Source organism: Mesorhizobium sp. Root554 (assembly GCF_001427025.1).
Taxonomy (GTDB): Bacteria; Pseudomonadota; Alphaproteobacteria; order Rhizobiales; family Rhizobiaceae; genus Mesorhizobium.
In genome coordinates, this window is sequence record NZ_LMGA01000001.1 from 2,066,578 (window position 1) to 2,293,008 (window position 226,431).

Below are 226,431 nucleotides of genomic sequence, written 5' to 3' on the forward strand. Positions count from 1 at the left end.
CGCTCGCCCTGAAGGGCGTGACCTACCGCCCGGTCGGCGCCGCCGCCCTCTTGCGTCGCAACCTGCTGGTCTATGGCCTGGGCGGGCTCGTCCTGCCCTTCGCCGGCATCAAACTCATCGACATCGCCGTCTCGGCGCTTCATCTGGTGTGATCATGCTCACTTACATTCGTCCCGCACTCGTCCTGACGGTCCTGTTCATCCTGTTGACCGGGCTCGCCTATCCGCTGGCCGTTACCGGCATCGGGCAACTCGCCTTTCCGGCGCAGGCCAATGGCAGCCTCATCCGCAACGGCGACACCGTCATCGGCTCCGCGCTCATCGGCCAGAACTTCGCGTCCGACCGCTACTTCTGGCCGCGTCCTTCCGTCACCGCTGACACGCCCTACAATGCCGTCGCTTCCACCGGCTCCAATCTCGGTCCGACTTCGGCGGCGCTTGCAAAACGGGTTCAGGCCGATGTCGAGCGCCTGAAGGCCAGCGGCGTCGCATCGCCGGTCGCCGCGGATGCCGCGACGGCCTCCGGCTCCGGTCTCGATCCGCACATCTCGCCACAATTCGCCAGGGCGCAGGCGGCGCGCGTCGCCAAGGCCCGCGGTTTGTCCGATGCGGAAGTATCCGCGTTGGTGGACAGCTTCACCGAAGGCAGGTTGGCGGCTATTGTCGGCGAGCCGCGTGTCAACGTGTTGCGGCTCAATCTGGCGCTTGACCAACTGAAATCCTGATCGCGCATGGCGGAAAGAAACGCAGACGCCCGTCCCGACCCCGATGCCCTGCTGGCGCTCGCCGGCGGCAACGGGCGGGGCAAGCTGACGCTTTTCCTGGGGGCGGCGCCCGGCGTCGGCAAGACCTACGCCATGCTGTCCCGCGCCCGCCGGCTGCGCGACGAGGGGATCGATATCGTCATCGGCCTTGTGGAGACGCACGGCCGCGGCGAAACGTCGTCCCTCCTCGACGGCCTTGAAATCCTCCCCCGCCGGAGGATCGACCATGAGGGCCACGCGATCGAGGAATTCGATCTCGACGCAGCCCTGGCGCGGCGGCCGCGCATCATGGTCGTCGATGAGCTTGCGCACACGAACGCGCCGGACAGCCGCCATCCGAAGCGCTATCAGGATGTCGAGGAACTGCTTGCCGCCGGTATCGACGTCTGGTCGGCGATCAACGTCCAGCACCTCGAAAGCCTGTCGGACGTCGTCGCCCAGATCACCGGCGTGCAGGTGCGCGAGCGGGTGCCGGACACCGTGCTCCAGCGCGCCGACGATGTGCTTCTCGTCGATCTCGCACCGGCCGAGCTGATCCAGCGGCTGAAGGATGGCAAGGTCTACCTGCCGGAAAACGCCCGGCGCGCCGCCGACAGCTTCTTTCGCCTCGGCAATCTGACGGCGCTGCGCGAAATGGCGCTGCGGCGCACAGCCGACCGCGTCGATGACCAGATGGTGGACTATCTGCGCCAGAACGCCATCGAAGGCCCGTGGCGAACCGCCGAGCGGCTGCTGGTCTGCGTAGGGCCGGACGCCCTGTCGGAAAAAGTCGTTCGCACGGCGGCGCGTCTGGCGTCCGGGCTGAACGCACCGTGGCTCGTTGTCACAACCGAGCGCGCCGACCGTTCGCCGCCCTCGCCCGCTTCGGTGCAGCGGCTGGAGGCGACCTTCAAGCTGGCCGAGAGCCTGGGGGCCGAGACACGCAGGATCACCGGGCGGGACTTCGTCGAGGAGATCCTGAAGACGGCGAGGCGCGAACATGTCACGCAGATCGTTATCGGCGGTCGCCGCCAGTCCTTCCTCGCCAGCCTGCTGCACAAATCCCTGACCGACGCGCTGATCGAAAAGGTTTCCGGCGTCGGCATCCATATTGTCACCGGCGACGAGCCGAACCCAAGCCGTTCCTGGCTTCCACACCGCACGGATTGGATCAGGTTCAACAACGCCAGGCTGGAAATCGGCCTGCCCGCCATTCTGGTTGCCGCGGCCACCTGGCTCGGCCTCACCATCGAGCGCTTCATCAACCTGCCCAACGTGTCGCTGCTCTATCTTCTGGGCGTTCTCCTGTCCGCGGTCTATGGCGGCTACACCGCGGCCCTTGTGGCGGCGATCCTTTCGGCTCTGGCCTACAATTTCTTCTTCATCCAGCCGCTCGGCACATTCACCATCGCCTCGCCGCACGAGGTCTTCGGCCTGCTGATCTTCATCATCGCAGCGCTGATCGCTGGCGGCCTGGCTTCACGCGTCAGCGAGCAGGCGACGACCGCAAGCAAGCGCGCCACATCGACCCAGGCGCTTTATGACTTCTCGCGAAAACTCTCCGGTACAGTCAATGCCGACGACGTCACCTGGGCGGCGGTCACCCAGATGCAGGCGTCGCTGAAGCGCGACGTCGTCCTGCTTTCGACTGCGGCTGGAGATTTGACGCTGGCCGCCGCGTGGCCTCCCGACGCCGACCTCGACGTGACCGATTTCACCGCCGCCCGCTGGGCAATGGACAAGGGTGAGCCCGCCGGCAACGGCACCGGCACGCTGCCCAACAGCCCCTTCCAGTTCCGCCCGCTGGGCGCGCCCGCAGGCGTCGCCGCCGTGATCGGTTTCCGTCTTTCCGGCCAGTCTCTCGAGGCGGGCGAGGAGAAAGTGGTGGGCGCCATCCTCGATCAGACCGCCATCGCCATCGACCGCGCGCGCCTTTCCAGGGAAAGCCTCGACCACGCCGCGCGGCTCGAAGGCGAACGGTTCCGCTCGGCGCTGCTGTCCTCGATCTCCCACGACCTCAAGACGCCGCTGGCGACGATCACCGGCGCCGTCTCCACGCTGCGGGAACTGGGCAGCAAGATGAAGCCTGCCAACCGCGCCGCCCTCCTGACCTCCATCGAGGAGGAAAGCGACCGGCTGACCCGCTTCGTCGCCAATCTTCTCGACATGACCAAGATCGAAGCGGGCTCGGTCGATCCGCAGCGCGACTGGGTCGATGTCGCCGATGTCATCAACGCAACGCTGCAGCGCGCCGCCCGCTATTTTCCCGACCGCGCCATCGAGCGAAGCATTGCCGCCGACCTGCCGCTGATCCGCGGCGACAGCGTGCTGCTCGGACAGGTGCTGTTCAATCTGGTCGATAACTCGGTCAAATATGCTGGCGCCGAACCGATCAGCATCTTCGCCCGCAGCGAGGCGCAGGAGGTGGTCATATCCGTCACCGATCTCGGCAAGGGCATTGCGGCAAAGGACCTCGACCACATCTTCGAAAAATTCTTCCGCCGCGGCAAGCCGGACGGACGTGTGCCCGGCACCGGCCTGGGCCTTGCAATCGCCAGGGGTTTCGTCGAAGCCATGGGTGGAACGATCAAGGCCGAGAGCCCGGCGGTACGCAAACGCGGCACCCGGGTCACTCTGCGCTTTCCCGCTGCGGAAACGGACGAGACCGCCATGGAGACCATTTGAGCATGGATCGCATCCTGGTGGTCGATGACGAGCCACGCATTCGGCGCTTCCTGCGGCTGGCGCTCGAAGCCGCAGGATACGACGTGGTCGAGGCGACGACCGGAGCCGAGGCGCTGAAGGCAGCTGTCACCGCGGCGCCGGCGCTGGTCATCCTCGATCTCGGCCTGCCCGACATGGACGGCAAGGATGTCATCTCGCGCCTGCGGGCCTGGTCGCAGGTTCCGATCATCATCCTGTCGGCCCGCGACAACGAGACCGAGAAGATCGCCGCCCTCGATCTCGGCGCCGACGACTATGTCGAAAAACCCTTCGGCATCGGCGAACTGACCGCAAGGATGCGCAGCGCGCTACGCCACCGTGTCAAGGCAGAAGGCGGGCTGACGACGATCGGCGTCGACGACCTGACCATCGACACCGTCAGGCGCATCGTCGAGCGCGACGGCGCGGCGCTCAAGCTGACGCCGAAGGAGTACGACCTGCTGATCCTGCTGGCGCGCCATGCCGGGCGCGTCGTCACCCACAAGACGCTGCTGACATCGGTCTGGGGACCGGCGCATGCCGACGACATGCACTATCTGCGCGTCTTCATCGGCCATCTCCGCGCCAAGATCGAGCGCGACCCCGCCGATCCGAAGATCATCGTCACGGAGCCGGGCGTCGGCTACCGCTTCCTGCTCGACTAATGCATGTCGCCCAAAAGTGCGCAGCGGTTTTGGGAAAACGACATGCATAAAAACAAAGACTTAAAGCACGTCACCTGAATCCATTTTTGACGCGACGTGCTTCAGTCGATATCGAACGACACGCCCTGCGCCAGCGGCAGCGCCTTGGAATAGTTCACCGTGTTGGTGGCGCGGCGCATATAGGCCTTCCAGGCGTCGGAGCCGCTCTCGCGGCCGCCGCCGGTCTCCTTCTCGCCGCCGAACGCGCCGCCGATTTCCGCGCCCGACGTGCCGATATTGACGTTGGCGATGCCGCAGTCCGAACCGTCAACGCCGAGGAAACGCTCGGACTCCTGCAAATCGCGGGTGAAGATCGAGGATGACAGGCCGGCGCCCACCGCATTGTGCAGTTCCAGCGCCTCGTCGAAATCGCTGTATTTCATCACGTAGAGGATCGGCGCGAAGGTTTCTTCCGTCACCGGCGACACCTGCTTCGGCATCTCGACCAGCGCCGGATGCACATAATAGGCATCCTTGTGACCGTTCTCCGCACGCGCGCCGCCAGTCACCTTGCCGCCATGGGCAACGGCTTCCTTCAGCGCCTTCTGCATATTCTCGAACGCAGCCTTGTCGATCAGCGGCCCCACCAGCGACGATGTTTCCAGCGGATTGCCGACCGAAACGCTCCCATAGGCCTTCTTCAGGCGCGGCACGATCTGGTCGTAGACGCTGTCATGCACGAACAGCCGCCGCAGCGTCGTGCAGCGCTGGCCGGCGGTGCCCATGGCGCCGAAGGCGATGGCGCGCAACGCCATGTCGAGATCGGCCGACGGGCAGACGATGCCCGCATTGTTGCCGCCCAGTTCCAGCACCGCGCGGGCGAAACGTTTTGCGAGCCGCGGGCCGACCTCACGGCCCATGCGGGTGGAGCCCGTGGCGGACACCAGCGGCACCCTTGGATGGTCGACCAGCACTTCGCCGACCGCGCGGTCGCCGATCAGCACCGGGGCGAGATTGTCGGGCGCGTCGGCGCCGAACCGCTTGACCGCGCGCTTGAAGATGGCTTCGCAGGCGAGCGCCGTCAACGGCGTCTTCTCCGACGGCTTCCACACCACCGCGTCGCCGCAGACCAGCGCCAGCGCAGCGTTCCACGACCAGACGGCGACCGGGAAGTTGAAGGCCGAGATGACGCCGATGACGCCCAGCGGATGCCAGGTCTCCATCATGCGGTGGCCGGGGCGCTCGGTGGCGATGGTCAGGCCGTAGAGCTGGCGGGAAAGGCCGACGGCGAAGTCGCAGATGTCGATCATCTCCTGCACTTCGCCCAACCCTTCGGACGGGATTTTTCCAACCTCGATCGACACCAGCCGTCCGAGCTCGGCCTTGTGCGCGCGCAGTTCCTCGCCGAGCAGCCGCACCAGTTCGCCACGACGCGGCCCCGGCACCAGCCGCCACGCCTTGAAGGCCTCGTGCGCGGCGTCGATCGCCTTGCCGGCCTCGGCGGCCGAGATCGACTTCAGCGCCGCGATCTTCTCGCCCGTTACCGGGCTGTGGACGTCCATGTCGCCGCCCGAAAGCGTCGCCTTGTCCACGCCGAGTTTCGCAAGCAGGTCGGCCGTTTCAGTGGCAATGGTCATGTCAAATTCCTCTGGATGGCCGGCGGTGCTCCGGCTGTCGCGCATCACGTCGCCTTTCAGGATGGGATACCCCGTCCGGATCGATTTCGCCACCCGAACATGGTCCAAGCCGGCAGGCCGTGGATTGAACCAGCGGTCGTCACATCCCGGCAGGGCACGGCTTCCGCGCCAGCAACGCACTTTCGTCATCCCGGGGAGAGCAGGTCGAAGGGCGCGGCGCTCCACCCTCCCCTTTGTGAGGAGGGTCGGCGAGCAGCCGCAGCGAAGCGAAGATTGTGAGACGGGGTGGGGGTGCTCCCGATCATCGTTGATCCACCGCGCCTGCGGCGCGACCTCCCCACAAGGAGGAGGTCGACCGTCGCGCGCGCCTCCGCCTCGCCACGCCCGGATTGTCCGCCGTCTGGCCATTGTCTTTTTCGAGGCTCGCTTCGCTCGCACAACAGGATGAGAAGCCACGACGCCGGCAAGCGGGCGCGGGCCTCGCACCGCCGGCCCTTCCTCAAGACGTGTCAGGCACGGACAACGTCGCCCGGCCGCCCGCCGGCCCGACAGGCCTGCCCCGGTCGGCGCGCGGACCGGCGATGCCGGGAATCACGAACCGTCTTGAAAGGAGAAGGACGAGCAGCAGCGCGAGCGCGCGCAAACGCGCCGCGAGACGCAAAGCATCGCGGGCCGTATCCTGCTCCGCGGCCGAGATCGGCGTACCGGCGCCGATGAGAAAGGTATGCGCCTCCGCCTCACCGACGCTGAGAATGCCCAGAACATGCCGGCGGCGAAGAACGGGAAGACCGGCGGCAAGCTCGGCCAGCCCGGCGAGGGAGAACAGCAGCATCGCGATGCTTTCCAGCACCCCGCGGCTCCCATCCATCTCCCACTCTTCCATTCCGGCCTCCTGTTGGCGGGCCAAGTATTGATGAGCTTCCTAGGGTGGGGACAAAAATTTTGCGCGGAATGTCGTTTCGTCGTCCCGAAGCGCGCCATCACCTTCGTCATCCCCGGCGAAACGAGGCCGGTGCGATCTCACCCTCCCCACAAGGGGGAGGGTTATCGCCTCATCCAGCCTTGCCGATGGTGCGCTGCGCGCCTTCCTTCATCAGCCGGTCGATATGCGTGCGGATGTGTGCCGCCTCGGCAGCCGTGTTGGCCAGCGCGATGGCGCGGTCGAAGGCTTCCCGCGCTTCGTCGGCCCGGCCGAGTTGCATGAGCAGGCCGCCGCGCAGGCCATGGAAATGAAAATACCCCGCCAGCTTGTCTTCCAGCGGCTCGACCATCGCCAGCGCCGCTTCCGCGCCGCGCACCTTGGAGACCGCGACCGCCCGGTTGAGCGTGATGACCGGCGATGGCTGCATCTGTTCGAGCAACCCATAGAGCAGGTCGATTTCCTGCCAGTCCGTATCCTCGGCTTTCGCCGCGCGGGCATGCAGCGCCGCGATCGCCGCCTGCACCTGATAGGGGCCGGGCTTGCGGTGCCGCAGGCCCTTGTCGACCAGCGCCAGCCCTTCTTCGATCATCTTGGAGCGCCACAACGAGCGGTCCTGGTCTTCCAGCAGCACGATCTCGCCATTGGCGTCGAAGCGGGCCGGAGCGCGCGCATGCTGCAGCAGCATAAGCGCCGCCAGCCCCATGATTTCAGGCTCCGCCTGGAAGAGCCGCAGCAAAAGCCGCGCCAGCCGGATCGCCTCCTCGCACAGCGGCGCGCGCGCCTGCGCTTCGCCGCTGTTGCTGGAATAGCCCTCATTGAAGACGAGGTAGATCATCGCCGCGACCGCCGCAAGTCGCTCCGAGCGTTCGACAGGCCCCGGCGTTTCGAACGGAACGCTGCCATCGGCGACGCGCGCCTTGGCGCGGGTAATGCGCTGTTCCATGGCGCTTTCGCCGACGAGGAAGGCACGGGCGATCTGCTTCACCGAAAGGCCGGACACGATGCGCAGCGCCAGCGCGATCTGCTGCGTCTGCGGCAGGTCCGGGTGGCAGCAGATGAACAGCAGCCGCAAGATGTCGTCGCGGTAATGCGCGCCATCGAGCCGTTCGGCCATGTCGCTTTCGGCGTCTTCCAGATCGGAGACCTGGTCTTCCTCCGGCATCGGCGCCTGCTTGCTGCGCTTGCGCACCGCGTCGATGCCGCTGTTGCGGCCGACGAAGATCAGCCACGCCGCCGGATCGCGCGGCGGGCCGTTCTGCGGCCAGTTCTTGATGGCGCGCAGGCATGCATCCTGGAAAGCCTCCTCGGCCGTGTCGAGATCACGGAAGTAGCGCAGCAGCGCGCCCATCGCCTGCGGGCGGGCGGCGCTGATGGTCGAGGCGATCCAGTTCGGGTCGGTCATGGAGGGAGCTTTCTAGCCTGCCTGAAAATTATGCTAGCCCGTTGGATTGATGATGCCCACCGGCCGGATTTCATAGGAACCGCCGCTCGGATTCACCTCGGAAAGCTCCTTGGCGAAATCCACGGCCTCGTCGAGATTCGCGCAATCGATGGTGTAGAAGCCGAGGAACTGTTCCTTGGTCTCGGCGAACGGCCCGTCGAAGATGACTGACTCGCCCTTGACCTTGCGCAGCGTCGTCGCCGCCGTGGTCGGCAAGAGCCGCGCCACCGGGCCGAGCTTGCCGGCCCTGGCATATTTATCCTGCACCTCGGAAAGCTTCGCCATTACGGCGTCGTCCTGCTCCTTGCTCCAGGCGCAGACGACATCTTCGGAGGCGTAGCAGAGAACGGCGTAGAGCATGGTTTCCCTTTCTGTGGTCATAGGACGAAAGAGAGACATATATCCCGACAATGCGCCGATAAAAATGTCGGCCCGGCTAAAAGCGGCTGCTGCCCAAGAACGGCGATGTCAGCCCTGCCGCGCCTTCAGCCAGTTGAGCACCAGCGTCTCCTCCTCGTCCAGCCCGGCGATGGCGCGCTTGCGCTTGTTGGCGGCGGTCATTTCGTCCAGCAGCCTGCCTTCCAGCCAGGACTCGATCACGGCGGGATGGATGTAGCATTGGCGGCAGACGGTCCTCGTATTGCCGAGGCGCTCCGCCACCTTGTCGATGACGGCATTCACGACCCGCTTCCTTTGCGCCTCGCTTTCGGGAAGCTCCGTCTGCGCGAAAAGCTTGGCGGCGTTGATGGTGCCGCCCCAGGTGCGGAAATGCTTGGAGCTGAACGCTTCGCCGGCGGCTTCGCGGATATAGCGGTTGACGTCGTCCGACCGCACCGGGCGACGCTCACCGTCCTCATCCAGGTATTGGAACAGCTTCTGCCCGGGCAGGTCCTGCGCGCCGCGGACGACGCCGGCGATGCGGCGGTCGGTGAGCTTCAGCTTCCACTCCTGGCCGGACTTGCCCTTGAACGAAAACCGCAGGCTGGAGCCCGTTATATCGACATGGCGGTCACGCAGCGTCGTCAGGCCGAAGCTCTTGTTGTCGCGGGCATAGGCGGCGTTGCCGACCCGGATCATCGAATTTTCCAAAAGCCAGACGACCGAGGCGACGACCCGCTCCAGCGGCAGGCCGTGGCGGCGCAGATCGGCGTCGATGCGCTCGCGCAAAGCCGGCAACGCTTCGGCGAAGGCGACGAGGCTGGAGAATTTGGCGCCGTCGCGTTCGGCCGCCCAATCGGCATGATAGCGATATTGCTTGCGACCGCGCAGGTCGCGGCCGGTGGCCTGGATGTGGCCATTGGCAGAGGGCGATATCCACACATCCGTCCAGGCAGGCGGGATCGCCAGCGCGCGGATCCGCTTGAGGTCGCGGCCCTCGCCGAGGTGCTTTCCCCTGGCGTCGACATAGTAGAACCGCTTGGGCGAGCCCTTGCGGCGAATGCCGGGCTCGGTGTCGCTGACATAGGTGAGCGATGCCCGCTCGGCCGCAGCCTCGCCGCCGTTTGTTCGGCCGGCATTGGCTGCCGGAGCGGCCTTGGCACGGGTCTTGTCGAGCATGGTGTCTCCGGGGTGCAAATCTCCCCGATAATCCTCGAAAGCGCCGCCGGTTCCGTGCGGTCAGGAGAACTTAGAAAAACGCCTGCAGTCCGGTCTGCGCCCGCCCGAGGATGAGCGCATGCACATCGTGCGTGCCTTCATAGGTGTTGACGGTCTCGAGGTTCTGCGCATGGCGCATGACGTGATAGCCGATCTGGATGCCGTTGCCGCCATGCATGTCGCGGGCCTGGCGGGCGATATCGAGCGCCTTGCCGCAATTGTTGCGCTTGACGAGCGAGATCATCTCCGGCGCCATTTTGCCTTCGTCCATCAGCCGCCCGACCCGCAGCGACCCCTGCAGCCCGAGGGCGATCTCCGTCTGCATGTCGGCAAGCTTCTTCTGGTAAAGCTGCGTGCCGGCAAGTGGCTTGTTGAACTGCTTGCGGTCGAGGCCATACTGCCGCGCCCGATGCCAGCAATCCTCCGCCGCGCCCATCGCCCCCCAGGAGATGCCGTAGCGCGCGCGGTTGAGGCAGCCGAACGGACCGGACAAGCCTCTGACATTCGGCAGCAGCGCGTCGGCCCCGACCTCGACGCCCTGCATGACGATCTCGCCGGTGATCGAGGCCCTGAGCGACAGCTTGCCGTCGATCTTCGGCGCCGTGAGCCCCTTCATGCCCTTTTCGAGCACGAAGCCACGGATGTCGTCCTTGCCGTCCTCGCTCTTGAGCTTGGCCCAGACGACGAACACATCGGCGATCGGCGCGTTGGAAATCCACATCTTCGAACCGGAAATACGGTAGCCGCCCGCCGTCTTCTCGGCGCGCGTCTTCATGCCGCCGGGATCGGAACCGGCATCCGGTTCGGTCAGGCCGAAGCAGCCGATCCATTCGCCCGAGGCCAGCTTCGGCAGATACTTCCTGCGTTGCTCCTCCGAGCCGTAGGCGTGGATCGGGTACATCACCAGCGACGACTGCACGCTCATCATCGAGCGGTAGCCTGAATCCACCCGCTCCACTTCGCGTGCGATCAGCCCATAGGTGACGTAGCTGCTGCCAAGACCGCCATATTCCTCCGGCACCGTCACGCCGAGCAGTCCTGCCTCGCCCATCTCGCGGAAGATCGCCGGATCGGTCTTTTCCTCGGCGTAGGCGGCTTCGATGCGCGGCGCCAGTTTGTCGGCGGCGAACGACGCCGCGGCGTCGCGCATCATCCGTTCGTCTTCCGACAACTGGTCTTCCAACAGGAAAGGATCGTTCCAGACGAATGCGTTTTTGTCGCCGGCCATGACCCGCCTCCTCGCGATTGGGGATTGGCGGCTTATCCGTCGGAAGGCGGCAAAAATCAAACGAAATTGCCTGTTGGCCTATCGTTTGAGCGAAGGACGCCAGGCGGCGGCGGCCATTTCCTCGCGGCTGAAGCGGCTGGAAAAACGCGGAAAATAGTGGCTCCTGAGTCGCTGCGAGTCCGCAGATTCGTTTTTTGTCAATTCCCGTTTGATGTCGGATTCTTCTGGGGATAGATTAGACCCGAATCAGCCGGTCCTTGGGGGGCTCGGCGAACCAGCAAAAGTCCGATGACCCGGCTTTTCCCGGGTGCAAGGCGCGGCCGGCTTCGCGTTTCCCTTACGGATTCGTCCGTTCAAAGGCGCAGTTCAGCGCCGTGTGTTCCTAAGTGAAGTGACGCGTTTCGCGTTCGGCGCCGTTTTAGCGCCGGGCATGAGCATCGATTCCAGCCTTCAAGATGAAATGATCGATTCCGCTCCGCTTCCCTCACCCAATATCCCTTCACCCGGTCCATCGGAAACGGTGGCGTCGCGCCTGGCGTCCCGGGGCGACCTCACCACCTTCCTGATGCAGCTTGCCGCCGAAATCGGGGCCGACAGCTATATGCTGCTGGCCACAGTCCATGACGGCGTGCGCAGCGAAGCCCGCATCCTCGCGTCGAACTGGATTTTCGATGCTGTCGAGCTGGCCGGCAAGAAGCTCATCGCGGCGTTCGCCCAGGGACCGCTGGCGACGCCCCCTGGCGTGCGTCCTCGCCCTTTCGTGGCGTCGCAATCCCCGGACGCCGGCACGCTGATCAACCGTGAAGAAGCGAAACTGCTCGAAGTCCTCGGCCATGCCGAGATTTACTCGTTGCGGCTCGATATCGGCCGGCAACGTCTTTTCGGCCTGTTCTCAAGCGCCCAAACCGGCAGCATCGACCAGCCCGGATTGATGAAGGCGCAGATGAAGTGCTGTTATGCACTTTCCCAGATCCCGCAGCTTCTCGCCGCGGCCACCATGCAGGACCCGCTGTCGGACCGTGAGCGCGAATGCCTGTTCTGGGTGTCGGAGGGCAAGACCACCGACGAGGTTGCGGTGATCCTCGGCGTGTCGTCCAACACGGTCAACAGCTACATCACCCACGCCATCCAGAAATTCTCGGCCTCGAACCGGGCGATGGCCATCGCGACGGCGATCAGGAGCGGCATCATTTGAAACACGCACAAGTCAGGCAGGCCGCGGAAGCGCTTTTCGACCAGCACCGCAACCCTTTCGGCGCATTTTCAATCGGTTCCGAAACGCATCATCCCGTATCGATTCCCGACGCCGTCCGTCGCTGCCGATGGATTGCCGTCGATCTGAACGCGACCGGTTTCGGCCTCTATTTCGCCAGCCCCTCGCCCGAGCGCCCGCGGCTGGTGCCGTGTTTCGATTCCGACTATCCGGGTGTGTCCGTCGCTTCGAAATTCCTGTCGGGCGCGACCGGCGAAGACATGGTCCGGCACTGCCGCGCCTCCACCCAGCCCAGATGGTGGGCCGACGACGGCATGCCCGGCTCCGACGCGGTGTTTCGGCATCTCCACTGGGCGGAACCGACCGATGCATTGGTGCCCGGCACAGGTGGAATTGCCTTCCCGGTGCAGGCGGAGCGCGGGCAATGCGGCCTGATCGTTTTCACCGGCACACAAATTTCGCTGCCGCAGGATGCGCTCTACGAAATCCACGCGCGCTGCTTTTCGCTTTTCACCGCCGTGGCGCGCATCAGGCCGGGTGACGCCGGCCGTATAAAGGCCATGTCGAAGCGCGAGCTCGAATGCCTGAAGCTGACCGCCAGCGGTTGCACCAGCGAAGACATAGCGCGCGTCCTGAAGCTGTCGGTGCACACCGCCAACCAGTACCTGACCCAGTCCACCCAGAAATTGAACGCCGTGAACCGCATGCAGGCGGTCGCGAAGGCGTTGAGGCTTGGACTGATCGAATAGGCAGAGCCGTCTGAAACTTCCGAAGGCGCGTATCTACCCGATCTTTTCGGTGCGGCGGATCCTGGCTTCGTCGAGCACCCGGCTCAGCAGCGCCGTGTTCACGTCCGGATCGTCCTGCGGCGTCTGGAATGAAACATAGTTCATCACCACCGATGCCTCGTGCTCGGTCAGCGTCAACTGGAAGTAAACGGTCACGCCCGGCAGCCTGAGTTCGAGGTCGAGCACGATGCGCGGTGCGCCGCTCCAGTCCACATAGGCTTCACCGCCATGGCCGAGCCGCAGCGTTCCCGGCATGAAGAACAGCTCGCTGGCCGATTCGACCAGATCGGACAGGCAGGCGAAATGCTCCAGCCGGATGAACGCGATGTAGTCGGCGACATCGATCAGCCGCAGTTCGCGCACCACCTGTTCGATGGCGTCGGCGACGATGGCTTCGCGTGAGAGAGCGTGCGGCTGGCGGTTCATGACACCTGTCGGCGTTGCGTTTTGTTTGCGTAGATGACCCGCACCAGTTCGGCGACGGCCTCGTAGAATTGCGATGGGATGACACTATCGACCGAAACTTGCTTGTACATGGAGCGGGCAAGCGCCACGTCCTCGAAGATCGGAATGTTGTTTTCGCGGGCGATTTCGCGGATCTTGAGCGCGACGAGGTCCTGTCCCTTGGCGAGCACGACGGGCGCCGAATCCTCGTCGCGGACATATTTGAGCGCGATGGAAAAGTGCGTCGGGTTGGCGATCACAAGCGTCGCCTTGGGCACGTTCGTCATCATCCGGCGCCGCGCCCGGTCGCGCGCCAGCGAACGCAGCCGCGACTTGATGATCGGGTCGCCTTCGGACTGCTTCAGCTCGTCCTTCACCTCCTGCTTGCTCATCCGCAGATCCTGCTTCCAGTGGAAGCGCGACCAGATGAAGTCGGCGGCGGCGATGGCGGCCATCACCATCACCACGGCGACGAGGATATCGACAGCCATCGAACGGATCACGGTCCCGAACTCGAACGGGTTGGTGATCATGCCTGCCAGCAATTGCTGGTGATCTTCCGACAGGGCGAACACCAGGACCAGAATGGCGAAGCCGAGTTTGGCCAGCGATTTGATGAACTCCACGAAGCCCTGGACGCCGAATATCCGCTTCCAGCCCTGGCTGATCGAGATGCGCGAGGCTTGCGGCCGAATCCGCTCGGCGACGAACTGCGGCAGGTTCTGGAAAACGGAGGCAATGACGCCGGCAACGACGAGCAGGACGAGCAGGCTGGTCACGGCATGGCCGATCTCGGCCAGCACCACCTTGTAAAGCGTGATGACATCGGTCTCGGTGTCCATCGGCCACGCTTCGGGCTTTTCCAGAAAGGTCGCCAGGAAAACGCCGAGGTTCGTCACGGCGTCCTTGGCGTAGAAGACGGTGAAAAGCAGGATGGCGACGAAGGATGTGAAGATCGCCGCTTCCTTCGAGTGCGGCAGCTTGCCTTCCTCGACCGTGTCGCGGATTTTCTTCTCGGTCGCTTCTTCTGTTTTGGAATCCTTGTCGACCGCGTCGGCCATGGTGCGGTCAGCCGATCACGATATCAGGCGGCATCGGCGGTCTGGGCCGCCGGAAGGTCGAACCCGCCTTCGCGCGCCAGCCGGATGGTCGTCGTGGCGACGGTCTTGCGCGCCTGCGCTATGTCCGCGGCCGCGACATTTTCCGAACCCGAGCTCAGCTCGGACTCGATCATGCGCCGTGCGCGCGCGCCGATGGAGGACAGCACTGCTTCGGTCAGGGCCGGCGGCGCGCCGCGCAGGGCGAGCGTCACCACCTCGGTCGACAAGCCGTCGAAAATCTGTACGCGGGCCTTCTGCGTCAGCAGCGGAATATCGTCGAAACTGAAGATGCGCGCGCGCACCCCGTCGAGATCGGGGGTGCCGGCGGCGGCGAGGTCGTCCATCACTTCGTCGAGCTGGCCCTTGTCCATCTCATTGAGGACGCTGGCGAGGCGCGCCTGTCCGGCCGACGTGTCCTTCGAAGACGTCTCGGCCAGCACCTTGGTGCGCAACTGGTTCTCGACGATGCGGGTCGCCGTTTCCGGCACCGTCGAAAGCGTCAGCATCCGCTTCATGATTTCGCCACGCAGCGGTTTGTCGATGGTCAGCAGGACGCTGGCGGTCGCCTGCGGCGCCAGCTTCGACAAAACCATGGCCGACGTCTGCGGATGCTCGCCCGCCAGGAAACGGCCGAGCCGTGAAGGTTCGAGCTTCTCGAGCTCCGGCCAGATCGGCGGCGGTCCTTCCGGCGCCGTTTCGACCTGCCGTCCATTCATGATCTCGCTGACTTCCTCGGGCGAAAGCGATTCCAGGATCGTATCCATCTTGTCGGCGGAATCGAGCAGCCCGGCGCCTTCGGTGAATTCGGCCTCGAATTCCGCCACGATCCGCTCGAGGTCGCTTTGCGGGATGGTGCGCAACAGCCGCGCGGCCTCGATGAGCGCCTTCAATTCCTCCTGCTTGAAGAATTTCAGCAGCCGGCTCGCGGAAGGCTTGCCCATCGCGACCAGGATGGCGGCGGCTTTCTGCGCGCGCGTCAGGGTCACCGGCGCCGTCATGCTCTTGTCCCTTCCTGCCGGTCGCTGGCGGCTGGCCGCATCATCAATCGTTCTTCCCGGCGGTGACTTCGGTCAGCCTTATGCCAAAGCGCGACGGATCGCTCTCCAGCACGGTGATCTCGCCGCGCGCGATCTTGCGGCCGTTGACGATCACGTCGACCGGCTCGCCGATGCGCCGGTCCAGCGCCACCGTTGAACCCTTCTGCAGCGCCATCAGGTCGGACACCGGCATCTGGGCGCTGCCGAGAACGATCTGCACCTCGACCGGTATGTTCATGATGACGCCGGTGTTGAGCGAGGCGGAATCGCGGAACGGAACGTCCGGCCGCTTCTCCTCGTCGCGCAGCACGCCGCGCAATTCCTCGATGGCGCGGTCGAGTTGCTCTTCCTGGACATCGAGAGCCGGCTCTGCGTTGGTCTTGGTCATGCGTCGTCTCCGGAGGGCTGCCGCTCAATGCGGCACGAGCCCGTCGATAAAATCCTGGCCCGCGTCGAACGGATGCTTGATGCGGACCGTGTAGTTTTGCCCGAGCTTGCCGAATTCGCAGACGAACAGCGTCTTGTTGCGGCTCGAAAGCCGCGCCTGCGATTGCGCCGTTTCCTCGATCTCGATCACCTGTCCCGCCTCCAGCCCGGCGAGCTGCCCGAGCGTCAGCGTGGCCAAAGGCATTGTCGCCTCGAGCGTCACCGCCGAGCGCATCACTTCCTCGGAAAAGCGCTGCCGCCAGGTGGAACTCGTGGATGCCTCGGCACCCGAATCGTTGCCGCGCTCGGCCAGAAGCACCCGCTGCGGAACCGTCACGGCAATGGTGCCGCTGTCCGCCGGCGTCGACAGGGAAAAGACGATGCGGGCCGCCGGACCGTCGCGCAGGACGCGCCGCTGCGCCTCGGCCCCGGACAGGGCCGCGGGCACCGGCAGACGTAGGTTCAGCCCGCGCGAACCGGAGCCGTTGAAAGCCTCGGCGATCTGCTGGAACAACAGCGTCGCGACCTCCGTTTCGATGGACGACAGGTCGCGATTGATGGGTGCGGCGGGCATGTCCGCATCGCCGCCGAACAGCAGGCACACCATGACGGCGATCGCCTGAGCGTCCATGACGATAGTCAGCGTGTCTGGCGAGGATGGCGAGGCGACCACCGTCATCGCGAAGGATTCGCCCGCCCGGGCCCGGGCGTCCGCCACGCGGGAAACCTCGACGGCCGAAAGATCGACGGCGACAGCCGTTCCAATTCCTTCGGCCAGGCTCTTTTGCAGCAGCGGCAGAACCCGCTCCGCGAGGGACTGCGCCGCCCCCGTCACGTCGGAGGCGTCGCCGCTTTCGCCGACCAGGCGCTCGATGATGAGCGCGCGCGCCTCCGCCGGGTTGCCGGGGCTACTCATGCTTGCGGCTTTCGGCTGGAGGATCGCGACATCCGTCAGGCGGCCTTCTTTTCGCCCGAGGCCGAGCCGGTGTTCATCGTGCTTTGTTCAACGGCATCGATGGAGGGACGGTCATGCGAGGAAATCGTCTTGCGCCCGAACTCGATCGCCACCTGGGGCAGCGAACCGTTCATGTAGGCGAGCAGCGTCTGCTTCACGATCACGTAGAGGCGGTTCTTCTTGTCGCGCACCGTCTTGATCTTGGTGGCGATGGGACCGACCACGGCATACGAAAGGAAGATGCCGAGGAAGGTGCCAACCAGCGCGGCGCCGATCAGGCCGCCGAGGATTTCGGGCGACTGGTCGAGCGCGCCCATGGCCTTCACCACGCCGAGCACGGCCGCGACAATGCCGAGCGCCGGCAGGCCGTCGCCGACGGTGACGAGCGCATGATAGGCCTTCATCTTGTCGGCGCGGATGGTCTGGATTTCCTCGTCCATCAGCGCCTCGATCTCATGCGGACGGGCATTGCCGATGATGATGATGCGGCAGTAGTCGCAGATGAAATGCGTCAAATCGTGGTTCTTCAGCACGGTGGGGAAAGCCTGGAAGATCGCCGATTCTTCCGGGTTGTCGATATGGGCCTCGACTTCGCTGCGCGATTTGGTGCGCAGTTCGCGCATCAGGCTGTGCAGCACGCCGAGCGTTTCGAGATAGTCCTGCTCCTTCGGCACCGCCTGCTTGAAGGCCTCCATGATGCCCTTGCCGGTGTCCTTCACGGTTTTCATCGGATTGGCCACCAGGAAGGTTCCGAGCGCCGCGCCGCAGATGATGACCGCTTCCCAGGGCTGCATCAGCACCTGCAGGTGTCCGCCCATGGCCATGAAGCCACCCAGCACGCAGCCCAGCGTCACCACGAGTCCGATCAGAATGCCCACGCAAATTCCTTCCGACTTCACATCTCAAGCACGAATACGCTTCGTGCCTTGTGTGAGGCTTGAATCGCAGGCGAACCCCGATTCAGTTTCGCGCAAGGAAGCTGGAGTAGTGTGATGGTCTAGCTTCGGCCGGAGGCACGTCTTGTTGAGCACCTATGCGAGCTATCAGCTCATCGCCAGGGATATTCCGAAATCCCTCGACCGGATCGGCAGCCAGCCCGTCGTCGAACGCGAGACCGAGTACTATCTGGCCAATATCGGCAACGTCAAAAGCATCGACGAGTTCGTCAAGAACGACCGGCTTTTCAAATACGCCATGAATGCCTTCGGGCTGGGCGACATGTCCTATGCCAAGGCTTTCATGGTGAAGGCACTGAAGGAAGGCGTCACCGATCCCGACAGCTTCGCCAACAAGCTGACCGACAAGCGCTACGCCGAATTCGTCAAGGCCTTCAATTTCGCCAAGCTGGGCGACGCGGCCACCACCTATAACGGCGCCCAGACCGACGTGCCGAAGAACTATGCCCTGCAGGTCGATCTCGGCGTGGTGAAGGAGAGCTTCGCCTTCACCGAAGCCGAGACGAGCTACTACATCTCCAACATCGGCAATGTGAAGTCGGTCGACGATCTGTTGAACGATCCGCGGCTTCTCGATTATGCCATGGCGACATTCGGACTCGATTCCGAGACGGAGCCGGCGGCCACGGTGCGGCAGATGCTGGAAGGCGGCGTCAGCGATCCGCAAAGCCCTGCCAACCAGCTCGCCGACAAGCGCTATGCGGCGTTCGTGACGATCTTCGATTTCGCCCAGCACGGCGCGGACACCACCTCCCGCACCGAGGTCCAGGACGGCGTTCCGAAAAATTATGTCAACGCCACCGGCATGGGCCTGATCAAGCCCAGCGCCGAGTACATCAAAGGCGAGACGGACTATTTCCTGGCCAATATCGGCAAGGTCAGGAACGTCACCGACCTGCTCGCCAACAAGCGCCTGCTGACCTACGCCATGGCCACCTATGGCCTCGACGCCTCGACCGAGACGCCGAAGACGATCCGCAAGATGCTGGAGGGCGGGGTCAGCGATCCGTTGAGCCCGGCCAACCAGCTCGCCGACAAGAGCTATGCCGAGTTCGCCGCCGCCTTCAACTTCGCCGAGTTTGGCGATCAGGCGACCAGCCAGGACAGTGTCCTGAAGGACACGACCAGGCTTTACACGGCGAAATCGTCGCTCGGCCTGATCAAGCCGGGCGACGACTACGTCGCGGCCGAAACCAGCTACTATCTCGCCCATGTCGGCGACGTGAAATCGATCGACGATCTCTTCGCCGACAAGCGGCTCTACAATTACGTCCTGTCGAGCTATGGGCTCGATCCGGGCAAGCAGGACCCGAAACTGATTCGCAGCGTGCTGGAAGGCGGCATCCGCGACCCGGAAAGCGTCGCCAACAAGCTTGCCAACAAGGCCTATGCGGGCCTCGCGGCCGCCTTCAACTTCGAGGCCTATGGCGAGGACGCCACCACCTATCAGGCCAGCCACCAGCCCGTCGTCGACAAATACATGCGCCAGACGCTGGAAGAGGACGCCGGCAAGACCAATGAAGGCGTGCGGCTGGCGCTCTACTTCGAGCGCAAGGCCCCCGCCCTGACCAACTGGTACGAAGTGCTGGCCGACAAGGCGCTGGCAACCGTGATCCGCACCGCCTTCGGCCTGTCGGACTCCTTCGCCAGCGCCGATATCGACAAGCAGGTCAAGCTGTTCGAATCAAAGATGGACATCCCCGATTTCGCCGATCCCGAAAAACTCGGTGAGTTCATGACCCGCTTCACCAGCCTCTACGAGATCCAGAACCCGACATCCACGGCGCAGACATCGGTCAGCGTGCTGTTCTCCCAGCCGACCACGATCGGTGTCTCCACCGACCTCCTTATGGCCATGCAGCAGTTGAGGTTCTGATCTCCATGCAGGACAGTCTTTATGTCGCTCTTTCCTCACAGATCGCGCTCCAGCGCCGGCTGGACACCATCGCCGACAATGTCGCCAATGCTTCGACGGTCGGCTTCCGGGCCACCGGCGTCAAGTTCGAGGACATGGTTTCCGGCTCTGGTCCCAAGGCGGTTTCCTTTGCCTCCTCCGGCGACACCTTCCTGTCGGGCGGGCATGGCGCGCTGACGGAAACCGGCAATCCTTTCGACTTTGCCATCCAGGGCGATGCCTGGTTCGGCATCGAGACGCCGGTCGGGACCGTGATGACGCGCGACGGCCGCTTCTCCATGAACGAGAATGGCGAGCTGATGTCGATCGAGGGCTATCCCGTCCTCGATGCCGGCGGCGCACCGATCCAGCTCGACCCGCGCAACGGCACGCCGACGGCCGGCGCCGACGGTTCGCTGCGGCAGGGCGACCAGCTTGTCGGCGCCATGGGGCTGTTCGCCTTCGACCCCGGCGAGAACTTCGTCCGCTACGGCAATTCCGGCGTCGTTCCCGCCCGCGAGCCGGAGCCGATAACCGACCGCGCCGATATCGGCGTGGCGCAGGGCTTCGTCGAAGAGTCCAACGTCAACCCGGTGCTGGAGATGACGCGGCTCATCCAGGTGCAGCGCGCCTTCGAGAATGTCGCGGCGCTGATCCGGCAAAATGAATCGTCCACCACCGAAGCCATCAAGACGCTCGGTTCGAAGTGACCGAGGGACAGTCGCTGATCCGCGCCGGCGATATGGAGCTTGGCGCAGCGCAACCCGGCCGGCTCGAAATGCTCGAGCAGCTCTGGCGGCGTTTTTCCGATGACGCAACCGCTCTCAAGCGCGGCGGCCGGGTCAACGAGGTAAGCGCCACCCACTACAAGGTTCGTGGGCTTTCCGACGTGGCGCGTCTGGGCGACCTCGTCGAACATCGCGGCCACACCAGCAACAGCCGCGGCGAGATCGTCAAGATAAGCAGCGACGAGGTGACCATCGCGCCCTTCGAGCGCAGCGCCGACGCCGGTATCGGCGACGCGGTGTTCCGGCGCGGACCGCTTTCGGTCAGCCCGCATGGATCGTGGCGCGGGCGCGCCATCGACGCCCTTGGCCGGCCCATTGATGGCGGCGCGCCGCTCGCGCGGGGCATCGCCGCCGGCAACGACAAGACGCCGGGCGCGCTCGCCCGCCAGCGCGTCGGCACCTCCTTCATGACCGGCGTGCGGGTCATCGACATTTTCACGCCGCTCTGCTTCGGCCAGCGGCTGGGCGTTTTCGCCGGCTCAGGCGTCGGCAAGTCGACGCTGCTGGCGATGCTCGCCGGGGCCGACGCCTTCGACACCGTCGTCGTCGCGCTCATCGGCGAACGCGGCCGCGAGGTGCGCGAGTTCCTCGAAGACACGATCGGGCATTCCATGGCGAAGACGGTCGCCGTCGTCGCCACCAGCGACGAAAGCGCCATGATGCGCCGCCGCGCGCCCGATACGGCTATGCGCGTCGCCGAGCATTTCCGCGACCAGGGCCATCGCGTCCTGCTGATCCTCGATTCCATCACCCGCTTCGCCCACGCGCTGCGCGAAGTCGCAACCGGCACCGGCGAGCCGCCGGTGGCGCGCGGCTATCCGGCATCGGTCTTCACCGATCTGCCGAAACTGCTCGAGCGGGCCGGTCCCGGCGCCGAAGGAACCGGATCGATCACCGCCATCATCTCGGTGCTGGTGGACGGCGACGACCACAACGATCCGGTCGCCGATTCCGTGCGCGGCATCCTCGATGGCCATGTGGTGCTGGACCGCGCCATTGCCGAGCAGGGCCGCTATCCGCCGGTCAACCCGCTGTCCTCGATCTCGCGGCTTGCCGGCAAGGCCTGGTCGCCAGAGCAGAAAACGCTGGTGACGCGGCTCAAGTCGATGATCGCCCGCTTCGAGGACACGCGCGATATCCGCCTGCTCGGCGCCTATCAGGGCGGCGCCGATCCCGAACTGGACATGGCGGTGCGCCAGGTGCCGCTGATCTACGAGGCGCTCATCCAGACCCCGAGGGACAGGCCGTCGGCCGACCCCTTCTCCGACCTTGCAAGGCATCTGAAGAGGCTGACGTCCGATGCAGGAGAGTGAACGCCAGGACGCGGAAAGCATGCTGCGCGAGATGCTGGCGCAGAAGCAGGCCGAGGAAACGGTGCCGGCCCGGCGCAAGCCATTGGCGTCGTCATTGTCGCGTTTCAGCTTCAAAACCCCGCGGCTTTTCCGCCGGAAGCGGAAGAGCGACGGCATTTCAGATCCATTGGACGAGCTTTTTGCCGCGAGCGCGCCGAAATTCACCTCATACTCGAAGGCGAAGGAGAGCCGGCGCAGCGACCTGATGATCGCCGCGCTGGGCGTGACGCTCGGCCTGATCTGCGCGGTCTTCCCGTGGTACATCTTCTTCAACCCGGAGCAGTTCGGCGTCCAGGGCATCAAGTTCGGCGGCCGTGGCGCCAATGCCGGCCGCGTCGCCGTTGAGCGCTCGGCCGGGAACGAGATGGCGCCAACGGGGGGGCCGGAGAAAAAGGCCGGCGACGTCGACCTGTTTTCCACCGGCACGCTGCCGGACAGGGACAAGGCGAAGGACAAGCCGCCGGGACCGGACCAGCAGCCCTTCCCCGCCGCGCCGGTCGAATACCGGCTGGTTCACGTCGCCAATGGCCGCGCCATGATCGAGGACGATGCCGGCCTGTGGATCGTCCAGCGCGGCTCGACGCTTCCCGATTCCAGCCAGGTCACGGCCATCGAGCAGCGCAACGGCAAATGGGTGCTGGTGACGAGCAAGGACCGCGTCGTCGAGATTTCCAATTAGAGTCCTGCGCAAGGCCCGCGCAAGACTGGCGCACTAGTCTCCGCGAAGATGCCCGGAGATCGTGATGGGACCCGTCAACCTTTTTGACCTTGCTTCCAGACAGTCGCAATGGCTGGCCGTGCGCCAGTCGTCGATCGCTGGCAACATCGCCAACGCCAACACGCCGGGCTACACGGCGACCGACGTCGAGCCTTTCGAAAAGGTTCTGGACCGGTCGCTGGTTTCGCTGCGCGCCACGCAGGCGGGTCATCTCGGCGGCGGCGACAGCGCCGCCTTCGCAGTCAAGCAGCAGGAGAACGACGGTGTCGTCCTTCCCTCCAAGAACACGGTGGTGCTGGAAGACGAACTGGTGAAGTCCGGTGAAGTCCGCCGCTCCTTCGAACTCAACACGGCCATCGTCAAGGCTTTCCACACGATGATGATGATGGCGGTGAAGAGCTGATGGACGCGTTGTCAGCCGCCCTCAAGGTCGCAGCCTCCGGCCTCGGAGCGCAATCGGAACGGCTGCGCGTCGTTTCGGAAAACATGGCCAACGCGCAGTCGACCGGCACCGCCGCGGGCTCGGACCCGTACCGGCGCAAGACCATCAGCTTCGTCTCCGAACTTGACCGCGCCTCCGGCGGCTCGCTGGTCGAGGTCGGTTCGATCGACCGCGACCCGTCGCAGTTCCCCGTCGAATTCCAGCCCGGCAACGAGGCGGCGGACGAGAACGGCTACGTCAAGATGCCGAACGTCAACGTGCTGATCGAGATGGCCGACATGACCGAGGCCAACCGGTCCTACGAAGCCAATCTGCAGGTCATCAAGCAGGCGCGCGACCTGATCTCCATGACCATCGACCTGATGAGGAACCAGTAATGATCGGCGGCCTCGGCGCTATACAGCTCACGCCCTCAGTTGGGGGCTCCGATGCCGCGACAGGGCTGCTGCAGCCATCGGCGCCGGCCACCGGCGGCGTCACGCCGGCCTCCTTCACCGAGGCGCTTGAAAGAGCCGCCACGAAAACGGTCGATACAATGCAGAATGCCGAAGCGGTTTCGATCAAGGCGCTGCAGGGCGACGCCGACACCCGCCAGGTCGCGGACGCGGTGATGAGCGCGCAGCAGGCGCTGCAGACCGCCGTCGCCATCCGCGACAAGATCGTCAGCGCCTATCTCGACATCAGCCGCATGAGCATCTGAGGAACGTCCCGTGAAAGCACTCACCATCGCCGCCACCGGCATGAACGCCCAGCAGACGAACCTGGAAGTCATCGCCAACAACATCGCCAACATCAACACCACCGGCTACAAGCGCGCCCGCGCCGAATTCTCCGACCTGCTCTATCAGGTCGACCGGACGCAGGGCGTGCCGAACCGCTCGAACGCCTCGATCGTGCCGGAAGGCGTGTCGATCGGCCTCGGCGTCAAGACTTCCGCCGTGCGCAACGTCCACATCCAGGGCGGCCTGACCAGCACCGGCAACGCCTTCGACATGGCGCTGACCGGCAAGGGCTGGTTCCAGATCGAGTCCGCCGACGGCGGCACGCTCTACACGCGCGCCGGCGCCTTCAACACCAACGCCACCGGCCAGCTCGTCACCGTTGACGGCGCCAGCGTCGTTCCCGCCATCACGGTTCCGGCCGATGCGGTGGAGGTGATCGTCAACAAGACCGGGCAGGTGTTCGCGCGCATCGACGGACAGGCCGATCTGCAGCAGCTCGGCCAGCTCACCCTTGCCACCTTCGCCAACGAGGCCGGCCTCGCGCCGCTCGGCGACAATCTCTTCCAGGAAACCACCGCGTCGGGGCCCGCCAATGTCGGCGTGCCGGGCGATCCGGGCTACGCCACCATCGAACAGGGCTATCTGGAAAATTCCAACGTCGATCCGGTCAAGGAAATCACCGAGCTGATCTCGGCCCAGCGCGCCTATGAGATGAACTCCAAGGTCATCCAGGCCGCCGACGAGATGGCCGCCGTCGTCTCCAAGAATATCAGGTGACGACGATGGCCGCGCACGCTCTCCGCGCCTTTTTACGGGGCCTGGCTCTCGCCGCCGCTGTCGCCTGCGGCGGCGTCCAGGCGTTTGCCGAGGAGATCGTGCTCATCCCCAGCCGCGTCATCTATCCGGGCGAGACCATCGCGCTCGCCGCATTGAAGGAAGTGACCCTGCAGCCCGGCCGCCACAAGCCGGACGCCGTGGCGACGACCGCGCAGGAACTCGACGGCAAGATCGCCAAGCGCACGCTGCTGCCCGGCCGCTATATTCCGGCGAATGCGCTGCGCGAGGCCTGGCTGGTCGAACAGGGCGCCCCGGTGCAGGTGACGTTCGTCGCCGGCGCATTGACCATCTCGGCCAGCGCCGTGACGCTGCAGCCGGGAGCCGCGGGCGATCTGGTCAAGGTCCGCAATGTCGACAGCGGCAAGATCTTTTCCGGCACCGTCATGGCCGACGGCACCATCAGGGTCGGTGCATCATGAGGCTTGGCCTGTCGCTCGCCCTCATCGCGACGCTGCTTATACAGCCTGCATGGGCCGATGGCCTGACGGCCAAGGCCAAGCGCGAGCTGGCGACGCGTGACGGCGGCGCCTTCAACGAGCCCGACTACGACCCCAAGACATCGGCGCGCATGTTCCAGGTGTCGTCGGGCCCGTCCTCGCTGCCGCCCGGACAGGTCGCATCCCGCATCAAGGACATCGCCCAGCTCCAGAGCGCCCGCGACAACCAGCTTGTCGGCTACGGCCTGGTGATCGGCCTCCAGGGCTCCGGCGACAGCCTGCGGAATTCTCCCTTCACCGAGCAGTCGATCCGCGCCATGCTCGAAAACCTCGGCATCGCCACCGAAGGCGGCAGCGCGCGCGCCAAGAATGTGGCGGCGGTCATCGTCACCGCCAACATGCCGCCCTTCGTGCAGTCGGGCGCGCGCATCGACATCAACGTCTCGTCCATGGGCGATGCCACCTCGCTGCAGGGCGGCACGCTCATCATGACGCCGCTCAAGGCGGCGGATGGCGAGATCTACGCCGTTGGCCAGGGTTCGGTCATCGTCTCCGGATTCAGCGCCCAGGGCCAGGCCGAGCAATTGACGCAAGGCGTGCCCACCTCGGGCCGGGTTCCGAACGGCGCCATCGTCGAGCGGTCTGTGGATGCCGAGTTCGGCGACCAGTCGGTTTTGACCCTGCAACTGCGCAACCCGGATTTCTCCACGGCGGTCCGTATCGCCGACGCCATCAACGACTATACGCGCCAGCGTTTCGGCGCGCGCGTCGCGGCCGAACGGGACGCCCGCACGGTCTCCATCAAGAAACCGAAGAACATCGCCGCCGCGCGCTTCTACGCCGAGATCGAAAACCTCGTGGTCGAGTCCGACACGCCGGCCAAGGTCGTCATCGACGAGCGCACCGGCACCATCGTCATCGGCAACCAGGTCAGGATTTCCCGCGTCGCCATCAGCCACGGCGCGCTGACGGTCCGCATCACCGAAGCGCCGCGCGTCGTCCAGCCGGAGCCGTTCTCGCGCGGCGAAACCGCTGTCGAACCCTTCACCGCCATCGATGCGACCCAGCCCGACGCGCGGGTCGCCGTGCTCGACGGACCCAATCTCGAAACGCTCGTCTCGGGGCTGAACCGGCTCGGCGTCAAGCCGGACGGCATCATCGCAATCCTGCAAGGCATCAAATCGGCCGGCGCCCTGCAGGCTGATCTGGTTCTCCAATAGGTTCTGACGATGCTGCATCCCGCCTTCCCCCACCACAACCGTAGCCGCCACCCGCGCCTGCTCGCGGCCTGTGCGCTGGCGGCTGTCATCGCCGGCATCGGACCCGCCCGCACCGAGAGCGTGCGCCAGGTCCTGCCTGGTGCGCCGGCTGTGCCCGAGCAGCAGACGCTGGCGCGCGAGGCAGCGCCTTCGCCCACCGGCATCACCGGTTCCACCGGCGAGGAGAGCGAAATCCAGCGCTTCTGCTCCAACATCGCCGACGCCGCCCGCGACCGCCGCTACGCCTTGCAGACCGCCGAGTTGAAGCAGCTCCAGAGCGATGTCGACAATCGCATCAAGGCGCTGGAGGAAAAGCGCGCTGAATACGAGCAATGGCTCAAGCGCCGCGAGGTGTTCCTCGCCCGCGCCGAGGACGGCGTCGTCAAGATCTACGCAGACATGAAACCTGACGCCGCCGCCGAACGGCTGGCCATCGTCCATGCCGACCTTGCCGCGGCGATCCTGATGAAGCTGGATTCGCGCAAGGCAGGCGTCATCCTCAACGAAATGGACCAGAAGGCAGCCGCCATGCTCACCGGCATCATGGCGAGCGCGGCCCGCAGGGTGGACCCGACATGATCCGAAGAACAGCCATCCTCCTGGCCGTGGCAACGCTTTCCGGCTGCGGCACCAATCTGAAGGAGATCGGCCGCGAGCCGTCCCTGTCGCCCGTCGGCTCCGGCATCGAGAACGGCAGCACCTCGGTTTATCGCTACCCGGAAACGCCGGCTGCGCCGGTGAAGCGCTTTTCCCTGTGGGACGACAAGCAGAGCCGTCTGTTCACCGACCCCCGCGCCCTCCAGACCGGCGACATATTGACGGTCAAGATCCGGATCAACGACCGCGCCCGCTTCAAGAACGAGTCCGACCGCAGCCGCACCACCAACCGCACGCTGACCGGTTCGCTCGACGCCGAATGGGAAGGCGTCGGCACCGGCGGCGCCCTCGATGCCGGCGTCGGCTCCAAGACATCGACGGCCGGCGCCGGCGCCACCGAGCGTTCGGAATCGATCGACTTGAACGTGGCCGCCGTCGTCACCGACGTGTTGCCGAACGGCAACCTGATGATCAAGGGTTCCCAGGAAGTCCGGGTCAATGCCGAACTCAGGGTGCTGACCATCGCCGGCATCGTGCGGCCGTCCGACATTGGCGGCCAGAACACCATCTCCTACGAACGCATCGCCGAAGCCCGCATTTCCTACGGCGGCCGTGGCCGCCTGACCGAGGTCCAGCAGCCGCCTTATGGCCAGCAGATCCTCGATCAGGTTCTGCCTTTCTAGGCCGGGGAAAGCAGATCATGGCCAATGTCGAGCAGACCGCCGAAGCGCCGAAGGGGACCTCCCTTGTTCTTCAGCTTGGCCTGTTCGCAGGCCTCACGGTCGCGGCGCTGGCTGTCGGCTGGCTGTCCGGGGCATACCTGAAAAATTCGGAGAACCCCGCCCCACCCAGGGCGGCGCACGCCGGCGGTGCTGAGGACGGCGCTGCTCCGGCGCATGGCGCTTCGAACGCACCGGGAGCCTTGGTCCTGGTGGAGCTCGCGCCCCTCACCACCAATCTCGCCGCGCCGGCTGAAATCTGGGTGCGCCTCGATGCCTCGCTGGTTCTGGACGCGCCGCAGCCGCCCGAACTGGTCGAAGCCATCCACCAGGACCTGCTGGCCTTCCTGCGCACCGTCAAGATGCACCAGGTCGAAGGCGCCAGCGGCTATCAGCACCTCAAGGCCGACCTGCAGGAGCGGGCTTCGATCCGCAGCCAGGGCCATGTGAAGGACGTGCTTATCAGGACGCTGCTGTTCGAATGAAACGCTTCCTTCTCGCCCTCGCCATGGCCGCCCTCGCCGTTTCGACGGCTTCGGCGCAGCAGATCGACCTCGGCGGCATCGCCCAGGCCAATGGCACGACCGTCGCCTACATCATCCAGATGTTCGGGCTCATCAGCGTGCTGTCGGTCGCGCCGGGCCTGCTCATCATGGTGACCAGCTTCACCCGCTTCATCATCGCCTTTTCGATTTTGCGCGCCGGCATCGGCCTGCAATCCACGCCCGCCAACCTCATCCTGATCTCGCTGTCGCTGTTCATGACCTTCTATGTCATGGCGCCGACCTTCGATCAGGCCTGGAACAATGGCGTGAAGCCGCTGATGGACAACCAGATCACCCAGACGCAGGCGTTCGAGCGGATTTCCGAGCCGTTCCGCGGCTTCATGCTGCAGAACGTGCGCGACAAGGATTTCGACCTGTTCGCCGATCTGGCGCGCGAGCGGGGCCAGACCGTTTCGCGCGAGACGGTCGACCTCCGCATCCTCGTCCCCGCCTTCATGATCTCTGAAATCCGCCGCGGCTTCGAGATCGGTTTCCTGATCGTGTTGCCCTTCCTCGTCATCGACCTGATCGTCGCCACCATCACCATGGCCATGGGCATGATGATGCTGCCACCAACGGTGCTTTCCCTGCCGTTCAAGATCATGTTCTTCGTGTTGATCGACGGCTGGAACCTGCTGGTCGGGAGCCTGGTGCGCTCCTTTACCTGACACGGATTTCCAGCCCGGCCGCGCGTGCGGTCCAGCGCCCCCCGCCCAAATTTTGAGCAAAAATTTCCGGTTAACCGTCCGCCTTATCTGTTTGGTAGGAAGTGGCGGGCATAGTCCCCACTCGATGGCGGGTGATCGGGTTTAGAAGATCATTGGCATGATGCCGTACCGTCATACCGGTCAGCCCGGTATGTCCCCCAAAATTTTGTGTGTAAAAGGGTACGTGTATCCATGGCTAGCATCATGACCAATGCCTCGGCGCTCACCGCGCTGCAGAGCCTGAACTCCACCAACAAAGCGCTCGAAACCACCCAGGCCCGCATTTCGACTGGCTATCGTGTTTCCAGCGCCAGCGACAACGCCGCTTACTGGTCGATCGCCACCACCATGCGTTCGGACAACAAGGCAAACTCCGTCCTGCAGGACGCGCTCGGCCTCGGCGCCGCCAAGATCGACACCGCCTACACCGCGATGAACAGCTCGATCGAGGTCGTCGACCAGATCAAGCAGAAGGTTCTGCTCGCCAAGACCTCCAGCGCCGACGACCGCGCCAAGATCCAGTCCGAAATCACGTCGCTCCAGGCGCAGCTGACCGACAACATCGGCGGCGCCAACTACGCCGGCTCGAACCTCTTGCAGACGGACTCGACGTCGACGACCGACACCAAACTTACGGTCATGACGTCCTACAATCGCGACTCGACCGGCGCGGTCACCACCGGCACGATCGACGTCGACTATGCCGATACCCGTCTCATCGATTCGGGCGGCGCGAACGCCGGCATCCTCGATACCGAGTTCACCACGACCGGCGCCGGCGCAGCCACTGCGACGATCCTCAACCTCAACGTAACCGGCGCGACGCTGGATTCGGCCGACTTCGACGACATGCTGACCGGTATCGAAGCCGGTTTGAAGTCGATGGCGACCGGCGCTGCCTCGCTCGGCGCCGCCAAGGCCCGCGTCGATCTGCAGAAGGACTTCGTTTCCAAGCTCAGCGACTCCATCGAGCGCGGCGTCGGCCAGCTCGTTGACGCCGACATGAACAAGGAATCGACCCGTCTGCAGGCCCTCCAGGTCCAGCAGCAGCTCGGCATCCAGTCGCTGTCGATCGCCAACGGCAATTCGCAGCAGATCCTGTCGCTCTTCCGCTAACAGCAATCCTCGGCTGACCGACAGTCACCGAACAAGGCCGCGCCTCTCCGGAGGCGCGGCCTTTCCGTTTGCCTAGAGTACAAACGGCTCCCCCTTAATCTGATGTTAACCATGAACTCCTAATCATGGTTAACCGATCGTCTCCAACGGCATGCCGGCGCGCAGCCCGAGGACAGTCAAGAAGGGGCGACACCTGTGGCGAGCATCATGACAAACGCATCTGCAATGACGGCATTGCAGAGCTTGAACGAAACCAACAAGCAGCTCGACATCACCCAGGGCCGCATCTCGACCGGCTACCGTGTCGCCACCGCCAGTGACAATGCCGCATACTGGTCGATCGCCACCACCATGCGCTCCGACAACAAGGCCAATTCCGTCGTCCAGGACGCGCTCGGCCTTGGCGCCGGCAAGGTCGATACCGCCTACACCGCCATGAACAGCGCCATCGAGGTCGTCGACCAGATCAAACAGAAGGTCCTGCTGGCCAAGACCTCCAGCCCGGCGGACCGCGCCAAGATCCAGAGCGAGATCAAGACCTATCAGGACCAGTTGAAGGACACGATCGGCGGTGCCAGCTATGCCGGCTCGAACCTGCTAGAAACCGACTCGACTTCCACCGACACGACGCTGAACATCATCTCCTCCTACAATCGCGACGCCACCGGCGCGGTTGTCACCGGCTCCATCGACATCGATTATGCCAACATCCGTCTGATCGACAGCAACGCCGCCAGCGCCGGCATTCTCGACAAGGCCGGCACTGCTTCGACGCGGTCGCTGCTGAACCTCGATGTCGAGACGCTCACCGGCGCGACCGGGGCGACCGACGATCTAAAATTCGACAACCTGCTGACCGATGTGGAAGCGACGCTGGCGGCGATGACCACGGCGGCCTCCGAACTCGGCGCCGGCAAGGCCCGGATCGACCTGCAGAAGGATTTCGTCGGCAAGCTGATGGACTCCATCGAGCGCGGCGTCGGCCAGCTCGTCGATGCCGACATGAACAAGGAATCGACCCGCCTGCAGGCCCTTCAGGTCCAGCAGCAGCTCGGCATCCAGTCGCTGGCCATCGCCAATGGCAACTCGCAGTCGATCCTTTCGCTCTTCAAGGGCTGACCGCCGGCCAACACTTTCCATAATTTCATCGGGCCGCGTCTCATCGCGGCCCGATTTCATTTTCGCACAAGCTTCGGCGTCTAGTCTCGCGACGGCCAATCATGCGGGAGCCGTCGATCCGTGCCGAAACAGATTCAAAGCATCGTCAGCAATCTTCAGAGTTTCGGCGCCCGCCGCCTGATGATCCTTGCCGGCATCCTGACCCTGGTCCTCGTCGTAATCGGCGTCGGCTCGGTCTATCTCAACCGCCCAGCTTACGAGACGCTTTACGTCGGGCTGGAACGATCCGATGTAAACCAGATCGGCATGGTGCTGGGCGAGGCCGGCATCAGCTTCGACGTGGGCTCGGATGGCACCAGCGTCCTGGTGGCTGCCGGCAACACCGCCCAGGCGCGGATGCTTCTGGCGGAAAAGGGGCTGCCGACCAGCGCCAACGCCGGCTACGAGCTGTTCGACAATGTCGGGTCGCTCGGCCTGACCTCCTTCATGCAGCAGATCACCCGCGTGCGGGCCCTGGAGGGCGAGATCGCCCGCACCATTCAATCGCTTGCAGGCGTCAAGGCCGCGCGCGTCCATATCGTCATGTCCGAGCGCGCTTCCTTCCGGCGCGACGAGCAGCAGCCTTCCGCCTCCGTCGTCATCCGCTTCGCCGGCATGAATGCCGACAAGACAGCCATGTCCATCCGCCATCTCGTCGCCGCCGCCGTGCCGGCGCTTTCCGCCGACAAGGTGACGGTGCTGGATTCGGCCGGCAATCTGCTCGCCGCCGGCGACGACCCGTCGAACTCCAGCGCGGCGCGATCGCTCGGCATCGAACAGACGGTCGAGGCGCAGATCGAGGACAACATCCGCCGCGCGCTGTCGCCCTATCTCGGCCCGGACAATTTCCGCGCCAGCGTCAAGGCCGACGTCAACACGGACACCCGTCAGACCGAGGAAACGATCTTCGATCCGAATTCGCGGGTCGAACGCTCGGTGCAGTCGGTGCGCGCCAACGAGAACAACAGCCAGAAGCAGGCGTCGACGCCGGCGACCGTGGAGCAGAACCTGCCGGAAGCGCAGACGACCGCGACGGACGGCCCGCAATCGACTTCGCAGAACGACCGCAAGGAAGAGATCACCAACTACGAGATCAATTCCAAGCGGATCGCCACCGTTTCGAACGGCTATTCCGTCAACAAGATGTCGATCGCCGTCGTCGTCAACCAGCAGCGGCTGATGGCGATCCTTGGCAAGGATGCGCCCGCCGACCAGATCGCGGCGCGCGTCGCCGACATCCAGAAGATGGTGGCGTCGGCCACCGGCTTCGACCAAAAGCGCGGCGACATCATCGACGTGTCGGCGGTCGAGTTCATCGACGGCCTCGATGGCCAGGAAATTGCCGCGCCCGGCATGCTGGAATCGCTCGGCCGCTACACCGGCAGCCTCATCAATGCCGGCGCCTTCATCGTCGTGGTTTTCCTGGTCGCCTTCTTCGGTCTTCGCCCGATGGCGAGCGCGCTGACGGCAAGGCCTGCCATCGCCGGACCGAGCTTCGACGAAGTGCAGCGTTCGTTGCCCACCCCCGACCAGACGGCGGCGATTTCCGACGCATCTCCCGCGGCGCTGACCGGCGCCTCGCCAAGCGCCGCGACGCCGCTTGACGACTTGCGCCAGAAGCTGCGGCCTGCCCCGCAGGACCGGCTCGCCCGCATGGTCGACCTGAACGAGGAACGCACCGCCCTGATCCTGCGCAAATGGGCCGCCGCGCCAGAAGCGGCAGGCTGATGCGGTCAACGGCGCTTTCCGACCTGCTGCCGGATTTCGGGCCGCGCGCCTCGCGATCCGAAGCCAGTCCGACGCCGATCCATGCGGCAGCGGCGGCGAGCGAGCAGGTGGACACCACGCGCCTGATCGCCGAAGCCGTCGCGCGCGCCGAAGAGGCGCTCGAAACGCGCCTCAATGCGGCTCACCAGAGCGAGCTGGAAGCGGAGCGGCAGGCCAATGCCGAGGAAGCAAGGGCGTTTCTCGAGACACTGGGCGCCGATGTCGGCACCACCGTCGCTGATCGCGTCGGTGACATGGAGGAGCGCGTCACGCGCCTGGTGAGTGACTCCGTTGCCCGCATGATCGGCGGCATCTTGAGCGACGATCTGCAGAAACGGTCGCTGGCGGCGCTGGCTCAGGCCGTGCGCGCGGCGACGGCCGATGCCGAGGCGTCGCGCATCGAAATCCGTGGGCCGCTGGCGCTGTTCGAGCCGCTCAAGACCGCGCTCGGCGCGCGCGCCGACAACCTTCATTTCACGGAAGCGCCCGGCTTCGATCTTTCCCTGCTCGTCGACGACACCGTCTTCGAAACCCGCATGGCCGAATGGTCCGCTGCGCTCGCGGAGGTGCTGCAATGAGTGTTATCAACGGCAGCGAACCCAGGCACGAAATCATCATCGTACGCCGCAACCACGACGATCATGATGAGGGCCATCATGGCGGCGTGTGGAAAATCGCCTTCGCCGACTTCATGACGGCGATGATGTGCTTCTTTCTGGTCATGTGGCTGATCAATGCAGCGAATGAACAGACGAAAGCGTCCGTTGCCAGCTACTTCAACCCGATCAAGCTGATTGACCGTAACGCCAGCCGAAAGGGCCTGGAGGATCTGGGTGACGGTCCCGCCGAAGTGGGCCTGACCGCGGATTCGCCGCAGGAAAACGCCGAACGGTCCGGCCAGAACGGCAACGGTAATCCCGGCACAACGCTTGAGCAGAACAAAGAGACGAAATCGTCCCAGGAAACGCAGAACTCCGACGAGCACCTTTTCGCCGACCCCTATGCCGTGCTGTCCGAGATCGCCACCGACACCGGCGTGATGCAGAACGTCAGCCAGAAGGGCGAAGGCGGCGCGCAGACCGCCGGACCCTCCAGCGGGGCGCAAGGCGGAGAATCGTACCGGGATCCCTTCTCGCCGGATTTCTGGTCGCAGCAGGCGACCGCGCCCGGCGCCGAAGCCAGCGCCCAGCGGACGCGGATCGAGGGAGACCCGCTGAAGCCAGGCGACGAGGAAGCGAAAGAAGCAACGCCCCGGGTCAAGGCATCGCCGCCGCCAGCCGCATCCGCAACAGCCGAAGGGCAGGACAAGACCGCGGTGCAAGCAGCGGCCACAAACGACAAGCCTGTCGAAAGCCCTGCGGAAAAGGCCCCTGCCCCGGATGCCCTGAAAGCCGCCGAACAGGTAAAGCAGCAACTGGCCGAAGCCTTCAAGCCCGGCGACAAGATGCATGACGGCGTTTCCGTCGAGGCGACCGACAAGGGCGTCGTCATCTCCATCACCGACCAGTTCGATTTCGGCATGTTCGAGATCGGTTCCGCCGTGCCGCGCCGTGAGCTTGTCCTGGCGATGGAAAAGATCGGCAAGATCATCAATGGCCAGAAGGGTGTGGTGTCCGTCCAGGGCCACACCGACGCACGGCCGTTCCGCAGCGCCACATACGACAATTGGCGGCTTTCGACGGCGCGCGCGCACTCGGCCTATTACATGCTGGTACGCGGCGGCGTTGACGAAAAGCGCATTCGCGAAGTGGCCGGGTTCGCCGACCGCCTGCCGAAAGACAAGGCCGACCCGATGTCCGCCGTCAACCGGCGCATCGAAATCCTGCTGGAAACCGGCGGATGAGACGCGCGGTCAGGCTCTGCGCCACTATCGGCATCGCGCTTGGCGGTGCCGGCCTTGCGACGGCCTCCCATGCGGCCGAGCCGCTGCAGCCCTATCAGCTGGTCCGCTCCCTGCAACTGGTTCAGGACAAGATCGCCGCCGGCGACCATGCGGCGTTGCCGATGCAGGGCAAGCTCCTCGAACTGATCGATGCCCGGATGCGCAGCGCCAGTCCGCAGGATTTTGCCGATCCGAAGAATTTCCGCGCCTTGCTGGTCTACGGCATGAGCGGGGGTAACCCGTCGACGGTCGGCGCCGCGACGGCGCGCATCGAACTCGACGCGGTGAACAAGGATATCGCCGCCGGAATCGTCGCCTACCTCGGCGGCCGCCCGGCGGAAGCGATCAAGCTGCTTGAACCGATGGACCCGATGCGGCTATCGCCCGACCTCGGCGCCTTCGTCGCGCTGGTCAAGGGATCGCTTCTGGCGTTGGAAAAGCCGAAGGAAGCGCTGACGCTTCTGGATCAGGCGCGCCTGCTCAGTCCCGGAACACTTGTCGAGGAAGCGGCGCTGCGCCGCTCGGTCGGGATTGCCGTTGCCGAAGGCGATGCGGCCCGTTTCGTGCTGGCCTCGACGCAATATGTCGAACGCTTCCTCCATTCGCCCTATGCCAGCCAGTTCGCGGATTCATTTGCTTCCGGGGTGATCGCGCTGCACATGGCGGTCAGCCAGGACAAGCTGGCCGACATCGTCTCGATGATGGACCCTGAGCGGGAGAAAGTGATCTACCTGCGCATCGCGCGACGCGCCGCCATAGACGGCCTCAACGACCTGTCCGCCTTCGCCGCAAGCAAGGCCGAGGAAGGCCGTAACGGCAAGGACAATGAAGACGACCCGAGGGCGCTGCTTTACGCCAGCCTTTCCTCAATGACATCCGCATCAGTGGCCGAGCTGCGCGAAAAGCTGGGCCGGATCGACCGCAGCCAGCTTTCCCAAAGCGATCGCGACCTGTTCGACGCGGCCCGCGCGGTCACCCATGAGATCGTGACGGCGCCGGCAAAAGCGGCGGTGGAACCGCATCTTGCCGTGACACCCAAGCCACCCATTGCCATTGCCGCGCCCGACGGGAAAGCCGTGGCGGAAAAAGCCGTGGAGCCGGACGGGGACACTTCTGATCTGCCGCCGGTCGAAGGCATAGCGTCCGAACGCCCGGCAGCCGGTGCTGAAACCGTCGTGGCTGCCGAACCCCCGGCACTGCCGCAGCCGGTAGCCGCCCCGCGGCTTGCCGCCGGACTGCCGAAGCCACAGGCGGCCGCTCTGGTCGATGAGACCGACAAGGCGATCGCCGATACGAAACGCCGACTGAACGCCATCGACCAGTTGCTCGGAGCATCGCCTCAATGACCATGAGCGTCGGCCAGACCTTCCCCGCGACCGCCTTCACCCGTGACGGCGCGGAACCGGGCGCCGAGAAGGATCCGCAGCCCGGCGGCGGCTTTGCCGAGTTGCTGTCAACCAAGGCGAAACCCACGGGGGACGGCAAGAAGGCGGCACTTGCAAAACACGAAGCGGCAGGGAGCCCGCCAGATGCCGAACAGGCGGAGGATGCCGATCTCTTGTCCGTGATCCATCTGATCGGAAAGAAAGCGGCAATCGCCGAAGAAGCCGAGGCGCGGAAGGCCAACGACTCTTGCGCGCACGAAGAACAACCGCAGCCGCGTGACAAACTTCCCGAACTGATTTCCCTGCAGCAGCTCGGCGCATTGCCGGCGCAGCCGAACCAGGCCCAGCAGGTCAGCCGGGGCAAGGCCGCCAACGACACGGCGACGCGTTCGGCGCAATCGGCGGCGGCATCAACGTTGCCGCTTGAGGAAAACCCGGTCTCCCTCGATCTGCGTACCAGCGTGGCCGGCCAGGATTCGGAGCAATCGGTACAGCCTCAAATCCTGCCCGACACCAGCCAGGCTCCGGATGAAACTGTCGCCGCTGATGTACAAGGCAAGACAATGCCCAGCGGCACAAGGCAAGGGCTTTCCGGGTTGCTGGGCGGCGAGGCAATCTCAGGAAAAATCGCGCCGGAGCCGCGCAGCGCCGCTGACAAACACGCGGCATCGGCGGACTTCACCGTCAGGGGCCAGCAATCGTTCCCCGCGCCTGCCCCGCAGCCGATCAGCACCACCGCCGCCGCTCTTGTCACGGCCCTGGACAACGGCTTGCGACAGGCCCCCGCGAGCCACGCGGCGCTGCTTCAGCAAACCCAAACCGTTGCTGTTCCGGCACACATGTTGAAGATCGAGCTCCACCCCGCCGAGCTGGGTTCGGTGATTGCCAGCCTGCGCCTCTCCGGCCAGCAACTTTCGGTCGAAATCAAGCCCGAAACCCACGAGGCGCATCGCCGTCTTTCCGCCGATACGGAAGCGCTCACCAAGTCGCTGCGCAGTCTCGGGTTCGACATCGACAGCGTGACAATCCTGCAACCTTCGGTAGCTGTCACCGCTGCCGCGCGCGCGGACGGTCCAGCCTCCATGAACCCGGCCGGCCGCGATCAGTCGTCGTTTCAGCCGGGCGGATCGGACGGCCGCGGCGAGGGATCGGCCGGACAACAATCTGGAAGGAACCGCAATCATGACGCTCAGGAAGCCGCCCGTAGCGCTCCGGCTGTTCGCGAGCGTGGCAGCGGCGATCTGTTTATCTAGCCTCGCAATCGTCGCGGCGAAGGCCGCGCCGAACCCGTGCGAGGCGGAAATCCTGCGGGCGGCGGATCGCTACGGGATCCCGGCCGGCATTCTCTATGCCGTCGGCCTGACAGAGACCGGAAACAAGGGCAGCCTCCAGCCCAATGCTTTGAATATAGAAGGAAAAGCAGTCTTTCCTGCCAGCCGCGCGGGCGCGTTGGCGGCCTTCGAAACGGCCCGGCAAAGCGGCAAGAAATTGATCGATCTCGGCTGCATGCAGATCAACCACCACTACCATGGCGGCGAATTCGCCAGCGTCTCCGACATGCTCGACCCGCACCGCAATGTCGACTATGCGGCGCGCTTCCTCGTCAGCCTTCATGCGCGCCATGAAACATGGTCGATGGCGGTCGCCCGCTACCATGCCGGCCCCAACAACGACCCGGCGCAAAAAACCTATGTCTGCCGCGTCATCACCAACATGGTCGCCGTCGGCTTCGGGAAATGGACGCCGAACGCCCGCAGTTTCTGCAATCCACAGGTTGTATTGAAATCGCCGCGGAACGGCGTTGCCGCTGGTCCTCGAAGCCCCTGAAAAAACCCGGCGGCCCGCTCCTGTTGGCCACGTTTTCGGCCGATGCAACCATGGCGATTCCAGACTCCCAAGAAAGCAGCTACAAGAAATGACGGTTGGTCAGGATTCCCGCCTGCCGCTACCCGTTTCCGTGGGCAAACTAGAACTGATTCGGAAGGCGGGGCCGATGATCGTGATCGTGGACGAGCGTGAGCTCGTGACGGAGGGGTACAACTCTCTTTTCGACCGGGAGGGCGTCGCCTGTGCAGGCTTCGCACCGACCGACTTTGACGACTGGGTCTCGACCGCGGCCGACGATGACCTTCGATCGGTGCGCGCCTTTCTGATCGGCGATTGCCGCGAAGGCAGCGTCTCGCCCCGACAGATCCGCGACCGCACCGGAGCGCCGGTGATTGCGCTGAGCGAGCACAACTCGCTCGAGAACACGCTGCGGCTGTTCGAATCCGGTGTCGACGATGTCGTCCGCAAGCCGGTCCACATCCGCGAGATCCTGGCCCGCATAACCGCCATTCGCCGCCGGGCACAGGAAGAAGCCAACTACACCGAGATCGGCGCGATGCGCATCTTTCTGGATGGCCGCGATCCCGAGATCAACGGCGAGGCGCTGCCCTTGCCAAGGCGCGAACGGCGCATCCTCGAATATCTGGCCGGCAACCGCGGCCGTCGCGTGACCAAGACGCAGGTCTTCAACGCCATCTACGGCATCTTCGACGACGAGGTCGAAGAGAACGTGGTCGAAAGCCATATCAGCAAACTGCGCAAGAAGCTGCGCGAGAAACTGGGCCACGACCCGATCGATTCCAAACGTTTTCTCGGCTACCGGCTCGTCGCCTGATGCGCGACGGCCATGCCGCCCCCGGCTCCACCAGTTTCACGCAAGACAGAACGTCTATCCTCATGAACGACCGCATGGGGAACCAGGAGACGTTTCGATGAGCTTGTATGGAATGATGCGAACCGGCGTTTCCGGCATGAATGCGCAGGCAAGCCGCCTGTCCACCGTTGCCGACAACATCGCCAATTCCGGTACCACCGGCTACAAGCGCTCCTCGACCGAATTCTCGACGCTCGTCCTTCCCAACACCGGCGGTAACTACAATTCGGGCGGCGTCAACACCGCCGTCATTTCCTCGATCAGCGCGCAGGGCGTGCTGCAGTACACCACCTCGGTGTCCGACCTTGCCGTGAACGGCAGCGGGTTCTTCGTTGTACAGGACGCCGGCGGCACGCCCTACATGACGCGCGCCGGCGCTTTCGTGCCCGATGGCGAAGGCCGTCTCGTCAATGCGGCCGGCTTCCAGCTCATGGCCTACAGCTACGAGAACGGCGTGCCGGCAGCGACGGTCAACGGCTTCGATGGGCTCGTCCCGGTCGTCATTAGCGACCAGGAAATGACCGCGACGCCCAGCACCGAAGGCTACTTCACCGGCAATCTGCCGAGCGGCGCCGAAGTGCCGGCCGGCCCCCTGCCCTCGAGCAACAGCGCGACGGCCGAATACACCGCCAAATCGTCGATGGTCGCCTACGACAACCTCGGCAACAAGGTCCTGGTCGACGCCTATTTCACCAAGACCGGCGCCGGCACCTGGGAAGTCGCGGTCTTCGACCAGTCGAAGGCGACGCCGGGCACCTCGTTCCCGTATACGGGCGGCGCCTTGGGTTCGGCGACGCTGACCTTCGACAACACGACGGGCAAGCTCACCGGCGCCGTCGACAGCCTCTCCTTCACCGTGCCCGACGGTCAGCCGCTGACGCTCGACCTGTCCAAGCTGAGCCAGCTCGGCGCCGACTTCACCGTTACCGACGCGGCCGTCAACGGCAATGCTCCGAGCTCGATCGAGAAGATCCAGATCAGCCAGGACGGCACAATCTACGCGCAGTATGCCGACGGCTCGAGCAAGGCGCTCTACAAGATTCCGCTCGCCGACGTGCAGAGCCCGGACCGTCTCACCGCGCTTGCCGGCAACGTCTATCAGGAAGGCACCGATTCCGGGGACGTCCGCATCGGCTTCGCCAATGAAGGCAGGCTGGGCGGCATCGTCTCCGGCGCGCTGGAAAACTCCAATGTCGATATCGCCGAAGAACTCACCGACATGATCGAGGCGCAGCGCAGCTACACCGCCAACTCCAAGGTGTTCCAGACCGGCTCGGAACTCATGGATGTCCTCGTCAACCTGAAGAGATAGAGAAAGGCCGCATCGAGGCGGCACCTGAAAGACAATTATGTCCCTGACGTCCGCATTGAGTATCGCGCAATCCTCGCTTCTGGCCACGTCACGCCAGACCAGCGTCGTCTCGCGCAACATTGCCGACGCTTCCAATCCCGACTACGCCCGCCGCACCGCCGTGCTGGTGTCCATGGATGCCGGCGCCAAGGCCAGCTACATCCAGCGCGCCACCAACGAACTGCTCTTCCGGCAGAACCTTTCGGCGCTATCCGCCTGGAGCGGGCAGAGCACGCTTTCCAGCGGGCTGGACCGGCTGGATCTCGCCGTGAACGGCGTCGACAACGCCTCCTCCGCGGCGACCGCCATCGGCAAGCTGCAGGAGGCGATGCAGCTCTACGCGACATCGCCCTCCGACAAGACGCTGGCCACCAACGTCATCGAGGCGGCGCGTCAGGTCACCAACAGCCTGAACCAGGGCAGCGCGGCCATCCAGGCTTTCAGGACGGATGCCGACAGCCAGATCGGCACCGCCGTCGATGAACTGAACTCGCTGCTGGCCCAGTTCGAAGACGCCAACAAGGCGGTGATCATCGGTACCAGGAACGGCGCCGACACGTCCGATGCTCTCGACCGCCGCGATCTCCTGCTCAAGAAGATTTCGGAATACGTGCCGGTTTCGACCTTCACGCGCGGCGACAACGACATGGTCGTCACCACCAGGGACGGCACCACGCTGTTCGAAACCATCCCGCGATCCGTTTCCTTCCAGGGTTCCGCCGGCTACGCGCCGGGCGCCGACGGCAACGCGATTTATATCGACAACGTGCCCCTGTCCGGCCAGGGCGAAGCAAACGGCAAGCTCGCCGGCATGCTGCAGTTGCGCGACGGCGTCGCCAACACGATGCAGAGCCAGCTCGACGAGATCGCGCGCGGCCTCGTCACCGCGTTCGCCGAAACCGCGCCGCCACTGCCAAGCGCCACCGGCCTTTTCACCTGGTCGGGCGGACCGGCCATTCCGGCCGCCGGCACGCTCGTTGATGGTCTGGCTGCCTCGATCAGCGTCAACGCCGCGATGGACCCATCCGTCGGTGGAAGCCCGGAATTGCTCCGCGACGGCGGCGCCAATGGTGCGGCCTATGTCGTGAACACCGGGGGCGGCGCTTCCTATGCCGAACTGCTGATCGCCTATGGCGACCGGCTCGACAAGCCGATGAGCTTCAGTTCGGAGGCAGGCATCGTCACCACCGCCAGCGTCACCGGCTATTCAGCCAGCGCCATCGGCTGGTTCCAGGGCGTGCGCCAGCAGACGGCCACGAAGGCCGACTCCAAGGAAGCCCTGGCCTCACGCACCGCCGAGGCGCTGTCGAACGAGACCGGCGTCAACGTCGATGCCGAAATGTCGATGCTGCTCGACCTCGAGCATACCTACCAGGCCTCCGCCCGGATCATGACCAGCGTCAACCAGATGCTCGACGCTCTCATGGAAGCGGTGGGTTAGCGCCATGAAGACCTTCTCCGTCTCCTCCTCCGCCATCTCGAACGCCATGCGTTATTCGCAGATGCGTATGCAGGTCGATCTCGTCAAGGCGCAGAAGGAAATGGACACCGGCAGGGTGGCCGACATCGGGCTGGCGCTGGGGGCGCGCGCGTCACAGTCTGTAACCTTCGCCCGCGATCTCGACCGGTTGAACGTCATCGTCGATTCCAATGCGCTGGTGACCTCGCGGCTGAAATCAACGCAGGACGGCATGAGCAGTCTCAGCGAGACCGCGCAATCGTTTCTGTCGACGCTGACCAGCGCCCAGTCAGGCGACATATCCAACACCATCGCCAGCGATAGCGGCAAGGCAACGCTGGACGCGCTGAATTCGGTGCTGAACACCAGCATCAACGGCGAGTACCTGTTCGCCGGCACCAACACCGACATCAGGCCGTTGAACGACTATACCGCGACCTCACCCGCGAAGGTGGCGTTTGACGCGGCCTTCGTCGCCCGGTTCGGCTTCACGCAGAATGACCCTGCCGCCGCCAATATCCCGGCCGGAGATATCGAAGATTTCATAGACAACGACGTGATGCCCCAATTCATGGGCGCTGGCTGGGAGGCCAACTGGTCGAATGCCACCGACCAGCAGATCGTCAGCCGCATCGCGCTGAACGAGACCGCCGAAACATCCGTCAGCGGCAACAATGATCCCATGCGCAAGATGGCCATGGCCGCTACGATCATGTCGGAGTTCTTTGCCTCCAACGTCAGCCAGGACGCCAAGAGCGCCGTGGCGAAGAAGGCGCTTTCATTGACCGGCGAGGTCATCAGCGGCCTTGGCCATTTGCAGGCGCAGACCGGCATCGTCGAAAAACGCGTGACCGACGCAAGCGAACGCATGGAAAAGCAGGTCGACCTGTTCGAACGGCACATTCTCGACCTCGAAGGCGTCGATCCCTACGAGGCCGCCAATCGGGTCAACGATCTGGTCTCGCATATCCAGACCTCCTTCGCCCTCACCGCGCGCATCCAGCAACTGAGCCTGTTGAATTTCCTCACCTGAGCCCCGGAACCCGCCAGCGATGTATCAATTCTCCTACGCCGACATCCAGACAGACTCCGTGGCCGACGCGCGCGACCGCGAACGCCAGTTGCTGACCCGCTCCATCGAGATGCTGACCGCCGCGTCCGTGGCTGGCCACCAGTCCCAGGAAGCGGTCGAAGCGCTGCTTTTCACCAACCGGGTGTGGACGAGCTTTGTCGACGACCTCGGATCGAGCGACAACGCGCTGCCGAAGGAACTGCGCGCCAATCTGATCTCGATCGGCCTGTGGCTGTTGCGCGAGGCCGAGGACATCCGCCAGGGCCGCACCGATAATTTCGAAGGCCTCATCGAGGTCTCGCAGATCATCCGGGACGGTATCCAATGACCAACACCCTCAAGCTGTCGCTGAAGCCGAACGAGAAAATCTATATCAACGGCGCGGTGGTCCGGGTCGACCGAAAGGTGACGATCGAATTGCTCAACGACGTGCAGTTCCTGCTGGAGAGCCATGTGCTCCAGGCCGAGGATGCGACAACGCCGCTGCGCCAGCTCTATTTCATCGTCCAGGTCATGCTGGTCAATCCGCAGAGCGCGGCCGAGGCGCGCGATATGTTCCGCCGCTCGCTGCCTCTTATGCTGGCGAGCTTCGACGACGAGCGGATTTGCGCGACGTTGAAGAACGTCGATCGCATGGTCGGCGAAGACCATGTCTATGAGGCGCTGAAGGCGATCCGTTCGCTATACCCGCTGGAGCGGCTTGCGCTGGAAGACGAAAACGATTCCCTGCAACCGGCGCCGCTTATGGCGGCAGGAGCACGCTGATGAACGTGGACATGACGACCCAGGTGCCGGCAGGCGCCAACCAGACCAAGGCGACCTCGAAGACGGCGGTCGATTACCAGTCCTTCCTGAAGCTTCTCATCGCCCAGATGAAGAACCAGGACCCGACCAAGCCGATGGACTCGACGCAATATGTCGCCCAGCTCGCCACATTCTCGCAGGTCGAACAGTCGGTGCAGACAAATTCCAAGCTCGACCAGCTGCTGCAGTCATCGGCGCTGTCGCAGGCGGACAGCCTGATCGGCCGCACCATCGCGTCGGCGGACGGCAAGACCAGCGGCAAGGTCGAGGAAGTTCGTCTTGCAGGCAGCGGTCTCATCGCCGTTCTCGAAGACGGCACGGAAGTCGCCATCGGCAGTGGCGTGACCATCAAGTAACACGCGAAACGTCACGGGGAGAAGGTTCGGTGAACGAGGCCGATGCGCTCGACATCGTGCAGTTTGCGGTGTGGACGGTGCTGACCGCGTCGGCGCCGGTCGTGCTTGTCGCCATGGTGGTCGGCATCGGCATCGCGCTGATCCAGGCTCTCACCCAAATCCAGGAAATCACGCTCACCTTCGTGCCGAAGATCGTCGCCATCATGCTGGTGGTGGCGCTCACCGGGCCTTTCATGGGTGGACAGATATCGGCCTTCACCAACGTCATTTTCGAGCGCATCCAGACCGGGTTCTGAGGTATTGGAGCCGCCTTGTCACGAATACGGTCCGCGGATCGTCCGCGTAGACGTAATCGGCTGACTATCCTGTTGGTGGACCATGATTTTTTCGCAAAAAGGCGTTCGCCTTTTGCGATCACTCGTCTAGTTTGCCGACAGGCGGACGAAACGGCAGAAAGACCCGAGATCAGATGATGCCGCAGCACAGCGGACACGCCATCGACGACGACGCGGAAGGCCAACGCGTCTCGGCCCTCTCGCCCTTCCAGCACGGCATCTTCCGTGCGGTCTGGAGCGCCAGCCTCGTCTCAAATCTCGGCGGCCTGATCCAGGGCGTCGGCGCCGCCTGGATGATGACCCAGATCGCTACGTCGTCCTACCAGGTTGCATTGGTGCAGGCTTCCACCACGCTTCCGATCATGCTCTTCGCCCTCGTCGCCGGCGCTATCGCGGACAGTTTCAACCGCCGCAAGGTGATGCTGGTCGCTCAGGCCTTCATGCTGGTCGTCTCAGGCTTCCTGATGGCTTTCACCTATCTCGACCTCTTGACGCCATGGCTGCTGCTCGCCTTCACGTTCCTGATCGATTGCGGCACCGCCTTGAACAGCCCGTCCTGGCAGGCGTCGGTCGGCGACATGGTGCCGCGCCGGAAAGTGCCTGCCGCGGTGGCGCTGAATTCCATGGGCTTCAACCTGACTCGAAGCGTTGGACCGGCCATAGGCGGCGTCATCGTCGCGGCGGCCGGCGCCGCGGCCGCCTTTGCCGCCAATGCACTGAGCTATGTGGCGCTCATTATCGTCTTGATGCGCTGGAAACTCGAGGAGCCGGCCCGGCCGCTGCCGCGCGAAACATTGGGCGCGGCGATGTTCGCCGGCGTGCGCTACGTCGCCATGTCGCCGAACATCGGCAAGGTCCTGGTGCGCGGGTTTGCCTTCGGCTTCACCGCCGGCGCGGTGCTGGCGCTGCTGCCTCTGGTGGCGCGTGATCTCGTCAAGGGTGGTCCGCTGACCTATGGCGTCATGCTCGGCGCTTTCGGCGTCGGCGCGGTCGGCGGCGCGCTCATCAGCGGTCGCATGCGCCAGATCCTGCCGAGCGAAACGCTGGTAAGGCTTGCCTTCGCGGGCTTCGCCGTTTGTGCCTTCGTTGCCGGCATCAGCACGCAGGCCTGGCAGACCGCGCTCGGCCTGCTTGTCGGCGGCGCCTGCTGGGTGCTGGCGATGTCGCACTTCAATATCACGGTGCAGATGTCGACCCCACGCTGGGTCGTCGGACGCGCGCTATCCATCTACCAGATGGCGACTTTCGGCGGCATTGCCCTGGGGAGCTGGATCTGGGGCGTATTTGCCGACGGCAACGGCGTCGACACCGCCCTGCTGTTCGTCAGCGTGGCTCTCCTGCTCGGCGGCGCGATTGGATTTCTCCTGCCGCTGCCCCAGCACGCCATGCCCAACCTCGACCCGCTGGACCGCTGGACCGAACCGATGCTGGCGCTCGACCTGAAGCCGCGCAGCGGCCCCATCGCGATCACCATCGAATACATCATCAGGGACGAAGACATAAAGGAGTTCCTGGCCGTGATGGCGGAACGCAGCCGCATCCGCCGCCGCGACGGCGCCCGCAACTGGGTGTTGGCGCGCGACCTGGAGCATCCGGAAATCTGGATCGAGACCTACCATACGCCGACCTGGCTGGACTATATCCGGCACAACAAGCGCATGACGCACGCCGACGCGGAAATCTGGGAACGCATTCGGGCGCTCCATGCCGGGCCCGAACGCCCGCGCGTGCGCCGCATGATCGAGCGATCGACTCATGCAATGATGTCGCCCAGAGGGCAGGAAGAACACTAAGCCTTGGCCGCGACTTAGCCTTCGCCCGAAAGGTCCCGCCGCGCCTTGTCGAGTTCCTCGGCATAGCGGCGCATGAGATGGCCTTCCGTCAAAAGACCGACCACGGTCCGGTCGGTGAAGTCCGCCACGACGGCAAGCTCCTCGGCGCCGGCGCGCTGGAAGGTTTCAGCGGCGGACTGCACGTTCATGGTCGGCACCAGCACGGCATCCTTGTACTTCGCCAGCGTCAGCACCGTGCTTTCGGGGTTGGATGTGTCGCTGTAAATCTCCGAGACGATCAGGACGCCGGCATAGCGCCCCTCGCCGTCCAGCGCGACGAGCCGCTGCGCCGATCCAAGGGGTACTGTCTTGCGGAATTCGGCCAGCGTCGTCGACGCCCCGATGGTGCGGACATCCTTGCGCATCATCAGGCCGACATTCAGGCTGCGCATCCAGCCGACATCGTGCGCACTGCGGATCGTCTCGCCGCGCAGATGGAAGCGCCAGGTGGAGAAGGAATAGCCGAAGGTTTCCCGCACCAGAATGGCCGACATGATCGACGCCGCCAGCACCACGCCGCTCAGCGTCAGGTCGCCGGTGGATTCCAGCGCCAGGAAAGTCAGCGTCAGCGGTCCGCCGACGACGCCCACCGCCAGCGAGGTCATGCCGACGACGGCGGCAACGCCAGCGTCGATCCCGGTGGCCGGCGACACGAACGCCATAATGCCGGCGAACAGTTTGCCAAGCAGGGCGCCAAGAAACAGCGAGGCGAAAAACAACCCCCCGCGAAAGCCGGAGCCGAGCGAGATGGCCGAAGCCGCCAGCTTGAGCAGGAAGACAGTCGCCACGACGCCGAGACCGTAATTCATGGCGAATTCGCGGTGCAGCGCGCCGTGGCCGCTGGCCAGAACCTGCGGTGTCACCAGGCCCAGCAACCCGACCAGGCATCCGCCGAGGAAAGGGCGCACGGATGCGTCGATGGTCAGCCGCGCGAAGCCGCGCTCGACCAGCGACACCAGTTGCATGATCGCGATGGACGCGCCGCCGCCGATCAGGCCGAGCAGCAGGAATGGCAGATACTGGCTTGCTGTCAGCGCCGGCAGACCCTCAAGTTCCAGCGGAAAGGGCACGCCGCCGAAAATCTCGGCCGTCAGCGCGGCGCAGATGGCCGCCGTCATCACCGGCGCCACATTGGCCACCGAATAGATGCCGATGACGAGTTCGAACCCATAGAACGCCCCGGTCAACGGCGCGTCGAAGGCGGCGGCGATGGCGCCGGCCGCGCCGCAGCCGACAAGGATGCGGACATCGTTGCGGCGCAGGCGCAGAAACCGCGCCAGCCGCGAGGCCAGCCCCGAACCGACCTGCGTGTATCCTGCCTCCAGGCCGACGGACGCGCCAAAGCCGCTGGAAAGCATGGTCTGCGCTGCAATGATGAACGTATCGGTCAGCGACATGCGTCCGCCATAGAGCGCGTTGGCCTCGATCGGATCGACGGGCGTGCGGAACTTGTGTTTGCGCAGCCAGATGATGCTCAAGCCCAAAAGGATGCCACCGATTGCCGGCAACGCCGCCTGCGAGGGATGCTGCAGCGAGAACATGCCCGACAGCCTGCCGCCCGGCTGGACGTCGAAGAGAAGTCCATGCAACCCCTGCACGGCGGCGCTCATCGCGGTGACCAGGATGCCGGCGATCACGCCCACCAGTCCTGCCAGGAGCACGACGGCGATGCCGCGCGCCTCGAGAATGGGAATGGAACGGATCAGCAGCGCCCGCAGGCGGCGAGCGTGGACGGGCAGTTTTTCAGCAGAAAGCAACGGGCGGCTCGCAGGGATCGACAGTCGGAAAGGCAAGTCTGCCTCGGTCGCAATGTTCTGATACGCCCGGCATTTGTCGATGGCAACCGCTGAAATCCGCCATCCAGCCGATGCCGCATTGACCGCGGACGTGCCACCTTCGCGCAAGCTTGGTCCGCTAGGTTTGCGTCTCGGGTCGCCGTTCGCGGCCGGCTGGCGTTTGGAGACGAAATGGCCATCAGCGAAAGCATCGCGGCGACGCCGCTGCCGCGCAACAGCCGCGATATCTTCTTCGCGCTCGGCATCGTCGTCATCCTGGCCGTGCTGTTCCTGCCGATCCCGGCTTTCCTGATCGACGTCGGCCTCGCCTTCTCCATCGCACTGTCCGTGCTGATCCTGATGGTGGCCTTGTGGATCCAGCGGCCGCTCGATTTCTCGTCCTTCCCGACTGTGCTGCTCATCGCGACCATGCTGCGGCTGTCGCTCAACATCGCCACCACCCGCATGATCCTGTCGCATGGCAATGAGGGAACCCACGCTGCCGGCTACGTCATTTCGGGCTTTTCCAAGCTCGTCATGTCGAGCGACTTCGTCATCGGCCTGATCGTCTTCCTCATCCTTGTCGTGGTGAACTTCATCGTCATCACCAAGGGCGCGACGCGCATCGCCGAAGTCGGCGCCCGCTTTACGCTCGATGCCATCCCCGGCAAGCAGATGTCGATCGACGCCGATCTGTCAGCCGGCATGATCGACGACAAGACCGCGCAGCTTCGCCGCCGCGAACTGGAGGAGGAATCCTCCTTCTTCGGCTCCATGGACGGCGCCTCGAAATTCGTCCGTGGCGACGCCATCGCCGGCCTGATCATCACCGCCATCAACATCGTCGGCGGCATCGCCATCGGCTATCTGCGCCATGATATGAGCATGGGCCAGGCGGCCGACGTGTTCATCAAGCTGTCGGTCGGCGACGGCCTGGTCACGCAGATACCGGCGTTGATCGTCTCGCTCGCCGCCGGCCTGCTGGTCTCGAAGGGCGGCACGCGCGGCTCGGCGGACCAGGCAGTGTTCGGACAGCTCGGCGCTTATCCCCGCGCATTGTATGTCGCCGCGGCGCTGCTGACGCTGCTGTCGCTGATGCCCGGCCTGCCGATGTTCCCGTTCATCACGCTTGCCGCGGCGATGGCGGCGTTGGGTTACATCATCCCGATGCGCCACAACCGGCGCGTGGCTGAAGCCGAAGAAACAAAGAAACAGGAAGCCGCGACCAAGGTCGAGGAAGAGAAAAACTCCGTCAAGTCGTCACTCGCCACCGCCGAGGTCGAATTGCTGGTCGGCAAGCAGCTTTCCACCAAGCTGCTCACCTCGCATCAGGAACTCGCCTTCCGCATGGGCAAGATGCGCAAGAAGTTCGCCACGCAATATGGCTTCGTCGTGCCGGAGGTGCGCCTCACCGACGATTTCGCCATTCCGCCCAAGAGCTACCAGATCAAGATCCACGGCACAGTGGTGGCCGAGCACCAGATGCGCGTCGGCGAATTGATGGTTCTGCTCGGGACGCGCGAGGTTCCGGAAATTCCCGGCGAGGAGGTTCGCGAGCCGGCCTTCGGAATGCGCGCCTATTCGGTTCTCGAAGCCTTCACCGAGGATTTGAAACGCGAACAGTTCACTTTTGCCGACAATATGTCGGTTCTGCTGACCCATCTGTCGGAGGTGATCCGCAACAACCTGCCGCAGCTTCTGTCCTACAAGGACATGAAGGCGCTGCTCGAACGGCAGGACCCCGAATACCGCAAGCTGGCGGACGAGATCTGCTCGCAGCACATTTCCTACCCTGGCCTGCAGGCGGTGCTGAAACTGCTGCTGGCCGAGCGCGTCTCGATCCGCAATCTGCATCTCATCATTGAAGCCATCGCCGAGATCGCACCGCATGTGCGCCGCACCGAGCAGATCGTCGAGCATGTGCGCGTGCGCATGGCCCAGCAGATTTGCGGCGACCTGACCGAAGCCGGCGTGCTGAAGGTGCTGCGTCTCGGCAACCGGTGGGACCTTGCCTTCCATCAAAGCCTCAAGCGCGACGCCAAGGGCGAAATCCGCGAGTTCGACATCGATCCGCGCCAACTCGAGGAATTCGGCCAGGACGCCACCAAGGCGATCCGCAAGCACCTTGAGGCCGGCGAACGTTTTGTCCTCGTCACCGCACCGGATGCGCGGCCCTATGTGCGCATGATCATCGAACGCCTGTTCGCCACCTTGCCGGTGCTGAGCCATGTGGAGATCGCCAAGGGCGTCGAGATCAGGGTGCTGGGCACCATCTCGTGATGATATGATCCCCCTTTCGGCCCTCTCCCAGAGCGTTATCCTCGCGGCGTTTCTCGCCTTCTGCCGCATCGGCGCCTGCTTCATGATCATGCCGGGCCTGTCCAGCGTGCGCGTGCCCCTGCAGGTGCGGCTGTTCCTGGCGATTGCAATAACCGTTGGCCTGCTGACCTTCCTGTGGGACCGCATCTACCCCTTTGTCAGCCCCCAGCCGCAGATCCTCGTCCCGATGATCCTGTCCGAGCTTCTCGTCGGCGGACTGATCGGCGCCATGACACGGCTCTACATGGAAGCGCTGCGCTTCATGGGCTCGGCCATCGCCATGCTGATCGGCTACGGCGGCGCCGGCGGTCCCGCCATTGAGGAGCCGGATCCGCAAGCGGCGCTCGCCGCCATCATCTCGTTCTCGGCGCTGCTTCTGCTGTTCGTCTTCGACTTCCACCACGAGATCATCCGGGCGCTGGTGTCGTCCTACGCGGTCGCGCCCGTGAATGTCTTTTTCAATCCCCAGGCGGCTTTGGTCGATATCTCCGACACCGTGTCGGAAACTTTCTTCCTCGTCATCAGGCTCGGCAGCCCGTTCATCGCCTATGCCATCCTGGTCAACCTGACGATCGGCTTCGTCAACAAGCTGACGCCGCAGATCCCGGTCTATTTCATCTCCCTTCCCTTCGTCATCGCCGGCGGCCTGATCATCTTCTACTTTGCCATCGGCACGCTGCTGTCGCTCTTCGTCGACGGCTATGTCGACCTGACCTTGGCGCGATAGACGATGACCGAACGCAAGGACCGCCTCAAGAAACTGGTGAAAGTGCAGGAGCAGCTGAAGGCCCTGCACGAAACGCGGCGCGCCGGCTTCCTAGCGGCTGCCTCGGCGGCCGGGCAGGAAACCGCCGAGCTGATGCAGCGCTTCGACGCCGAAGGCTCGCTGTCGAGCCTGTTTCCGGAACTTTACCATCGCCGGATTGCCGAGGCCGCCGACCGGCAGACCCAAAATCTCGAAAGCGCGCAACAGGAAGCCGGCCTGCTGGCTTCCGCGACGGCGCGCACCAACATGGTCGAGCGCGCCTACCGCAGCGCACGCCGCGACGACGAGCGGCAGAAGTCCGACCGCGACCGGCTGGAACTCATCGAGCAGAAGCGTCATCGCGACTGACTGCGCAAAAGCCGAGCCCGTAAGCCTGCCACAAGCTTGTTGCGGCATGATCCTTTCTAACGAAATGGCAGAAGGCCGTCCTTCTTGGCGATCTCACCACCCAGCGACATCGTACTCGACGTAGCCCGCGCCGCGGAGCCGCAGGATGTCGAGGCGGCGCGCGCCGCATTGCTGAAACGCGCCGGTGGAGCTGCCGCCACTTTCTCGGTCGGCGAGACCGGCCTGTCGCGGCAGTCCGAAGCGCCGGCGGCCGACAACAAGTTCAAGCGCTTCGAGGCGATGGTCCTGCAGACCTTCATCCAGAACATGCTGCCCAAGGACGCCGAAGGCGTCTACGGCAAGGGCCTGGCCGGCGACATGTGGAAATCGCAGCTTGCCGAGCGGCTGGCCGATGTCATGGCCGAGCGCGGCGGCATCGGCATCGCCAAATCCATGCTCGCCGACCACTACATGGACGGCAAGCGCAAGGTGCCCGTCGGACCCGTTTCGGGCGGACCGGGGAAGACAGAACTCGACGAGCAGAGCAGCCTGTCGGAATCGCTGGTTCAGCAGATTCAGCTCAGGATCGCGCGCGCACTGGGCGAGGAGCGTGCAGTCACCGCAACGAAAACGGAAAGTCCGGCATGAGCGAGTACTCGGAATTCACGGCGAACCTGCCCGCCCGCGCCACGGCCGAAGCATCGCCTTCCGCGGTCAGGCCCGGCAATCTGGCAGCCATCATGGGACGCATCGAGGAGGCCGTCGAAGACGAAACGGCCGGCATCCGGACCACCACCGGCTTCGACCTCAAGGCCTCGAATGCACGCAAGAGCCGCTACCTCTACGAACTCAACCGCGCCATGAAGGGCGTGAACCAGGCCGACTTCCTGCAAGAGCACCGTGAGGGATTGCTGCGCCTGCGCCACAAGCTGGCGCGCAACGAGGCCGCGATCCTGGCCCACCTGAACGCCGTCAGCGAAGTCGCCAATCTGATGCGGGACGCCATCCAGAACGCCGAGACCGACGGTACCTATTCCGCCGGCGAATTCGGGCGGGCGGGCGCTTGATCAAGTTCATCGTCGCCGCGCTGTGGATCTGCGCCGCCACCGTCGGCGCCGTGTTCTATTCGTTCCAGGCCACTGGCGCCCGCAACGAGGAAGTCGCTACCAAGCCGCTTCTGGGCGGGCTCGACTACGTCAACACCGGCACCCTTTCCATACCGCTGATGCGCAATTCCAAGATCGAAGGCTATTTCATCGCCAAGCTCGTCTATACGGTCGAGCCGGCGCAGATGGCCAAGCTGTCGGTTCCCGCCAACGCGCTTTTCACCGACGAGATTTATTCCTACCTCTATTCCAACCCGCAGATCGATTTCACCCGGCAGGACACGATCGATGTCGAGGCACTACGCACCAAGCTGCGCGAGGCCGTCAACAAGCGCGTCGGCGTCGATCTCGTCAGCGAGGTGCTGATCGATCAGCTCGATTTCCTTTCCAAGGACGAAATCCGCGACAATGCCCTGCGGCGGCGCAGCGGCCCTTCGACCGCATCCGAAATGACCAAGGCTTTCGCCACCCCCGCTAGCGGGCATTGAAGCAGATCCGCCGCGGCAGCCGCCGATGACGACCGGCATGGCCTTGAAATCCGGAAGCCGGACAGCCAAGCCCGAATCCCGGACCGGCAGAATTCCAGCCAAATCACGTTGACGTAAACGTCAACCACTGTATATGGCTGTTGAGACGCAGGATCGCGCAGTGCATGGATGCAACGGGCAAAAGCCGCGCGGAATTCCGGCTGACAGCAAACGGACGAGGAGATCGACATGGGTGTTCAGGAAATAGCCGACAAACTCAAGCCGCAGGTCGCAAGCGCCGGCTTCGACCGCTCGGTCAAGTTCGATACCGGCTCGGACGGCGTCATCGTCATCGACGGCGCCACCATCTCCACCGCGGACGCGCCGACCGACTGCACCATCAAGCTTTCGCTCGACGATCTTGAATCGCTGATCGCCGGCGACCTCAACCCGACCATGGCCTTCATGACCGGCAAGATAAAGGTCGAGGGCGACATGACGGTCGCCATGCAGCTTTCGTCGCTGATCGGCTGACGCCAGCGACAGGGGACAAAAAAGCGCCGTCGCGAGACGGCGCTTTTTATTGTCCGGCCTGGCTCAGCCTGACTCAGGCGGCCAGGGAAAGCCGTTCGGCCCTTGCCTTGCGACCCGTGGGCCGCAGCGTGCCCTGCTCGCCGTCCAGCGCACCATCGACCAGTTCCAGCGCCAGGAAGCGATGGCGCTCGTAAGGACCGGGCATCGAAAGCTGTCCGGTCTTGTCGGCCGAGAAGCCGAACCGCGCATAGTAAGGCGCATCGCCGACCAGCAGGATGGCGCGATGGCCGAGGCGCGCGGCCTCCTGGATCGCATGCCGCATCAGCGCCGAACCGAAGCCGGCGTTTTTCAACGACGGATCGACAGCCAGCGGACCGAGCAGCAACGCCTCGGAACCGCCCTCGCCCAGCGAGACGTTCCACAGGCGAACCGTTCCAACCAACAAACCAGTCTCGTCCTTCACAGCGAAGGCGAGCCCCTCGGCGGGCCGGCGGCCGCGCCGCAGCTTTTCCGACGACTTGCGCTTGCGCCCAGGCCCCATGGCGCGGTCGAGCAGCGCTTCGCGCGCCGGCACGTCGACGGCGGTTTCAGCAGCGATAAGCAAGGCCGGGGAGACCTCCGGCAGGGTGTATGCAAGTTCCATATCCGCGATCCTTCACGAGCGGAGAAAGTCCACAAGCGAACCGTCGCCGGCATGACGCCGGCGCACGGGGTGATCCGACGCTCTTTTGAGCGTCAGATCACGTAGGATCGGAGCGGCTCGAAGCCGTTGAACGCCACCGCCGAGTAGGTGGTGGTGTAGGCTCCGGTGCCCTCGATCAGCACCTCGTCGCCGATGGTCAGCGACAGCGGCAGCGGATACGGCGTCTTTTCATACATGACGTCGGCCGAATCGCAGGTCGGGCCGGCGAGCACGCACGGGGTCTTCTCGTCGGCGTCACGGGCAGTGACGATCGGATAGCGGATCGCCTCGTCCATCGTCTCGGCCAGACCGCCGAACTTGCCGATGTCGAGATAGACCCAGCGCACATTGTCGTTGTCGGCCTTCTTCGAGATCAACACGACTTCCGACTTGATGACGCCGGCATTGCCGACCATGCCGCGGCCCGGCTCGATGATGGTCTCCGGGATGCGGTTGCCGAAATGCTTGCGCAGCGCCGAGAAGATCGCCTGGCCATAGGCCTGGGCCGCCGGCACGTCGCGCAGATAGCGCGTCGGGAAGCCGCCGCCCATATTGACCATCTTCAACACAATGCCTTCCTCGGCCAGCGTTGCGAACACCTGCTTGGCGTCGCCCAGCGCACGGTCCCAGGCCGACAGGTCGCACTGCTGCGAGCCGACATGGAACGACACGCCATGCGCGTCGAGGCCGAGCTTCCGCGCATGGCGCAGCACGTCGACCGCCATCGCCGGCACGCAGCCGAACTTGCGCGACAGCGGCCACTCGGCGCCTTCGCCGTCGGTCAGCACGCGGCAGAACACCTGGCTGCCGGGCGCCGCGCGGGCGACCTTCTCGACCTCCTCGACGCAATCGACGGCGAACAGGCGGATGCCGAGTTCGTAGGCGCGGGCGATGTCGCGCTCCTTCTTGATCGTGTTGCCGAACGAGATGCGGCTGGCCGGCGCGCCGGCATCCATCGCCATCTCGGCTTCAGCAACCGACGCGGTGTCGAAGGACGAGCCCATCGCGGCCAGCAGGCGCAGGATTTCCGGCGCCGGGTTGGCCTTCACCGCGTAATAGATCTTGGAGTCCGGCAACGCCTTTTCGAAGGCGACGAAATTGTCGCGCACGACATCGAGATCGACGACGAGGCAGGGGCCGGACGGACGTCGGGTGGAGAGGAAATCGAGGATGCGCTGGGTGGCCATGCTATTCTCCCAATGCGCCTTGCGGCGCGCACTAAGGCTGCGATCCACGGGCGCTCGGCCTCGCTTCTCGCGAATGGACAAAGGCGGTACGACCCCTCATGGAACCAGCCGGTGGAGACCCCGGAACCATGAAATGCCGTCTCGCGGCGATGAGCTGAAGCCTTGCCCGGCTCCTGCTCGCTTTGTCTGCCTTGGCTTGGATGGGAGTTCCCAACCGCACTGCCGGCAATGATGGTGTGCCTCTTCAGTAACCCCGGTCTTTGGACGAACCGGAAGAGAACCAGAAAGGCCCGCACCGTCGTTGCTTCAAGGTGTCCTCGATTTCGCGGTTGGCCGTGAAACCGACTGGAGGGGTTAGCTCCAGTTACCTTACCGATTTCCTCGCCATTCGAGGGATCGGCGGACACCCACAGGCACGTGCGACTTTGGGCAAGCGCGATATAGGGACATGCGCCTTCACAATCAATTAAAATCTCGTCCCGCGGGAAAATTTTTAGGACTGCGAACAATGGCGAACCTATTGTATTCATCGAGTGAACGACGTTCGCGACGAGGAATCGATCCCCATGGACACGCTCACACGCATGCGCGCCTTCATCGACGTGGTCGAGGCGGAGGGGTTTTCCGCCGCGGCGCGCAAGATCGGCCGCTCCAAGGCGCTGTTATCCAAATATGTGCGCGAGCTCGAGGACGAGCTGGGCGCCCTGCTGCTTAACCGCACAACCCGGCAGTTCTCGCTGACCGAAGCCGGCCACACCTACTATCGCCGCGCCTCCGAGATCGTTCGCGAAGTCGACAATCTGGCCGACGCGGTGCGCGAATCATCCGGCGACGTGCGCGGCCGCATCAAACTCTCCGCGCCGCGCACCTTCGGCGATGCGCCGATCGGCCAATCGCTGATCGACTTCGCCAAACAGCACCCCGAGATCGTTCTGGAGATCCATCTCGACGACCGCTTCGTCGATCTGGTCGAAGAAGGCTTCGACCTTGCCGTGCGCATCTCGCGGCTGGAGAACTCCTCGCTGATCGCGCGCAAGCTGGCGCCTTTCTCCGTAAAAGTCTGCGGTTCGCCCGAACTGATTGCCCGGCACGGAATGCCGGTCCGGCCGCAGGACCTGGCGCGCGCACCCTGCATCATCGATACCAACGGCCGCTGGCTGTCGAACTGGCCGTTCCGGGGCGACGAGAACGACACGATCAGCGTCTCGGTTTCCGGTCCGATCGAGGTCAACAGCCCGATGGCCGCGCGCGCAGCCGCCGTCGCCGGGCTGGGATTTTGCCTGCTGCCCGATTTCATCGCAGCACCCGAGATCGCCAGCGGAAGGCTGCTGCCCGTGCTGGACGACCGCATCCTGTCCGGCGGCGGCATCTTCGCCGTCTATCCGCACCGCCGCTACCTGCCGGCCAAGGTGCGGGTGTTCGTCGATTTCCTGGTGCAATGGTTCAAGAACACGTGAACGGCCTGTGCTTGCCGGCAATCATGCCTGTGGCGGTCCCAATTTCGCCCGCTTTCTGGTAGTTTTCGGCCATGCCCGAATTCGATGGAATCCGCGACCGACGATGAGCTTGAGAAAATCGATCTGCACGTCGTCGCTGGCCTTGGCTGGGCTCCTCGCCACGGCGCTGCCGGCTGAGGTCCATCCGCACGTCTTTGCCGAGGCGCGGCTCGACGTCGTTCTCAACCCGGACCACCAGAGCGTCAAGGCGCTGCGGCATCTGTGGCGATTCGACGATCTGTTCTCCAGCACGGTGATGATGGAATTCGACAAGAATTCCGACCTGAAGCTGGATGACGCCGAACTCAAGGAAGTCGGCGACACCATCTTCGCCTCGCTGGCCGAATATGATTATTTCCAGCTCGTCACGGTGGATGGCAAGGACGTCAAGATGAAGGCACCGACCTCCATCATGGCGAACTTCGACAACAACCAGCTCATCGTCCTGTTCGAATCCGAACCGGAAACGCCGATCAAGCTGGCCGGCAAGGTCGATTTCGGCGTCTACGATCCGAGCTTCTACACCTCCATCGACTTCACCGAGGACGCCAACATGGCGGTCGACGGACTGCCGGCGACCTGCACCAGGACCGTTATCCGCCCGGACCCGGATCAGGCCATCTCGCAGAACCAGAAGACGCTGACGGAAGCGTTCTTCAACGATCCGACGGGCACCGACATGAGCAAGATCTTCGCCACCAAGCTCGAACTGAACTGCCAGGCATCATGAAGGAAGGCACCGGCATGAAGACGCTATCGCGTATGGCCTTCGTTCTCCTGCTGGCCGGCTTTGCCGCACCGCACTTCGCCGGGATCGCCCATGCGCAAAGTTCCCTCGGCATCGGCACCAACGACGCCATCGTTCCGTCCACGGGGCTGTTTTCGCACTGGATGATCTGGATCAACCAGCACCAGCAGGCGTTCTACCGCTCACTGGCCACCGCCATGAAGGCGATGCGCGAGGACGGCAGCAAGCTATGGCTGCTGATCGGCCTGTCGTTCGCCTACGGCATCTTTCATGCTGCCGGGCCCGGCCACGGCAAGGCGGTGATCTCGTCCTACATGGTTGCCAACGAAGTGGCGCTGCGTCGCGGCATTCTTTTGTCTTTCGTGTCGGCCTTCCTGCAGGCCTTCACCGCCATCGCGGTGATGACGCTGGCCTATTTCGTCCTGCGCGGCACGGCGATCTCGATGACGGATGCGGCCTGGTTCCTGGAAATCACCAGCTATGTCTTCGTCACCGCCTTCGGCGCCTGGCTTTTGTGGAAAAAGGCCGGCCCGTCGATCCTGCGCCTGTTCGGCGCCGGCCCCGCCTACAGCCTGTCCGCCGCGCAGACCCATGCCGGTCATTCACACGGGCATCATTCACACGACCACCATGCGCACGATCTTTCCGGCCACGCACATGCCCATTTGCATGAGGCGCATTCCCATCATGCCGACGAGCATAACCATCACGAGCACGCACACCACGGCGCGGCTCACCACCATCATATGCACGCCGTCGGCGAGGTCTGTGAAACCTGCGGCCATTCGCATGCGCCGGACCCTGCGCTGCTCTCCGGCGAACGCTTCGACTGGCGCACCGCATGGTCGGCGGTTGTAGCCGTCGGCATCCGTCCCTGCTCGGGCGCGCTGATCGTGCTGTCGTTCGCCTTTCTCAACGGCCTGTGGGTTGGCGGCGTCCTGTCGGTGCTCGCCATGGCGGTCGGCACCGCAATCACCGTTTCGGCGCTGGCGACCATCGCGGTGACGGCCAAGAACTGGGCCGTGACGATGGCCGGCGACGGTCGCCTCGGCAACCGCATCCACTCCGCCGTCGAGATCGGCGGCGCCGCCTTCGTATTCCTGTTCGGGGTACTTCTGCTGTCCGCCAGCCTGAGCGCTTAGCGTCTATTCAGTCCGCCTTGCCGCGCCGGCTGCGGCCACGCAGCCAGAACAGCAGGAAGAACGCCAGCACAAAGGCGACCGCGACGACGCCGGCCAGAACGGTCGAAACCTTGCCCAGCGCCAGCATGAGGGTCGGCATGAAGTAGGCCCCTACCCCGAAGACCAGGATGATGCACAGCGCGGCAATGGCGGCGTTCTTGCTGTCGCGGTCCAATACATTGCTCCGATCGAGAATAAGACTGTCCGGCAATGCGCCCGGATCTCAGCGCTCAATGATAGTGGCGGGGATCGGTCGGCGCACCATGCGCGTGATCCGCTTCGTCGTGCCCATGCTCATGGTCATGGTCATGTTGGTGGTCATGCCCTTTGGCATCGGCGCAATGGCCGTATTCCGGTTCCACCGTCGCGTGGGTGATGCCGTGATTGGCTGCAAGCCGCGCCTTGATGGCGCTGACCGCGCCATGTGGATCGACGCCCTCGTCCAGACACGCATGCAAGGTCGCCATGTTCTTCGTGCCGTCGAGGCTCCAGACATGCACGTGATGCACCTCGCGCACCCCCGGAACCGAATTTTGGATGTCCCTGGCGATGCCGTCGCGGTCGAGGCTGGCAGGCACGCCTTCCAGCAGCAGGTGCGCAGCATCGCGCATGAGCCCCCACGCCGTCGAAAGCACCAGCACGGCAACCAGCACGGAGAGGATAGGATCGATCGGCGTCCAGCCGGTATAAAGGATGACCAAAGCGGCAACGATCGCCGCCGCTGAGCCCAGCATGTCCCCCAGCACGTGCACGATCGCTCCACGCATGTTCAGGCTGCTGCGATCGCCGCCATGCAACACCAGAAACCCGGCGATGTTCACGATCAGCCCGATGACGGCCACGACGAGCATCGGTCCGCCGAGCACTTGCGGCGGATCCTGGAACCGCCGCCAGGCCTCATAGACGATCCACAGCGCAATGACGAAGATCGCGATGCCGTTGGTGTAGGCGACGAGGGTTTTTACCCGGCCGAAGCCGTAGGTCATGCGGGCTGTTGCCGGCCGCTCGGCGAGATGGAAGGCATACCAGGCCAAAACCAGCGCGATCGAATCCGTCAGCATGTGCCCGGCATCGGCCAGCAGCGCCAGCGAGCCGGTCAGCACCCCGCCCAGCGCCTCGACGACCATGAAGCCCCCGGTAAGCACCGCCGCGATCAGAACCCGGGTCTTGTTGGTGTCCTTGTAGGCGTCGACGCCGTGCGAATGCCCGCTGTGGCCGGCGCCATGATCGTGCGTCATTGCGAACCCATGTGACGAAATAACCTTACGCGCCAATCACTTACGGAAATCTTCGAGGCGCCGTTTCTGGTTGCCATCCCTATCAAAGTTGTCCGCGTCGAGCCAGCCCTGATAAGTTTTTTTGAGCGCCGGCCATTCCTTGTCGATGATCGAGTACCAGGCCGTGTCGCGGTTCTCGCCCTTGACCACGATGTGCTGGCGGAAAATCCCCTCGAAGGTGAAGCCGAAGCGTTCCGCCGCGCGCTTGGACGGCTCGTTGCGGTTGTTGCATTTCCATTCGTAGCGCCGGTAGCCCAGTTCATCGAAGATATATTGAGCGAACAGGAACTGCGCCTCTGTCGCCGCGGGACGGCGGGAAACCAGCGGCCCCCAGTAGATATTGCCGATCTCGATGACACCATTGGCCGGATCGTGCCGCATCAGTGTCTGGCGGCCAGCGACCTTGCCGCTCGCCTTGTCGATGACGGCGAAGAAGAGAGGGTCCGCGCTTGCCTCGGCCTTTTCCAGCCATTGCCCAAACGCGGCGCGCGATTGCGGCGCTTCCTCGAACAGCCAGCGGAAACGGCCATCCGCATCCGAAACGCTCGACGCCTCGAACAGATCGTCGCCGTGTCTGGCGGCATCCAGCGGCTCCAGCCTTACATACCGGCCATCGAGGACCTTGCGTTGCGGCAGCGGCCGCTTCTGCCAGTTCTTGAGATCGTCGCTCACGCCGGTTCCCTTTGGATTGACACCTGCCGCGCACCCTTCCAAAAACGCCCTGCCCTCATTAGCACCAATCTGGACCAAGAGAATGCTCCACACCATTTCCGCTTTCGACCGCCTGGGCGAAGAAAACGCCTTCGCCGTGCTGGCGCGGGCCACCGCCCTCGCCCATCAGGGCCGCGATATTGTCAATCTCGGCATCGGCCAGCCGGATTTCCGCACGCCCGAGCACATCGTCGAGGCCGCCATCAAGGCGTTGCGCGACGGCCAACATGGCTACACGCCGGCCAACGGCCTGCTGGCGACGCGCGAGGCGGTGGCGCGGCGCACGCTTGCCACCACCGGCGTCGAGGTTTCGCCTGAAACGGTGATGATCCTGCCGGGCGGCAAGCCGACGATGTTCGCCGCTATCCTGATGTTCGGCGAGCCGGGAACGGAAATCCTCTATCCGGATCCCGGCTTCCCGATCTATCGCTCGATGATCGAATTCACTGGCGCAACGCCGGTGCCGGTGCCGATCCGCGAAGCCAACGGCTTTGCCTTCTCGGCCGAGGAGACGCTTTCGCTGATCACGCCGAAAACGCGGCTGCTGATCCTCAACTCACCTGCCAACCCGACCGGCGGCGTCACGCCGAAAGCCGAAATAGAGAAACTGGTGAAGGGCATCGAGGCGCATCCCCACGTCGCCATCCTGTCCGACGAGATCTACGACGTCATGACCTATGACGGCGAGACGGCGACGTCGCTGCTCACCTTCCCGGAGATCAGGGATCGGCTGATCGTGCTCAACGGCTGGTCGAAGACCTGGGCGATGACCGGTTGGCGCATGGGCTGGTCGATCTGGCCGAACGGCGAGAAAGGCGCGCATCTGTACGACAAGGTGCGCAAGCTGGCCGTCAATTGCTGGTCCTGCGTCAACGCGCCCAGCCAGTATGCGGGCATTGCCGCGATCGATGGTCCGCAGGACGAGGTCGAGCACATGCTCAAGGCCTTCGACCGGCGCCGCAAGCTTGTCGTCGAAGGGCTGAATGCCTTGCCGCAGGTCAGTTGCATAACGCCGAAGGGCGCTTTCTATGCCTTTCCAAACATCGAGAAGACCGGCTGGAAAGCGAAGAAGCTGGCATCGGCCCTGCTGGAGGATGCTGGTGTCGCCCTGATCGGCGGACCCGATTTCGGCATTCTCGGCGAGGGATATCTGCGCCTGTCCTATGCCAATTCGGAAGAAAACATCCTGCGTGCGCTGGATCGAATAAAAGAATTCTTGAACAAGAAAAATGCAGCCGAAACGTAAAAAGCCCGCCCCGGAAGGGCGAGCTTTTCGAAATCATCCGACGTATGAGATTTTACATCTTGTCGGTAATGACGATGTTCTGCACGCGAGTCGGCGTGTTGCTGTCGAACTGGATGGTCACCTTCTTGCCGGCGGCAAGGCCTTCCGGAACGGCAACCTGTTCATCAAGCGTGAAAGACTTACCATCGTCAAGGGTAAGAAGATGCGAACTAGAATCGTAGCTCTTGACGGTAGCCGCAAGATCTTCAGCAAATGCAACGCCAGTCATCATGGCGATACCAGCAATAGCGAGCACAAGTTTCTTCATCACGTCCTCCTGAGTTGATATTATAGAAACGTGGCGTGGTCGAAAAAGTTGCACCGCTCGACTTAAATACGGAAACAAAAAAGGGCGGTCCGCATAGGACCGCCCCTAATATGGAACCGGCTTGGGAGGAGGATAGCCGATCCGACTGATGAAAATGATGCGCTTGCTGGGTTAACCAATGGTTAACGGCGCATCGCGCCATCACCAGCGCGGGTTCGGCGACGTCCCTGCCGGCACCGGCGCCGGCGTCTTGACCGAAGAAACCGTCGCCTCGACGTGATCGACCAGAGCGTCCGGCAGGCCCAGGCGACCCGCCAGCAGATCGAGGTAGCCGCGTTCGGCCCGCGTGTCGGGATCGATGGTCAGGCGCGAGGCGGTGTAGAGTTCGACCTTCTGCGCTTCCGTCTTTGCCGACCCCACGATCTCGTCGAGATCCAGCGGAGCGGCCAGTTCGTTCTTCAGAAACTGCTCGGCCTCGGCGCCAATACCGGAAAGACCGAGCTTGTTGCCGATCTTCTGACGCTCTTCCTCATCGATATGTCCGTCGGCCTTGGCGGCGGCGATCATCGCCCGCACCAGCGTCAGCGCGAATTCATCCTCGCCCTGCGGCGCCTGGGAAGGATGGAAATCGGTGCCGGCAGGCGGCGGCAGCAGTTCGGGCTCGGCCGACTGGTTCGCTTGCGGAGCGCTGCCCTGCTTGTAATTCTGATAGGCCTTGTAGGCGAGGCCGCCGATTGCTGCCAGCCCACCGAGCTTGAGGGCCGAGCCGGTGACCTGACGGCCGGTGCCCGTTCCCAGAAGCACCGCGGCGATAGCCCCGGCGGCAAGCGGATTATCCTTGGCAAGCTGCGTCGCCTGCTGCGCCTTCTCGCGCACCGTGGATGTGGTCCCCGGTATGTTGGATCCCAGAAGATCGTCGAGCAGCTTCTTGGGGTCGAGCATCAAAACCTCCACAATTGGCCCGGTGCGGGCAGGTTGGACTGCAGGTGAAGTAGGCCCGGCAAGGCGACATTACAATGACGGGCGGCAGTTCCGATGTCGCAGACGGCGACGGGACCGACGTCGTAGACGGCTAGCTGCCGATATGGCGCTTGCCGCGCCGGCCGGCGAGTTCCACCTGTTTGTGCCGCTCGGCATAACGCGCGCGGTCCGCATCGGAGCGCGCCTCATGGCAGTGCGGACAGGAGACGCCCGGCACATAGAGTGGCGAGGCCCGCTCCTCTCTGCCCAGCGGGTGGCGGCAGGCGCGGCACAGTTCCGCATCGCCTTCCTCAAGGCCGTGGGTCACCGAAACGCGTTCGTCGAACACGAAGCATTCGCCCTCCCACAGGCTTTCATCGGCGGGCACTTCCTCCAGATATTTGAGGATGCCGCCCTTGAGGTGGAACACGTCCTCGACGCCGAGCGACTTGATGTAGGCGGTGGCCTTTTCGCAGCGTATGCCGCCGGTGCAGAACATCGCCACTTTCCTGCCGTCCAGTTCCGCCCGGTGTTCCTCCACCCAGGCCGGGAACTCGCGAAAGCTTTTCGTCTTCGGGTCGACCGCATGGCTGAACGTGCCCAGCGAGACCTCGTAATCGTTGCGCGTATCGATGACGAGCGTGTCGGGGCTGGCGATCAGCGCGTTCCAGTCCTCGGGCCGGACATAGGTGCCGACGCTCCGGCGTGGATCGATGCTTTCCACGCCCATGGTGACGATCTCACGCTTCAGCCGCACCTTCATGCGATGAAACGGCATCGTCGCGGCCTTGCTGTATTTCACCTCGAGGCCGGTGAAAGCCGGGATCGCTTCCAGATGCGCGATCAGTTCGCCGATCGCCGCCTCGCTGCCCGCGACCGTACCGTTGATGCCTTCGGGCGCCAGAAGCAAAGTGCCCTTGATGCCCCGCCCGCAGCAGAATGCCGCCAGCGGCGCTTTCAACGTCTCGAACGCTTCGAGCCGGCAGAAGCGATAGAGCGCCGCGACCCGGAATTCCTGCGGAGATGTGGACTGGTTCATCGCGAAAGCCACTATAGTCTGGAAACGAGGCTTTCAAGCCGGGCTTGTTCTACCCGCCTATTCAATAGTTTAGGCGAAGCCCGATTTGGCGGGTGACGAATTTCGGGGTGAAGTCTTAGCGGCTCCATCCACGCCCATCGGGCAACCACGACAATGATCGCCCAGAAGGGAGACCGTTTCATGTTCACCGATGACGTCGTCCGCGAGATCGCGCAGGCCGCAGCCCATCTCGGCCTTGAGCCGGCGCTGTTGCTGGCGGTTGCCGAAGTGGAAAGCGCCGGCAAGGCCTTCGCGGTCGTCAAGGGCAGGCGCGAACCGCTGATCCGCTTCGAAGGCCATTATTTCGATCGGCGGCTGGATGAAGAAAAGCGAACCTTTGCGCGCCGGAAGGGCCTTGCCTCGCCAGAGGCCGGCGCCATCGCCAATCCCGCCAGCCAGGCCGCCCGCTGGCGCATGGTGGAGGCCGCCGCCGCCATCGACGCCAAGGCCGCGTTCGAATCTGTCTCCTGGGGTCTCGGCCAGGTCATGGGCTCGCACTGGGCGTGGCTTGGCTACGCCAGCGTCGACGCGCTGGCAGCGGATGCCCGTTCCGGCGTCGCCGGTCAGGCAGGGCTGATGCTGAAGTATATTGAGAAGGCCGGGCTCACCGAGGCGCTGCGCAAGCGCGATTGGGCAGCCTTTGCCCGCGGCTACAACGGTCCCGGTTACAAGCAGAACGCCTATGACGCCAAGATAGCCGCGGCCTACCGCCGCTATGCGGGCGGTGACGACGGCGATGCGGCCCCCGCCGATGCACCCGACGGTTCGGGGTTGCTCCAGCAAGGCTCCAGGGGCGACGCGGTTGCGAAGCTGCAGCAGGATCTCGCCGCGCTCGGCTATCCGGTTGTTGCCGACGGCATCTTCGGTCCGCTGACGAAAATCGCCTTGCTCGCGTTCCAGGAAGATCATGACCTCGATACCGATGGCATCGCCGGACCACGGACGCTCGCCGCGCTGAGGCTGGCTTTGCCCGAGGCTGCCGAAGGGCCGGGATTATGGTCCGTTCTGGCGGCATGGCTGGCGCGACTTTTCGGCCGGTCGTGACGCTCACGCGTGGACTCGGATTCGCGCTTCTGCTAGATCGGCCGCTAATCGATAGCTGTATTAAATCGGTTGAATTGCAGCGAGCTGGAACAGGACGCGCCATGTCGAACAAAACCGAAAAACTCCTTTCGCTTCTGGGCGGCCAGCCGGTCATTCCGGTGCTGAAGATCGCCAGGGCAACCGATGCGGTGCCTCTGGCGCGCGCTCTCGCGCGCGGCGGCCTGCGGGTCATCGAGATTACGCTGCGCACCCCGGAGGCGCTGGAGGCCGTCAGACGCGTGGCGGGCGAAGTCGAGGACGCCATTGTCGGCGCCGGCACCATCCTGTCGGCGCGGCAGTTCGAAGAAGCCGCCGCCGCCGGTTCGAAATTCATCGTCAGCCCCGGCGTGACGCGCGAATTGCTCGCCGCCGGCCAAGCGAGCGAAGTGCCGCTGCTTCCCGGCGCCATCACGCCGGGCGAGATCATGACCGCGCGGGAAGCCGGGCTGGATTTCCTGAAATTCTTCCCGGCCGAACAGGCCGGCGGCGCAGCGTTCCTCAAGGCGCTTGCTTCGCCGCTTGCCGATATCCGGTTCTGTCCCACCGGCGGCGTCAGCGCAAAGAATGCGATGGATTATCTCAGCCTGCCCAATGTGGTGTGCGTCGGCGGCTCCTGGGTTGCCCCGGACGACCTGGTCGCAGCCGGCCAATGGGACGCCATCGAAGCCTTGGCCCGCGAGGCGAGCACGCTGCGCCACAACTGATGACCGGAAGCGTCATGTTCGACGCCCGATCCATTGCGGCCTCACAAACAAAAACCGCGCCGTTACGGCGCGGTTTTTTCTGGAGTGGAGTTTGCCCTACTTGGTGCCGAAACGCGCCACCGACAGGAACTTGACCGCCGTTCCGGAGAACTTGTTGGTGTTCGCCACCTGGTCTTCGGACTGGAACCCTGCCGTGTAGACTTCCTTCGGCGCCGTGCGCACCAGATTGTAGGCGAAGCTCGGCGCGGTGGTGGAATTCTTGACCGTGGCGACATAGTCGGTGCTGTGGATCGCCCAGCGCGCGACGCTCGGCTGGGCCGTCGTCACCACAGCCTTCGGATCCGGCTTGGCGTCGATGGCGCTGGCGCGGCTTTCCTTGCGGGTCGTCTTGACGCTGCCGCCGATCGCCGCCGTGGGGTCTGACCCTGCAGGAAGCGCCGCGATAGCCTGGCGAGGCGTGGCCGAATCGACAGCCGGATCGTTGAAGGCCGAACGCGGAGCCAGTCGCGGCATTGAAAGCGAAGCCACCTGGTAAGCATCCGTCGCAACCTCGCTGGAGGCTGTTTGCTCCAGAACCGCCCTGATCTCGTCGGGCCGCTGCGATGGCAGGACTGAAACCTTGTCGGGCCCGCCCTGCGCCGTTTCGGCGAGCGCCATCAGCACGGACTGCTGGCCGTCGGCCTTGGCCGCGACGCCATGTTCCGGCCGCCATGTCGGCACCGGCACGCCGGTCGAAGCGCCCGGCTCGCTATAGGCTGCGAGCGCCGTGGCGTCGGCGGTGCTGAAGGGGACGTTGGTCGGCGTCTGCTCAACCGCGGCGACCTGTACGGCCTCGCCGTTCTCGGCAGCCGCGTCAGCCACGCCGAACGGCACGGTTTCCGGCGTCTTCTCGCCTACGTCTGTCTTCGGACGTGGCGCAAAGGCCGGGAGCGGCACGCTGCGTGCGGGGAGCGCTGCGATGATGGTTTCCGGAGTCTCTTCCTTCGGCTCCTCCGCCACGGGGGCGTCCTCGACCGCGGGAATATTGGCGCGCTCCGCCTTGTCAGGCGGCACGATGGTGATGCCCGGCAGCGGCGGCTTCGCCTGCTTGACCTTCGGCTTGGGCTCGCTCGCAGCGGCCACGACATCGGCTTCGTCGTCCGCCTCGTCGGCGCCACCGCCGAAGAACGCGGCGAGCAGACCGCCCGACTTCTTGGAGGAACCGCCAATGCTGGCCAGCGCGATGGCTGTTGAGCCGTTCGCCTTGCGTGACTTGTAGGAGGCAACCGCCTGCTCGTAGCCCGGCAGCGGCCGGCCGTCGCTCGGCACATGCAGAGTCTTGCCGTTCGGGAAGACGCGCGCCAGTTCCTGGCGGCTGATGCCGGGCCAATGGCGCACATTGCCGACATCGAGATGCACGAAGGGCGAGCCTGAAGTCGGGTAATAGCCGACGCCGCCGCCCTGCATTTTCAGGCCGATGTCGCGCAGCTTCTTCAGCGGTACGCCCGGAATGTAGAAATCGATCGCCTTGCCAAGCATATGCTGGCTTTTCTGCGCCACGCCTCTGGAACGGCTGCGCAGCATCGAATTGGTGGCCGGCGCGCGATAGCCGCAGATCACCTGGATGTAGGAATTGGCGCCGCTGACGCGGTAGGCTTCCCAGACCATGTCCAGGAGGCGCGGGTCCATCTTGACGGGCTCGTTGCGGCGCCAGTCGCGCAGGATGTAATTGATCTTCTTAAGACCCTCGGGATCGTAGCGGCCATTGCGCTTGTAGACGATCTCGGCTTTTTCCCGCGTATGCAGATGATAGAACTTCAACGAGCGGGTTTCAGCGCTCGCGGCTGTCGCCATCGATGCAAGGAAAGCTGCTGCGGCCGCCGCGGCCGCCATCCATTTCGGCCAGACGATCGATTGGGATAGCCGTCCGTTACTGGGTCGTTCGATTCTGTTCAAATCAAAGGCCTTGTAGGCTGCCGTTTGTCCCCGGATTTGACCAAACGGATGTTGTCCACGTACACCCGAATATCGATCCTAATGGTTAATCGTCACTTATTGAAGTCGAAATGCGGTAACACCATGGCGATATCCCGGCAAAAATGCAACGCGATGCTTCTTGGTAAACCGCTGGTTTAGAGAGGAAAACTGTCGCGGGGCTTGCGGTGCGTCTCAGGAAGCCAGTCTGTCGAAACGCCCTGTATCCGGCTCGATTCCATATTCCTTGAGCTTCCTGTAGAGCGTCGAACGGCCGATGCCAAGCCGTCGCGCCACTTCGCTCATCTGGCCATTGTAGTGTTCTATGGCGAGCTTGATCATCTCCAGCTCGACCGCCGCCAGGGAACGGACGTTGCCGCGTTCGTCCAGCGCCCGCAGGGTTCCCCGTACGTCAAAGGGCTCCTGCCTTCGCCGGTCTGTCGTCCCTGGTTTGTCCAGGCCGAAAGCCTGATTCTGCTGCGGGTCGGGTGCGGCATCCGCCGCGCCGAGATCGACGATGCCTTCGACCTGCGCGCGGATCTGCGGGAACTCATTTTCGGTCAGTATATCGCCATCGCACAGGACAGACGCCCGGTAGACCGCGTTTTCCAGCTGACGGATGTTGCCGGGCCAGTCATAGGCCTGCAGCATGGCAAGCGCACCGGCCGACATGCCGCGCAGCCGGCGGCGCGGTTCCGCAGCCTCCAACTGGGCCATGAAGTGCTTGACCAGATGCGGTATATCGTCCCGCCGTTCCCGCAGCGGCGGCACGTAGATCGGGTAAACATTCAGGCGGTAGAACAAATCCTCGCGGAACTTGCCGTCCTTCACCTGCTGAAGCAGATCGCGGTGGGTCGCCGAAATCAGGCGTATGTCCACCCGCACGGGAGCGCGCCCGCCGACGGGATCGACCTCGCCGTCCTGAACGGCGCGCAATAGCTTGACCTGGACGTCGAGCGGCAGGTCGCCGATCTCGTCCAGGAAAAGCGTGCCGGTGTGGGCCTCGACGAACTTGCCCGCGTGCTTTTCCGTCGCGCCGGTGAACGAGCCTTTTTCGTGGCCGAACAGGATGGATTCGACCAGATTGTCGGGGATCGCGCCACAATTCACCGTCACGAACGGTCTCGACCGGCGGTCGCCGCTGCCCTGGATGGACCGCGCAACGATCTCCTTGCCGACGCCGGATTCGCCTTCGATCAGAACCGGTATGTTGGATGCGGCTGCTTTCTGACCAAGCCGGATGACCTTCTCCATGGCCGGGCTGCCGGTGGTCAGATCCTTCAACGTCAACGTGCCGCCGCCGCGCGGCGCCGCGCGCCTGACCTCGTTGCCGATCGCCTCGGTCTTCAGCGCATTGGCAATGGCGGTCTGCAGCCGCTCCGGCGAAGCCGGTTTGACGACGAAATCGAAGGCGCCGTGGCGCATCGCCGACACCACTGTCTCGATGCCGCCTTGCGCGGTCTGGACGATGACGGGAATGTCGATGCCGCGCTCGCGCATCGCCTTGAGCACCCCGATGCCATCGAGGCCCGGCATGGCCAGGTCGAGGATGATGACCGACACGTCTCCCGCCGCCGGACCGTCGATATGCCGAAGGCCGGCCTCGCCGCCATCGGCTACGATCGCGTCATAGCCGAATTTGGTTATCGCCAATTCGAGCAGCCGACGCTGCACCGGGTCGTCATCGACTATGAGTATGGAACCTGTCATGAGTGTTTCGAATTTGTTGCCGTGGAATGCCTGCCCTATGGATCATCTTGGCACAGGGTTCTAAATAAGCTTTCAAAAAAGCCGGTGAACGAAATCCTTAGGATTTGATCGGCATCAGGATCAGGCAAGCTTTTCCGGAAGGTGTTTGCATGGACATGAAGTCTTCCCGGCTGTTCGCCGCGCCGGCCTCTTCGCAGAGCGCTGCCGATTTCGGAGATCCGCCGGAATGGAACCTCGCCGATCTCTATTCCGGAATGGAAGCGCCGGAATTGAAGCGCGATATGGAGAAGGCGGCGGCCGACACCTTGCGCTTCGAAGCCCGCTGGAAGGGCACGCTGGCCGTGGAAGCGGCGCGCGGCGCCGAAGGCCGGCTAGGCGACGCGCTGAAGGAATACGAAGCTCTGGAAGAGCTGATGGGCCGCATCGGCTCCTATGCGGGCCTGGTCTATGCCGAGGACACGTCCGACCCCCAGCGCGCCAAGCTCTATGGCGACGTGCAGGAGAAGATGACCGACGCCAGCGCGCATCTGCTTTTCTTCGCGCTGGAACTGAACCTCGTCGACGATGCGCTGATCGAAAGCGCGCTCGCCGCCGATCCGGCCTTCGGCCACTACCGCCCCTGGGTGCTCGATCTGAGGATGGACAAGCCCTACCAGCTCGAGGACCGCATCGAGCAGCTTTTCCATGAAAAATCGATCACCGGGCGCGGCGCCTTCAACCGCCTGTTCGACGAGACGATGACCGACCTGCGTTTCGAGGTCGATGGCGAGAAGCTGGCCCTCGAGCCGACCTTGAACAAGCTGCAGGACGCCGACGGCGAGGTGCGCCGCGCGGCGGCCGAGGCCCTGGCCGCGACTTTCCGCAAGAATTTGCGGACTTTCACGCTGATCACCAACACCTTGTCCAAGGACAAGGAGATTTCCGATCGCTGGCGCGGCTTCCAGGACATCGCCGACTCCCGACATCTCGCCAACCGGGTCGAACGCAATGTCGTCGATGCGCTGGCCGCCGCCGTCCGTGAAGCCTATCCGCGCCTGTCACACCGCTACTATGCAATGAAGGCGCGCTGGCTAGGCATGGACGCCATGAACCACTGGGACCGCAACGCGCCGCTGCCCGAAACGCCGAAGGCGACGATTCCGTGGGACCAAGCGAAGGACACCGTTCTTTCCGCCTACAACCGCTTCTCGCCGGAGATGGCGGATATCGCACGCTCCTTCTTCGACCGCCGCTGGATCGATGCGCCGGTGCGTCCGGGCAAGTCGCCGGGCGCCTTCGCCCACCCGACCGTGCCGTCCGTCCATCCCTATGTGCTGCTGAACTATATGGGCAAGCCGCGCGACGTCATGACGCTCGCGCACGAACTCGGCCACGGCGTCCACCAGGTGCTGGCCGGCGGCCAGGGCGCGCTGATGGCCTCGACGCCGCTCACCCTTGCCGAGACCGCCTCGGTGTTCGGCGAGATGCTGACCTTCCGCTCGCTGCTCGACAACACCAAGGACCGCCGCGAGCGCAAGGCCATGCTGGCGCAGAAGGTCGAGGACATGATCAACACGGTCGTGCGCCAGATCGCCTTCTACGAATTCGAGCGCCGGGTGCATTCGGAACGCCGCAACGGCGAACTGACCTCGGACAGGCTCGGCGAATTCTGGTTGCAGGTGCAGGCGGAAAGTCTAGGCCCGGCGATCAGGCTGCGCGACGGCTACGAGACCTTCTGGACCTACATCCCGCATTTCATCCACTCGCCCTTCTACGTCTACGCTTACGCGTTTGGGGATTGCCTGGTGAACTCGCTCTACGCCGTCTACCAGAACGCCGAACGCGGCTTTCAGGAGAAATATTTCGACATGCTGCGCGCCGGCGGCACCAAGCATCATTCGGAACTGCTGAAGCCATTCGGGCTGGATGCCTCCGACCCCGCCTTCTGGCAGATCGGCCTCGGCGTCATCAGCGGGCTGATCGACGAGCTGGAAGCGCTGGATTGAGGCGCCTTACCCTCCCCCTTGTGGGGAGGGTCGATCCGTTGTGCGGATCGGGGTGGGGGTACTAAGAACGTGGCACCAACTTCTTCACCCCCACCCCGTCTCGTGGACGTTGCCGAGCAACGCCCACTCGCCGATCCTCCCCACAAGGGGGAGGGTAAAACCGCCGCCGCCTCCTTCGCCCTCTTCCGCGACGATCTTGCCGGACGCGAGGTCCTGTTCGAACGGCCTTCCGAAATCATCGCGCCGGCGATTGCCGACGATTTCGAAACCGCGTTCGCGCATATCCAGGCAGCCCACGACGACGGCAAATGGCTGGCCGGCTTTTTCTCCTACGAGGCTGGGTATCTGCTCGAGCCGAAGCTTGCGCCGCTGTTGCCGCCCAAGCGCCGCGTGCCACTGTTTTGCCTCGGCGTGTTCGACGGGCCCTCGGAACACGCGCTGGCCGCGGCGCCGGCGCCGACCAACGGACCCATTTTCGATGCCCGCGCAGGATGGTCCTTCCAGGAATACGAGAAACGCTTCGACCGGCTGCATGGCCATATCCGCAAGGGCGATTGCTATCAGGGCAACCTCACCTTCCCGGTCGATGCGCAATGGTCCGGCGATCCGCTCGCCGCCTTCAATGCGCTGACCGCGCGCCAGCCGGTGAAATACGGCGCGCTGATTTCACTTGGCGGCCCGACGATCCTGTCGCGCTCGCCGGAACTGTTTTTCAAAATCGATGCCCAAGGCTGGATCGAGACCCATCCGATGAAGGGCACCGCGCCACGCGGCGCTACGCCCGCCGAAGACCGGCGGCTCAAAACATTTCTGCGCAACGACGAGAAGAACCAGGCCGAAAACCGCATGATCGTCGACCTGCTGCGCAACGACATTTCCCTCATCAGCGAGGTCGGAACGCTCGACGTGCCGGAGCTTTTCCGCATCGAGACCTATCCGACCGTCCACCAGATGGTGAGCACGGTGCGTGCGAACCTTCTGCCCGGCCTGTCGATACGGCAGATTTTCGCGGCGCTCTTCCCCTGCGGCTCGATCACCGGCGCGCCGAAGATCCGCGCCATGGAAATCCTGCGCGAACTGGAGGACACTGCGCGCGGCGTCTATTGCGGCGCCATCGGCTGGATCGCTCCCAATGGCACGATGCGGTTCTCGGTGGCGATCCGAACGATCTCGCTCTTTGCAGACGGCGAGGCGGTCTACAATGTCGGCGGCGGCGTCGTGTTCGATTCCAGCGCGCGGGAGGAGTACGACGAGTGTCTGTTGAAAACACGCTTCGCGATGACGACACCGGCTTCGACCTGATCGAGACCCTGCGCTGGGAGCCCAGCGCGGGCTTTATCCGTCTCGAACGGCATCTGGCGCGTCTCTTTGGCTCGGCGGCGGAACTCGGATTCGCCTGTGCGCCGGAAGCAATCGGCCAGGCGTTGCAAAGCGCTGTCGGGCAATCCGGCGCGGCGCTGCGTGTGCGTCTCGTGCTTGCGCGGACCGGCGATGTCTCAGCCGCCGCACAGCCCTACGAGCCTCTTTCCCCCGGCAAGGTCTGGCGGCTGCGGCTTGCCCGCACGCGTCTCGATTCGAGCGATATCCTTTTGCGGCACAAGACGACGCGGCGGGCGATCTATGTCCATGCGCGCTCGGAATATCTGGCGCAGCAGGCGGACGAGGTGCTCCTCGCCAATGAACGCGGCGAGCTGTGCGAAGGGACGATCACCAACATCTTCGCCGATTTCGGCGATGGCATCCTGGCCACGCCGCGCCTCGATTGCGGCTTGCTGCCCGGCGTCCTGCGCGCTGAACTGCTCGATGTGCACAAGGCCGAAGAGACGGTTTTTTCCTTTGCCGATCTCCGCTCGGCCAAGTCGATTTTGGTCGGCAATTCGCTGCGCGGACTGATCCCGGCCACATTGGACTGACCCCGGCGCCATTCGCAAAAATCCGGCTCCTGCCGCACGGTAACCGCCGGCCCGATTGGCGGTTTGTGCTGGTTTGTGACAATGATCTATGGTTTAGCGCCCTGACTGATGCCCTGAAAAGTCGTAGATTTTGAAACAATTTCGAGGAGTTGGCTAAAAAATGGCGAATGAATCCTGGCCCGTCCATGGAGAAATCACCGGTCCCGTCGTGATGATCGGTTTCGGTTCGATAGGCCGCGGCACGCTGCCGCTCATCGAGCGCCATTTCAAGTTCGACAAGTCGCGCATGACCGTCATCGATCCTCGCGACATCGACCGCAAATTGCTCGATGACCGCGGCATCACCTTCATGCAGGAAGCGGTGACCAGGAAGAACTACAAGAAGCTGCTGACCCCGCTTCTCACCGAAGGCGGCGGCCAGGGCTTCTGCGTCAATCTTTCGGTCGACACCTCGTCGCTGGAACTGATGAAGCTCTGCCGCAAGCTTGGCGTGCTCTACATCGATACGGTGATCGAGCCGTGGCTCGGTTTCTATTTCGACGACAAGGCCGACAACGCCTCGCGCACCAACTATGCGTTGCGCCAGACCGTTCGCGAAGAGGTCGAAAAGAACCCGGGCGGCACGACCGCGCTTTCGTGCTGCGGCGCCAATCCGGGCATGGTTTCGTGGTTCGTCAAGCAGGCGCTGGTCAATCTCGCCACCGATCTCGGCCTGGAGTTCTCCGAACCCGCGACCGGCGACCGCGAAGGCTGGGCCAGGCTCATGCAGCAGGCCGGCGTCAAGGGCATCCACATCGCCGAGCGCGATACCCAGCGCGCCAAGAAGCCGAAACCGATGAACGTGTTCTGGAACACCTGGTCGGTGGAAGGCTTCATTTCCGAGGGCCTGCAGCCGGCGGAGCTCGGCTGGGGCACCCACGAGGACTGGATGCCCAAGAACGCCAGGCAGTACAAGCATGGTCCGCAGTCCGCCATCTATCTCGAGCAGCCCGGCGCCAACACCCGCGTCCGCACCTGGTGCCCGACGCCGGGGCCGCAATACGGCTTCCTCGTCACCCACAACGAGGCGATCTCCGTCGCCGATTTCTTCACGGTGCGCGGCAAGAAGGGCAAGGTCCACTACCGCCCGACCTGTCACTATGCCTACCACCCCTGCAACGATGCCCTGCTCTCGCTCGACGAGATGTTCGGCGCAGCCGGCAAGGCGCAGCCGGTGCAGCACGTTCTCGACGAGAACGAGCTGGTCGACGGCGTCGACGAGCTCGGCGTGCTGCTCTACGGCCACGCCAGGAACGCCTACTGGTTCGGCTCGCAGCTTTCATTGCAGGAAGCCCGCAAGCTTGCTCCCTACCAGAACGCCACCGGCATGCAGGTCACGTCGGCGGTTCTCGCCGGCATGGTCTGGGCGCTCGAAAACCCGGAGGCCGGCATCGTCGAGGCCGACGAGATGGACTACCGGCGCTGCCTCGAAATCCAGATGCCGTATCTGGGGCCGGTCAAGGGCTACTACACCGACTGGACGCCTCTCGAGGGACGGCCCGGGCTTTTCCACGAGGACATCGACAAGAAAGACCCGTGGCAGTTCCGCAACATCCTGGTCAGATAGCGCCAGCCCCCCTCCCTTTCGACGCCTTGCAATCGCCCGGAAATCGGGCGATTGAAATGGAGCGGATCGAGGAGAGGACTTCATTGATGAACACAGCGCGCAAAATGCTTCCGGCTGGTTGCGCAGCCGCCTTGGCGGTCATGCTTGCCGCCTGCACCACCAGCGGACCGCCCGAGCCGTCAATGGGCCAGCAGGCGCCGAGCGGCGTCGAAGGCTCATGGATCGACGCCAAGGGCACCGGCCTGTCGACACTGGCGGGCGGACGCTTCCAGACCGTTGCCACCGACACAGGCCAGAAACTGTCCGACGGCAGCTATACGATGACGGGCGCAGCCTCCGTTGAAATCAACGGCACATCGCTGATCCGCCAGTCGGGCATCAGCTTCAACTGTCTGCTTGTTTCGATCAACCAGATGAACTGCACCAGCGCCTCCGGCCAGAATTTCGTTCTGACGCGGCGCGTCTGAGACCACGGGCATTTCAATCCAGGGCAGCGGCTCGCCGCTGCCCTTTTGTTTGCGTCAACCGCCTGCATCTATCCGTAAAGGCATTTGCGCCAGGCGCCGGATGCCTGCCCCGACTTCGCCGGCAAACCGAGCCGCGATTCCGCTTGCATCCATAAAACCGGGGTGTGAACATGGCTGCCAGGGAAGCCGTTACACGCCAGTCAAACAAGGCGGTTAAACGCCTGAAGCGATCCATCGGGAGAATGCAATGAAGAAACTCGCCGCCATCGCCGCTCTGTCGGCATCGACGCTCGGTATGGGCACGGGCGCGTCCTTTGCCGACTACACGTTGAACATTCTTCACATCAACGACTGGCACAGCCGCATCGAAAGCAACAACAAGTATGAATCGACCTGCTCTGCCGAGGAGGAGACCAAGGGCGAGTGCATCGGCGGCGCGGCAAGGCTGCTGACCGCCATCGCGCAGGAGCGCAAGAAACTCGACGGCCAGAACGTGCTGCTGCTCAACGGCGGCGACAATTTCCAGGGCTCGCTTTTCTACACCACCTACAAGGGCAAGGTGGAAGCGGAATTCCTGAATGAGATGAAGTTCGACGCCATGACCGTCGGCAACCACGAGTTCGACGACGGCGAAGACGCGCTGGCGCCGTTCCTGGATGTCATCAAGTTCCCGGTTCTGTCGGCCAATGTGAAGGCCAGCGCCGCCGCCAAAATCGGCGACCGCATCAAGCCCTCGGTCGTGCTCGATGTCGGCGGCCAGAAGATCGGCATCGTCGGCGCGGTGACCACGGAAACGCCGGACATCGCATCGCCGGGTCCCAACATCGCCATCGAGGACGACGTCAAGACCATCACCGCCGAAGTCGAGAAGCTGAAGGGCGAAGGCATCAACAAGATCATCGCGCTGACCCATGTCGGCTATCCGCGCGACAAGGAGATGATCGCCAGGATTCCCGGCATCGACATCGTCGTCGGCGGCCACACCCATTCATTGCTGTCGAACACCGACGCCAAGGCCGAAGGCCCGTATCCGACGATGATCGACAATCCCGACGGCTACAAGGTGCCAGTCACCCAGGCCGCGTCCTATTCGAAATATCTCGGCGAGTTCAAGGTCGTCTTCGACGACAATGGCGTCGTCAAGGAAGCCAGCGGCGACCCGATCTATCTCGACAAGTCGATCACGCCGGACGCCGCCGCGCTCGTCCGCATCAAGGAACTGGGCGCGCCGATCGAGGAGCTGAAAAACAAGGAAGTCGGCGAGACCTCCGGCCCGGTCGACGGCAGCCGCGAAACCTGCCGGGCGCGCGAATGCGAGATGGGCAACCTCGTCTCCGACGCCATTCTCGACCGCGTCAAGGATCAGGGCGTCTCCATCGTCGTCTCCAACGGCGGCGGCCTGCGCGCCTCCATCGACCAGGGCAAGGTGACGATGGGCGAAGTTCTGACTGTACTGCCCTTCCAGAACACCGTCGCCACCTTCCAGATCGCCGGCAAGGATCTCGTGGCCGGGCTGGAGAGCGGCGTCAGCCAGCTCGAGGACGGCGCCGGCCGCTTCCCGCAGGTCGCCGGGCTGAAATATTCGTTCGACAAGTCGGTCGCGCCGAACCAGGGCCGCGTCAAGGATGTCCAGGTGATGGATGGCGGCGAATGGAAGCCGATCGATCCCGAGAAGGACTATCTGGTCGCCACCAACAACTACGTGCGCCAGGGCGGCGACGGCTACAAGGTCTTCGCCGACAAGGCCAAGAACGCTTATGACTACGGTCCGGGCCTGGAACAGGTCGTGGCCGACTACATCAGCGCCCACAGCCCGTACCAGCCGAAGGTTGAGGGCCGCATCACCGAGGTAGCAGCTGCCACCACGGCACAACCGGCCAAGTCTGCCGAAGCAGAACCAGCCAAGCCGGCTGACGCCAAGCCGGCTGAGGCGGCACAGGCCCCTGCTCCCGTTCCGGCGGCTCCAGCGCCTGCCGCCCCGGCACCAACCGAAGCAACTCCCGCGGCTCCTGCTCCGGCAGCTCCAGCAACTCCAGCGACGGCAGCCCCTGCACCGGCGCCCGCACAGCCCGCTCCGGCAACGACCGAGGCTGCGCCCGCGCCGAAACTGCCCGACCTGCCGGCCGGCTCCGCCGACATCGCCAAGACGCCGCCGACCGCTCCTGCCGAAGCCCCCGCGTCAGCGGCTCCGGCACCGGTCGCGAACCAGCCCGGCAATGCGGCATCACCAGCCCAGCCAGCAACGGATACGGCAGCGCCTGCCTCCGGAGCGGAGACAACGCACGCGATCGTCAAGGGCGATACCTATTGGGACATCGCCGAGCAGGCCTATGGCGACGGCGCGAAATGGAAACGCATCTCGGAAGCCAATCCGGAATATCAGCCGCGCCACCTGCCGGTCGGCGTCGATCTGAAGATTCCGGCCGCGAACTGAGGCCGCTTTTCAACGAAATGGCACCCGCCCACACAGACCGGGCGGGTGTTTTCGTTCCACGCTCCTCTTCCGGGTGCGGCTACAGGTGGCATTGAAATGCCCCCGCGGATCGCTAGTTTCCGGCCATGCCCAACGGAACAGCAGATAGAACCCAGGTGAAGCCCGCACGCTCTCCCGCATCCCGGTCAAGGATCCCCGCCGAGCTGCCGGCCGCTCACCCGCCGGTGAAAACCGGCAAGGTCGGCGTCATGCTGCTCAATCTCGGCACGCCGGACGGCACCGATTTCAAGCCGATGTGGCGTTACCTGCGTGAATTCCTGTCCGATCCGCGCGTCATCGAGCTCAACAAGGCGATCTGGTATCCGATCCTCTACGGCCTGGTGCTGACGACCCGGCCGAAGAAGTCAGGCGCCAACTACGACCGGATATGGAACCGGGAACGCGACGAGTCGCCGCTGCGAACCTTCACGCGCAGCCAGGCCGAGAAGCTTTCCGCTGCCCTGACCGATATGCCGGATGTCGTCGTCGACTGGGCCATGCGCTACGGCAACCCGTCAACCGCGAGCGTTGCCGAGAAGCTGCGCGCGCAAGGCTGCGAGCGCATCCTGTCCTTCCCGCTCTATCCGCAATATTCGGCGACCACGACGGCCACCGCCAACGACCAGCTTTTCCGCGCGCTGATGACGATGCGCCGGGCGCCGGCCGTGCGCACCGTCCCGCCCTACTATGACGAGCCAGCCTATATCGACGCGCTGGCCAATTCGATAAAGGCGCATCTGGCCACGCTGGCGTTCGAACCGGAAGTGGTCATCGCCTCCTATCACGGCATCCCCAAGCCCTATTTCGAGAAGGGTGACCCCTACTACTGCCACTGCCAGAAAACGACGCGGCTGTTGCGTGAGAAGCTCGGCTGGAGCGAGCAGAAACTGATCGCCACTTTCCAGTCGCGCTTCGGCGCGCAGGAGTGGTTGCAGCCTTATACGGACAAGACTGTCGAGAAGCTGGCCAGGGAAGGCGTCAAATCCATCGCCATCGTCAATCCCGGCTTTTCGGTCGACTGCATCGAGACGCTGGACGAGATCGGCCGCGAAGTACGCGACGAATTCCTGCACGCAGGCGGCGAGAACTTCGCTCATATCCCCTGCCTCAACGACAGCGCCGACGGCATGGCGGTGATCGAAGCCCTGGTGCGGCGGGAGCTTTCCGGCTGGGCCTAGGGCGAGCGCTCGGAACCGAAGGTTCCAACACACGTTGACGAGGGCCTTTGCGAGGACCTCGATGAAACGAAAACTTGACCTCAGGACCGGCCGCCCGGTCTGGTTCGCATACCGTGCGGCAACCGTGCCCACAGAAAAGCTGACGCGCGACATCAAGACCGACGTTTTGGTGGTCGGCATGGGCGTCAGCGGCGCCATGATCGCCGAAGCGCTGACCGCGCGCGGCCATGCGGTGGTCTGCATTGATCGCCGCGGGCCTCTCAAGGGTTCGACTGCTGCCACGACCGCGCTCGTGCAGTTCGAGATCGACCAGCCCCTCACAACGCTTTCCGGCATGATCGGCAAGGAAAAGGCCATGCAGGCGTGGCGGCGTTCGCGCCTCGCGGTCTCGAATCTCCAGGGCCGCATTGCCGAGCTGGGCATCGACTGCCGCCTTGTGGCCCGGCCATCGCTCTATCTGGCCGGCGATGTCATGGGCTCCAGCGAGTTGGAAACCGAGGCCAGGGCGCGGCGGCAGGCCGGCATTGGCGCATTCTATCTCCCCCGCAAAGCCCTCGAAGACCGCTTCGGCATCAAACGACCGGGCGCTGTCCTCAGCCGTGACAATCTCGCGCTCGACCCGCGCATGCTGACCGCCGGCCTGCTGTTGAAAACGCTGGAACGCGGCGCGCGGTTTTACGCCCCCGTCGAAGCAGCCGCCCTCGAGGATGACCGCGACGGCGTGACGGTGGCGACGAAGTCCGGACCGACGATCCGGGCCAGGCATCTGGTGTTGGCGACCGGCTATGAACTGATGGACATGGTGCCGCGCGCCAAGCACCAGATCATCTCCACCTGGGCCATTGCCACGCGACCGCAGAAGCAGGCGGTCTGGCCGGAAGAGGCGTTCATCTGGGAGGCGTCCGACCCCTATCTCTACATGCGCACGACCGCGGACGGCCGTGTCATCTGCGGCGGCGAGGACGAGGATTTTTCCGACGAAGAGGAACGGGACAGACTGATCCCGGCAAAGAGCGCCCGCATCGCAGCCAAGCTTTCCAGGCTCTTTCCGGGGCTGGACACCGAACCGGAATTTTCCTGGGCCGGCGCGTTCGGCACCACGACCACCGGTCTGCCCTATATCGGCGCCATACCGCGCCATCCGCGCATCCACGCCGTCATGGGCTATGGCGGCAACGGCATCACCTTTTCACAGATCGCATCGGAAGTCCTCGCTTCGGCGCTCGATGGCGTCGAGGATGCCGACGCCGCGCTCTTCGGCTTCAACCGCTGAGACCTATCCAACAAACCGCCTGGTCCCCGATTGTAACGCCCCGGAAACATCCTTAAGTGTTTTTGGACGCGAAGATGGGCTTGGCGCTGCGATCGAGGGAGAAGCAGATGGATTTCACCGGTTACGATGTCGTCATTCCGGTTCTTGTCGTTCTTGTCCTGCTTATCCTCTTCACCGGCGTCAAGACGGTGCCGCAAGGCTACAACTATACCGTCGAGCGTTTCGGCCGCTACACCAAGACGCTGGAGCCCGGCCTCAACCTGATCGTCCCCTTCATCGACCGCATCGGCGCCAAGATGAACATGATGGAGCAGGTGCTCGACGTTCCCACGCAGGAGATCATCACCCGCGACAACGCCATCGTCGCCGTCGACGGCGTCGCTTTCTACCAGGTGCTCAACGCGCCGCAGGCGGCCTACCAGGTCGCCGGGCTGCAGAACGCCATCCTCAACCTCACCATGACCAACATCCGCACGGTCATGGGTTCGATGGATCTGGACGAACTGCTCTCCAACCGCGACGCCATCAACGAGCGCCTGCTGCGCGTCGTCGACGAGGCTGCGCACCCCTGGGGCATCAAGATAACCCGCGTCGAAATCAAGGACATCAATCCGCCGGCAAATCTGGTGGAATCCATGGGCCGCCAGATGATGGCGGAACGCAACAAGCGCGCGCAGATCCTCGAAGCGGAAGGTCTCAAGCAGTCGCAGATCCTCGAGGCCGAAGGACGCAAGGAAGCCGCCTTCCGCGACGCCGAAGCCCGCGAACGATCGGCGGAAGCCGAAGCCCGCGCCACGCAGGTCGTCTCGGAGGCGATTTCGAAGGGTGACGTGCAGGCTTTGAACTACTTCGTCGCCCAGAAATACACAGAGGCTCTGACCCGCATCGGTTCGGCCAGCAATTCCAAGCTTGTGCTGATGCCGATAGAGGCCTCGTCGCTGATCGGTACGCTTGGCGGCATCGGCGAAATTGCCCGTGAAGTGTTCAAGGGCGACGGACAAGGCAGCGGCCAGAGAGCGGCGGGCCGTCCGCCCGTCGTTCGCTCCGGCGAAAGCTGACAGGCCGGGGCTGCACCATGCTGGAGCGTCTGTTCACCGAACTCGGTCCCTGGAACTGGATGGTCCTGGGCCTTATCCTGCTGATCCTGGAAATCGTCGTTCCCGGCGTTTTCCTGCTGTGGATCGGTATAGCCGCCTTGCTGATCGGCGCCGTTTCGATGCTGATCTGGGACACCGCTTTCTGGGCCTGGCAGGTGCAGGTCGTCGCCTTCCTGCTGCTGTCCCTCATATCGGCCTATGTCGGCAAGAAGATCATCCGCGGGCGCGGAGACGTTTCCGACCAGCCTCTCCTCAATCGCCGCGGCGAACAGATGATCGGCAGGACGGCGACGCTTGCGGAGCCCATCCGCGAGGGCCGTGGCCGCATCCAGCTTGGTGATACGCTGTGGCGGGTTTCTGGTCCCGACCTGCCTGCCGGCGCCCGCGTGCGAGTCACCGGGGCTGCCGAAACCGATCTCGAACTGACCGTGGAAGCGATTTCCTAACCGGCGTTACGACTGGCTTCGAAGCCGTCAGGCCGCTCCGATCCGCAGCAGGTCGTGCAGATGGACGAGGCCCACTGGCCGCCCCTCCTCGACGACGATCAGCGTTGTTATCGATGATGCGTTGATCGTTTGCAGCGCTGTCGCCACCAGTGTTTCAGGCCCGATGGCCTTGGGCTTCCGGGTCATGATCTCGTCCACGGACATGTTGAGCAGATCACGCCCGATCTGCCGCCTGATGTCGCCGTCGGTGACGATGCCGGCCAGCGAGCCGTCGGTGGCCGTCACCGCAACGCAGCCGAAGCCTTTTCGCGAAAGCTCTTCGATCGCCGCGCGCACGCCGGTGCCCAAAGTGACCAGCGGCACCTCATCGCCTGTATGCATCACCTCACGGACCTGAGTGAGGTTCGCGCCCAACTGGCCGCCGGGGTGGAAGGTGCGGAAATGATCCGGCGTGAAGCCGCGCGCCTCCAGCAGCGCGATGGCCAGCGCGTCGCCCATGACAAGTTGCAGCAGCGTCGAGGTCGTCGGCGCCAGTCCGTGCGGACAGGCTTCCGGCGCGCGCGGCAGGGCCAGCACGACATCGGCCGCGCGCGCCAGCGCCGATTTCGGGCCCGCCGTGAGTGCGATCAGCGGAATCGAGAAGCGCCGCGAATAGGCTATGATGCCTTTCAGTTCGGCGCTCTCGCCCGACCATGACAGCGCGATGATGGCGTCGTCATTCGCGATCATGCCGAGATCGCCATGGTTGGCTTCCGCCGGATGGACGAAGAAGGCCGGCGTGCCAGTCGAGGCCAGCGTCGCCGCGATCTTGGAACCGATGTGCCCGCTCTTGCCGACGCCGGTGACGATAACGCGTCCGTCGATGCCGGCGAGGATTTCAACAGCTTGCGCGAATGGCTCGGCCAATCCCGTTTCCAGGGCGGTCACCAGCGCATCCAACCCGGTGCGTTCGATCGACACCGTCCTCAGGCCCGACTCGATCGAGGCGCGGCCATACGGCTTTTTCTTCTTCAGCGATCCAGCATGCATGGTTTGCGCTTACCGCCTCAGCCGCTTTCTGTCCAACTCTATCGCCCCGCCGTCACGACCGGCAACAGCTTTCAACGCTCCGTTAACCATCGCCGTTTACGGTTCGGTAAGTATGGCGCGTGCGCCGAAGCAGTGGTGAACATGTCGCGGGCCCAGCCTGAACACAAAAGCGGTCGAAACGGCTCGGCGCCCTGCGTGCTGTTGCTGGCAGCGGGCGTTTTTGCGCTCGCGCAGCCTTCGCTGCTTTATGCTCAGGACAGCGGCCTGCGCGGCGCGATGACCGACCCCCTGCGGCTCTACGGCAGGCAGCCGACCGGAACACAGGCCGCGCCGGTCGATCCGCTGCCGGCGTTGCCCGGCACGATGGCAGCGCCGGCCTATCAGCCAAGCAGCCCCGGCGCGACGCCCGACACAACCGGCGATCCAGCAACGGCGGCAGCGCCCGAAGACCCGCTGGCGGCGTTCGAGGATGCCGGCGCTGCCGCACCCATTCCCCAACGCCGTCCCGGTTCTGCCACGCGCGCCAGCAATTCGACGACTGCGGTTGACGAAGCGGACACGACGGCCAGCACCGCCGACACGACCGTCGATGCCAATACCGCCTCCGCCGCGGCGGAGGAAAAAGAGAACGAAAACGGCAATCTGCGCGCCGCAACGGTGGATTCCGAATTGCGCGAGCCGCTCGATCCGGGCGCCGAACGCACCGGCTCGATCGACGGCAGGGCGGCGAAGCGCGACGAGGAGCCGTTCGCTGCGGTCGGCATCAGGTTCGGCAGCTTCATACTGAAGCCGACGCTGGAGGAAGGCATCACCGCCAGTTCGAACGCCAACTCAAGCAATTCGGGCAAACCCGGCGTACTTTCGGAGACCACGTTGCGCTTCGAGGCCGCAACCGACTGGGAGCGGAATTCCGCGCTCATCAGCGGTTACGGCACCTATCGCAAGTCACTTTCGGGCGAGGAGATCGAGGAAACGAAAGGCCGCATCGACGGCACGTTGAACATCGATCTCGACAAGGAGCTTCGCGCCATCGCCAAGCTCGGTTACGAGCGCGCGCCGGAATCCGCCTCGTCGCCGGTGATCATTTCAGGCACGGCCTCGCAGCCGCTGCGGCAGACCTTCGACGGAAGCCTCGGGCTGGAAAAAAATGTCGGCAAAGCGCGCTTCGGCATCACCGGCGCGGTCGAGCATGAGGACTATGGCGACGCCGAGCTTTCAATGGGGGGAACGCTTTCCCAGAAGGAACGGAACTTCACGCTCTATTCGACCCGGCTGCGCGGCGGATACGAGATTTCCCCGGCCATCACGCCATTCGCCGAACTGGAGCTGGGTCGCCGCGTCTACGACATGCGCACCGACCTCAACGGTTACGAACGCTCGGCCACCCGTGTCGGCGGCCGCGCCGGCGTCGAGCTCGACATGGGCGAAAAGCTCGGCGGCGAATTCTCCGCCGGCTGGCTCCGGGAAACGCTGGATGACGACAGGCTCGATCCAGTCGCCGGCGCCACCCTCAATGCCGATTTGCGCTGGTCGCCGCAACGCGGCACCACGGTCGGCTTGAACGGCACCACTACGGTCGAGGGCACCACCAGCGCCGGCGAGAGCGGTTCGATCCTCTATGCCAGCCGCCTTTCCGTCGAACGCGAGATTCGCGCCAACCTGACCGGAACCGCCATTCTCGGCGCCGACTGGCGCGACTATGTCGGCTCCAATGGCCATGATCTGACGCTGAGCGCCGAGGCCGGGTTGACCTGGTGGATCAACCGCTATGTCGGACTGACGACGCGGGCGCGGCATGAGCGGCTCAAGAGCAATTTGCCGGACCGCGACGCCACCACCAACAGCATCTTCGTCGGCATGAAGCTGCAGCGCTAGCAGCCGCCGCTCACTCCGCCGCGGACTTGCGCCCTTCCGGTTTCAGCTCGCTCAGCAGCGTGCGGATGACGTCCGCCATGCTATGGTTCATGTCGCTGCGCGACAGCGCGAAGGCGACATTGGCTTCGACGAAGCCTTCCGGCGACCCGCAGTCGAAGGTCCTGCCCTGATAGTGGTAGCCGTAGAAGCCCTGCTGCTGGTGCAGCTTGAGCATCGCATCGGTAAGCTGGATCTCGTTGCCGGCGCCCTTCTCCTGGCTTTCGAGAATGGAGAAAATCTCCGGCTGCAGGATATAGCGTCCGTTGATGTAGAGATTGGACGGCGCCGTGCCCTTCGCCGGCTTCTCCACCATCTTGGTGATGCTGAAGCCCGTATGGGCATCCTCGCCACGCCCGACGATGCCGTATTTGTGGGTCTCGGACGGATCGCACTCCTCGACCGCGATGATGCTGCCGCCGGTCTTGTCGTAAAGATCGACCATATCCTTCATGCAGCCATGATCGGGCAACGTAATCATGTCCGGCAACAAAAGCGCGAACGGCTCGTTGCCGACCAGTTCGCGCGCGCACCACACGGCATGGCCGAGGCCCAGAGGTTCCTGCTGGCGGGTAAAGCTGGTCTGGCCCGCCATCGGTTGCAACCCCTGCAGCTTCGCCAATTGGTCGGTCTTGCCGCGCTGCGACAGCGTATGGTTGAGCTCGAACTGGATGTCGAAATGATCCTCGATGACCGCCTTGTTGCGGCCGGTGACGAAGATGAAATGCTCGATGCCCGCTTCCCGCGCCTCGTCGACGACATACTGGATGACGGGCCGGTCCACGACGGTCAGCATCTCCTTCGGAATGGCCTTGGTGGCGGGTAGGAACCGCGTTCCCAGGCCTGCGACGGGAAAAACTGCCTTGCGAACTTTTTTCATGAGCCAATTATCCGTTTGATATTGTTATGGGGCAACCCGAATTCGGGGACATTATCACGCCGAAATTGAGGAATAGCGAATGCACAATGGATATCTTGCAGGCGACAAAAGCGTGAGCGCGCTTTTTGTTCCGGGGAACACCATGGTAAACCAATTGCTAACCGGCATAGGCGATGAATGATCTTCCTGCGATGAAGAAGGAGGAAAAAATGTCCGCTCGCACCGCCGCTCAGCGCCTGACCGGCATTCTAGTCGCCGCCGGTCTGTCGCTCGCTTTCGTCCTGCCGAGCGGCGTCGCCCGGGCCGACGCCGGCTTCCGCAACTGGATCGCCAGCTTCCGTTCGATCGCCATGCAGAGCGGCGTCTCCGGCGCGATCTACGACCGCGCCTTCCGCGGCATCAGCGATGTCGATCCCGAAGTGCTCGAAAAGGCGCGCTACCAGCCCGAATTCAAGGCGGAGGCCTGGGACTATTTTGACAATCGCGTGCATGAGGATTCGATCGCCAACGGCCGCGCCATGGCGCGAAAGTGGAAGCCATGGCTTGACCGGATCGAGCAGCGTTTCGGCGTCGACCGCTATGTCCTGCTCGCCATCTGGTCGATGGAATCGAATTACGGCGAAATCCTCAAGCGCGACGACGTGATGCGCAACGTCGTGCGCTCGCTCGCGACCCTCGGCTATGCGGACAAGAAGCGGGCAAAGTTCGCGCGCACGCAGTTGATCGCAGCCCTGAAAATCCTCCAGAGTGGCGATATAGACGAAAGCCATCTCAGCGGCTCATGGGCAGGGGCCATGGGACACACCCAGTTCATTCCAACGAGCTATCAGGCCTATGCGGTCGATATGGATGGCAACGGCAAGCGCGACATCTGGAACTCGGTGCCCGATGCGCTGGCCACCGCCGCCAACCTTCTGCGCAAGAATGGCTGGCAGGCCGGCAAGACATGGGGTTACGAGGTCAAGCTTCCGGAAGGAAGGAAATTCCCGTCCGGCTCGATGTCGGTGGCCAAATGGCAGGCCTTGGGGTTGACCCGTGTCAGCGGCAAGGCTTTTCCGCACTCGTCCGACCGCGCCGAGCTGAAACTCCCCGGCGGCAGGAGTGGTCCGGCCTTCCTCGTCATCAAGAATTTCTCGGTCATCAAGCGCTACAACAACGCCGATAAATATGCCTTTGCCGTCGGCCTTCTTGCCGACGAGATCGCCGGTTACGGTGGACTGGTCAATGACTGGAGCCGGCCTTTCACCAAGCTGACCTTCGTCGAAAAGCAGGAATTGCAGCAGCGTCTTTCCGACCATGGTTATTACACCGGCAAGTTCGACGGCAAGATCGGCGAAGGGTCGAAAGCCGCCATCATGTCCTTCCAGGCGCAGGCGGGCTTGACCCAGGATGGGCATCCGAGCATGGAAGTGCTCAAGTGGCTGCGGAAAAAATAGCCACGGCTGAGGGAGGAACTGTTTGAGATCGGCGCGTATCCGAAAAATCGCATTTCGCGTGCCGATCCTGCTGTTCGCTGCTGCCGTTCTGGTGGCAGCCGCCTTCACTGCTTTCGACAGTTCTGCATTCGCCCAGGAACGTGACTATTACCGTCCCTGGTCGTTGCGCGACCTCCTCTTCAGGAACCGAAACGAATTTCCGGAACCGCCACCCCCTTACAGGCCGAAAGCCAAGGCCAAGGTCCGCAAGGCAGCGCCTGTCGAACCGAAAATTCCCGTGGTGGAAAAGGCGGCGGACGCCCGCACCGTGCTCGTCGTCGGCGACTTCATGGCCAGCGGTCTTGCCGAGGGGCTCGACGCCGTTTTCGCCGACAATCCCGCTATCCGGATAGTGGACGAGGGCAAAGGCTCGTCCGGCCTGGTGCGGCTGGATGTCTATGACTGGCCGGGCGGCGTCAAGACGCTGATCGAGGCCGAGAAGCCGGCCGTCGTCCTCGTCATGGTCGGCTCGAACGACCGCCAGCAGATGAAGGTCGGCGATGCGCGCGAGCCGGCGCGCAGCGAGCGCTGGACCAAGGAATACGAAACGCGCGCGGCAGCGCTGGGCGAGGCGATTGCCTCGACCAAGGTTCCCTATCTGTGGGTCGGCATGCCGGCCTTTAGGGTCGGCACCATGACATCCGACATGCTGGCCTTCAACGATATCTACCGTTCCGCCGCCGAAGGCGCCGGCGGCGAGTTCGTCGATGTCTGGGATGGCTTCGTCGACGAGGACGGCGTCTTCGTCAGCACCGGTCCCGACGTCAACGGCCAGCCGGTGCGGCTGCGTTCCGACGACGGCATCAACATGACACGCGCCGGCAAGCGCAAGCTGGCCTTCTACGCCGAAAAACCGTTGATGAAACTGTTGGGAATTGCGGCGCCGGCTGGCGCGGCAACAGCGCTTCCGGAAATTTCTCCGACCGGCAAACCTGCCGAGCCATTCGTGCCCGCGACGGTTGATCGCACGCCGCCGATTTCCCTGAACGATCCGGCGCTGGACGGCGGCGCCGAACTGCTTGGCGCAGAACCCGCCGGCAAGACCGAACAGCCTACGCCGGCGAAAAAGCTGGCCGAAAACCCCTCGCCCGGACGCGCCGACGATTTTTCCTGGCCGCCCAGGCAAACGCCTGCGAAGACGGCGGCCACTTCGGGCGACAAGACGACGGCGATCAAGCGCTAGAGGAATCAGGTGCTGCTGCTCAGCGCGGCAGGACCGATGCCCCCATCAGCGCCTCGTCGATGGAGTGAGCCGCCTGCCGGCCTTCGCGGATTGCCCAGACCACGAGCGACTGACCGCGCCGCACATCTCCGGCGGCGTAGAGCTTTTCGACGTTGGTCTTGTAGTCGAGGTCGTTGGCGCCGACATTCTTCGACCGGCGGCTGTCCGTGGCGACCTCCAGCGAGCCTTCCAGTTCCGACAGGATACCCTTGCCCAGCGGCCCGGCAAAGCCGATGGCGATGAAGGCGAGGTCGGCGCGGATGACGAATTCGGTGCCGGCGACCGGCTTGCGCTTGTCGTCGACTTCGCAGCAGCGGACGCCGGTCAGTTCACCGTCCTCGCCGATGAATTCCAGCGTCGCAACCTGGAACTCGCGCTCCGCGCCCTCGGCCTGGCTGGACGAGGTGCGCATCTTGGTCGCCCAATAGGGCCACACGGCGAGCTTGTCTTCCTTTTCCGGCGGCTGCGGGCGGATGTCCAGCTGGGTGACGCGCACCGCGCCCTGGCGGAACGCCGTGCCGACGCAATCGGAAGCGGTATCGCCGCCGCCGACCACGACGACATGCTTGCCACCGGCGACGATCGGCTTCGACGGCCATGCGACGGACTGGATATCCTCGCCGCCGACGCGCTTGTTCTGCTGCACCAGATAGGGCATCGCATCGTAAACGCCTTGCAGGTTGTCGCCCGGAATGCCGGCCATACGCGGCGTTTCGGAACCGCCGCAATAGAGCACGGCGTCGTAGTCCGAGAGCAATTCCGCCACCGGCTTGTCGACCCCGACATTGACGCCGCAGAAGAAGGTGACCCCCTCGCCGCTCATCTGCTCGACGCGCCGGTCGATATAGTGCTTTTCAATCTTGAAGTCGGGAATGCCGTAGCGCATCAGCCCGCCCGGCCGGCTTTCGCGCTCGTAGACATGAACCTCGTGGCCCGCGCGCCCCAATTGTTGCGCCGCGGCCATGCCAGCCGGACCGGAGCCGATGACGGCGACGCGCTTGCCGGTCTTTTTCTCCGGTGGATAGGGCCGGATGTGGCCGGTCTCGTAGGCCTTGTCGGCAATCGCCTGCTCAACCGTCTTGATGGCGACCGGAATGTCCTCGAGGTTCAGCGTGCAGGCCTCTTCGCAAGGCGCGGGGCAGATGCGGCCGGTGAATTCGGGAAAATTGTTGGTCGAATGCAGATTGCGGATCGCCGCGTCCCAGTCGCCGCTGTAGACGAGGTCGTTCCAGTCGGGGATCTGGTTGTGAATCGGACAGCCGGTCGGCCCGTGGCAGAACGGAATGCCGCAATCCATGCAGCGCGCGGCCTGTTTCTCGACCTCTTTATCCGACATCGGCAACGTGAATTCGCGAAAATGGCGAATGCGGTCTGAGGCCGGCTGGTACTTGTGAACCTGCCGGTCGATCTCGAGAAAACCTGTAACCTTGCCCATAGTCAGTTCCTGCAATCCTGGGGCGGGCCTTGCCGCCGCACCCGTTATCCCCATAAGGCCGCTGTTGCAACCTTGCCGGTCGGGCGCTGGAAGTGTTGTCGGTAAGAACGCTGACGCAAGCCCTGGCTTGCGGCGGCGTCGAGCTATTCGGCCGCCACGTTCATGCGCGAGCGTTCCATCTCCTGCAGCGCGCGGCGATATTCGACCGGCATGATCTTGCGGAATTTCGGCCGGTAGGTGGCCCAGTTTTCGAGGATTTCCTTGCCCCGCGTCGAGCCTGTGTAGTGAACATGGTTCGAGATCAGCTGGTACAGGCGCTCCTCGTCATGGCTGGTCATGTCGCCGGAAACGTCGACACGGCCCTTGTGATCGAGATCGCCGCCATGGTGCAGCAGCTTCTCCATCAGGTCGTCTTCTTCCGGCACCGGCTCGAGCTCCACCATGGCCATGTTGCAGCGTTCGGCGAAATCGCCCGCCTCGTCCAGCACATAGGCGACGCCGCCCGACATGCCGGCGGCGAAGTTGCGGCCGGTCTGGCCGATGACGACGACGATGCCGCCGGTCATGTACTCGCAGCCATGGTCGCCGACGCCCTCGACGACGGCGGCGGCGCCCGAATTGCGCACGGCGAAGCGCTCGCCGGCGACGCCGCGGAAGTAGCACTCGCCCTCGATCGCGCCGTAGAGCACCGTATTGCCGACGATGATCGATTCCTCGGCCAGGATTTTGGATTCTTCGGGCGGGCGAATGACGATGCGGCCGCCCGAAAGGCCCTTGCCGACATAGTCGTTGCCGGCGCCGACGAGTTCGAACGAGATTCCGCGCGCCAGGAAGGCGCCGAACGACTGGCCGGCGGTGCCGGTCAGTTTCACCGAAATCGTGTCCTGGCGCAGCCCCTTGTGCTTGTAACGCTTGGCGACCTCGCCCGACAGCATCGCCCCGGTGGAGCGGTCGACATTGCGGATCGGCATTTCGATCTCAACCGGCTGACGCGTCTCCAGCGCCGGCATGGCCAGCTCGATCAGCTTGCGGTCCAGAACGTCGTCGATCGGATGCTTCTGGCGCTCCGTCCAGCGGGTTGCTTCGGGTGGCGCGTCCGGCTTGTGGAACATTTTCGAGAAGTCGAGCCCTTTGGCTTTCCAGTGGCTGATGACGTCCCGCTTCTCCAGAAGGTCGCTGTCGCCGATGATCTGGTCGAGATGCGTAAAGCCCATTTCGGCCAGCAGTTCCCGCACTTCTTCGGCGACATAGAAGAAGAAATTGATGACGTGTTCGGGCGTGCCCTTGAAGCGCTTGCGCAAAACCGGGTCCTGCGTCGCGACGCCGACCGGGCAGGTGTTGAGATGGCACTTGCGCATCATGATGCAGCCGGCCGCGATCAGCGGCGCGGTCGAGAAGCCGAATTCGTCAGCCCCGAGCAGCGCGCCGATAATGACGTCGCGTCCAGTGCGCAAGCCGCCATCGACCTGCAGCGCCACGCGCGAGCGCAGGCCATTGAGAACCAGCGTCTGATGCGTTTCGGCAAGCCCCATCTCCCAGGGGCTGCCCGCGTGCTTGAGCGAGGTCAGCGGCGACGCGCCGGTGCCGCCGTCATAGCCGGAAATGGTGATGTGGTCGGCGCGCGCCTTGGCCACGCCGGCCGCCACCGTGCCCACTCCGACTTCGGAAACCAGCTTCACCGAGACATCGGCGGCCGGGTTGACGTTCTTCAGGTCGAAGATCAGCTGCGCCAGATCCTCGATCGAATAGATGTCATGATGCGGCGGCGGCGAGATCAGGCCGACGCCGGGCGTCGAATGCCGCACCTTGGCGATGGTCGCATCCACCTTGTGGCCGGGCAACTGCCCGCCCTCGCCGGGCTTCGCGCCCTGCGCCACCTTGATCTGCATCATGTCCGAATTGACGAGATATTCAGCGCTGACGCCGAACCGTCCCGACGCTATCTGCTTGATCGCCGAGCGTTCGGGATTGGCGCCGCCGCCGGGCAGCGGCAGGTAGCGGTCCGGCTCCTCGCCGCCCTCGCCCGTGTTGGACTTGCCGCCGATCCGGTTCATGGCGATGGCCAGCGTCGTATGCGCCTCGCGGCTGATCGACCCGAACGACATGGCGCCGGTGGAGAAGCGCTTGACGATGTCCGCCGCCGGCATCACCTCGTCGAGTGCAACCTTCTTGCGGCCAGTCTCACCGGCGGTCTTGATCCTGAACAGGCCGCGGATCGCCTGCGCCCGCGCGGTCTCGCTGTCGATCTGCTGCGAATACTCCTTGAAGGTGCTCCACGAACCCTGGCGGACCGCATGCTGCAGCGAGGCTACGGCATCGGGAGACCACATATGCGCTTCGCCACGCATGCGGAACATGTACTCGCCGCCGACTTCCAGCCCGTTGCGCAGGACGGGATCGTCGCCGAATCCGGAAGCGTGACGCTGCACGGTCTCCTCAGCGACCCCTTCCAGCCCGACGCCTTCGATCAGCGTCGCCGTGCCGGTGAAGTACTTGCCGACGAAATCCGACCGCAGCCCGACGGCGTCGAAAATCTGCGCGCCGCAATAGGACTGGTAGGTCGAGATGCCCATCTTGGACATCACCTTCAGCATGCCCTTGCCGAGCGACTTGATGTAGCGCGACACCACTTCCGAGACATCGACTTCCTTCGGCATCTCGCCGCGCTTGTGCATGTCCAGCAGCGTATCGAAGGCGAGATAGGGATTGATCGCCTCGGCGCCGTAGCCGGCGAGGCAGCAGAAATGATGGACCTCGCGCGGCTCGCCCGATTCCACGACGAGGCCGACCGAGGTCCGCAAACCCTTGCGGATCAAGTGGTGGTGAACCGCTGCGGTCGCCAGCAGCGCCGGAATGGCGATGCGGTCCGGTCCGATCTGCCTGTCGGACAGGATGACGATGTTGTAGCCGCCCGCGACCGCCGCTTCGGCGCGTTCGCACAGCCGGTCGATGGCGCCCTGCATGCCGCCGGCGCCCTCGGTGGAGCTGTAGGTGATGTCGATGGTCTTGGTGTCGAAACGGTCTTCGGTGTGGCCGATGGAGCGGATCTTCTCGAGATCGCCATTGGTGAGGATCGGCTGGCGCACTTCCAGCCGCTTGCGGCGCGAGGAGCCGATCAGGTCGAAAATGTTCGGGCGCGGGCCGATGAAGGAGACGAGGCTCATCACCAACTCCTCGCGGATCGGATCGATCGGCGGGTTGGTGACCTGGGCGAAGTTCTGCTTGAAATAGGTGTAGAGCAGCTTCGACTTGTCCGACATGGCCGAAATCGGCGTATCGGTGCCCATCGAGCCGACCGCTTCCTGTCCCGTCGTCGCCATCGGCGACATCAGGAGCTTCACGTCTTCCTGCGTGTACCCGAAGGCCTGCTGCCGGTCGAGCAGCGACACGTCGCGGCGCAGCTCGCGCGGTGCAACCGCGTTGAGGTCCTCGAGAATGAGCTGCGTGTTGGACAGCCACTTCCTGTAGGGATGCTTGGTGGCGATCTCCGACTTGATCTCCTCGTCGGAAACGATGCGGCCCTTTTCCAGGTCGATCAGCAGCATGCGGCCCGGCTGCAGCCGCCACTTCTTGACGATCTTCTCTTCCGGCACCGGCAGCACGCCGGCCTCGGAAGCCATGATGACGCGGTCGTCGTCGGTGACGATGTAGCGCGCCGGCCGCAGACCGTTGCGGTCCAGCGTCGCGCCGATCTGCCGTCCGTCGGTAAAGGCGACCGCGGCCGGCCCGTCCCACGGCTCCATCAGCGCCGCGTGATACTCGTAGAAAGCCTTACGGTCGTTATCCATGAGCTTGTTCCCGGCCCAGGCTTCCGGGATCAGCATCATCATCGCATGGGCGAGGCTGTAGCCGCCCTGAGTCAGGAATTCGAGCGCATTGTCGAAGCAGGCGGTGTCCGACTGACCTTCATAGGAGATCGGCCACAGCTTGGAGATGTCGTTGCCGAACAGTTCGGAATCGACCGACGCCTGCCGCGCCGCCATCCAGTTGACGTTGCCGCGCAGCGTATTGATCTCGCCATTGTGCGCGACCATGCGATAGGGGTGCGCCAGCTTCCATGACGGAAAGGTGTTGGTCGAGAACCGCTGATGCACCAGGATCAGCGCCGTTTCGAAGCGCGGGTCCTTCAGATCCTTGTAGTAGGCGCCGACCTGGTAGGCCAGGAACATGCCCTTGTAGACCACGGTGCGCGACGACATCGACACGCAGTAGGAACCGATGTCGCGCTTGTCGTGCTCATCGTAGATGCGGCCGGAAATGACCTTGCGCAGAATGTAGAGCCGCCGCTCATACTCGTCGTCATTGTCGATCTCGGGCGGGCGGCCGAAGAAGACCTGCTGATGGAATGGCTCGGATGCGGCAATATCGGGCGCCTTGGACAGCGACGAATTGTCGACGGGCACGTCGCGGAAGCCGATCACCGGCATGCCTTCCGACTGGGCCGCCTCGTGGATGATTGTTTCGACATGAGCACGCACGTCGGCGTCATGCGGCATGAACCAGTGACCGACGGCATAATGGCCGGCCTTCGGCAACTCGACGCCCTGGGCGGCCATTTCCTCGCGGAAGAACCGGTCCGGTATCTGCACCAGAACGCCAGCGCCGTCGCCCATCAAGGGATCCGCGCCGACCGCGCCGCGGTGCGTGAGGTTCTCGAGCACGAACAGCCCGTCCTCGACGATGCTGTGCGACTTCACGCCCTTCATGTTGGCGATGAAGCCGACGCCGCAGGCGTCGTGCTCGTTGCGGGGATCGTAGAGACCCTGCGCCGCAAAGCCGTTTTCGGTTCGCAGGATACGTTTGACGGCCGTCGCTTTCGTCTGCGCGGCCGGCACAAGATCCGTCGTCACAGATGGCGTCGCTTCCGTCATCGTCCTGTCCTCCGTTCCGCGCCATTCAGGCGCTTGCATTCAATGGGAAACGAATGCTTCCCATGTCCTGTCATGCACGTCCTGCTGAATCACTGCCCAGACTGCCGGGCCGGGCGTCGCGCCGCTCCCGAGCAGCGATCTTCGGTCCATATAGCACTCACGGCAAAGCCGGACAGGTGTCGTACACCATCCCGGCGCGATCCAGCACGCTAAATAAGACAGCATTGCTGTCCTAAATTCATATTGCAGAATTCACCCTTTGCTACAAGACCGATTCACAAAAATCACGCCCCTCTCACGACATAAAATGTCCCAAAAATTGGACTCTCGATATTTTTCATGCGCCACCAGCATGCTGTTCGCTTTTTGGGATTTATGGGCAGCGCCGCGCTGTTTTCGGGCTCTCGTTCTCGCCATGTGCCGCCCTTGCTAAATGTGCCGGAAGCTGGTCAACCTCGCCGATCTTTACAACAGATCGATGATCCATGTTCTTCGCTTCCGACAACTGGGCCGGCGTTCATCCAGCCATAGCGGATGCCCTGTCCGCCAATTCAACCGGCTTCTCAGCGGCTTATGGCAATGGCGAGCTGGACAAGGCAGTGGCCGAGCGGTTCAACGAAATCTTCGAGCGCGAGGTCGCCGTCTTCTTCGTCGCCACCGGCACGGCGGCCAATGTGCTCTCGCTGGCGGCCTACAACAGGCCGGGCGGGATTGTCTTCTGCCACCGCGAAGCGCATGTCATCGAAGACGAGTGCGGCGCGCTGGAATATCTCGGCAGCGCCCGCCTGCAACCCGTCGATGGAAACCTCGGCCGTATCGACCCCGGCAATCTGGAGCGGGCGCTGCGCCGGTATGAGCCGGAATCCGTTCATGCCGGCAGGCCGATGGCCGTCACCGTCACCCAGTCGACGGAGGCCGGCACGGTCTACGCGCTCGACGACATCGACGCGATCTCCGCATTGGCAAAGGCGCACCGCCTGCCGCTGCATATGGATGGCGCGCGCCTGGCCAACGCGCTGGCGGCGCTTGGCGCCACCCCGGCCGAGATGACCTGGAAGCGCGGCGTCGATATCCTCTCCTTCGGCGGCACCAAGAACGGCTGCTGGTGCGCCGAGGCAATCGTCCTATTTGACACCGGCCTCGCGCGTGAGATGGCCTTCCTGCGCAAGCGGGCCGGCCAGCTTTTCTCCAAATCGCGTTTCGTCGCCGCCCAGTTCGACGCCTATCTGAAAGACGGCCTCTGGCTGGAAACGGCCAATCATTCGAATGCCATGGCCGCCAAGCTCGCGGAGGTCCTTGAGCAATCGCCGGTATCGCGGCTGGCGTGGCGGCCGCAGTCGAACGAGGTGTTCGCGATCATCAGGACCGGCGCAGCCGGGAAACTGAAGGCGGCGGGCGCCGCTTTCTACGACTGGCAGAAGCCGCAAGGTTTTGATGGCAACATCGCCGAGGACGAAGCGCTCTATCGCTTCGTCACCTCCTTCGCCACGAAGCCGCAGGACGTTGCCCAATTCGCCGCCATACTGGGTTCGGAACGTGCGGCATAGGCCATGCCCCGGTCAGTTCGCCACGACAGCGAAGCAGCATACCGGCGCCTGCAAATCACTCCGGAGAGGTCCATGAAGGCCCGGGACGCCTTCATCAGCCACCGCCACCGGTTTTCGCTGGGCAGCAACGACGAGACCGGCCAGTTCTACCTGTCGATACCGGTCGGCAACCGCCTTGCGGACTATGAGGAATATTACGCGCTCACGCCGGAGGAATTTGAACGCTTCCTGCATGACGAAGAGGCGGCCGCCTCCTTTGCCAACCGCTGCCGCACCCGACAGCTCGACCATCTGCTCGTCGTTCCGCCCGGAAGCGATCGCGGGCAGGGATAGCGGCGGACAAAAGAAAACGGCGCCTTGCGGCGCCGCTTCCGTCTCGGGAGGGAGACCAGTTCAGTTCGCGGTTTTCGCCTCGATCTGCTTGGCCTTCGCGGAGGTCGCGGCAATCGCGATCTTGCGGGGCTTCAGCTCTTCGGGGATGTTGCGCTTCAGATCGATGTGAAGCAGGCCGTTCTTCAGCGCCGCGCCGACGACGTCGACATGATCGGCAAGCTGGAAGCGGCGGTCGAAGGCGCGCGCGGCAATGCCGCGGTAAAGCACTTCGCTGCCTTCACCGTTCGTCTCGTCCTTGCGGTCGCCCTTGATCGTCAGCACGTTGCGGTGCGCCTCGATCGAGATGTCGTCTTCGGCAAAACCGGCGACGGCCATCGAGATCCGGTACGAATCCTCGCCCGTGCGTTCGATGTTGTAGGGCGGATAGCTCTGGCCGCCTTCCGGCTGCGCGAGCGAGTCAAGCATGGTGAAAAGACGGTCGAAACCAACGGTGGATCGATAAAGCGGGGAAAAATCGACATGACGCATGATGTGTTCTCCTGTGAGCAACAAGGTTTGCGTTTGGCCCCGACGGAATCCTGACGGCATCCCGGACAGACCAGCGGCCCCGATATCGGCGGCCGCATCCGACATTTGGGTGCGGCCCGCCGTCGTTTCAAGACTTTTTGCGCGTCTGGACCCACCCTGCTCGATGAACGGGAGATGAACCGACGCTTCGGCCCCCATTCAGGCGCGTCCGCCTACCCTGCGGCCAACATGGACAAAGCGGCGCTGTATGCGCCGCAGAAGCGAACCGGGTGTAACGTCCCTTCCTCCCGGATCGACAGAGGCCGGAAGTGCGCATCGGGCGGCTTCCGGCTTTCCTGTTTTCCGTACGGTCTTTGCATTTGGCGCGTTTGCTTCTATCACCGGATAAAGCCATCGAAGCGCCAATGACGGACCTTTTCCACCACACGCCGGGCAATCCCGAACCGGAACACGCGACCGGCGGCTTCCTGACGGCTGCGGATGGCAGGAAGATCCGCTACGCCTGCTTTGCCGCCACCGCCAGGCCGCTCAAGGGAACGATCATCCTCCTGCCGGGGCGCAACGAATGCATCGAGAAATATTTCGAGACGATCCGCGACCTCACGGCGCGCGGCTTCGGTGTCGCCACGCTCGACTGGCGCGGCCAGGGCGCATCCGGGCGTTTCCTTAAAGATGGCCAGCGCGGCTACGTGAAAAGCTTTGGCGATTATGTCGCCGATCTCGAACTTCTTTTCGAACAGATCGTGCTGCCTGACTGCCGCGGCCCGTACCATGTGCTGGCGCACTCGGCTGGCGCGACCGTTGCGCTTCTGGCGGCGCCCCTGCTCGCCAACCGCATCCGGCGGATGGTGCTGATCGCGCCCTTCCTGGAACTTCCCGGCCAACCCGTTTCGATACGGACGGTCCGCTGGGTCACCGCCGTCCTGTGCTTCCTGGGCTTTGGACGCCGCTACGCCGCCTGGGGACCGAGACCAAAACAGACGGCGCCCTTCGACACAAACAAGCTGACCACCGATCCGGAACGCTACAGGCGCAACACGCTGATCTACGAATCCTTCCCGCAGCTCGCGCTGGGCGGCCCGACCGTTCAGTGGCTTCACGCCGGCGCGGTCGCCTCGCAAACCATCCGGAAGCCCGAATTCATCGCCAAAATCGCCATCCCGACGCTCATCGTCGCGGCCGGCGCCGACGAGGTCGTGTCGACCAAGGCGGTGGCCGAATACGCCGAGCGCATGCGGCTCGGCTCGCTGGTGCTCATCCCCGGCGCCCGCCATGAACTCCTGCAGGAGGCCGACATCTATCGCGAGCAGTTCCTCGCCGCCTTCTTCGCCTTCGTTCCCGGAACCGAAGAGACTTCCTAGCCGCGCAACGCAGCCATGGCGGCCGCATGAAGCTCGGGCGTCGCGGCCGCGATGACATCGCCGCCCGATTCCGCCGGCCCACCCTCGAACGTGGTGATCACGCCACCGGCCTTTTCAATGATCGGGATCAGAGCCACGATGTCATAGGGTTTGAGCCCCGGCTCGACAACGATATCGACATGGCCCGCCGCCAGCATGGCGAAGGCGTAGCAGTCCGTACCGTAGCGGACGAGCTGGACCTGCTTTTCGAAACGGTCGTAGCGGCTGCGCATCTCGCCGGTGAACAAAGCCGGCGTGGTGGTGAACAGTGTAGCGTCCTCAACGCGCGTCGTTTGGCGCACCGCGAGCCGGCGGGATCCGCTGGGACCTTCATAGTGGGAACCCGAGCCATTGGCGTAGAAAAGCTCGCCGGTGAAGGGTTGCGACATCATTCCGGCCACGGCCTCGCCATCTTCCGTCAGCCCGACCAGCGTGCCCCACACCGGTATGCCCGAAATGAAGGCGCGGGTGCCGTCGATGGGATCGATGACCCACACGTGGCGGCTTGAAATATTGTGGTTGCCATGTTCCTCGCCGAGTATCCCGTGGTCAGGAAATTCTGCGCCGATCAGCGAACGGATTGCGCTTTCAGCCTCGCGATCAGCTTCCGTCACGGGATCGAAGCCCGCCGAAAGCTTGTTCGACACGGTGCCCTGGTTGCGGAAGCGCGGCAGCGTCTCGGCCGCCGCGACCTGCGCAAGCCTGCGAATGAATTCTGCCGAAATCTCCAAGGATGGCCCTCCAGATAGTCTGCCCGCCGGCGGACGGATCGCGCATCCATAGTAAACTGTGATGGGAATGTCACGGGAGCTTCAGGAAGACGGCCCGGCCATCGCCATGTTTGAAAACATCGGCAGTCGGCTTGACATTTGTGCAGCGCACAATAGGCTGATTGTCGGACAGGTTCTCCTGTCCATGCCCTCCTTGGGCGTTTCCTCCCTAGACTCCGACCGCGTCGTGCAAACGATGCGGTCTTTTTTTAAGCCGTGAGTTCGGGCGGAAATTTTACGGCTGTGCCGGAAGGCGCGTTACTCGGCCGCGAGCGGCAAATCGACCAGATGATGATCGGGAATCGCCATCAGATCGGCGCAGAAATGCGTCAAATCGTCGGCCAGCGCATCGAAACCCGAGGATTTCTGGAACGTGTGTTCGTTCATGTAAAGCCCGCGGTTGACCTCGATCTGCAGCGCATGGAGATGCCGCGCGGGGCGTCCGTAGTGCTCGGTGATAAAGCCGCCCGCATAAGGCTTGTTGTGCGCTACACAATAGCCCATTGCCGACAGCAGACTGATCGCCGTTTCAGTGAGCGCCGGGGAAGCCGAGGTGCCGAAACGGTCCCCGACAATGAAATCCGGCCTGAAGCCGGAATCCCCTACGCGGATGCTTGCCGGCATCGAATGGCAGTCGATAAGCGCGGCAAAGCCAAACACCGCATGGGTGCGCGTCAGAAGCCGCTTCAGCGTTCCATGGTACGGCTTGTAGATCGTCTCGATCCGCGTCACCGCCTCCGCCAGGGGCAAGCGGCCCGAATAGATTTCCAGCCCCTCGCCCACCAGCTTGGGCACGGTGCCCAGGCCACCGGCGACCCTTGCCGAGCGAATGTTGCAGTAGGAGGGAACCGGTTCGGCGAACATGCGCGGATCGAGTTCCCACGGCTCCCGGTTCACATCGAGATAGGCGCGCGGAAAATTGGCCGCCAGCATCGGTGCTCCAAGCGCGACGGCGCCGCCGAACAGTTCGTCGACGTAGCAATCTTCCGAGCGGCGTATGGCCTTGCTGTCCAGCTTCGCCATCGCCAGGAAGCGTTCCGGATAAAACCGGCCGCTGTGCGGAGAATTGAAGATGAAGGGAACGCGCTGCTCTGCGCCTGAGCGAATCTCGAAAGGCGGGACGGCCGAAAAATCCTCCATTGCCGGTTTCAACGTGAACGCATCCGCACAAGCCGCTTTTCCATGTTGGAAGGGTGCCACCACGGCCTGCCGATGTCCAGCGTTTCACAGGCGTTGAAGACGTTGTATGTCCAACAGATCGTACGAAGCGTTCACTTGATGTTTACCGTCCTCTATTCATATACAGGATGGTTAACGGGGCTGCTTGTTGGCAGCCTTGAGGCCTGATTCGGACGGGACAAAATGGCACGCATTCTTCTGGCGGAAGACGACGACGACATGCGCCGCTTCCTCGTCAAGGCGCTTGAGCGCGCCGGTTACCAGGTCAGCGATTTCGACAATGGCGCCAGTGCCTATGAGCGGCTGCGCGAGGAGCCTTTCTCGCTGCTGCTGACGGACATCGTCATGCCGGAGATGGACGGCATAGAACTCGCCCGCCGCGCCACCGAGATCGATCCCGACCTCAAGGTCATGTTCATCACCGGTTTTGCCGCCGTGGCCCTCAACCCGGATTCCAAGGCGCCGAAGGACGCCAAGGTGCTGTCCAAGCCTTTCCACCTGCGCGATCTCGTCAACGAGGTCGAGAAGATGTTGCAGGCGGCCTGACGGCGATTTCGCGGAAGATTTTTCCAGCTTCTGTTTGCTGCTTCCGCTATTGACGCGCTAGGTCAAAAATGGTGTATGCGCGGCTTCGGATGGGCGTGTAGCTCAGCGGGAGAGCACTGCATTGACATTGCAGGGGTCACAGGTTCAATCCCTGTCACGCCCACCATCCAACTCCTTGAAATCGCAAGAAAGATCCCGTCACCTCGCGAGAGGTGCGATCCTTTGCACGTCTGGTCCGCCAGCGTCGAATTGCGCGCCCGCCTCCTGTACAGTTGCGACCGGGCTCGACCTGCTTCGCAGTGCGCAGGCGCGCGAGGCACGTCAACTTCCTGAAGAACGCTAGCCTGGACCAGAGCTGCGCCGCCAATCTAACCGGTTGATACAATTAAATTTGTTGCGGCTCTGGAAGAAAAGTCTTCACGTCCTGCCCATTAAATGTCTCGTACAGTGTACTGACGACGCGCAAGATGGAGGGAAATCATGCGGAAATTGCTTTTTGCATTGGCCATCGGGGCCAGTTTTGCCATTGCCGGCCAGGCCCTGGCCCAAACCGCGGCAGATACCGACGCCGCTCTTGATGGAATCTTCGGATCTCACGAACCCTATCGCCACTTTCTTGAAACGTTGCAAAAGGCAGTCGCGACCGACGACAGGAAAGCCGTTGCCGCGATGATCGATTATCCATTTCAGGCGCGGATCAACGACAAGGCTACCAAGCTCAGGGACGCTGCCCATTTCATCGCGGACTACGAAAAGATCATGACGCCGAAGGTGAAGCATGCGGTCGCGAACCAGACCTATGCGACGCTCTTCGCCAACTGGCAGGGCGTGATGATCGGCGACGGCGAGGTTTGGTTTTCCGGCATTGGCGAAACCGGGAAGATCAAAGTCACCGCGATCAACGACTGAATGAACTTGGGGGTAGGCATATGTTTAGATACCTGATCACGTTGGCGCTCGCCATGAGCGCGCCGACATTCGTGCAGCCGGCCAAGGCACAGTCGACGGTCGAGTGTCATTCACGGCACTATCAATACGACGAGTGCTTTGCCGGCCCGCTCGTCAAACCGCAGCTGATCCATCAAATGTCGGGCAGTCCCTGCATTTTGAACCGGACATGGGGATACAACCCTAAAAGCAGGTATATCTGGGTCGCCCAGGGTTGCGCTGGGGTTTTTGCAGACGTCGGCGGCTACCACCATGGTCGTGGTGACGACTTCGACAAGAACGCCAGGATGTATGACCATCATGGACATGATCTCGGAAACGTTGTCGCCGGAGCCGTTCTAGGCGCCATCATCGAGGGGATGGCGGACGACAAGAAGCACGGCCATCGCCATACGACGAGCAATTACCGCGCTGACGACAAATACAACGGATGTCATGGCATCGGCTGCAAAGTCGACAATCCGGATGAAATCGACGACAGGCCGCAGTTCGACAGGAACGGCGAGCCCAATTTCGATACCCACGGCAACTACCAGGGATGCCACGGCGCCGGCTGCCTCGTCGACAATCCCGACGCAAACTGACGCGGCGACCGAAGACCGCCGAGGAATTTGATCGAAGACCGTTCTGGAGCGCTTCAGGGTTGGATTGAAGCGCTCCAGTTTCGCCCTGCGGACCTATCGCGTCGCCGCCATTGCTTCCCGTTCATGCAAAAGAAAGACCGGCCCTGAAAGGTCAGGGCCGGTCCTGGTCTGCTTCGTTTGATCGCGCGATTATGCTGTCTGCGGCACCACGATCGAAACGTCGTCACCACGCAGCTTGTGGATCATATCGTCTTCGTTCACGTCGTTGACGAGTTCGCAACCGGCATACCAATAAAGGTTGGCAAGCTCGCGAATGACGAAATTGCGTTCGATCTGCGGATCGTTTTCAACAGCCTGATCGGCGATTTCACGAACCGTACGCACGCCATCCACAAGCGGAACGATCTTTTCGACAACCGCCGAACTGGATGAGACACCGCGTGGATTGAGCCTGGTGTTCATCACAAATCCGCGTCGCAGAAAATCGCCCTTCACCAGCAGGCGTTCCTCGCTCGTGACATCCGGACCCATGACCAGCACCGCGTCGAGGAAGGCATGCCGTTCGTCGATGACGTTGCTTTCCTTGAGAATACGGCTGGCCGCTCCCTGGAGTTCATGGTCGTCGATGACGGCGATGCGGGCGCGAAGGCTTTTCTCGAAGTCCTTCAGGTCTTCCGACATCTGGTCCGGCAGATCGAGCCGGGTCAGCGGGTTGACTTCGAAGCCGCGGCGCTCGCGGCCGGAAATCAGCCGGGCGAAGGCAGAGCGTGCGGAGACGCGATCCGGAAGCTTCTGAATGCGGCGCGCATTCCAGAAGATCGAATTGCGCGGCGCGGAAGCCCCGCTGTACATGGCCATGCAGATCTGCCGCAGATCCTCGTACTCTGCCCGATATTCGCTTTCATAGAGGTCGAATGCCTCCTCTTCCGTGCAATCGCCGCGGAAGACAGAGTTGATACAGGCATTGAGGATCTCGGCATGCTGCATGCCGAGGAACACGCCTGTCGAGAACAGTGGATCGATGAAGCAAGCCGCATCGCCGAGCAGCGCAAAGCCCGGACCCCAGAAGTGCTCGCTCTTGTAGGACCAGTCGCGGAGGGTATAGGGCCCCCTGGTCATCGTGGCGCCTTCGACCAGCTCCTTGACCTTGTGGGTCTTTTCGATCTTGGCCATCAGGGCCTCGGTCCAGTCGCCATCCTTGAGGCGCTTGTACTCGTCGAGATCGAGAACCGCGCCGACACTGAGCAGGCCGACATGCAGCGGGATAGCCCAGAACCAGCCATCCTCGAAGCCTTCGACCAGCGTATTGCTGGAATCGATGCCCGGCAGACGTCCGGCATTCTCGAAATAGCCATAGACGGCCATATTGCGGATCTGCGGATCCCATTCGCGGCCGCCGAACTTCTCGCCCAGCACGCGCCACTGGCCGCTTGCATCGATGACGAAACGCCCGTGGGCTTCAAACGTGTTGCCTGTCTTCCGGCAACGGACGTTGACCCCTACGATACGGTCGCCATCCATGATCGGCTCCAGAGCCTCGTGCTCGCGATACACGCGGGCGCCGTTCTCTGCGGAGAGATTGAGCAACAGGTCGTCGAACTCGGGACGATAGAGCTGGTAGGAGTAGCCCGCGCTTGGATTTCCCTCGACGAAATAAACCGTCCAGGGTTCGGCATTGTCGCCCCACACGAACGTGGTGCCGCGTTTGCGGTTGTATCCACGCTTGTCGAGTTCCTTTTTGATGCCAAGGCGCTCCAGGACCGGAATCGCGCTGGGAATAAGGCCTTCGCCAATATGTTCACGTGGGAACGTTTCACGTTCAAGCTGGATCACGGAGCGTCCTGCTTTCGTCAGCAGGATCGACAAGGCGCTTCCGGCGGGCCCGCCGCCAATGACTACAACGTCGGCTTGCTCACGCATATTCGATGTCATTTGCTCACCTTTTTTACTTGCAGTGCCGACCAGTACGCCGACCAATCAAGTCAGCTTAACGGCGTTCCTGAGACGTGTCCATATTTTTAGATTTGAATGGAAACTGCCGTTTTTGGAACGCTGACGGTCTTAGTGGGCCGGTCACTCGAGCGACAATTCCACTGCGGCGCGGCTTTCATGCCAGCCTAGCAAGCGCTTCTCCGCGATCGCAAGCAGCAGATAGAGCAGATAGCCGATAAGTGACAAAAGAATGACCGACACCAGAACGATGCCGACGTCGGCGGTTTCCTGGCCGAGATTGAGAAGGTAGCCGAGACCGGCGCGCGCGCCCATCAGTTCGCCGATGACCGCGGCGGTCACGGCCAGCGTCACGCCAACCTTCATGCCGGTGAAAAGAAGCGGCAGCGACTGCGGCAGCTCTATGCGCAGCAGCCGCTTGAGCGGATTCATGTGCAGGATCTTGGCCAGCGCCAGGAGGTTGGGATCGATCGACCGCAATGAACTCAACATGTTTGAAAGCACGGGAAAGAAAGTGACGATTGCGACCAGCACGACCTTTGGCGTTGCGCCGAGGCCGAGCCAGAGCAGCAGAAGCGGTGCGATCGCGATTTTAGGCGCGGTCTGGATGAAGATGATGACCGGGTTCATCACGATCTCGATGACCGGAACGCGCACGAAAAGAACCGCCGTCAGCACGCCGATCACCGTGCCGATCACGAAGCCGAGAACGATTTCATAGAGCGTTACGGGGATGTGCCCGAGAAGCCCGGCCTTGGTCGTCAGGAACCAGGCCTTCTGGGCAAGCGTCCAGGGGTCCGGCACCAGGTAGGAAGGGACTTGGAACAACGCAACCAGCGCCCACCAGAGGCAGACGAAGATCCCTATCGACAGGACAGCACGAAACATGAATTTGCCTACTGCTTTTTTCTGGGGTCCGCCCGCCTGAGGAGGGCGCTGTTGCGTTCAGTTGAGACTAAAGCACGTCGCGTCAAATGGGTTCAGACGACGCACTTTAGTCGTTGTTTTATGCACGTCGTTTTCCCAAAAGCGCTGCGCGCTTCTGGGCGACCTGCATTAGAGATCGGCCGGCTTTTCGACGACCATATCCTTGGCATCGAAGGTCGTCGGAATGACCTTGTACTGCACGGCGATGTCGATGTTCTTCTGCCAGTCAGCGAGGTTGCCGTAGCCGAAGCCGTTCTTTTCAGTGTCCGGGCTCTGCCAGAGCGTCTTGATGAAGACCTCTTTGATGATCTCGGTGACCAGCTTCTCCTGGCCGGCAAATGTCGGCGTGTAGTCCTTGATGACCATCGCCACTTCCTTCGCCGGATCGCCGTCGATGATGTGCTTCAGCGCCTTGTCCAGCGCGGTGATGAAGCCTTTCACCTGGGCCTTGTTCGAAGCCAGATAGGCATCGGAAGTCACCAGCACGTTGCCGTGGCTCGGCATGAAATCGTCCGAAGCGATCATGCCGACATCGACGCCGTCGTTCTTGAGCGCGTAGTAACGCAGGGCCGAGAAGGTGACCGCGTCAACTTGGTCCGACTTCAGAGCGTCGATGATGGCGCCGGTGCCGACGATCTGGACGTTGATGTCCTCGATCTTCTTGCCGATCTGGCTCATCATGACCTGCAGCTGGATGTAGTTCGGGCTGCCGTAGCTGGTGACGGCGACCTTCTTGCCGACGAGATCGGCAGGTGTCTTGATCCCGCTGGAGTTCTTGAACAGGGTGGCGCCGATGCCGCGCTGGTAGGTCGAGTGGACGACCTTGACAGGCAGGCCATTGGCGCGCGCCGAGATGACGGAATCGCCGTTCGGGAAGCCGAACTGCACGTTGCCGGCGGCAATGTTGTTCAGAATGTCGGACGCATTGGCGTAGAGGAATTCAACCTCAAGCCCCTGCTCCTTGAAGTATCCGTATTTGTCGGCGACGAAGAGCGGCAGGTAATAAGGGACCGCCGCCCCGTCGATCTGAATCGTCACTTTTTCAGCGCGGGCAGCGGTTGCCGCCACTGCCATGATGGCTACGAGCGCCAGCGCTTTCACCGCGCTGGTTATTCCCCTCATTATTCTCATTTTGCTACTCCTGGTTTCTGGTTGGTATTGTTGCCGCAATTCATGAGCAAGCGGCGGCTGCGGCTTCGGCACCGATGCGCAGCACGTCGCGTTGCGTTGTTTCGTAATCCTCCAGCCAGCCGTCGCTTCGACGGTGGGCATGCACGGCCAGCACCGCGCCCGCCCGCACGCCCAGCGCACGGCCGACCGCCAGGATGACTTCCGCTTCCATCTCGACGGTGTCCGCGCCGCGTGCCGCGAACCGGTCGAGAAGCGTCGGCTCACCGGAACCGCCCGGGCTGGATGGCCTGCCCTGTGCCCGATAATAGCCGTCTGCGGTGATGCACTTACCGACACGGCCCGGCAGTTGCCGCGCCAGTCGCGCCGCCTCCAGTGCCGCCACGACTCCCTTGTCGGCGCAGGCCCGCTCGGCCGGACCGGTATAGAATTTCGCCGCACCGCTGTTGGGAATGGCCTCGTCGATCACCAGGAAATCGCCCAGGTTCAAATCCTCGGCCAACGCACCGCAGCCACCCGTGCGAATGGCGACCTCGACGCCGAGAGCGGCAAGCTCGACCATGGCGATTTCGGTCGAAGCCCCGCCTATGCCTGTCGAACAGACGCCGATCAACTTGTCGCCATACTGTCCATATCCCATACGGAATTCACGGTTCTGGCCGACGATGCGGAAATCGTCGAGCACAGCGGCGGCAAAATCGACCCGCGCCGGATCTCCCGGCAGCAGAAAAGCCTTCGGCACGACGTCCGGCAACGGCACGTGCGGCGGAATGTTGCCGCGCCATGGCCAAATCGCGCTGCGTTCGATCACCGCCATGACAGCAGCCATCTTTCAGTGGTCGCCAGCGATTGATAGATGAAAATGCCGAGCAGCGAGGTGATGAGCACCATCGCGAACAGCAGCGGCGTCTTGTAGGTCGTTCCGGCAAACACCATCAGGTATCCGAGACCGGTGCCGCCCGAAAGCCACTCCGCCAGGATTGCACCGATCGTCGCCTGCACGGCGGCGACCTTCAGGCCGGCGAAGATTTCCGGCACCGCCGAGGGCAGTTCCACCCGCACCAGCTTGCTCGTCCCGCCAAGCTTCAGGATCGCGCAAAGCGAATGAAGATTGGCCGGCACAGAACGCAGGCCGATCACCGTGCCGACCATGACCGGAAAGAACACCAGCGAGACGGTCAGCACGATCTTGGAGGTCAGGCCGAGACCGAACCAGAGGATGAACAGCGGCGCCAGCGCGATTTTCGGCGCCGTCTGGAAGAAGAAGAGATAGGGACCGATGGCGCGCTCCACGCGCGGCGACTTGCCGAGCAGAACACCCAGCAGGAAGCCGGCGACCGAGCCGATCAAAAGCCCGGCGACGATGACGCCGACCGTATGCCCCAGATGCGGCCATATGGTCCCGTCGACGAAAAGCCTGACGACTTCGGCAAGCACCGCATCGGGCGGCGGCAGGACGAACGGGGGAACCTTGAAGGCTACCACATAGCCCCACCACGCACCCAGAAGGACCAGCGGCGTGGCAAGCCCGAAAACGACTCGAAGCTGCTGCTCGCTCATTTCAGTTCTTTCCTGAGCGTGGCAAGCCAGCGGTGGAATTCCGGATCGTCCTTGAGCGCTTCCGAACGCTTGCGGTTCAAGCCCAGTTCGTGAACGGTGCGGATACGGCCCGGCCTCGCCGACATGACGGCGACGCGGTCCGACAGATAGGCGGCTTCCTCAATGGAGTGGGTGACGAACACGATCGTCGATCCGGTTTCGGCATGGATGCCGAGCAATTCGTCGTTCAGCCGGTCGCGCGTCAGAAGGTCGAGCGCGCCGAACGGCTCATCCATCAGCACGATGCGCGGCTTGTAGACCAGGGCACGCGCGATCGCGGCGCGCTGGCGCATGCCACCGGACAGTTCCTTCGGCAGCGCCTTGTTGAAATCCGCCAGGCCGACAAGCGACAGCATGGCCTTCGACCGTTCCGTGCTTTCCTGCTTACCGACACCGAGGACGTCGAGCGGAAAGCGCACATTGTCGAGGATGGTGAGCCATGGCAACAGCACCGGCTCCTGGAACACGAAGCCGATATCGGAGCCGCTGGACGGCGCCCCGTCGCGCCATTCGAGACTGCCCGCGGTCGGCGTTTCCAGACCTGCGAGAATACGAAGGAAAGTAGACTTGCCACAGCCCGAGGGGCCGATGAGGCTCAAAAATTCACCTTCTGCAATATCGATTGTCGTCGGGGTAAGGGCTTCAACCGTCTCGCCATTGCGCGAGCGGAAAATCTTGGTGACCCCGTTGGCTTTGACCAAAGCGGTCTTTTGAGGTGTTACCGATACGTGTTCCAATTTTTCGACAAATCCCCATTCTCGTCTAATTAATGCGAAAAATTCGCAGGTATAATCGTTTAAGTCAAACACAAACTGATTGTCCATCACCCAGCATATGAACAATCGGTTTTCCCAACAGGAGAGTAGCATTTTTCGCTACTTGAGGCTTGGAAATTGTGTTTTGCCGGACCTGAAACGGCGGTGCCGTCGGCAGTTTCAGGCCCGGGAAACCGATCCACCGAAAATTGCGGTTAAAGGCTGGCTACGCGGCGTCAAAGTTGATAGCGAGGAGCCTCCGTCAACAATCAGGGGGACCCCATGTTCACCAACACCTTTCCCGAGCGCGCGGTGATCTCCGAAACCGTGGCCAAAATGCTGCTCGAGATCAACGCGGTCCATTTTCGCGCCGATCAGCCTTACACATTCACGTCGGGGCTAACGAGCCCGGTCTACATCGACTGCCGCAAGCTCATTTCCTATCCCCGCATCCGGTCCGCGATGATGGACTTCGCTGCCTCCATCATCTTCCGCAATGTCGGCTTCGAGCAGTTCGACGCCGTCGCGGGCGGCGAGACCGCCGGCATCCCGTTCGCTGCCTGGCTTGCCGACCGCATGGGCCTGCCCATGCAGTATGTCCGCAAGAAACCGAAGGGCTTCGGCCGCGACGCACAGATCGAGGGAACGCTCGCCGAAGGCGCCCGCGTTCTGCTCGTCGAGGATCTGACGACGGACGGCGGCAGCAAGATCAAGTTCGCCGAGGCCGTCGCCAAGACAGGCGCGCGCGTCACCGACACCTTCGCTGTTTTCTACTACGGCATCTTTCCTGACACGCCGGCCAAGCTTGAAGCCGCCGGGATGAGGCTGCACTATCTGGCAACGTGGAGGGATATCCTTAAGGTCTGCAAGGAACAGAACCGCTTTTCCCCGGAGATCCTCGTTGAAGTGGAGTCATTTCTAAACGAACCCGTGAAATGGTCGGCCAACCATGGCGGCGTTTCCAGCTTGCCCAGCTGAAGTGGAAAGGACAGGAACGATGTTTGACACACTTCTCAAGAACCTGGACGAGCAAGGCCGCGGTGTGCGCGCCTACGATGCATGCGCACGGACGGCGCGAAACAACACTGTTGCCCATCCCGACAAGGCAGCCGCGTTCCTGCTGATCGCGATCGCCGCGCAACGGTTCGTCGACGCTTATGACGACCAGCCGCTGACCGTCGAAAAAGCCGGCGAGGAATTCGATCAGATCGGTTCCTTGATCACGCTGCTTGGGGACGCGTACGCCACCGGCTCCGCCGAACAACGGATCGCCGCCCTGAATACCGTGGCAGCACGCCTGGCGGCAACGCCGAAGGCCTGACGACTTCGGCGTTGTTCCGCATTCAGGCAGTCCGCGGCCCGGCTGCCTGAATGGCTTCCCACACTCTCAGCGGGGTCGCCGGCATGGCAATGTCGGTGACCCCAACGGGGGCCAGGGCGTCGAGAACGGCGTTGATGACTGTCGGTGTGGCGGCGACAGTGCCGCCCTCCCCGACGCCCTTGACGCCGAGCAGATTGGTCGAGCTTGGCACAAGGCTGAAATCGACGCCGATATCCGGCATGATATCGGCGCGCGGCACCGCATAATCCATGAGCGACCCGGTGACGAACTGGCCGGACTCGTCATAGACGATGTCCTCCATCAATGCCTGGCCCACGCCCTGCACGATGCCGCCATGAATCTGCCCCGCCGAGGTGAGCGGATTGATGATGAAGCCGATATCGTCGACAACCGTATAGCGGTCGAGCGCAACGACGCCGGTTTCGGGATCGATCTCGACTTCGCAGATATGACAGCCATTGGGGAAGCTCGGAACATCCGCCGAGAAGGTTCCCGAGCCGTGCAGGCCGACCCCCAGTTCGTTCGGCAGGCCAAAGGGCATGTACGATCTCTGCGCCACCTGAACGATGGACATCGTCTTGTCGGTTCCGGCGACACTGAACTGGCCTTCCTCGAAGACGATGTCACCCGCGCTCGCCTCCATGAAATGGGCGACGAACTTCTTGCCGCGCTCGATGACGTCTTCCGCCGCCACCTTCAGCGCGCTGCCGCCGACGATCATGCTGCGGGAGCCGTAAGTGCCGCGGCCGACGAGCACTTCGTCCGTATCGGCCTGCACCAGGCGCACGCTTTCGAGCGGCACGTTGAGCCATTCCGAAACCATCTGCGCAAACGCGGTCTCATGCCCCTGTCCGTGCGAGACAAGGCCGGAAACCACCGACAGCGTCCCGCTGGGATCGAACTTGATCTCCATGCGGTCGTTGAACATGCCGGTATTGTCGATGTAGTAGGTCAGACCCCGGCCCCGCAGCTTGCCCATTGCCTGTGATTTGGCGCGTCGGGCCTCGTAGCCATCCCAGTCTGCATTCTTCTGGCACTTTTCCAGCGCGGTGATGAAATCGCCGCTGTCATAGGTCCAGCCCGTCTTGCTGGAATAAGGCATCGCCGACTTGGTGATGAGGTTTTTGGCGCGCAACTCGACCGGGTCCATACCCATCTCGCGCGCTGCCTGCTCGACGATCCGCTCGATCGTATAGACGGCTTCCGGACGGCCCGCCCCCCGGTAGGGAACGGTCGGCGCCGTGTTGGTGAAGACGGCGGATGTCGAGACCGACACGGCGGGAATGTCGTAGACGGTCTGGCCGAGTTTCAGCGCCATGATCAGCGGCACCACCCCGGCGCCTTCGATATAGGCGCCGACATTGTTCAGCGCCGACCAGCGCAGCGCCAGGAACTTGCCATCCGCCGCCAGCGCCAATTCCGCCGTGACCGTCTGGTCGCGGCCGTGATTGTCGCCCATCAGCGCTTCTGATCGCGTCGCCACCCATTTCACCGGCCGGCCGAGCTTGCGCGCGGCCCAGACGACCACCGCGTCTTCGGGATAGACCTGCGTCTTCATGCCGAAGCCGCCGCCGACATCGCGCGCCACGACGCGGATCTTGCCCTGCGGCACCCGCAGGATGCGCATGCTCAGCGTCTGCCGCAGGCCGTGCACGTTCTGGGTGCTTGTGTAGAGCGTATAGCGTCCGTTGCCCTCGTCATAATCGCCGATGCAACCCCGCGGCTCCATGGCGAACGCGTTGACGCGGTTGTTGAAGAGTTCCAGCTTGGTGATGTGATGCGCCGCGGCGAACGCCTTCTCGATCTCCCCGCTATTGCCCATCATCAGCCTGAAGGACGTGTTGTCGGGCGCGCCCTCGTAGAGCTGGGGCGCATCGGCCTTCACCGCGTCGGCGGCGCTGATGACCGCCGGCAGGATATCGTAATTCACCTCGATCAGTTCCGCCGCGTCCCTTGCGACGGCTTCAGTGGTGGCGATGACTACCGCCACCCTTTCGCCGACATAGCGGACGCGGTCGAAGGCGAGCGGCCACCGCCTCGTGCGGTACCCTTTCGGCCCGCCCATATCTTCCGGCATGGTTTCCGGTTCGATGGCGCCCAGCCCGTCGGCCTGCCAGTCGGCTCCGGTCAGCACGTCGATCACGCCAGGCAGATCGCGAGCCGCGGACACGTCGACCGACTTGATGTCGGCATGGGCGTGCGGCGAATAGACGAAGGCCGCATAGGCTTGCCGCCCGAGTGTGATGTCGGCGACATATTTGCCGCGTCCGGTCATGAACCGGGGGTCTTCAACGCGTTGAACCGGCTGGCCGATGCCAAATTTGCTAGCGTCAAGGTTCATGATGAAATCCCGTTGCACAAAGACATATCGAGCACGAAACCGTGCCATTGAAAAGCGACCTGACATGGTCCGGGCAACCAGAATACCCGCGTCCGGGCGCTGCCCGCTTTCACCCCGTCCGCTCCGACTGAAGACCGCCTTCTCGCGCCCGCGCCTTGGTATCGGTCCAGAACAGGGCGATGGCGCACAGCGCCACTAGGCTGCCCCACAGGAGATAGGACGCCGACGCCGTCCTGATCGGCAGGATCGACGGTGACAGATAGATGAAGAGACCGACGACGCTGATAAGCGACTGGATGTGCGTGCGCACCCGGCCCACCACCTCCCCGGCGCAAATCTCCAGGACTCGCCCGTCGCAGACGACCTTGGTGATCGAGAACAGGCAGCCGAGGAAGAAATAGGCGATCATCAGGGATGCCGGCCGCTCCACCGACCAGACGAGCGCCGTCACCAGCCCGAGCAGGATCGCCGACCAGTATTCCACGTTCGACAGCCTGTGCAGGCCGATGAAGCGCGCAAGCAGCAGCGGCGAAAGCACGCCGCCGACGGACCACAAGGCATCGACGATGCCGAACAGCCGGCTGTCGCCGCCAAGCTCGTCCTTGACGAAGTTCGGCAAAAGCACGTTGGAAAGCTGGCCGACCGAAAAGCCGATCGCGGTCAGGAGGCCGATGCGCAGCACCGCCGGCATGGCGTTGAGCTCGCGCAGGCCGACGATCACTTCGGTGAAGACAGTGCCCCTGCGCGCCGCATTCACCCGCGCATCGGGCAGGAAATAGATCAGCCCGGCGGCGATGACGCAAAAAAGCGAGCAGAACAGATAGGCCGCGGCCGGCGAGAAATAGTGGATGCCCAGTCCGGCAATGCCCGAACCCGCGATCATGAAGCCCTGGCGGATGCTGCCGGCCATGGCGCTGATGCGCGGCTGATCCTTGCGTTCGCCCACCGCCTGCTGGATCGCATCCAGCGCGCCGGACATCACCACATAGCCCAATGACGCGCCGGCGGCGACGAACATCAGCGCCCACAGGCTCAAAGGCCAGCCGGCCGAAACCCACAACCACGGGATAAGCGTCGCACAGCCGATCAACAGCTGACCGATGATCGCCAGGTGCCGCCGGCTGTAGCGGTCGATCATCACGCCGACGAACGGACCGCACAGGATGATGACGGCGTGGCTGACGACAAAAATCTGTCCGACCGCGGCAAGTCCGGCCCCGGTCATGGCTGCCGACCACGCCTGGGCGACGATGCAGGCGCCGCGCGTTACATTGGTGAGGGCAAGGGCCGCATAGTAGAAACCGAGTTGGTTAGGTCGCATCGCGGTCAGGCGCTTGCCAGGAACAGCGAGCGGATGTCCGGCACGGCTGTCGTAAACACACGGCGGCGGTGTTCGTACTCGGCAATGGTCTGGCGATCGTGCACCACCTCGCGGGCATACTCCTCCTCGATCATTCTCAGGGCTTCCTCGGGCGTGTAGCTAAGCGGCGCCCTTTCCCGAAGCATGATCGCGTCGGCGCGGTAGATGCGGTCGATGATATCGCAGCCGGTGAGGATGGAATCGCGCTTCGCCTCGTCGGTAAGCCGCTCCGAATTCAGCCAGGTCATCACCTCTCTCACAAGCCCCTGGAAGCGCTCCGGCAGGCGCTTGTAATTCTGGAAAAGCCATTTCGTGCGACCGTTGGTCATGCCGTGCAGATGGCACAGGGCCGCCAGCTCGAACCGCATCGTCTCGCGCATGATGTGGAGGCTGGTGTCGTAGTCGCCCGATCCCCACGCGCCCATGATGTCCTTGAACTCGGGATAGCCACCCTTCCTGTTGCTGTAGAAGATAAAAGCAAGCTTGTTCCAGAAGTCCTCATCGAAGAACGCGGCATATTCGTCGGCGTTCTGGACGCAGCGCCCGACCCTGAGCTTGTGCAGGCCATCGCCCACTCCGTCCGAAAGATGTTGGCGCAGGATCTTGGTGCTGGCCCGGGCACGCTCATAGAGCGAAAGAACCTCGTCCTTCCAGCCTTCCACTTCCGCGCGCGTCAGGTACTCGACGTCGAAACCGAAACCTCCCGCGGAAAGATAGTCGTAATAGGCGCGGACCCTGCTGCCGTCATGAGCGATATAAGACCGCGGCCCCACACGCTGCGCATCGGGAAGCTCATCGCCGATGACGTAAAGATCGATGTCCGAGTGCTTGTTGCCGATCCCCTCGACCAGAGTGCCGGAGAGCACAACCATGTCACCCGGCAGCGCGCAGGCCCGCTCGAATATCTCCTGCTCCGACACCACGAGCTGGCCGCCAAGAAACTCGTATATCCGGCCACCTGTCGAATCGAGCTTTGCTTTCGCGGCCTCGCTCATCTTTCAGGTCCTCCAATACTGCGCATGGCGTCGTTTCCGCCATGCGTCTCTCAGGTCAGTCCCAGCAGCCGGTCCGCATTGCCATGTGCGATTTTGGCGACGTCGGCAGGCGCCAGCGCGATCTTGTCCAGAAAATGGCGGCCTTCTTCGTTGCTGCTGAAGGGGTAATCTATGGAAAACATCACCCGGTCGATGCCGAACGTATCGATGGCGACCTTGAGCGCCGGCTGGCTGAAAACCCCGCTGGTCGTCAGATGGACCTGTTCGAGCATCGTCTGCCGGAGCGGCCGCTCGATGCCGACGAAATCCGGCACGAAGAGTTCGTCGCAGCGATCGAGCATCATCGGCAGCATTTCACCCATATGACCGATGATGAGTTGCAGCGAGGGGTGACGATCCAGGCAGCCGGCAGCGATCAGCCGCAAGACGTGGATCGCCGTCTCGGCGTGCCAGCCGAAACCGGCCATCGCCAGCAGCATGTTCACCGGCGGCTTCAAACCGCTGAAATAGGCGTCGCGCACCGCCTTGGGCGGAATGCCGGGATGGATATAAAGCGGCACCTTGAGCTGTTCGGCGCGCGCGAGGATGGGCTCGAAGGACTCGTGATCCAGGAACAGGTCGTCGGTCAGGCCGCTTATCAGAGCGCCGACGAAGCCGAACTCGTTGACGGTGCGCGCCAGTTCGTCGGCCGACGCCTGCGGGCTCGTCATCGGCAGATGCGCGAACGCCGCGAAGCGGCCCGGATGGGCCTTCATTTTCTCGGCGACGGTGTCGTTGTATTCGCGGGCCATCGCAATGCCCGCCTCGCCCTCGACCAGGTCCGCCGCGGGGCCCAGAACGGAAAGCACCTGCACGGTGATGCCACTCTCGTCCATCAGCCTGATGCGCTCGTCGTCCATGTCGTTGAGCTGGCGAACCCAGTTTTCTATGCCGGGCTGGCGCGCCTGCTTGGAATACCCTCTTTTTTCCTTCGCAGCCGGATCGATCCGGTCGGTAAAGGACGAAAAGCGAACGTGTTCTTCGAGAGAAACTATGCGCATGGATGCTTCCTGGGATTCGTCACGGTCCAGGCTACAGCCTTACCCGCCACGAAGGCCGGCGAAAACAGCCGATCCCGAAAATGAAAACCCTTGCCGGCCAACTTAAGGACAACGGCAAGGTTCAAGAATTCACCAAATCTGCCGCAAGCAAGCCGCGATATCCGGTCAGCCATCTGGGGTGCTCCCACCGAAAATCGGCGGAAGCACCCCAGAAAGGAGAACCGGTTGGGATCGGAAGCCTCAGAGAGGCTTCTTCTCCGGCAGCACGTGGCGCCACTTGTCCATTTCACCACCAGGTGAAGTGATAAGGTTCGCTTCACCTGCCGTGTCGATGATGACCTCGGCGGCAGGCGGAATGTTCAGGAATTCCATGTGCTGGGTGGCGCAGTAACAGCCCACGTCCATGACAAGCACAAAATCCTCCGGACCGACGGTGCTCGGCGCGGTATATTCACCCGGCAGAACGTAGTCGTGGCGCAGGATGCCGCGCCCACGGATGGCGACATCGATCGCATCCTTGTCGGCGGGAATTTCCTTCATGTTCTTGTCGAGGAACTTCACATTGTGGTGACGTTCCTTGTACTGAGCCGAAGGAATGAGCACACGCGAACCGTTGGTCAGGACCTGGTAGTTGCCCGGGTTCTTGATCGGCTCACGCTTGATGCTCAGCAACAGCGCGGCGCAGTCGCCGAGAAGATCGCGGGCCGGCTCGAACCAGAACTTCACGTGCTCGCCAACGCCGTAATTCTTGGCGATTTCGCGCAGGCGAACGAAATATTCGTCCCACTCGAAGTGCTTCTTTTCCTCTTCGAGCTCTTCGTAGCTGAAGGCATAGCCGCCAGCGAAGTTGATCGCCGAGGCCTCCGGGAAGTAGGTCTTGTGGATCATGAAGACCTGCTCGAGGATGCCGACCATGCCGCCAAGCGAATTGCCGCTGCCGCAATAGAGTTCGAAGCAGTCGAGCTTGCGGTTGCTCTTGTCGAGCAGCGCACGCAGTTCGCTGAGCTGGCTGTACTTGATGCCGGGCTTGCCGGAACCAAGGCTATCCAGGCGAACGTTGATCGAGGCCTTCGGATGGTTCTTGATCAGGTAGGAAATCTCGTCGAGGCTCGACAGGAACATCGGGTCGCCGGTCGGCGCCCAGAAGTCGATGTCGGCATTGGAGACGTGGCCGGGCGAGATGATGAATTTGTCGAAGCCATGCTGCTTCTTGAGCAGCTTGTATTCTGCCGGAAGCTGAAGCAGGACGCCGACATTGAGCTGCTGGAACGGCTTGATGACATGCGGGTTGGAATTCGGGAAGAACGGAACGAAAAGCTCCACCCTTTTGTCGATTCCGGCCGCGAGGGCGGCGTGCTTGATGCGCCTGACATTCTTGATCAGATGGGCTTCGCTGTAGACGAAAGCCGGCGTGCCGACAGTGTCGGCCACGGTCTTAAGATTGTGGCTCTCGAGCCATGTGTTCGACAACCTATCGGCGCTTGGCGCCTTACTAACTTCCGCCATTTTGTCGTTCATTAAGCAACCCTCTTCATAAAGATGTCATGCCTCTGTCAAATTTGAGAACTTTCTTCCTTGATAAGCAAGCTCTTTTTTGATCTCGGCTCCTTTTTTTGATCCGCTGGACCCCAATCTCTCTTTTTTGATCCGCTAGATTGACCGAGTTGAAGCGTTCCGATACTTTTTTTAACATTGAAACTCAGACACATTGGTCCGCGCGCGGCTTCGGCCGCCTTACCCCATAACCGCGTCATGCAAATTTTCGCATGACGTCATCCAACCGCTATGAGGCACCCCTTTCATGTTGACGCAGGTTTACGAAGCAGCCACGCCCGATGACGCCCGCCGCATGTGCGAGATCGGCCTCGATCACGTCGGACTGATCATCGGATCCGGCGAGTATCCGCGCGAACTTCCGTTCGATCAGGCCAGGGAAATTGCGGCGGAAATCAAGGGGCCTTCGAAATTCCTGGCTCTTTTCATGAGCAGCAATGTCGATTTCATCGCCGACTGGGTTGCTCGTCTGAAGGCGCCTGTCCTTCACCTGGGTGCGCATGCCGACAAGATCACGCCGGCCGATGTCGCCTCGCTCAAGCGCCAGTTGCCCAACACCAAGCTGATGCGCAGCATTCCCATGACCGGCGAGGAAAGCATCGAAATCGCCAGGAGCTATGAAAACATCGCCGACTTCCTGCTTCTCGACAGCATCGCCGCGAACGGCCAGTTCGGCGCCCTCGGCGTCACCCATGACTGGAATGTCAGCCGCAAGATCGTCGAACAGGTGAAGACCCCTGTAATCCTGGCCGGCGGCCTGCACCCCGGCAACGTTGCCGAGGCCATACGCAAGGTCAGGCCTTTCGGCGTCGACTCCTTCTCCAAGACGAACCGCAATGACGGTTCGTTCCGCAAGGATTTTGACCTGGTTCGACGCTTCCATGAAGAAGCCCGGGCGGCGTTGGGATAATTCCCGTCATACCAGCCGCGGCAGGCCGCATTTCTGCCGCTGGCTGTTATTAATCGGTTTAGTTCAAACACCCGGCCATGCGCTTTATCGCAGCGGCCGGGTTTCTTTTAAATGCTTTCCTGGACCCGCTTCACCGAAGTGATCGTGTCCTCGAGACTGGCTTCCTTCCAGATCGGATCGCCGGTCCAGCGCTCGGTCAGTGCCCGGTACATCGCGGTCATCGGCGGGATGAGCTGCGGCGGCGCCTTTTCCATCTTCGGCCAGCTGTCGCGCGGCACCTTCGTCGCCGCCCAGTGGCGCACCTGGCCACCGAGATCGATACGGGCGTAATAGTCGCGCAGGATCTGCTTGCCGACGTGGAAATCGCCGAGCAGGAAGCGGTTCTCGTCGGCGGTGCCCGCCGTATCGACAAGAATGATCTCCCCGTCGGCGGCGATGCCGAACTCGAATTTCCCGTCGCTGTGGTCGAGGCCGACCTTGGCTGCGTGCTTAGTCAGCACATCGTCGATCTGGATGGTCAGCTGCTTGACCCGGTCCATCTGCGCGTCGGACAGCAGCGCGACATCCTTGGCCTCGTCCTCGGTGATGAACCGGTCGATCTCTTCCAGCTTGGTGGTGAACTCGATCACCGGGCGCGGCAACCGGTCGGCCGGCTTCGGCATCTTGGTCAGGCCAAGCGACTCCAGCGAGATTTCTCCGCTGTCGAGGCGGCGGAAAGCCGACGATCCGGGCGGCAGCGAATTGCGGAAGATCACCTGCAACGGGATCAGGCAGTTGCGGGCGTTGCGGTAGAGTGCGCCATCGGCCGGATCGAGCACCCGCAGAAGTTGGAACTCTATACGGTTCGGCGGCAGGAACCGCAGGAAATGCGTCCGGATGCCATGCTCTTTCAGAAGAGCGAAATTGGCGACCGCCATGCGGCAAAGCGCTTCGCCCTTGCCGGGAATCTTGTCCGGCATCTTGCCGTAATGAAAAATCGAATAATCGTCGGTGAAATCGAAAATGCCGATACCCTCGGCATTATCGGTCGGCGCCTGCACGACGGTTAAATTCTTGGTGGACCACTTTTTTGGCATGGCCGGATATGCAACTCGTTACTGGCGCCGGAATATGGCGCGATTGACTGTTACTTGGACGCAAAAGCCCAGTCTGGAACACGCTCCACAGACGCCGCCGTATTGGTGGCGCGCGTGAACCAGTAGTCGCTGACGGTGCCTTCCTGCTTCATTTCCTTCAGCCATCCCACCGCCTTCGATGGGTTGCGCGTGAAGCTGAAGCAGCCCGGACCCATGCTGCTCATGCCGATCGCGTCGATGCCGTTCTTGCGCGACTCGTTGAGAACCTTGTGGACCTTCGGGTTCTGGATTCCGATCTGCTTCTGCTTGAAGTAGGTGTCGAAGGTGATGCGGTTGAAGGCGATGCAGAACGCCTCGTAGTCGCCTTCCACCACGGCGGGCGCCAGCCCCATGAACACGGCATGCGCGGTCTTGCGTGCCTCCACCAGCGGGATCGGCAGTTCCTTGCGGAAGAAGTCGGCTTCCGGCTGGCCATGGATATGCTCGCCGGCCGGCATGATCATCAGGATCGGCCAGTTCGGAAACGCCGTGGAAACCAGAACAGGCGGCTTGCGCCCGGCGCGCGCGAAGCGGCTGGGGACCAGATACTTCTTCGGATCGTCGGAAAAATCGTTGGTCACCCGGTGGCCGCCGTCGCAGATGAAGCCGCCGCGGTCCGTCAGGTTGACGCTGCCGCCGGAGGTGCCGGCGCGGCCGGCATAGATGGCGATCTCCTCGGTCGTCATGTTGCGCTCGTTGAGCGCGGCGTAGGCCTTGCCGATGCTGAGCAGCGCCGTGGTCTTGGAACCGAAGCCGCTGTGGCGGGGCAAGCCGGCCTCGACGACGATCTTGGCCGGATCGCCCTTGATGCCCCGGCGCAGACGCTGCAGGTAATCCTCGAAGATTTCCTTGTAGTCCGACGCGTTGTCGTCAGTGACCACACTCATCTTCTTGGAAGGCGTGGCCAGAACGCGGAAACTCGGCGCGGCGACGGCCAGCGAAGCCATGCCGTTCTTGCGGCCCATTTCACCATTCAGATCGATCAGCGTGAAGCTGAGGCGTGCTGCAGACGTGACACGAACCGACCATCCCTCATCGCCCGACCGCAATTCGGAAAAACTGGGTGCTGGTCCGGCTGAAAGCGTCGAAGCGTCTGGTCCTGCCCGCATTACGATATCCACACCCGTTTCTGAGCCTGTCGCATTATTGCGATTTTTCGCAGATTAGGAACACGGCTAATCACTGTCAACGACCAAACCGGGACGCGGCGGGATTTGTCGGGCGGCAGCAGGCGCCGCCCGCCGGTCAGAGTTTTTTGCGTGGCGTGGGGTCGAGATTGAAGATCCGTGCCGCGTTCAACCCAAGGATGTTGCGCTTGGCCTGCTCGGACAGGAACGGCAGGTCGTAGATGGTCGAGGGCAGGTCGAAGTCGAAATGCGGCCAGTCCGAAGCGAACAGCAGCTGCGTCTCGGCATTGATCATGTCGAGCGTCACCTTCAGCGCATCAGGATGCGTCGTCTCCATCGGCTGCGTCGTATACCAGCAGTTCTCCCGCATATATTCGCTCGGCAATTTCTTGAGCTGGGGCGCTTCGGACTGGCGCATCAGGTACTGATCGTCCAGTCGCTGCATCAGGAAGGGAACCCAGGCCAGACCGCTCTCCACCCATATGGACTTCAGCCTGGGGAAGCGCTCCGGAATGCCGTTCAGGATCCAGTTCGTCATGTGGACCATATTGCACCAGACGAAGCCCAGCGCGTGCATGCCGAGGAACCGGTTGACGGTCATCAGCGACGGGTCCTGCCAGTGGTAGCCGGAGTGGAACGCGATCGGTTTGTCGAATTCCTGCATCACCGAATAGAGTTCCATATAGTCGTTGTGATGCACCGGCTTGTACCGCGTGCTGGTGACGCAGAAGCCGATGACGCTGTCGTGGTGGCCGACCTCCCTGACCGTTCGCACCGCCTCTTCCGGCGTGTTGAACGGGATATAGGCCAGCGTCTTGATGCGGTCGTCCGCCGCCAGGATGCGCTCGATCATGAAGCGGTTGTAGGCGCGGCCCAGCCACACCTCCATCTCGGGCTGCGGATGCATGCCAAGGAACAGCATCGGCGTCGGGAACACGACCATATAGTCGATGCCGAGCGAATTCATCGCCCTTTGCGTCAGCACGACGTCGCGATGCACATCCGTCTCGCTGACGGTCTCGCGCCGGTCGTCGCTCATCGGTATGCGGCCCCCGACAGACTGATAGCGAAGGCCGAAATCGCCGTTCAGCCCATAGGGCGGCGCACCCATGCGCTGCTTGTAGTAGCGGATGGCGTTGTCCTTCACGACCGGATCTTCAATGTACTGGATGATCTCGTGCCAGGATATTGACTCGATATGGTGGGCGTCGATGTCGCAGATCAGCCAATCCTCGAAGCCCCGCTTCTTGGCGTCCTTGCGGGCATGGTCGAGGATGTCGCGCGTATCGGTGTGGATGCCGATGGTTTGAACCGGCATGGGTTCCCCAGGGCGGGAAAGCGGGGTCGCATCGTTCATCGTCTTCTACCTTCAGCCTTGCTCGTCGTCGCGATAGGTGTCCTCGTCCGGACGCCTGCGATACCAGAGCGCGAGTTCCATGGGTCCCAGTTTCAGGGCCCGCAAAAGTTCGGCCACAGCCGTCAGCACTTCGGTCGCGGTCAGTTCCTCGTCGCCGCGCCCTGCAACCGGCTTGAACGTTCTCTCCTCGCCGTCGGACTTGGCGTAGTAGAGCCGCACCGCGGCCGTCATCAACTGCGCGACAGCCTCGTCGGAAATGCGGGAAGCCTCGCCCTTTCCGACCAGATCCCGACTTGAAGCAAGCAGTTTTGCCGCTGCTTCGTCGACCCAGGCGTATTCGTCATTCCGCCGTGGATCGTTCGGGTTCAACATAAACTTCTCCATTGCGGACTACCAGGTCGGCCTTGCGCAGCTTGATGCCCGAATGTCCGGGATGCACGCCGGTCCTGATATCGTATTCATATCCATGCCACGGACAGACAACGTGGGTATCATGTTCATGATATTGCAACGTGCGCACCTTGCCGTCCGTTCCAAACGGCTCAAGCACCCGCTTCATGATCACGCCCTGGCAGACGGGTCCGCCCCGATGGGCGCATTCATTGTGCCAGGCGTAGAGTTCGCCATCGAGCTTGAAGATGCCGATTTCGTCCTCGCCGCACTGGATCAGCTTGCGTCCGCCCTCTTCGATATCATCGATATTGCCAACGTGATATTCAGTCATTCTTTGTCTCAGAATAGATACGAATTTCTAATCTCATAATGGACACCTTGGCGCGCGGGGGCAAGGTGCTGATGCATCACAAACTGCCGTGCCGGCAAAATCGACCCGGTCTTCCGTTCAATGGCGAAACAGCCTCATGCCGGTGAACACCATGGCGATGCCATGCTCGTCCGCGGCCTTGATCACCTCCTCGTCGCGAACCGAGCTGCCCTGCTGGATGATCGCCGTAGCGCCGGCTTCCACGGCGACGAGAAGGCTGTCGGCAAAGGGAAGAAAAGCATCGGAAGCCATCACCGATCCCTTGACCAGCGAACCGGGCGCTTGCGCGGTCTTCGCCGCGTCCTCGGCTTTGAGCACGCCTATGCGGGCAGAATCGACGCGGCTGGTCTGGCCGGCGCCTATCCCCACCGTCGCGCCATCGCGCGCATAGAGAACGGCGTTCGACTTGACGTGCTTGACCACCCGAAAGGCGAAGCGCAGGTCGTCGAGTTCCTTTTCGGTCGGCTGGCGTTTCGTCACCACCTTGAAGTCCATGTCTTCCACCACCGCATTGTCGCGGGACTGGACGAGCATGCCGCCCGCTACCGACTTGAAGGTGATGCCGGCGCCGCGCGGATCGGGAAGATCGCCAGCCAGCAGCAGCCGCAGGTTCTTCTTGGCGCCGATGATGGCGATCGCTTCCTTGCTGGCGTCGGGCGCGATGATGACTTCGGTGAATATCTCGGTGATCGCGCGCGCCGTCTCCGCGTCGATCGTCCGGTTCATCGCCACCACCCCGCCGAAGGCCGAGGTCGGGTCGGTCGCCAGCGCCTTGCGATATGCGCCGAGCAGGCTTCCGTCCTCCGCCACGCCACAGGGATTGGCATGTTTGACGATGACGCAGGCAGCTGTGCGCGCCGGATCGAACTCCGCCGCGCATTGATAGGCGGCGTCGGCATCGACGATGTTGTTGTAGGAAAGCTGCTTGCCCTGCACCTGCCGCGCCGTGGCGACGCCGGGGCGCTTTTCGGCGGTGTGATAGAAGGCGGCGCTCTGATGCGGGTTCTCGCCGTAGCGCAAGGTCTCGGCCAGCGTGCCGCCGACGGTCAGCCAGTCCTGCGTTTTTTCATCGACCTGATCGGCGAACCAGCCGGCAATCGCCGCATCGTAGGCGGCGGTCCGCGCAAACGCCTTGGCCGCCAGGCGGCGGCGAAGCTTTAGCGTTGTATCGCCATCATTGTCGCTGAGATCGTCGAGCACGGCGGCATAATCAGCCGGATCGACGACGACAACGACATCGGCATGGTTCTTGGCAGCCGCCCGGACCATGGCAACGCCGCCTATGTCGACATTTTCGACGCAATCCTCGAAGGAGGCGCCGGACCGCGCCGTCTCCTCGAACGGATAGAAATTGGAGACCAGAAGGTCGATCTGCGGAATCCCGTGCTGGCGCATCGCTGCCTGGTGCTGGTGATCGTCCCGCTTGGCCAGCAGGCCGCCATGCACCTTGGGATGCAGCGCCTTGACGCGTCCGTCCATGATCTCGGGGAAGCCGGTCAATTCGGCGATGTCCAGCACGGTCAGGCCGGCATTCGTCAAAGCCTTGCGCGTGCCGCCGGTGGACACCAGCTGAATGCCCCTGCCCGACAACGCGCGGGCGAACTCGACGATGCCGGTCTTGTCCGAGACCGAAAGCAGGGCACGGCCGACCACGCGCTTGTGCGACGCCGCGGCGGATGATTTTCGATGCGATAAAGTCAAGGCAACCTCTTTTGTTTCCCGGCGCAGTGCGCGATTGCGTCGATGATCTGGCTGTATCCGGTGCATCGGCACACATTGGCGCCCATCCACTCGACGATGTCCTGCCGGCTCGGGTCGGGCTTCGCGTCAAGAAGCGCTGTCGCCAGCATGATCATGCCGCTGGAGCAGAACCCGCACTGGAAAACCGACTCGTCCAGGAACGCCTGCTGCAGCGGATGCAGCCGGCCATCGGCACCCGTCAGCCCTTCGATGGTCGAAATCGCGCCGCCATCGGCCTCGAAGGCAAGCGTCGCGCAGGCCGCCACCGGCAGGCCGTCCAGCAGCACCGTGCATGCTCCGCACGCGGCATGGTCGCAGGCCACGCGCGTGCCTGTCAGCTGATGCTCACGGCGCAGGAAATCGACAAGCACGCGGCTTTCCTCGACCTCGCCGCTCCAGGCCTCGCCGTTGATGGTGCAGTTGATCTCAACCACGGCGCATCCTTTCCAGCAACCGCGGCAGCACGGCTGACAGATAGTCGGCGTGGAAGCCCGAAAGGACAGGAATTTCGGCCTTGTCGCCGACCGCGACCAGCGGATTGCGGCCGAGACCGCCGAGCGCGACGATGACGCGCCCGTCGGCGAAGTCGCCGCGCACGACCAGTGCATAATCCCGCAACGACCGGTCGATGCTGAGCCGGATTTTTCCGGGCTCCGCTATGGCCACATACAGCAGGAGACCGCCTGTATCGACCGCCTGCCCTGCGGGCACCACGCGCGCGCCGCCATCGACATCGCCAAACACGGCCTCAGCCCCACAGGCCGCCAGAATGGTCGCCGCCTCATAGGCTGGCATGGCCGCCATCAGATTGCCGCCCACCGTGCCGCGCGCCCTGATCCGCACATTGCCGATCCCGCTCCATATCCGCGCCAGGTCGGGGAAGACCGCGTTCACCTGCGTATCCGAGGATACGCAGCGATGCGTGGTGCCAGCGCCGATCCTGAGTGTCTGTCCGTCGAAAGACACAGCCTTCAGCGCCTCGACCCGCGACAGGCTCGCAATGCAGCGAGGCGAGAGCCCGGCCTTCATGCGGTCGACCAGATCGAGGCCGCCGCCCATCACGGTTGCGCCTTCGCGCATCAGCGCCAGCGTCTCGTCCACCGTGGAAGGCCGCGCCAGTTCGAAGGGCGCGATGCGGAAGCCGGAATGGCTGCCGACCAGCTCCGCAGGCGATGATGGCCCTGCTGTGGTCACTTCTGAACCCCATTCGCCGACCGGGAACCCTGCAGCGCCTTGAACAGATCCGCCGCCGTCATCGGCAACGCCGTCAGCCGCGCGCCGACCGCATCGTCGATAGCGTTGGCGATTGCCGCCGCGATCGGCAGGATGCCGGCCTCGCCGATGCCCTTGGCGCCGAACGGCCCCGGCCCGCCGCCGGTCTCCAGCACGATGGCCTGCACCTCGTCCGGCAGGTCGACGGTTCGCGGCACCCGATAGCGCTGGCCGGTGGCGTTGACGGCATCCGCGCCCTCGAAGCGCAGACATTCGAACAGCGCCTGTCCGTAGCCCTGGATCGCCGCGCCGATGATCTGCCCTTTGCACTTCGCCAGATCGATAGCCCGGCCCGCATCGGCCGCCACGACCAGCTTGCGAACCTTGACCGCGGCGGTGATCTCGTCGATCTCCACTTCCGCCGCCGCCCAGGCCGGCTGCCAGTAGAGCGGGTTCGACCCGAATTTGATGCCCGCCTTGCGGGCATGCGCCTGTTCGCCGCTGCCGACCACGATCGGAGCGTTACTGCCGGCCTTGAGTTGCTCCAGCACGTGTCGCGCCGCCCGCTCGACCGCGCCGGCGCCGAGCACGACGCCGGTGCAGGCATTGGTGCCGTCGTCATAGGGTGTCACATCGGTATCTGTGCCGGTGATCCGCACCTGCTCCGGCGCGATGCCCAGCACCTCGCCGACCACCCTTGCGGCAACGGCGCGCGCGCCCTGCCCCATTTCGGCGGTGCCGAATTCGACGACCGTCTCGCCATGCGGATCGTGGCTGATGCGCGCCTCGGAACGCCGTCCGTGCGCGCCGGCGCTCTTGAACCCGACCGCCAGCCCGACGCCCCTGTTGGCTGGACGTGGCGCTTGGAAAGCGATCGCCTCGGCGACGCTTTCCAGCCCGCCGATGAAATCGCAATCGATGGGCGTGTCGTCCGGCAGGTAGTCCTTGCTGCGGCCCACCAGGTTCCTGCGTCGTATAGCCAGCGGATCGAGCGCCAGCCGCCGCGCGATCATGTCGACCTGTGACTCGGAAGCCCATGTCGCCTGCGGCCTGCCATAGCCGCGGAACGAGCCGGATGGGATGGTGGTCGTGCGCAGCACCGAAACCTCGATGCGCGCGGCCTCCCATTGGTAGGGACCGGGAAAGCAATAGCCGAGCTGCGAGGCGACAAGCACGCTGGCGTCGGCATAGGCGCCGCCGTTCAACCAGGCCTTGCAATCACGCGCGATCAGCCGGCCGTCGGCCGAGACGCCGGTTCGAAGCCGCATGGTCGCCGGATGCTGGCTGAGGCTGAGCATCGCCTCGTCCATGCCGGGCGCAAGCCGGACCGGGCATCCCGCCTTGCGCGCCAGAAGCACGGCGAGAGGCTCGATCTTGCAATGGCTCTTGGCGCCGAAGCCGCCACCGATCAGTCCGGAATAAACCCGGATCGTCTCTTCGGCCATGCCGAAGACCCGCGCGATCTCGCGCTTGATCTCGAACGGCTCCTGCGTGTTGCTCCACAGCTCGACGCTCGCGGCATCAGCCCGCGCAATCGCAACCAGCGGCTCAAGATGATAATGCGCCATGCGGGAGAATTCGAACGCGTCTTCATAGACGTGGTCACACGCAGCGAACGCCGCCTCCAGATCGCCGAAGCCATGCTCGAAACGGTAGAGGACGTTGCCCTCCGGCTCCATGAAGCCGCCGACCCCCGGATTGTAGGTCTGCGTCCCCGAACGCTGTGGAAACAACAGTGGCGCATCCGCCGCCATCGCGTCCTCGACGGTAGGCACCGGCTTCAACGCCTCGTACTCCACCTCGATGTTTGCCAGAGCGGCATAGGCGGTCGCCTCGTCCACGGCGATCACCGCCGCCACCGGGTCGCCGATGTGCCGGACCCTGTCGATGGCGATCAGCGGCTGGTCGCGCACGAACATGCCGTAGTATGGATCAAGCCCTTCGAGGTCGCGGGCCGTGACAACCGCGATCACGCCAGGCATGGCCTCCGCGGCATCGCTGTTCAGCCTGACGATGCGCGCATGGGCGAGAGGACTGCGGAGCAGCTTGGCGTGCGCCATGCCCGGCAGCACAAGGTCCGACACGTAGTCGGCGCGGCCGGTGACCTTGCGCACCTCATGTTCAAGATAGGAAGCCGCCGCTGAAGCCAAACTGCCTCTCCGCTTCGAAAACGCGGCGCGACACCGCCGCGGACCGCAAGGCATAGTCAAATCACCCGAATGCCTGCTCGGCAACAGCCGCGCCTCAGCCTTTCGGCACGCCCAATTGCGCGGCCACCGCATTGAGCGCGCCGACCCTGCCTTCAACATTGGCGCCGGCAAAGCCGTTTTCCAGCTTGCCTACCAACGCGCGGAATTGCTCGAACTCCTCGGCTGCCGCCTTCGCCGTCAGGGGCTGATCGTCATAGGCATCGACGAAGCGCTGCGCGGCATAGGAAATCAGGAACAAAGCAGCCGCGTTTTCAGGCTCGGAGACGATCCGGGCGCGAGCGGCGCGCGCGCATGCATCATAGGCACGTACGCTGCCACCTTGCTCATCCAATGTCTTCACCAGCGTATCGAACATGATGTCCTTTCACCAACCGCCGTTGATATCGCTCCGCGTGGAAAAAAGAAGTTGCTTCTGGAAACCACACTTTCGCGCCGCTCCAGCTTTCTTCTATTGTTCTGCTGACAGGCTAGGAGGTTCCAGCCACGACATTCCAATGGAGTGGCATCATCGGGTCGAAAACCGTGATCGGGCCGGCTCCGGTGTCGATCCTGGCGGGAAACTTGATCGGCTCCGCTTCGCGTTGAAGCGTCATCCGGCCTTCATTCACCGGCAGCCGGTAGAACGCAGGACCGTGCAGCGAGACGAAGCCCTCGAGCTTGTCCAGCGCCTCCTCCTGTTCGAACACTTCGGCGAGACAGGACATCGTGTTGAGTGATGAGAAGATGCCGGCGCAGCCGCAGGCGCATTCCTTGAGCGGATCGAGATGCGGCGCCGAATCCGTGCCGAGGAAGAAGCGCGGATCGCCCGATGTCGCGGCTTCGCGGAGCGCCAGCCTGTGTGTTTCCCGCTTGGCCACCGGCAGGCAGTAGTAATGCGGCCGGATGGCGCCCGCCAGCAGTGCGTTGCGGTTGATGATCAGGTGATGCGTGGTGATGGTGGCGGCCGTGTTGCTCGCCTGCGAGCGGGCGTAGTCGATGCCTTCGCGGGTCGTCACATGCTCCATCACGATCCGCAGTTCCGGTATCCGGCGACGCAGCGGATCGAGAACGGTCTCGATGAACACGGCCTCCCGGTCGAAAATGTCGATTTTCGGATCTACCACTTCACCATGGACGCAAAGTGGCAGACCAATCTCGGCCATCCGCTCCAGCACCGGATAGACCTTGGTGATATCCCGAACGCCGCCGTGGGAATTCGTCGTCGCACCCGCCGGATAAAGCTTGACCGCGGTAATCTCGCCCTCCCGGAAACCGGCCTCGACATCGTCAGGATCGGTGCCCTCGGTGAGGTAGAGCGTCATCAGCGGGGTGAAATCGTCGCCCGCAGGCAGCGCCGCCACGATGCGTTGGCGATAGGCCTTGGCGTCCGCCGTCGTCACCACCGGCGGAACGAGATTTGGCATGATGATCGCCCGGCGGAAATGCGCCGACGTGTGTGGCAGCACCCCTTCCAGAACCGAACCGTCACGAAGATGCAGATGCCAGTCGTCGGGCTTCCTGATTGTCAGGCTTGTCATGATTTTCCTTTGAGGAACTCATAGACAATATCGGTCGCAGCAACGAAGTCCGTCAACTCCATCGCTTCGTCTGGATTGTGGGAACCATTGCGGTTGCGCACGAAAACCATCGCCGAAGGCACGCCGGCCTCCGCGAAGACCGCCGCGTCGTGGCCACCGCCGCTCGGCATGATGAAAGGCTCCTGGCCGACGCGCTTCATGGCGTCCTTCAGGCCATCGACCAGCTTGGGATCGCAGATCGCCGGTTCGACGGTCATTTCCTCGTCCATCTCGAAGCGGACCTTGCGCTCCTTTTCGATCTGCTTCATCTCGGTCTTGAGCAGCTTGCGCATGTCGTCCAGCGTCTTCTTGCTCTGGCTGCGGACATCCAGGCTGAAGCTTACCGAATCGGGAATGCGCGACATCGCGTGCTTGTCTGGATCGGTCATCACCACCCCGCTGGTCAGCACAAGGTCGTCGCCCTTGTTCAGGATGGTTGTCCAACTGTCGTCCAGCCGCACCAGCAGATCGGCCAGCGCCAGAACAGGATCGCGGCGATAGGCTTTCGGCACCGCGCCGGAATGGCCGGCCTCGCCGATGCAGCGGATCGCGCGGTGGCGGAAATTGCCGCGAATGCCGGTCACGACCGCGGCCGGAATCTTCTTGCCGACAAGCAGCGGCCCCTGCTCGATATGCAGTTCGAGATAAGCCTCGATCGCCTTCAGGTCGATCAGTGGCGTTCCGCGCTTTACTTTCGGCATCGGGATTCCGATGTCAGCCATATGCTCGCCGAGCGAGCGACCGTCGGCCTTGTGCTTGGCCTTGATTTCCTTGGCGCCCAGCGTGCCGGTAAGCGCCTTCGAACCGATGTAGCAAGGCCCGAACCAGGCGCTTTCCTCGCCGCGCATGGCCAGAACATGGACGGGCCGTTCGAAAGTCTGCTTTTCCCTCTTGGCGCGAACCAGGCAGACGAGACCCGCGACCACACCGGCCAGGCCGTCGAAATTGCCCCCGAACGGCACGCTGTCGACATGTGAGCCGACGACGACGAAGCTTTTGGCATCCTTGTCTTCGGGCAGGCTGAAATTCGCATTCATGCCGTCGTCATACCAGACGGCGAGGCCGTTCTTGCGCGCGAACGTCTCCAGGAATTTCAGCGTCTGCGTCTCGATATCGGAAAAGGCGGGACGGCTGAAACCCTCCACATCCCTGGTTCTGTCGGCGATGGTCTCCAGCAAATACCTGGCGACGTCGATATCGCCGACTTCGTCGTCGGCCGAAAGTTTGCGTACCGCTGTCATGGAGCAGCCTCCATGAACACGACACGGTCTTCCTGCTCCTCATCGATGATCGTTCCGATCAGGTCGCGCACCGAGGAGATGCCTTCGGCGGTCAGATACTTTTTCAGGTCGTCGATGATGGAAACCATCACCGTCGGATTGATGAAGGTCGCCGTGCCGACCTGTACGGCGCTGGCGCCGACCATCAGATATTCGATGACGTCCTCGACAGTGGAGATGCCGCCGCAGCCGATGACCGGAATGTTGGTCGCCTTGGCGCACTGATAGGCCATGCGCAGGGTGATCGGCTTGATCGACGGGCCGGAAAGACCGCCCAGCAGGTTGCCGAGCTTCGGCCTGCGCGAGCGGATATCGATGGCCATCGACAGGACGGTGTTTGCCACCACCAGCGCATCGGCCCCGCCCTCTTCGGCGGCGCGCGCGACATCGGGCGTCTCGCCGGTGTTCGGCGTCAGCTTTGCCCACAGTGGCAGCTTGGTGGCCTTGCGCAGCTTGCGCATGACCTCATAGGTCGACGACGGCCTTATGGCGAACGCCTTGCCGTCCTCCTCGATATTCGGACACGAGATATTGACTTCGATCGCCTCGACGCCGTCGACACTGACTTCCGAACACAACGCAGCGAACTCGTCCGCCGTGTTGCCGGAAATGCTGACCACCAGCGGTGTCTTGTAGGCCTGGTAGAACGGCACGACGTTATCGAGGAAGTAGCGCGAGCCCTTGCTGGGGATGCCGATGGAATTCAGCATCGAGCCGCCGACTTCGCAGACGCGCGGCGTCGGATTGCCGTCGCGCCAGCCCTTGGTGATCGTCTTTGTTACATGGGCGCCGAGCTTGTCGAGATCGAAGACGTCGGCAAGGTCCTCGGAGAAGGTCCCCGATGCCGGCATGATCGGGTTCTTCAGCTTGAGACCCGCAATATTGACCGATAGATCTACCATGTCATTGCTTCCTGAATGTCGAACACAGGGCCTTCACGGCATACGCGCAGCTGCACGACCTTGTCGTTTTTCTGGAAGGGTCGGACGCAGCAGTAACACATGCCCAAACCGCAAGCCATTTGCTGCTCGAGTGCAATCTGGCCGGGAACATCGTGGCGGCGGCCCAGCTGCTGAAGCAGCTTGAGCATCCTGTTCGATCCGCAAGTGTAGAAGGCGTCCACACCGTCGTCGGCGATCAGGCCCTCGATGATGGTTTCCAGATTGCTGGTGGCGGAGGTGCCCTCGGAATCGGTGACCGTGATCACCCGGGCGCCGAGATCCTTGAAATAGTCTACCGACATCAAAAGTTCTGGCGAGCGCGCGCTGCAGATCACCGTCATGCGTTTGTTCAGACGCCGCGCTTCGAGCGCCAGCGGCGCAAGTGTCGCCAGTCCGACGCCGCGCGCCAGCAGAACAAGATGATTCCAGTTCGCCTCGATAGCGAACGGCTTGCCGAGCGGGCCGAGCACATTGAGCGTGCCCCCCTCCTCCAGGAAGCCCAAAGCCCGCGTTCCCTCGCCTGTAACCTTGTAGAGGAAATGCAGCTCTCCCAGTTCGGGATAGAAGCCGTAGATGCTCATCGGGCGGCGCAGATAGGGCGCCTCGCCACCTATATGAGGGCAGAGCAGATGAAAGAACTGCCCGGCATGGCAGCGCTCAAGAAGCTCGACTGGAGCATCGAGCACCAGCTTGCGGTACTCGCCGTTCACAGGCTCGTTGCTCTTGATGCGGAGATCCAGTTCCGAAACGCCGGCTACCTTTTGGTCGCGATTTGAATTCGCGTGCATGACATGGACGCGGGTCATTCAGACACCTCGTTTCTCATGCCCGCAAAGCGATGCAAACCTACCACCCTCACACCTGCCGTTAGAGGCATGTTCACGCTCCCCAATACACAACTCCACATCGTCATCTCGAAATCGATCCCGAAAAATGGACAGGTCTGTTCAAAACGCCCGATGCAATCATTCCGGGAAAAGCGAACACCTCCACCCATGCCTCCTATATAGTCACTCGCAATCAAGAGCCTAAGGACCGCTCTTGTCAATAAAAATCCCAAAATTGAGATAGATTTCCAAAACTGTCCAATAATTGATATTAACGTCTGCTCCAAGCGACAATGCGCAAAGTTTTATCTATGCGGAAATGCTGGTTTTTTCCGGTTTGGCCAATCGGACAAAATCTTGAGTCGCCGAACGATTCCGGATGCGCGATCGCGCTGCTGGCGATTCGGCTGTCTTCTGTCTCGAAATTCGATTTCCGGCAGAAAAAAGCCTGTCCGTTGAAACTCTTGCGAGAAACCGGGACGGGAAAAGGCCGGATGTTGCATCCGGCCTTTGCCCGTTTCTTTAACACGGCGCACCGATCGGCCCGGCTGCCTATCCTATGAGCAGCTTTGGCAGGAACGTCGACAACGGTGGGATGTAGCTGATGATCAGCAGCACCACGATGTTTGTCGCGACAAACGGCAGGATCCCCTTCACCACGGATTCCACGGGCCTGTTCAATGTCGTCGCCGTCACGGCAAGATCCAGGCCGATGGGCGGCATGATCATGCCGGTGCAGACGTTGAGCGTGACCACCATGCCGAAGTGAATGGGGTCGATGCCGAGCGCCACCGCCGCCGGATAAAGGGTCGGCAGGAAAATGACCATGATCGAGTTCGGGTCGAGGAACATGCCGCAGCACAGGAACAGAACGTTCACTCCGAGCATGAAGACGACCCAGTTGACGTTGTTTTCCTGGAGGAAGGAAAGCACGGCGCGATCGAGACCTCCAAGCGTCAGGAAATACGCCAGCAGCGCTCCCATCGACAGCAGGACGAAGATGACGCCGGTGGAGATTGCGCTGTCCTTGGCGATCATGAAGACCTCACGCCAACGCAGCGACTTGAAGATCAGAACCTCGACCAGGATGGCATAGACCGCCGAGACGGCCGCCGCTTCGGTGGCGGTGAACACGCCAGCGAAAATACCCACCAGGATAATCGCCTGCATGAGCAACGCCCAGAATGCATCCCTGAACGCTTTCCAGCGCATCTTGATCTCGACCCGGTCGCCGCCTTTCAGACCGAGGCGCCTGGCTTCGATGGCTACCAGCGCCATGAAGGCCAGGCCCAGCACGATGCCGACCACCAGGCCCGCGGCGAAAAGCGCCGCGATCGAGGTGCCGGTTAGCCAGCTATAGACAACGAAAGTGATCGATGGCGGGATCAGCAGCGCGCATTCCGCGCTGGAGGCTATGAGGCCAAGGCTGAACTTTTCCGAAAAGCCGGACCGGCGCAGTTCCGGATAGGCGATGCGCCCCATGGCCGCCACGGTCGCCGGCGCGGAACCCGCGGCGGCGCCGAAGACCATGCAGGTCACCACCGTGGAATGACCGATGCCGCCGCGGAAATGTCCCACCAGCACGTCGAAAAGGGTCGCCAGCTGCGCCGCCATTCGTCCCCGCGCCATGAGATCGGCGGCGAAGATGAAGAATGGAATGGCGAGCAGCGTCACCACTTCGACACCGCCGACCAGCCGCTGCCCGACGATGAGATCGGGCATCATCGGGAACGACGCATATTTGGTCAGGATCGCCGGAATGCCCAGGACCATGAAAATTTCGGCACCAGCCGCCAAAAGAACGACGGCCAACACCACCAGCACTAAAATGATCATAAGATGAACTCAGATGTGATGGGTTGGATCGATTTCCTTGGAATATCGATCTGCTGAGGTGACGAGTTCGAGGAAGTACTGGATGGCCAGCAGGGTAAAGCCGATCGGCATAACGAAGTAGAGCCACCCTACCGAGACTTCCAGCACCGGACTGCGCTGCCCGCTGTTGGCCACGAAATTGGTGATTTCGACGCCGACCTTGACCAGGTAAAGGCTGAAAGCAAGCCCAAGCAGGTTGATGACGAGCTTTACCCATTTCTGCGGGGCCGGCGGAAGCCGGTTGAGAAGCATCGGCATCCCGATATGTCGACCGGCCTCAAGGGCCAGCGACAGCGACAGGAAGACCATCCAGACGAGGCCAAAAAGAGATATCTCGTCAATCCAGGCGAAATTCGGCGCGAGGGCCGGGAGAAACTCCCGAACCCCCACGTTGAACGTGTAGAGAAAAGTCAAGACGAACATCAGCGCGCCAAGGAGCGTCGTCTGCACCCATTGCACTGCAGCGTAAACTTTTGCCATGACTCGAACTGACCGCTATGCGCCGAGCTTCTTGTATTCCTCGTCGTAAACCGCGAGCACAGCCTTACCTTCGTCACCGGCCAGGGTGAGGTAAGCCTTGCGCGCCGCGTCTGCGGTTGCATCCCGAAGCTTGTTGCGCTCCGCTTCATCGGCAGTGCGAACGTTCAGCCCGGCATCCTTGATGATCTGGAGTGACTTTTGCTGCGCCGCTTCCTTGTTCTTTTCCACTTCGGGACGAACCTCGTCGAAGGCGGTCTTGATGATTTCCCTGTGGCCTTCAGGCAGCGAGCTCCACCAGGTCGGGTTGAACAGCACGAAGTCTTCCATGGCGCCGTGTTCGGTCACCACGAGATACTTCTGCACTTCGTGGAACTTCATCGTGGTGATCGTGTCCAACGGGTTCTCTTCACCATCGACCAGACCGGTCTGCAGCGAGGTGTAGAGTTCACCGAAGTTGATCGGAACAGCGCTGGCACCGACAGCCGCGAACTGGTCGATCAGAACCTTGGAATCCATGACGCGGAACTTCTGGCCGCTCAGCTTCACCAGATCGTCCAAAGGCTTGTTGGAGGTCAGGCTCTTGCGGCCGTTCGGCCAGATCGTCAGCGGGGCCATGCCGCGCTTTTCAAAGCTCTTGAGCAGAGCCTGTCCGAACGGACCTTCGCGCAACTTCTGGCTGAGCGCACGGTCGGTCGGATAGACGTAAGGAACGTCCAGAACCGATACGACCGGATTGAAACCGCCAAGGAAGGCAGCCGGCTGCACAGTGCACTCGATGGCGCCGAACTGCGTGCCTTCGATCATCTGGCGGGCATTGCCGAGCTGGGATAGCGGATAGATGGTGAATTCGACTTCGCCCTTGGTGCGATCCTTCACCAGAGCGGCAACCTGCTCCAAGCCCTTGTGACGAGGCTGGGCCGGCGACTCCAAGTGAGCGATCTTGGCGGCGAATTTGGCCGAGCTTTGCGCGAAGGCGCCGCGCGCCATGACAGCGGCGGCCGAAGCCCCGCCAGCGACTTTCAGAAGTGTACGACGATTGATCAAGTCAGTTCCCCTTTGTTGTCTTAAAAGTCTATTTTTTGAGACTTTTTCAAATTGACGAGATGTTGTCAATGGTCATTAATTATTGATGAATCATCCGCGATCATTTTTTCCACAGCTCATCTGAGAGCATCGACTCACCAGCAATAGGTGCAGAGCATTGCTGAACTGCAACCCCAACGAACAGATCGCTTTTCGCGCCAGATTCACGTCGGCGGTAGAAAACTTTGAGTAAAATTATCGAAATTCACAAGTTACAGGCCTTCAAACCGGTCTCGAACCCCTGGTTACCTTGACAAGTCACCCCTGCCCATAAATAACCCAAATTTAACCAACAAAAAATGGTTTCCGGCCAAATACATGGAAACATCGATACGATTCAATGACATAGGCTCGCGCTTGCGGGCGCACCGCATCGGCAAGGGGCTGACACCCGAAATGCTGGCCGAAAAGCTCGGTATTTCCCGCGCGGCGCTCTATCGGGCGGAAAAGGGGCAGATCCGCAAGATTGAAATGCTGACGAGCGTCGCCGACGAACTCGGCGTTTCGCTGACCAGCCTGATGGGCGTCGGCGTCGAATATGTCAGCACCGCCACAGCCTTCTTCGAACGCATGCGTCAATTGGAAGAAGACTGCCAGCAGATCGTCGGCCTGTTCAGCCCGGTATCTTACCTGCTGACATCGAACGACTACGACGACATGCTGCGCGAGGTATTGCAGGAATCCGTTCCCCAGGAGCAGGACCGCGACGGGTCGGCCACCAAGGCCATCAACGCCATGCTCGAGATCCTCGTGAACCGGAAAAGCTCGTTCAGGCTACGCCGGCCGTTGATCGCCAGCCTCATTTCCTCCGCCGATCTCGAACGCTTCCTGTTGCACGGACTGGTCGGCCGTCACGATCTGTCCCAGCGCGTGGTGGACGAACGGCGGCGCAAGGCGCGCCGTGAAACCCAGCACATCGTCGAGCTGATCCGCGACCAGCCGATCGGCATCCAGATCGGCATCGTGCGCGAACCGGTGCCGGCGACGAGCTTCCAGATATTCCGCCAGACGAACCGTTCGGTGCTCGCCATCAGCCCCTACCGGCTGGGCGAACAGCCCAATGTCAGGCTCGGCGTAGCGCTCATCACGTCGGCGCCGGAAGCGATGTCGCTGCATNGGCCATCGAATATCTCGAGGCGATGATCGAGCAGTACGGCATCGCCGACACGTCGGCGCGCCGAAAGGCCTGAAGACAGCCGGGCCTGCCTCTAGCCGGCGCCGAGCAAGCTCGGTCCAAATCCGTGGACGACCGCCTTGAGATGATCGCTTTTCCGGACCGGAAACGATCAGATACCGTATTTCGCGATTGTCGCTTCCAGGTGGGCGACCGCTTCGGCGCCCTTCAGCGCCTCGCCCCAGAGGCGCGCGGCGATTTCCTCATGCAGCGACATCGCTNCTCGCCCAGCCGGTAAGGGCTGATGGCGAGCACCGAACGGTTCGTCTGGCGGAAGATCTGGAAGCTCGTCGCCGGCACCGGTTCGCGCACGATGCCGATCTGGATGCCGATCGGCTGGTCGCGGATCAACTCGACGATGTATTCGGCCTCGTGCCGCGCCATATGCCTGCGCTGCTTGATGGTATCCGCCGGAAGATCGTGGCGGCCGACCAGTCCGTGCAGCAGGAAAGGCTCCAGGTCGGCGGAGGAGACAAGGCTGACGATCAACGGCCGGCGCAGACGAAATGTCTTCTTTCTCGCCAGCAATATCTCGATCATCGTATCGACGGCACGAGAGGCATCGCCGTCGAGATCAGTCCCATCCGGGATCGATTCCTTCAGGACCTGCCTCAGCATATTGTCGTATTCGTCGGAGGTCAGCAGATAGGAAATCGGGCTGAACAGGCCGATCACCTGCTGACAGCCTTCCTCCAGCTGCCGCATGCGCTCGAAAAAAGCGGTTGCGGTGCTGACATATTCAACGCCGACACCCATCAGGCTCGGAAGTGAGATGCCGAGTTCGTCGGCAACGCGCGTCAGCGTCTCGATCTTGCGGATTTCGCCTTTTTCTGCGCGGTAGAGCGCAGCACGGGAAACACCCAGCTTCTTAGCCAGCGCATCGGGCGTCAGTCCTTTTCCCAGCCGATAGGCACGCAGCCGCGCTCCAATGTCGCTGAAATGAACCGGATTTACGTCTGGATCTATCACATCGCTTCCTGCCAACGAATCTCGATTTGCCTCATCAAGATCGGCATCATAGGCGGCAAGCGTGGGCTGTAAAACTTTTTTCATATCGGCAGAATACAATCTCATGCCAGAATTATATCGCACAATCGACTAGTCTCGGCCTTTCCCATGGCATGGCCCGGTCTCGAGGGTCGTCTGCTGCGTGCAGACAACCCATAATTGCGCAAATAATCGATTCTAGCCAGTGCCGCAGCCCGATCCTTTGGATACAGGCATCCTGGCGCCGGAAATCACCCCGGTGGGAATAGGTGACGCCGCGGATCATCGCAGTCTGTCACCAACGATTCAGATGAGCCGCGCTGTATTCAAACCGCGGTGGAGTTCAGCATTTCCGCATAAACCGGCTCTTTCGAAGCGCTCTCCAGATAGGCCAGCAACCGGTCAGCGGCGTCCGCCGACAGATAGCCGCCATCGCGCCCGGCAGCGACGAGGTCCGTCACATGGATCAACCCGCGGACGTGGATCCCCATCGGGGCATAGGGCTGATAAGCGCGGTTGGGGGACCGCTGCACGATCGCGATAACCTGTTCGATCTTGACATTCTTTTCCAGCAGCTGCCGCAGGCCGGGCAGGATGGATTCCCCAACATTGATGAGGTCTGTGATCAGGACAGCCGGCTTGCCATCGACATCGCCACCTTCGATCAGGTTCGGCAGGCCGTGGCCTTTCGGCTTCTTGCGGACATAGGTCAAGGGAAGATCCAGCCTGTCGGCCACCCAGGCAGCCAGCGGAATCCCCGCGGTTTCATCGCCGATGATGACGCGAACCGGCTCCCCGCCAGGCGCCTTTATGTCTTCGATCATGCTGTCGACGATCAAGCGGCGCAGCGGTGGCTCCGAAAAGACGCGGCGGTTGTCGATGAAGAGCGGCGACGGCTGCGCGTGCGGCAGCGTCACCGGACTGTCGAAGCGCACATGCACGGCCTTTATCTCCCAAAGGCCGCGTGCAATTGCCGACCGATCCTTCTGCGCCATCGTCTGACCTCACGGATTCAAATTCTGTTCAAGCGCCCTATGCGCCGGCATTCACACATGCCTGTCGGAAGATCACGGCGAGACCGCGGCCGGGCTGTTCCAGCCAAGCTCGGCTGGGGCGGCTGAAGACGACAGATTGGGAAGGTTTTCGAACACCCTGGCGACCGCTTCCTCGGCCTGGATATCGGATGTGTTGATAGTCAACACATCCATGTCCTTGGCCAGCTTCAGCATGATCTCCTGCTGCGTCACGATTTCCTCGAACTGCTGATCGTCGGTGACCTCGAAATCGCGGGCGTCGAGCCGCTTGCGGATTACCTTCGGGTCGGCATGCAGAAGGAAGGTCCGCGTCGGCTTGATCATCAGGCGGCTGGTCGCGTAGAACCACTCCGTCTCGGTTTCGCCCGCCAGGATCAGCCGGGCTAGACCCGACAGCACATATCTGTCGGAGATGACGACCTTGCCCTCCGCCATGGCCGGCCCGATGACCTGTGCCGACATCTGCACCCGGTCCGCCTGCACGATCATGGAAATCGCCGAATAGGCGTAGTCTTCACGATTACGCCCTTCCACATGGTCGCGGAAAGGTTTGTATTCCCGAATGAAGGGACTGGGTTGCTTGATCATCTGGGTCACCTGACCCCGTTGCTCCAACCCTTGCCGAACAAGGTCGACGACTGTCGACTTGCCCGTTCCATCCACGCCGCAAAACACCAGGAAACTTCCCGGCCCCGGATGGTCGATAAGCTTCAAAGACGGCATAGGCTGTCTATCCTGTCAGCGTTTTCAGGCCAGCGGCTGGCGATCAAGCGGCGCTTGCCTGCTTCTGGCCCGGCTTTTCGATTTCACGGGCGTAAAGACGCAGCTCATCCGCGATCTGGTCCGCTGTCATGTGCTTGCCTGCCAGTTCGCGCTTCTTCGATTCGAAGCTCATGCCGCGATAGACATTGGAAAACTCACGGCAGGCCGCACCGGTGATGAGGAAGGTCGCCGATACTTCGCCGCCTTCGCCGAACACCTGATGCGGCTGATCGTGCCACAGCATGTGCTGGGAGCCGGCGACGATACGCACCTTGGCCGCGCACATCAGTTCCACCTGCTTGACGATTTCCACGGCTTTATCGCCGGCCTTGTCGGCGTCGTAGAACTTGTGCTGGACGTGCGGCACCGTTTCGCCGGCCGTCGAATTGGGACCGTCTTCTTCGGCGATGACGAAATTGGCGACGCGCAGTGCGCCCGAAAGCAGCGTCGAGCAGAACGGCCACCGGTGCTCGTGTGGCGATTCATCGGAAAGTTCACTGTCCCACCAGATATGGGTGCGGACGTTGAACTGATGCTTCGGCGAGCGGTACAGCGACAGCTTGCTGAAGCCGTGCTGATGCTTGTAGGACATGCCGCGCGGATGCTGGTCGGCCTGGATGAAGTCCGCGCTGTCCTCGCAGAGGCGGACCCGGTCGGCCTGCGTGCTGGTCAGTTCGCGTGAAAGCTCCAGGATCGCGTCGAAATCGGCCAGCTTGGCCGGCGGCCCGCTGCGCTCCCACAAATCCTCCAACGCCTCGATGAATTTCAAGAACCTGTTATCCTGGTTCAGCGTCGTACCCATGACTCCATCCCTTCGTATGTTCGAGGAGTTCAATTGACCATTTCATGCATCGATGCAGGGGCGCTGCGGGCCTCCGCCTGATCGATCAGCGCAAGAATGTTCTTCTCAACCTCGTCCGGATGCGCGGTTCCGTCAACGACGTGGTAATTGGGAATGAGATCGTCGCCCCAGGGGCGATCCAGAAAAGCCTGCCGGGTCTTTATGACAAGATCGAGGTCGATCTCCTGCTTCTTGATCTCCGTCCTTGTCTTGACCCGCGCAATGACCGTTTCCGGCGGCACGTCGATAAAAACGACCAGGTCCGGGATCAGCGAGTAGCGGTTTATGCTCCTGAGCCACTCCACATCGGTGAAGCCGCTGGCGATGAAGCTGGTGAAAGTCGACACGATGTGGCGATCGGTCAGCACCAGATTGCCTTTCGCCAGCTCCGGTTCGACCTCAAGCCGGTGGTGGCGCAAACGGTCCGTCGCGGAAAGCAGAGCCAGTTCGGCAAGCAGCAGTTCGGACTGGTCTCCGAGCAGGTTCTTGAAATTCTGCACCAGTTCCATCTCGCGGAACCAGTCGGTCGGCTGCTTGGTCTTGTAGATGTTGCGCGTTGCGGCAAGCTTCGTGGTTATGCGCTCGAGCTGCGTCGTCTTGCCGGCGCCATCCAGGCCGCACAACGCCACCAGCAGACCAAGCTTGTTGAAAGGCTTCGTCATACCGAACTCTGCGACTTCTGTTGCGCGCTCTTGAGCTTGGAACGCAGCATCCTGAGGATGACAACATCCTCGCCAGGCCATGGCAGATGGACGTTCAGATAATCGGCAAGACCCGTAACGTCTTCCATCAAACCGATGGCCGCCTCGATCTGGTCGTCGCGGGAGACGGCATCCGTCAGCGTCGATGCGGCAACACCGCAGATCGTTTCGACGAAATGATGGCACTCGCCGCAATAGGCGATGACCTCGTCGGGGCTCAGCGGGTTGCTTCGGTCCAGCGCGAAACCCTTGACCCGGACAGGATCGTCTTCGGTGAAATAGGTACGCATCACCTCGAACGGCCCCTTGTCGACATAGTAGAGGCCGCGGCGGGCGATGACGGAGCGGATGCCGATCTGAAGGCCGAAGCGGGCCTGCAGGGCCGCAAGTTCATACTCGTCTTCATCGAGGGCTCCCTCGATGTTGGAGCGAATGGTCTTGTAGTTGGACATGGTCAGCCACAACGCGCGCGCCTGGGCCTGGACGAACTCGGGAGCCGGAAGCTGGCTTCTTCCGCTGTTTTCCACGCTGCCTGACTTGCTTGAACCGGTCTTCATGATGTTTCCGTCATCTCGTCTGGCATCTTCGGCGATCAGCTGTGGCGCGGTGCATAGGAACGTGCGCAGGCACCGACCTTCTCCAGCGCCTCCAGGGCAGCGCGGACGCGCTGACCGGCGGCATCCGCGCCGATCTTCTCACGCTTTGCAAAGGATGCTGTCAGTTGGTCGAGATCGGCCTTGCCATCGAGTTCCGGCCAAAGCGCAACCGCGTCCGCCGGGACCGGCACCATATGCGTCCGGTTTTCCACCAGATAATGCTGTTGCCCGACACGGAAAGGCGTGAAGGCCTTGCGGGCCCGCGCCATCTGCACGCGCTCTTCCGCGGCGACGTCCGCCTTGAGGCCGAAATCGTCGCAGAGCGTCTCGACCTCGCGCACATAGTCGGCGATGGAGCGGTTGCCGAGGGACTTCAACCCCCAGCAACGCTGGAAAACCTCTGAATCACGACCGAACCGCCGCGCCAGCTTGGAAAAGCGGTACTTGCGGCTGGTGAAGGCCTCGCCATGCTTCGCAAGATGGCTGTCCGTCGCGAACTGGTAGCAATCGCGGTAGGTCTCGAAAGCGGCTTCGTCCTCGCCCGCATCGAGTTGCGCCCTGCCCTCACGCTTGGTGCGGGCCGTGTGCAATTCGCACCACAGGGCGAACAAGCCACGAAAGCGTTCCTTGTCGAACTTTGCCTGGATCGGCGCGAAATCGCCGCCATTGTACAGCGCCCTGGCGATGCACATCCGGTAATAGGTGTTGAGCCGTTCCAGCTTGATGTTGACGATCTTGTTGTTCGGCTTGCCTTCAAGCTGGTTGATTGTGTCGGCAAGATTGGAAAGATACTGCTTCGACATCAGTTCGATATCGACCGTCCGGCCGTCGATCTCCCCCACCGGCATGTGGTAGTCGAACGTTGTGTCGGGAATGCCATTGGCTTCGCGCTGGTCGGCATCGAAAATCAGATAGAGGTCATAGTCCGACCTTTTCGTGCCGAAACCCTCTATCTGCGATCCACCGTCGCAGACAATATTACTCTGGTCGAAAATCAGAACCTTGAGATCAATCGTCTTGTCTTGCGATAATTGTAGATTCATTTCGCCGCCGTATTGACAGTTTTCCTCTACATCCGCCCACGAATTCTTCAAGGGAACTTGATAGCTTGAAAGGACTTATAGCGATATTTTTGCTGTCTTTCTGGCGCTCTGTAAAAAACTTATAGGGCTAAATCGAGGATTGGAGCAGTAAACGCGTGGGTAGATCAGTTGTCAAATGGAATCTCACGATTGAGACACCTGACCCCGCCGCAACTCAAATGCGTCGCGGCCGGAGGACCAGCCGCGAATATCGTCACGGATAAAGCCGCTGCTTCGTCCAGCCGCCGCCGGGCTGCCTGGTGAAGACGACGCGGTCGTGCAGGCGGAACGCGCGGTCATGCCAGAATTCGATGGTCTGCGGGATAAGGCGGAAACCGGACCAGTATTTCGGCCGCGGAATTTCACCGATGGCGTATCTGGCCGTGTATTCGGCTACCGCCTTTTCCAGAGCGAACCGGCTTTCCAGCGGCCGCGACTGCTTCGACGCCCAGGCGCCGATGCGGCTGCCGCGCGGACGGGTGGCGTAATACGCGTCGGCATCGGCATCGGGAATGACTTCGACCGGGCCGCGCAGGCGGATCTGACGGCGCAGGCTTTTCCAGTGGAAGCACATGGCAGCCTTCTTCGCGCCCAGGATTTCACGCCCCTTGGCGCTCTCGAAATTGGTGTGGAACAGAAACCCGTTCTCGTCGCCGCTCTTGAGCAGGACCATGCGCACGTTCGGCAGACCGTCCTCGTCGACGGTCGCCACCGCAACCGCCTCCGGGTCATTCACTTCGCTTTTGGTCGCATCGGCAAGCCATTTGGCGAAGAGCTTCAGCGGCTCCTCTTCGGTGGTGAAGTCGCCGGCTGCCAACTCTTTGTCGCTCATGTCTGACGCTCGCGTTTTTCCAATGTCGGCGGAAGATGAGCCGATTTTTATCAGAAGCGCAAGCACATCCCGATTTTTGCCCTTCATCCCATAAAACCCTGGAACGTCGCATTTTTGGGAAACGTGTTCGCTTATCGAGATGCTTCGCCGGCGTTGACCGGCAGGCGCGTTCGGTGTTAGTTCGATTCCGTCCAACTAGGCTATTCAATCCCAAGTCGGAGCATTCGTTAAGTGAAACTGCCGGCGTTCGACTATGCGTGTCCCACGACGCTGGCAGAAACGATTTCGCTTCTCGCTTCCTCCAATGGCGAGGCACGACTTCTGGCCGGCGGCCAGAGCCTGATGCCGATGATGGCCTTCCGCATCGCCAGCCCTTCCCTCGTCATCGACATGCGCAAGCTGCCCGGTCTCAACCGGATCGAAATTGATGCGAATGGTGTGCGGCTGGGCGCCATGGTCCGCTATTGCGACATCCTCGGTGACGAACGCCTGCGCACCGCGCACCCGCTGCTCGTCGCCGCGATAGAACATGTCGCTCACTATCAGATCCGCAATCGCGGCACCGTCGGCGGCAGCATCGCCCATGCCGATCCGGCCGCCGAAACGCCGGGAATCCTGGTGACCTGCGATGCGGAGATTACCGTTCTCGGTGAATCCGGCACGCGCGTCATCGCCGCCGACGATTTCTTCATTGCCCCTCTGACGACAGCGCTGGAGCCGGGCGAAATGATCACGCAGATCCGCCTGCCCGCATGGCCGGCCGCGCGCCGGTGGGGTTTCCAGGAATTTTCGCGGCGGCGCGGCGACTTTGCCATGGCTGGCGCGGCACTTTTCCTCGACCGCGACGACGTCGGCCTGATCGCCAATGCCCATGTCGGCGTCATCGGCGTCGGTGACCGGGCGATACGGCTGCCTCAGGTGGAAGCAATCCTGAACGGCGCTACGGCTGTAAACGATGCAATGATCGCGGAAATCGAAAAGACGACGGCCGCATCTGTCGAACCCTTTGACGACATCCATTCGAGCGCGGCCTACCGCCGTTCGCTCGCCGGAACCATGGTCAAGCGCGCCCTCAAGAGCGCGCTGGCGTGAACGGACAGACGCGATGAAGATAGAGTTTTCAGTCAACGGAAAACCCGTCGAAGTCGAGGCTGAGCCCCGGATGACGCTGGCCGATTGCCTGCGCCACAAGCTCGGCCTGACCGGCACCCATGTCGGTTGCGAGCATGGCGTCTGCGGCGCCTGCACGATCATTGTCGATGGCGCCGCCGTGCGGTCCTGCCTCATGCTCGCGGTCCAGGCTGACGGCGCCGACATCACCACCGTCGAGGGCCTTTCCCACGAGGATCGGCTGACGCCGCTGCAGACGGCATTTCGACGAAACCATGGGTTGCAATGCGGTTACTGCACACCGGGCATGCTCACCACGTCTCATGCCCTGCTGACCAATGAACCCGACTGCGATGCCGACCGGGTGCGCGAGGTCCTGTCCGGCAACATCTGCCGCTGCACCGGCTACGTCTCCATCGTCGAGGCGGTTCTGGAAGCGCGCGCCGCCTACCGGAAGGACGCCGAAGAGGATCGCGCATGACCGTCGCCAACGCACTGGTCGGCTCTCCGATCGAGCGGGTCGAGGACCTGCGTTTCCTGCGCGGGCGCGGCCAATATGTCGGCGACCTCAACTTTGACGACACGCTCCACGCCGCCGTCTTCCGCAGCCCGGTCGCGCACGGAAAGCTGATCTCGGTGGACAAGTCCGCCGCGCTCGCCATCCCCGGCGTGCATGCGGTGTTCACCGCCGCAGACCTTGGCGATGTCATTCCCTACATTCCCATGCGCCTGCATCCGCTGCCCGAACTCGAACCATTCTGGCAACCGGTGGTGGCATATGACAAGGTCCGCTATGTCGGCGAGCCCATCGCGCTCGTCGTCGCCGATAGTGCCGCCATCGCCGAAGACGGTGTCGATGCGATCGAAGTCGAGATCGAGCCTCTGCCGGCGGTGATGACGAAACCACAGGCGGAAAGCGGCGAAACGCTGCTCTTCGACAAGAAGGGCACCAACGAGGTGCTCGGATACAGGGGCTATCGCGGCGACGTCTCAATCTTCGACACCGCCCCTTACACCCGCAAGGAGCGTTTCACCGTCCAGCGCCATACCGCCGTGCCGATGGAGCCGCGCGGGCTGCTGGCCGAATGGGATGCCGAGCGCCAGCATTTGACCATGTGGGGGGCGGCCAAGGTGCCGTTCTTCAACCGGCGCATTCTCTCCAGGCTGATCGGCCTTGCCGAAGACCAGATCCTGCTGGTGGAAAACGACGTCGGCGGCGGCTTCGGGCCGCGCGGCGAGTTCTATCCCGAGGATTTCCTCCTGCCCTTCGCCGCCCGCCACCTCAACAAGAGGATCAAGTGGATCGAGGACCGGCGCGAAAACCTCATGGCCATGAACCATGCGCGCGAATGCGATTGCGAGGTCGAGATCGCGTGCGACCTAAAGGGCAGAATTCTCGGCTTGCGCGGCCGTGGCGTGGTCGATATCGGCGCCTACATGCGCACCAACGGCGCCGTCGGCGCCCGCAACATCGCGCAGTTCATCTCCGGTCCGTACCGGGTGCCGAACATGAACTACGAAGTCGGCATGATCGTCACCAACAAGACGCCGGTCGGCACCTATCGCGGGCCGGGGCGCTTCGAAGCCGATTTCTTCCGCGAGCGGATGCTCGACATGATCGCCGAGGATCTCGGCATCGACCGCGTGGAAATCCGCCGCCGCAATCTCGTCACCCATGCCGAGATGCCCTATCGCATGGCCAGCATCACGCCCTTCGACGCCGACGACGAACTGGACAGCGGCGATTATTCGGAAACGCTGGACCGCTGCCTTGCCGAAATCGGCTGGGACGAGAAAGCCGCGCTGAACGGCAAGGAAATCGACGGCCGCTACCATGGCCTCGGCATCGCCTGTTTCGTCGAGGCCGGCGGCGCCGGTCCCAAGGAATTCGCCCGCGTCACGCTGGAGAAGACCGGCGACTACACCGTCTATGTCGGCTCGGCCGCTGTCGGCCAGGGCATCGAGACGGTTTTCGCCCAGATCGCCGGCGACGCGCTGGAAGTACCGATGAGCCGGATCACCGGCGTCCACCACGGATCGACCCGCAACGTCAGCGACGGCTTCGGCGCCTATCATTCGCGCTCCACCGTCATGGGCGGTTCGGCCATCCTGGATGCGGTAGCGAAGCTGAAGGACATGATTCGCGCCGAGGCAGGCAGGCGGCTGAATTGCAGCGCCGACGCCGTCGAGATCGTCGAGGGAACCACCGCCATCGGCCCGGGCGGCCGCTCGATTGCGCTGGCCGAACTGGCCGCTGAAACCGATCTCTCCGTCGAGGGCAGTTTCATCAACAAGCGGTTGTCCTGGGCCTATGGCGCGCACGCCACCCACGTCGCGGTGGATGCCGAGACCGGCCATGTCGAGGTGCTGGACTATATCGCCGTCGAGGACGTCGGCCGCATCATCAACCCGTTGACGATGACCGGCCAGATCGTCGGCTCGATCATGCAGGGGCTGGGCGGCACCTTTCTTGAACATTTCAAGTATGATGAGAACGGCCAGTTGCTGACCGGCTCGCTGGCCGACTACATGCTGCCCACGGCAAGCGACTTCCCCAAGGTCCGCGGCATCCCCATGGGCAATCACCCCTCGCCGATGAACCCGGTCGGCGCCAAGGGCGGCGGCGAAGGTGGTATCTTCTCGGTCGCCGGCGTCATCGGCAACGCCGTCGCGGCGGCGCTGAAATCGTTCAATGTGCAGCCGCGCGATCTTCCGTTGTCACCGCCGCAGATATGGGAACTGCTGCAGGCGGCGCGCCAATCGCCTTCATCGCCCCAATGAGATAGCGTCTCCCGAAGAGAGCCCAAGGAACCCCGCCATGCAGGAAAATCTTCCCGGTTTCGCCAACAAGCAGCCGATCATCGGCGTCCTGCATCTGCGCCCGCTGCCCGGCTCGCCCAATTACGACGGCAACACGCAACTGATCAAGGAACAGGCGCTGGCCGACGCCGACACGCTGGTAAAGGGCGGCGTCGATGCCGTGATGATCGAGAATTTCGGCGATACCCCCTACTTCCCGGATCGCGTGCCGCGCGAAACCATCGCCTGGATGAGCCGCATTGGCGGCCTGGTGCGCGATAGCATCGACCTGCCGATGGGCGTGTGCGTCCTGCGCAACGACGCCCGCGCCGGCCTCGCCATCGCGCACAGCATCGAGGCGCAATTCATCCGCGTCTGCGTGCTCGGTTCGCCGCGCGTCACCGACCACGGCGTCATCGAGGGCGCCGCCTCGAAGCTGATCCGCGACCGCGCCCGCATGGGCGCCAAGGTCAAGATTTTCGCCGATGTCGACATCAAGCATTCCTACCCACTGTCGTCGGTCTACTCGATCAAGGCCGACGCCATGGACCTGGTGGCGCGCTCGCATGCCGACGCGCTGATCGTCACCGGCCCGGCAACAGGCGTGGCGATCGCCGATTCCGACCTCGCCGAACTGACCGGCGCGACCAGCGCTCCGGTCTTCGTCGGCAGCGGCATCACGGAAAAGAACATCAAGACGCTGGCCGAGGTCGCCGGCGGCTTCATCGTCGGCACGTCGTTGAAGGAACCGAAGCAGGCCGGCGGCCGCGTCAGCCTGGAAAAGGTCCGCGCCATCGTTGGTCAGTTGCGCGGCTGAATCCGCAGGCTTGCTGTGAAATTGCCTGCCTGAATCAGGCGGGCTTGCGCGCCATGATCTTGTTGAGCGTCAGAATCCGTTCCTTCGCCTGACCACGGTCGATTGTCGCCTGATCGCGGTCGATCTTGCGTTTCCGCTCCCAGAACAGCTCCGCCCAGCCTTCGTAAAGTGTCTTCAACTCGCCTTCATGGAAAATCCCGACGAGGAAATCCTTGAGGTCTTCCGGCGGCGGCTCGGAGTCTGTCAGCACCGCGACCAGGTTGAAACCGCCAGGCTTCGTGAAATCCTGCATGTTGCGCAGGATCGGAGCCCATTCCTCGCGCTTGACGAGCATGAGGATGCCATGGGCGAGCACCGCATCGAACTGCTGGTCGAACACATAATCCCTTATGTCCATTTCCAGCGCGGTGACCTGCAGCCGGCGCACCTCCGCCCGATGCTGGACCTTGCGGATGCCCTTGGCCGAAATGTCGACCATCACCACATCGTGACCATGTTCGGCGAGGTAAATGCCGTGCCGGCCATCGGCGCATCCGAGGTCGAGGATCTTCGAACCTGGAGCGAGGTGCTGGTTTAGAATCTCGACTTCCGCCGTCACCTTGCCGAATGTGCTCGTTTCCAGATTTTCGAAGCTGGTTTCCCACCAGGGCTGAGCATTCATTCCGATACCCCCGTACGGCGCTTGCGTGAGTCAGGTCGCAGGCATTTTTTATTTAAGTGAACTTGAATGAATAGAGCAACTACGGTCCGACGCGTCCAGTGCGTCAGGACGTAGCAGTATTCGACTTTAGTGCAGTCCTCAAATCGTTTTAGTGAAGCCGCTGATCAGAGGTTTTCAGCCACCGCGCCGATATGCCGGCCAAGCTGATCGTCGAAGGCCGCCTTCCAGGCGTCGAAGGAACCGTCGGCTCCCGCCTGTGGGAACAGGGTGGCGCGGGAGGAACTGATGAGACCGCCTTCAAGCTTGCGCGGTCCGGGCACCAGCGCGCCGGTGATCCGGGCGATGTCGCCCTGCTGGTAGCCGTAGCCCGGCAACAGGAAGAGCGCCCGCGGCAGCAGCGAGCGGATATGCATGGCTTCTTCGGGATAGGTGGCACCGACCACGACGCCGAACGACGACCAGCCCGTCTCGCCGATGGCCTCCTCGGTCAGCGGCCGCAGCGCATCGGCGATGGTGCCATAGACGGTGCGGTTTCCAACCTGCAGATCCTGGAACGCGCCGGCGCCGGGATTGCTGGTGCGCAGAACCACGAACACGCCCTTGCCGTGCTTTTTGCCGAGTTCGAGATATGGCTCGATCGTGTCGATGCCCATATAGGGATTCACCGTCAGCGCATCGACGGGATTGGGGCTGTCCGGCGCCAGATACGCCTCCGCATAGGCATCCGCGGTGGCGGCGATGTCGCCGCGCTTGGCGTCGAGCAGGACCGGCGTTCCCCGCTCATGCGCGTAGGCGACCATACGTTCCAGCAGTGCGATGCCGGCGGAACCGAGCCGCTCATACATGGCGCTCTGCGGCTTGTAGGAAACCACCTTGTCGGCGGTACGGTCGATGACCGCCATGAGGAATTCCTCGATGCCCTCGATCGTCTCGGTCGAGCCGGGCTTCATGTCGCCGCGCCGGAAAGCGGCCGGGATCATGGCCAGATGCGGGTCGAGCCCGAGGCAGAAGCAGTGATCGAGTTTTCTGGCTCTTTCGATGATAACGTCGCCGTAGTGGAAGCCGGTGGTCTGTACAATGTTCGAGGGAACAATGTTCATGATCTTTCGTCTCTCCGTGCTGCTACCGCCGCGAACCGTCAGGGCGTGCGCTTCGTCAATCGATGCTCCAGGGCAGATGGCAATTTTTCACGATTTACAGTCCTTGCCGATATACCAGACTCAAGGACTTCGCTGTTGGCGAACCGCCTAAGCGTTTTTGGCAGGACAGTCAACCTTTCCGTGCGGCAGGGTTGTGAGCTTGCATGACAAGGTGGTCTGTTATCCCATCCGCAATGCGACGAGGCCGGCGACGATGGAGAGCGCGGCAGCCCCGCGCCAGCCGGTCATCTTTTCACCCAGTGCAAAAACGGAAATCAGCATCGCAAACAGGATCGACGTCTCGCGCAGCGACGCTACCGATGCGATCGGCGCCCTGGTCATCGCCCACATCACGATCCAGTAGGCCGCGCCACCGAGCGCGCCGGTGAGCAGGCCGGCCTTCCAGTCACGCGCCATCGCCGGCAACGAGGCCCGACCGCGCAGGATCAGGCAAAGCCCCAACGACCACAGCCCGTCGCAGAAGAACAGCCACACCGCGTAGCTCGACGCCGTCTCGGCGGCGCGCGCGCCGCTGCCGTCCGACAGCGTGTAGCTGGCAATCAAGACGGATGTCGCCAGCGCGAAGCCCACCGCGTGCCGATTGAGTTTTTCAAGCCGCGCCCCGCCGCGCAACGACAGCGCCAGCGTTCCCAGCGAAAGCAGCAGTATGCCGAGAATGGCCAGCGGCGCCGGTACTTCCGATACGACGAATATGCCACCCAGAGCCGCCAGCAGCGGCGCCGTGCCGCGCGCCAGCGGATAGGTCTGCGACATGTCGCCGGCCTTGTAGGCGGCGATCAGGCACAATTTATAGCCCATGTGGAAAATCACGGACGCCAGGATCCATGGCCAGACCTCGGCTTTCGGAAACGCTACGAAAGGCGCCACCAGCAAGGCCATGATGCCCATGCCGACGGTCATCAGCGTCACCGAGAGGAACCGGTCGAGATGAACTTTGACCAAGGCGTTCCACGTCGCATGCATGGCGGCAGCCAGAAGCACGGCGAGGAAAACGGATGGCGTCATGGTCGGCTCGAACCCGCCCCGGCGGCGGACGCGGCAGGGAGCGCTTTTTAATCGGCTTAGTTTCTGATCAAGCGGGTACCTGTTTATGGTTGCGCCCGCAATGCCCAGAAGACACCGATGCTTTTGGGCCAGAAACATTCCGGAAAGCGGTGGAAACCCGGCGCCGGCGCCGCTTCACTGGGGTAGACTGGCGCGATGACTTTACGTACACCGTCCGCCGCATCCGATCCACGCCGATTCATCGAGCTCAACCTGCCGCTGCGGCCGGTGCCCGGGCTTGAATCCATCCGGCTTCATACCGCGCATCCCGGCAGCGGCCTGCGGCGGCTGCTTGGCGTGGACAGTGGCGCTCCGCCTTACTGGGCCTATCCGTGGGCGGGCGGCAGCGTGCTGGCCCGCTTCTTCCTCGACCGTCCGCAAACGGTTTCCGGACGGCGTGTGCTCGATCTCGGCGCCGGCGGCGGCATTGTCGGCATCGCCGCGCTCAAGGCCGGCGCGGCGAGCGTCCTGGCGGCCGAGACGGACGCGCTGGGGTTAACGGCATTGCAGCTCAATGCGGCCGCCAACGGCGTCTCGATCGAGACGGTCGCAACCGACCTGCTCGACGCTTCGCCGCCGGCGGTCGATCTCGTCGCCGTCGGCGATCTGTTCTACGAAAAGCGCCTCGCCCGGCGCGTCACCGCGTTCCTCGACCGCGGCGCCGGCGCCGGCATCGAGGTGTTCGTCGGCGACCCCGGCCGGGCCCATCTGCCCCGGGAACGGCTTCTATGGCTGGCCGATTATTCAGTCCTGGATTTCGGCGAAGCGGCGGCCTCGAGCGCGAGCAGCGTCTATGCCTTCACGCGCACCTAGCCGGCTCGCAGTCTTTTCATCGATCCGTCAGTGCAGTACCAGCACGTCATTGGAGGCAAAGCTGATCGTCGTCTTCTCGCCGGCTTGCGGCGGCGGCGAGGACGGATTGTTGAACGTATCCAGCGAGACGCGGCTGCCGCCGACGCCGACCCGCACCCGGATGACCGAGCCCAGAAACTGAACGTCGTGGATCTCGCCGGTCAGGCTGGCGTCGTGGCCGGGGCGCGGCCCCAGCGTGATCGCCTCCGGACGCAGCGCCAGCGATATCGTTTCGCCGGACTTCGAGCCGTTGAGCTTGCCCTTGAGGCCGATCTCCTGCGCATCGACTCGCACCTTGCCGGTCGCCGCATCGCTGACGGTGCCTTCCAACACATTGAGCGTGCCGACGAAATTGGCGACGAACTTGGTCGCCGGGCGATTGTAGATCTCGAACGGCGTGCCGACCTGTTCGGCCTTCCCGCCATACATCACCGCGATGCGGTCGGAGATCGACAGCGCCTCTTCCTGGTCGTGCGTGACGAAGATGGTGGTGATGCCGAGTTCCCGCTGGATCATGCGGATTTCGTCGCGCAGCGACACGCGCACCTTGGCGTCGAGCGCCGACAGCGGCTCGTCGAGGAGCAGAAGCTTCGGCTTCGGCGCAAGCGCCCGCGCCAAAGCCACGCGCTGCTGCTGGCCGCCGGAAAGCTGGTACGGATAGCGATCGCCAAACTGGGCCAGCGGCAGCTTGATGAGTTCCAGCATCTCGGCCACGCGCTTGTCCGCATCGGCCCGGGCCATGCCGGCGATCTTCAACCCGAAGCCGACATTCTGCGCGACAGTCAGGTTCGGAAACAGCGCATAGGCCTGGAACACCATGCCGACATTGCGCTGGTTCGGCTTCAGCCGGGTGATGTCCTTGCCGGCGACGACGATCTTGCCTTCCGTCGGGTCCTCAAAGCCTGCCACCATGCGCAGCACCGTCGTCTTGCCGCAGCCGGACGGGCCGAGGAAGGAGACGAACTCGCCGCGCTCTATATCGAGATTGAAATCATCGACCACGGTGACAGCGCCAAAGGACTTCCGGACATTCTGGATGGAGAGAAACGTGTCTGACATGAGCTGCGCTCTCTTCTCAATTGGGGCGGTTCGAGGATTTCGGCGCGAAGCGCGACAGGACCTGGATGACGGACATGCAGCCCCAGGTGATGACGAAGGCGATGATGGCGAGCGCCGCCGGTTCATAGGCGCGGTTTGCGCCTATGTTCTGCAGATACGGACCGAAGGCCGGCCGGTTCAGCAGGCTCGCCATGGTGAATTCGCCAAGGACGATGGCGAAGGTGAGGAATGCGCCCGACAGCACCGCGATCAGCACATTGGGCAGGATCACCTTGCCGATGATCGTCGTCCAGCCGGCGCCAAGGATCTGCGCCGCTTCCGTCAGCGTTTTGACGTCTATGGTCCGCAGGCCGGTATCGACAGCGCGGTACATATAGGGCAGCGCCAGCGTCGCATAGCCGATCACCAGCAGCGCGTTGGTGCCCGTGTTGCTGGCCAGGAACGGCAGCGGCGAGTTCGAGCCGTACATGCGGATATAGCCGAAGACGATGACGATGGCGGGAATGACCAGCGGTAAGAGCGTAATAAATTCCACGATCGGCCGCAGATGCGGCAGGCGAAGCCTGATCCAGTAAGCGGTTGGAACGACGATGAGGACGCCGAGGATGATGGTGAAGACCGCCGCGACGACCGAATAGCCGAACGTCGCCTGGAAACGCGGATCGCCAAGCACGATGGCATAGGCGTCGAACGAATAGGCGCCGCGCCGCATCCGCATCGAGAACTCGACGGTGGCGATCAGCGGGATGAAGAAATAGGCGGCGCCGAGGATGAACGTGACCCAGGCCCAAAAGCGTCCCGTTTTCATTTCAGCCACCGCTCGGACCGGGTCCGGAACCAGATGTAGAAGATGTTGGCGAGGCCGGTGATGAAGATCATGCCGAAAGCGATCGCGTAGCCGAGATGGGCGTTGTGCAGCACGTCGCCGCGTATCTGCGCATAAAGCAGGATCGGCACGATGTTGAGCGACGAGCCGGTCAGCGCATAGGCGGTGGCGATGGCGCCGAACGCATTGGCGAACAACAGGATCACCGTGCCAAGGAAGCTTGGCCAGATCACCGGAATGACCACCATGCGCCAGTATTGCGCCTGCGTGGCGCCCAGCGTCGCTGCGGCCTCGCCCCACTCCTTCTTCAAGCCGTCAATGGCCGGCACGATGATGACCACCATCAGCGGTATCTGGAAATAGACATAGGTGAGAGTCAGGCCCCAGAAGGACAGGATGTTGAAGCCATAGGCATAGATGTTGATGCCGAACACGGTGTTGAGCAGCACTGTGGCGAGGCCGAGCCGGCCGAGCGTCGCCAGGAAGGCGAAGGCCAGCGGCACGCCGGCGAAGTTCGAGGCGACGCCGGAAAAGGTCAGGGTCGCCGAGCGGATCCAGTTCGGCAGTCCGCCGCGCACGATGGCGATGGCGATCGCCAGGCCGGCGAAAGCGCCGATCAGCGAGGACGCCAGGCTGACCTTGATGGAAATCCAGTAGGCGGCGACGATGGAGGGCTGCGACAGCGCCGCCAGGTTCTCCAGCGTGAACTCGCCGGCTTCATTCTGGAACGCGCCCAGGATGAGATAGGCGGTCGGCAGGATGAGGAACATAAGGCTGAAGATGACGAACGGCGCAATGCCCAGCCAATGGGTCGGCAGCCGCATGCTCCCCGCCTTCACCGGCGGCGCGCTGTTGCCGGCAATGGCCGGATCGGAAACACCGATATCTGTCATCAGACGCCCATCATGAAAAAGACCGGGCGGCATTGCCGCCGCCCGGTCGGATCAGCCTTTTACTGGACGTTGGCGCCGACAGCCGTATCCCAATTCTTGGTGATCGTTTCCTTGGCTGCGCCCTGCTCCTCGAGCGAGGGGAACACCGCCTTTTCGTAGGAGGCCGCCGGCGGCAGCTTGTCGAGCAGATCCTGCGGGATCTTGCCGCTCTTGGCCAGGTCGTTGAAGCGGATTGGGTGGCAATAGCCCTTCAACCAGCCAATCTGGCCCTCGTCGGAATAGAGATATTCCATCCACAGCTTGGCTGCGTTCGGGTGCGGCGCGTAGGCGCTGATCGCCTGCACGTAGACGCCGGCAACGACGCCTGTCGTCGGGATGACGATCTCCGTCGGCGGGTTGCCGTTCAGCGTGTCGCGGCCCGACAGATTGTTATAATCCCAGTTGATCAGGATCGGCGTCTGGCCCTGCGCCAGCGTCGCCGGCTTGCCGATGACCGGCACGAAATTGCCGGCGGCGTTCAGCGCCTTGAAGAACTCGAGACCGGCGGTGCCGGCGGCTTCACCGGCTGCCGCGCCCTTAGACAGGCCGGCGGCATAGACCGCCTGGATCGCCTGGTTGGATGCGCGCGGATCGCCTGCCAGCGCAACGGCGTTGGCATATTCCGGCTTCAGCAGATCGGCCCAGTCGGCCGGCGGGTTCGGCACGAGGTCCTTGTTCACCATGAAGGAGAGCACGCCGTAATAGTCGCCATACCAGAAGCCTTCCGCATCCTTGGCACTGTCGGGGATCGAGTCCCAGGTCGACACCTTGTAGGGCTGGATCAGGCCGTCCTTCTTGGCCGAAGGGCCGAAGGACAGGCCGACGTCGATGACGTCCGGCGCCTGCGGACCCTTGTTGTCCTTGTTGGCCTTGATTGCCTCGATCTCGTCGCCGGAGCCGGCGTCGGGGTTGAGTTCGTTGACGGTTATCTCCGGATACTTCTTCTTGAAGCCGTCGATGACGGCGCCGTAACCGCACCAGTCATGCGGCAGCGCGATGGTGGTGAGCTGCCCCTCCTTCTTCGCCGCGGCAACCAGTTCGTCCATGGATTGCGCCGAGGAAATAGCCGATGTCGCCATGAGAGCGACAGCCGTGAGGGAAAGTATCTTTCCCGTGAATTTGAACATCTTGTTCTCTCCGTTGAACTGACGCCGTGGGACGCCTCCGGCCCAATGCGGTATCCCTGTTTTATGACAGTCCGATGAAGCGCGGACTGCGCTCCGCGCCTCGAAGGCAGGAAGTAAACTCTTTTTGCCGCAACCCCGCAATCAGCCGGTGCGGATCATTTTCCGGCTAAGCGTTTTTGGTGCCCTCTCCTCTCATTTTCGTTCCCCTTGCTTGTTGTTTTTATCGCAAGTCGGCAGGCATGCTCGCAACTGGACCGGCTGCCTCCTATGCCGTCCCCGACATCGCATCTTCCAATAGCGACAGCGCCGCTTTCTTGGTGAGCTTCACAGGATTGCCGCCGGCGGTCGGGTCGACCACCGCCATGTCGGCGATCAGCGCCTTGCGCTTCCTGTCCATATCCAGGCCCTTGATGAGGCCCGGCAGCGCATGCGGCACCTTGAGGTCCTTGCGCAGCTTGATCACCGCCTTGGCGAAACCGTCGAACCCGCCCTTGATGCCGCAATAGGCGGCAAGCCGATCGATCTTGCCCTCGACCGCATCGCGATTGAAGGCCAGCACATAGGGCATGAACACGGCATTGGTCATGCCGTGATGCGTGTCGTATAGCGCACCCACGGGATGCGACAGCGAATGGATGGCGCCCAGGCCCTTCTGGAAAGCGGCCGCACCCATGGCGGCTGCGCTCATCATGTGCGCGCGGGCGACAAGATCCCTGCCGTTGGCGAAAGCCTTGGGAAGGTTCTCGAACACCAGCCTGATGCCTTCGACGGCAATGCCGTCGGCCATCGGATGATAGCCGGGCGCACAATAGGCTTCGAGACAATGCGCGAAGGCGTCCATGCCGGTACCGGCGGTGATGAAGGCCGGCATGCCGGTGGTCAGTTCAGGGTCGGCGATGACGATGGCCGGCAAAAGCTTCGGATGGAAGATCACCTTCTTGGTGTGCGTGGCCTCGTTGGTGATGACCCCGGCGCGGCCGACCTCCGAGCCTGTGCCGGCGGTGGTCGGCACGGCGATGATCGGCGCGATGGCGTCGGCATTGGCGCGCGTCCACCAGTCGCCGACGTCCTCGAAATCCCAGACCGGCCGCGTCTGCCCGGCCTGGAAGGCGATCAGCTTGCCGAGGTCGAGCGCCGACCCGCCGCCGAAGGCGACGACGCCGTCATGCTTGCCCTTCTTGAAAGCCGCGATGCCGGCGGTGAGGTTCGATTCCACCGGGTTCGGCTTGACCTCGGAGAAGACGCCATACGGAACCTTGGCATCGTCGAGGATTTTCAACGTCGAGGCGACCACCGGCAGCTTAGCCAGGCCCGGATCGGTGACGAAAAGCGGCCGCTTGATACCCGTCGTGGCAAGCACGTCCGGCAATTCCTTGATCCGGCCGGCGCCGAAGCGAACGGTGGTCGGGTAGTTCCACTTGGAGACGAGGGTGGTCATTTCTGATTGCCTATGGAGGTGTTAATTGACGAAAGTGTTGGCGACGCGGCGGGAGACCCGCATGTACGGTATCCAGATCGCCGCCAGGACGATGCTGCGGACGAGTTCCCGCATTGTATCGGCGTCGAGCAAGGCCTGTCCCGCCGCCGCCAGAACGTCGCCGAAGAAAATCTGCGCGGCGGCTATGTCCAAAATGATGAAGGCGAGCCCGACTGCCGCCCACACGATGAACCAGCGCGGGAAAGACGCGCTTTTCCTGAACAAGAGCACAAGCAGCGCGATGGGCATGACCAGCAGGACAATCGCATTGCCGATGAATTCGACAACGATGAAAGCGATCTGGCCACGGGTCAATTGATCCATCGACTGCAGCATTTCGCCATAGCTGGCCAGATGAAAAATGCCCCGCAGCGGGGTGGCCACGAGGCCGAGGACCGGCAGGATCAGCCAACCGCCAATGCCCGAAGGACCGTCCGCGCTGGTCTGCACCGAAGCCTGCATATCCGTCATGTCCGCGCCCCCTTGATCCTGCGCTAGATCACTTCCCGCAGATGATAGCTCTTCGGCCTCGTCAGATTGTCATAGCCGATGGCCGAAAGCGCCGCACCCTTTCCGGTATCCTTGACCCCCGTCCACACCAGCGCCGGATCGAGATAATCGCAGCGGTTCATGAACACGGTGCCGGTCTCGACGCGGTCGCCGATGGCAATCGCGTGCTCGGTGTCGCGCGTCCAGATCGAGGCGGTCAGCCCATAGGGGCTGTCGTTCATCAGCGCGATGGCCTCCTCGTCGTTGCGCACCTTCATGATGCCGACGATGGGGCCGAAACTTTCCTCGCGCATGACGCTCATCTGGTGATCGACATTGGTCAGCACCTCGGCCGGCAGGTAGGGCGAGCCGGCGCTGTCGCGCTCGTCGCTTGTGTTCAGGTGCGCGGCCGCCCCCTTGCGCAGCGCTTCGGCCTTCTGCTCGCGGATCAGGTCGGCGAAGCGCGCCTGCGCCATCGGCCCCATCGTTGTGTCCTGCTCGAGCGGATTGCCGAGGCGGTAGCCCTTCGTCTCCTCGATGAAACCGCCGACAAAATCGTCATAAACCTTCTCGTGCACATAGACGCGCTCGATGCCGCAGCAGCATTGCCCGGAATTGAAAAACGCGCCCTCGACCAGGTTGGGGATGGCGTGGTCCAGCTTGGCGTCGGCCAGCACATAGGCCGGGTCCTTGCCGCCAAGTTCGAGACCGAGCGTCATGAACGTGCCCGCCGCCGCCTTTTCGATGGCCCGTCCGCCGGCCACCGAGCCGGTGAAATTGACATGGTCGATCTTGCCTGAGCCGAGAAGTCTCTCCGTCTGCGCATGGTTGAGCACGAGATTCTGGAAGACGTGCTTCGGCAGGCCGGCCATTTCGAACGCCGTGGCGAAACGTTCACCGACCAGCAGCGTCTGCGCCGCGTGCTTGAGGATGACGGTCGAACCGGCGATCAGCGCCGGCACGATGGTGTTGACGGCAGTGAGATAAGGATAATTCCATGGCGCAATGACCATGACGACGCCGAGCGGCTCCTTCTTCACATAGCGGCGGAAGCCGTCTTTCGGATTGGAGGCCATCACCGGCTTCAGCGCCTGTTCGGCGATCTCGACCATGTATTGCGTGCGTTCCTTGACGCCGCTGAACTCGCCGCCATAGCGCACCGGCCGGCCCATCTGCCAGGCCAGCTCCGGCACGATCTCGTCGCTCATGCCGACCAGCGCTTCCAGCATTTTCAGCATATAGGCTGCACGCTCCGCGACCGGCGTCTTCGCCCAGTCCGCCTGCGCCGCCCGCGCCCGCTCGACTGCGGCATTCACCGCCTGATCGGTGGCGACAGGCCGTTCCGCGTAGACCGAGCCGTCGATGGGCGATTTGAGCTTGATGGTTTCCAAAATTTCGAACTCCACTTCACTTCACAGCGGCGCAGATGGCTGCATCCGCTTTTAATATCGCTCGAATCCCCGATGCAGTTCCCAATCCGTAATGCGCCGGTCGTATTCGAACTGCTCCCAGCGCGCGGTATGGACATAATGTTCCACCACATCGTCGCCGAACGCCTGCTTGAACATCTTCGATTTGGCGAAGGCGTCGGTGGCGTCGCGCAGCGTCTTCGGGATTTCAGGAAGCTTGGCAGCCTGATACGCGTCGCCGACGAACGGCTTCTGCAACTCCAGCTTTTCGTCGATGCCGGCCAGCCCCGCCGCGATGAGCGCGGCAAAAGCGAGATAGGGGTTCAGATCGGCGCCGCCGATGCGGCATTCCATGCGGATGCCTTTCGTCCCCTCCCCGCACAGGCGGAAACCGGCGGTGCGGTTGTCCTCGCTCCACATGATCTTGGTCGGCGCGAAGGTGCCGGCCTGGAAGCGCTTGTAGGAGTTGATGTAGGGCGCCAGCAGCAGCGTGAACTCCCTGGCGTATTTGAGCTGGCCAGCCGCCCATTGCTGGCCGAGCGACGACAGCGTCCAGTCGGCTTTTTTGTCGAAGAATAGCGGCGTCTTGCCGTCGGCGCTCCACAGCGAATTGTGGATATGGCTGGAGCTGCCGGCCAGGCCGTAATTATACTTGGCCATGAAGGAAATGGCCTTGCCCTCTGATGCGGCGATCTCCTTGGCGCCGTTCTTCAGGATCACATGCCGGTCGGCCATTTCCAGCGCCTCGGCATAGCGGACGTTGATCTCTTCCTGGCCAGGGCCCCATTCGCCCTTGGAATTTTCGACGGGAATGCCGGCAGCCTCCATCTCGTTGCGCAGGCGGCGCATCACGCCTTCCTCGTTCGAAGTCAGATGGATGACGTAATCCTGGATATGCGGGGAAGCGGTATCGAGGCCCTGCCAGTGCTTGCCGCGCGCCGAGGCATAGGTCTCGTCGAACAGGTAGAATTCGAGTTCGGAGGCGAAATAGCCGAGGTAGCCACGCTCCCGCAGCCGCGCCACCTGGCGTTTCAGGATGGCGCGCGGCGAATGCGGCAGGTCGCCATGCGTGTGATGATCGAGCACGTCGCACAGCACCAGCGCCGTCTTCTCCAGCCAGGGCACACGCCGTAGAGTGGCGAGGTCCGGCTTCATGACGAAATCGCCATAGCCCTTCGACCAGCTTGCCGCCTTGTAGCCGGGCACCGGCTCCATATCGATGTCGTTGGCAAGCAGGTAGTTGCAGCCATGCGTCTCGTCATGGGCGGATTCGACGAAATACCTCGCCAGGAAGCGCTTGCCGATAAGCCGGCCCTGCAGATCGACGGCGCAGGCCAGCACGGTATCGATTTCCCCGGACTCCACCGCCTTCTTCAGTTGTTCGAACGAGAAATTCACGGCCATTCTTTGTGCCCCGGCTTTGTTACTGACAAAAGAGGAACATGGCCGGCCGCGCGCCGGCCATGTTCTGCTGGCTGACCTCAGCGGCCTGTTTCGCCCACCGCCTGCTCGGCGGCCTTGATGGCAGCCTGGCGCGCGGCGACGATGTCCCCGATCGGCGGTCCCTGGAAACGGCGCTTTTCAAAGCCGAACCAGATAATCGCCGTAAGGATGAAGAAGCCGACGGTGATGTAGAGAGCCCAGTCGTTCGGCGGCTGGATTCCGATGATGAAGATCAGGACCATCGAGATCAACGATAGCACCGCGAACAGGGTGAAGACGCCGCGACCCATGTTCCACGGACCCATCTTGTCCCATTTTGGCGTGCCCCATGCCATCAGGCCCAGCACGATAGGCACTGTAAATGACAGGAACAGGAAGATGACCGTGCAAGAAACCACGATCGTATAGGCCGAGGTTCCCGCCACCGATACCAGCGACGAACCCCAGACGAACAGCACTGAAAGCACAGCCGCCGTCCAGATCGCCGCCACAGGCGTACGGTATTTCGGGCTGACCTTGGCCAGCGCGTTCGATGCTGGAAGACCGCCATCACGCGAGAAGGCGAAAATCATGCGCGAAGCCGACGTCACGGTGGCCAGGCCGCACAAAAGCTGCGCCAGGAACACGACGATGTAGACGAACTCCTTGATGCCCGGATTGACCTGCTGGTCGAATGCCCAGAAGAACACGTTCCAGCCCTGCTTCGCAGCCTCGTCCATGTTAGGGATCATCAGCACGAAGGACGCCAGGAAGAGATAGCCGAACAAGGCTGACCAGATCACCGACATGACCATCGCGCGCGGCACCGAACTCGCCGCCTTCAAGGTCTCCTCGGACGTATGGGCAGAGGCATCGTAGCCGGTGATGGTGTAGATCGGCAACAGCAGGCCAAGCGCGAACACCCACCAGCTCGACACCGCCGGCCAGACGTTGCCGCCCGGCTCGCCGGAATAGTTGGTGAAGGTGAACAGGCGGCCGATGTCCCAGCTTTCGGCAGAGACCAGGCAGACCACCGCGATCAGGATCGCGCCGAAAAAGATCAGATAGCCCGAGAAATCGGTCAGCTTGGCGGTCAGCTTGATGCCGAGATGATTGATCAGCGCCTGACCGCCAGTGATGATGATCAGGAAGATCGTCTGCGTGGTGATGGTGTTCTCGATACCGAGCGATGCCCCGAACGCGCCGACGAAAAACGTCCAGGTGCCGACATTGATCGCGCCCAGCACGGTGATCAGGCCGAGCAGGTTGAGCCACGCCGTGACCCAGCCCGTGCCGCGGTTGCCGAGGATCGAACCCCAGTGGTAGAGACCGCCGGCCGTGGGATAGGCGGAGCTGATCTGCGACATGGCCACGGCAAAGGTCAGCGAGACGAAGCAGCCGACCAGCCAGCCGATTCCGATGCCGATACCGCCGGCGCCGGAGGTGGCCTGCGCCAGCGAGTTGATGCCGCCCGAAAGAATGCAGATGATCGAAAAAGAGACCGCGAAATTCGAAAAGCGGCTCAGCCGCCGCTCCAGTTCCTGGGCATAGCCCATGCTGTGGAGGACCTTGATGTCCTCGCTCTTGTCGACTTCAGTATAGCCCGGTGCTGCCATTTTGATGTCCCCTGTTGGATTCTATCCGGTTGGTTTAACCGGCAGTATTGCTGTACCTGATCTGGGGTATCCTGCTTTCCGGTGTCAGCCTGGCGAAAATCCCTGCCAGCGCCGTCACCCATTTGATTTGCCCGGCTTCGTTCCGGATCTCGTCGTTGCGGATTTCGATCATCGCGCACGGCAGCCCGCGCGGACGCGCGTGCTTTTCCAGCGTGAAATAAACCCGGTCTGCCGGCGAATAGGGTTCGTTGACACCGACAGTTATGCCCGGCAACGCCTCGAGCGCCGCGATCAAGGGCGCGGCCAAACGCGCGTCCTCGTCATGGATGATGCCGATATGCCATGGCCGATGGACGCCCTTGTAGACCGGCGTGAACGAATGCACCGAGACCAGCCATGAGGCGAGCCCGGCGTCATCGCGGTCTTCGAGAACCGCGTCGATTGCATCGTGGAAAGGCGTCCAGCAGCGCGCGATCCGCGCCTTTCGCTCCGCGGCTGAAAGGCCCTTGTTGCCTGGAACGGGCGTCGTCTCGCTGACTTCGCTGATCAGGTCCGGCGCATCGAGCGGGCGGTTGCAGTCCAGCACCAGCCGGGAGATACGGGTTTCGATCAGCGCTGTATCGAGGCGGCTGGAAATGCCGTGAGCCACCGCCAGCGCGCCCGGATCCCAGGCGATGTGTTCCGACAGTTCGGTTTGCGAAAGGCCAAGTGCGCCATATTCGGGCGGCACGAAATTCGAGGCGTGGTCGCAGGTCAGCACGAGCGGGCTCGTTCCGGCGGGGTTCGTCACCCGCACGGACTCCGATGCGACAAGGCTGGCCCGCCGTGCTGTCTCCATCGTTTTGCCGTCCCCGTAAGCGCGTATCGTATGGTACGTATTTTCTCGCATTGCGCTTGCGTGGATGATTTCATACAGATTGTTGGACATTGTCAAACGCCATTTCGTGCCAACGCACAGCGTTGACCGTGTACGGGCGAGAAAGCAGCAGAATGACAACGAGCATTGCCGAAACGATCGCCGACAGGCTGGACACCATGCCGGCCGGCGAGCGGCGCGCCGCGCATACGCTGATCGCCGGCTATCCGGTGGTCGGCCTCAAGACGGTCGCCGAATTCTCGCAGGCCGCCGGTGTCTCGTCCCCTACCATCCTGCGCTTCGTGGCGCGTCTCGGCTTCCAGAACTATCCGGAATTCCAGGCCGCCTTGCAGGATGAGCTCGCCGCCCAGCTCCAGTCGCCAGCGTCGCGCACGCACGGCAACCCGGCCACGCAGGACCGCACGTCGCCCATGCTGGAGGCGACGATCGAGAATCTGCGGCAGACATTCATGCACCTGTCGCAGAAGCAACTGGCGGCGATCGTCCAGACACTGTGCGATCCGCGCGGCAAGATGTTTCTGGTCGGCGGCCGCTTCACCGATCCGCTGGCCCGCTATATGGCCGCCCACCTTGCCATCGTGCGGCCCAATGTCTTTCATCTCGCCGGGCAGGAAAGCCTGTGGCGCGACCGGCTGATCGACATGGGCAAGCGCGACGTCCTGGTGGTCTTCGACATACGCCGCTACCAGGACAGCCTGCTGCGCTTTGCCGAGAAGGCGCACCACCGGGGCGTGCAGGTCGTCCTCTTCACCGACCAGTGGCTGTCGCCAATCGCCCGCCTTGCCCGCCACGTCGTTGCCGGCCGCACCGCCGTCCCTTCGCCGTGGGACTCCTCCGCCTCACTGATGATCGTCGCCGAAACGCTGATCGGCGCCGTCACCGCGAGGCTGGAGGACAGCAGCGCGCGCCGCATCGACGAGATGGAGAACCTGCGCTGAGGGATCGCTATCGGACGGAGGATGTTGAGATCTGAATATCGACAGCCCGAACCTTACGCAGATTTAATGTGCGTAAACGCGGGAGAATTGCCATAAAGGCCTGGTAACGACGTTGCTTCGTGCATGTCTAAGGTACGTTGCTGCGTCCTTCCGGGTCGGAGGAACCGGTAGGGTCAGGACGCACGTTTTCCTCACCGGAGCGCCGATGGCCACCTGGAAACAGATTGTACTCTCGCTGGCGATCCTGATCGTCGCGGCGGCGGCGCGGGTCGGGTTCTTTCCCGGCTCGCACGACGTGCTTGCCCGCTGGGGCATAGAATGGGCGCAAGCCTCGACGCCGAAGACCGCCGCGAGCGGCGAGGACACCGGCAATCGGCGCGGCAATCGCGGCGGCGGCGCACAGACGCCCGTCGTTACCGCGCAGGTCTCGACAGCCACCATCAACGACAAGCTCCAGGCCATCGGCACCGGCCGCGCCAAGGCGACCGTGACCGTCAATCCCTATGCCTCCGGCCGGCTGACCGAATTCCTCGTCCAGTCCGGCGCCCATGTCCAGGCTGGACAGGTCATTGCCAGGCTGGATTCCGAAACCGAGGAAATTGCGCTGGAGCGCGCCAAGGCGGCGCGCGACGACGCCAAGGCCAAGGTCGATCGCACGCGGTCGCTGCGCTCTTCCAATGCGGCGACCTCGGTGCAGTTAACCGATGCCGAGCTGGCGCTGCGCAACAACGAACTCAGCGTCCATGACGCGCAGGTCGCCTTCGACCGCCGTTCGGTGACCTCGCCGATTTCGGGCGTTGTCGGCATCCTGCCCATCGAGGCCGGCAACTACGTGACCAACCAGAGCGCCATCGCCACCATCGACGACCGCTCCAGCATCCTCGTCGATTTCTGGGTGCCGGAGCGCTTTGCCGCCGCCATCAAGATCGGCGCCATGATAAAAGCTTCGTCCCTGGCCAACCCCGGAAACGCCTTCGAAGGGGCCGTTTCTGCCATCGACAACCGCATTGACGAGAAAAGCCGCACGCTGTGGGTGCAGGCGACCATCGACAATCCGGCGGATTCGCTACGCGCCGGCATGTCCTTCCAGGTCACCATGCAATTCCCCGGCGACACCTATCCGGCGGTCAGCCCGCTGGCCATCCAGTGGGGTTCGGACGGCGCTTTCATCTGGACCGTCGAGGCCGGCAAGGCCAAGCGCGTGCCCGTCCGCATCATCCAGCGCAACACCGAGACGGTGCTGATCGACGCGCCCGTCGAAACCGGCGCGGTCGTCGTCACCGAGGGCGTCCAGAGCGTGCGCGAAGGCGGCGAGGTGCGCGTCGCCCGCGACGACCAGCGCCCGGCCAGCACCACCGGCTCGTGAGCTGAGCCCGGCGATGACCGAAACCGTCAACACCAGCGACAACAGCTTCACCGCGCTATTCATCCGCAGGCCGGTGCTGGCCTTCGTTCTGAACACGCTGATCGCCGTCGCCGGCCTTGCCGCCTTCTATGGCGTCGAGATCCGCGAACTGCCCGATGTCGACCGCGCCGTCATCACCGTTTCGACCAATTTCGAAGGGGCCGCCGCCGAAACCATCGACCGCGAGCTGACCGGCACCATTGAGGGCGCGGTTGCCCGCGTCTCCGGCGTCAAGTCGATTTCCTCTTCCTCGTCATTCGGCTCCAGCCGCGTCACCATCGAGTTCAACGACGGTATCGACCTCAACGTCGCCGCCTCGGACGTGCGCGATGCGGTCAGCCGCGTCGCCAATCAGATTCCGGACGACGCGGACGCACCGCGCATCGTCAAGGCGGACGCCAATTCCGACGCCGTGATGCGCCTGGCCGTAACCTCCGATTCCATGGCCGTCGAAGATATGTCCATCCTGGTCGAGGACCAGATCGAGGATGAGCTTGCCGCCGTTCCCGGCGTCGCCGACGTCCAGGTCTATGGCGACCGCGACAAGATCTTCCTCATTGACGTCGACCAGGGCAAGCTGGCCAGCCTGGGCTATACGGTTGCCGACCTGCGCACCGCGCTGGCCTCCGTCGCCTTCGACACGCCGGCCGGTTCGATCACCACGACCAACCAGAACCTCATCGTCCGCACCACCGCCGATGTCACCACGCCGGAGGAGTTCGAGGCCATCGTCATCGGCGGCACGACCCGCATCGGCGACGTCGCCACCGTGACGCTGGGCGGCGACATCAACCAGTCGACATTGCGCTCCGACGGCAAGGTCGGCATCGGCATCGGCATCGTGCGCGCCGCCGAATCCAACACGCTCGACATTTCGGAAGGTGTGAAGGCCGCCGTCGCCAACATTCAGAAGACGCTGCCCAAGGGCATGTCGATCAAGATCACCAGCGACGACGCCGTCTTCGTCAACGGCGCCGTGCACGAGGTCGAGATCGCGCTGTCGCTGTCAGTCTCCATCGTTCTGATCGTCATCTTCCTCTTCCTGCTGGACTGGCGCGCCACGCTCATCCCCGCCTTTTCCATGCCGGTCGCCATGATCGGCACCATCGCGGCGATCTATCTCGCCGGCTTCTCCATCAACATCCTCACCCTGCTGGCGCTGGTGCTCGCCACGGGTCTGGTGGTCGACGACGCCATCGTGGTGCTGGAAAACATCGTGCGAAGGCGCAACGAGGGCATGGGACCCCGCGCCGCCGCCGTGCTGGGTACCCAGGAAGTCTTCTTTGCCGTCATCGCCACCACCGCGACGCTGGTGGCGGTGTTTGTGCCGATCTCGTTCCTGCCCGGCCAGACCGGCGGCCTGTTTCGTGAATTCGGCTTCGTGCTGGCCATGTCTGTCATCCTCTCTTGCGTGGTCGCGCTGACGCTCTGCCCCATGCTCGCCTCGCGCATGCTGTCGCAGGCCTCCCTGCACCATGAAGAGCGTGGCGGAATTGTCGGCAAGGTCGGCGGCGGTCTCGTTTCCGCCTATCGCCGCATCCTGCACATCTGCCTCGATGCACCCGTCATCGTGCTTTTGATCGCCGTGCTCTTCGCCGGTGTCGCCTTTAGCCTATTCGGCACCATCCGGCAGGAACTGACGCCGACCGAAGACCGCGCCACGGTGTTGCTCCGCATCAGCGCGCCGCAAGGCGTCAGCCTCGATTACACGACCTCGCAGATGCGCCGCATCGAGGAACTGATCCAGCCGCTGCGCGATTCCGGCGAGATCGAAAGCACGTTCGAGAGCGCCGGCTTCGGCGGCAACTACAATTCCGGCTTCATGGTGATGACGCTGGCGCCGTGGGACCAGCGCAGCCGCAGCCAGCAGCAGATCACCCAGCAGATAACCCAACTCGTTCGCCAGGTGCCAAGCGTGCGCGTCTTCCCGGCGCAGCCGAACAGTCTCGGCATTCGCGGCGCCGGCAACGGCCTGCAGTTCGCGCTGGTCGGCAACGACCGGGCGGCGCTCTCCACCGCCGCCGGCAAGATCATCGACGAAATGCAGAAGGACCCCCGCTTCCAGCAGCCGCGCCTGTCGGTCGACCCGACGCAGCCGCAGCTTGCCGTGGCGATCGACCGCGCCCGCGCCTCCGACCTCGGCATCGACATTACCGGTCTCGCCAACACGCTTCAGGCGATGCTCGACGGCAACAAGGTCGGCGACGTCTATATCGGCGACCGCAGCTTCGATGTGAAGCTGGTCTCGACCACCAACCCGATCAACGATCCGACCGACCTGGAAAACGTCTTCCTCAAGACCGCGGACGGCCGTTATGTGCCGATGTCAACCATCGCGACGCTGACCGAGCGCGCCGTGCCCCCCTCGCTGACGCGCGAGCAGCAGCAGCCTTCGGTGGCGATCACCTCGACGCTGAGCGGCGACTTCGCGCTGGGCGACGCTTTGACGGAAGCGCAGCGCATCGCCACGCCGCTGTTGCCGGCGGGCTCGCGGCTGGTGCCGCTGGCGGAGGCCGCGACGCTCGGTGAAACCAACAGCGGCATGATCACCATCTTCGGCTTCGCGCTGGTCATCATCCTGCTGGTGTTGGCGGCGCAGTTCGAAAGCTTCGTTTCCGCCGTCATCATCATGGCGACGGTGCCGCTGGGCCTCGCCTGCGCCATCTTCGCGCTGATCCTCACCGGCACCAGCCTCAACGCCTACAGCCAGATCGGCCTCGTGCTGCTTGTCGGCGTCATGGCCAAGAACGGCATCCTGATCGTCGAATTCGCCAACCAGCTGCGCGACCGCGGGCTCGGCGTGCGCGAATCGATCGAGCAGGCAGCCAACATCCGCCTGCGACCGGTGATGATGACGATGATCTGCACCGTGCTCGGCGGCCTGCCGCTGGTGATGGCGAGCGGCGCCGGCGCTGAGGCCCGCATAGCGCTTGGCTGGGTCATCGTCGGCGGTCTCGGCCTGGCGACGGTTTCCACCCTGTTCCTGACGCCGGTCGCCTATCTGCTGCTCGGCCGCTTCGTCACGCCGAAGACGCATGAGGAAAGCCGCCTCAAGCGCGAGTTGGAAGAAGCGGCCTATGCCAATGTCGAACCGGCGGAATAGCCGGCGCGACTGAAGCCCGCATTTTTACCATCCCACGAGATAAGCGGCCTCGTCGTCTACCTTTCCATAAACGCCCCCCGCACCGGGTGACATCGGCGCCATCACGCTCTATGTGTGCCGCCGTTGAGAGATGACGGCCTCTGGCCGTCGGTGCGGGAGACGACCGGGTGGAAGCGATCCGACTTGACGCATTGCTGGCAAGCGTCGGCGCCGAGGTCGGCGTATCGCCCTGGCGCGTCGTCACGCAGACCATGATCGACCAGTTCGCCGATGCGACCGACGACCACCAGTTCATCCATTGCGATCCGGCACGCGCTGCGAAAGAAACGCCGTTCGGCGGCACCATCGCCCATGGTTTTCTCACCCTTTCGCTGCTCTCGGCCATGACGTTCGAAACGCTGCCGCCGCTCGAGAACGGCAAGATGGGCGTCAACCAGGGCTTCGACCAAATCCGCTTCCTGGCTCCGGTCAAGACCGGCGCACGCATCCGCGCCCGCTTCGTCCTTGCCGAGGTGAAGGCGCGGCCGTCCGGCTGGGTGCAGGCGACGCACGACGTGACGATCGAGATCGAAGGCAGCAAGAAGCCGGCGCTCACCGCCCGCTGGCTGACCCTGACCTTCGTCGAACCGGAAACGGCGGAACCCGCTGCGTCCTGATACGGCAAGCCATTCCCGAGCTTCCGGCCACCTGCTGCACGAGCTTCCCCTGCGACATCTTGTCGTCGGAAGTACGGCGTATATATTCTGACCGCAGAGAACGAGAAAGGCAGCCGCATTGGCGCTGACCGTACAAAAACGCCGCGAACAGCATAAGGCGGCCCTGCGATCCGACCTTTTGGCCGCGGCCCACAAGCTTGTCCAGGAAGAAGGTTACGAGGGGCTGACCATCCGCAAGCTGGCGCAGCGCGTCGGCTATGCACCGATGTCGGTCTATTCCTATTTCGCCGACAAGCAGGACATCCTCTTCGCGCTCGCCGAAGATGCTTTCGAAATATTGGCGCGGCGCATCGAGGAGCATCAATCCGACGATCCGATGGAATCGCTGCGCGCCGTGATGACCGAATACGCCGCCTTCGGCCTCGGTAATCCCAACGAGTACCGCACCGTTTTCATGACCGAGAAGCTGAAGGCGCCGGAAGGCCGCAGCTTCCAGGAGATGGAGAATGGCAACCCGGCCATGAATGTGCTGATCGACCGCGTCGAGGCCTGCGTCGCAGCCGGCAAGCTCAAGGGCGATCCGCGCGCCATCGCCACCATGTTGTGGGCGGTAGGCCACGGCACCATATCGCTGCTGATCACCTTTCCGTTCTATCCCTTCGGCGATCCGCAAGCCTTCGTGCGCCGCATGTGCGACTTCACCATCGCCGGCCTGGCCGACAAGGAAGTCGAACCCCTGAGCGACCAGCCCGCAAACTGCTGAATTGCGCCGCGAAAGCCGATTAAGGACGGGTGCCTCCTTCGAGGCTCGCCCATAGAATATCGTACCCACTCAGGCCCCGTGCCAGCGGTCTCGTTCATATCGATCGAGCCCTTGGAGACACGTGATCAGAAAAATTATTCGTACATGTACATTTTCTGACTTGAACTTCTCCATCGGCAGGCGTACATGAACGCCATACCGTACATGTACGGAAAGAATTTGCCCCGGAGAAAGACCATGAAGAAGACCGTTCTTGCCATTGCTGCCCTGGCTGCCTTCACTGGCGCCGCCTTTGCCGGCGAGCCTGTCCAGACCACGCAGCCCACCGCCTGCATCCAGACCAATGCGAATGTGAAACTGGATTGCGTCTCGACCGGCTCGGTCGAAGCCAGGCATTCCGCCGTGAACCCCGGCTCAGCCGAAGCCAAGACCCCTCGCCTCGGTATCGAGGTGAACCCCTGGATCATGCCGAGCAGCTTCTGATCGGCTTAAACTGCCGCTTAAAGCGCGCAGCGCGGACCCTGAAATACCAAAGGCGGTGAGGGAAACCTCGCCGCCTTTGGTCATTGGGCGCTATTTCTTCCGCCTTTTCATACCGGCAACATTCTTCGGCGTGCCGGGTTTGAAGGGTGCGCCGGGAATGGCCGTCGCCGTGATCGAGACCGGATCGCTGGCCGGGAACGTGTCTTCCAGCCCCTCGTCCAGTTCCGCGAGCATATCCGGATGACGGCGTTCGTCCTCGAGTGATTTCACCGCCGATGTCTTGCCCGGCTTGCCGGATTTCGGTGAGGCAGCCATGTCGTGTCTCCGTGGCGAACGGCCTGCCGCGCAGCCTTTCAGGCTGCCGCGTCCCGCATCGCCTCCTGCAGGAAAGTAAAGACATAGTCGCTGAAGGAACGCCAGCATTCGACGCGGAATGCATCCTGCGCCGTCCGCAAAAGCACGATCTCGGCTTTGCCCAGGACCGTTCGCGAGCAGGCCCCCACCGGAAAAACAGCAAGCGACAGATCCTGCGGGCAGCCGGCGTTCAGCGTCGCTTCCGCCGCCGGCCCGGCCACGGCCACCGCCACATTGCGGTGCGAGATGCCGACCGCCGAATGCAGCGCCGAAACCTTGGCGCAATCGGCGAGCGGGTCTTTGCCGGCCTCGTCGATCACCAGCCATTCATCTGGTCCCAGCCACAGCGCCGCGCGTTTTCCCTTGGCCGCTGAGGTCTTGGGTGTCTGTGGCAAAGTCAGGCCCAACGCCTTCGACAAGGCCGCGCGCGATGCTTCGGACCCGCGCAACGAGATGCGTTCGGCGGGCGGCAAAACGGTGACAGATACACCGGTCGCCGAAGCCTCCTGACCAGCAAGGGCCGGACGGCGTTCGGCGCCGTCAGTCTTCACTACTGCCTGCTTTTTCACGGGCGCCCTAGCCATTCAACCGCCCTCCCGTCTCGTCGAAGAACACCGTGCCTGACACCTCCACCTCGATGACGCCGTCCGGCATCGGCACATGGAGCGTTTCGCCCATCCTGTCCCGTCCGCCTGCGAGCAGCGCCAGCGCGATAGAGCGGCCGCAATTCTCCGACCAGTAGCTTGAGGTCACATGCCCGATCATCTTCATCGGGATCGGCTGCTTCGGATCGGCGACGATCTGCGCCCCCTCCTCCAGCACAATTTTCGGGTCCTTTGTCCTCAGCCCGACAAGCTGCTTGCGGCCCTTGGCCACGAGGTCAGGCCGCGTCAGGCCGCGAATGCCGACGAAATCGGTTTTCTTCTTGCCAACCGCCCAGTCGAGGCCGGCGTCGTTCGGCGTCACCGTGCCGTCCGTATCCTGGCCGACGATGATGTAGCCCTTTTCGGCGCGCAGCACATGCATGGTCTCCGTGCCGTAGGCGCAGGCGCCGTGCTTCTGGCCCTCGACCCACAGCGCTTCCCATACGGCCTCGCCATAATCCGCGGGGACGTTGACCTCGAAGCCGCGTTCGCCCGAGAACGACATGCGGAACAGCCGCGTCGGCACGCCGCAAATCTTTCCCTCGCGCACCGACATATGCGGCATCGCCTCGTCCGCCATGTCGATGCCCTCGACCAGCGGCGCGATGATCTCCCGGCTCTTTGGACCCTGTACGGCGATCACCGCCCATTGCTCGGTGGTCGAGGTCAGCCAGACGTTCAGATGCGGGAATTCCGTCTGGAGATAGTCTTCCATGTGGTTCATGACGCGCGGCGCGCCGCCGGTCGTCGTCGTCACATGGAAGCGGTCGGCGCTGAGCCGTCCGACCACGCCGTCATCATAGATGAAGCCGTCCTCGCGCAGCATGATGCCATAGCGGCAGCGGCCTGGCTCCAGCTTCTCCCATGGGTTGGTGTAGAGAAGTTCCATGAATTTCGCGGCGTCCGGCCCGACAACTTCGATCTTGCCGAGCGTCGAGGCGTCGAACAGGCCGGCGGATTTGCGCACCGTCACGCATTCACGATCGACGGCCTTGTGCATATCCTCGCCGGCTTGCGGAAAATACCAGGCGCGTTTCCACTGGCCGACATCCTCGAACACCGCGCCGTTCCGCTCGGCCCAGGGGTGGATGGCAGTGCGCCGCGTCGGCTCGAACAGCGGCCCGCGCGCATGGTTGACGATGGCGCCGAACGTCACCGGCGTGTAGGGCGCGCGGAAGGTCGTCAGCCCGACTTCCGGGATCGTCTTGCCGAGCTCGTCGGCGGCGATGGCAAGGCCATGCATGTTCGACGTCTTGCCCTGGTCGGTCGCCATGCCGTTGGTCGTGAAGCGCTTGACGTGCTCGATCGAGCGCATGCCCTCATGCACGGCCTGGCGGATATCCTTGGCGGTGACATCGTTCTGGAAATCGACGAAGGCCTTGACGGTGGTGCCGGGTCCGGCGCCGGGCGCTGCGCCAACCATGCCGCGCGACCAGCCTTCGCTGGCTTCGACTTTGGGTTTGGCCGGCTTTTCCGACTTCCCGGCGGCCGCACCGCCCCTCGCCTCGCGCGCCGCTTTGGTTCCGGCGGCATAAGCTTCATCAATCGATGCGGCGAGCCCGTCCGTACCGTTGCAGGCGCCGACAGAGACGCAGTCCTGCGCATAGGTGCCGGGCAGGAAGCGCTTCACCTCGTCGTTGAACACAACCTTGCCACGTGACTGCGAGAACAGGTGAACCGACGGTGTCCAGCCCGCCGACATCAAAAGCGCATCGACCGCAATGGTGCGTTCGCCGCCGCCAGTGCGCCGCTGCACGGTCATGGATGAGACGCGCAGCCTGCCACCGGTTCGCACCACCGCGCGGCCGTCGTGGATTTCAATGCCGGCGGCGCGAGCCCGGTCGACCAGCTCGCCGGCCGGGTTGTCGCGCAGATCGACGATGGCCGCGATAGCGATGCCGGCGGCTTTCAGGTCCAGAGCCGCCGCATAGGCGGAATCATTGGCGGTAAAAATCCCGACATTTTTGCCGACGGCAACGCCGTAATGGTTGAGATAGGTCCGCGCAGCCGAGGCCAGCATGACGCCCGGCCGGTCATTGTCGGTGAAAACCATGTGCCGCTCGATCGAGCCGGTGGCGAGAACAACCTTTTTGGCGCGTACCTGCCAGAGCCGCTCGCGCGGCAGGTCACGGCCGGGAGCCGCGAGGTGGTCGCTGACACGCTCGGTCAGGCCGATGAAATTCTGCGCATAGTAGCCGAATGCCGTGGTGCGCGAGAGCACCCGCACGTTCGGCATCGTCTTGAGACGCGCGACCACACCCTGCGCCCAGCTCCAGCCATCCTGCCCTTCGATCCTGGCGCCGCTCTCGAACCGCAGCGCACCACCCAGTTCAGCCTGCTCATCGGCAATGACGACACGCACACCGCTCTCAGCCGCCGCCAGCGCCGCAGCCAGTCCGGCCGCGCCGCCGCCCAGCACCAGCACATCGCAATGGGCGAAGCGCGAGGAATAATGGTCCGGGTCCGGCTGGTCCGGCGCAACGCCGAGGCCGGCAGCGGCGCGGATCTTCGGTTCGTACAGATTCTTCCACGCCGCCTTCGGCCACATGAAGGTCTTGTAGTAGAAGCCGGCGGAAAAGAATGGCGAGGCCATATCGTTCACCGCGCCGACATCGAAGGAAAGCGACGGCCAGCGGTTCTGCGAATGCGCCGTGAGCCCGTCATAGAGCTCCTGCACCGTCGCCCGCACATTCGGCGTCGTGCGCGCGGCATCGCGCACGATCTGCACCAGCGCATTGGGCTCTTCCGCGCCGGCCGAAAGAATGCCGCGCGGGCGGTGATACTTGAACGACCGGCCGGTGAGATGCACGCCGTTGGCCAACAGCGCCGAAGCCAGCGTGTCGCCCTCGACGCCAGCATAGGACTGGCCGTCGAATGTGAAGCTCGCCGCCTTGGCATGGCTGAAGCGGCCCGCGCCGGGGATGCGGTAGGAAGCGGTCATTATTTCCCCACCTTCGGCAATCTCGCCGGTTTCTTCTCGCCGGCCTTGTAGGTCATGACGAACCGGTCGGTGACGGTATCGCGCACGGCGTTGAAGAAGCGCGCGCAGCCATGGATATGCCGCCAGCGCTCATAAATGATGCCCTTGGGGTTCGAGCGGATGAAGAAGAACGCCTCGAAATCCTCGTCGCTTGTCGCGGTCATCTCCGACGAACGCACGACATGTGCTTCGCCGGCGTTGCGGAACTCGAGTTCCGGGCGCTCTTCCTCGCAATAGGGACAGCGGATCAGGAGCATGAATCAACTCTTCCCGTCTGGTTCGATATAAAGGCCAAACGCTTTCGTGTTCCTGAGACCAACGCGTTCCATCCTTCGCTGCCAGCCTCGTGAATAATAGCCACCGATTTCCTTCTCGGGCTCCGCAGAATAGTCTTTGCGGAATCCCTCGGTGTTATGAATGGGATACTTCAGTGCCAGTGTTCCCGCCCATGGACCAATTCCCAAAACCACTAGTAGGAAGAATGCAGCGAACATGAAGACCCCTACTAGATGGTAGGCGAATTCAGAGCCGGTGTACTGATGCACCTGCGCGGCGAGCACGGTGAGTAGCGCTGCGCAGGCACCCATCATAAAAAATCGTCTGTTCGTTCTCTTCGTCACCGGACTTGCTCAGTGCGCCACGGCGGCGGCTGCCGCCTCGTCGATCAGCCGGCCGGTGCGGAAGCGTTCCAGCGTGAACGGTGCGTTGATCGGGTGCGGCTCGTCGCGCGCGATCGTGTGGGCGAAGACATGACCCGAACCCGGCGTCGCCTTGAAGCCGCCCGTGCCCCAGCCGCAATTGACGTAGAGCCCCTTCACCGGCGTCTTGGCCAGGATCGGCGAGCGGTCCGGCGTCACGTCGACGATGCCGCCCCACGAACGCAGCATCTTCATGCGCGTGAACATCGGGAACATCTCGCAGATGGCGTCAAGCGTGTGGTTGAGGATGTGCAGCCCGCCGGTCTGCGAATAGGAGATGTACTGGTCGGTGCCCGCCCCGATGACCAGTTCGCCCTTGTCCGACTGCGAGATATAGGCATGCACCGTGTTCGACATCACCACGCAGGGAAACACCGGCTTGACCGGCTCCGACACCAGCGCCTGCAGCGGATAGCTTTCCAGCGGCATCCTCACGCCAGCCATCTGCATGACGACGGATGAATGACCGGCAGCCACGACGCCGACCTTCTTCGCTCCGATGAAGCCTCGGGAGGTCTCCACGCCCATCACGGAGCCATGGGCGGCGCGCCTGATGCCGGTCACCTCGCAGTTCTGGATGATGTCGACGCCGCGCGCATTCGCCCCGCGCGCATACCCCCAGGCGACCGCGTCGTGCCGCGCCGTGCCGCCGCGCCGCTGCAGCGCCGCCCCCATCACCGGATAGCGCGCATCTTTCGAGATGTTGAGCGGCGGGCAGAACGCCTTGGCCTCTTCCGGCGTCAGCCATTCATTGTCGATGCAGTTGAGCCGGTTGGCGTGGATATGCCGCTTGAACACCTGGATGTCATGAATGTTGTGCGCCAGCATCATCACGCCGCGCGGCGAATACATGACATTGTAGTTCAGATCCTGCGACAGCCCGTCCCACAGCTTCACCGCATGATCGTAGATGCCGGCGGATTCATCATACAGGTAGTTGGAGCGGATGATGGTGGTGTTGCGGCCGGTGTTGCCCCCGCCGAGCCAACCCTTTTCCAGCACGGCGACATTGGTGATGCCGTGCTCCTTGGCCAGGTAATAAGCGGTGGCCAGCCCATGGCCGCCCGCGCCGACGATGATGACGTCGTATTCCTTCTTCGGCTCGGGCGAAGACCATTGCTGTTCCCAGCCCTTGTGGCCTCGCAAGGCTTCGCGGGCGATGGCGAATACCGAATATTTCTTCACGTCCGGGGCCTCGGGCCTGAGTTCTCGGGGATGGCGGCGGGTCTCGCGCCCTCTAGCCGCCCTTCCTGCTGCGAGGTCTATCACTAGCGAAACAGCCGGGCCACCCTTGCGCTGTTTGCGACGTGTCACCGACGTTTTGCAGCTTTGGGCTGGGGTACGAAGTCAACCCTGGAGGCAAACGACGTATTTATACCGGTCAGAACCCCTCTTCTTGCGCTTTCAGCGATTCTTACCAAGTCAGGATCGGCGGATTGCGACAAAAAATCTACATGCTCCAATAGCAGCACACATCTCGGTCTAACCGCCATACCGGCTCCAAAACGGCGAAGAATGGGGTCATCATTCTGGATCAGACTCCGGATAGTTTTTCGATCCATGTCCAACCGAAATTGATTTCGAATGACAGCGAATGCCGACTTTGGACACAGTATGGCGGCATGTTTGACGGCCAATTCCAGCTGCCAGGACGCCGCTAACGAAATAAAGCCAACCGTCTTCCAGCGAACACCGTGCCAATCATCATCAAGACACAACAACACACGACCAAGAACCTCGCCGTCTTTCCCGGTTGTACATTGCTGAATTGCCTCGATGGCATCGAAGCGTATACGGGTTTCGCTGCTCTCCAGCAGTGCCGCGATCTCCCGGAGCATCGGTTGAAGCTCGTGCCAAAAGAAAGTCGCGATGAAAGCCGCGCTTCCCTGCGTGTGCACATTCGAAGACGTTAGAAGCGGCCTGAGACTTTCAATCGGGAAGCCCCTTTTGAACTCCGAGAGAAGGTCGTTTGATAGCTCGCCGTCACCCTGAAAGTCAGGGTCCAGCATAACCGAAATCATGTCTTGGGGGGTCATTGGACAGGGTGGCGTTTCCACCCGCAAGTTTTGAACAAATCGCTGATACCTCGCCGCCCGATAGGCGTCAACGGTTCGCCTCAACACCGAAGCGACCGCTGTGCATCAGCCGGCTGGAACCAAACGCTTGCGGATTGGCTCGAACTGCGGCGTCGCCTTGCGCTTGACCGGGTCCGGCTTGCCGGCGTCGATAGCCTCCCGGTACTTCCAGTTCACCTTTTCGCTCCCGAGCTCGTAGTCCATGCCGTCCCAGCTGTCCTCGCGGAAGCTGTAGAACGCCCAGTGCGCCGCGCGCACATCGAGCGCCGTCAGCACACCTTCCAGATAGCGCGTGCAGAAAGGCTGGCGGCGCATGCAACCGAATTCTCCCGCCACCACCCGGCTGCGCGGCACGCCATGCGCTTCGGCCCATTGGAACGGCTGACCCACATAGGAGGCGACGCGCGCGGCATCCCAGTTCTGCTCGCCGTCGCCATAAGGAACGCTGCCGGGATATTGGTAGGGCTTGGCGCGCTTGAAGTTCGGCGCGCCGATAGCCGCGTAAGGCTCGTACATATGGAATGAGTAAAGCACACGCTGGTCGGCGAGCGGCGCGGGCCAATAGGAAAATGCGTCGGCCGCCGCGTACCACCCCGCATCCGCCATCACCGGCGTCGTCGGATCGACCTCGCGATCGCCTTGATGACGGTTGCATAGAAGGCCGGCAGGTCGCCGCCGCCGCCTTTATTTGCTGCATACCATTCCTGCATTTCCCTGGCGTCGGCATGTTCGGCTAGGCCGTTGTTTTTCTCGGGCGCCGGCTCATTGACGATATTGTAGGCGGCGGCTGCCGGATGATCCTTGAGAGCGGTGGCGAGATCCCGCCAGAACGCGGCGGCCTCTTGCCAAAGGCCTTGTCCTGCCACAGGCGGCCATCGAATTTGTCGCCATTGTTCTGCGCCCAGCGCATACCGGGCAAGGACAGCGGCGCGATGACCACCTTCAGCCCGGCTGCGTCGGCGCGGTCGAGCACAGTCTTCAGCGTCGCCAGATCCTTTGCAGCCAGACCGTCATAATGATCGGCGTCGCCGCGCAGGAAGTCGCGCCGCTCCGGCTTCCATTTGTCGTAGGACAAGCGCACCCAGCCGGCTCCGTAGCCGCGCAGTGCGTCGGAATAGGCCTTGTCCGGTGGTAACCGGTTGAAGCTGTTGCCGCCATGCTGCGGCGTATCCCAGAAGCGGATCAGGTCGGCAGCGCCGGCAGTCGCGGGAAAAAGAAGAACAAGGAGCAGAACGCGGCAAGACGCAAGGATCACCTGACGGGCTTCAAAAACGATGCGGCGAGTTGCATCCGGTGATTGGGGCGGAAGTTCGTCTTGGCGGCGCGGGCATGGATGGAGCGCAGCTTTTGTCACCGCGAATCGATTCAGCGATGGACACAATCTCCTGATTCTGCTATCAGCCGCGGCAATTCGCGGTGGATACCGCTGCGGAGGCATGTGTCTATTGCCACTTGCCTGTTGAACAAAACCGAATGACAGGATTGCCCGTGCAGGTACTCGTCCGCGACAACAATGTTGATCAGGCGCTCCGCGCGCTCAAGAAAAAGATGCAGCGCGAAGGCATCTTCCGTGAAATGAAGATGCGTGGCCACTACGAGAAGCCCTCGGAAAAGCGCGCCCGCGAAAAGGCCGAGGCTGTTCGCCGCGCCCGCAAGCTGGCCCGCAAGCGCGCCCAGCGCGAAGGCTTGCTGCCGATGACGCCGCGCCCGGCTCCCGCGGCTGCCGGCGCCGCCCGCCCGCCGCGCTGATCACGTCAATTTTTCGTCCTTTTCGAAGGATACCCAAGGTGGCGCGATGCAGAATCGCCGCCACCTTTTTGTTTGATGGGAATGACGGACGCGAGTCGGTAAGAGGGCCCGGCAGACGCGCAGCCGATATGAGGACAAGGCAGCGATGAACGTTTTGACTGGAGACCACCGTCCCGCATGGCGCGGCCTTGCGCTGACGGCCGCCCTGTTGTCAGGTCTCGCGCTGGCCGGTTGCCAGACCGCGCCGACGGCCGGATTGGCCAATATCGACAAGGCGCAGGGGTCGACCGAAAACATTTCCTCCCTCTCGGCCGTCATCCAGCGCAATCCGCGCGACCCCGAGGCCTATAATGTCCGCGGCTCCGCCTATGGACGCAGCGGCCAGTACCAGGCGGCGTTGAAGGATTTCGATACCGCCGTCCAGCTCAACCCCAGCTTCTACCAGGCTTATTCGAACCGGGCCCTGATCTACCGCTTCATGGGCGATCAGCAGAAGGCTCTGGCCGACTACAACCGTTCGATCCAGATCAACGCCAGCTACGACGCAGCCTATATCGGCCGCGGCAATCTCTATCGCAAGGCGGGTCGCGTGCAGGACGCCTTCAACGACTTCCAGAAGGCAATCCAGCTCGATACCACCGATGCCCGCGCCTACCACAACCGCGGCCTGATCTATCAACAGCAGGGTCAGCACAAATTCGCCATCGAGGATTTCTCGACCGCCATCTCGCTGGCGCCCGATGCTTCCGAGCCGTACAACGGGCGTGGCCTGTCCTATCTCGCCACGAACGACGAGGACAATGCGTTCTCCGACTTCAACATGGCCATCAAGCTCGACGGCAAGAACGCCGAGGCCTGGGCCAACCAGGCGCTGATCTACGAGCGGCGCGGCGACAAGCCGAAAGCGGCCAAGGCCTACCGCGAAGCCGTGCGGCTGAACCCGAGCTATCAGCCCGCCAAGGATGGCCTGGCGCGCGTCTCCAACTCCTAGCTCGTGAACTCATAAAATCTGGTCGAAACGATGTGGGCCGTCCGGCCCAAATCGCCGAAATGTGGCGTGGCGCATCTGCCACGCCGGGCACCGATCTTTAACGATGCCTTTATCCCGCCAAGGTTTGCGCGGAACGGTCCTCCGATTGCACCGTTGTTGAAACTGCATTGCAAGAAAGGACCTTTGAAATGAAGAAACTCGCTCTGTCCGCCACTCTCGCCGCCCTGGCCTTCGCCACCGCTCCGGCGCACGCAGGCCGTGTCGAGCTCGGTGTCCTCGACTGCACCATCGAAGGTGGCATCGGCTATGTCATCGCCTCCCACAAGGGCGTGGACTGCATTTTCCGCCGCTCCAATGGCGGTCCGTCGGAACGCTACACCGGCCTCATTTCCAAGCTCGGCGTCGATGTCGGCAAGACCCACCAGGGACAACTGACATGGGCTGTGTTTGCCCCGTCGCGTCACTATGACGAAGGCAATCTCGCCGGCAGCTACTACGGTGTGAATGCCGAAGCGTCCATCGTCACCGGCGGCGGCGCCAACCTGCTGCTCGGCGGCTTCCACAATTCGTACAACCTTGAGCCCCTGAGCGTGCAGGCCCAGACAGGCCTCAATCTGGCGGTCGCGGTGACGTCGATCGACCTGATCCACTCGCTGAAATAAGCGCTTCCAAAAAAGGCCCGCCCCTCTCGAAGAGGCGGGCCTTTTTCCTTGTCAAACGGGTCCACCCGGCGGCGCATTGCTTCGGCGTAAAATTCCTCTAGCATTTGCAACCGTCAGGGAGGGCGACATCCAGATGCGCGCAGCATTTCTAGCCATCGGCCTTTGCGCCGTATTGGCCCTCGATTCTGCGCAAGCCCAGGATGGCGGGCTGGAACTGGGCGTACTCGACTGCGCCATAGGCGGCGGCACCGGATTTATCTTCGGCTCCAGCAAGGACCTTTCCTGCACCTTCACGCCGGCAAACACGACCTTCGCGCCGGAGGCCTATTTCGGCGCCGTCAACAAATACGGACTGGATATCGGCCAGACGAAACAGACTGTCATGCAATGGATCGTGTTGGCGCCGATTGAAAATATCTATGCGCCCGGTGCATTGGCTGGAGACTATGTCGGCGCCAGCGCCGAAATCACCGCCGCGGTCGGCGCTGGAGCGAACCTTCTGGTCGGCGGCTTCAATCAGGCCTTCACCTTGCAGCCGCTCAGCGTCCAGACTCAGACCGGCTTCAATCTCGCGATCGGCGTCAGCCAGTTTCAGCTCCGCAGCACGTCCAACTGAACGGCTTTACTGCTGGTCGATGATCTTTCGGTCCGACGGGTCGTTGCTGGAATTGCGAACAGGCTCCGGATTGCCCTTGAAGATACCGTTGCGCAGAACGTCGAATAATCCGGGACGGTCGTAGTTCGGCTCGCCATAGGCCTTTTGGCCGGCGATCGTCTTGTCGCCGAGGTGAATGGCTTCTTCCCCGGCGGCGAACGACGTGCCGGTAAGCGCGAGAAGCGCGGCGGCCGCAAGGACAAATTTTCGCATTGTGATCTCCTGATCCGAAACCGTTCCGGTTCTTGTGACCCGAGAACGTGGCAAACACATGCCCATCGCACCACGACGACGGCCGATTGTTCCGCCAACCTCAAACAGAAATGGAGCACGGACGTCTCCCGGCCAGTGCCGCGCCTGCCTGTCTCGCTGAACACGCCGAGCCCGGGTGCCTTACACGGTGATGGTCTTCAGCCTTTCAGCGACAAGCGCCGCAAGGCGCGCCGCGACCTCGTCCTTGCTCATTTCCGGCCATTCTTCGACACCGGCCTTCGAGACGATCCGCACCCGGTTGCGATCGCCGCCCATGACGCCCCCCGTACCGATCCCGCTGTCATGCGAGACATCGTTGGCAACGATCAGGTCGGCGCCCTTCTTCCTGAGCTTGGCCTCGGCGTTCTTCTGCACATTCTGCGTTTCGGCTGCGAAGCCGATGACCAGACGGGGCCGCTTCGCATGATGGCCCACAGTAGCCAGGATATCCGGGTTTTCGACCATCTGCAGCGGCGCCGGCCCTTCACCATGCACCTTCTTGATCTTCTCCCCTGCCGAACTGGCGGCGCGCCAGTCGGCGACCGCCGCGACGAAAACGGCCGCGTCGGCCGGCAGCTGCGCTTCGACGGCCTCCAGCATCTCCTGCGCGCGCTCGACATGGATCGTTTTAACGCCGGACGGATCGGCGATTGCGACAGGCCCCGAGACCAGCCGCACATCGGCGCCCAGCCGGGCAAGCGCCGCCGCGATCGCGTGGCCCTGCCGGCCTGATGAACGGTTGGCGATATAGCGGACCGGATCGATCGGTTCGTGCGTCGGCCCGGAGGTGACGACGATCTTTGTGCCGGCGAGCGGCTTGGGCCCGTCTTGCAGCAGGCCCTCCGCTGCCGCGACGATCTCCAGCGGTTCGGCCATGCGGCCCTCGCCCGCCTCACCGCTTTCGGCCATTTCGCCCTTGGCAGGCCCGATGAAGTGAACACCGTCGCCCTTCAGCACGGAATGATTGCGCCGCGTCGCCGGGTGCGACCACATCTTTGGATTCATCGCCGGCGCCATCAGCACGGGCCTGTCAGTCGCGAGCAGCACGGCCGATGCCAGATCGTTGGCGAGGCCGCTGGCCAGCTTCGCCATCAAGTCTGCGGTTGCGGGCGCGACGACAATGATGTCGGCCTCTCGCGCCAGCCTGATATGGCCGATATCCTGCTCGTCCTGACGGTCGAAAAGATCGGTAAAGACGTGATCCGCGCTCAGCGCGCCGACGGACAGCGGAGTGATGAATTCCTTCGCCGCCCTGGTCATGACGCAGCGCACCGAAGCACCCCGCTCGCGCAGCCGCCGGATCAGATCCAGCGCCTTGTAGGCGGCGATGCCGCCACCGATGATGAGCAGGATGCGTTTGTCCGAAAGCGCCATGCTGCGATCGATCCTGTGCGAAGCGTTCAAGCCGACAAGCCGGCCGCTTACGGTATGGAGGAAATCGAAGCCCTTGAAAAGCTTGGAAACAATCTGGGGTTAAGAGCAAAAATTAAGGCGGGAGCCGAAGCTCCCGCCTTAATGGATCAGTCCCTTTTCAGGAAGCTTAGTCCTGATTGTAGAAGGGATTGGCTTCCTGCTGCGACTGGACGCCGGTGCCGACAACGCGGTTGTGGTCGATATAGAGATCGCGGCGGACCGAGTTGGTCTGGAGCTTGTCGATACCGGCCTCAGCCTGGTTGACCTTCTGGCCGGCAAGCGTCGGCGCGCCCAGAACGTTGGAAGATTCACCGGCGGCAAAAGCAACGCCGTTCAGCGCAACAAGCGCAGCGATGGCAAGAGCAAACTTTTTCATTTTATTCGTCCTATGTTGATACAAAAACCCTGTGAGCGGGGAAAGCGGCCTAATCGGTAAACCATTGATGTCTTGGGAGAATTCGTGGCTGCCGCTGGGTCTGTCAGTTTCTTTCGTTCGTCTCACTGGACAGAGATGGTGAGGCCTGCCTCATATTACCAGTGTCGGTTTTTGTGACAGTCCGTTGCCAAAAGTGGAACGATGCGGAAGGCCTTTGCCGGCGGGCGAACGACACAAATATCCGGTTCAAAGATCGAGCGGAGACCGGCATGTCCGGGGAACAAGCCGTTGGATACAGAACAAAGAAAAAGGGCAGGAGCCGAAGCTCCCGCCCTTTTTTGTAAAGCCGTCGTTCGGCTCAGTTTTGGCTCTTCAAGGGGCCAGCTTCACTCTGGTACATGCCGCCATCGGCCTGGCCCATGGTGTTGTCCATGTAGCCGCCACCCATGTAGGAGCCCTGGTTGATCGAGCTGATGCGCAGCGTATCGACCGGAACCGTAGCCTGCTCGACGCGCTGACCCGCCAAGGTCGGCTCACCGATGACATTCGATGATTCGGCATAGGCCGCGCCACTCAGAGCGACAAGACCGGCGATAGCAAAAACAAACTTTTTCATTTTCTTCATCCTGTTGTTGAATACAAAATTGACTGACCGTGAAGGAGCTTGGCTCTAGAGTTAAAATGTTAGGCAAGAATTTGCCTTATCAAACTCATTAAAATCCTGAATTAATCTTTTCAGGATTTACCAATTGGCTCGATCGTTCCGGCACCACTTCGATTTTATTGATCTCGATTTCGTTGATCTGTTTGAAGTGGAACAACCTGTATACGGGACCAAACGAGCTGGAGTTTCAAATGTTCCAACAACAAGGCGGCGTAAAACTAAAAAGGGCGGGGTTTGGCCCCGCCCTCATCATCACAGTCGCGTGAGCGACTTAGTCCTGGTGCTGAAACGGCGAGTTCTGATCCTGACCGACCGTACCCGACTGGTTGCCCATCCATGCATCGCGGCGAACCGACTTGGTGGCAAGCTGGCTGGTATAGGAGTCGCTGACCGGTTCAACGGTCGCATTTTCCTGGCCCGCCAAAAGCGGGGCGCCGAGCGTGGCCGCCCAAGCGGACGACGCGCCGGTCAATGCGGCAATAGCAGCAATAGCAATAGCAAACTTCTTCATGACGTGGTTCCTATCTCTCCAAAAACAGGCATTCGAAGGACTTATCAACACGGCGACCGACTGATCTCATGGGAGGAATTCCAGTCGTCCGTCAGGGTCTCCTTCGTTCACCTGTGGAGCGCAGGTAGGCGTCGCTGCAGGTCGCCGGTAGTGTCGAATTCTGTGTTTCTGTGTCGCAAAATACGGAACAGCCGCCGCATCGCAAATGGCAGCGCAATAAGAATCCAAACCATCTCACCCACGCCGGCTATGCACTTTTTGCCGACGCCTACGGGTTGGAACCCTCCTAAATTTATACCCAGGACTACATAAGGTGTTGGAATAAAATGATCTTTCGAACCCGCGATTTCTGCTCCCGCCATTGTGTGTCGATTTCATTGTAAAAAAGACATAGGACCCCATATTCGAGCGAAGCGCTTCCGGCGCTTCGCAATCGCCCAAACGCGGAAAATTCAGCATGGTTGGCTTTGAAGACCTTCAGACCTTTGTGGAGGTTGCTGATGCGGGAGGGTTGACTCGCGCCGCCCAGAGAATGGGGCTGGCAAAATCGATTGTCAGCCGTCGGCTCATGCGTCTGGAAAAAACCCTCGGCGTGCAGCTTCTCGCCCGCAACACGCGCGGCGCCGCATTGACGGAAGCAGGCGCCACTTTGCGCGAACATGCCGCCCGTGTGGTCACAGAAGTCCAGGCCGCCTTCGACGCCATATCTCCGACCGACGAAATCTGGGGCCGCCTGCGGGTCGCCGCGCCGCTCTCCGGCGTCACCCATCTCGCGCCGGTCATGGCCGATCTTGCGCGCCGTTATCCCCGCCTGGAAGTGCAGACCTCGTATACCGATCACATGGTCGATCTCGTCAGCGACGGATTCGACGTCGCTATACGGGCGGGCTATCTGGAGGATTCCAGCCTCGTCGCCCGCCGCATTGCCCCGCTTCATGCCAAGGTGGTCGCCAGCCCGGCCTATCTGGCGCAGCATGGGATGCCAGCCACGCCCGCCGACCTTGTCGATCACGAGGCCCTTACGACGGGGGCGGATTCCTGGCGCTTCAACGTCAAGGGCGAGGTCCTGATCATCCACCCCACCGGCCGCTTCAAGGCCAACCACGGTCAGGCCCTGCTGTCGGCGGCGCTCGAGGGGCTCGGCATCGCCATGTTGCCGGATTTCCTGACCACGCCGCTGATCGCCTCGGGCGCCCTGGTGCAGGTCCTTGCCGACTATCCGACCCCTGACGCGGGACTCTATGTGGTCCGGCTGCCGGGATCTCAGCCGCCACGCAAGATCAAGGCGCTGACCAACATCCTGCTGGAATATTTCGCGCCGGGGCCGGAACTGACGGCTAAGGTCTGATCCAGAGGCTGAATCTCAGGACAGCTTCCAGGCGATATAGATCAGCGCCAGCGCGATCGCCCACAGCGCTACCCGGCCCGAGCGCGAATAACGCGCCTCCGCCTTGCCGATCGCCCGCGCCGTGGCCTCGTCGAAACGCAGCCCGCGTTCGGCCATGGTGTCGATCTCGCGCGACAGTCGTTCGGTGCGTTGCGCCAGGTCAGGCGCCTGCCTTGCCAGCGAAACCAGTGCGCCCACGCCGTCGCGCATATCGGTCAGCACCGCGCGCGGGCCGAGGTTGCCGCGTATCCAGTCGCCCACCACCGGTTCGGCTGTCTTCCACATGTTGAAGGCCGGGTCGAGCGTGCGCGCCACCCCTTCGACGACCACCATCGTTTTCTGTAACAGCACGAGTTCCGGCCGCGTCTCCATGTCGAAGATCTCGGTCACTTCGAACAGCAGCGTCAGCAGTCTGGCCATGGAGATCGTCTCCGCCGGCTGGCCGTGGATCGGCTCGCCGATGGCGCGGATCGCCTGCGCGAAGGCGGCCACGTCGTGCTTGTGCGGCACATAACCGGCCTCGAAATGCACCTCGGCGACCCGCATATAATCACGAGTGATGAAGCCGTAGAGGATTTCGGCCAGGAAGCGCCGCTCCTTCTTGCCGAGCCGCCCGGCAATGCCGAGATCGACTGCGACAATGGTGCCGTCTGCCTCGACGAACATGTTCCCCGGATGCATATCGGCATGGAAGAAGCCGTCGCGCAGCGTGTGACGCAGGAACGACTGGATCAGGTTGGCCGCGATCGCCTTCAGATCGTGGCCGGCCGCCGCCAGCGCCGCGACATCGTTCATCTTGATGCCGTCGATCCACTCCATGGTCAGCACGTCGCGGCCGGTGCGCTCCCAGTCGACGGACGGAACACGGAAACCCGGATCGTCCCTGGTGTTCTCACCGATTTCGGACAGCGCGGCGCCCTCCAGCCGCAGGTCCATTTCCACCTTGGTGGTCTGGGCCAGCGTCTCCGTCACCTGGACGGGGCGCAGGCGGCGCGTCGACGGAACGTATTTTTCCTGCAGCCGCGCGGCGAGGAAGTAACTTTCAAGGTCATGCTGGAAGCGCCGTCGCACGCCGGGCCGGATGACCTTGACGGCAACCTGTCTGGCTAAACCGGCATAAGCCGCCTCGGCCACGTGCACCTGCGCGATCGATGCGGCGGCGACCGCCTCACCGAAATTGACGTAAAGATCGTCTATCGGCCGCCCGAGCGAGGCCTCGATCTCGGCCACCGCCGCTTCCTTGGGAAAGGTCTGCATCTTGTCCTGCAGCATGGCGAGATCGACGGCAATGTCATTGCCGACGACGTCGGGCCGCGTCGCCAGGAACTGCCCGAGCTTGACATAGGAAGGCCCAAGCCTGGCCACCGCCTGCGCCAGCCGGTCGGTGCGCCCGTGCCTGAGCGCCCGCCGCTTGGTCAGGAGCCGGGCAACCCGCCAACCGAACTTCGGCAGGCCGGAAAGCTGGTCGCCCGGAATGGCGACCACGACGCCCTCGCGCACCAGCACCCAGCCGGCCCGAACGAGCCGGAACCCCGCGCCGAGCGCGCTCATGCGGAGCCTTTCCTCAAAGCTTCCAGCCCGAGTGGAGCGCTGCGATGCCGCCGGAATAATTGCGGAAGGTGACGCGGTCGAAACCGGCGCGCCCGATCATGTCGGCGAAGTTCTTCTGGTTGGGAAACTTGCGGATCGATTCGACCAGGTAGGCGTAGGGCTCGCCGTCGCCCGTCACCATCCGGCCTATGCGCGGAATGGCGTTGAACGACCACGCTTCATACGCCTTGTCGAGCAGCGGCATGTCCACCTCGGAGAATTCCAGGCACAGGAAGCGGCCGCCGACTTTCAAAACCCGGTAGGCCTCGGCCAACGCCACTTCGATGCGTGGCACGTTGCGGATGCCGAAAGCGATCGTATACGCGTCGAACGAATTGTCGGGAAACGGGAGTTCCTCGGCATTGGCCTCGACGAAATCGACATTGCCCAGCAAATCGTATTTTTCGGCCCGGTCGCGCCCGACCGTCAGCATCGACCCATTGATGTCCAGCACGGTGGCAGCGGCGTTGCGGCCGCTCGCCTCCACGATGCGGAAGGCGATGTCGCCGGTTCCGCCGGCAACGTCCAGCACCCTCCAGCCGGGACGCTTCGGCGGATGCAGCCAGGCCACCATGGCGTCCTTCCACAAACGGTGGAGGCCGGCCGACATCAGGTCGTTCATCAGGTCGTAGCGCTTGGCGACCTTGTGGAACACTTCGTTGACCAGCGGCTGCTTTTCGCCGGCCTCGACCTTCTGGAAGCCATAGGAGGTTTCCATGCCTCCGGCGGCTGTCGTTCTTGAGCCTGACATAAATGTGATCCGTCACAAAATCGGCGCGACCATAGCCGATCAGGGATGCGGGCGCTATTGTTTAGACCATCTCTTGGGCGCGGTGTTCAGCCGCGCTTGCCAACCGCGGAAACGGGGAAGCGATGCCTTTGAAAGCCGAACTGCACTGCCACATCGAAGGGGCAGCGGCGCCCGACCTCGTCATCCGGCAAGCGCGCAAATATGGCAAGGACACCTCCCCCTATATACGCGATGGCTCCTTCGTCTGGGACGATTTCAGCACATTCCTTGCGGCCTACGATTTCTCCTCGGACCTGTTTCGCACCGAAGAGGACTATGCGCTGCTGGCCGAGCACTATCTGACCAGTCTCGCCCGCGATGGCGCCATCTACTCAGAGGTCTTCACCTCGCCGGACCATGCGAAGAAGGCCGGCCTCTCGCCCAAGGCCTACACCGACGCGCTCGGCGAAGGCATGGCGCGCGCCAAGGCCAAGACCGGCATCGAGGGCCGCATGATCGTCACCGGCGTCCGCCATTTCGGGGTCGAGCCGGTTGAGCAGGCGGCGCGCTTCGCCGCACGCTGCAATCACCCGCTGGTGACTGGCTTCGGCGTGGCGGGCGACGAGCGCATCGGCGATTTCGAGGATTATGTCCGCGCCTTCGAGATCGCCCGCGAGGCGGGCCTCGGCATCACCATCCACGCTGGCGAACTGACCGGCTGGGAGAGCGTGGCGGCCGCGCTCGACCACATTCGCCCCTCCCGCATCGGCCATGGCGTGCGCGCCATCGAAAACCCCGATCTGGTCAAGCGCATCGCCGAGGAGGGTATCGTGCTGGAATGCTGCCCCGGCTCGAACGTGGCGCTCCAGGTCTTTCCCGATTTCGACAGCCACCCTTTTCCAGCCTTGAAGGCGGCCGGCTGCAAGGTCACGCTCAATTCGGACGATCCGCCCTATTTCTGGACCTCGCTGAAACGCGAATACGAAATCGCCTCGACGCATTTCGGCATGAACGAAAAAGCCCTGCTCGGCGTCACCCGCACGGCCATCGAGGCAGCGTTCGTGGACAGGAAGACAAAAGCGGCGCTGCTGGCGAAACTGGACGGCAAAAGGCGCTAAACGCCCTAACGGCGACGTCTTGTCCGCTGTGGACGTGCGTGCCCTGCGATGGCGCGGGACTCGCCAAACGCGCCGTCATTCACTATTCACGAAAGCATTCGTTTGTTGCCGGAGAACCATCATGAAGGGCGTCACCGTCGTCGACCATCCGCTTGTCCAGCACAAGCTGTCGATCATGCGCAACAAGGATACGTCGACCGCCGGCTTCCGGCGGCTGCTGCGCGAAATCTCGCTGCTGCTCGGCTATGAGGTCACCCGCAACCTCGAACTGACGACGACACGCATCGAGACGCCGCTGGAAACGATGGATGCGCCCGTGCTGGAGGGCAAGAAGCTGGTCTTCGCCTCGGTGCTGCGCGCCGGCAACGGGCTGCTGGAGGGCCTGCTCGATCTGGTTCCGGCAGCGCGCGTCGCCCATATCGGGCTTTATCGCGATCACGATACGCTGGAAGCCATCGAATATTTCTTCAAGGCGCCGAGCGATCTCGCCGACCGTCTCATCATCGTCGTCGACCCGATGCTGGCGACCGCCAACTCGGCCATCGCGGCGATCGACAAGCTGAAGGCGCGCGGCGCCACCAACATCCGCTTCCTGTGCCTGCTGGCCTCACCCGAAGGCATCGAGCGCTTCACCAGCGCTCATCCGGACGTACCGGTCTACACCGCCTCCATCGACCGCGAACTGAACGACAAGGGCTATATCATGCCGGGTCTCGGCGATGCCGGCGACCGCATGTATGGGACAAAATAGCGTCGTTTACCGGCTGTTTACGCAAAAGCGCGGTTTCCTCAAGCCGACCGGCCATCGGCGCAGGCGTTAAGACGGAAAATACCATCGCGGCGCTATCGATGTCCTTGAAAGAGGCATCCATGTTGCAGAAGCTCCTCATCGCGGGCGTGATCGTCGGGTGTTCGGCATCGCTGCCGATCCTTCTTCAATCGCACCCCGAAGCCTTCGAGCACGTCATGCGGTTTGCGCTCGACAAATCGAAGGACATGACGGCCGAAGCGCCGATGACGATCGCGACCGCCGTCTCCGAGCCGGAAACATCCCAGCCGCTCGGACGAAAGGTCCTCGTCGCAGCTGATAATCAGGGACATTTCGTTACGACTTTCAAGGTCAATGGCCGCCCGGTCGACGCCATGGTCGATACCGGCGCCACGGTCGTCGCCCTCACCGCTTCGACAGCCCGCAAGGTCGGCATTTCGTTGAGCTCGGGCGATTACAATCACGAAGTCAGCACCGCCAATGGGCAGGTGAAGGTGGCGGTGGTGACCATCGACAGCATTCAACTGGGCAAGATAACCCTCGAGGATGTGCAGGCCGTCGTCATCGAGGACAAGGCGCTGCGCACCAATCTGATCGGCATGAGCTTCCTGAAGCGCCTCGACAAATATCAGGTCCAGGACGGCGCCCTGCTGCTGGCGCAGTAAGCCGCGTCATCGCAACGGCAATCAACGCGGCAGGATGCGCCGGATGATCGCCTTCTCAGAAGCTGGTCGCTGCGGCCCAACCGTATAGGCAGACCGCACCGCCGCCGCGGCCGCCTCAGCGTCCGTCTCGTTGCGGGCGTGGATCAGCGCCAGCGCCTCGCCGGTCCGGACCTCCGCGCCGACCGGCAGGAGCCGCGTGATGCCGACCGCATGATCGATCACGTCCTCATTGCGCCTGCGCCCGCCGCCCAGCGTCACCACCGCCAGCCCGATCTCCCGCGTGGCAATCCCGAGAACGAAGCCGTTCTCTTCGGCTTTGACCGCATGTTCGATAGGCGCCTTCGGCAAAAAATCATGCGGCCGCTCCACCAGGCCCGCCGGACCTCCGAGAGCCGAGACCATGCGGCCGAAGGCCGCCGCCGCCCGCCCGCTCGACAGCGCCTCGCCCGCCCGCTCAAGCCCTGCCTTGTTGGAGGCCGCTATTCCCGCTGATTGCAGCATCTCGGCCGCGAGTGCCAACGTCACCTGCTCCAGCCGCCGGTCGCGGCTGCGGCCGGCGAGGCAGTCGACGGCGTTCAGCACCTCGACGGCATTGCCGGCTGCGGAGGCCAGCGGCTCGTTCATGCCGGTGATCAGCGCCGTTGTCTTCAGGCCAGCGCCGTTCGCCACCTCGACCAGGCTGGCGGCGAGAGCGGTGGCGTCGCGCGACCTTTCCATGAACGCGCCATTGCCGACCTTCACGTCCAGCACCAGCGATTGCAGCCCGGCGGCCAGTTTCTTCGACAGGATCGACGCGGTGATCAGCGGCACCGATTCCACCGTGGCGGTAACATCGCGGATCGAGTAGAGCCGCTTGTCGGCAGGCGCGAGATCGCCGGTCTGGCCGATGATCGCCGCGCCCGTCTCCACCACCGCCTTGCGGAGCAGGCCGATGTCGGGCTGGCTGACATAACCGGGAATGGCATCCATCTTGTCCAGCGTGCCGCCCGTGTGGCCGAGGCCACGGCCCGAGATCATCGGCACATAGGCGCCGCAGGCAGCAACGATGGGCGCCAGCATCAGCGAGACATTGTCGCCGACGCCGCCGGTGGAATGCTTGTCGGTGACGGGACCCGGCAGGTCCGACCAGTCGAGCACATCGCCGGAATCGCGCATCGCCATGGTCAGCGCAACCGCCTCGTCCCGGCCCATGCCGCTGAAAAAGACCGCCATGGCGAAGGCGGCGACCTGACCGTCCGACACGCTTTTGTCCGTCACGCCGGAAATGAACGCACCGATCTCCTCGGCTGAAAGTTTATGGCCGTCGCGCTTGTGGCGGATGATCTCCTGGGGGAGCATGGGCAACTATCCCTCCCCCTCACGCATCGAACAACCCATCCTGGAACACCTTCTTCAGGATCGTCGCCAGCCGGCCGCCGCCGATGGGCGCCATATCCTTGGTTTCCTGGTGCGACAACTCGGCCCCCGTCATGCCGGCGGCGAGGTTGGTGATGACGGAACAGGCGGCGACGCGCAGGCCGAAGAATCGTGCCAGGATCACCTCGGGCACCGTCGACATGCCCACCGCATGTGCGCCGAAGGCGCGCGCCATGCGGATCTCCGCCGGCGTCTCGAAGGAAGGGCCGGAAAACCACATATAGACGCCCTTGTGCAGTTCTATGCCGGTCGCCTGCGCCGCCCGCTCCAGCGCCGAACGCATGCCCACGTCATAAGCCTCGGTCAGCCCGACGAAGCGGCGGTCCGTCGGTTCGCCGAACAGCGGATTGGAACCGGAAAAGTTGATGTGGTCGGTGACGAGCATCACCGAACCGGGCAGCATTTCGGGGTCGACCGAACCGGCGGCGTTGGTCAAGAGCAGCCGGGAGACGCCGATGCCGGCCAGCGTCTCGATGGCCGGGCGCATGACGGCGGCGTTGCCTTCTTCGTAGTAATGCGCGCGTCCTGCCAGCATCAGCACCGGTCTGCCGGCGAAACGCCCCGCGACCACCTCGCCGGCATGGCCGGTGACGCCGCTGCGTGGAAAGCCGGGAAGATCGGCATAGGGGATGCGCACCGCGCCCTCCACCTCGTCGACCAGCCCGCCGAGCCCCGAGCCCAGCACCAGCGCCGTGGATGGCGCCAGCCCGTCCAGCCTTTCGACGAGATGATCGACGGCGGCTTTCATTTGAGGATATCGCCCCTGAACCCGTAGGGTAGGATGTCGCCCATCGTCACCGTTTCCACTACACCGGTCTCGTCGCAGAGATAGAGCTTGGTATCGGGTTGCGTGAATTCCGCCAACCGCTGGCGGCAGCCACCGCAGGGCGTGCATCTGGCCATGCGCTCGGCGATCACCGCGATTTCGGTGATCCTGCCCCCACCGCCCATGATGTAGTGGCCGAGCGCCGTCGTCTCGGCGCACCAGCCTTCCGGATAGGACGCCACCTCGATGTTCGCCCCGGCGAAGACGCGCCCATCCTCCGTACGCAACGCCGCCCCGACCGGGAATTTGGAGTACGGCGCATAGGCCTTGGCCATGGCGGTCTGCGCGGCAAGGAAGAGGTCATGCGACATGGCTCACCGCTCCTTCACATACGGTACGCCGCCGGCGCGTGGCGGGATCGCCTTTCCTATGAAGCCGGCGAGCAGCACGACGGTCAGCACATAGGGCAGCGCCTGCATGAACTGTACCGGCACCCGGCCGATCAGCGGCAGCGGCGTGCCTTGCAGCCGAATTGCCAGCGCGTCGAGGAAGCCGAACAGCAGGCAGGCGAACATGGCGTTGACGGGCTTCCACTTGGCGAAGATCAGCGCCGCCAGCGCGATATAGCCCTTGCCGGCGGTCATGTCCTTCACGAAGCCGCCATTCTGCACCATCGACAGATAGGCGCCTGCAAGACCGGTCAGGATTCCGGTGCAGATGAGTGCGCGGTAACGTAGCCAGGCAACCGAAATGCCCGCCGTATCCACCGCCGCCGGATTTTCGCCGACAGCGCGCAGCCGCAAGCCGAAGCGGGTGCGGAACAGCACCCACCAGGTGAAGGGGACCGCGAGGAAGGCAAGATAGACCAGCACCGAGTGGCCCGAGATCAACTCGGCATAGATCGGGCCGACGATCGGCACGCCGCGCAACGCATTGGCACCGGGAAAAATGATGGCCTCGAACCGTTCATTGGGCGCCAGCGCCGGCGTCCGGCCGCCTTGGCTGAACCAGGCCTGGCCGAGAATGACCGTGGACCCCGCCGCGATGAAATTGATCGCCACGCCCGACACGATCTGGTTGCCGCGATGGGTGATCGAGGCGAAGCCATGGACGAGCGCGAAGGCCACGGAAATCAGGATCGCCATGCCGAGGCCGATAAATGCCGAGTGAAACACCGAGGCGGCAGCCGCTCCGGCGAATGCTCCGACCAGCATCTTGCCTTCAAGGCCAATGTCGAAAACGCCCGCCCGCTCCGAATAGAGGCCGGCAAGGCAGGCCAGCAGCAGCGGCACGGAAAGGCGGATGGTCGAATCCAGCGTCTGGATGACGATGTTGAAGAAATCCATCTCAGCCTCCCCCGCCCTTGGCCGCAGCCATGCCCATGGATTTCGGACTGACGGACGCGAACAGCACCTGGATGTATGGCCTGAACATGTGTTCGAGCGCCCCCGCGAACAGGATGACGAGACCCTGAATGATGACGATCATGTCGCGGCTGATCGCCGGCATCTCGAAGGCCAATTCGGCGCCGCCCTGATACAGCGCGCCGAACAAAATGGCCGCCAATACAATTCCCACCGGGTGGGAACGGCCCATCAGGGCAACGGCGATGCCGACATAGCCGGCGCCGCTGACGAAATCGATGGCGACATTGTGCTGGTCGCCCATGGTCGGGTTGAGGGCCATCATGCCGGCCAGCGCGCCGGAGATCATCATGGCAATGATGATGATGCGGGTTTCCGAAATACCGGCATATTTCGCTGCCTTTGGGCTGTGGCCATAGGTGCGCATCTCGTAGCCCAGCTTGGTGCGCCAGATCAGCAGCCAGACCAGCCAGGCCATCAGCAGGGCCAGCAGGAAACTGACATTGAACGGCGCTGAACGAATTTTCGCTCCGAACAGTTCGATGATCCAGTTGAGTTTCGGCAACTGCCCGCCTTCGAGGAAGTTGCGCGTTTGCGGCGCTTGCGAGCCGGCTGGCTTCAGCGCGCCGACAAGGAAAAAGACCATTGTCGATGCGGCAATAAAATTGAACATGATCGTGGTGATGACGATGTGCGAGCCGCGCTTGGCTTGAAGATAAGCCGGGATCAGCGCCCACAGCGCGCCCATGACCGCGGATGCGACAATGGCTATGGGAAAGGTTATCCACCACGGCGTCACGCTGTCGAATACGAGACAGACGACCGCGACGCCCAAGCCCCCGATATAGGCCTGACCCTCGGTGCCGATGTTGAACAGGCCGCAATGCACCGCCACCGCGACCGACAGTCCCGTGAAGATGAAGGTCGTGGCGTAGAACAATGTGAAGGCGATGCCCTGCCCGCGTCCGAACGCGCCCTCGACCAGGATGACGGCGGCGCGGAACGGGTTTTCGCCGACCAGCAGCACGACGAAGCCGGCCACGACGAAAGCAACCAGCAGATTGATCAGGGGTATCAGGCCATAATCGGCCCAGCCCGGCAGCTTGGCATAGGGCGTGCTCATTCGGCCGCCTCCTTGTGCTCGACACCGGCCATGAGCAGGCCAAGCTCGCCTTCCGTCGTATCGGAACCACGTTCGCCGACGATGCGGCCGGCGAACATGACGAGGATGCGGTCGGACAGCGAGCGGATCTCGTCCAGTTCGACCGAGACCAGCAACACCGCCTTGCCGGCGTCGCGCATGGCGATCAGCCGCTTGTGGATGAACTCGATGGCGCCGACATCGACGCCGCGTGTCGGCTGCCCGACGATCAGCACGCCGGGATCCTGCTCAATTTCGCGCGCCAGCACGATCTTCTGCTGGTTGCCGCCGGAGAAATTGGCGGTCTTGAGCCGGCAGTTCGCCGGCCTGATGTCGTATTTCTCGATCTTGTCCCTGGCGTCCTTCTGGATGGCGTCGATGTTGAGGAACGGACCTTTCAGATATTGCTCGTCATCCTGATAGCCGAGGATGGAGTTTTCGTTTTCCTCGAAGGCGAGCACCAGGCCGACATGGTGACGGTCCTCCGGCACATGGGCGAGTCCGCGCTCGCGCAATTCCCCGGGATCGGCCGCGCCCGTCAGGTCGATCGGCTTGCCGTCCAGCGTCACACTGCCGGAAACGGCCTTGCGGATGCCGGAAATGGCTTCCAGAAGTTCCGACTGGCCGTTGCCGGCGACGCCAGCGATGCCGACGATCTCGCCGGCGCGCACGTCGAAGGAGACATCGTCCACCATCGTCACGCCGCGCAAATCCTTGACCGTCAGGTTCTTCACCGAAAGCTTGACGCCTTCCGCCTGCATCGCGTCCTTTTCCACACGCAGCAGCACGCGGCGTCCGACCATCAGCTCGGCGAGTTCCTCGACCGTGGTCTTCTTCGTCTCGCGCGTGGCGACGATCGTGCCCTGCCGCATGACCGAGACGCTGTCGGTGATCGCCATGATCTCGCGCAGCTTGTGCGTGATCAGCACGATGGTTTTGCCCTGCTCCTTGAGCTGGCCGAGAATGCGGAACAGATGGTCGGCTTCCGCCGGCGTCAGCACGCCGGTCGGCTCATCAAGGATCAGGATTTCGGCGCCCCGATAGAGCGCCTTGAGGATTTCGACGCGTTGCTGCAAGCCGACCGGCAGTTCCTCGATCAGCGCGTCGGGGTTGACCTGCAGGCCATATTCACGCTCCAGCCGGATCAGTTCCGACCGTGCCTTGGCGATGGAGGATTTCAGCAGCGCGTTGCTCTCGGCCCCGAGGATGACATTTTCCAGCACGGTGAAATTGTCGACCAGCATGAAGTGCTGATGCACCATGCCGATGCCCGCCGTGATGGCATCGTTGGAGGTCTTGATCGTCGCCGGCTTGCCGTTGACGCGGATTTCGCCGCTGTCGGCCTGGTAGAAACCGTAGAGGATCGACATCAGCGTCGACTTGCCGGCGCCGTTCTCGCCGACGATGCCGTGGATCGTGCCACGGGCGACCTCCAGATTGATGTCGCGGTTGGCCTGGACGGCGCCGAAGCTCTTATTGATGCCGATCAGCTCGATTGCGGCTTCCGCCATACGGCTGTTCCCACTTTTGTTTTTTTATCGACCGGTCAAAAGTCGTAGCATGGCGCGGCTGGCCATGCCAACGGCCTGCCGGTTCTATCACTCTCGACAAAACCCCGCCCGCTTGTCAATTTCGGCACGAGCAAAATTGCCGCCCCCGCGCGAACATGCATTCGAGCGTTGTCGGGCAGCCACATAGGAACATTCGCATGACAGTGCCCACAGACCGGCTGACCACGCTGGAAATCCGCGCCGCCGAGCAGGAGCGGACCATCGAGGAACTTTCGGCGCAGATCGCCGAACAGTGGAAGGTGATCGAAAGGATGCAGCGCAAGCTGGATGCGCTGACGGACCGGTTTCTCGTTCTGGAGGAGCAGGCCGCGCCGGATGTGCCGATCACCAAGCCGCCGCACTGGTAGTTCCATCAGCCACTCATAGGTCCGGCCCCGGCAAACCGGGACCGGACAGGTTCAGGCTCGGAACATCAAGCTGTCCCGACCCGAATTGGTTACATCGCCTTGAGCACGGCGATGTCGCGCAAGGCACCCGACGCGCCAGTGATGTCGCCGGTCTTTTCGGCTCCACCCGTTTCCAGGTTGACCTTGTACAGCGCTCCCGAGGCCACCAGCCAGCCCGTGTTGGCGCCCTCGGCCGTCGTATGGACGTCGAAGGCATACGCATCCGATGTCACGCCGAGCGCGCCGATGGTCTTGAGCGTCCCGTCATTGGGCTTCGTCTGCTGGAGGAAATTGCCGGCCGCGTCGATATCGTACATGGCGGTCTTTTCCGGCTTGCCGTGCGAGTTGATATAGGCGGTGGCGACGACGTTCGGCTTGGAATCCGCGCCCTTGTCGCCGGCCTCGAAGTTCAGCGCGCCGTCCTGTGTCACCTCGCCGGTATCGGGATTGGCGCGCAGATTGGTGCCGTCCGAACCCATGACGCGCAGCCGATCCGACGTCGGGTTGAAATCGACGCTTGCCGAAACGCCGTCGGGCAGCATCTTGGTCAGCTTGCCGCCGGCCGTCGCCGCGCCCGCTTCATCGATCGCAACGATGGTGCCGTCGCCATCCACGCCATAAAGCTTGCCGTCGGCGGGCCGCATGTCGATGCCAATCAGCCTGTCGACGCCTGTCACATCGACGGTTTTGGTCACTTCCGGCTTTTCGGTGTCGAACCACACCAGCGTCTTTTCTCCGGTAAGGCCGACGACCGGCGCCGCATTGGCCGATATCGCCATCAGGCTGGCGCCCGCGATGAGAAAGGCGGAAAGGGTTTTGTTGTGAACGTTCATGGCGGGTCTCCTTGTATCCGCAAGATGAGCCTTGCCCTTGCCTTACCCGCGAGGACACATTGCGGATGCAGCGCCCGAAGAAAAATTTCCGCTCTTGCATCCGCCGGCGTTCCTTGTGTGTATGACAATCGAGGTTTCCTGCTCTGCAAGGTCCGGGAGGACGATGGACGCGACTTCCGACGACGATCTGTGCACAGCGCTGCTGGTGCGCGTGGCCAGGGGCGACCGGGCTTCGCTGGGCGAGCTTTTCGCCCGCGAAGCCGGCAGGCTGATTGCCGTTGCGCGGCGCATCCTGCGGCGGTCCGACCTGGCGGAGGAAGCTGTCCAGGATGCTTTCGTGGCGGTATGGCAGCGGGCATCGACCTATGATGGCGCACGCGGCTCGGCGCGCGCCTGGCTGACCACCATCGTGCGCAATCGCGCCCTCAACATGCTGCGCGACGGCGCCCGGCTCGACTATGTCGATGACGACATGCTGGAGCATTTTGGCGAACGCAGCGCCGATGCCGAGGCCGCCTACGCTGCCTTGCCGGACCGCGAGGCTCTCAAGCAATGCCTTGGCCAATTGGATGCGTCGCGGCGGCGCTCGATCCTGCTTGCCTATGTGGTCGGATTCACCCATGGCGAAATCGCAGCCGACCTCAAGGCGCCGGTGGGGACGGTGAAGGCCTGGATCAGGCGTGGCATGATCGCCCTGCAGGAGTGCCTGTCATGACCGACAACGAGCAGAGAATGGCGCGCGCCGGCGACTATGTGCTGGGTCTGATGAGCGAGGAGGAACGCGACCGGGCCGAACACGACATGGAACGCGACGCCGCCTTTCGCGATGCGGTGCTGACGGCGGCGCAGCACTTCCACAAGCTCGACCTGACCACAGCTCCCGAGCCCGTTCCGGACCAACTCTGGCAAAAGGTATCCGAACGCATTGCCAGTCTGCCGCAGATGCAGGCTGCCGAAACCGCCCCCGCCTCGCCCTCGAAACCGCGCGTGGCGGCGAACGCCAGACCGAAGCGCTTTGGGCTCCATTCGCTCGGCGGACGTGGCGGTTTCGCCATCGCCGCCTCGCTGGCCGCCGCCTGCGCGATCGGCTATTTCGGCGCGCTCGCCACCGTGACGAACCCCCAGCCAGTGGTCGTGGTGGTGCTCGATACGCCAGCCAACACGCCCGGCGCCATTTTCGAAGCTTTCGCCGACGACAGCGTCCGCATCGTCCCGCTCGAGGAATTCACCGTGCCGGCCGGCCAGACCATGCAGGTCTGGACGCTTTACGACAAGGCTGTCGGGCCGGTCTCGCTCGGCACCATCGGCGCCAAGGCGACAGAAGTGCGCCTGCAAGGCCCGCATCTGCCCCTGCCGAAACCCGAACAGCTCTACGAGATCACGCTGGAGCCATCGCCCGGATCACCGACCGGCAAGCCGACCGGGCCGATTCTGGTCAAGGGTTTCGCCAGGCAGCCGGCGCGCAGCTGATCAAAGCAAAACCGCCGGGACAATGCCCCGGCGGCTCGAACCTTATTTAAAATCAGTCGTAGGCAGTTCAGTACGGGCAGGCACTGTCGGCCGTATAATCATGCACCTCGACTGTGCCGGCGATGATGTCGGCCTTGGCCTTTTCGGCGGCTGCCTTCATGTCGGCGGTCACGAGATCCTTGTTGTTGTCGTCCATGGCGTAATCCACACCGCCTTCCTTGAGGCCGAGATCCTGGAGGCCGCCGCTGAACTTGTCGTCCTTGGCGTCCATGAAGGTGGTGTAGACGGCAACGTCGACGCGCTTCAGCATCGAGGTCAGCACCTTGCCGGGCTGCAGGCCGTTCTGGTTGGAATCGACGCCGATGCCGAGCTTGCCGCCATCCGCCGCAGCCTGCAGCACGCCAACCCCGGTGCCACCGGCCGCCGCATAGATGACGTCCGCGCCCTGGTCCATCTGCGTCTTGGCGATTTCACCGCCCTTGGCCGGGTCGTTCCAGGCCGCCGGCGTATCGCCGGTCATGTTCTGGATAACCTCCGTCGCCCCGGCGGACTTGGCGCCGCCGACATAGCCGCAGCCGAACTTGCGGATCAGCGGAATGTCCATGCCGCCGACGAAGCCGACCTTCTTCGACTTGGAGGCCATCGCGGCCAGCACGCCCACGATGTAGGAGCCTTCCTGTTCCTTGAATTTAAGCGACCGCACATTCGGCAGGTCGACCTGATCGTCGATAATGGCGAACTTCAGCTCGGGATATTCGGCGGCCACCTTCTTCAGCGAATCCACCCACGAGAAGCCGGCCATCACGATCGGGTTGCGGCCGTCCTCGGCGAAGCGGCGCAAGGCCTGCTCGCGCTGCGAGGCGTTGGAAACCTCGAACTCGACATAGGAGATGCCGGTTTCGGTCTTGAATTTCTCGGCGCCGTTATAGGCCGCTTCGTTGAACGATTTGTCGAACTTGCCGCCCAGATCGTAGAGCAGCGCCGGCTGGATATCGGCGGCGAAGGCCGGCATGACCATTGCGGTTGCGGCCAGGAGGCCGAGAACGAGACGTTTCATGTGATCCACACCCTGTCGGTTGTTTCCGTTTTCGCGCCCCGCGCTGCCGGTTTGAAGCCAGGCGCACAGGGTTCCGGCAGGAAAGATAGGCCTCCCGCTTGACGGCCAATCTTGCATGGCCGGAAACAAAATTCACGCGGAATTTTGACCTTTTGGAAAACCATGGCGCGGTATGGCAGCGCCATGGTTATGGGTTGCGGTGCGCGCGTCGCGGGTCAGGCGTTCGCGGCAGCCGAAGCCGCGGAAGGTATGGCGCAGGCGACGCCGGTGCCCCTCAGATTGCAGTACCCGTAGGGATTCTTGGCCAGATACTGCTGGTGGTCCTCCTCGGCGAAATAGAACTCCGGAGCGGGCGCGATCTCGGTGGTGATCTTGCCGCGGCCGGCGCCTTTCAGCGACGCGTCGTAGGCATCGCGCGAAGCGATCGCCGCCTGCTGCTGCCCCTCACCAAAGGTGTAGATCGCCGAACGATAGGTGGTGCCGACATCGTTGCCCTGGCGCATGCCCTGCGTCGGATCATGGCTTTCCCAGAACAGCTTCAAAAGGTCGGCATAGGAGACGATCTTCGGATCGAACACGACGAGCACGACCTCGGCATGGCCGGTCAGGCCGGTGCAGGTTTCCTGATAGGTCGGGTTTGGCGTGATGCCGCCGGCATAGCCGACCGCCGTCACCCAGACGCCTTCGGTCTGCCAGAACAGCCGCTCCGCGCCCCAGAAGCAGCCGAGCCCGAACATGGCCGTCTCCAGCCCATCGGGATAAGGGCCCTTGAGCGGCCGCTTCGAGACATGGTGTTTGGCAGCAGTCGGGATCGGTTTGTCCCGTCCGGGCAACGCTTGCTCAGGCTTCGGCATCGTCACTTTCTTGTTCAAGAGGTCGCCGAGAAAAAACATGCGCAAATCTCCTTCCCGTTTTCAGGAATCCACGGTCAGCCGATGGCATATCTGCCGGCAAGCGGCTGCCGCCTGTAGCCGACACAATAGAGCAGAAACGCCAGCAGCGCGAAAAGGATGAAGCCGGGTTGATCGATAACCCAGCTCAGACCCATGTCCCAGGCGAGCGGATGCAGCTTGCCGCGGACAAAGGTCTCGAACGAGACCAGGGTGTCCGGCGATACCGAATTCCAGCTGGTTCTCAGCGGTGTCATCACAATCTGCGAGGCCACGACCGACCGCGTCGTATCGAGCACCGCCATGATGACGGAAACGGCCAGCGACAGCATCGCCGCGAAACGGAACAGGAAACGGATCATCCGGCCTTCCGGTCTTCGCCAGCCATCGCCCTGAAAGGCTTGGCGGCCGGCATCTCTTCATCCGACAACAAATATGGCGTGAACAGCGCTAGCGCAATGCGGACACACGGATTTGAGCCGGGTTTGATCGTGAACCATCAGATGCGACGCCGTGACATCGACCGTTTTCGACGCCATGTCGAATGCGCCAGCCTCGCGCCAAAGCTGTCGGACCGGCGTTGCAAGCCTGCACGGATGCCCGAGCGCAGGAAAGAACTCGCGGTGGCGCCATTATGTCTTGGCATTCCGCGCCGGATCGACTAGATCAGCCCCGCGCCCGCCACTTCGGTGGCCAAGGCGCAGGAAAGGTCCGCCCCATAGGTCAAGGGCGGCCCCATGTCCCGGCTTCCGGGACTGATTTCCACCGGAATGCGCATTCCCGACCCGCGCGGCGAAACCGGCCGTGTCGAGCGCAAAGGACGGAGAGGTGGCCGAGTGGTTGAAGGCGCACGCCTGGAAAGTGTGTTTACGGGAGACCGTAACGCGGGTTCGAATCCCGCTCTCTCCGCCATCTGTGCTTGCTACCGAAGTTTTTTTGCGCCGAACCGTATTTCGAAGACCGGCCCTTTGGCGTCATCGACCTCCATGCACCAGTCGGTGCCGATGGACAATTGACCATCCAATTCGGAAATCATTTCTCCGCAGGCCCGTGTTGCTTCGTCCCACGCATGCTTTTCGTCCGTGAGAACGGTGCCTATCGTGTCTCTGATCTCCGGAGAGCCATGGCTGACGTGGAAAAAGTAACGCGGCATACTATCGTCCGTATCTGGCGGAATGCGTCACTTAAATCAGGTACGAGGCAATTTGGTTCCTGATCGGAACCCATCGTCCGGCAGCCCTCCGGGTTCAGGAACCGTCGGAATCAAAATCCGGAGAAACCAGCGCCGATGATGCGGGTGCCGTCAGCACCCATCGCACGAAACCGGCCTGGCGCTCATATATCGCCGTTCCATCCACCGATTGCGGCGCCACACGCTGGAGAACGACCGTACCGAAACCACGGGAATTGCCTTTACCGGGCTTGGGAACCGAGGTTTCCTCCCAAGCTAGACTGAATTCGCGCTCTCCCGATGCTCCAACGCCAACCTGCCAGCTTACCGTTATGCGCCCTGCATTGCCGGACAATGCGCCATATTTTGTGGAATTCGTCGCCAATTCGTGGAACGCCATGCCAAGATATTGCACCGAATTCGGCAAAAGCGTCAGCATGGGACCGGAAAGCGTAACCTGCTCCTCATGGCCAAATGGCTTGAGGTGTTCTTCGACCAGATCAAAGACGCTGGCTCCCACCCATTCGGAAGACACCAGAAGATCGTGCGATTTGGAAAGCGCAATGATGCGCTCCCGTATCAGAAACTCGAACTCCTCGGGATCGTCGGTGCGCCTCCGCGTTTCCCGGATCATGGAAAGAAGGACCGCGAACTGGTTCTTGACCCGGTGGTTTACCTCGCGGAGCAAAAGACGGATCTTCCTTTCGCTTTCTTTTAAAGCCGAAATGTCGCGGGCGATCTTGGAAGCGCCGATGATTTCGCCACGCGAATTCTTGATCGGTGAAACCGTCAGCGAAACCGGGATCAGGACGCCATCCTTCCGCAGCCGCATGGTTTCGAACGTCTCGACCCGCTCGCCGCGCCGGATGCGGCTTATGATATCGGCCTCTTCGTCATACCGGTTTTCCGGGATCAGCATCAGCACCGGCTGGCCGATCGCCTCGCTCGGCAAATAGCCGAAAAGCCGCTCCGCCGCAGCATTCCAGCTCTCGATGATGCCGTTGATGTCCTTGCTTATGATCGCGTCGAAGGAAGAGTCGACGATGGCCGCGAGCCGGGCCGCCGTCTCTTCCGAAAGTTGATTGTGATGAATGCCCACTATTTTGCCCATACGCCATATCTAGCATGGCGATTACGGGCAGCCAGCGGAATTTCCTGCTTTTCAAAGCCGGGCGCAGCCGGCGCCCGCGTGAGGAAACCCGCGCGCGGGTCGGTGCATCGCGATCCAGCGTAAGGCGCACGCCTTTCGGGCATATTGCGAGTTGCGTCCGCAAACAATTATCGACTTCCGCCCGCCTTCGTGATGAAATTCGCTTCCTGGTCACTGGATAGGAGGTTTCGATGGATCGAAGACTATTTCTGACGGGAATGCTCGGCTTTGCCGCGACAGCCGCCGTTGCCAGCGTGGTCCGACCGACAAATGCTCTCGCCGGCGTACCGGGCGGCAACGGAATCCTGGACGAACTTGAAACGTCCACGCCGGACTTTCTCGACACCGAACTGGAGGCGAGCCCTGAGCTCATCAATCATAGGCCCGGTCACCATCGGCCGAGGCGTCGCCGGCGGCGGGTCTGGAGACGGGTCTGCCGCAGATACTGGCGTCATGGCCGCCGCATCACCCGCTGTTATCGCACCAGGGTTTGGGTGTGGCTGTTCTGATCTGAAGTTTGAACCCCGGCTCAGGCCGGGGTTTTCGCTTGTGCCGGCCGGAAAAACGCACGCGATGCGGACCCTCCCTGCGCGCGGGCGGCAAGGATTTTGCGGCGATCGCCTTGTCATTGTGGCCCTGTTACATTATATTTGCAAAATCGATCTTGCTTGTTGAGCTTGTTTTGTCGCTGCGGCGTTCATCCGATCTTTCCCATCAATTTCGAAGAGTGTGACGTTTGGCTTTCCGCCAGGCGCCGAAAATCTATGCAATTGAAAGGATTTTTTTGATGGATACTGGAACCGTAAAGTTCTTTAACTCGACCAAGGGCTTCGGCTTCATTCAGCAGGACAACGGCTCGCCGGACGTCTTCGTGCATGTTTCCGCCGTCGAACGCGCCGGTCTTCGCGGGCTCGTCGAGGGCCAGAAGATCGGCTTCGAAATCGTCGCCGACCGCAAGACCGGGCGCAGCTCGGCCGAGAATTTGCAGGAAGTCTAGCAAACCGCTTGCCTCCAGCCTTTGACCACGGATGTACTGGCACTGGCAGTAGAGGCTTCGAGAAGGTCGGGTTTTACCCGGCCTTTTTCTTATCAGGAGAAAGCCCATGAAGGACGCTCTTGCAGAGGGCATTTTCAAGCCCAAACCGACAACCGCTGAAGCCAAGGGTGACGCCACCACACGCGCGGCGCGTACCATCATCGGCAGCGAAGTCGCCCTTCGCGACGCCAAGACCGAGAGGCTGCGCAAGGCGCGGCTCGCGCAGGAGGCTCTGGAGCCGGCTCCCGAGCCGAAGGCCAAGCCAAAAGTGAAAGCCAAGGCCAAGGCCAAGCCGAAAGCGGCTGCCGCGAAGCTGGCCTCCACCTGAGATCGCTTTGCGCTGAAAGGAGCGGACGCCGCTCTTGTCTGACGCCGGCTTATAGAATTAGGATGCTGCCGTAGAACGGTCCGTGGCAACAGTAACGGCAGCGTTGCGCGCATGTACAAAATCGACTCGACGTTTCAGCCGATGCTCGATGCCTGTGACCGCGCCGCCTACTACTTCGGAAATACCGACTACGTTCAACTGGGCCTCGATGGGTACATCGAGGCTTTGCGCTATGTAAGCCTCGTCCGCACCGAACCCCACGCCCGGCCGGATCGTCACTTCTTTCCAGCCGACGCCGCTGCATCCGGATCGGGCTTTGCGCTGATCACAAACGCGCTGATGGCCGCTGACGAAACCAGGCGTTTCTTCGCCGATGAGCCGGCCGGTGGCCTTGGTTTTTGCCTGGAGCATGACGAGCAGACCGGATATCTGGCAAGCCAGCTCGGCCTGGCGTTCGCCAATGTCCCCTATGATGTTTATCGCCGGACTGACAGCAAGATAACCGGCATGGCTCTGGCGCAGTCCTGCGGCGTCCCCAACGTCCCCGGCGTCGTCCTTGCGCCGCGAAGCTATGACGAGGCGCGCGAGGCCGGCGCCATGCTTGGCGAGGACCTTGTCGTCCAATTGCCTTTCGGCTGTTCCGGCGAAGGCACGTTCTTCATTTCCTCGCAGCGGGACTGGGACCGCTGCTTTAAACCTGGAGAGCCGGTTGGAGACGTGCGGGTGCTGCGGCGCCTGCGATGCCGGTCGCTGACGGTGGAGGCGTGCGCAACCGCCGCCGGAACCATCGTCGGGCCGGCGCTCGTCGATACGATAGGCCTTGCCGCGCTGACGACGCGCAAGGGCGGATGGTGCGGCAACGAGGTTCCTGACGCCGATATCGACGACGACGTCTGCGGTCGGGCGCGCCGCTACGCCAACGCCATCGGCGGCGCCATCTATCGCACCGGCTTTCGCGGCTATTTCGGTATCGACCTGCTCCTGGACCTCGACACCGGGGCGCTTTTCTTCGGCGAGATCAACCCACGGGTTACGGCCGCCGCCACCATTTCAAACCCGATAATGCTGTCGATGGGCGTGCCGCCGATGACGGTGTTTCATCTGCTGGAAATGCAGGGGAAATCGGGAGCCATTCCCGTCGAGGCAATCAACGAAGCGACATCGCCGCGGCCGCCAAGAAATTTCTCGCACCTCATCGTGCGCAACAAGGAGCAGGCCAAAATCGCAACCAGGCTGCCGCAGCGGGGCTTGTGGGATATGGCGTCGGGAGAATTCCTCGGCAACCGGATCGAGTGCCCGTTCCGCATCGCGCCGGGCACCGCCTATTTCATCCCCGAGGCTCCACCCGGCTCGTCCGTGGAGCACGAGGATGAAATCGGCAGCCTTTTCTTTGCCGAACCGATTGCCCTGGATGGAAAGGGCGAGCTTTCCGGCCATCATCTCAACATGGTGCAGACGATCCTGCGCGAACTCGCGCTCTAGTGCAGTCCGGTCACGGCGAGAGACGGTCGAAAACCGCGGCCGGCGCTGATCGGGCAAGAACCCAGCCGACGGCAGTCCCTGGCTACTAGCCCGGCATTGATTTAGCCGCGCAAAGAAATAATCTCAAAATGCGGTATCGTCCTTTTTTTGCCGCTGAATTCTAAGTCCTGAGATGAGGGAAGGATTTTGGAATGCTGAATCGCCTGTCGCCATTGGGAAAATCCGCATCGGCCCGGCTGGCCGAACTTTACAAGCATCGGCCCGACCAGACGGTCGTCATCGCAGGAAGCCTGGTCACCGGTTTCGGCAACAGCCGTTCCGATCTCGACGTCTATGTGATCGGCGAAACCCTGCCGCTGGCGCATGAGATGGACCTGAAACAATATGATTTCCATGTAACCGTCGCTCCGGACGGCACAGTAGCCGAACGAGACGACGACACCGCCCCTGACTCGCAGGTCAAGGAAGTGTTCAAATACAGCAATGGCGGGTTGGGCCCGGTTCACATAACCTTTTTGACGACATCGCAGGTGGAAAAGCTGCGTGACCGCGTCGAGGAGGTGTTTGCCAGGGCAGCCGCAACGGTTGACTACATGCGCGGCTACGACACGGCGGATTTCGGCTACACCCCTTTCGTTTTTCTGGGAAAGCTGCTGCAGGGCGAATGCCTTGCCAACCCAGAACTTTTCGAAAGCCTTCTTGGCCAGGAAATCCGCTCGAAATTCTGCTTCATTTCGTACCGCTACAAATGCCCGACCTATGTCGAGATGAACGACGCCGCCGGCTCCTGGGAAGCCGGCGATTTTCTGATGGCGGCGCTGTTCTCCAGGATCGTCCTGGAGAGCTTTTCATGGTCGCTGTCTTTGCTGACGCTCGACACCAACACCAACCCAAAATGGGTGACCAAGTGCATCACCGCCTGGCCTGAAAGGTACAGGCAACTCAGCCAGACATGCCTTTCCCTGCTTCTCGGCGATATTTCCAACGAGGCGGCGCAAAAGGCTTTCACGCCAAAAGCGTTGGACACCGTGGACGAATTGATCCGCGCCTGCGTGCGCGAACAGGACGCCAATCCGGTCATGCCGAAGTCAAGGTCGCTGCTGGCCTTGTTCGACGACTATTTCGCCGGCCGTCTCACCAAGGATGCCAACCAACAGGATTACGACTGGGAAAAGCGCGTCTACGGTGCAGACTCTCTCCCCACCACTACACTCTACCGTATCAAATCGGATTGAACGGACCACCAGACAATCGTCCAAGCAAAGAACACTGAACGTTGGGAATTCGATCGACAGCTGCGTAAAAAAGGACGGGATAATCTTCCCCTAGGTCATCAACTTATAACATTCCGTCCCGCTTCTGCTATTGTACACGGGCGGCGGACCTGATTTCCGCCCGGCCGGCGCCGTTCAGGCAACCTCCCACCGGCGGCGCCGGCCAACCTCTCTGGCCGTTCATATCTGGCTCGCGGCTGTTCCTGCTGCCGGAGCATGAGTTTGATCCGCTTGCTGGCGCAGAACCGCAAAGCGCCGCAAGTCGCGTGTTTGGTTGGCTGAACGGAAGCTGATGGTTAGCGAATTATCAGCTTTGTCGTGCCAGAACGGGCCATGCTCTCGAAGACGCTGCTTCACCCGGCTGAATTTTTCATGCTGACCGTCACGCTGGTAGTGAGCTTCATTGATATCGCCCTCGTCCTGGCGCGCGGCTCGACGCTCGATGCCGCCGCCTATGCGATGATCCTCGGTCTTGCCGCCCTGCTGATCGCCGTGGGCTACATCTACCGGCAACTTGATCGAAGCGAAGGCATTGGTGCGGCCACGACCTGCGCCGGCCTCTTCATCGCCTTCACCGGGGCGACATCGTTGTTCAACTACCTGCTTTTGCCCAATGGCAGACCGACGATCGATCATTGGGTAAACGGCCTCGATGCCGCGCTCGGCTTCAGCTGGCCGGTGGCCATTGCATTCGGCGCGGCACACCCGATCCTCAACGAGATCATGCGGATCGCCTATATGTCGACCTTGCCGCAGATCGCCCTGCTGGTCGTCGTACTGGGGCTTACGGGCCGCCTCGCCGACCTGCATGGGCTTCTCGTGACAGTAACGGTCGCCGCCCTCGTCACCGTCGCCTTCTGGGGCCTTTTTCCCACCACCGGCCCCAGCGCCCTCTATGCTTTGCCGCAGGATATGCTGGCGAAAGCACGGCCGATCCTCGGACCGGAATACGGGGCCTACGTAACCTCGGTCATCGAGAACGGCACTCCCTTCTTAAGTCCGAACGATTTCCGCGGCCTCATCGCCTTCCCTTCCTTCCATACCGTACTGGCTTGCGCCGCCGTCTACTACGCCCGCCCTATAGGCTGGCTGTTTCCACCGCTTGTCATCGTCAATCTCATGATCCTGCCTGCCGTCGTCGTGCATGGCGGCCACTATCTCGTCGACATACCCGCGGGAATGGCGGTCTTTCTTTTGTCCTTGCTGGTGGCGCGGGCCATGGTCCGGGCAGGCCCGGCGCGAAGCCGGGCGCCGGCCTGACCGATCCGCCGCCTGCATTCAACGCCCTTCAAGACATTGCTCCGGCTACCGTATTCTTTCGGTTGTAAGTCCAGGTCTGACGAATACTTAAAATGCGAATGAAAATTGTCCTTTCGTTAAGCAAATCCTGTCTCAACGCTTCGTTTACTATTTCGCTTAACGCAACCGCAATCGATCCCTCGCAATATGAGCCACGGTTCAACAAGAAACCGTCCACGACTGTCACAACCGGGCTTAAAGGAACACAACCATGACGAAGCTTCTTTCGCGTTTCTACAAGGACGAATCGGGTGCAACGGCCATCGAATACGGCCTGATCGCCGCCCTCATCGCTCTGGCGATCATCACCGGCGCCTCCGCTGTCGGCACCCAGCTCGCCGCGAAGTTCACCAAGATCTCCACGACGCTGAGCACCGCCAAGTAATTCACTGGGCAACGCGCCCAGCCAAGACACCGAAAGGGCCGCCTCCGGGCGGCCCTTTTGCGTTCAGCTGCAGCGGATGATTCTCCAGCGCCAGCAAGCAGCGCCGGATATGGAACTGCGGCAAGGGCACCCTATATTGACCGGATGACACTGAGATCGAGTACGAAGACCGCCACGCGCCGACTTGTAGGCTGTATCGTCGCGGCGGCGTGTGCCGTGCTGGCGGTTTCAGCCCTGGAAGCGTCCGCGGTCGAAATCGGCTCTGGCAATACCGGGCTTAATACGCCCGGCGATCTCCAGGCTGCCCAGAACAGGTTGCAGCGCCAGCAATACCAGCAGATGCAGCAGATGCAGCGCGAACAGGACCGGCTGATCATCCCGCAGCCACAGCCCAGGCAAGAAGTGCCACGCCTCAAGCCCGGCTGCCAGGTTCAGATCTACGGAAACCGTACCGTCACAACCTGCCGCTAGTCCTGGCCGGATACTGGCCAAAACCGAGTCGCCGCTTATTTAGCCGTCTATTATCTTCCGTGATAAAATTCATGGAAGAATCGGTTATCTGTTGCCGCGCGTGGAATGAACGGAAGCCTGCCGGGCGAAAAACGAATGGTTGTTACGAAGAAAAAAGCGATCCGCAAGGCGAGGAAGGGCGAAACCGTCCGTCAGGTGGCCGCCGTGCCGTTCCGGCTCGATGCCGATGGCGGCCTCGAAGTGATGCTTGTCACCTCGCGCGAGACGAAGCGCTTCATCGTGCCCAAGGGCTGGCCTATGAAAGGCAAGAGCGGCCGCAAGGCAGCAACGATCGAGGCCGAGCAGGAAGCCGGCGTTGTCGGCAAGACACTGAAGGAGCCGGCCGGCACCTATTCCTACTGGAAGCGCCTTTCGACACGCTTCGTGCGGGTGAATGTTGTTGTCTACCTGCTCGAGGTGAGCGAGGAACTCGCCAACTGGCAGGAAAAGAAGAAACGGCAGCGCGCTTGGCTCACGCCGGCCGACGCAGCCTTGCTCATCGACGAACCGGATCTCGCAACGCTTGTGACATCGCTCAAGGGGCCGACAGCATCCTGAACCCGTCGAACCGGTGTAGCCCTAGCTCTCTGGCAGGGGGCGCGGCGCTGTCCCCGTATAAGCCCAGAGCCATTCGCGCGGCAACGGCCCCTTGTTGCGGCCGCCCTGCTGGGTCTGCTCCCAGGCATGAGCGAGGATGCCAACCGACCTTGACAGCACAAACAGGCCGCGCGTCAGGTGCGGCGGAAAACCCAGCTCGCCATAGATGACGGCGGTCGCGCCGTCGATATTGAGCGGAATGCGCTTGCCCTTGCGGCGGGCGATCTCCGCTTCCAGCGCCTCGGCAATGTCGGCGAACCGCCCCCCGATGACGCCCCGCGAGGCGAATTCCCGCGTCAACTCCAGCAGCCGCGGCGCGCGTGGATCGACTGGATGGAAACGGTGGCCGAAACCCGGCACATAGCCTTTGTCCTGGTTGAGGAAGCGCTCTAGGCGCGCCGACACGGCAACTTCCAGCGCATCGCCCCCGTCCATCGCCACGGCGATGTCGCCATAGAATTCCAGCGCCTGTTCGCCAGCCCCGCCATGCACATCGCCCAGCACGTTGATGGCTGACGCCATGGCGCTGTTGATGCCGACGCCGCATGTCGCGGCCATACGGGCGATGGCGATGGACGGCGCCTGTGGCCCGTGGTCGACAGCGGCGCCCAGCGCAATGCCGAGCAGCGCTGCCTGGTCCTCGCTCGGCAATTCGCCGCGCAGCATCAGCCAGATCGTGGCCGGGAAGGACACACGGCCGATCAGGTCCTGGATCTCATAGCCGCGCAGCCTGATCATGCCCGGCGCCATCTCGATGATTTCGGTCTGCCACCATTCCTCGCCGCGTTCGCGGCCGGTCTTGTCCCGTTCGCTCATGAGCCGGCCTCCGCTTTGGAGCGCGCCGGCAGGGAGGCAAGAATTTCCTTCGTATGCTGCCCAAGCGATGGCGGCGACCGCAGCGGCAGCGGCGGCTCGCCATCGACCAGGAAACCGCCGCGTACAACAGTCAAAGGCCGTCCGAGCTCGGCCGTCTCGTTAAAGCGGACCGCCATGTGGCGGCCGGCGATCTGCGGCTCGGCAAGCGCCTGCGGAATGGTCAGCACGCGGCCGGCCGGTACGCCGGCCCGGTTGAACCGTTCCTCCCACGCAGCGGCAGTATCCCTTGCGAGCGCTTCTTCAATCAGGTCCTTCAATTCCATGCGGTTTCGCTTGCGCGTCTCGCGTTCGGCAAAGCGGTCGTCCCGCGCCAGTTCCGGACGGTCGATCAATCCGCATAGGGTCACGAACTGTTCCTGCTTGTTGGCGGCGATGTTGAGCAGCCCCTCGCCGGTCCGGAACGTGCCGGAGGGCGCCGCCGTCATGTTCTCGTTGCCCATGGCCTGGGGTTCGATACCCGCTGTCAGATAATTGGAAACCGGCCAGCCCAGCGCCGAAAGCGTGCATTCCAGCATGGAGACGTCGAGAAATGCCCCCTCGCCCGTCGTCTTTTGCCGAACCAGAGCGGACGCGATGGCGAAGGCGCCCACCAGCCCGCCCAGCGTATCGGCCACCGGATAACCGACGCGCAACGGCGCTGTTTCCGGGGTACCGGTGATGCTCATGATCCCGGACAGGCCCTGGATGATCTGGTCGTAAGCGGGATTGTTCCGCATCGGGCCGGTCTGTCCGAATCCGGAAATGGCGCAGTAGACGAGGCTTGGCCGCACCTTTTTTAGTTCGTCAAAACCAAGCCCCAGCCGCGCCATCACGCCCGGACGGAAATTCTCGATCAAAGCGTCGGCAGTCGCCACCAGATCGAGAAACCGCTGCTTGTCGTCTTCTTTCTTGAGGTCGAGTACGACAGAGCGTTTGCCGGCGTTCTGCGCCAGGAACGATGCCCCCATGCCAGCCGCGTTGAGCTCCGCTGACGCACCGAGCTGCCGTGCCAGATCGCCACCGGACGGCGCTTCGACCTTGATGACGTCGGCCCCCAGCAGGGCGAGCTGATAAGCACAGTACGGGCCGGCAAGAACATTGGTCAGGTCGAGAACGCGAATACCGGAAAGCAGGTCTGTCATGATTATAGCGGCACCTCACGCATCGCCGGGTATAGCCTCCTGGCCCTTGAGACGGCGGCGCTCGACGTAGCCCCAGATGAACGGCCCGGCCAGGCCGATGAAGGCGAGGATCAACAGCGTCAGCGACAAGGGATGCGTATAGAACACCGTCCAGTCGCCGTTGGAAATGGTCATGGCGCGGCGGAACTGCGCCTCCGCCAGCGGACCGAGGATCATGCCGATGATGACAGGCGCCGTCGGGAAGTCGAAGCGGCGCATCAGGAAGCCGACGCCGCCCAAGAGATAGAGCACGATGAGATCGATCGGCGATTGCGAGATACCGTAGGTGCCGACGGTCGAGAAAACGAGGATGCCGGCATAGAGCTGCGGCGCCGGGATCTTCAACAGGCGAACCCACAGGCCGATCAGCGGCAGGTTGAGGATGACAAGGATGACGTTCGCGATGAACAGGCTCGCGATAAGGCCCCACACCAGATTGGACTGGGTCGTCAGGAGCAGTGGACCGGGATTGATGCCGTAACTCTGGAACGCCGACAGCATGATCGCCGCCGTCGCCGATGTCGGCAGGCCGAGCGTCAGCATCGGCACCAGCACGCCGGCGGCCGAGGCGTTGTTGGCGGCTTCCGGGCCGGCAACCCCCTCGATGGCGCCCACCGTGCCGAACTCTTCCTTGTGCTTGGAAAGCTTCTTTTCGATCGCGTAGGACAGGAAGGTCGGTATTTCGGCGCCGCCGGCGGGCATGGCGCCGATCGGGAAGCCGATGAGCGCCCCCCTGATCCAGGCCTTCCATGAGCGGCTCCATTCCTGCGCCGTCATGTAGAGCGAGCCGCGCAGCGGCACGATCTCGTCCTTGCCCGAATAGCGTCGGGAAGCGACGTAAAGCGTTTCGCCGACGGCGAACAGGCCGACCGCCGCGATGATGACGTCAACGCCATCCAGCAGCTCCGTCATGCCGAAGGTGAAGCGCGGCTGACCGGTCTGCAGATCGACGCCGATCATGCCGATCACGAAGCCGAGAAACAGGCTGCTCAGGCCTCGCACCGCGGATGAGCCGAGCACGGCGGAAACCGTGATGAAGGCCAGCACCATCAGCGAAAAATATTCCGCCGGGCCGAAGGCCAGCGCGAACTTGACGACCACCGGGGCAAGAAAGGCGACGCCGAGCGTTCCGAGGGTTCCCGCCACGAACGAGCCGATGGCTGAAGTGGCCAGCGCCGCGCCGCCACGGCCCGACCGGGCCATCTTGTTGCCTTCCAGCGCCGTGACGATGGTCGCGCTTTCGCCGGGCGTGTTGAGCAGGATCGAGGTCGTCGAGCCGCCATACATGGCGCCGTAGTAAATGCCGGCGAAAAGAATGAACGAGGCTTCCGGCGCCACCTGATAGGTGATCGGCAAAAGCAACGCGATGGTCAGCGCCGGCCCGAGACCCGGCAGCACGCCGATGGCGGTGCCAAGCGTCGTGCCGAGCAGGCACCACAGAAGATTGACGGGGGTGAAGGCGACGGCAAAGCCATGTCCGAGCTGGGTCAAAGTGTCCATGACGTCAGCCTCCGATCGTGCCGGTAAGGGCCGCGATGGCGGCATTGAGCTGGTTCTCGATGATGCCCGCCCCGATATTGACGCCGAGCGCCTTGGCGAAACCGAAATATGCGGCCAGCGCCAGCACCAGGCCGAGCAGGGCGTCACGGATGGGACGCCGGCTGCCGAAGCCGTAGCAGACGAGCGTGAACATCACCACGGATGCTGCGGTGAAGCCCAGGGGCTGGATCAGGACCAGATTGGCGACCAGCCCCGCAACGACGAAGCTCATCGACCGCCAGTCGGTCGGCGTTTCCTTTTCTTCTTCCTGCTGCCAGCCGCCGCGCACAGCCGACAGGATCAGCAGCAGGGCCAGAATGAGCATTCCGCCGAAGGTGATGTACGGGAAAACCTTGGGGCCGACTTTCGAATAGAGGGGCGAAACCGGGATCGCCAGGGTCTGCCACAAAACCGCTCCGGCGCAGGCCAGGAAGCCAATGCCCAGCAGCAGTTCCGGCATTGCGACACGCGGGTGCGCGCCGTCCTCGTCGCTGATGCTCATGTCCGTCCTCCCAACATGGCTGCCCGTTATTGTGTCCGGCATCGTCGCCGCCGGCGATCCGGCTGTCCATGCCGGATTGCGACATTTCAAGCGAGGGGCAGCGCGCGCTGCCCCTCGTTGAAAACGCTATGCGAGACCGAGATCCTTGAGAATCGCCTCGATGCGAGCGGTGTCGTCGGCAACGAACTTTGTGTAGTCGTCGCCGGTCATCAGGATCGACGTCCAGTTGCGGTTCTTGCACTCGGTCGCCCAGGCTTCGCTCTTGGCCATGGCTTCGACCAGGGTGATCAGTGACTTCTTGTCATCTTCCGAAATGTCCGGCGGGGCGAACACCCCGCGCCAGTTGAACAGCTCGACGTCAATGCCGGATTCCTTGAGCGTCGGCGCATCGATGCCTTCCTGGCGCTCGCCGGACGAGACCGCCAGCAGCCGCAGCGCGCCAGCCTTGATCTGCTCGGCAAACTCGCCATAGCCGGAAATGCCGGCCGCGACCTGGTTGCCGAGAAGCGCCGCCAGCGCTTCGCCGCCGCCCGCGAACGGCACATAGGAAAGGCTGGTCGCCGGAACGCCCGCCGTCTTGGCAATGAGGCCGAACAGGATATGGTCCGAACCGCCGGCCGAGCCGCCGGCAACCGGCACCTTGGTCGGATCGGCCTTCAGCGCGGCGACGAAATCCTGCGCCGTCTTGAAGGGCGAGGCCGCCGGAACGACAAGCGCCTCGAACTCGCCGGTGAGGCGGGCGATCGGCGTTACCTGGGTGAGGTTGTTGGGCGACTTGTTGGTCAGGATGGCGCCGACCATGACCATGCCGGCCACCATCAGCGTGTTACCCTTGCCCTTCCACTGGTTGATGAACTGCGGCAGGCCGACAGCGCCGCCCGCTCCGGGAACATTGGTGATCTGCGAGCCGGAGATCAGCTTCTCCTTGCGCAGCACCTGGTCCATGGTGCGGGCCGTCTGGTCCCAGCCGCCACCGGGCGCGGCCGGCACAAAAAGCGCGATCTGAGGTGCGCTCTGGGCCAAAGCCAGGCCCGAATTCGCAAGCACAAAGCCGGCCGCGCCGGCCATCGCCGTACCGGCCAGAAATTCTCGTCTGTTCAGCATCCGTAATCCTCCCAATTGTCGGCGCCTGCGGTGCGCCAGAAACGCGGCCGGAGCCCCGCTCGCGGAATTGAAGCAAACTTGTGTTGGTTCTGTCAACTGAAACGGCGTTCTGCTAGACAGAACTCATTCGCCGGATTAAAACGTCGCCGGCCCTTGCATGCAGTGAGAGTAGAGATGAATTCGCCGAGTGGCGATGCGCGCGCAAAACCAGCTGCCGAGGGTGTCGCTGCCCTCGACCGGGCGGTCGCTATTCTCGAAGCTTTCACGCCTGCGGATGCTTCGCTCGGCCTGGCGGAGATCGCCGCGCGCACCGGCCTCTACAAGAGCACCATACTGCGGCTGGCCGGCTCGCTGCTGCGCGGACAGTTGCTGGAGCGGCTGCCGGACGGACGCTATCGCATCGGCTATGGTGCCTTCCGGCTGGGAACGCTCTACCAGCGCTCGGTGGTGGCAACGGATGTGCTGTTGCCGATCATGCGGATGCTGGCGGACGAATCGCGCGAAAGCGTCGCCTTCTATGTCCGTTCCGGCGATGTCCGCACCTGCCTGTATCGCATCGAATCCAAGCACCCGATCCGCTACACGGTCCGCGAGGGCGACATCCTGCCGCTCGCCATAGGCTCCGGAGGATGCACGCTGGCGGCATTTTCGGGCTTCGACGGCGAGCCATACGAAACCATCCGCAGAACCATGCATCATATCTCAATCGGCGAGCGCGATCCCGAAACGGCGGGGGTTTCAGCGCCGGTCTTCGGACCCAATCATACGTTACTCGGCGCGCTCACCCTGGCCGGGCCGCGTTCGCGTGTCGACAGCGCCTTTCTGGAGCGCATGAGCGGACTGATCCTGCAATGTGCGGCCCGGGCGACGTCCGCCCTTGGCGGTGACGCCTCGGCGTTCGAACGCGCAGCGCGCGGGCTGGGTACAGCCCAGGATGGCCGCGAGTCAGCCCGCTAGGGCACCAGCCTGTTTTTCGCTCAGTTTGCCTTGACCAGCACAACCCGGCGGTTCTTGGCGCGCCCATCCTCACTGTCATTGGAAGCCACCGGCGCCATCATCCCGGCTCCTGCGGCCGTCAGCCTGCCGCCGTCGATGCCATATTTCGAGGCGAGCGCCGCCTTGACCGCCTGCGCCCGCCGTGAAGACAGGTCTATATTGTAATCGAAGGCTCCCTGATTGTCGGTGTGGCCGACAACGATGACCGCCATTTGGGGGTCCTTGCCGAGCAGCGCGGCGATCTCCTTCAGGGTCGGGTCCGATTCCGGTTTGATCTCTGCCTTGTCGGTATCGAAATAGATGCCGTAGAGCGAAATCGAGCCGGTCGTCGAAAGCGACTCCTCCATCTTCGCCGCTTCCACCACCACCATCTTCTTGTCGCGCGCCTTTGGCTCCAGCACATGCACGACTGCAATGGTGCGGCCGTTGAGTTCCTTGCAGTAAAGGTCGTCGATCAGCGAAAAAGTCTGGATGGTGACATAGGCGTCGCCGCCATCCTGCGGCACCTTGGCCGAAGCATAGCGCTGGTCATTGATACTTGAGGTCAGGGCGCATTTGCCGTTGCTGAAATCGGCATCCTTCAGGTCCGACGCATGGAAGAAATACATCGTCAGGCTCATGTCGTTGCCGCCGCCATCGGACGACCGGTCGGCAGCGCCGCCGCATTCTTCCTTCTTGCACTCGAACAGCACCTCGCCGCCCGCCTGCCCGATCACATCCTCGTAGTTGCGCAAGACTTCCAGCGGCGAACGCCCGTCGGGCAGCACATAGGCGATGCGTGTCAGCGCGCCTTCCGCTTCGATTTTCTTGTCGGGCGCGAAGACACGATTGTTCATCGAATCGCGCGCGTCTGCATCCTCGCTCGGCTTCAGGGGCGAGAGCGGTATGGTGAAATCGGTGTAAGCGGATTTTTCGTAGGAAACGATGAACGAGCCATCATAGCGCTTGGCCAGCGCGTTGTCGGCAGCGCCCTCTATGTCGGCTGTCGGCACGGTGGCGTCCGCGATCGCCAGAGGAATGGCGAGCGACATTCCAACACCGATCCAGACGGCGAAGGAAAGCATTCTTGAAACTATTTGCATCGTTCCCCCCGAAGTTGCGGCAGTCACGCTAGCACACGCCAATTGAAGCAGATAGGTGGCCATAATCGGCGGCGAGGCCTTCAGCCGAAGCGTTCGAGCACGATCATCGTGTGCTCGTTGTAGAGTCCGCGTCCATATTCACGATAGCCGCATTTGTGCGCCACCTTGAGCGAAGCCGGGTTCGTCGGCTCGACGATGCAAACTGTGCGTCCGCCATCGAACGCCTGGTCGCCCCAGGCAAGAAACCGGCTGACCACTTCCGTCGCCAACCCCTTCCCATGCGCGGCCGAAATAAGTCCCCAGCCCGCTTCCGGGGTTCCTTCGAAGGATGGCTCGATGGCGCGGCGCAACTCATGAAAGCCGGCTTCGCCGAGAAACCGGTCCGTGCTTTTTTCCTCGATCGCCCAATAGCCGAAGCCCATGAACGACCACATGCCTGCGTGGCGCAGCAGGCGCTGCCAGCTTTCCTCGCGCGTCCGCGCCCGCCCGCCGATGAAGCGGAACACCAGCGGGTCGGCGCCCATGGCGGTATAGGCGTCGAAATCCTCGGGCTTATGCGGCCGCAGGATGGTGCGTTCCGTCTCAAGAATGGGTGCGGTCGTCCTTCGTTCGGTCATGAATGCAGTTCCTGTTCGTCTCCTCACTAGCAAGGTGACCGAAAGCGGCAAGATACAGATGGCGGCAGGCGCAGTGACAGCGACGCCCGCGGAACGTTTACGCTTGGGTATCCCAGTCATTCAGGAGCGGATATGCGCTCCCAACACCGGTCCTGCTGGCCCATGGGAATTTCCGCTAACGATGATAGCTTCGGCGCAAATCACCCACGCAGGCCAGATCTCAGGGCCGGACCGAAGGGAAATCCATGGACAAGACCGAGCTGATCCTCGCCATCCTGCATCACCTGCTGGTTTTCTCGCTGGCCGGCATCATCGCCGCCGAGTTCGTGCTCATCCGCAACGAGATGACCGCCTCGACCATACGGCGGCTGGCGCGGATCGACCGGCACTACGGCATGATCGCCGCGCTGGTGATCGTCGTCGGCATCGGCCGCGTGGTCTGGGGACTGAAGGGCTGGGAATTCTATATCTACAACTGGGTGTTCTGGGCCAAGATGATCGCGTTCCTTGTCGTTGGCCTTCTTTCGATCGGCCCGACAATGCGGTTCATCTCATGGAACAACCAGGCCGGGCAAAACCCCGCCTTCGCCGTACCGGCGGCCGAACTGGCGTCGGTAAAGAGCTACATCCGCGCCCAGGCGGCGATCTTCCTGCTCATCCCGATTTTCGCCGCTGCCATGGCCCGCGGCTACGGACTGTAAGAAATGTCTTTGGCAGGGGCGGTTCGCTAATCCACCGGCTCCACCGGCCCCAGTGAAGCAATTTCCACCAGCGGCGCCGGAATGCTCGTCGTCTTCACCTTCGCCTTGCACAGATCGGCAATGACGCAGATCGGACAATCGGGCTTGCGCGCCTTGCAGACATAGCGGCCGTGCAGGATCAGCCAGTGATGCGCATGGCGCATGTACTCGTCGGGAATGATCCGCACCAGCCCGGCCTCGACCTGCTCGGGCGTCTTGCCGGGCGCCAGGCCGATCCGGTTGCCGATGCGGAAAATGTGCGTGTCGACCGCCATCGTAGGCTGGCCGAACGCCATGTTGAGCACGACATTGGCGGTCTTGCGGCCAACGCCGGGCAGTTTGACCAGCGCGTCGCGGCTATCGGGAACCTTGCCGTCGTGCTCGCGGATCAGCGCCCCGGACAACGCGATGACGTTCCTCGCTTTGCCGCGCCACAGGCCGATGGTGCGGATATGGTCGCCCACCTTCGCCTCGCCCAGCGCCAGCATCTTGTGCGGCGTGTCAGCGGCCTCGAACAGTGCCCGTGTCGCCTTGTTCACCCCGGCATCGGTCGCCTGCGCCGAAAGCACAACCGCAACCAGCAGCGTGAAGGCGTTGGTATGCTCCAGTTCGCCGCGCGGTTCCGGCCGCTGCACCGAAAAGCGGCGGAAGATCTCACGCACCTCCGTCGCGCTGTAGAGCGATCGCGACGCCCTGGCCGGCCGCGATTTCGGCTTGGCTTTGATGCCGGTTGGCGAGGCCGATTCGGAGCTGCGGCGTTGTTTGGGCTTGGGTGTGGGCATCGACTTCCTATAATATCAGGATATGAGCGAGACAAACCCGTCGGCGGCTGCCGACCAACCCTTTTTCCACGCCTTGCTGACCCCGCACCGGTCGCTGGGCCGCACCGGCTTCATGGTCCTGATGGGCGCTCTGCTGTCCGGCTGGGCCGTCACCGGCGTCTTCATGCTGTCGCACGGCGCCTGGCCGGTGTTCGGCTTCTTTGGTTTAGACGTGCTGGCCGTCTATGTCGCTTTCCGGCTGAACTACCGCGCCGCCCGCGCCCGCGAGGAGGTCTCGGTGTCGCGCACGGCGCTCGACATCCGCAAGGTCGCACCGTCGGGCAAGGAAGAGGCGCATCGCTTCAACCCGTTCTGGACGCGCTTTTCCATCGCCCGCCATTCGGAGATCGGCATCACCGGCATGCGGGTGGAGGCGCAGGGGAAGGCCGTACCGATCGGCACCTTCCTTAACCCCGATGACCGCGAAAGCTTCGCCGCCGCCTTCTCTCGCGCGCTGGCGACGGCGAAAATGCGGTAGGCGGCGGCATCGGCCCCATATCCCCGATCAAGGCAGGTTTCGGGTGGTTCGCGACGCCGCCAATGGCGATATTCGGGGCCAAGGAGTAATTGCCATGAACGCCCAGATGTCTTTGACCAAAACCGATATGCTTGAAGCCATGCCGATGAAGCCCGTCCCCACCCTTGAACGCGACGTCACGCCGGAAGGCAGCGACTACGAGGTCGTTCGCCGCGCCATCGAGAAGATCAGCCTCGACTATCGCGACCAACCTTCGCTGGAAGAACTGGCGGAAGCCGTCGGCGAAACCCCCACCGGCCTGCAGAAGCTGTTCACCCGATGGGCCGGCCTGTCGCCCAAGGCCTTCCTGCAGGCGGTTACGCTGGACCATGCGCGCAAACTGCTGGATTCCGGCATGCCGCTGCTCGAAACCTCGTTCGAGGTCGGCATGTCCGGCCCCGGACGCCTGCACGATCTGTTCGTCACCCACGAGGCGATGTCGCCGGGCGACTACAAGAACCGCGGCGCCGGCCTGACGATCCGCTATGGTTTCCACATCTCGCCTTTCGGCGTCGCACTGGTCATGGTGACGGACCGCGGCCTCGCCGGCCTGTCCTTCAACGATGCCGGCGACGAACGCGCCGCCTTCGCCGACATGTCGGGCCGTTGGCCGAACGCCAACTATGTCGAGGACATGTCGGCGACTGCGCCCTATGCCGCCCGCATTTTCGACCCTGCCAAATGGCGGGCGGACCAGCCGCTGCGCGTCGTCATGATCGGCACCGATTTCCAGCTCCGCGTCTGGGATGCCCTGCTGCGCATTCCGATGGGCAAGGCCTGCACCTATTCCTCAATTGCCGAACGCATCGGCCAGCCCACGGCCAGCCGCGCGGTCGGTGCGGCCGTCGGCGCCAATCCGCTGTCCTTCGTGGTGCCGTGCCATCGCGCCATCGGCAAGTCCGGCGCGCTGACCGGCTACCACTGGGGCCTGACCCGCAAGCGCGCTATCCTTGGCTGGGAGGCGGGTCAATTGCAGGCGCCCGCCGCTTGAACAGGCGCGGCCCGAACAAATTGAGGCAAAGCCCGGCGATCACCAGCGCCGACGCGATCAGCTTCCAGTCCTGCACGGGTTCGCCGAGCAGGACCGCCGAGCCCAGGAAGCCGAAGACTGGCACCAGAAGCGTGAACGGGGCGACGGTGGAAACCGGATAGAGGCCAAGAAGGCGGCTCCATACCGCGAAGCCGAACAGCGTCGACAAATAGACGATGTAGGCGATCGAGCCGGCCGAAACCCAGTCAAGGCCGGTGAAGCTGTCGAGGAAGGTCTCCCGCTCCAGCACCAGCGCCACGATGAGCAGCGGCGGCAGCGCGATCAGGCTGCCCCACACCACCAGCCCGAGAACATTGACCGAGGCGTTGGTCTGCGAAATACGCTTCGAGACCACGTTGCCACCGCCCCAGGCCGCCGCCGCGCCGATCAGCAGCGCCAGCCCCGCCAGCGTCACCTCGCCGCCGACATGCGCGGCGACCAGCCCGACGCCGCAGAACGCCAGCAGCGCGCCGGAGATCTGCCATACGCTCGGCCGCTCCCCGAGCAGCACCACCGAAAGCCCGATGGTGAAGAACACCTGCAATTGCAGGATCAGCGAGGCAAGGCCGGCGCTCATGCCGATCTTCATGCCGGTGAACAGCAGCCCGAACTGCAGGGCGAAGATCATCAGTCCATAGCCCGCCAGCAGCCGCAACGGCACGTCCGGACGCCGGATGAAGAATACCCACGGAAAAGCCGCGAGGAAGAACCGCGCCACCCCGAGCCCCAGCGGCGATACCTGGCGCAGGCCAAGCTTGATGATGGCGAAGTTGACGCCCCATATGGCGACCACGACCAGGGCAAGCAGGAGATGGCGCAGGCGCATCGTTCAATCCATCTTACGGGTAAATCAAATAGCTGAAACCATTGTACTTTTCACCTTAGCGCAGGCATAGGCCGCGCGACAGGCACGATACCGGCCTGTCCTATGGACCAGCGGCCCGACCTGCACGGCATAGGCCGCGTCATCGAGATCGCAGCAATTGGCGAAAACTCATCGACGTTTCGTATTTCCATTCCTGCCGGCAATGGTTAGCTTCCCGGAAAATTCTGGGAGGCTTTCATGATCATCGTCATCGGCTCGATCAATCTGGACCTGATCGCCACGGTCGACCGTCTGCCGGGAGCCGGCGAAACAGTGCCCGGCAGCGGCTTTTCCACCGCGCCCGGCGGCAAGGGCGCCAACCAGGCGCTGGCCGCGGCGCGGGCCGGCGGCCAGGTGCGCATGGTCGGGGCGGTCGGCAAGGACAACTTCGCTTCCGAAGCGCTGGCACTGCTGAAAGGTGGCATGATCGATCTTTCGGGCGTCGGCGAAACCTTCGCCTCGACCGGAACCGCGCTCATTCTCGTCGGCGGCGACGGCGAGAACATGATCGCCATCGTGCCCGGCGCCAACGGATCGGTCGTGCCGGGGGACCTTTCGAAGGCCTTCCTGAAAAAGGGCGACATCGTACTGCTGCAGCACGAAATCCCGTTGGCGACCGTGGATGCGGCGCTCGACGCGGCGAAGAAGGCCGGCGCCGTCACCATCCTCAACACCGCTCCCTTCCGCGCCGAAGCGGCGGGCATGCTGGCGAAGGCCGATTATATCGTCGCCAACGAAACCGAATTCGATCTTTACACGGAGGCGCTTTCGCTTTCCGGCCGCGACCGGCAGGCAAGGATGAAAGCCTTCGTCCAGAAGACTGGCCACACCATCGTACTGACGCTTGGCGGCGATGGCGTCATGGCCGCGACGCCGGAGGGTTTTCTGCAGGTTCCGGCGCTCGCCATCAAGCCAGTCGATACAGTCGGGGCGGGCGACACCTTCTGCGGCTATCTGGCGGCCGGTATCGCGGCCGCGCTGCCGCTCGAAGAGGCGCTTTGGCGCGCGGCCGCGGCCGGTTCGCTGGCCTGCCTGAAGCCTGGGGCGCAACCGGCCATTCCGCTCAAGGCCGAGGTCGACGCCGCCCTTGCCGGCTGAAGAGTCAAATGACCCCTGCCCTTGCCGATTCCTCCAATCGCCCATCTTGCCTGGGTGATTTCTCCATGCATTGATGGCGCCAAATCAAGGAATAAGCCATGTCCGCTTCGCTTTATGCCGCCTATCTGCTGGCCTGCCTGATCATCATCCTGGTGCCGGGTCCGACCGTCACCCTCATCATCGCCAACTCAATCCGCCACGGCACCCGTTCGGGGCTGGCGAATGTCGCCGGTACACAGGCAGGCCTCGCGGTCATGATCGCCATCGCCGGCATCGGCCTCACCTCGCTCATTGAAGCCATGGGACACTGGTTCGAATGGGTGCGCCTGATCGGCGCCGCCTATCTGGTCTGGATGGGCATCCAGATGTTCCGCTCCAGAGGAAACCTCAACCCTGACGGCAGCGCCCGTAAGCCGCGCGGCGGCTTCTTCCTGCAAGGTCTGCTGGTCGCCTTGAGCAATCCGAAGACGCTGGTGTTCTTCGGCGCTTTCTTCCCGCAGTTCATCGATCCCGCGGGCAATTATGCCCTGCAGATCGCCGTCATGGGCGCGACCGCCATGGTCTTCGCCGCCGTGTCGGATTCCACCTATGCGCTCGCCGCCGGCCGCGCCGGCAAGGCGCTCTCCGCCGGCCGCATCCGGCTGCTGTCGCGCATCAGCGGCGGCTTCCTGATCGGCGGCGGCCTCTGGCTGGCGTTCTCGAAGGGCAAGTGAGAGGCTGTTCCTTCTCCTACAGGGGAGAAGGAACAGCCGCGCCCCGCTCCCTACAGACGCCCCAACCGCTCCACCAGCAGCGCGAAGAACCCGTCATGGTCGATGTCGCGCATGACAAGGGCGTTCTTCGGCCGCTTCGTCACGCCCCACCAGTCGATCACGGTCATGCCCATGGTCAGCTCCGACGTGGTTTCCACCGAGACGTTGCAATGGCGGCCCTTGAACAAGGCCGGCTTCAACAGATACGCGATCACGCACGGGTCGTGTAGCGGTCCGCCGTCGGTGCCATACTTTTCCTCGTCGAAACGCTCGAAGAATTCCAGCATGTCGGCGGTGGCGTTGCCGACGCGGGTGCCGAGGTCACGGAAGGCCTGTGTGCGCCTGGCGCTGGTCAGCGCCTTGTGGGTGACATCGAGCGGCATCATCACGATCGGGATTCCGGAGCGGAACACGATATCGGCCGCATGCGGATCGACATAGATGTTGAATTCCGCCGCCGGCGTGACGTTGCCGCCTTCGAAGAAGCCGCCGCCCATCAGCACGATCTCCTTGATGCGCGGCGCGATGCGCGGCTCGCGGATCAGCGCCAGCGCGATGTTGGTCAGCGGCCCGAGCGGACACAGGGTAATCGTGCCGCTTTCCTCGCCCATCAGTGTTTCGACGATGAAGTCGACCGCATGTCTGTCCTGAAGCTTCATGGCCGGTTCGGCAAGCTCCGGACCGTTCAGCCCGGTCTTGCCATGCACTTCCTCGGCAGTGACCAGTTCGCGCATCAGCGGACGGATCGCACCGGCGAACACCTTGATATCCGGGCGGCCGGCCAGTTCGCAAATCTTGCGGGCGTTCTTTTCGGTCAGTTTCAGCGGCACGTTGCCCGCTACGGCAGTGATACCGACCACCTCCAGTTCCGCGCTGCCCAGCGCCAGGAGAATGGCGACGGCATCGTCCTGACCGGGATCCGTATCGATGATTATCTTGCGTAAAGCGGGCATTCTTTATCCTTGTCGGTGGAGTCTTTCGGGGGAACGATTGCGCTAGCTTGAAACGCCTTGAACTTGGCCTTTCGGCAGACCATATCAAG

Annotated in this window: 225 protein-coding genes, 2 tRNA genes and 1 pseudogene (1 of these 228 only partly in view); 110 read left to right on the plus strand and 118 right to left on the minus strand. The window is 63.0% G+C overall.

The features are described from left to right. The 4 genes in view from kdpB to ASD44_RS10085 are tightly spaced (at most 6 nt apart) and all read left to right on the plus strand, a layout consistent with a single transcriptional unit that may run on beyond the window. Positions 1 to 152: the 3' portion of a potassium-transporting ATPase subunit KdpB gene (gene kdpB, locus ASD44_RS10070; RefSeq protein ID WP_056111186.1), read on the plus strand. It extends 1,897 nt beyond the left edge of the window; only the last 152 of its 2,049 coding nucleotides appear in the window; the start codon falls outside the window, past its left edge; it ends in the stop codon at positions 150 to 152. 2 nt (positions 153 to 154) lie between these two features. Then, positions 155 to 724: a potassium-transporting ATPase subunit KdpC gene (gene kdpC / locus ASD44_RS10075; RefSeq protein ID WP_056111188.1), complete on the plus strand. Its 570-nt coding sequence runs from the start codon at positions 155 to 157 to the stop codon at positions 722 to 724. 6 nt (positions 725 to 730) lie between these two features. Further along, positions 731 to 3,427 (plus strand): sensor histidine kinase KdpD, encoded by a 2,697-nt coding sequence (locus ASD44_RS10080; protein WP_056111191.1) that lies wholly within the window; start codon positions 731 to 733, stop codon positions 3,425 to 3,427. Then, positions 3,424 to 4,110, plus strand: a complete 687-nt coding sequence (locus tag ASD44_RS10085; RefSeq protein WP_056111194.1) for a response regulator — start codon at positions 3,424 to 3,426, stop codon at positions 4,108 to 4,110. Before ASD44_RS10080 ends, ASD44_RS10085 begins: the two co-directional genes overlap by 4 nt. Before the next feature lie 101 nt (positions 4,111 to 4,211). Here the strand turns inward: ASD44_RS10085 and ASD44_RS10090 are convergent, their stop codons facing one another. The 6 genes from ASD44_RS10090 to ASD44_RS10115 all read right to left on the minus strand — a co-directional run bounded on the left by ASD44_RS10090 (position 4,212) and on the right by ASD44_RS10115 (position 10,913). Then, positions 4,212 to 5,726, minus strand: coding sequence for an aldehyde dehydrogenase family protein (locus tag ASD44_RS10090; RefSeq protein ID WP_056115856.1), 1,515 nt, complete (start codon positions 5,724 to 5,726; stop codon positions 4,212 to 4,214). Positions 5,727 to 6,225: 499 nt separating this feature from the next. Beyond that, positions 6,226 to 6,609, minus strand: a complete 384-nt coding sequence (locus tag ASD44_RS10095; RefSeq protein WP_056111199.1) for a hypothetical protein — start codon at positions 6,607 to 6,609, stop codon at positions 6,226 to 6,228. A 169-nt stretch (positions 6,610 to 6,778) separates the two neighbouring features. Continuing rightward, entirely contained in the window at positions 6,779 to 8,050 is a 1,272-nt protein-coding gene (locus tag ASD44_RS10100; RefSeq protein ID WP_056111202.1) for an RNA polymerase sigma factor, read from the minus strand. A gap of 33 nt (positions 8,051 to 8,083) precedes the next feature. Beyond that, positions 8,084 to 8,449 carry a YciI family protein gene (locus ASD44_RS10105; RefSeq protein ID WP_056115858.1) on the minus strand — a complete coding sequence of 122 codons (366 nt, stop codon included), beginning with the start codon at positions 8,447 to 8,449 and terminating at the stop codon, positions 8,084 to 8,086. A gap of 108 nt (positions 8,450 to 8,557) precedes the next feature. Next, the gene (locus tag ASD44_RS10110; protein WP_056111205.1) at positions 8,558 to 9,646 is read right to left on the minus strand and encodes a DNA topoisomerase IB; all 1,089 of its coding nucleotides are present in this window, start codon (positions 9,644 to 9,646) and stop codon (positions 8,558 to 8,560) included. Positions 9,647 to 9,716: 70 nt separating this feature from the next. Next, a complete protein-coding gene (locus tag ASD44_RS10115; RefSeq protein ID WP_056111208.1) occupies positions 9,717 to 10,913 on the minus strand; it encodes an acyl-CoA dehydrogenase in 1,197 nt (398 codons plus the stop codon). Between the two features lie 460 nt (positions 10,914 to 11,373). Between ASD44_RS10115 and ASD44_RS10120 the strand changes: the two genes are divergently transcribed. Together ASD44_RS10120 and ASD44_RS10125 are read left to right on the plus strand one after the other, a co-directional pair. Then, positions 11,374 to 12,108, plus strand: coding sequence for a helix-turn-helix transcriptional regulator (locus tag ASD44_RS10120; RefSeq protein ID WP_056115860.1), 735 nt, complete (start codon positions 11,374 to 11,376; stop codon positions 12,106 to 12,108). Further along, a complete protein-coding gene (locus ASD44_RS10125) occupies positions 12,105 to 12,875 on the plus strand; it encodes a helix-turn-helix transcriptional regulator (RefSeq protein ID WP_056111211.1) in 771 nt (256 codons plus the stop codon). The genes ASD44_RS10120 and ASD44_RS10125 overlap by 4 nt, the downstream gene beginning before the upstream one ends. A 33-nt stretch (positions 12,876 to 12,908) precedes the next feature. On the opposite strand, the gene ASD44_RS10130 is transcribed toward ASD44_RS10125, so the two are convergent. From ASD44_RS10130 to motA, 6 genes are read right to left on the minus strand one after another with little or no spacing between them, the layout of a single operon-like run. Next, complete coding sequence (locus ASD44_RS10130) at positions 12,909 to 13,340, minus strand: hypothetical protein (protein ID WP_056111214.1); 432 nt, start codon at positions 13,338 to 13,340, stop codon at positions 12,909 to 12,911. Next, entirely contained in the window at positions 13,337 to 14,419 is a 1,083-nt protein-coding gene (gene flhB / locus ASD44_RS10135) for a flagellar biosynthesis protein FlhB (protein WP_056111217.1), read from the minus strand. Before flhB ends, ASD44_RS10130 begins: the two co-directional genes overlap by 4 nt. Before the next feature lie 23 nt (positions 14,420 to 14,442). Beyond that, on the minus strand, positions 14,443 to 15,456 hold the full coding sequence (locus ASD44_RS10140) for a flagellar motor switch protein FliG (protein ID WP_056111220.1): 1,014 nt from the start codon (positions 15,454 to 15,456) through the stop codon (positions 14,443 to 14,445). A 43-nt stretch (positions 15,457 to 15,499) separates the two neighbouring features. Beyond that, the gene (gene fliN, locus ASD44_RS10145; protein WP_056111222.1) at positions 15,500 to 15,883 is read right to left on the minus strand and encodes a flagellar motor switch protein FliN; all 384 of its coding nucleotides are present in this window, start codon (positions 15,881 to 15,883) and stop codon (positions 15,500 to 15,502) included. A gap of 24 nt (positions 15,884 to 15,907) precedes the next feature. Beyond that, the gene (locus ASD44_RS10150; protein ID WP_056111225.1) at positions 15,908 to 16,837 is read right to left on the minus strand and encodes a FliM/FliN family flagellar motor switch protein; all 930 of its coding nucleotides are present in this window, start codon (positions 16,835 to 16,837) and stop codon (positions 15,908 to 15,910) included. A gap of 35 nt (positions 16,838 to 16,872) precedes the next feature. Further along, positions 16,873 to 17,754 carry a flagellar motor stator protein MotA gene (gene motA, locus ASD44_RS10155; protein ID WP_056111228.1) on the minus strand — a complete coding sequence of 294 codons (882 nt, stop codon included), beginning with the start codon at positions 17,752 to 17,754 and terminating at the stop codon, positions 16,873 to 16,875. Positions 17,755 to 17,896: 142 nt separating this feature from the next. Between motA and ASD44_RS10160 the strand changes: the two genes are divergently transcribed. From ASD44_RS10160 to ASD44_RS10310, 31 genes are all read left to right on the plus strand, one after another. Continuing rightward, the gene (locus ASD44_RS10160; protein WP_056111231.1) at positions 17,897 to 19,708 is read left to right on the plus strand and encodes a DUF1217 domain-containing protein; all 1,812 of its coding nucleotides are present in this window, start codon (positions 17,897 to 17,899) and stop codon (positions 19,706 to 19,708) included. Between the two features lie 5 nt (positions 19,709 to 19,713). After that, positions 19,714 to 20,436: a flagellar basal-body rod protein FlgF gene (gene flgF, locus ASD44_RS10165; RefSeq protein ID WP_056111234.1), complete on the plus strand. Its 723-nt coding sequence runs from the start codon at positions 19,714 to 19,716 to the stop codon at positions 20,434 to 20,436. 32 nt (positions 20,437 to 20,468) lie between these two features. Continuing rightward, positions 20,469 to 21,827 (plus strand): flagellar protein export ATPase FliI, encoded by a 1,359-nt coding sequence (gene fliI / locus ASD44_RS10170; RefSeq protein ID WP_156459913.1) that lies wholly within the window; start codon positions 20,469 to 20,471, stop codon positions 21,825 to 21,827. Then, positions 21,814 to 22,545, plus strand: a complete 732-nt coding sequence (locus ASD44_RS10175) for a hypothetical protein (protein ID WP_056111239.1) — start codon at positions 21,814 to 21,816, stop codon at positions 22,543 to 22,545. The genes fliI and ASD44_RS10175 overlap by 14 nt, the downstream gene beginning before the upstream one ends. A 64-nt stretch (positions 22,546 to 22,609) precedes the next feature. Next, entirely contained in the window at positions 22,610 to 22,987 is a 378-nt protein-coding gene (gene flgB / locus ASD44_RS10180; protein WP_056111242.1) for a flagellar basal body rod protein FlgB, read from the plus strand. Next, the gene (gene flgC / locus ASD44_RS10185) at positions 22,987 to 23,403 is read left to right on the plus strand and encodes a flagellar basal body rod protein FlgC (protein WP_056111245.1); all 417 of its coding nucleotides are present in this window, start codon (positions 22,987 to 22,989) and stop codon (positions 23,401 to 23,403) included. The genes flgB and flgC overlap by 1 nt, the downstream gene beginning before the upstream one ends. After that, positions 23,403 to 23,726: a flagellar hook-basal body complex protein FliE gene (locus ASD44_RS10190; protein ID WP_056111247.1), complete on the plus strand. Its 324-nt coding sequence runs from the start codon at positions 23,403 to 23,405 to the stop codon at positions 23,724 to 23,726. The genes flgC and ASD44_RS10190 overlap by 1 nt, the downstream gene beginning before the upstream one ends. A gap of 10 nt (positions 23,727 to 23,736) precedes the next feature. Then, positions 23,737 to 24,525 carry a flagellar basal-body rod protein FlgG gene (gene flgG, locus ASD44_RS10195; RefSeq protein WP_056111250.1) on the plus strand — a complete coding sequence of 263 codons (789 nt, stop codon included), beginning with the start codon at positions 23,737 to 23,739 and terminating at the stop codon, positions 24,523 to 24,525. Positions 24,526 to 24,530: 5 nt separating this feature from the next. Then, a complete protein-coding gene (gene flgA / locus ASD44_RS10200) occupies positions 24,531 to 25,004 on the plus strand; it encodes a flagellar basal body P-ring formation chaperone FlgA (RefSeq protein WP_056115863.1) in 474 nt (157 codons plus the stop codon). After that, positions 25,001 to 26,242, plus strand: coding sequence for a flagellar basal body P-ring protein FlgI (locus tag ASD44_RS10205; RefSeq protein ID WP_056111253.1), 1,242 nt, complete (start codon positions 25,001 to 25,003; stop codon positions 26,240 to 26,242). The genes flgA and ASD44_RS10205 overlap by 4 nt, the downstream gene beginning before the upstream one ends. A 9-nt stretch (positions 26,243 to 26,251) precedes the next feature. Further along, positions 26,252 to 26,860, plus strand: a complete 609-nt coding sequence (locus ASD44_RS10210) for a MotE family protein (protein WP_200946412.1) — start codon at positions 26,252 to 26,254, stop codon at positions 26,858 to 26,860. Further along, positions 26,857 to 27,561, plus strand: coding sequence for a flagellar basal body L-ring protein FlgH (flgH, locus tag ASD44_RS10215; RefSeq protein WP_056111260.1), 705 nt, complete (start codon positions 26,857 to 26,859; stop codon positions 27,559 to 27,561). Before ASD44_RS10210 ends, flgH begins: the two co-directional genes overlap by 4 nt. Before the next feature lie 17 nt (positions 27,562 to 27,578). Beyond that, on the plus strand, positions 27,579 to 28,082 hold the full coding sequence (locus ASD44_RS10220; RefSeq protein ID WP_056111264.1) for a flagellar basal body-associated FliL family protein: 504 nt from the start codon (positions 27,579 to 27,581) through the stop codon (positions 28,080 to 28,082). Continuing rightward, the gene (fliP, locus tag ASD44_RS10225; protein ID WP_056111266.1) at positions 28,079 to 28,810 is read left to right on the plus strand and encodes a flagellar type III secretion system pore protein FliP; all 732 of its coding nucleotides are present in this window, start codon (positions 28,079 to 28,081) and stop codon (positions 28,808 to 28,810) included. Before ASD44_RS10220 ends, fliP begins: the two co-directional genes overlap by 4 nt. A gap of 231 nt (positions 28,811 to 29,041) precedes the next feature. Continuing rightward, positions 29,042 to 29,965 (plus strand): flagellin, encoded by a 924-nt coding sequence (locus ASD44_RS10230; protein ID WP_056111269.1) that lies wholly within the window; start codon positions 29,042 to 29,044, stop codon positions 29,963 to 29,965. Positions 29,966 to 30,160: 195 nt separating this feature from the next. Next, positions 30,161 to 31,084, plus strand: a complete 924-nt coding sequence (locus tag ASD44_RS10235) for a flagellin (protein WP_056111272.1) — start codon at positions 30,161 to 30,163, stop codon at positions 31,082 to 31,084. A gap of 120 nt (positions 31,085 to 31,204) precedes the next feature. After that, complete coding sequence (fliF, locus tag ASD44_RS10240) at positions 31,205 to 32,851, plus strand: flagellar basal-body MS-ring/collar protein FliF (protein ID WP_056111275.1); 1,647 nt, start codon at positions 31,205 to 31,207, stop codon at positions 32,849 to 32,851. Then, positions 32,851 to 33,468 (plus strand): hypothetical protein, encoded by a 618-nt coding sequence (locus tag ASD44_RS10245; protein ID WP_056115866.1) that lies wholly within the window; start codon positions 32,851 to 32,853, stop codon positions 33,466 to 33,468. Before fliF ends, ASD44_RS10245 begins: the two co-directional genes overlap by 1 nt. After that, positions 33,465 to 34,733, plus strand: coding sequence for a MotB family protein (locus ASD44_RS10250; protein WP_056111278.1), 1,269 nt, complete (start codon positions 33,465 to 33,467; stop codon positions 34,731 to 34,733). The genes ASD44_RS10245 and ASD44_RS10250 overlap by 4 nt, the downstream gene beginning before the upstream one ends. Beyond that, a complete protein-coding gene (locus ASD44_RS10255; protein WP_056111282.1) occupies positions 34,730 to 36,118 on the plus strand; it encodes a hypothetical protein in 1,389 nt (462 codons plus the stop codon). Before ASD44_RS10250 ends, ASD44_RS10255 begins: the two co-directional genes overlap by 4 nt. Continuing rightward, positions 36,115 to 37,410, plus strand: coding sequence for a flagellar hook-length control protein FliK (locus ASD44_RS10260; RefSeq protein WP_056206786.1), 1,296 nt, complete (start codon positions 36,115 to 36,117; stop codon positions 37,408 to 37,410). Before ASD44_RS10255 ends, ASD44_RS10260 begins: the two co-directional genes overlap by 4 nt. Then, positions 37,340 to 37,984, plus strand: a complete 645-nt coding sequence (locus ASD44_RS10265) for a transglycosylase SLT domain-containing protein (protein WP_056111288.1) — start codon at positions 37,340 to 37,342, stop codon at positions 37,982 to 37,984. Before ASD44_RS10260 ends, ASD44_RS10265 begins: the two co-directional genes overlap by 71 nt. Positions 37,985 to 38,150: 166 nt before the next feature. Next, positions 38,151 to 38,819, plus strand: coding sequence for a response regulator transcription factor (locus ASD44_RS10270; protein ID WP_056111292.1), 669 nt, complete (start codon positions 38,151 to 38,153; stop codon positions 38,817 to 38,819). Between the two features lie 97 nt (positions 38,820 to 38,916). After that, positions 38,917 to 40,170: a flagellar hook protein FlgE gene (locus tag ASD44_RS10275; RefSeq protein WP_056111295.1), complete on the plus strand. Its 1,254-nt coding sequence runs from the start codon at positions 38,917 to 38,919 to the stop codon at positions 40,168 to 40,170. Positions 40,171 to 40,207: 37 nt separating this feature from the next. Beyond that, positions 40,208 to 41,650, plus strand: coding sequence for a flagellar hook-associated protein FlgK (flgK, locus tag ASD44_RS10280; protein WP_056111298.1), 1,443 nt, complete (start codon positions 40,208 to 40,210; stop codon positions 41,648 to 41,650). A 4-nt stretch (positions 41,651 to 41,654) separates the two neighbouring features. Continuing rightward, entirely contained in the window at positions 41,655 to 42,701 is a 1,047-nt protein-coding gene (locus ASD44_RS10285) for a flagellar hook-associated family protein (protein ID WP_056111301.1), read from the plus strand. Between the two features lie 19 nt (positions 42,702 to 42,720). After that, a complete protein-coding gene (gene flaF, locus ASD44_RS10290) occupies positions 42,721 to 43,068 on the plus strand; it encodes a flagellar biosynthesis regulator FlaF (protein ID WP_056111304.1) in 348 nt (115 codons plus the stop codon). Further along, complete coding sequence (flbT, locus tag ASD44_RS10295; RefSeq protein ID WP_056111307.1) at positions 43,065 to 43,505, plus strand: flagellar biosynthesis repressor FlbT; 441 nt, start codon at positions 43,065 to 43,067, stop codon at positions 43,503 to 43,505. Before flaF ends, flbT begins: the two co-directional genes overlap by 4 nt. Next, positions 43,505 to 43,900, plus strand: a complete 396-nt coding sequence (flgD, locus tag ASD44_RS10300; protein WP_056111311.1) for a flagellar hook assembly protein FlgD — start codon at positions 43,505 to 43,507, stop codon at positions 43,898 to 43,900. Before flbT ends, flgD begins: the two co-directional genes overlap by 1 nt. Before the next feature lie 29 nt (positions 43,901 to 43,929). Beyond that, entirely contained in the window at positions 43,930 to 44,196 is a 267-nt protein-coding gene (gene fliQ / locus ASD44_RS10305) for a flagellar biosynthesis protein FliQ (protein WP_056111314.1), read from the plus strand. 176 nt (positions 44,197 to 44,372) lie between these two features. Beyond that, positions 44,373 to 46,028 carry an MFS transporter gene (locus tag ASD44_RS10310; RefSeq protein ID WP_056115868.1) on the plus strand — a complete coding sequence of 552 codons (1,656 nt, stop codon included), beginning with the start codon at positions 44,373 to 44,375 and terminating at the stop codon, positions 46,026 to 46,028. Positions 46,029 to 46,042: 14 nt separating this feature from the next. On the opposite strand, the gene ASD44_RS10315 is transcribed toward ASD44_RS10310, so the two are convergent. Then, positions 46,043 to 47,824, minus strand: a complete 1,782-nt coding sequence (locus ASD44_RS10315; RefSeq protein WP_056111317.1) for a chloride channel protein — start codon at positions 47,822 to 47,824, stop codon at positions 46,043 to 46,045. Between the two features lie 210 nt (positions 47,825 to 48,034). Here ASD44_RS10315 and flhA point away from each other — a divergent pair, with 210 nt between their 5' ends. The 7 genes from flhA (at position 48,035) to ASD44_RS10350 (ending at position 53,361) form a co-directional block, all read left to right on the plus strand. Beyond that, positions 48,035 to 50,122 carry a flagellar biosynthesis protein FlhA gene (gene flhA / locus ASD44_RS10320; protein WP_056111320.1) on the plus strand — a complete coding sequence of 696 codons (2,088 nt, stop codon included), beginning with the start codon at positions 48,035 to 48,037 and terminating at the stop codon, positions 50,120 to 50,122. Between the two features lie 4 nt (positions 50,123 to 50,126). Beyond that, complete coding sequence (fliR, locus tag ASD44_RS10325; protein ID WP_056111323.1) at positions 50,127 to 50,888, plus strand: flagellar biosynthetic protein FliR; 762 nt, start codon at positions 50,127 to 50,129, stop codon at positions 50,886 to 50,888. A gap of 3 nt (positions 50,889 to 50,891) precedes the next feature. Beyond that, on the plus strand, positions 50,892 to 51,275 hold the full coding sequence (locus ASD44_RS10330; RefSeq protein ID WP_056111325.1) for a hypothetical protein: 384 nt from the start codon (positions 50,892 to 50,894) through the stop codon (positions 51,273 to 51,275). 84 nt (positions 51,276 to 51,359) lie between these two features. Continuing rightward, positions 51,360 to 51,902 carry a rod-binding protein gene (locus tag ASD44_RS10335; RefSeq protein WP_056111328.1) on the plus strand — a complete coding sequence of 181 codons (543 nt, stop codon included), beginning with the start codon at positions 51,360 to 51,362 and terminating at the stop codon, positions 51,900 to 51,902. After that, complete coding sequence (locus tag ASD44_RS10340) at positions 51,899 to 52,321, plus strand: hypothetical protein (RefSeq protein WP_056111332.1); 423 nt, start codon at positions 51,899 to 51,901, stop codon at positions 52,319 to 52,321. The genes ASD44_RS10335 and ASD44_RS10340 overlap by 4 nt, the downstream gene beginning before the upstream one ends. After that, positions 52,318 to 52,848 (plus strand): hypothetical protein, encoded by a 531-nt coding sequence (locus tag ASD44_RS10345; RefSeq protein WP_056111334.1) that lies wholly within the window; start codon positions 52,318 to 52,320, stop codon positions 52,846 to 52,848. Before ASD44_RS10340 ends, ASD44_RS10345 begins: the two co-directional genes overlap by 4 nt. A 228-nt stretch (positions 52,849 to 53,076) precedes the next feature. Next, positions 53,077 to 53,361 carry an SCP2 sterol-binding domain-containing protein gene (locus ASD44_RS10350; RefSeq protein WP_056111336.1) on the plus strand — a complete coding sequence of 95 codons (285 nt, stop codon included), beginning with the start codon at positions 53,077 to 53,079 and terminating at the stop codon, positions 53,359 to 53,361. A 73-nt stretch (positions 53,362 to 53,434) separates the two neighbouring features. Here ASD44_RS10350 and ASD44_RS10355 read toward each other — a convergent pair whose 3' ends face one another. Together ASD44_RS10355 and odc2 are read right to left on the minus strand one after the other, a co-directional pair. Then, positions 53,435 to 54,004 (minus strand): N-acetyltransferase, encoded by a 570-nt coding sequence (locus ASD44_RS10355; RefSeq protein WP_056111338.1) that lies wholly within the window; start codon positions 54,002 to 54,004, stop codon positions 53,435 to 53,437. A gap of 92 nt (positions 54,005 to 54,096) precedes the next feature. Next, positions 54,097 to 55,230 carry an ornithine/lysine decarboxylase gene (gene odc2, locus ASD44_RS10360; RefSeq protein ID WP_056111342.1) on the minus strand — a complete coding sequence of 378 codons (1,134 nt, stop codon included), beginning with the start codon at positions 55,228 to 55,230 and terminating at the stop codon, positions 54,097 to 54,099. 566 nt (positions 55,231 to 55,796) lie between these two features. Between odc2 and ASD44_RS10365 the strand changes: the two genes are divergently transcribed. From ASD44_RS10365 to ASD44_RS10375, 3 genes are all read left to right on the plus strand, one after another. After that, positions 55,797 to 56,687 carry a LysR family transcriptional regulator gene (locus ASD44_RS10365; RefSeq protein WP_056115871.1) on the plus strand — a complete coding sequence of 297 codons (891 nt, stop codon included), beginning with the start codon at positions 55,797 to 55,799 and terminating at the stop codon, positions 56,685 to 56,687. 103 nt (positions 56,688 to 56,790) lie between these two features. Next, positions 56,791 to 57,456, plus strand: coding sequence for a DUF1007 family protein (locus tag ASD44_RS10370; protein ID WP_056111345.1), 666 nt, complete (start codon positions 56,791 to 56,793; stop codon positions 57,454 to 57,456). 14 nt (positions 57,457 to 57,470) lie between these two features. After that, positions 57,471 to 58,616: a nickel/cobalt transporter gene (locus ASD44_RS10375; RefSeq protein WP_156459827.1), complete on the plus strand. Its 1,146-nt coding sequence runs from the start codon at positions 57,471 to 57,473 to the stop codon at positions 58,614 to 58,616. A 7-nt stretch (positions 58,617 to 58,623) separates the two neighbouring features. On the opposite strand, the gene ASD44_RS10380 is transcribed toward ASD44_RS10375, so the two are convergent. Genes ASD44_RS10380 through ASD44_RS10390 form a run of 3 tightly spaced genes read right to left on the minus strand, consistent with a single transcriptional unit; the run spans position 58,624 to position 60,604 of the window. Continuing rightward, entirely contained in the window at positions 58,624 to 58,830 is a 207-nt protein-coding gene (locus ASD44_RS10380; protein WP_056111351.1) for a hypothetical protein, read from the minus strand. Positions 58,831 to 58,885: 55 nt separating this feature from the next. Next, positions 58,886 to 59,893, minus strand: coding sequence for a cation diffusion facilitator family transporter (locus ASD44_RS10385; RefSeq protein WP_056111354.1), 1,008 nt, complete (start codon positions 59,891 to 59,893; stop codon positions 58,886 to 58,888). Positions 59,894 to 59,929: 36 nt separating this feature from the next. Next, on the minus strand, positions 59,930 to 60,604 hold the full coding sequence (locus tag ASD44_RS10390; protein ID WP_056111357.1) for a GNAT family protein: 675 nt from the start codon (positions 60,602 to 60,604) through the stop codon (positions 59,930 to 59,932). Between the two features lie 82 nt (positions 60,605 to 60,686). On the opposite strand from ASD44_RS10390, the gene ASD44_RS10395 reads away from it, so the two are divergent. After that, on the plus strand, positions 60,687 to 61,889 hold the full coding sequence (locus ASD44_RS10395) for a pyridoxal phosphate-dependent aminotransferase (protein WP_056111360.1): 1,203 nt from the start codon (positions 60,687 to 60,689) through the stop codon (positions 61,887 to 61,889). Positions 61,890 to 61,941: 52 nt separating this feature from the next. On the opposite strand, the gene ASD44_RS10400 is transcribed toward ASD44_RS10395, so the two are convergent. The 3 genes from ASD44_RS10400 to ASD44_RS10410 all read right to left on the minus strand — a co-directional run bounded on the left by ASD44_RS10400 (position 61,942) and on the right by ASD44_RS10410 (position 64,195). Next, positions 61,942 to 62,196 carry a DUF1344 domain-containing protein gene (locus ASD44_RS10400; RefSeq protein WP_056111363.1) on the minus strand — a complete coding sequence of 85 codons (255 nt, stop codon included), beginning with the start codon at positions 62,194 to 62,196 and terminating at the stop codon, positions 61,942 to 61,944. A gap of 201 nt (positions 62,197 to 62,397) precedes the next feature. Continuing rightward, positions 62,398 to 63,138: a tellurite resistance TerB family protein gene (locus tag ASD44_RS10405; RefSeq protein WP_056111365.1), complete on the minus strand. Its 741-nt coding sequence runs from the start codon at positions 63,136 to 63,138 to the stop codon at positions 62,398 to 62,400. A 130-nt stretch (positions 63,139 to 63,268) separates the two neighbouring features. Beyond that, positions 63,269 to 64,195: a rhodanese-related sulfurtransferase gene (locus ASD44_RS10410; protein WP_056111367.1), complete on the minus strand. Its 927-nt coding sequence runs from the start codon at positions 64,193 to 64,195 to the stop codon at positions 63,269 to 63,271. A gap of 180 nt (positions 64,196 to 64,375) precedes the next feature. On the opposite strand from ASD44_RS10410, the gene ASD44_RS10415 reads away from it, so the two are divergent. Both ASD44_RS10415 and ASD44_RS10420 read left to right on the plus strand, forming a co-directional pair. After that, entirely contained in the window at positions 64,376 to 65,278 is a 903-nt protein-coding gene (locus ASD44_RS10415) for an N-acetylmuramidase domain-containing protein (protein WP_056115874.1), read from the plus strand. A gap of 101 nt (positions 65,279 to 65,379) precedes the next feature. Continuing rightward, on the plus strand, positions 65,380 to 66,021 hold the full coding sequence (locus ASD44_RS10420) for a 2-dehydro-3-deoxy-phosphogluconate aldolase (protein ID WP_056111369.1): 642 nt from the start codon (positions 65,380 to 65,382) through the stop codon (positions 66,019 to 66,021). Between the two features lie 96 nt (positions 66,022 to 66,117). Here ASD44_RS10420 and ASD44_RS10425 read toward each other — a convergent pair whose 3' ends face one another. Together ASD44_RS10425 and ASD44_RS10430 are read right to left on the minus strand one after the other, a co-directional pair. Beyond that, a complete protein-coding gene (locus tag ASD44_RS10425; protein WP_244478753.1) occupies positions 66,118 to 67,854 on the minus strand; it encodes a DUF882 domain-containing protein in 1,737 nt (578 codons plus the stop codon). 315 nt (positions 67,855 to 68,169) lie between these two features. Further along, positions 68,170 to 69,684, minus strand: a complete 1,515-nt coding sequence (locus ASD44_RS10430) for a sigma-54 dependent transcriptional regulator (RefSeq protein WP_056111373.1) — start codon at positions 69,682 to 69,684, stop codon at positions 68,170 to 68,172. A 155-nt stretch (positions 69,685 to 69,839) separates the two neighbouring features. Here ASD44_RS10430 and ASD44_RS10435 point away from each other — a divergent pair, with 155 nt between their 5' ends. The 10 genes from ASD44_RS10435 (at position 69,840) to ASD44_RS10480 (ending at position 82,122) form a co-directional block, all read left to right on the plus strand. Continuing rightward, positions 69,840 to 71,669, plus strand: coding sequence for a M3 family oligoendopeptidase (locus ASD44_RS10435; protein ID WP_156459915.1), 1,830 nt, complete (start codon positions 69,840 to 69,842; stop codon positions 71,667 to 71,669). A 213-nt stretch (positions 71,670 to 71,882) separates the two neighbouring features. Further along, positions 71,883 to 72,971 carry an aminodeoxychorismate synthase component I gene (locus tag ASD44_RS10440; protein WP_056115881.1) on the plus strand — a complete coding sequence of 363 codons (1,089 nt, stop codon included), beginning with the start codon at positions 71,883 to 71,885 and terminating at the stop codon, positions 72,969 to 72,971. Beyond that, positions 72,923 to 73,582 (plus strand): aminotransferase class IV family protein, encoded by a 660-nt coding sequence (locus ASD44_RS10445; RefSeq protein ID WP_056115884.1) that lies wholly within the window; start codon positions 72,923 to 72,925, stop codon positions 73,580 to 73,582. The genes ASD44_RS10440 and ASD44_RS10445 overlap by 49 nt, the downstream gene beginning before the upstream one ends. 160 nt (positions 73,583 to 73,742) lie before the next feature. Next, a complete protein-coding gene (locus tag ASD44_RS10450) occupies positions 73,743 to 75,188 on the plus strand; it encodes a homospermidine synthase (RefSeq protein ID WP_056111376.1) in 1,446 nt (481 codons plus the stop codon). Positions 75,189 to 75,274: 86 nt separating this feature from the next. Next, a complete protein-coding gene (locus tag ASD44_RS10455; RefSeq protein WP_056115887.1) occupies positions 75,275 to 75,655 on the plus strand; it encodes a hypothetical protein in 381 nt (126 codons plus the stop codon). A 247-nt stretch (positions 75,656 to 75,902) separates the two neighbouring features. Continuing rightward, the gene (locus ASD44_RS10460; RefSeq protein ID WP_056111378.1) at positions 75,903 to 78,089 is read left to right on the plus strand and encodes a 5'-nucleotidase C-terminal domain-containing protein; all 2,187 of its coding nucleotides are present in this window, start codon (positions 75,903 to 75,905) and stop codon (positions 78,087 to 78,089) included. Positions 78,090 to 78,244: 155 nt separating this feature from the next. Beyond that, positions 78,245 to 79,306 (plus strand): ferrochelatase, encoded by a 1,062-nt coding sequence (hemH, locus tag ASD44_RS10465; protein WP_056111380.1) that lies wholly within the window; start codon positions 78,245 to 78,247, stop codon positions 79,304 to 79,306. A gap of 61 nt (positions 79,307 to 79,367) precedes the next feature. Then, on the plus strand, positions 79,368 to 80,579 hold the full coding sequence (locus tag ASD44_RS10470) for an FAD-dependent oxidoreductase (RefSeq protein ID WP_056111383.1): 1,212 nt from the start codon (positions 79,368 to 79,370) through the stop codon (positions 80,577 to 80,579). Positions 80,580 to 80,686: 107 nt separating this feature from the next. Beyond that, on the plus strand, positions 80,687 to 81,637 hold the full coding sequence (locus tag ASD44_RS10475; protein WP_056115889.1) for an SPFH domain-containing protein: 951 nt from the start codon (positions 80,687 to 80,689) through the stop codon (positions 81,635 to 81,637). Between the two features lie 17 nt (positions 81,638 to 81,654). Then, entirely contained in the window at positions 81,655 to 82,122 is a 468-nt protein-coding gene (locus ASD44_RS10480) for an NfeD family protein (protein WP_056111386.1), read from the plus strand. A gap of 27 nt (positions 82,123 to 82,149) precedes the next feature. Here ASD44_RS10480 and ASD44_RS10485 read toward each other — a convergent pair whose 3' ends face one another. After that, on the minus strand, positions 82,150 to 83,151 hold the full coding sequence (locus ASD44_RS10485; protein WP_056111389.1) for a KpsF/GutQ family sugar-phosphate isomerase: 1,002 nt from the start codon (positions 83,149 to 83,151) through the stop codon (positions 82,150 to 82,152). Positions 83,152 to 83,292: 141 nt separating this feature from the next. Between ASD44_RS10485 and ASD44_RS10490 the strand changes: the two genes are divergently transcribed. Then, positions 83,293 to 85,026, plus strand: a complete 1,734-nt coding sequence (locus ASD44_RS10490; RefSeq protein ID WP_056115892.1) for an outer membrane beta-barrel protein — start codon at positions 83,293 to 83,295, stop codon at positions 85,024 to 85,026. A gap of 10 nt (positions 85,027 to 85,036) precedes the next feature. Here the strand turns inward: ASD44_RS10490 and galU are convergent, their stop codons facing one another. Continuing rightward, the gene (galU, locus tag ASD44_RS10495) at positions 85,037 to 85,942 is read right to left on the minus strand and encodes a UTP--glucose-1-phosphate uridylyltransferase GalU (RefSeq protein ID WP_056111392.1); all 906 of its coding nucleotides are present in this window, start codon (positions 85,940 to 85,942) and stop codon (positions 85,037 to 85,039) included. 209 nt (positions 85,943 to 86,151) lie between these two features. Between galU and ASD44_RS10500 the strand changes: the two genes are divergently transcribed. Both ASD44_RS10500 and ASD44_RS10505 read left to right on the plus strand, forming a co-directional pair. Next, a complete protein-coding gene (locus ASD44_RS10500; protein WP_056115895.1) occupies positions 86,152 to 87,378 on the plus strand; it encodes a lytic murein transglycosylase in 1,227 nt (408 codons plus the stop codon). 22 nt (positions 87,379 to 87,400) lie between these two features. Then, positions 87,401 to 88,600: a DUF459 domain-containing protein gene (locus ASD44_RS10505; RefSeq protein WP_056111395.1), complete on the plus strand. Its 1,200-nt coding sequence runs from the start codon at positions 87,401 to 87,403 to the stop codon at positions 88,598 to 88,600. 19 nt (positions 88,601 to 88,619) lie between these two features. Here the strand turns inward: ASD44_RS10505 and ASD44_RS10510 are convergent, their stop codons facing one another. Both ASD44_RS10510 and gltB read right to left on the minus strand, forming a co-directional pair. Continuing rightward, positions 88,620 to 90,074: a glutamate synthase subunit beta gene (locus ASD44_RS10510; protein ID WP_056111400.1), complete on the minus strand. Its 1,455-nt coding sequence runs from the start codon at positions 90,072 to 90,074 to the stop codon at positions 88,620 to 88,622. A 143-nt stretch (positions 90,075 to 90,217) separates the two neighbouring features. Continuing rightward, positions 90,218 to 94,945, minus strand: a complete 4,728-nt coding sequence (gene gltB / locus ASD44_RS10515; protein ID WP_056115898.1) for a glutamate synthase large subunit — start codon at positions 94,943 to 94,945, stop codon at positions 90,218 to 90,220. Between the two features lie 485 nt (positions 94,946 to 95,430). Between gltB and ASD44_RS10520 the strand changes: the two genes are divergently transcribed. Then, entirely contained in the window at positions 95,431 to 96,492 is a 1,062-nt protein-coding gene (locus ASD44_RS10520) for a low specificity L-threonine aldolase (RefSeq protein ID WP_056111403.1), read from the plus strand. A gap of 72 nt (positions 96,493 to 96,564) precedes the next feature. After that, positions 96,565 to 96,825, plus strand: a complete 261-nt coding sequence (locus tag ASD44_RS10525) for a hypothetical protein (RefSeq protein ID WP_056111405.1) — start codon at positions 96,565 to 96,567, stop codon at positions 96,823 to 96,825. Between the two features lie 60 nt (positions 96,826 to 96,885). Here the strand turns inward: ASD44_RS10525 and ASD44_RS10530 are convergent, their stop codons facing one another. Then, positions 96,886 to 97,353 carry an Hsp20 family protein gene (locus ASD44_RS10530; RefSeq protein ID WP_056115902.1) on the minus strand — a complete coding sequence of 156 codons (468 nt, stop codon included), beginning with the start codon at positions 97,351 to 97,353 and terminating at the stop codon, positions 96,886 to 96,888. A gap of 404 nt (positions 97,354 to 97,757) precedes the next feature. Here ASD44_RS10530 and ASD44_RS10535 point away from each other — a divergent pair, with 404 nt between their 5' ends. Next, positions 97,758 to 98,714, plus strand: coding sequence for an alpha/beta hydrolase (locus tag ASD44_RS10535; protein ID WP_056111408.1), 957 nt, complete (start codon positions 97,758 to 97,760; stop codon positions 98,712 to 98,714). Here ASD44_RS10535 and hisN read toward each other — a convergent pair. Both hisN and ASD44_RS10550 read right to left on the minus strand, forming a co-directional pair. After that, positions 98,711 to 99,484, minus strand: a complete 774-nt coding sequence (hisN, locus tag ASD44_RS10540) for a histidinol-phosphatase (RefSeq protein ID WP_056111411.1) — start codon at positions 99,482 to 99,484, stop codon at positions 98,711 to 98,713. The genes ASD44_RS10535 and hisN overlap by 4 nt on opposite strands. 297 nt (positions 99,485 to 99,781) lie before the next feature. After that, positions 99,782 to 100,663, minus strand: coding sequence for an N-formylglutamate amidohydrolase (locus ASD44_RS10550; protein ID WP_056111418.1), 882 nt, complete (start codon positions 100,661 to 100,663; stop codon positions 99,782 to 99,784). Between the two features lie 222 nt (positions 100,664 to 100,885). Between ASD44_RS10550 and ASD44_RS10555 the strand changes: the two genes are divergently transcribed. The 4 genes from ASD44_RS10555 (at position 100,886) to ASD44_RS10570 (ending at position 102,780) form a co-directional block, all read left to right on the plus strand. Then, entirely contained in the window at positions 100,886 to 101,248 is a 363-nt protein-coding gene (locus ASD44_RS10555; protein ID WP_006199474.1) for a response regulator, read from the plus strand. A gap of 91 nt (positions 101,249 to 101,339) precedes the next feature. Continuing rightward, a tRNA-Val gene (locus tag ASD44_RS10560) sits at positions 101,340 to 101,414 on the plus strand. A gap of 314 nt (positions 101,415 to 101,728) precedes the next feature. Then, on the plus strand, positions 101,729 to 102,157 hold the full coding sequence (locus tag ASD44_RS10565; protein ID WP_056111421.1) for a hypothetical protein: 429 nt from the start codon (positions 101,729 to 101,731) through the stop codon (positions 102,155 to 102,157). Between the two features lie 20 nt (positions 102,158 to 102,177). After that, positions 102,178 to 102,780: a DUF3011 domain-containing protein gene (locus ASD44_RS10570; RefSeq protein WP_056111423.1), complete on the plus strand. Its 603-nt coding sequence runs from the start codon at positions 102,178 to 102,180 to the stop codon at positions 102,778 to 102,780. Between the two features lie 189 nt (positions 102,781 to 102,969). Here ASD44_RS10570 and ASD44_RS10575 read toward each other — a convergent pair whose 3' ends face one another. The 6 genes from ASD44_RS10575 to ASD44_RS10600 all read right to left on the minus strand — a co-directional run bounded on the left by ASD44_RS10575 (position 102,970) and on the right by ASD44_RS10600 (position 109,085). Next, positions 102,970 to 104,712, minus strand: coding sequence for an NAD(P)/FAD-dependent oxidoreductase (locus ASD44_RS10575; RefSeq protein WP_056206788.1), 1,743 nt, complete (start codon positions 104,710 to 104,712; stop codon positions 102,970 to 102,972). Positions 104,713 to 104,853: 141 nt separating this feature from the next. Then, positions 104,854 to 105,618, minus strand: a complete 765-nt coding sequence (locus tag ASD44_RS10580) for an ABC transporter permease (protein ID WP_056111428.1) — start codon at positions 105,616 to 105,618, stop codon at positions 104,854 to 104,856. Positions 105,619 to 105,786: 168 nt separating this feature from the next. Further along, a complete protein-coding gene (locus ASD44_RS10585) occupies positions 105,787 to 106,788 on the minus strand; it encodes an ABC transporter substrate-binding protein (protein ID WP_082542439.1) in 1,002 nt (333 codons plus the stop codon). 40 nt (positions 106,789 to 106,828) lie between these two features. Further along, on the minus strand, positions 106,829 to 107,614 hold the full coding sequence (locus ASD44_RS10590; protein ID WP_200946413.1) for a nucleoside phosphorylase: 786 nt from the start codon (positions 107,612 to 107,614) through the stop codon (positions 106,829 to 106,831). Further along, positions 107,593 to 108,345 (minus strand): ABC transporter permease, encoded by a 753-nt coding sequence (locus tag ASD44_RS10595; protein WP_056111434.1) that lies wholly within the window; start codon positions 108,343 to 108,345, stop codon positions 107,593 to 107,595. Before ASD44_RS10595 ends, ASD44_RS10590 begins: the two co-directional genes overlap by 22 nt. Then, positions 108,342 to 109,085 carry an ABC transporter ATP-binding protein gene (locus ASD44_RS10600; RefSeq protein WP_244478754.1) on the minus strand — a complete coding sequence of 248 codons (744 nt, stop codon included), beginning with the start codon at positions 109,083 to 109,085 and terminating at the stop codon, positions 108,342 to 108,344. Before ASD44_RS10600 ends, ASD44_RS10595 begins: the two co-directional genes overlap by 4 nt. A gap of 336 nt (positions 109,086 to 109,421) precedes the next feature. On the opposite strand from ASD44_RS10600, the gene ASD44_RS10605 reads away from it, so the two are divergent. After that, positions 109,422 to 110,117, plus strand: a complete 696-nt coding sequence (locus ASD44_RS10605; protein ID WP_056111439.1) for an orotate phosphoribosyltransferase — start codon at positions 109,422 to 109,424, stop codon at positions 110,115 to 110,117. A gap of 19 nt (positions 110,118 to 110,136) precedes the next feature. Next, on the plus strand, positions 110,137 to 110,460 hold the full coding sequence (locus ASD44_RS10610) for a hypothetical protein (protein ID WP_056111443.1): 324 nt from the start codon (positions 110,137 to 110,139) through the stop codon (positions 110,458 to 110,460). Positions 110,461 to 110,482: 22 nt separating this feature from the next. Here the strand turns inward: ASD44_RS10610 and ASD44_RS10615 are convergent, their stop codons facing one another. The 5 genes from ASD44_RS10615 to ASD44_RS10635 form a co-directional block, all read right to left on the minus strand. Next, positions 110,483 to 112,822 (minus strand): xanthine dehydrogenase family protein molybdopterin-binding subunit, encoded by a 2,340-nt coding sequence (locus ASD44_RS10615; protein WP_056111446.1) that lies wholly within the window; start codon positions 112,820 to 112,822, stop codon positions 110,483 to 110,485. 109 nt (positions 112,823 to 112,931) lie between these two features. After that, positions 112,932 to 114,143, minus strand: a complete 1,212-nt coding sequence (locus tag ASD44_RS10620) for an MFS transporter (RefSeq protein WP_056111450.1) — start codon at positions 114,141 to 114,143, stop codon at positions 112,932 to 112,934. A gap of 5 nt (positions 114,144 to 114,148) precedes the next feature. Continuing rightward, the gene (locus ASD44_RS10625; RefSeq protein WP_056111455.1) at positions 114,149 to 115,177 is read right to left on the minus strand and encodes a hypothetical protein; all 1,029 of its coding nucleotides are present in this window, start codon (positions 115,175 to 115,177) and stop codon (positions 114,149 to 114,151) included. 50 nt (positions 115,178 to 115,227) lie between these two features. Next, positions 115,228 to 116,217, minus strand: a complete 990-nt coding sequence (locus tag ASD44_RS10630) for an amidohydrolase family protein (RefSeq protein ID WP_056111458.1) — start codon at positions 116,215 to 116,217, stop codon at positions 115,228 to 115,230. 240 nt (positions 116,218 to 116,457) lie between these two features. Next, positions 116,458 to 117,735, minus strand: a complete 1,278-nt coding sequence (locus tag ASD44_RS10635) for a hypothetical protein (RefSeq protein WP_056111461.1) — start codon at positions 117,733 to 117,735, stop codon at positions 116,458 to 116,460. A gap of 283 nt (positions 117,736 to 118,018) precedes the next feature. Here ASD44_RS10635 and ASD44_RS10640 point away from each other — a divergent pair, with 283 nt between their 5' ends. Next, on the plus strand, positions 118,019 to 118,681 hold the full coding sequence (locus ASD44_RS10640) for a phosphoribosylanthranilate isomerase (RefSeq protein ID WP_056111464.1): 663 nt from the start codon (positions 118,019 to 118,021) through the stop codon (positions 118,679 to 118,681). A 107-nt stretch (positions 118,682 to 118,788) separates the two neighbouring features. Here the strand turns inward: ASD44_RS10640 and ASD44_RS10645 are convergent, their stop codons facing one another. The 17 genes from ASD44_RS10645 to ASD44_RS10725 form a co-directional block, all read right to left on the minus strand. After that, positions 118,789 to 119,757: a phosphoribosylaminoimidazolesuccinocarboxamide synthase gene (locus tag ASD44_RS10645; RefSeq protein WP_056111469.1), complete on the minus strand. Its 969-nt coding sequence runs from the start codon at positions 119,755 to 119,757 to the stop codon at positions 118,789 to 118,791. A gap of 50 nt (positions 119,758 to 119,807) precedes the next feature. Next, complete coding sequence (locus ASD44_RS10650) at positions 119,808 to 120,905, minus strand: beta-ribofuranosylaminobenzene 5'-phosphate synthase family protein (protein ID WP_082542441.1); 1,098 nt, start codon at positions 120,903 to 120,905, stop codon at positions 119,808 to 119,810. A 136-nt stretch (positions 120,906 to 121,041) separates the two neighbouring features. Then, entirely contained in the window at positions 121,042 to 122,241 is a 1,200-nt protein-coding gene (locus ASD44_RS10655) for an amidohydrolase family protein (protein WP_244478755.1), read from the minus strand. A gap of 51 nt (positions 122,242 to 122,292) precedes the next feature. Then, positions 122,293 to 122,652: a hypothetical protein gene (locus ASD44_RS10660; protein WP_056111478.1), complete on the minus strand. Its 360-nt coding sequence runs from the start codon at positions 122,650 to 122,652 to the stop codon at positions 122,293 to 122,295. Further along, positions 122,621 to 123,004: a Rieske 2Fe-2S domain-containing protein gene (locus ASD44_RS10665; protein ID WP_056111481.1), complete on the minus strand. Its 384-nt coding sequence runs from the start codon at positions 123,002 to 123,004 to the stop codon at positions 122,621 to 122,623. The genes ASD44_RS10660 and ASD44_RS10665 overlap by 32 nt, the downstream gene beginning before the upstream one ends. A gap of 117 nt (positions 123,005 to 123,121) precedes the next feature. After that, entirely contained in the window at positions 123,122 to 124,810 is a 1,689-nt protein-coding gene (purH, locus tag ASD44_RS10670; RefSeq protein WP_082542442.1) for a bifunctional phosphoribosylaminoimidazolecarboxamide formyltransferase/IMP cyclohydrolase, read from the minus strand. Beyond that, the gene (locus ASD44_RS10675; RefSeq protein ID WP_056111487.1) at positions 124,741 to 125,217 is read right to left on the minus strand and encodes a (2Fe-2S)-binding protein; all 477 of its coding nucleotides are present in this window, start codon (positions 125,215 to 125,217) and stop codon (positions 124,741 to 124,743) included. The genes purH and ASD44_RS10675 overlap by 70 nt, the downstream gene beginning before the upstream one ends. Then, positions 125,210 to 125,977 carry an FAD binding domain-containing protein gene (locus ASD44_RS18760; RefSeq protein WP_056111490.1) on the minus strand — a complete coding sequence of 256 codons (768 nt, stop codon included), beginning with the start codon at positions 125,975 to 125,977 and terminating at the stop codon, positions 125,210 to 125,212. Before ASD44_RS18760 ends, ASD44_RS10675 begins: the two co-directional genes overlap by 8 nt. Continuing rightward, entirely contained in the window at positions 125,974 to 128,145 is a 2,172-nt protein-coding gene (locus ASD44_RS10685; protein ID WP_056111492.1) for a xanthine dehydrogenase family protein molybdopterin-binding subunit, read from the minus strand. Before ASD44_RS10685 ends, ASD44_RS18760 begins: the two co-directional genes overlap by 4 nt. Before the next feature lie 94 nt (positions 128,146 to 128,239). Beyond that, the gene (locus tag ASD44_RS10690; protein WP_056111495.1) at positions 128,240 to 128,560 is read right to left on the minus strand and encodes a hypothetical protein; all 321 of its coding nucleotides are present in this window, start codon (positions 128,558 to 128,560) and stop codon (positions 128,240 to 128,242) included. Positions 128,561 to 128,672: 112 nt separating this feature from the next. Continuing rightward, positions 128,673 to 129,722: a dihydroorotase gene (gene pyrC, locus ASD44_RS10695; protein WP_056111499.1), complete on the minus strand. Its 1,050-nt coding sequence runs from the start codon at positions 129,720 to 129,722 to the stop codon at positions 128,673 to 128,675. Continuing rightward, on the minus strand, positions 129,719 to 131,002 hold the full coding sequence (locus tag ASD44_RS10700; RefSeq protein ID WP_056111502.1) for a Zn-dependent hydrolase: 1,284 nt from the start codon (positions 131,000 to 131,002) through the stop codon (positions 129,719 to 129,721). Before ASD44_RS10700 ends, pyrC begins: the two co-directional genes overlap by 4 nt. Then, positions 130,999 to 131,943 carry a dihydroorotate dehydrogenase gene (locus tag ASD44_RS10705; protein WP_056111506.1) on the minus strand — a complete coding sequence of 315 codons (945 nt, stop codon included), beginning with the start codon at positions 131,941 to 131,943 and terminating at the stop codon, positions 130,999 to 131,001. Before ASD44_RS10705 ends, ASD44_RS10700 begins: the two co-directional genes overlap by 4 nt. Further along, on the minus strand, positions 131,937 to 132,788 hold the full coding sequence (locus ASD44_RS10710; protein ID WP_244478756.1) for a dihydroorotate dehydrogenase electron transfer subunit: 852 nt from the start codon (positions 132,786 to 132,788) through the stop codon (positions 131,937 to 131,939). Before ASD44_RS10710 ends, ASD44_RS10705 begins: the two co-directional genes overlap by 7 nt. Before the next feature lie 573 nt (positions 132,789 to 133,361). Then, a complete protein-coding gene (locus tag ASD44_RS10715; protein ID WP_056111509.1) occupies positions 133,362 to 134,645 on the minus strand; it encodes a TRAP transporter large permease in 1,284 nt (427 codons plus the stop codon). Between the two features lie 9 nt (positions 134,646 to 134,654). Continuing rightward, positions 134,655 to 135,164 (minus strand): TRAP transporter small permease, encoded by a 510-nt coding sequence (locus ASD44_RS10720; protein ID WP_056111511.1) that lies wholly within the window; start codon positions 135,162 to 135,164, stop codon positions 134,655 to 134,657. 15 nt (positions 135,165 to 135,179) lie between these two features. Continuing rightward, positions 135,180 to 136,208, minus strand: coding sequence for a TRAP transporter substrate-binding protein (locus ASD44_RS10725; protein WP_244478757.1), 1,029 nt, complete (start codon positions 136,206 to 136,208; stop codon positions 135,180 to 135,182). 357 nt (positions 136,209 to 136,565) lie between these two features. Between ASD44_RS10725 and ASD44_RS10730 the strand changes: the two genes are divergently transcribed. Continuing rightward, positions 136,566 to 137,363, plus strand: a 798-nt coding sequence (locus ASD44_RS10730) for a helix-turn-helix transcriptional regulator (RefSeq protein ID WP_056115912.1), incomplete at its 3' end; no start/stop codon positions are given. Positions 137,364 to 137,643: 280 nt separating this feature from the next. On the opposite strand, the pseudogene ASD44_RS10735 reads toward ASD44_RS10730, so the two are convergent. The 8 genes and pseudogenes from ASD44_RS10735 to pdxH all read right to left on the minus strand — a co-directional run. Then, a pseudogene (locus tag ASD44_RS10735) lies at positions 137,644 to 138,495 on the minus strand (helix-turn-helix transcriptional regulator); the annotation flags it as partial. A 239-nt stretch (positions 138,496 to 138,734) separates the two neighbouring features. After that, complete coding sequence (locus tag ASD44_RS10740) at positions 138,735 to 139,403, minus strand: phosphoribosyltransferase family protein (protein ID WP_056111520.1); 669 nt, start codon at positions 139,401 to 139,403, stop codon at positions 138,735 to 138,737. Positions 139,404 to 139,475: 72 nt separating this feature from the next. Continuing rightward, the gene (locus tag ASD44_RS10745) at positions 139,476 to 140,165 is read right to left on the minus strand and encodes a hypothetical protein (protein WP_056206798.1); all 690 of its coding nucleotides are present in this window, start codon (positions 140,163 to 140,165) and stop codon (positions 139,476 to 139,478) included. Positions 140,166 to 140,208: 43 nt separating this feature from the next. Continuing rightward, positions 140,209 to 141,006, minus strand: a complete 798-nt coding sequence (locus tag ASD44_RS10750; RefSeq protein ID WP_056111526.1) for a hypothetical protein — start codon at positions 141,004 to 141,006, stop codon at positions 140,209 to 140,211. 29 nt (positions 141,007 to 141,035) lie between these two features. After that, positions 141,036 to 141,707, minus strand: a complete 672-nt coding sequence (gene tmk / locus ASD44_RS10755; RefSeq protein WP_056111528.1) for a dTMP kinase — start codon at positions 141,705 to 141,707, stop codon at positions 141,036 to 141,038. After that, entirely contained in the window at positions 141,704 to 142,303 is a 600-nt protein-coding gene (locus ASD44_RS10760; RefSeq protein ID WP_056111531.1) for a hypothetical protein, read from the minus strand. The genes tmk and ASD44_RS10760 overlap by 4 nt, the downstream gene beginning before the upstream one ends. Positions 142,304 to 142,338: 35 nt before the next feature. Next, positions 142,339 to 143,385 carry a hypothetical protein gene (locus ASD44_RS10765; protein ID WP_056206801.1) on the minus strand — a complete coding sequence of 349 codons (1,047 nt, stop codon included), beginning with the start codon at positions 143,383 to 143,385 and terminating at the stop codon, positions 142,339 to 142,341. A 253-nt stretch (positions 143,386 to 143,638) separates the two neighbouring features. Further along, the gene (gene pdxH / locus ASD44_RS10770) at positions 143,639 to 144,256 is read right to left on the minus strand and encodes a pyridoxamine 5'-phosphate oxidase (RefSeq protein WP_056115914.1); all 618 of its coding nucleotides are present in this window, start codon (positions 144,254 to 144,256) and stop codon (positions 143,639 to 143,641) included. 231 nt (positions 144,257 to 144,487) lie between these two features. Between pdxH and ASD44_RS10775 the strand changes: the two genes are divergently transcribed. The 4 genes from ASD44_RS10775 to ASD44_RS10790 are packed head-to-tail and all read left to right on the plus strand — an operon-like array spanning position 144,488 to position 148,982. Beyond that, positions 144,488 to 145,348 (plus strand): xanthine dehydrogenase family protein subunit M, encoded by an 861-nt coding sequence (locus ASD44_RS10775; RefSeq protein ID WP_056111537.1) that lies wholly within the window; start codon positions 144,488 to 144,490, stop codon positions 145,346 to 145,348. A 13-nt stretch (positions 145,349 to 145,361) separates the two neighbouring features. Next, positions 145,362 to 145,847 (plus strand): (2Fe-2S)-binding protein, encoded by a 486-nt coding sequence (locus ASD44_RS10780; protein WP_056111540.1) that lies wholly within the window; start codon positions 145,362 to 145,364, stop codon positions 145,845 to 145,847. Continuing rightward, positions 145,844 to 148,147, plus strand: a complete 2,304-nt coding sequence (locus ASD44_RS10785) for a xanthine dehydrogenase family protein molybdopterin-binding subunit (protein WP_056111542.1) — start codon at positions 145,844 to 145,846, stop codon at positions 148,145 to 148,147. Before ASD44_RS10780 ends, ASD44_RS10785 begins: the two co-directional genes overlap by 4 nt. 37 nt (positions 148,148 to 148,184) lie before the next feature. Beyond that, on the plus strand, positions 148,185 to 148,982 hold the full coding sequence (locus ASD44_RS10790) for a BtpA/SgcQ family protein (protein WP_056111545.1): 798 nt from the start codon (positions 148,185 to 148,187) through the stop codon (positions 148,980 to 148,982). A gap of 34 nt (positions 148,983 to 149,016) precedes the next feature. On the opposite strand, the gene ASD44_RS10795 is transcribed toward ASD44_RS10790, so the two are convergent. The 3 genes from ASD44_RS10795 to ASD44_RS10805 form a co-directional block, all read right to left on the minus strand. After that, positions 149,017 to 149,643, minus strand: coding sequence for a methyltransferase domain-containing protein (locus ASD44_RS10795; RefSeq protein ID WP_056111548.1), 627 nt, complete (start codon positions 149,641 to 149,643; stop codon positions 149,017 to 149,019). A 164-nt stretch (positions 149,644 to 149,807) separates the two neighbouring features. Next, a complete protein-coding gene (pyrF, locus tag ASD44_RS10800; RefSeq protein ID WP_082542447.1) occupies positions 149,808 to 150,743 on the minus strand; it encodes an orotidine-5'-phosphate decarboxylase in 936 nt (311 codons plus the stop codon). Positions 150,744 to 150,962: 219 nt separating this feature from the next. Then, positions 150,963 to 151,808: an EamA family transporter gene (locus ASD44_RS10805; protein ID WP_056111551.1), complete on the minus strand. Its 846-nt coding sequence runs from the start codon at positions 151,806 to 151,808 to the stop codon at positions 150,963 to 150,965. Between the two features lie 195 nt (positions 151,809 to 152,003). Between ASD44_RS10805 and ASD44_RS10810 the strand changes: the two genes are divergently transcribed. After that, the gene (locus ASD44_RS10810; RefSeq protein WP_056111552.1) at positions 152,004 to 152,660 is read left to right on the plus strand and encodes a 50S ribosomal protein L11 methyltransferase; all 657 of its coding nucleotides are present in this window, start codon (positions 152,004 to 152,006) and stop codon (positions 152,658 to 152,660) included. A 27-nt stretch (positions 152,661 to 152,687) separates the two neighbouring features. Here the strand turns inward: ASD44_RS10810 and ASD44_RS10815 are convergent, their stop codons facing one another. From ASD44_RS10815 to ASD44_RS10860, 10 genes are all read right to left on the minus strand, one after another. After that, complete coding sequence (locus ASD44_RS10815) at positions 152,688 to 153,758, minus strand: ABC transporter ATP-binding protein (protein ID WP_056111555.1); 1,071 nt, start codon at positions 153,756 to 153,758, stop codon at positions 152,688 to 152,690. Between the two features lie 16 nt (positions 153,759 to 153,774). Further along, the gene (locus ASD44_RS10820) at positions 153,775 to 154,566 is read right to left on the minus strand and encodes an ABC transporter permease (protein ID WP_056111561.1); all 792 of its coding nucleotides are present in this window, start codon (positions 154,564 to 154,566) and stop codon (positions 153,775 to 153,777) included. Continuing rightward, a complete protein-coding gene (locus ASD44_RS10825) occupies positions 154,563 to 155,477 on the minus strand; it encodes an ABC transporter permease subunit (protein ID WP_056111563.1) in 915 nt (304 codons plus the stop codon). The genes ASD44_RS10820 and ASD44_RS10825 overlap by 4 nt, the downstream gene beginning before the upstream one ends. 59 nt (positions 155,478 to 155,536) lie before the next feature. After that, positions 155,537 to 156,643, minus strand: a complete 1,107-nt coding sequence (locus ASD44_RS10830; RefSeq protein WP_056111566.1) for an ABC transporter substrate-binding protein — start codon at positions 156,641 to 156,643, stop codon at positions 155,537 to 155,539. A gap of 265 nt (positions 156,644 to 156,908) precedes the next feature. After that, entirely contained in the window at positions 156,909 to 158,081 is a 1,173-nt protein-coding gene (locus ASD44_RS10835) for an iron-containing alcohol dehydrogenase (protein WP_056111569.1), read from the minus strand. Positions 158,082 to 158,102: 21 nt separating this feature from the next. Next, positions 158,103 to 158,591: a DUF2569 domain-containing protein gene (locus tag ASD44_RS10840; protein WP_056111572.1), complete on the minus strand. Its 489-nt coding sequence runs from the start codon at positions 158,589 to 158,591 to the stop codon at positions 158,103 to 158,105. A gap of 23 nt (positions 158,592 to 158,614) precedes the next feature. Next, a complete protein-coding gene (locus tag ASD44_RS10845; RefSeq protein WP_056115923.1) occupies positions 158,615 to 160,003 on the minus strand; it encodes an aldehyde dehydrogenase family protein in 1,389 nt (462 codons plus the stop codon). A gap of 48 nt (positions 160,004 to 160,051) precedes the next feature. Next, a complete protein-coding gene (locus ASD44_RS10850) occupies positions 160,052 to 161,422 on the minus strand; it encodes a glutamine synthetase family protein (protein ID WP_056111575.1) in 1,371 nt (456 codons plus the stop codon). Between the two features lie 77 nt (positions 161,423 to 161,499). Next, positions 161,500 to 163,056, minus strand: a complete 1,557-nt coding sequence (locus tag ASD44_RS10855) for an amino acid permease (protein ID WP_056111578.1) — start codon at positions 163,054 to 163,056, stop codon at positions 161,500 to 161,502. A gap of 34 nt (positions 163,057 to 163,090) precedes the next feature. Next, positions 163,091 to 163,894 (minus strand): N-formylglutamate amidohydrolase, encoded by an 804-nt coding sequence (locus tag ASD44_RS10860; RefSeq protein WP_056115926.1) that lies wholly within the window; start codon positions 163,892 to 163,894, stop codon positions 163,091 to 163,093. Positions 163,895 to 164,046: 152 nt separating this feature from the next. Here ASD44_RS10860 and ASD44_RS10865 point away from each other — a divergent pair, with 152 nt between their 5' ends. The 6 genes from ASD44_RS10865 to ASD44_RS10890 all read left to right on the plus strand — a co-directional run bounded on the left by ASD44_RS10865 (position 164,047) and on the right by ASD44_RS10890 (position 171,281). Then, positions 164,047 to 164,871 carry a MurR/RpiR family transcriptional regulator gene (locus ASD44_RS10865; protein WP_056111580.1) on the plus strand — a complete coding sequence of 275 codons (825 nt, stop codon included), beginning with the start codon at positions 164,047 to 164,049 and terminating at the stop codon, positions 164,869 to 164,871. Positions 164,872 to 165,076: 205 nt separating this feature from the next. Continuing rightward, positions 165,077 to 166,237, plus strand: a complete 1,161-nt coding sequence (locus ASD44_RS10870; RefSeq protein WP_056111583.1) for an efflux RND transporter periplasmic adaptor subunit — start codon at positions 165,077 to 165,079, stop codon at positions 166,235 to 166,237. Positions 166,238 to 166,250: 13 nt separating this feature from the next. Continuing rightward, on the plus strand, positions 166,251 to 169,379 hold the full coding sequence (locus tag ASD44_RS10875; protein ID WP_056111586.1) for an efflux RND transporter permease subunit: 3,129 nt from the start codon (positions 166,251 to 166,253) through the stop codon (positions 169,377 to 169,379). A 167-nt stretch (positions 169,380 to 169,546) separates the two neighbouring features. After that, the gene (locus ASD44_RS10880; protein ID WP_056111588.1) at positions 169,547 to 170,035 is read left to right on the plus strand and encodes a MaoC family dehydratase; all 489 of its coding nucleotides are present in this window, start codon (positions 169,547 to 169,549) and stop codon (positions 170,033 to 170,035) included. Between the two features lie 118 nt (positions 170,036 to 170,153). Beyond that, positions 170,154 to 170,798 (plus strand): TetR/AcrR family transcriptional regulator, encoded by a 645-nt coding sequence (locus tag ASD44_RS10885; RefSeq protein ID WP_056111591.1) that lies wholly within the window; start codon positions 170,154 to 170,156, stop codon positions 170,796 to 170,798. A 237-nt stretch (positions 170,799 to 171,035) separates the two neighbouring features. Then, positions 171,036 to 171,281, plus strand: coding sequence for a hypothetical protein (locus tag ASD44_RS10890; RefSeq protein ID WP_056111594.1), 246 nt, complete (start codon positions 171,036 to 171,038; stop codon positions 171,279 to 171,281). Positions 171,282 to 171,371: 90 nt separating this feature from the next. On the opposite strand, the gene ASD44_RS10895 is transcribed toward ASD44_RS10890, so the two are convergent. From ASD44_RS10895 to ASD44_RS18770, 9 genes are all read right to left on the minus strand, one after another. Beyond that, positions 171,372 to 171,596, minus strand: a complete 225-nt coding sequence (locus tag ASD44_RS10895) for a hypothetical protein (RefSeq protein ID WP_056111597.1) — start codon at positions 171,594 to 171,596, stop codon at positions 171,372 to 171,374. A 38-nt stretch (positions 171,597 to 171,634) separates the two neighbouring features. Then, positions 171,635 to 172,219, minus strand: coding sequence for a sarcosine oxidase subunit gamma (locus tag ASD44_RS10900; RefSeq protein ID WP_056111599.1), 585 nt, complete (start codon positions 172,217 to 172,219; stop codon positions 171,635 to 171,637). Then, complete coding sequence (locus tag ASD44_RS10905) at positions 172,212 to 175,220, minus strand: sarcosine oxidase subunit alpha (RefSeq protein ID WP_056111602.1); 3,009 nt, start codon at positions 175,218 to 175,220, stop codon at positions 172,212 to 172,214. The genes ASD44_RS10900 and ASD44_RS10905 overlap by 8 nt, the downstream gene beginning before the upstream one ends. Continuing rightward, positions 175,220 to 175,516 (minus strand): sarcosine oxidase subunit delta, encoded by a 297-nt coding sequence (locus ASD44_RS10910; RefSeq protein WP_056111604.1) that lies wholly within the window; start codon positions 175,514 to 175,516, stop codon positions 175,220 to 175,222. Before ASD44_RS10910 ends, ASD44_RS10905 begins: the two co-directional genes overlap by 1 nt. A gap of 3 nt (positions 175,517 to 175,519) precedes the next feature. Next, a complete protein-coding gene (locus tag ASD44_RS18505) occupies positions 175,520 to 175,879 on the minus strand; it encodes a hypothetical protein (protein WP_162246424.1) in 360 nt (119 codons plus the stop codon). 9 nt (positions 175,880 to 175,888) lie between these two features. Next, a complete protein-coding gene (locus tag ASD44_RS10920; protein WP_056111610.1) occupies positions 175,889 to 177,142 on the minus strand; it encodes a sarcosine oxidase subunit beta in 1,254 nt (417 codons plus the stop codon). A gap of 125 nt (positions 177,143 to 177,267) precedes the next feature. Then, positions 177,268 to 177,993, minus strand: a complete 726-nt coding sequence (locus ASD44_RS10925) for a hypothetical protein (RefSeq protein ID WP_056111612.1) — start codon at positions 177,991 to 177,993, stop codon at positions 177,268 to 177,270. 105 nt (positions 177,994 to 178,098) lie between these two features. Continuing rightward, on the minus strand, positions 178,099 to 178,638 hold the full coding sequence (locus ASD44_RS18765; RefSeq protein ID WP_244478760.1) for a cellulase family glycosylhydrolase: 540 nt from the start codon (positions 178,636 to 178,638) through the stop codon (positions 178,099 to 178,101). Positions 178,639 to 178,765: 127 nt separating this feature from the next. After that, a complete protein-coding gene (locus ASD44_RS18770; protein ID WP_244478761.1) occupies positions 178,766 to 179,287 on the minus strand; it encodes a hypothetical protein in 522 nt (173 codons plus the stop codon). A 233-nt stretch (positions 179,288 to 179,520) separates the two neighbouring features. Between ASD44_RS18770 and rpsU the strand changes: the two genes are divergently transcribed. From rpsU to ASD44_RS10950, 4 genes are all read left to right on the plus strand, one after another. Next, positions 179,521 to 179,781, plus strand: a complete 261-nt coding sequence (rpsU, locus tag ASD44_RS10935; protein WP_056115928.1) for a 30S ribosomal protein S21 — start codon at positions 179,521 to 179,523, stop codon at positions 179,779 to 179,781. 145 nt (positions 179,782 to 179,926) lie between these two features. Next, positions 179,927 to 180,772, plus strand: coding sequence for a tetratricopeptide repeat protein (locus ASD44_RS10940; protein ID WP_056111615.1), 846 nt, complete (start codon positions 179,927 to 179,929; stop codon positions 180,770 to 180,772). 188 nt (positions 180,773 to 180,960) lie between these two features. Continuing rightward, positions 180,961 to 181,434: a DUF992 domain-containing protein gene (locus ASD44_RS10945; protein WP_056111618.1), complete on the plus strand. Its 474-nt coding sequence runs from the start codon at positions 180,961 to 180,963 to the stop codon at positions 181,432 to 181,434. Positions 181,435 to 181,567: 133 nt separating this feature from the next. After that, positions 181,568 to 182,050: a DUF992 domain-containing protein gene (locus ASD44_RS10950; RefSeq protein WP_056111621.1), complete on the plus strand. Its 483-nt coding sequence runs from the start codon at positions 181,568 to 181,570 to the stop codon at positions 182,048 to 182,050. Positions 182,051 to 182,056: 6 nt separating this feature from the next. Here ASD44_RS10950 and ASD44_RS10955 read toward each other — a convergent pair whose 3' ends face one another. The 5 genes from ASD44_RS10955 to ASD44_RS10975 all read right to left on the minus strand — a co-directional run bounded on the left by ASD44_RS10955 (position 182,057) and on the right by ASD44_RS10975 (position 185,305). Further along, positions 182,057 to 182,302, minus strand: a complete 246-nt coding sequence (locus ASD44_RS10955; RefSeq protein ID WP_056111624.1) for a hypothetical protein — start codon at positions 182,300 to 182,302, stop codon at positions 182,057 to 182,059. Positions 182,303 to 182,482: 180 nt separating this feature from the next. Next, positions 182,483 to 183,715, minus strand: a complete 1,233-nt coding sequence (gene coaBC, locus ASD44_RS10960; RefSeq protein ID WP_056115930.1) for a bifunctional phosphopantothenoylcysteine decarboxylase/phosphopantothenate--cysteine ligase CoaBC — start codon at positions 183,713 to 183,715, stop codon at positions 182,483 to 182,485. A 166-nt stretch (positions 183,716 to 183,881) separates the two neighbouring features. Next, positions 183,882 to 184,130 carry a hypothetical protein gene (locus ASD44_RS10965; RefSeq protein ID WP_056111625.1) on the minus strand — a complete coding sequence of 83 codons (249 nt, stop codon included), beginning with the start codon at positions 184,128 to 184,130 and terminating at the stop codon, positions 183,882 to 183,884. 358 nt (positions 184,131 to 184,488) lie between these two features. Then, entirely contained in the window at positions 184,489 to 184,746 is a 258-nt protein-coding gene (locus tag ASD44_RS10970; protein WP_156459828.1) for a hypothetical protein, read from the minus strand. A 319-nt stretch (positions 184,747 to 185,065) separates the two neighbouring features. Continuing rightward, entirely contained in the window at positions 185,066 to 185,305 is a 240-nt protein-coding gene (locus ASD44_RS10975; protein WP_056111632.1) for a hypothetical protein, read from the minus strand. A gap of 457 nt (positions 185,306 to 185,762) precedes the next feature. On the opposite strand from ASD44_RS10975, the gene ASD44_RS10980 reads away from it, so the two are divergent. Beyond that, entirely contained in the window at positions 185,763 to 186,653 is an 891-nt protein-coding gene (locus tag ASD44_RS10980; RefSeq protein WP_056111635.1) for a LysR family transcriptional regulator, read from the plus strand. A gap of 15 nt (positions 186,654 to 186,668) precedes the next feature. Here ASD44_RS10980 and ubiB read toward each other — a convergent pair whose 3' ends face one another. Together ubiB and ubiE are read right to left on the minus strand one after the other, a co-directional pair. After that, positions 186,669 to 188,243 (minus strand): 2-polyprenylphenol 6-hydroxylase, encoded by a 1,575-nt coding sequence (gene ubiB, locus ASD44_RS10985; protein WP_056111637.1) that lies wholly within the window; start codon positions 188,241 to 188,243, stop codon positions 186,669 to 186,671. A 13-nt stretch (positions 188,244 to 188,256) separates the two neighbouring features. Further along, complete coding sequence (gene ubiE, locus ASD44_RS10990) at positions 188,257 to 189,033, minus strand: bifunctional demethylmenaquinone methyltransferase/2-methoxy-6-polyprenyl-1,4-benzoquinol methylase UbiE (protein WP_056111639.1); 777 nt, start codon at positions 189,031 to 189,033, stop codon at positions 188,257 to 188,259. A 122-nt stretch (positions 189,034 to 189,155) separates the two neighbouring features. Between ubiE and ASD44_RS10995 the strand changes: the two genes are divergently transcribed. From ASD44_RS10995 to ASD44_RS11005, 3 genes are all read left to right on the plus strand, one after another. Continuing rightward, positions 189,156 to 190,130, plus strand: a complete 975-nt coding sequence (locus ASD44_RS10995) for an adenosine deaminase (RefSeq protein ID WP_056111644.1) — start codon at positions 189,156 to 189,158, stop codon at positions 190,128 to 190,130. Positions 190,131 to 190,251: 121 nt separating this feature from the next. Continuing rightward, a complete protein-coding gene (gene upp / locus ASD44_RS11000; RefSeq protein ID WP_056111647.1) occupies positions 190,252 to 190,881 on the plus strand; it encodes a uracil phosphoribosyltransferase in 630 nt (209 codons plus the stop codon). A 119-nt stretch (positions 190,882 to 191,000) separates the two neighbouring features. Then, positions 191,001 to 191,564 carry a TIGR02281 family clan AA aspartic protease gene (locus tag ASD44_RS11005; protein WP_056111649.1) on the plus strand — a complete coding sequence of 188 codons (564 nt, stop codon included), beginning with the start codon at positions 191,001 to 191,003 and terminating at the stop codon, positions 191,562 to 191,564. A gap of 21 nt (positions 191,565 to 191,585) precedes the next feature. Here ASD44_RS11005 and deoA read toward each other — a convergent pair whose 3' ends face one another. Genes deoA through ASD44_RS11035 form a run of 6 tightly spaced genes read right to left on the minus strand, consistent with a single transcriptional unit; the run spans position 191,586 to position 197,762 of the window. After that, positions 191,586 to 192,902 carry a thymidine phosphorylase gene (gene deoA, locus ASD44_RS11010; protein WP_056111652.1) on the minus strand — a complete coding sequence of 439 codons (1,317 nt, stop codon included), beginning with the start codon at positions 192,900 to 192,902 and terminating at the stop codon, positions 191,586 to 191,588. Between the two features lie 19 nt (positions 192,903 to 192,921). Continuing rightward, complete coding sequence (locus ASD44_RS11015; protein ID WP_056111655.1) at positions 192,922 to 193,728, minus strand: purine-nucleoside phosphorylase; 807 nt, start codon at positions 193,726 to 193,728, stop codon at positions 192,922 to 192,924. After that, a complete protein-coding gene (gene cdd, locus ASD44_RS11020; protein ID WP_056111658.1) occupies positions 193,725 to 194,117 on the minus strand; it encodes a cytidine deaminase in 393 nt (130 codons plus the stop codon). Before cdd ends, ASD44_RS11015 begins: the two co-directional genes overlap by 4 nt. A 3-nt stretch (positions 194,118 to 194,120) precedes the next feature. Beyond that, positions 194,121 to 195,092 (minus strand): ABC transporter permease, encoded by a 972-nt coding sequence (locus tag ASD44_RS11025; RefSeq protein ID WP_056111659.1) that lies wholly within the window; start codon positions 195,090 to 195,092, stop codon positions 194,121 to 194,123. A gap of 1 nt (position 195,093) precedes the next feature. Continuing rightward, positions 195,094 to 196,233, minus strand: a complete 1,140-nt coding sequence (locus ASD44_RS11030; RefSeq protein WP_056111662.1) for an ABC transporter permease — start codon at positions 196,231 to 196,233, stop codon at positions 195,094 to 195,096. Next, positions 196,230 to 197,762, minus strand: a complete 1,533-nt coding sequence (locus ASD44_RS11035; RefSeq protein WP_056111665.1) for an ABC transporter ATP-binding protein — start codon at positions 197,760 to 197,762, stop codon at positions 196,230 to 196,232. Before ASD44_RS11035 ends, ASD44_RS11030 begins: the two co-directional genes overlap by 4 nt. A gap of 197 nt (positions 197,763 to 197,959) precedes the next feature. On the opposite strand from ASD44_RS11035, the gene ASD44_RS11040 reads away from it, so the two are divergent. Further along, a complete protein-coding gene (locus ASD44_RS11040) occupies positions 197,960 to 198,169 on the plus strand; it encodes a SlyX family protein (protein WP_056111670.1) in 210 nt (69 codons plus the stop codon). An 89-nt stretch (positions 198,170 to 198,258) separates the two neighbouring features. Here ASD44_RS11040 and ASD44_RS11045 read toward each other — a convergent pair whose 3' ends face one another. Next, positions 198,259 to 199,041 (minus strand): DUF4394 domain-containing protein, encoded by a 783-nt coding sequence (locus ASD44_RS11045; protein WP_056111673.1) that lies wholly within the window; start codon positions 199,039 to 199,041, stop codon positions 198,259 to 198,261. A 163-nt stretch (positions 199,042 to 199,204) separates the two neighbouring features. Here ASD44_RS11045 and ASD44_RS11050 point away from each other — a divergent pair, with 163 nt between their 5' ends. After that, positions 199,205 to 199,756 carry a sigma-70 family RNA polymerase sigma factor gene (locus ASD44_RS11050; RefSeq protein WP_056111675.1) on the plus strand — a complete coding sequence of 184 codons (552 nt, stop codon included), beginning with the start codon at positions 199,205 to 199,207 and terminating at the stop codon, positions 199,754 to 199,756. Further along, positions 199,753 to 200,511 carry an anti-sigma factor gene (locus ASD44_RS11055; RefSeq protein ID WP_056111678.1) on the plus strand — a complete coding sequence of 253 codons (759 nt, stop codon included), beginning with the start codon at positions 199,753 to 199,755 and terminating at the stop codon, positions 200,509 to 200,511. Before ASD44_RS11050 ends, ASD44_RS11055 begins: the two co-directional genes overlap by 4 nt. Positions 200,512 to 200,578: 67 nt before the next feature. On the opposite strand, the gene ASD44_RS11060 is transcribed toward ASD44_RS11055, so the two are convergent. The 3 genes from ASD44_RS11060 to ASD44_RS11070 all read right to left on the minus strand — a co-directional run bounded on the left by ASD44_RS11060 (position 200,579) and on the right by ASD44_RS11070 (position 202,820). Then, positions 200,579 to 201,568 carry a BMP family ABC transporter substrate-binding protein gene (locus ASD44_RS11060; RefSeq protein WP_056111681.1) on the minus strand — a complete coding sequence of 330 codons (990 nt, stop codon included), beginning with the start codon at positions 201,566 to 201,568 and terminating at the stop codon, positions 200,579 to 200,581. A gap of 215 nt (positions 201,569 to 201,783) precedes the next feature. After that, on the minus strand, positions 201,784 to 202,461 hold the full coding sequence (msrA, locus tag ASD44_RS11065; RefSeq protein ID WP_056111684.1) for a peptide-methionine (S)-S-oxide reductase MsrA: 678 nt from the start codon (positions 202,459 to 202,461) through the stop codon (positions 201,784 to 201,786). A gap of 35 nt (positions 202,462 to 202,496) precedes the next feature. After that, a complete protein-coding gene (locus ASD44_RS11070) occupies positions 202,497 to 202,820 on the minus strand; it encodes a hypothetical protein (protein ID WP_056111688.1) in 324 nt (107 codons plus the stop codon). Between the two features lie 460 nt (positions 202,821 to 203,280). Between ASD44_RS11070 and ASD44_RS11075 the strand changes: the two genes are divergently transcribed. After that, positions 203,281 to 203,370: transfer RNA gene (locus tag ASD44_RS11075), tRNA-Ser, on the plus strand. 10 nt (positions 203,371 to 203,380) lie between these two features. On the opposite strand, the gene ASD44_RS11080 is transcribed toward ASD44_RS11075, so the two are convergent. Both ASD44_RS11080 and ASD44_RS11085 read right to left on the minus strand, forming a co-directional pair. Then, positions 203,381 to 203,611: a hypothetical protein gene (locus ASD44_RS11080; protein WP_056111690.1), complete on the minus strand. Its 231-nt coding sequence runs from the start codon at positions 203,609 to 203,611 to the stop codon at positions 203,381 to 203,383. Between the two features lie 94 nt (positions 203,612 to 203,705). Beyond that, a complete protein-coding gene (locus ASD44_RS11085; RefSeq protein WP_056111695.1) occupies positions 203,706 to 204,740 on the minus strand; it encodes a PAS domain S-box protein in 1,035 nt (344 codons plus the stop codon). 826 nt (positions 204,741 to 205,566) lie between these two features. Between ASD44_RS11085 and ASD44_RS11090 the strand changes: the two genes are divergently transcribed. From ASD44_RS11090 to ASD44_RS18170, 6 genes are all read left to right on the plus strand, one after another. After that, entirely contained in the window at positions 205,567 to 205,776 is a 210-nt protein-coding gene (locus tag ASD44_RS11090; protein WP_056115934.1) for a cold-shock protein, read from the plus strand. Between the two features lie 106 nt (positions 205,777 to 205,882). After that, positions 205,883 to 206,143 carry a hypothetical protein gene (locus tag ASD44_RS11095; protein ID WP_056111699.1) on the plus strand — a complete coding sequence of 87 codons (261 nt, stop codon included), beginning with the start codon at positions 205,883 to 205,885 and terminating at the stop codon, positions 206,141 to 206,143. A 111-nt stretch (positions 206,144 to 206,254) separates the two neighbouring features. After that, positions 206,255 to 207,625, plus strand: coding sequence for a hypothetical protein (locus ASD44_RS11100; RefSeq protein ID WP_056111702.1), 1,371 nt, complete (start codon positions 206,255 to 206,257; stop codon positions 207,623 to 207,625). A gap of 191 nt (positions 207,626 to 207,816) precedes the next feature. After that, a complete protein-coding gene (locus tag ASD44_RS11105) occupies positions 207,817 to 208,860 on the plus strand; it encodes a hypothetical protein (protein ID WP_056111705.1) in 1,044 nt (347 codons plus the stop codon). 372 nt (positions 208,861 to 209,232) lie between these two features. Continuing rightward, on the plus strand, positions 209,233 to 210,159 hold the full coding sequence (locus tag ASD44_RS11110) for a phosphatase PAP2 family protein (RefSeq protein ID WP_056111708.1): 927 nt from the start codon (positions 209,233 to 209,235) through the stop codon (positions 210,157 to 210,159). 250 nt (positions 210,160 to 210,409) lie between these two features. Next, positions 210,410 to 210,583, plus strand: coding sequence for a Flp family type IVb pilin (locus tag ASD44_RS18170; RefSeq protein ID WP_082542450.1), 174 nt, complete (start codon positions 210,410 to 210,412; stop codon positions 210,581 to 210,583). Between the two features lie 228 nt (positions 210,584 to 210,811). Here ASD44_RS18170 and ASD44_RS18390 read toward each other — a convergent pair whose 3' ends face one another. Then, positions 210,812 to 211,075, minus strand: a complete 264-nt coding sequence (locus ASD44_RS18390) for a hypothetical protein (protein ID WP_156459829.1) — start codon at positions 211,073 to 211,075, stop codon at positions 210,812 to 210,814. 114 nt (positions 211,076 to 211,189) lie between these two features. Between ASD44_RS18390 and ASD44_RS11120 the strand changes: the two genes are divergently transcribed. Next, on the plus strand, positions 211,190 to 211,651 hold the full coding sequence (locus ASD44_RS11120) for an NUDIX hydrolase (protein ID WP_056115937.1): 462 nt from the start codon (positions 211,190 to 211,192) through the stop codon (positions 211,649 to 211,651). A gap of 21 nt (positions 211,652 to 211,672) precedes the next feature. On the opposite strand, the gene ASD44_RS11125 is transcribed toward ASD44_RS11120, so the two are convergent. The 5 genes from ASD44_RS11125 to ASD44_RS11145 all read right to left on the minus strand — a co-directional run bounded on the left by ASD44_RS11125 (position 211,673) and on the right by ASD44_RS11145 (position 216,871). Further along, positions 211,673 to 212,506, minus strand: a complete 834-nt coding sequence (locus ASD44_RS11125; RefSeq protein WP_056111713.1) for a citryl-CoA lyase — start codon at positions 212,504 to 212,506, stop codon at positions 211,673 to 211,675. Further along, a complete protein-coding gene (locus ASD44_RS11130) occupies positions 212,503 to 213,687 on the minus strand; it encodes a CoA transferase (RefSeq protein WP_056111716.1) in 1,185 nt (394 codons plus the stop codon). Before ASD44_RS11130 ends, ASD44_RS11125 begins: the two co-directional genes overlap by 4 nt. Before the next feature lie 15 nt (positions 213,688 to 213,702). Beyond that, a complete protein-coding gene (locus ASD44_RS11135; protein ID WP_056111719.1) occupies positions 213,703 to 215,226 on the minus strand; it encodes a tripartite tricarboxylate transporter permease in 1,524 nt (507 codons plus the stop codon). 4 nt (positions 215,227 to 215,230) lie between these two features. Further along, positions 215,231 to 215,767 (minus strand): tripartite tricarboxylate transporter TctB family protein, encoded by a 537-nt coding sequence (locus ASD44_RS11140; protein WP_056111720.1) that lies wholly within the window; start codon positions 215,765 to 215,767, stop codon positions 215,231 to 215,233. Between the two features lie 126 nt (positions 215,768 to 215,893). Beyond that, complete coding sequence (locus ASD44_RS11145; protein WP_056111722.1) at positions 215,894 to 216,871, minus strand: tripartite tricarboxylate transporter substrate-binding protein; 978 nt, start codon at positions 216,869 to 216,871, stop codon at positions 215,894 to 215,896. 174 nt (positions 216,872 to 217,045) lie between these two features. On the opposite strand from ASD44_RS11145, the gene ASD44_RS11150 reads away from it, so the two are divergent. After that, positions 217,046 to 217,828, plus strand: a complete 783-nt coding sequence (locus tag ASD44_RS11150) for an IclR family transcriptional regulator (protein WP_056111726.1) — start codon at positions 217,046 to 217,048, stop codon at positions 217,826 to 217,828. A 20-nt stretch (positions 217,829 to 217,848) separates the two neighbouring features. On the opposite strand, the gene ASD44_RS11155 is transcribed toward ASD44_RS11150, so the two are convergent. Beyond that, complete coding sequence (locus ASD44_RS11155) at positions 217,849 to 218,931, minus strand: OmpA family protein (RefSeq protein ID WP_156459830.1); 1,083 nt, start codon at positions 218,929 to 218,931, stop codon at positions 217,849 to 217,851. 98 nt (positions 218,932 to 219,029) lie between these two features. Then, the gene (locus ASD44_RS11160) at positions 219,030 to 219,566 is read right to left on the minus strand and encodes a GNAT family N-acetyltransferase (RefSeq protein ID WP_056111732.1); all 537 of its coding nucleotides are present in this window, start codon (positions 219,564 to 219,566) and stop codon (positions 219,030 to 219,032) included. Between the two features lie 245 nt (positions 219,567 to 219,811). Between ASD44_RS11160 and ASD44_RS11165 the strand changes: the two genes are divergently transcribed. Next, on the plus strand, positions 219,812 to 220,267 hold the full coding sequence (locus ASD44_RS11165; protein ID WP_056111734.1) for a DUF2214 family protein: 456 nt from the start codon (positions 219,812 to 219,814) through the stop codon (positions 220,265 to 220,267). A 26-nt stretch (positions 220,268 to 220,293) separates the two neighbouring features. Here ASD44_RS11165 and nth read toward each other — a convergent pair whose 3' ends face one another. After that, on the minus strand, positions 220,294 to 221,088 hold the full coding sequence (gene nth / locus ASD44_RS11170) for an endonuclease III (RefSeq protein WP_056111737.1): 795 nt from the start codon (positions 221,086 to 221,088) through the stop codon (positions 220,294 to 220,296). Positions 221,089 to 221,110: 22 nt separating this feature from the next. Between nth and ASD44_RS11175 the strand changes: the two genes are divergently transcribed. Further along, positions 221,111 to 221,605 (plus strand): DUF2244 domain-containing protein, encoded by a 495-nt coding sequence (locus ASD44_RS11175; RefSeq protein WP_056111741.1) that lies wholly within the window; start codon positions 221,111 to 221,113, stop codon positions 221,603 to 221,605. Between the two features lie 145 nt (positions 221,606 to 221,750). Continuing rightward, on the plus strand, positions 221,751 to 222,635 hold the full coding sequence (locus tag ASD44_RS11180; RefSeq protein ID WP_156459917.1) for a bifunctional helix-turn-helix domain-containing protein/methylated-DNA--[protein]-cysteine S-methyltransferase: 885 nt from the start codon (positions 221,751 to 221,753) through the stop codon (positions 222,633 to 222,635). On the opposite strand, the gene ASD44_RS11185 is transcribed toward ASD44_RS11180, so the two are convergent. Beyond that, positions 222,589 to 223,500, minus strand: coding sequence for an EamA family transporter (locus tag ASD44_RS11185; protein WP_056111743.1), 912 nt, complete (start codon positions 223,498 to 223,500; stop codon positions 222,589 to 222,591). The two genes, ASD44_RS11180 and ASD44_RS11185, sit on opposite strands and share 47 nt — an antisense overlap. 237 nt (positions 223,501 to 223,737) lie before the next feature. On the opposite strand from ASD44_RS11185, the gene ASD44_RS11190 reads away from it, so the two are divergent. Both ASD44_RS11190 and ASD44_RS11195 read left to right on the plus strand, forming a co-directional pair. Next, a complete protein-coding gene (locus ASD44_RS11190; protein WP_056111746.1) occupies positions 223,738 to 224,637 on the plus strand; it encodes a ribokinase in 900 nt (299 codons plus the stop codon). A 98-nt stretch (positions 224,638 to 224,735) separates the two neighbouring features. Beyond that, positions 224,736 to 225,350 carry a LysE family translocator gene (locus ASD44_RS11195; RefSeq protein ID WP_056111749.1) on the plus strand — a complete coding sequence of 205 codons (615 nt, stop codon included), beginning with the start codon at positions 224,736 to 224,738 and terminating at the stop codon, positions 225,348 to 225,350. Between the two features lie 50 nt (positions 225,351 to 225,400). Here the strand turns inward: ASD44_RS11195 and ASD44_RS11200 are convergent, their stop codons facing one another. Next, entirely contained in the window at positions 225,401 to 226,342 is a 942-nt protein-coding gene (locus ASD44_RS11200) for a nucleoside hydrolase (protein WP_056111752.1), read from the minus strand. Positions 226,343 to 226,431 lie beyond the last annotated feature (89 nt).

Coding starts and splice junctions, on each gene's coding strand:
- ASD44_RS10090 (WP_056115856.1), bottom strand. CDS start 5,726: ATGACCATTGCCACTGAAACGGCCGACCTGCTTGCGAAACTCGGCGTG.
- ASD44_RS10650 (WP_082542441.1), bottom strand. CDS start 120,905: ATGCGGGCAGGACCAGACGCTTCGACGCTTTCAGCCGGACCAGCACCC.
- pyrF (WP_082542447.1), bottom strand. CDS start 150,743: ATGAACATTGTTCCCTCGAACATTGTACAGACCACCGGCTTCCACTAC.
- ASD44_RS18765 (WP_244478760.1), bottom strand. CDS start 178,638: ATGGCGGATGCGGGGTGGTACGCGGCGGCCGACGCATTTTCCTATTGG.
- ASD44_RS10955 (WP_056111624.1), bottom strand. CDS start 182,302: ATGCGAAAATTTGTCCTTGCGGCCGCCGCGCTTCTCGCGCTTACCGGC.
- ASD44_RS10780 (WP_056111540.1), top strand. CDS start 145,362: ATGAAGATAGAGTTTTCAGTCAACGGAAAACCCGTCGAAGTCGAGGCT.
- ASD44_RS10795 (WP_056111548.1), bottom strand. CDS start 149,643: ATGAATGCTCAGCCCTGGTGGGAAACCAGCTTCGAAAATCTGGAAACG.
- ASD44_RS10625 (WP_056111455.1), bottom strand. CDS start 115,177: ATGAGCGAGGCCGCGAAAGCAAAGCTCGATTCGACAGGTGGCCGGATA.
- ASD44_RS11035 (WP_056111665.1), bottom strand. CDS start 197,762: ATGGCGGAAGCCGCAATCGAGCTGATCGGCATCAATAAGAGCTTCGGC.
- ASD44_RS10475 (WP_056115889.1), top strand. CDS start 80,687: ATGGATTTCACCGGTTACGATGTCGTCATTCCGGTTCTTGTCGTTCTT.
- ASD44_RS10350 (WP_056111336.1), top strand. CDS start 53,077: ATGGGTGTTCAGGAAATAGCCGACAAACTCAAGCCGCAGGTCGCAAGC.
- flgD (WP_056111311.1), top strand. CDS start 43,505: ATGAACGTGGACATGACGACCCAGGTGCCGGCAGGCGCCAACCAGACC.
- ASD44_RS10400 (WP_056111363.1), bottom strand. CDS start 62,196: ATGAAGAAACTTGTGCTCGCTATTGCTGGTATCGCCATGATGACTGGC.
- ASD44_RS10825 (WP_056111563.1), bottom strand. CDS start 155,477: ATGACAGATATCGGTGTTTCCGATCCGGCCATTGCCGGCAACAGCGCG.
- ASD44_RS10840 (WP_056111572.1), bottom strand. CDS start 158,591: ATGACGGATATGCAGGCTTCGGTGCAGACCAGCGCGGACGGTCCTTCG.
- ASD44_RS10105 (WP_056115858.1), bottom strand. CDS start 8,449: ATGCTCTACGCCGTTCTCTGCTACGCCTCCGAAGATGTCGTCTGCGCC.
- ASD44_RS10785 (WP_056111542.1), top strand. CDS start 145,844: ATGACCGTCGCCAACGCACTGGTCGGCTCTCCGATCGAGCGGGTCGAG.
- ASD44_RS11070 (WP_056111688.1), bottom strand. CDS start 202,820: ATGATCCGTTTCCTGTTCCGTTTCGCGGCGATGCTGTCGCTGGCCGTT.
- ASD44_RS10410 (WP_056111367.1), bottom strand. CDS start 64,195: ATGAACCAGTCCACATCTCCGCAGGAATTCCGGGTCGCGGCGCTCTAT.
- ASD44_RS10630 (WP_056111458.1), bottom strand. CDS start 116,217: ATGCGCATAGTTTCTCTCGAAGAACACGTTCGCTTTTCGTCCTTTACC.
- ASD44_RS10525 (WP_056111405.1), top strand. CDS start 96,565: ATGAAGGCCCGGGACGCCTTCATCAGCCACCGCCACCGGTTTTCGCTG.
- ASD44_RS10500 (WP_056115895.1), top strand. CDS start 86,152: ATGTCCGCTCGCACCGCCGCTCAGCGCCTGACCGGCATTCTAGTCGCC.
- ASD44_RS11120 (WP_056115937.1), top strand. CDS start 211,190: ATGGTTGTTACGAAGAAAAAAGCGATCCGCAAGGCGAGGAAGGGCGAA.
- ASD44_RS10855 (WP_056111578.1), bottom strand. CDS start 163,056: ATGGCAGCACCGGGCTATACTGAAGTCGACAAGAGCGAGGACATCAAG.
- ASD44_RS10890 (WP_056111594.1), top strand. CDS start 171,036: ATGAAGAAGACCGTTCTTGCCATTGCTGCCCTGGCTGCCTTCACTGGC.
- ASD44_RS10980 (WP_056111635.1), top strand. CDS start 185,763: ATGGTTGGCTTTGAAGACCTTCAGACCTTTGTGGAGGTTGCTGATGCG.
- ASD44_RS18170 (WP_082542450.1), top strand. CDS start 210,410: ATGACGAAGCTTCTTTCGCGTTTCTACAAGGACGAATCGGGTGCAACG.
- ASD44_RS10375 (WP_156459827.1), top strand. CDS start 57,471: ATGAAGACGCTATCGCGTATGGCCTTCGTTCTCCTGCTGGCCGGCTTT.
- ASD44_RS10485 (WP_056111389.1), bottom strand. CDS start 83,151: ATGCATGCTGGATCGCTGAAGAAGAAAAAGCCGTATGGCCGCGCCTCG.
- ASD44_RS10395 (WP_056111360.1), top strand. CDS start 60,687: ATGCTCCACACCATTTCCGCTTTCGACCGCCTGGGCGAAGAAAACGCC.
- ASD44_RS10850 (WP_056111575.1), bottom strand. CDS start 161,422: ATGGCCGTGAATTTCTCGTTCGAACAACTGAAGAAGGCGGTGGAGTCC.
- ASD44_RS10965 (WP_056111625.1), bottom strand. CDS start 184,130: ATGAAAAAGTTTGCTCTTGCCATCGCTGCGCTTGTTGCGCTGAACGGC.
- ASD44_RS11125 (WP_056111713.1), bottom strand. CDS start 212,506: ATGAGCGAACGGGACAAGACCGGCCGCGAACGCGGCGAGGAATGGTGG.
- ASD44_RS10530 (WP_056115902.1), bottom strand. CDS start 97,353: ATGCGTCATGTCGATTTTTCCCCGCTTTATCGATCCACCGTTGGTTTC.
- ASD44_RS10810 (WP_056111552.1), top strand. CDS start 152,004: ATGACTTTACGTACACCGTCCGCCGCATCCGATCCACGCCGATTCATC.
- ASD44_RS10715 (WP_056111509.1), bottom strand. CDS start 134,645: ATGATCATTTTAGTGCTGGTGGTGTTGGCCGTCGTTCTTTTGGCGGCT.
- ASD44_RS10150 (WP_056111225.1), bottom strand. CDS start 16,837: ATGAGTAGCCCCGGCAACCCGGCGGAGGCGCGCGCGCTCATCATCGAG.
- ASD44_RS10590 (WP_200946413.1), bottom strand. CDS start 107,614: ATGGCTGCTGTCATGGCGGTGATCGAACGCAGCGCGATTTGGCCATGG.
- ASD44_RS10860 (WP_056115926.1), bottom strand. CDS start 163,894: ATGGAGACAGCACGGCGGGCCAGCCTTGTCGCATCGGAGTCCGTGCGG.
- ASD44_RS10745 (WP_056206798.1), bottom strand. CDS start 140,165: ATGCCGTCTTTGAAGCTTATCGACCATCCGGGGCCGGGAAGTTTCCTG.
- ASD44_RS10615 (WP_056111446.1), bottom strand. CDS start 112,822: ATGAACCTTGACGCTAGCAAATTTGGCATCGGCCAGCCGGTTCAACGC.
- ASD44_RS10640 (WP_056111464.1), top strand. CDS start 118,019: ATGTTGACGCAGGTTTACGAAGCAGCCACGCCCGATGACGCCCGCCGC.
- ASD44_RS10645 (WP_056111469.1), bottom strand. CDS start 119,757: ATGCCAAAAAAGTGGTCCACCAAGAATTTAACCGTCGTGCAGGCGCCG.
- ASD44_RS10865 (WP_056111580.1), top strand. CDS start 164,047: ATGACAACGAGCATTGCCGAAACGATCGCCGACAGGCTGGACACCATG.
- ubiB (WP_056111637.1), bottom strand. CDS start 188,243: ATGAGCGCGCTCGGCGCGGGGTTCCGGCTCGTTCGGGCCGGCTGGGTG.
- ASD44_RS10255 (WP_056111282.1), top strand. CDS start 34,730: ATGAGACGCGCGGTCAGGCTCTGCGCCACTATCGGCATCGCGCTTGGC.
- ASD44_RS11080 (WP_056111690.1), bottom strand. CDS start 203,611: ATGCCGCGTTACTTTTTCCACGTCAGCCATGGCTCTCCGGAGATCAGA.
- deoA (WP_056111652.1), bottom strand. CDS start 192,902: ATGCTCCCCCAGGAGATCATCCGCCACAAGCGCGACGGCCATAAACTT.
- cdd (WP_056111658.1), bottom strand. CDS start 194,117: ATGTCGCATGACCTCTTCCTTGCCGCGCAGACCGCCATGGCCAAGGCC.
- ASD44_RS10570 (WP_056111423.1), top strand. CDS start 102,178: ATGTTTAGATACCTGATCACGTTGGCGCTCGCCATGAGCGCGCCGACA.
- flgF (WP_056111234.1), top strand. CDS start 19,714: ATGCAGGACAGTCTTTATGTCGCTCTTTCCTCACAGATCGCGCTCCAG.
- ASD44_RS10080 (WP_056111191.1), top strand. CDS start 731: ATGGCGGAAAGAAACGCAGACGCCCGTCCCGACCCCGATGCCCTGCTG.
- ASD44_RS10635 (WP_056111461.1), bottom strand. CDS start 117,735: ATGAACGACAAAATGGCGGAAGTTAGTAAGGCGCCAAGCGCCGATAGG.
- ASD44_RS10805 (WP_056111551.1), bottom strand. CDS start 151,808: ATGACGCCATCCGTTTTCCTCGCCGTGCTTCTGGCTGCCGCCATGCAT.
- ASD44_RS10250 (WP_056111278.1), top strand. CDS start 33,465: ATGAGTGTTATCAACGGCAGCGAACCCAGGCACGAAATCATCATCGTA.
- ASD44_RS11150 (WP_056111726.1), top strand. CDS start 217,046: ATGAATTCGCCGAGTGGCGATGCGCGCGCAAAACCAGCTGCCGAGGGT.
- ASD44_RS10510 (WP_056111400.1), bottom strand. CDS start 90,074: ATGGGCAAGGTTACAGGTTTTCTCGAGATCGACCGGCAGGTTCACAAG.
- fliP (WP_056111266.1), top strand. CDS start 28,079: ATGAAACGCTTCCTTCTCGCCCTCGCCATGGCCGCCCTCGCCGTTTCG.
- kdpC (WP_056111188.1), top strand. CDS start 155: ATGCTCACTTACATTCGTCCCGCACTCGTCCTGACGGTCCTGTTCATC.
- ASD44_RS11045 (WP_056111673.1), bottom strand. CDS start 199,041: ATGAACGTTCACAACAAAACCCTTTCCGCCTTTCTCATCGCGGGCGCC.
- ASD44_RS10875 (WP_056111586.1), top strand. CDS start 166,251: ATGACCGAAACCGTCAACACCAGCGACAACAGCTTCACCGCGCTATTC.
- ASD44_RS10435 (WP_156459915.1), top strand. CDS start 69,840: ATGAAGTCTTCCCGGCTGTTCGCCGCGCCGGCCTCTTCGCAGAGCGCT.
- ASD44_RS10460 (WP_056111378.1), top strand. CDS start 75,903: ATGAAGAAACTCGCCGCCATCGCCGCTCTGTCGGCATCGACGCTCGGT.
- ASD44_RS11140 (WP_056111720.1), bottom strand. CDS start 215,767: ATGAGCATCAGCGACGAGGACGGCGCGCACCCGCGTGTCGCAATGCCG.
- ASD44_RS10130 (WP_056111214.1), bottom strand. CDS start 13,340: ATGAACCGCCAGCCGCACGCTCTCTCACGCGAAGCCATCGTCGCCGAC.
- purH (WP_082542442.1), bottom strand. CDS start 124,810: ATGCACCGGATACAGCCAGATCATCGACGCAATCGCGCACTGCGCCGG.
- ASD44_RS11105 (WP_056111705.1), top strand. CDS start 207,817: ATGCTGAATCGCCTGTCGCCATTGGGAAAATCCGCATCGGCCCGGCTG.
- ASD44_RS10620 (WP_056111450.1), bottom strand. CDS start 114,143: ATGCGACCTAACCAACTCGGTTTCTACTATGCGGCCCTTGCCCTCACC.
- ASD44_RS10455 (WP_056115887.1), top strand. CDS start 75,275: ATGAACACAGCGCGCAAAATGCTTCCGGCTGGTTGCGCAGCCGCCTTG.
- ASD44_RS10820 (WP_056111561.1), bottom strand. CDS start 154,566: ATGAAAACGGGACGCTTTTGGGCCTGGGTCACGTTCATCCTCGGCGCC.
- ASD44_RS10110 (WP_056111205.1), bottom strand. CDS start 9,646: ATGCTCGACAAGACCCGTGCCAAGGCCGCTCCGGCAGCCAATGCCGGC.
- ASD44_RS10270 (WP_056111292.1), top strand. CDS start 38,151: ATGATCGTGATCGTGGACGAGCGTGAGCTCGTGACGGAGGGGTACAAC.
- tmk (WP_056111528.1), bottom strand. CDS start 141,707: ATGACGAAGCCTTTCAACAAGCTTGGTCTGCTGGTGGCGTTGTGCGGC.
- fliI (WP_156459913.1), top strand. CDS start 20,469: ATGGAGCTTGGCGCAGCGCAACCCGGCCGGCTCGAAATGCTCGAGCAG.
- ASD44_RS11135 (WP_056111719.1), bottom strand. CDS start 215,226: ATGGACACTTTGACCCAGCTCGGACATGGCTTTGCCGTCGCCTTCACC.
- ASD44_RS11060 (WP_056111681.1), bottom strand. CDS start 201,568: ATGAAACGTCTCGTTCTCGGCCTCCTGGCCGCAACCGCAATGGTCATG.
- ASD44_RS10425 (WP_244478753.1), bottom strand. CDS start 67,854: ATGGCGACAGCCGCGAGCGCTGAAACCCGCTCGTTGAAGTTCTATCAT.
- ASD44_RS10220 (WP_056111264.1), top strand. CDS start 27,579: ATGGCCAATGTCGAGCAGACCGCCGAAGCGCCGAAGGGGACCTCCCTT.
- ASD44_RS10895 (WP_056111597.1), bottom strand. CDS start 171,596: ATGGCTGCCTCACCGAAATCCGGCAAGCCGGGCAAGACATCGGCGGTG.
- ASD44_RS10945 (WP_056111618.1), top strand. CDS start 180,961: ATGAAGAAACTCGCTCTGTCCGCCACTCTCGCCGCCCTGGCCTTCGCC.
- ASD44_RS10705 (WP_056111506.1), bottom strand. CDS start 131,943: ATGGTAGATCTATCGGTCAATATTGCGGGTCTCAAGCTGAAGAACCCG.
- ASD44_RS10975 (WP_056111632.1), bottom strand. CDS start 185,305: ATGAAGAAGTTTGCTATTGCTATTGCTGCTATTGCCGCATTGACCGGC.
- ASD44_RS10230 (WP_056111269.1), top strand. CDS start 29,042: ATGGCTAGCATCATGACCAATGCCTCGGCGCTCACCGCGCTGCAGAGC.
- ASD44_RS10870 (WP_056111583.1), top strand. CDS start 165,077: ATGGCCACCTGGAAACAGATTGTACTCTCGCTGGCGATCCTGATCGTC.
- ASD44_RS10205 (WP_056111253.1), top strand. CDS start 25,001: ATGAGGCTTGGCCTGTCGCTCGCCCTCATCGCGACGCTGCTTATACAG.
- ASD44_RS10265 (WP_056111288.1), top strand. CDS start 37,340: ATGACGCTCAGGAAGCCGCCCGTAGCGCTCCGGCTGTTCGCGAGCGTG.
- ASD44_RS10115 (WP_056111208.1), bottom strand. CDS start 10,913: ATGGCCGGCGACAAAAACGCATTCGTCTGGAACGATCCTTTCCTGTTG.
- ASD44_RS11025 (WP_056111659.1), bottom strand. CDS start 195,092: ATGGATTTCTTCAACATCGTCATCCAGACGCTGGATTCGACCATCCGC.
- ASD44_RS10355 (WP_056111338.1), bottom strand. CDS start 54,004: ATGGAACTTGCATACACCCTGCCGGAGGTCTCCCCGGCCTTGCTTATC.
- ASD44_RS10610 (WP_056111443.1), top strand. CDS start 110,137: ATGTTTGACACACTTCTCAAGAACCTGGACGAGCAAGGCCGCGGTGTG.
- flhA (WP_056111320.1), top strand. CDS start 48,035: ATGGCCATCAGCGAAAGCATCGCGGCGACGCCGCTGCCGCGCAACAGC.
- pyrC (WP_056111499.1), bottom strand. CDS start 129,722: ATGACAAGCCTGACAATCAGGAAGCCCGACGACTGGCATCTGCATCTT.
- ASD44_RS10385 (WP_056111354.1), bottom strand. CDS start 59,893: ATGACGCACGATCATGGCGCCGGCCACAGCGGGCATTCGCACGGCGTC.
- fliR (WP_056111323.1), top strand. CDS start 50,127: ATGATCCCCCTTTCGGCCCTCTCCCAGAGCGTTATCCTCGCGGCGTTT.
- pdxH (WP_056115914.1), bottom strand. CDS start 144,256: ATGAGCGACAAAGAGTTGGCAGCCGGCGACTTCACCACCGAAGAGGAG.
- ASD44_RS10245 (WP_056115866.1), top strand. CDS start 32,851: ATGCGGTCAACGGCGCTTTCCGACCTGCTGCCGGATTTCGGGCCGCGC.
- ASD44_RS10565 (WP_056111421.1), top strand. CDS start 101,729: ATGCGGAAATTGCTTTTTGCATTGGCCATCGGGGCCAGTTTTGCCATT.
- ASD44_RS10830 (WP_056111566.1), bottom strand. CDS start 156,643: ATGTTCAAATTCACGGGAAAGATACTTTCCCTCACGGCTGTCGCTCTC.
- gltB (WP_056115898.1), bottom strand. CDS start 94,945: ATGACGGAAGCGACGCCATCTGTGACGACGGATCTTGTGCCGGCCGCG.
- ASD44_RS11050 (WP_056111675.1), top strand. CDS start 199,205: ATGGACGCGACTTCCGACGACGATCTGTGCACAGCGCTGCTGGTGCGC.
- ASD44_RS10585 (WP_082542439.1), bottom strand. CDS start 106,788: ATGAGAATAATGAGGGGAATAACCAGCGCGGTGAAAGCGCTGGCGCTC.
- ASD44_RS10535 (WP_056111408.1), top strand. CDS start 97,758: ATGACGGACCTTTTCCACCACACGCCGGGCAATCCCGAACCGGAACAC.
- ASD44_RS11175 (WP_056111741.1), top strand. CDS start 221,111: ATGAGCGAGACAAACCCGTCGGCGGCTGCCGACCAACCCTTTTTCCAC.
- ASD44_RS10790 (WP_056111545.1), top strand. CDS start 148,185: ATGCAGGAAAATCTTCCCGGTTTCGCCAACAAGCAGCCGATCATCGGC.
- ubiE (WP_056111639.1), bottom strand. CDS start 189,033: ATGTCAGGCTCAAGAACGACAGCCGCCGGAGGCATGGAAACCTCCTAT.
- ASD44_RS11185 (WP_056111743.1), bottom strand. CDS start 223,500: ATGCGCCTGCGCCATCTCCTGCTTGCCCTGGTCGTGGTCGCCATATGG.
- ASD44_RS10740 (WP_056111520.1), bottom strand. CDS start 139,403: ATGGCGCAGAAGGATCGGTCGGCAATTGCACGCGGCCTTTGGGAGATA.
- ASD44_RS10490 (WP_056115892.1), top strand. CDS start 83,293: ATGTCGCGGGCCCAGCCTGAACACAAAAGCGGTCGAAACGGCTCGGCG.
- flgH (WP_056111260.1), top strand. CDS start 26,857: ATGATCCGAAGAACAGCCATCCTCCTGGCCGTGGCAACGCTTTCCGGC.
- flgC (WP_056111245.1), top strand. CDS start 22,987: ATGGACGCGTTGTCAGCCGCCCTCAAGGTCGCAGCCTCCGGCCTCGGA.
- ASD44_RS10765 (WP_056206801.1), bottom strand. CDS start 143,385: ATGAATCTACAATTATCGCAAGACAAGACGATTGATCTCAAGGTTCTG.
- fliN (WP_056111222.1), bottom strand. CDS start 15,883: ATGACCAAGACCAACGCAGAGCCGGCTCTCGATGTCCAGGAAGAGCAA.
- ASD44_RS10905 (WP_056111602.1), bottom strand. CDS start 175,220: ATGACCGCTTCCTACCGCATCCCCGGCGCGGGCCGCTTCAGCCATGCC.
- ASD44_RS10660 (WP_056111478.1), bottom strand. CDS start 122,652: ATGTTGAACCCGAACGATCCACGGCGGAATGACGAATACGCCTGGGTC.
- flaF (WP_056111304.1), top strand. CDS start 42,721: ATGTATCAATTCTCCTACGCCGACATCCAGACAGACTCCGTGGCCGAC.
- ASD44_RS11145 (WP_056111722.1), bottom strand. CDS start 216,871: ATGCTGAACAGACGAGAATTTCTGGCCGGTACGGCGATGGCCGGCGCG.
- ASD44_RS10370 (WP_056111345.1), top strand. CDS start 56,791: ATGAGCTTGAGAAAATCGATCTGCACGTCGTCGCTGGCCTTGGCTGGG.
- ASD44_RS11190 (WP_056111746.1), top strand. CDS start 223,738: ATGATCATCGTCATCGGCTCGATCAATCTGGACCTGATCGCCACGGTC.
- ASD44_RS10940 (WP_056111615.1), top strand. CDS start 179,927: ATGAACGTTTTGACTGGAGACCACCGTCCCGCATGGCGCGGCCTTGCG.
- ASD44_RS11200 (WP_056111752.1), bottom strand. CDS start 226,342: ATGCCCGCTTTACGCAAGATAATCATCGATACGGATCCCGGTCAGGAC.
- ASD44_RS10095 (WP_056111199.1), bottom strand. CDS start 6,609: ATGGAAGAGTGGGAGATGGATGGGAGCCGCGGGGTGCTGGAAAGCATC.
- ASD44_RS11130 (WP_056111716.1), bottom strand. CDS start 213,687: ATGACAGACCTGCTTTCCGGTATTCGCGTTCTCGACCTGACCAATGTT.
- ASD44_RS10420 (WP_056111369.1), top strand. CDS start 65,380: ATGTCGAACAAAACCGAAAAACTCCTTTCGCTTCTGGGCGGCCAGCCG.
- ASD44_RS11085 (WP_056111695.1), bottom strand. CDS start 204,740: ATGGGCAAAATAGTGGGCATTCATCACAATCAACTTTCGGAAGAGACG.
- ASD44_RS10120 (WP_056115860.1), top strand. CDS start 11,374: ATGATCGATTCCGCTCCGCTTCCCTCACCCAATATCCCTTCACCCGGT.
- ASD44_RS10720 (WP_056111511.1), bottom strand. CDS start 135,164: ATGGCAAAAGTTTACGCTGCAGTGCAATGGGTGCAGACGACGCTCCTT.
- odc2 (WP_056111342.1), bottom strand. CDS start 55,230: ATGGCCACCCAGCGCATCCTCGATTTCCTCTCCACCCGACGTCCGTCC.
- ASD44_RS10710 (WP_244478756.1), bottom strand. CDS start 132,788: ATGACCCGCGTCCATGTCATGCACGCGAATTCAAATCGCGACCAAAAG.
- ASD44_RS10310 (WP_056115868.1), top strand. CDS start 44,373: ATGCCGCAGCACAGCGGACACGCCATCGACGACGACGCGGAAGGCCAA.
- ASD44_RS10190 (WP_056111247.1), top strand. CDS start 23,403: ATGATCGGCGGCCTCGGCGCTATACAGCTCACGCCCTCAGTTGGGGGC.
- nth (WP_056111737.1), bottom strand. CDS start 221,088: ATGCCCACACCCAAGCCCAAACAACGCCGCAGCTCCGAATCGGCCTCG.
- ASD44_RS11090 (WP_056115934.1), top strand. CDS start 205,567: ATGGATACTGGAACCGTAAAGTTCTTTAACTCGACCAAGGGCTTCGGC.
- ASD44_RS10480 (WP_056111386.1), top strand. CDS start 81,655: ATGCTGGAGCGTCTGTTCACCGAACTCGGTCCCTGGAACTGGATGGTC.
- galU (WP_056111392.1), bottom strand. CDS start 85,942: ATGAAAAAAGTTCGCAAGGCAGTTTTTCCCGTCGCAGGCCTGGGAACG.
- flgB (WP_056111242.1), top strand. CDS start 22,610: ATGGGACCCGTCAACCTTTTTGACCTTGCTTCCAGACAGTCGCAATGG.
- ASD44_RS10430 (WP_056111373.1), bottom strand. CDS start 69,684: ATGACAGGTTCCATACTCATAGTCGATGACGACCCGGTGCAGCGTCGG.
- ASD44_RS10330 (WP_056111325.1), top strand. CDS start 50,892: ATGACCGAACGCAAGGACCGCCTCAAGAAACTGGTGAAAGTGCAGGAG.
- ASD44_RS11095 (WP_056111699.1), top strand. CDS start 205,883: ATGAAGGACGCTCTTGCAGAGGGCATTTTCAAGCCCAAACCGACAACC.
- ASD44_RS11015 (WP_056111655.1), bottom strand. CDS start 193,728: ATGAAAGCCGCCGTCGATCATCTCGTCGAAAGGCTGGACGGGCTGGCG.
- flbT (WP_056111307.1), top strand. CDS start 43,065: ATGACCAACACCCTCAAGCTGTCGCTGAAGCCGAACGAGAAAATCTAT.
- ASD44_RS10690 (WP_056111495.1), bottom strand. CDS start 128,560: ATGTTCGATACGCTGGTGAAGACATTGGATGAGCAAGGTGGCAGCGTA.
- ASD44_RS10340 (WP_056111332.1), top strand. CDS start 51,899: ATGAGCGAGTACTCGGAATTCACGGCGAACCTGCCCGCCCGCGCCACG.
- ASD44_RS10550 (WP_056111418.1), bottom strand. CDS start 100,663: ATGGAGGATTTTTCGGCCGTCCCGCCTTTCGAGATTCGCTCAGGCGCA.
- ASD44_RS10595 (WP_056111434.1), bottom strand. CDS start 108,345: ATGAGCGAGCAGCAGCTTCGAGTCGTTTTCGGGCTTGCCACGCCGCTG.
- ASD44_RS11030 (WP_056111662.1), bottom strand. CDS start 196,233: ATGAGCACGCCCTATGCCAAGCTGCCGGGCTGGGCCGATTATGGCCTG.
- flgK (WP_056111298.1), top strand. CDS start 40,208: ATGTCCCTGACGTCCGCATTGAGTATCGCGCAATCCTCGCTTCTGGCC.
- ASD44_RS10950 (WP_056111621.1), top strand. CDS start 181,568: ATGCGCGCAGCATTTCTAGCCATCGGCCTTTGCGCCGTATTGGCCCTC.
- ASD44_RS10140 (WP_056111220.1), bottom strand. CDS start 15,456: ATGACGGCGCCGGTGACCCTGACGCGCGCGCAGAAAGCCGCCGCCATC.
- msrA (WP_056111684.1), bottom strand. CDS start 202,461: ATGTTTTTTCTCGGCGACCTCTTGAACAAGAAAGTGACGATGCCGAAG.
- ASD44_RS11005 (WP_056111649.1), top strand. CDS start 191,001: ATGTTGCAGAAGCTCCTCATCGCGGGCGTGATCGTCGGGTGTTCGGCA.
- ASD44_RS10655 (WP_244478755.1), bottom strand. CDS start 122,241: ATGCCGGTTCAAACCATCGGCATCCACACCGATACGCGCGACATCCTC.
- ASD44_RS10285 (WP_056111301.1), top strand. CDS start 41,655: ATGAAGACCTTCTCCGTCTCCTCCTCCGCCATCTCGAACGCCATGCGT.
- ASD44_RS11160 (WP_056111732.1), bottom strand. CDS start 219,566: ATGACCGAACGAAGGACGACCGCACCCATTCTTGAGACGGAACGCACC.
- ASD44_RS10700 (WP_056111502.1), bottom strand. CDS start 131,002: ATGACAGCGGTACGCAAACTTTCGGCCGACGACGAAGTCGGCGATATC.
- ASD44_RS10835 (WP_056111569.1), bottom strand. CDS start 158,081: ATGACCACCCTCGTCTCCAAGTGGAACTACCCGACCACCGTTCGCTTC.
- ASD44_RS10995 (WP_056111644.1), top strand. CDS start 189,156: ATGCCTTTGAAAGCCGAACTGCACTGCCACATCGAAGGGGCAGCGGCG.
- ASD44_RS10970 (WP_156459828.1), bottom strand. CDS start 184,746: ATGAAAAAGTTTGTTTTTGCTATCGCCGGTCTTGTCGCTCTGAGTGGC.
- ASD44_RS10925 (WP_056111612.1), bottom strand. CDS start 177,993: ATGACCCCCCAAGACATGATTTCGGTTATGCTGGACCCTGACTTTCAG.
- ASD44_RS11180 (WP_156459917.1), top strand. CDS start 221,751: ATGAAGCCCGTCCCCACCCTTGAACGCGACGTCACGCCGGAAGGCAGC.
- upp (WP_056111647.1), top strand. CDS start 190,252: ATGAAGGGCGTCACCGTCGTCGACCATCCGCTTGTCCAGCACAAGCTG.
- ASD44_RS10900 (WP_056111599.1), bottom strand. CDS start 172,219: ATGGCTAGGGCGCCCGTGAAAAAGCAGGCAGTAGTGAAGACTGACGGC.
- ASD44_RS10365 (WP_056115871.1), top strand. CDS start 55,797: ATGGACACGCTCACACGCATGCGCGCCTTCATCGACGTGGTCGAGGCG.
- ASD44_RS10910 (WP_056111604.1), bottom strand. CDS start 175,516: ATGCTCCTGATCCGCTGTCCCTATTGCGAGGAAGAGCGCCCGGAACTC.
- ASD44_RS11055 (WP_056111678.1), top strand. CDS start 199,753: ATGACCGACAACGAGCAGAGAATGGCGCGCGCCGGCGACTATGTGCTG.
- ASD44_RS11040 (WP_056111670.1), top strand. CDS start 197,960: ATGACAGTGCCCACAGACCGGCTGACCACGCTGGAAATCCGCGCCGCC.
- ASD44_RS10175 (WP_056111239.1), top strand. CDS start 21,814: ATGCAGGAGAGTGAACGCCAGGACGCGGAAAGCATGCTGCGCGAGATG.
- ASD44_RS10275 (WP_056111295.1), top strand. CDS start 38,917: ATGAGCTTGTATGGAATGATGCGAACCGGCGTTTCCGGCATGAATGCG.
- ASD44_RS10760 (WP_056111531.1), bottom strand. CDS start 142,303: ATGAAGACCGGTTCAAGCAAGTCAGGCAGCGTGGAAAACAGCGGAAGA.
- ASD44_RS10415 (WP_056115874.1), top strand. CDS start 64,376: ATGTTCACCGATGACGTCGTCCGCGAGATCGCGCAGGCCGCAGCCCAT.
- ASD44_RS10520 (WP_056111403.1), top strand. CDS start 95,431: ATGTTCTTCGCTTCCGACAACTGGGCCGGCGTTCATCCAGCCATAGCG.
- ASD44_RS10575 (WP_056206788.1), bottom strand. CDS start 104,712: ATGACATCGAATATGCGTGAGCAAGCCGACGTTGTAGTCATTGGCGGC.
- ASD44_RS10210 (WP_200946412.1), top strand. CDS start 26,252: ATGCTGCATCCCGCCTTCCCCCACCACAACCGTAGCCGCCACCCGCGC.
- ASD44_RS10665 (WP_056111481.1), bottom strand. CDS start 123,004: ATGACTGAATATCACGTTGGCAATATCGATGATATCGAAGAGGGCGGA.
- ASD44_RS10260 (WP_056206786.1), top strand. CDS start 36,115: ATGACCATGAGCGTCGGCCAGACCTTCCCCGCGACCGCCTTCACCCGT.
- ASD44_RS10580 (WP_056111428.1), bottom strand. CDS start 105,618: ATGTTTCGTGCTGTCCTGTCGATAGGGATCTTCGTCTGCCTCTGGTGG.
- ASD44_RS10100 (WP_056111202.1), bottom strand. CDS start 8,050: ATGACCGACCCGAACTGGATCGCCTCGACCATCAGCGCCGCCCGCCCG.
- ASD44_RS10405 (WP_056111365.1), bottom strand. CDS start 63,138: ATGCTCGACCCCAAGAAGCTGCTCGACGATCTTCTGGGATCCAACATA.
- flhB (WP_056111217.1), bottom strand. CDS start 14,419: ATGGCCGACGCGGTCGACAAGGATTCCAAAACAGAAGAAGCGACCGAG.
- coaBC (WP_056115930.1), bottom strand. CDS start 183,715: ATGGCGCTTTCGGACAAACGCATCCTGCTCATCATCGGTGGCGGCATC.
- ASD44_RS11165 (WP_056111734.1), top strand. CDS start 219,812: ATGGACAAGACCGAGCTGATCCTCGCCATCCTGCATCACCTGCTGGTT.
- ASD44_RS10555 (WP_006199474.1), top strand. CDS start 100,886: ATGGCACGCATTCTTCTGGCGGAAGACGACGACGACATGCGCCGCTTC.
- ASD44_RS10815 (WP_056111555.1), bottom strand. CDS start 153,758: ATGTCAGACACGTTTCTCTCCATCCAGAATGTCCGGAAGTCCTTTGGC.
- ASD44_RS11195 (WP_056111749.1), top strand. CDS start 224,736: ATGTCCGCTTCGCTTTATGCCGCCTATCTGCTGGCCTGCCTGATCATC.
- ASD44_RS11100 (WP_056111702.1), top strand. CDS start 206,255: ATGTACAAAATCGACTCGACGTTTCAGCCGATGCTCGATGCCTGTGAC.
- ASD44_RS11110 (WP_056111708.1), top strand. CDS start 209,233: ATGCTCTCGAAGACGCTGCTTCACCCGGCTGAATTTTTCATGCTGACC.
- ASD44_RS10605 (WP_056111439.1), top strand. CDS start 109,422: ATGTTCACCAACACCTTTCCCGAGCGCGCGGTGATCTCCGAAACCGTG.
- ASD44_RS10750 (WP_056111526.1), bottom strand. CDS start 141,006: ATGGGTACGACGCTGAACCAGGATAACAGGTTCTTGAAATTCATCGAG.
- flgA (WP_056115863.1), top strand. CDS start 24,531: ATGGCCGCGCACGCTCTCCGCGCCTTTTTACGGGGCCTGGCTCTCGCC.
- ASD44_RS11155 (WP_156459830.1), bottom strand. CDS start 218,931: ATGCTTTCCTTCGCCGTCTGGATCGGTGTTGGAATGTCGCTCGCCATT.
- ASD44_RS10450 (WP_056111376.1), top strand. CDS start 73,743: ATGGCGAATGAATCCTGGCCCGTCCATGGAGAAATCACCGGTCCCGTC.
- ASD44_RS10470 (WP_056111383.1), top strand. CDS start 79,368: ATGAAACGAAAACTTGACCTCAGGACCGGCCGCCCGGTCTGGTTCGCA.